215 protein-coding genes, 5 tRNA genes, 2 pseudogenes and 1 riboswitch (1 of these 223 cut by a window edge) are annotated in these 225,134 nt (G+C 61.0%); of the genes and pseudogenes, 131 read left to right on the forward strand and 91 right to left on the reverse strand.

Annotated features, from left to right (window positions below; all coding sequences use genetic code 11):
• Window positions 1-491, forward strand: partial view of an arsenical resistance protein ArsH gene (arsH, locus tag HGO38_RS03905; RefSeq protein WP_250954625.1) — the 3' portion only. It extends 220 nt beyond the left edge of the window; 491 of the gene's 711 nt are visible here — the last part of the coding sequence; the start codon falls outside the window, past its left edge; it ends in the stop codon at window positions 489-491.
• Window positions 492-497: 6 nt separating this feature from the next.
• Here the strand turns inward: arsH and HGO38_RS03910 are convergent, their stop codons facing one another.
• From HGO38_RS03910 to dapD, 3 genes are all read right to left on the reverse strand, one after another.
• Window positions 498-1,094: a hypothetical protein gene (locus HGO38_RS03910; RefSeq protein ID WP_250954626.1), complete on the reverse strand. Its 597-nt coding sequence runs from the start codon at window positions 1,092-1,094 to the stop codon at window positions 498-500.
• Window positions 1,081-2,274 (reverse strand): succinyl-diaminopimelate desuccinylase, encoded by a 1,194-nt coding sequence (gene dapE, locus HGO38_RS03915; protein WP_250954976.1) that lies wholly within the window; start codon window positions 2,272-2,274, stop codon window positions 1,081-1,083. Before dapE ends, HGO38_RS03910 begins: the two co-directional genes overlap by 14 nt.
• 67 nt (window positions 2,275-2,341) lie before the next feature.
• A complete protein-coding gene (gene dapD, locus HGO38_RS03920) occupies window positions 2,342-3,199 on the reverse strand; it encodes a 2,3,4,5-tetrahydropyridine-2,6-dicarboxylate N-succinyltransferase (RefSeq protein ID WP_250954627.1) in 858 nt (285 codons plus the stop codon).
• A 233-nt stretch (window positions 3,200-3,432) separates the two neighbouring features.
• On the opposite strand from dapD, the gene HGO38_RS03925 reads away from it, so the two are divergent.
• Window positions 3,433-4,293, forward strand: coding sequence for an LOG family protein (locus HGO38_RS03925; protein WP_250954628.1), 861 nt, complete (start codon window positions 3,433-3,435; stop codon window positions 4,291-4,293).
• Window positions 4,294-4,358: 65 nt separating this feature from the next.
• On the opposite strand, the gene HGO38_RS03930 is transcribed toward HGO38_RS03925, so the two are convergent.
• Both HGO38_RS03930 and HGO38_RS03935 read right to left on the reverse strand, forming a co-directional pair.
• The gene (locus HGO38_RS03930; protein WP_250954629.1) at window positions 4,359-5,111 is read right to left on the reverse strand and encodes an EF-hand domain-containing protein; all 753 of its coding nucleotides are present in this window, start codon (window positions 5,109-5,111) and stop codon (window positions 4,359-4,361) included.
• Between the two features lie 117 nt (window positions 5,112-5,228).
• Window positions 5,229-5,945: a pyrimidine 5'-nucleotidase gene (locus tag HGO38_RS03935; RefSeq protein ID WP_250954630.1), complete on the reverse strand. Its 717-nt coding sequence runs from the start codon at window positions 5,943-5,945 to the stop codon at window positions 5,229-5,231.
• 100 nt (window positions 5,946-6,045) lie between these two features.
• Here HGO38_RS03935 and HGO38_RS03940 point away from each other — a divergent pair, with 100 nt between their 5' ends.
• The gene (locus tag HGO38_RS03940) at window positions 6,046-6,960 is read left to right on the forward strand and encodes an EamA family transporter (RefSeq protein WP_502941494.1); all 915 of its coding nucleotides are present in this window, start codon (window positions 6,046-6,048) and stop codon (window positions 6,958-6,960) included.
• Window positions 6,961-6,973: 13 nt separating this feature from the next.
• Here HGO38_RS03940 and argB read toward each other — a convergent pair whose 3' ends face one another.
• On the reverse strand, window positions 6,974-7,861 hold the full coding sequence (gene argB, locus HGO38_RS03945) for an acetylglutamate kinase (RefSeq protein WP_250954631.1): 888 nt from the start codon (window positions 7,859-7,861) through the stop codon (window positions 6,974-6,976).
• A gap of 160 nt (window positions 7,862-8,021) precedes the next feature.
• Between argB and HGO38_RS03950 the strand changes: the two genes are divergently transcribed.
• The 3 genes from HGO38_RS03950 to HGO38_RS03960 all read left to right on the forward strand — a co-directional run bounded on the left by HGO38_RS03950 (window position 8,022) and on the right by HGO38_RS03960 (window position 10,031).
• Window positions 8,022-8,561: a sigma-70 family RNA polymerase sigma factor gene (locus HGO38_RS03950; RefSeq protein ID WP_250954978.1), complete on the forward strand. Its 540-nt coding sequence runs from the start codon at window positions 8,022-8,024 to the stop codon at window positions 8,559-8,561.
• Window positions 8,558-9,274, forward strand: coding sequence for an anti-sigma factor (locus HGO38_RS03955; RefSeq protein WP_250954632.1), 717 nt, complete (start codon window positions 8,558-8,560; stop codon window positions 9,272-9,274). The genes HGO38_RS03950 and HGO38_RS03955 overlap by 4 nt, the downstream gene beginning before the upstream one ends.
• 199 nt (window positions 9,275-9,473) lie before the next feature.
• A complete protein-coding gene (locus tag HGO38_RS03960; protein ID WP_250954633.1) occupies window positions 9,474-10,031 on the forward strand; it encodes a fasciclin domain-containing protein in 558 nt (185 codons plus the stop codon).
• 66 nt (window positions 10,032-10,097) lie between these two features.
• Here the strand turns inward: HGO38_RS03960 and yihA are convergent, their stop codons facing one another.
• The 4 genes from yihA to rpmH form a co-directional block, all read right to left on the reverse strand.
• Entirely contained in the window at window positions 10,098-10,763 is a 666-nt protein-coding gene (yihA, locus tag HGO38_RS03965) for a ribosome biogenesis GTP-binding protein YihA/YsxC (RefSeq protein WP_250954634.1), read from the reverse strand.
• A 123-nt stretch (window positions 10,764-10,886) separates the two neighbouring features.
• Complete coding sequence (yidC, locus tag HGO38_RS03970) at window positions 10,887-12,752, reverse strand: membrane protein insertase YidC (protein WP_250954635.1); 1,866 nt, start codon at window positions 12,750-12,752, stop codon at window positions 10,887-10,889.
• Complete coding sequence (gene rnpA / locus HGO38_RS03975) at window positions 12,752-13,141, reverse strand: ribonuclease P protein component (RefSeq protein WP_250954979.1); 390 nt, start codon at window positions 13,139-13,141, stop codon at window positions 12,752-12,754. Before rnpA ends, yidC begins: the two co-directional genes overlap by 1 nt.
• Before the next feature lie 32 nt (window positions 13,142-13,173).
• The gene (gene rpmH / locus HGO38_RS03980) at window positions 13,174-13,308 is read right to left on the reverse strand and encodes a 50S ribosomal protein L34 (protein ID WP_250954636.1); all 135 of its coding nucleotides are present in this window, start codon (window positions 13,306-13,308) and stop codon (window positions 13,174-13,176) included.
• Between the two features lie 453 nt (window positions 13,309-13,761).
• Here rpmH and HGO38_RS03985 point away from each other — a divergent pair, with 453 nt between their 5' ends.
• The 4 genes from HGO38_RS03985 to scpC all read left to right on the forward strand — a co-directional run bounded on the left by HGO38_RS03985 (window position 13,762) and on the right by scpC (window position 19,347).
• The gene (locus HGO38_RS03985; RefSeq protein WP_250954637.1) at window positions 13,762-15,774 is read left to right on the forward strand and encodes a methyl-accepting chemotaxis protein; all 2,013 of its coding nucleotides are present in this window, start codon (window positions 13,762-13,764) and stop codon (window positions 15,772-15,774) included.
• Window positions 15,775-15,963: 189 nt separating this feature from the next.
• Window positions 15,964-17,448, forward strand: a complete 1,485-nt coding sequence (locus HGO38_RS03990) for a sensor histidine kinase (RefSeq protein ID WP_250954638.1) — start codon at window positions 15,964-15,966, stop codon at window positions 17,446-17,448.
• A gap of 137 nt (window positions 17,449-17,585) precedes the next feature.
• Window positions 17,586-17,662 (forward strand) — tRNA-Arg (locus HGO38_RS03995).
• Between the two features lie 191 nt (window positions 17,663-17,853).
• Window positions 17,854-19,347: a succinyl-CoA:acetate CoA-transferase ScpC gene (gene scpC, locus HGO38_RS04000; RefSeq protein ID WP_250954639.1), complete on the forward strand. Its 1,494-nt coding sequence runs from the start codon at window positions 17,854-17,856 to the stop codon at window positions 19,345-19,347.
• An 11-nt stretch (window positions 19,348-19,358) separates the two neighbouring features.
• On the opposite strand, the gene HGO38_RS04005 is transcribed toward scpC, so the two are convergent.
• The gene (locus tag HGO38_RS04005) at window positions 19,359-19,661 is read right to left on the reverse strand and encodes an ArsR/SmtB family transcription factor (RefSeq protein ID WP_250954640.1); all 303 of its coding nucleotides are present in this window, start codon (window positions 19,659-19,661) and stop codon (window positions 19,359-19,361) included.
• 89 nt (window positions 19,662-19,750) lie between these two features.
• Here HGO38_RS04005 and trxC point away from each other — a divergent pair, with 89 nt between their 5' ends.
• From trxC to pyrC, 8 genes are all read left to right on the forward strand, one after another.
• Window positions 19,751-20,197 carry a thioredoxin TrxC gene (gene trxC, locus HGO38_RS04010; RefSeq protein WP_250954641.1) on the forward strand — a complete coding sequence of 149 codons (447 nt, stop codon included), beginning with the start codon at window positions 19,751-19,753 and terminating at the stop codon, window positions 20,195-20,197.
• Between the two features lie 203 nt (window positions 20,198-20,400).
• On the forward strand, window positions 20,401-21,636 hold the full coding sequence (locus HGO38_RS04015) for an alpha/beta hydrolase (protein WP_250954980.1): 1,236 nt from the start codon (window positions 20,401-20,403) through the stop codon (window positions 21,634-21,636).
• Between the two features lie 150 nt (window positions 21,637-21,786).
• Window positions 21,787-22,827 carry a 4-hydroxyproline epimerase gene (locus tag HGO38_RS04020; protein WP_250954642.1) on the forward strand — a complete coding sequence of 347 codons (1,041 nt, stop codon included), beginning with the start codon at window positions 21,787-21,789 and terminating at the stop codon, window positions 22,825-22,827.
• 399 nt (window positions 22,828-23,226) lie between these two features.
• The gene (locus tag HGO38_RS04025; protein WP_250954643.1) at window positions 23,227-23,619 is read left to right on the forward strand and encodes a response regulator; all 393 of its coding nucleotides are present in this window, start codon (window positions 23,227-23,229) and stop codon (window positions 23,617-23,619) included.
• 29 nt (window positions 23,620-23,648) lie between these two features.
• On the forward strand, window positions 23,649-24,146 hold the full coding sequence (locus tag HGO38_RS04030; protein ID WP_250954644.1) for a putative pterin-binding protein: 498 nt from the start codon (window positions 23,649-23,651) through the stop codon (window positions 24,144-24,146).
• A complete protein-coding gene (locus HGO38_RS04035; protein WP_250954645.1) occupies window positions 24,143-26,422 on the forward strand; it encodes an ATP-binding protein in 2,280 nt (759 codons plus the stop codon). Before HGO38_RS04030 ends, HGO38_RS04035 begins: the two co-directional genes overlap by 4 nt.
• A gap of 18 nt (window positions 26,423-26,440) precedes the next feature.
• Window positions 26,441-27,538, forward strand: a complete 1,098-nt coding sequence (locus HGO38_RS04040) for an HD-GYP domain-containing protein (RefSeq protein WP_250954646.1) — start codon at window positions 26,441-26,443, stop codon at window positions 27,536-27,538.
• Between the two features lie 136 nt (window positions 27,539-27,674).
• Window positions 27,675-28,712 carry a dihydroorotase gene (gene pyrC, locus HGO38_RS04045; RefSeq protein ID WP_250954647.1) on the forward strand — a complete coding sequence of 346 codons (1,038 nt, stop codon included), beginning with the start codon at window positions 27,675-27,677 and terminating at the stop codon, window positions 28,710-28,712.
• A gap of 195 nt (window positions 28,713-28,907) precedes the next feature.
• On the opposite strand, the gene HGO38_RS04050 is transcribed toward pyrC, so the two are convergent.
• Together HGO38_RS04050 and HGO38_RS04055 are read right to left on the reverse strand one after the other, a co-directional pair.
• Window positions 28,908-29,066, reverse strand: a complete 159-nt coding sequence (locus tag HGO38_RS04050; RefSeq protein ID WP_250954648.1) for a DUF3096 domain-containing protein — start codon at window positions 29,064-29,066, stop codon at window positions 28,908-28,910.
• A 14-nt stretch (window positions 29,067-29,080) separates the two neighbouring features.
• Window positions 29,081-29,611, reverse strand: coding sequence for a DUF1269 domain-containing protein (locus HGO38_RS04055; protein ID WP_250954649.1), 531 nt, complete (start codon window positions 29,609-29,611; stop codon window positions 29,081-29,083).
• 197 nt (window positions 29,612-29,808) lie between these two features.
• Between HGO38_RS04055 and HGO38_RS04060 the strand changes: the two genes are divergently transcribed.
• Window positions 29,809-30,501, forward strand: coding sequence for an orotate phosphoribosyltransferase (locus HGO38_RS04060; RefSeq protein ID WP_250954650.1), 693 nt, complete (start codon window positions 29,809-29,811; stop codon window positions 30,499-30,501).
• A 78-nt stretch (window positions 30,502-30,579) separates the two neighbouring features.
• Window positions 30,580-31,506: a carbohydrate kinase family protein gene (locus tag HGO38_RS04065; protein ID WP_250954651.1), complete on the forward strand. Its 927-nt coding sequence runs from the start codon at window positions 30,580-30,582 to the stop codon at window positions 31,504-31,506.
• 10 nt (window positions 31,507-31,516) lie between these two features.
• Here HGO38_RS04065 and HGO38_RS04070 read toward each other — a convergent pair whose 3' ends face one another.
• From HGO38_RS04070 to HGO38_RS04080, 3 genes are all read right to left on the reverse strand, one after another.
• Entirely contained in the window at window positions 31,517-31,993 is a 477-nt protein-coding gene (locus HGO38_RS04070) for an HIT family protein (RefSeq protein WP_352230458.1), read from the reverse strand.
• A 7-nt stretch (window positions 31,994-32,000) separates the two neighbouring features.
• Window positions 32,001-33,626, reverse strand: a complete 1,626-nt coding sequence (pgi, locus tag HGO38_RS04075; RefSeq protein ID WP_250954652.1) for a glucose-6-phosphate isomerase — start codon at window positions 33,624-33,626, stop codon at window positions 32,001-32,003.
• Between the two features lie 125 nt (window positions 33,627-33,751).
• Window positions 33,752-35,452 carry a long-chain fatty acid--CoA ligase gene (locus tag HGO38_RS04080; RefSeq protein WP_250954653.1) on the reverse strand — a complete coding sequence of 567 codons (1,701 nt, stop codon included), beginning with the start codon at window positions 35,450-35,452 and terminating at the stop codon, window positions 33,752-33,754.
• 367 nt (window positions 35,453-35,819) lie between these two features.
• On the opposite strand from HGO38_RS04080, the gene HGO38_RS04085 reads away from it, so the two are divergent.
• From HGO38_RS04085 to HGO38_RS04095, 3 genes are all read left to right on the forward strand, one after another.
• Complete coding sequence (locus HGO38_RS04085) at window positions 35,820-36,212, forward strand: PRC-barrel domain-containing protein (RefSeq protein WP_250954654.1); 393 nt, start codon at window positions 35,820-35,822, stop codon at window positions 36,210-36,212.
• Window positions 36,213-36,605: 393 nt separating this feature from the next.
• Window positions 36,606-37,592 (forward strand): UDP-glucose 4-epimerase GalE, encoded by a 987-nt coding sequence (galE, locus tag HGO38_RS04090; RefSeq protein ID WP_250954655.1) that lies wholly within the window; start codon window positions 36,606-36,608, stop codon window positions 37,590-37,592.
• A gap of 151 nt (window positions 37,593-37,743) precedes the next feature.
• On the forward strand, window positions 37,744-38,028 hold the full coding sequence (locus tag HGO38_RS04095; protein WP_250954656.1) for a BON domain-containing protein: 285 nt from the start codon (window positions 37,744-37,746) through the stop codon (window positions 38,026-38,028).
• Window positions 38,029-38,088: 60 nt separating this feature from the next.
• On the opposite strand, the gene glgX is transcribed toward HGO38_RS04095, so the two are convergent.
• The gene (glgX, locus tag HGO38_RS04100) at window positions 38,089-40,170 is read right to left on the reverse strand and encodes a glycogen debranching protein GlgX (protein WP_250954657.1); all 2,082 of its coding nucleotides are present in this window, start codon (window positions 40,168-40,170) and stop codon (window positions 38,089-38,091) included.
• Window positions 40,171-40,366: 196 nt separating this feature from the next.
• On the opposite strand from glgX, the gene HGO38_RS04105 reads away from it, so the two are divergent.
• The 3 genes from HGO38_RS04105 to HGO38_RS04115 all read left to right on the forward strand — a co-directional run bounded on the left by HGO38_RS04105 (window position 40,367) and on the right by HGO38_RS04115 (window position 43,035).
• Window positions 40,367-41,149 carry an SDR family oxidoreductase gene (locus HGO38_RS04105; RefSeq protein WP_250954982.1) on the forward strand — a complete coding sequence of 261 codons (783 nt, stop codon included), beginning with the start codon at window positions 40,367-40,369 and terminating at the stop codon, window positions 41,147-41,149.
• A 125-nt stretch (window positions 41,150-41,274) separates the two neighbouring features.
• Window positions 41,275-41,658, forward strand: coding sequence for a response regulator (locus tag HGO38_RS04110; RefSeq protein ID WP_250954658.1), 384 nt, complete (start codon window positions 41,275-41,277; stop codon window positions 41,656-41,658).
• A gap of 141 nt (window positions 41,659-41,799) precedes the next feature.
• Window positions 41,800-43,035, forward strand: coding sequence for an NAD(P)/FAD-dependent oxidoreductase (locus HGO38_RS04115; RefSeq protein WP_250954659.1), 1,236 nt, complete (start codon window positions 41,800-41,802; stop codon window positions 43,033-43,035).
• Window positions 43,036-43,057: 22 nt separating this feature from the next.
• Here HGO38_RS04115 and HGO38_RS04120 read toward each other — a convergent pair whose 3' ends face one another.
• Complete coding sequence (locus tag HGO38_RS04120; RefSeq protein WP_250954660.1) at window positions 43,058-43,723, reverse strand: sulfite oxidase-like oxidoreductase; 666 nt, start codon at window positions 43,721-43,723, stop codon at window positions 43,058-43,060.
• A 320-nt stretch (window positions 43,724-44,043) separates the two neighbouring features.
• Here HGO38_RS04120 and HGO38_RS04130 point away from each other — a divergent pair, with 320 nt between their 5' ends.
• Entirely contained in the window at window positions 44,044-44,640 is a 597-nt protein-coding gene (locus HGO38_RS04130) for a DsbA family protein (RefSeq protein WP_250954661.1), read from the forward strand.
• A gap of 47 nt (window positions 44,641-44,687) precedes the next feature.
• Complete coding sequence (locus HGO38_RS04135) at window positions 44,688-45,950, forward strand: glycerate kinase type-2 family protein (protein ID WP_250954662.1); 1,263 nt, start codon at window positions 44,688-44,690, stop codon at window positions 45,948-45,950.
• A gap of 27 nt (window positions 45,951-45,977) precedes the next feature.
• Here HGO38_RS04135 and HGO38_RS04140 read toward each other — a convergent pair whose 3' ends face one another.
• Complete coding sequence (locus tag HGO38_RS04140) at window positions 45,978-47,672, reverse strand: patatin-like phospholipase family protein (RefSeq protein WP_250954663.1); 1,695 nt, start codon at window positions 47,670-47,672, stop codon at window positions 45,978-45,980.
• 249 nt (window positions 47,673-47,921) lie between these two features.
• On the opposite strand from HGO38_RS04140, the gene HGO38_RS04145 reads away from it, so the two are divergent.
• Genes HGO38_RS04145 through HGO38_RS04155 form a run of 3 tightly spaced genes read left to right on the forward strand, consistent with a single transcriptional unit; the run spans window position 47,922 to window position 52,064 of the window.
• The gene (locus tag HGO38_RS04145) at window positions 47,922-48,578 is read left to right on the forward strand and encodes an ABC transporter ATP-binding protein (protein ID WP_250954664.1); all 657 of its coding nucleotides are present in this window, start codon (window positions 47,922-47,924) and stop codon (window positions 48,576-48,578) included.
• Window positions 48,578-50,989, forward strand: coding sequence for an ABC transporter permease (locus HGO38_RS04150; RefSeq protein ID WP_250954665.1), 2,412 nt, complete (start codon window positions 48,578-48,580; stop codon window positions 50,987-50,989). Before HGO38_RS04145 ends, HGO38_RS04150 begins: the two co-directional genes overlap by 1 nt.
• The gene (locus HGO38_RS04155; protein ID WP_250954666.1) at window positions 50,979-52,064 is read left to right on the forward strand and encodes a lipocalin-like domain-containing protein; all 1,086 of its coding nucleotides are present in this window, start codon (window positions 50,979-50,981) and stop codon (window positions 52,062-52,064) included. The genes HGO38_RS04150 and HGO38_RS04155 overlap by 11 nt, the downstream gene beginning before the upstream one ends.
• A gap of 55 nt (window positions 52,065-52,119) precedes the next feature.
• Here HGO38_RS04155 and mmsB read toward each other — a convergent pair whose 3' ends face one another.
• The 8 genes from mmsB to HGO38_RS04195 form a co-directional block, all read right to left on the reverse strand.
• Complete coding sequence (mmsB, locus tag HGO38_RS04160) at window positions 52,120-53,007, reverse strand: 3-hydroxyisobutyrate dehydrogenase (protein ID WP_250954667.1); 888 nt, start codon at window positions 53,005-53,007, stop codon at window positions 52,120-52,122.
• Between the two features lie 13 nt (window positions 53,008-53,020).
• A complete protein-coding gene (locus tag HGO38_RS04165; protein WP_250954668.1) occupies window positions 53,021-54,091 on the reverse strand; it encodes an enoyl-CoA hydratase/isomerase family protein in 1,071 nt (356 codons plus the stop codon).
• A 95-nt stretch (window positions 54,092-54,186) separates the two neighbouring features.
• Entirely contained in the window at window positions 54,187-55,782 is a 1,596-nt protein-coding gene (locus tag HGO38_RS04170) for a GMC family oxidoreductase (RefSeq protein WP_250954669.1), read from the reverse strand.
• A 107-nt stretch (window positions 55,783-55,889) separates the two neighbouring features.
• A complete protein-coding gene (locus tag HGO38_RS04175; protein ID WP_250954670.1) occupies window positions 55,890-56,894 on the reverse strand; it encodes a branched-chain amino acid ABC transporter permease in 1,005 nt (334 codons plus the stop codon).
• 1 nt (window position 56,895) lies between these two features.
• Window positions 56,896-57,783, reverse strand: a complete 888-nt coding sequence (locus HGO38_RS04180) for a branched-chain amino acid ABC transporter permease (RefSeq protein ID WP_250954671.1) — start codon at window positions 57,781-57,783, stop codon at window positions 56,896-56,898.
• Window positions 57,784-57,787: 4 nt separating this feature from the next.
• Window positions 57,788-58,489 carry an ABC transporter ATP-binding protein gene (locus HGO38_RS04185; protein WP_250954672.1) on the reverse strand — a complete coding sequence of 234 codons (702 nt, stop codon included), beginning with the start codon at window positions 58,487-58,489 and terminating at the stop codon, window positions 57,788-57,790.
• 1 nt (window position 58,490) lies between these two features.
• A complete protein-coding gene (locus HGO38_RS04190) occupies window positions 58,491-59,273 on the reverse strand; it encodes an ABC transporter ATP-binding protein (protein ID WP_250954673.1) in 783 nt (260 codons plus the stop codon).
• A gap of 7 nt (window positions 59,274-59,280) precedes the next feature.
• A complete protein-coding gene (locus HGO38_RS04195) occupies window positions 59,281-60,486 on the reverse strand; it encodes an ABC transporter substrate-binding protein (RefSeq protein ID WP_250954674.1) in 1,206 nt (401 codons plus the stop codon).
• A 173-nt stretch (window positions 60,487-60,659) separates the two neighbouring features.
• Between HGO38_RS04195 and HGO38_RS04200 the strand changes: the two genes are divergently transcribed.
• On the forward strand, window positions 60,660-61,577 hold the full coding sequence (locus tag HGO38_RS04200) for a LysR family transcriptional regulator (protein ID WP_250954675.1): 918 nt from the start codon (window positions 60,660-60,662) through the stop codon (window positions 61,575-61,577).
• 4 nt (window positions 61,578-61,581) lie between these two features.
• On the opposite strand, the gene fcl is transcribed toward HGO38_RS04200, so the two are convergent.
• From fcl to HGO38_RS04225, 5 genes are all read right to left on the reverse strand, one after another.
• Complete coding sequence (gene fcl, locus HGO38_RS04205; RefSeq protein WP_284739317.1) at window positions 61,582-62,514, reverse strand: GDP-L-fucose synthase; 933 nt, start codon at window positions 62,512-62,514, stop codon at window positions 61,582-61,584.
• Window positions 62,515-62,517: 3 nt separating this feature from the next.
• The gene (gene gmd, locus HGO38_RS04210; protein WP_250954676.1) at window positions 62,518-63,597 is read right to left on the reverse strand and encodes a GDP-mannose 4,6-dehydratase; all 1,080 of its coding nucleotides are present in this window, start codon (window positions 63,595-63,597) and stop codon (window positions 62,518-62,520) included.
• 153 nt (window positions 63,598-63,750) lie between these two features.
• Window positions 63,751-63,826, reverse strand: a tRNA-Thr gene (locus tag HGO38_RS04215).
• A 127-nt stretch (window positions 63,827-63,953) separates the two neighbouring features.
• On the reverse strand, window positions 63,954-65,003 hold the full coding sequence (locus tag HGO38_RS04220) for a DUF1176 domain-containing protein (RefSeq protein ID WP_250954677.1): 1,050 nt from the start codon (window positions 65,001-65,003) through the stop codon (window positions 63,954-63,956).
• Window positions 65,004-65,051: 48 nt separating this feature from the next.
• Window positions 65,052-66,011, reverse strand: coding sequence for an NAD(P)H-dependent flavin oxidoreductase (locus HGO38_RS04225; RefSeq protein WP_250954678.1), 960 nt, complete (start codon window positions 66,009-66,011; stop codon window positions 65,052-65,054).
• A gap of 306 nt (window positions 66,012-66,317) precedes the next feature.
• On the opposite strand from HGO38_RS04225, the gene HGO38_RS31240 reads away from it, so the two are divergent.
• Window positions 66,318-67,469, forward strand: coding sequence for an FUSC family protein (locus HGO38_RS31240; protein ID WP_250954679.1), 1,152 nt, complete (start codon window positions 66,318-66,320; stop codon window positions 67,467-67,469).
• Between the two features lie 6 nt (window positions 67,470-67,475).
• Here the strand turns inward: HGO38_RS31240 and ppk2 are convergent, their stop codons facing one another.
• Window positions 67,476-68,357, reverse strand: coding sequence for a polyphosphate kinase 2 (ppk2, locus tag HGO38_RS04235; protein WP_250954680.1), 882 nt, complete (start codon window positions 68,355-68,357; stop codon window positions 67,476-67,478).
• 259 nt (window positions 68,358-68,616) lie between these two features.
• Between ppk2 and phoR the strand changes: the two genes are divergently transcribed.
• The 7 genes from phoR to phoB all read left to right on the forward strand — a co-directional run bounded on the left by phoR (window position 68,617) and on the right by phoB (window position 76,303).
• Window positions 68,617-69,867 carry a phosphate regulon sensor histidine kinase PhoR gene (gene phoR / locus HGO38_RS04240; protein WP_250954984.1) on the forward strand — a complete coding sequence of 417 codons (1,251 nt, stop codon included), beginning with the start codon at window positions 68,617-68,619 and terminating at the stop codon, window positions 69,865-69,867.
• Between the two features lie 195 nt (window positions 69,868-70,062).
• Window positions 70,063-71,118 (forward strand): substrate-binding domain-containing protein, encoded by a 1,056-nt coding sequence (locus tag HGO38_RS04245; RefSeq protein WP_250954681.1) that lies wholly within the window; start codon window positions 70,063-70,065, stop codon window positions 71,116-71,118.
• Between the two features lie 86 nt (window positions 71,119-71,204).
• Window positions 71,205-72,665, forward strand: a complete 1,461-nt coding sequence (gene pstC, locus HGO38_RS04250) for a phosphate ABC transporter permease subunit PstC (protein ID WP_250954682.1) — start codon at window positions 71,205-71,207, stop codon at window positions 72,663-72,665.
• Window positions 72,662-74,014, forward strand: coding sequence for a phosphate ABC transporter permease PstA (gene pstA, locus HGO38_RS04255; RefSeq protein WP_250954683.1), 1,353 nt, complete (start codon window positions 72,662-72,664; stop codon window positions 74,012-74,014). Before pstC ends, pstA begins: the two co-directional genes overlap by 4 nt.
• A gap of 14 nt (window positions 74,015-74,028) precedes the next feature.
• On the forward strand, window positions 74,029-74,826 hold the full coding sequence (gene pstB, locus HGO38_RS04260; protein ID WP_502941495.1) for a phosphate ABC transporter ATP-binding protein PstB: 798 nt from the start codon (window positions 74,029-74,031) through the stop codon (window positions 74,824-74,826).
• Between the two features lie 46 nt (window positions 74,827-74,872).
• Complete coding sequence (phoU, locus tag HGO38_RS04265) at window positions 74,873-75,586, forward strand: phosphate signaling complex protein PhoU (RefSeq protein ID WP_250954684.1); 714 nt, start codon at window positions 74,873-74,875, stop codon at window positions 75,584-75,586.
• 33 nt (window positions 75,587-75,619) lie between these two features.
• Window positions 75,620-76,303: a phosphate regulon transcriptional regulator PhoB gene (phoB, locus tag HGO38_RS04270; protein ID WP_168471363.1), complete on the forward strand. Its 684-nt coding sequence runs from the start codon at window positions 75,620-75,622 to the stop codon at window positions 76,301-76,303.
• A gap of 172 nt (window positions 76,304-76,475) precedes the next feature.
• Here phoB and HGO38_RS04275 read toward each other — a convergent pair whose 3' ends face one another.
• Entirely contained in the window at window positions 76,476-77,009 is a 534-nt protein-coding gene (locus HGO38_RS04275; protein WP_250954685.1) for a GcrA family cell cycle regulator, read from the reverse strand.
• 427 nt (window positions 77,010-77,436) lie between these two features.
• Between HGO38_RS04275 and HGO38_RS04280 the strand changes: the two genes are divergently transcribed.
• The 3 genes from HGO38_RS04280 to HGO38_RS04290 all read left to right on the forward strand — a co-directional run bounded on the left by HGO38_RS04280 (window position 77,437) and on the right by HGO38_RS04290 (window position 80,745).
• Window positions 77,437-78,642: an aspartate aminotransferase family protein gene (locus HGO38_RS04280; protein ID WP_250954686.1), complete on the forward strand. Its 1,206-nt coding sequence runs from the start codon at window positions 77,437-77,439 to the stop codon at window positions 78,640-78,642.
• Window positions 78,643-78,658: 16 nt separating this feature from the next.
• Window positions 78,659-79,576: an ornithine carbamoyltransferase gene (gene argF, locus HGO38_RS04285; protein WP_250954687.1), complete on the forward strand. Its 918-nt coding sequence runs from the start codon at window positions 78,659-78,661 to the stop codon at window positions 79,574-79,576.
• Window positions 79,577-79,752: 176 nt separating this feature from the next.
• Window positions 79,753-80,745, forward strand: a complete 993-nt coding sequence (locus HGO38_RS04290; RefSeq protein ID WP_250954688.1) for an Hsp33 family molecular chaperone — start codon at window positions 79,753-79,755, stop codon at window positions 80,743-80,745.
• Between the two features lie 13 nt (window positions 80,746-80,758).
• On the opposite strand, the gene apaG is transcribed toward HGO38_RS04290, so the two are convergent.
• Entirely contained in the window at window positions 80,759-81,151 is a 393-nt protein-coding gene (apaG, locus tag HGO38_RS04295) for a Co2+/Mg2+ efflux facilitator ApaG/CorD (protein WP_250954689.1), read from the reverse strand.
• A 179-nt stretch (window positions 81,152-81,330) separates the two neighbouring features.
• Entirely contained in the window at window positions 81,331-82,515 is a 1,185-nt protein-coding gene (locus HGO38_RS04300) for an O-succinylhomoserine sulfhydrylase (protein WP_250954690.1), read from the reverse strand.
• Window positions 82,516-82,562: 47 nt separating this feature from the next.
• A riboswitch (SAM riboswitch) is annotated at window positions 82,563-82,641 on the reverse strand.
• 75 nt (window positions 82,642-82,716) lie between these two features.
• On the opposite strand from HGO38_RS04300, the gene HGO38_RS04305 reads away from it, so the two are divergent.
• The 3 genes and pseudogenes from HGO38_RS04305 to HGO38_RS04315 all read left to right on the forward strand — a co-directional run.
• Window positions 82,717-83,814, forward strand: coding sequence for a 2'-deoxycytidine 5'-triphosphate deaminase (locus HGO38_RS04305; protein ID WP_250954691.1), 1,098 nt, complete (start codon window positions 82,717-82,719; stop codon window positions 83,812-83,814).
• Between the two features lie 62 nt (window positions 83,815-83,876).
• Window positions 83,877-83,950, forward strand: a tRNA-Gly gene (locus tag HGO38_RS04310).
• A 119-nt stretch (window positions 83,951-84,069) separates the two neighbouring features.
• Window positions 84,070-84,405, forward strand: a pseudogene (locus tag HGO38_RS04315) (transposase); the annotation flags it as partial.
• A gap of 54 nt (window positions 84,406-84,459) precedes the next feature.
• On the opposite strand, the gene HGO38_RS04320 reads toward HGO38_RS04315, so the two are convergent.
• Together HGO38_RS04320 and HGO38_RS04325 are read right to left on the reverse strand one after the other, a co-directional pair.
• Window positions 84,460-85,482: a hypothetical protein gene (locus HGO38_RS04320; RefSeq protein WP_250954692.1), complete on the reverse strand. Its 1,023-nt coding sequence runs from the start codon at window positions 85,480-85,482 to the stop codon at window positions 84,460-84,462.
• A 368-nt stretch (window positions 85,483-85,850) separates the two neighbouring features.
• Window positions 85,851-87,815, reverse strand: a complete 1,965-nt coding sequence (locus tag HGO38_RS04325; RefSeq protein WP_250954693.1) for a glycosyltransferase — start codon at window positions 87,813-87,815, stop codon at window positions 85,851-85,853.
• Between the two features lie 60 nt (window positions 87,816-87,875).
• Between HGO38_RS04325 and HGO38_RS04330 the strand changes: the two genes are divergently transcribed.
• Complete coding sequence (locus HGO38_RS04330) at window positions 87,876-88,760, forward strand: transporter substrate-binding domain-containing protein (protein WP_250954694.1); 885 nt, start codon at window positions 87,876-87,878, stop codon at window positions 88,758-88,760.
• A 12-nt stretch (window positions 88,761-88,772) separates the two neighbouring features.
• Here the strand turns inward: HGO38_RS04330 and HGO38_RS04335 are convergent, their stop codons facing one another.
• The 5 genes from HGO38_RS04335 to HGO38_RS04355 form a co-directional block, all read right to left on the reverse strand.
• Window positions 88,773-89,186, reverse strand: a complete 414-nt coding sequence (locus HGO38_RS04335; RefSeq protein WP_250954695.1) for a tellurite resistance TerB family protein — start codon at window positions 89,184-89,186, stop codon at window positions 88,773-88,775.
• 72 nt (window positions 89,187-89,258) lie between these two features.
• Entirely contained in the window at window positions 89,259-89,924 is a 666-nt protein-coding gene (locus tag HGO38_RS04340; protein WP_250954696.1) for a thermonuclease family protein, read from the reverse strand.
• Window positions 89,925-89,936: 12 nt separating this feature from the next.
• On the reverse strand, window positions 89,937-90,617 hold the full coding sequence (locus tag HGO38_RS04345) for a S24 family peptidase (RefSeq protein WP_250954697.1): 681 nt from the start codon (window positions 90,615-90,617) through the stop codon (window positions 89,937-89,939).
• 178 nt (window positions 90,618-90,795) lie between these two features.
• The gene (locus tag HGO38_RS04350; RefSeq protein ID WP_250954698.1) at window positions 90,796-91,443 is read right to left on the reverse strand and encodes a response regulator transcription factor; all 648 of its coding nucleotides are present in this window, start codon (window positions 91,441-91,443) and stop codon (window positions 90,796-90,798) included.
• An 87-nt stretch (window positions 91,444-91,530) separates the two neighbouring features.
• A complete protein-coding gene (locus HGO38_RS04355; protein ID WP_250954699.1) occupies window positions 91,531-91,965 on the reverse strand; it encodes a hypothetical protein in 435 nt (144 codons plus the stop codon).
• A gap of 109 nt (window positions 91,966-92,074) precedes the next feature.
• Between HGO38_RS04355 and HGO38_RS04360 the strand changes: the two genes are divergently transcribed.
• Window positions 92,075-92,440 (forward strand): DUF952 domain-containing protein, encoded by a 366-nt coding sequence (locus tag HGO38_RS04360; RefSeq protein ID WP_250954986.1) that lies wholly within the window; start codon window positions 92,075-92,077, stop codon window positions 92,438-92,440.
• Entirely contained in the window at window positions 92,437-93,528 is a 1,092-nt protein-coding gene (locus HGO38_RS04365; protein ID WP_250954700.1) for a quinone-dependent dihydroorotate dehydrogenase, read from the forward strand. Before HGO38_RS04360 ends, HGO38_RS04365 begins: the two co-directional genes overlap by 4 nt.
• Here HGO38_RS04365 and HGO38_RS04370 read toward each other — a convergent pair.
• From HGO38_RS04370 to HGO38_RS04380, 3 genes are read right to left on the reverse strand one after another with little or no spacing between them, the layout of a single operon-like run.
• Window positions 93,504-94,847 (reverse strand): MATE family efflux transporter, encoded by a 1,344-nt coding sequence (locus HGO38_RS04370; RefSeq protein ID WP_250954701.1) that lies wholly within the window; start codon window positions 94,845-94,847, stop codon window positions 93,504-93,506. The genes HGO38_RS04365 and HGO38_RS04370 overlap by 25 nt on opposite strands.
• Before the next feature lie 32 nt (window positions 94,848-94,879).
• Complete coding sequence (locus tag HGO38_RS04375) at window positions 94,880-95,386, reverse strand: CAP domain-containing protein (protein ID WP_250954702.1); 507 nt, start codon at window positions 95,384-95,386, stop codon at window positions 94,880-94,882.
• A 1-nt stretch (window position 95,387) separates the two neighbouring features.
• Window positions 95,388-95,654, reverse strand: a complete 267-nt coding sequence (locus tag HGO38_RS04380) for a DUF6460 domain-containing protein (RefSeq protein WP_250954703.1) — start codon at window positions 95,652-95,654, stop codon at window positions 95,388-95,390.
• Between the two features lie 144 nt (window positions 95,655-95,798).
• On the opposite strand from HGO38_RS04380, the gene HGO38_RS04385 reads away from it, so the two are divergent.
• The 5 genes from HGO38_RS04385 (at window position 95,799) to pdeM (ending at window position 101,752) form a co-directional block, all read left to right on the forward strand.
• Entirely contained in the window at window positions 95,799-96,743 is a 945-nt protein-coding gene (locus HGO38_RS04385; protein ID WP_250954704.1) for a class I SAM-dependent DNA methyltransferase, read from the forward strand.
• A gap of 118 nt (window positions 96,744-96,861) precedes the next feature.
• Complete coding sequence (locus HGO38_RS04390; RefSeq protein ID WP_250954705.1) at window positions 96,862-97,500, forward strand: YitT family protein; 639 nt, start codon at window positions 96,862-96,864, stop codon at window positions 97,498-97,500.
• Between the two features lie 133 nt (window positions 97,501-97,633).
• Window positions 97,634-98,269: a YitT family protein gene (locus tag HGO38_RS04395; protein WP_250954706.1), complete on the forward strand. Its 636-nt coding sequence runs from the start codon at window positions 97,634-97,636 to the stop codon at window positions 98,267-98,269.
• Window positions 98,270-98,329: 60 nt separating this feature from the next.
• Window positions 98,330-100,852 carry a ligase-associated DNA damage response DEXH box helicase gene (locus HGO38_RS04400; RefSeq protein WP_250954707.1) on the forward strand — a complete coding sequence of 841 codons (2,523 nt, stop codon included), beginning with the start codon at window positions 98,330-98,332 and terminating at the stop codon, window positions 100,850-100,852.
• 174 nt (window positions 100,853-101,026) lie between these two features.
• Window positions 101,027-101,752, forward strand: coding sequence for a ligase-associated DNA damage response endonuclease PdeM (gene pdeM / locus HGO38_RS04405; protein WP_250954708.1), 726 nt, complete (start codon window positions 101,027-101,029; stop codon window positions 101,750-101,752).
• Here pdeM and HGO38_RS04410 read toward each other — a convergent pair whose 3' ends face one another.
• The 3 genes from HGO38_RS04410 to HGO38_RS04420 all read right to left on the reverse strand — a co-directional run bounded on the left by HGO38_RS04410 (window position 101,753) and on the right by HGO38_RS04420 (window position 107,484).
• On the reverse strand, window positions 101,753-102,556 hold the full coding sequence (locus HGO38_RS04410; protein ID WP_284739318.1) for a TIGR02186 family protein: 804 nt from the start codon (window positions 102,554-102,556) through the stop codon (window positions 101,753-101,755). It abuts the gene before it with no gap.
• Window positions 102,556-103,482, reverse strand: a complete 927-nt coding sequence (locus tag HGO38_RS04415) for a sulfite exporter TauE/SafE family protein (RefSeq protein WP_250954709.1) — start codon at window positions 103,480-103,482, stop codon at window positions 102,556-102,558. Before HGO38_RS04415 ends, HGO38_RS04410 begins: the two co-directional genes overlap by 1 nt.
• A gap of 210 nt (window positions 103,483-103,692) precedes the next feature.
• A complete protein-coding gene (locus HGO38_RS04420) occupies window positions 103,693-107,484 on the reverse strand; it encodes a peptidoglycan-binding protein (protein ID WP_250954988.1) in 3,792 nt (1,263 codons plus the stop codon).
• A 425-nt stretch (window positions 107,485-107,909) separates the two neighbouring features.
• On the opposite strand from HGO38_RS04420, the gene HGO38_RS04425 reads away from it, so the two are divergent.
• The 4 genes from HGO38_RS04425 (at window position 107,910) to HGO38_RS04440 (ending at window position 114,437) form a co-directional block, all read left to right on the forward strand.
• Window positions 107,910-109,703, forward strand: a complete 1,794-nt coding sequence (locus HGO38_RS04425) for an acyl-CoA dehydrogenase C-terminal domain-containing protein (RefSeq protein ID WP_250954710.1) — start codon at window positions 107,910-107,912, stop codon at window positions 109,701-109,703.
• A gap of 140 nt (window positions 109,704-109,843) precedes the next feature.
• Window positions 109,844-111,052: an acetyl-CoA C-acetyltransferase gene (locus HGO38_RS04430; RefSeq protein ID WP_250954711.1), complete on the forward strand. Its 1,209-nt coding sequence runs from the start codon at window positions 109,844-109,846 to the stop codon at window positions 111,050-111,052.
• A gap of 193 nt (window positions 111,053-111,245) precedes the next feature.
• On the forward strand, window positions 111,246-113,462 hold the full coding sequence (locus tag HGO38_RS04435) for an FAD-dependent oxidoreductase (RefSeq protein ID WP_250954712.1): 2,217 nt from the start codon (window positions 111,246-111,248) through the stop codon (window positions 113,460-113,462).
• 249 nt (window positions 113,463-113,711) lie between these two features.
• Window positions 113,712-114,437 carry a pentapeptide repeat-containing protein gene (locus HGO38_RS04440; RefSeq protein WP_502941501.1) on the forward strand — a complete coding sequence of 242 codons (726 nt, stop codon included), beginning with the start codon at window positions 113,712-113,714 and terminating at the stop codon, window positions 114,435-114,437.
• A gap of 76 nt (window positions 114,438-114,513) precedes the next feature.
• Here HGO38_RS04440 and HGO38_RS04445 read toward each other — a convergent pair whose 3' ends face one another.
• From HGO38_RS04445 to HGO38_RS04455, 3 genes are all read right to left on the reverse strand, one after another.
• Window positions 114,514-115,440, reverse strand: a complete 927-nt coding sequence (locus tag HGO38_RS04445) for an MYG1 family protein (RefSeq protein WP_250954714.1) — start codon at window positions 115,438-115,440, stop codon at window positions 114,514-114,516.
• Window positions 115,441-115,607: 167 nt separating this feature from the next.
• Window positions 115,608-116,090, reverse strand: a complete 483-nt coding sequence (gene greA, locus HGO38_RS04450) for a transcription elongation factor GreA (RefSeq protein ID WP_250954715.1) — start codon at window positions 116,088-116,090, stop codon at window positions 115,608-115,610.
• Window positions 116,091-116,275: 185 nt separating this feature from the next.
• On the reverse strand, window positions 116,276-117,493 hold the full coding sequence (locus HGO38_RS04455; protein WP_250954716.1) for an MFS transporter: 1,218 nt from the start codon (window positions 117,491-117,493) through the stop codon (window positions 116,276-116,278).
• 99 nt (window positions 117,494-117,592) lie between these two features.
• Between HGO38_RS04455 and HGO38_RS04460 the strand changes: the two genes are divergently transcribed.
• The 4 genes from HGO38_RS04460 (at window position 117,593) to HGO38_RS04475 (ending at window position 120,680) form a co-directional block, all read left to right on the forward strand.
• A complete protein-coding gene (locus HGO38_RS04460) occupies window positions 117,593-118,495 on the forward strand; it encodes a LysR substrate-binding domain-containing protein (RefSeq protein WP_250954717.1) in 903 nt (300 codons plus the stop codon).
• Window positions 118,496-118,610: 115 nt separating this feature from the next.
• Complete coding sequence (locus HGO38_RS04465; protein WP_250954718.1) at window positions 118,611-119,126, forward strand: ribonuclease H family protein; 516 nt, start codon at window positions 118,611-118,613, stop codon at window positions 119,124-119,126.
• 74 nt (window positions 119,127-119,200) lie between these two features.
• A complete protein-coding gene (locus HGO38_RS04470) occupies window positions 119,201-120,157 on the forward strand; it encodes a bile acid:sodium symporter family protein (RefSeq protein WP_250954719.1) in 957 nt (318 codons plus the stop codon).
• 139 nt (window positions 120,158-120,296) lie between these two features.
• The gene (locus HGO38_RS04475) at window positions 120,297-120,680 is read left to right on the forward strand and encodes a hypothetical protein (protein WP_250954720.1); all 384 of its coding nucleotides are present in this window, start codon (window positions 120,297-120,299) and stop codon (window positions 120,678-120,680) included.
• A gap of 140 nt (window positions 120,681-120,820) precedes the next feature.
• On the opposite strand, the gene HGO38_RS04480 is transcribed toward HGO38_RS04475, so the two are convergent.
• The gene (locus tag HGO38_RS04480) at window positions 120,821-121,396 is read right to left on the reverse strand and encodes a hypothetical protein (RefSeq protein WP_250954721.1); all 576 of its coding nucleotides are present in this window, start codon (window positions 121,394-121,396) and stop codon (window positions 120,821-120,823) included.
• A 386-nt stretch (window positions 121,397-121,782) separates the two neighbouring features.
• Between HGO38_RS04480 and HGO38_RS04485 the strand changes: the two are divergent.
• A pseudogene (locus tag HGO38_RS04485) lies at window positions 121,783-122,397 on the forward strand (IS5 family transposase); the annotation flags it as partial.
• Between the two features lie 155 nt (window positions 122,398-122,552).
• On the opposite strand, the gene HGO38_RS04490 reads toward HGO38_RS04485, so the two are convergent.
• Window positions 122,553-123,596 carry a glycerophosphodiester phosphodiesterase family protein gene (locus tag HGO38_RS04490; RefSeq protein WP_250954722.1) on the reverse strand — a complete coding sequence of 348 codons (1,044 nt, stop codon included), beginning with the start codon at window positions 123,594-123,596 and terminating at the stop codon, window positions 122,553-122,555.
• A gap of 296 nt (window positions 123,597-123,892) precedes the next feature.
• Here HGO38_RS04490 and HGO38_RS04495 point away from each other — a divergent pair, with 296 nt between their 5' ends.
• Both HGO38_RS04495 and HGO38_RS04500 read left to right on the forward strand, forming a co-directional pair.
• Complete coding sequence (locus tag HGO38_RS04495; protein WP_168471324.1) at window positions 123,893-124,102, forward strand: cold-shock protein; 210 nt, start codon at window positions 123,893-123,895, stop codon at window positions 124,100-124,102.
• Window positions 124,103-124,268: 166 nt separating this feature from the next.
• A complete protein-coding gene (locus HGO38_RS04500) occupies window positions 124,269-125,972 on the forward strand; it encodes a GH32 C-terminal domain-containing protein (protein ID WP_250954723.1) in 1,704 nt (567 codons plus the stop codon).
• 13 nt (window positions 125,973-125,985) lie between these two features.
• Here the strand turns inward: HGO38_RS04500 and HGO38_RS04505 are convergent, their stop codons facing one another.
• Window positions 125,986-127,395, reverse strand: a complete 1,410-nt coding sequence (locus tag HGO38_RS04505) for a bifunctional serine/threonine-protein kinase/universal stress protein (protein ID WP_250954724.1) — start codon at window positions 127,393-127,395, stop codon at window positions 125,986-125,988.
• A gap of 38 nt (window positions 127,396-127,433) precedes the next feature.
• Window positions 127,434-128,174, reverse strand: coding sequence for a metallophosphoesterase family protein (locus HGO38_RS04510; RefSeq protein WP_250954725.1), 741 nt, complete (start codon window positions 128,172-128,174; stop codon window positions 127,434-127,436).
• Between the two features lie 283 nt (window positions 128,175-128,457).
• Here HGO38_RS04510 and HGO38_RS04515 point away from each other — a divergent pair, with 283 nt between their 5' ends.
• Complete coding sequence (locus tag HGO38_RS04515) at window positions 128,458-129,945, forward strand: pyruvate kinase (protein ID WP_250954726.1); 1,488 nt, start codon at window positions 128,458-128,460, stop codon at window positions 129,943-129,945.
• Between the two features lie 45 nt (window positions 129,946-129,990).
• On the opposite strand, the gene HGO38_RS04520 is transcribed toward HGO38_RS04515, so the two are convergent.
• Complete coding sequence (locus tag HGO38_RS04520) at window positions 129,991-133,500, reverse strand: hybrid sensor histidine kinase/response regulator (protein WP_250954727.1); 3,510 nt, start codon at window positions 133,498-133,500, stop codon at window positions 129,991-129,993.
• A gap of 215 nt (window positions 133,501-133,715) precedes the next feature.
• On the opposite strand from HGO38_RS04520, the gene mscL reads away from it, so the two are divergent.
• The 8 genes from mscL to HGO38_RS04560 all read left to right on the forward strand — a co-directional run bounded on the left by mscL (window position 133,716) and on the right by HGO38_RS04560 (window position 141,904).
• The gene (gene mscL / locus HGO38_RS04525) at window positions 133,716-134,141 is read left to right on the forward strand and encodes a large conductance mechanosensitive channel protein MscL (protein ID WP_250954728.1); all 426 of its coding nucleotides are present in this window, start codon (window positions 133,716-133,718) and stop codon (window positions 134,139-134,141) included.
• Between the two features lie 144 nt (window positions 134,142-134,285).
• Window positions 134,286-135,455 (forward strand): pyridoxal phosphate-dependent aminotransferase, encoded by a 1,170-nt coding sequence (locus HGO38_RS04530; RefSeq protein WP_250954729.1) that lies wholly within the window; start codon window positions 134,286-134,288, stop codon window positions 135,453-135,455.
• 199 nt (window positions 135,456-135,654) lie between these two features.
• Window positions 135,655-136,689: a UDP-glucose 4-epimerase GalE gene (galE, locus tag HGO38_RS04535; protein ID WP_250954730.1), complete on the forward strand. Its 1,035-nt coding sequence runs from the start codon at window positions 135,655-135,657 to the stop codon at window positions 136,687-136,689.
• Window positions 136,690-136,837: 148 nt separating this feature from the next.
• Window positions 136,838-137,608, forward strand: coding sequence for a glucose-1-phosphate cytidylyltransferase (gene rfbF / locus HGO38_RS04540; RefSeq protein WP_250954731.1), 771 nt, complete (start codon window positions 136,838-136,840; stop codon window positions 137,606-137,608).
• A gap of 2 nt (window positions 137,609-137,610) precedes the next feature.
• The gene (gene rfbG / locus HGO38_RS04545) at window positions 137,611-138,684 is read left to right on the forward strand and encodes a CDP-glucose 4,6-dehydratase (RefSeq protein ID WP_250954989.1); all 1,074 of its coding nucleotides are present in this window, start codon (window positions 137,611-137,613) and stop codon (window positions 138,682-138,684) included.
• Entirely contained in the window at window positions 138,681-139,244 is a 564-nt protein-coding gene (locus HGO38_RS04550) for a dTDP-4-dehydrorhamnose 3,5-epimerase family protein (RefSeq protein WP_250954732.1), read from the forward strand. The genes rfbG and HGO38_RS04550 overlap by 4 nt, the downstream gene beginning before the upstream one ends.
• Complete coding sequence (locus tag HGO38_RS04555) at window positions 139,241-140,470, forward strand: class I SAM-dependent methyltransferase (protein WP_250954733.1); 1,230 nt, start codon at window positions 139,241-139,243, stop codon at window positions 140,468-140,470. Before HGO38_RS04550 ends, HGO38_RS04555 begins: the two co-directional genes overlap by 4 nt.
• A gap of 147 nt (window positions 140,471-140,617) precedes the next feature.
• Complete coding sequence (locus tag HGO38_RS04560) at window positions 140,618-141,904, forward strand: glycosyltransferase (RefSeq protein WP_250954734.1); 1,287 nt, start codon at window positions 140,618-140,620, stop codon at window positions 141,902-141,904.
• 27 nt (window positions 141,905-141,931) lie between these two features.
• Here the strand turns inward: HGO38_RS04560 and HGO38_RS04565 are convergent, their stop codons facing one another.
• The 14 genes from HGO38_RS04565 to HGO38_RS04630 form a co-directional block, all read right to left on the reverse strand.
• Complete coding sequence (locus HGO38_RS04565) at window positions 141,932-142,618, reverse strand: metallophosphoesterase family protein (RefSeq protein WP_250954735.1); 687 nt, start codon at window positions 142,616-142,618, stop codon at window positions 141,932-141,934.
• Complete coding sequence (locus HGO38_RS04570; RefSeq protein ID WP_250954736.1) at window positions 142,615-143,607, reverse strand: ATP-grasp domain-containing protein; 993 nt, start codon at window positions 143,605-143,607, stop codon at window positions 142,615-142,617. The genes HGO38_RS04565 and HGO38_RS04570 overlap by 4 nt, the downstream gene beginning before the upstream one ends.
• Entirely contained in the window at window positions 143,604-144,479 is an 876-nt protein-coding gene (locus tag HGO38_RS04575) for an NAD-dependent epimerase/dehydratase family protein (protein ID WP_250954737.1), read from the reverse strand. The genes HGO38_RS04570 and HGO38_RS04575 overlap by 4 nt, the downstream gene beginning before the upstream one ends.
• A complete protein-coding gene (locus HGO38_RS04580; RefSeq protein ID WP_250954738.1) occupies window positions 144,476-144,616 on the reverse strand; it encodes a hypothetical protein in 141 nt (46 codons plus the stop codon). The genes HGO38_RS04575 and HGO38_RS04580 overlap by 4 nt, the downstream gene beginning before the upstream one ends.
• Window positions 144,613-145,329, reverse strand: a complete 717-nt coding sequence (locus HGO38_RS04585) for a WbqC family protein (RefSeq protein ID WP_250954739.1) — start codon at window positions 145,327-145,329, stop codon at window positions 144,613-144,615. The genes HGO38_RS04580 and HGO38_RS04585 overlap by 4 nt, the downstream gene beginning before the upstream one ends.
• A gap of 77 nt (window positions 145,330-145,406) precedes the next feature.
• Entirely contained in the window at window positions 145,407-146,564 is a 1,158-nt protein-coding gene (locus HGO38_RS04590) for a class I SAM-dependent methyltransferase (RefSeq protein WP_250954740.1), read from the reverse strand.
• Entirely contained in the window at window positions 146,561-147,421 is an 861-nt protein-coding gene (locus HGO38_RS04595) for a phytanoyl-CoA dioxygenase family protein (RefSeq protein WP_250954741.1), read from the reverse strand. The genes HGO38_RS04590 and HGO38_RS04595 overlap by 4 nt, the downstream gene beginning before the upstream one ends.
• A 199-nt stretch (window positions 147,422-147,620) precedes the next feature.
• Window positions 147,621-148,376: a cephalosporin hydroxylase family protein gene (locus HGO38_RS04600; RefSeq protein WP_250954742.1), complete on the reverse strand. Its 756-nt coding sequence runs from the start codon at window positions 148,374-148,376 to the stop codon at window positions 147,621-147,623.
• Between the two features lie 20 nt (window positions 148,377-148,396).
• On the reverse strand, window positions 148,397-149,569 hold the full coding sequence (locus HGO38_RS04605) for a DegT/DnrJ/EryC1/StrS family aminotransferase (RefSeq protein ID WP_250954743.1): 1,173 nt from the start codon (window positions 149,567-149,569) through the stop codon (window positions 148,397-148,399).
• Complete coding sequence (locus HGO38_RS04610; RefSeq protein ID WP_250954744.1) at window positions 149,566-150,723, reverse strand: glycosyltransferase family protein; 1,158 nt, start codon at window positions 150,721-150,723, stop codon at window positions 149,566-149,568. Before HGO38_RS04610 ends, HGO38_RS04605 begins: the two co-directional genes overlap by 4 nt.
• 245 nt (window positions 150,724-150,968) lie before the next feature.
• A complete protein-coding gene (locus HGO38_RS04615) occupies window positions 150,969-154,343 on the reverse strand; it encodes an error-prone DNA polymerase (protein ID WP_250954745.1) in 3,375 nt (1,124 codons plus the stop codon).
• Window positions 154,340-155,947 carry a Y-family DNA polymerase gene (locus HGO38_RS04620; protein ID WP_250954746.1) on the reverse strand — a complete coding sequence of 536 codons (1,608 nt, stop codon included), beginning with the start codon at window positions 155,945-155,947 and terminating at the stop codon, window positions 154,340-154,342. Before HGO38_RS04620 ends, HGO38_RS04615 begins: the two co-directional genes overlap by 4 nt.
• Window positions 155,835-156,740, reverse strand: a complete 906-nt coding sequence (locus tag HGO38_RS04625; protein WP_250954747.1) for an ImuA family protein — start codon at window positions 156,738-156,740, stop codon at window positions 155,835-155,837. The genes HGO38_RS04620 and HGO38_RS04625 overlap by 113 nt, the downstream gene beginning before the upstream one ends.
• 210 nt (window positions 156,741-156,950) lie before the next feature.
• Window positions 156,951-157,808: a GNAT family N-acetyltransferase gene (locus HGO38_RS04630; RefSeq protein ID WP_250954748.1), complete on the reverse strand. Its 858-nt coding sequence runs from the start codon at window positions 157,806-157,808 to the stop codon at window positions 156,951-156,953.
• A gap of 147 nt (window positions 157,809-157,955) precedes the next feature.
• Here HGO38_RS04630 and HGO38_RS04635 point away from each other — a divergent pair, with 147 nt between their 5' ends.
• Both HGO38_RS04635 and HGO38_RS04640 read left to right on the forward strand, forming a co-directional pair.
• Window positions 157,956-158,219, forward strand: a complete 264-nt coding sequence (locus HGO38_RS04635; RefSeq protein ID WP_250954749.1) for a sunset domain-containing protein — start codon at window positions 157,956-157,958, stop codon at window positions 158,217-158,219.
• Window positions 158,220-158,237: 18 nt separating this feature from the next.
• Window positions 158,238-158,675, forward strand: coding sequence for a hypothetical protein (locus tag HGO38_RS04640; RefSeq protein WP_250954750.1), 438 nt, complete (start codon window positions 158,238-158,240; stop codon window positions 158,673-158,675).
• Between the two features lie 33 nt (window positions 158,676-158,708).
• Here HGO38_RS04640 and HGO38_RS31245 read toward each other — a convergent pair whose 3' ends face one another.
• From HGO38_RS31245 to HGO38_RS04695, 11 genes are all read right to left on the reverse strand, one after another.
• The gene (locus tag HGO38_RS31245; protein WP_502941502.1) at window positions 158,709-159,056 is read right to left on the reverse strand and encodes a flagellin; all 348 of its coding nucleotides are present in this window, start codon (window positions 159,054-159,056) and stop codon (window positions 158,709-158,711) included.
• A 98-nt stretch (window positions 159,057-159,154) separates the two neighbouring features.
• Window positions 159,155-159,230, reverse strand: a tRNA-Phe gene (locus HGO38_RS04650).
• 262 nt (window positions 159,231-159,492) lie between these two features.
• Complete coding sequence (gene yacG / locus HGO38_RS04655; RefSeq protein WP_250954751.1) at window positions 159,493-159,705, reverse strand: DNA gyrase inhibitor YacG; 213 nt, start codon at window positions 159,703-159,705, stop codon at window positions 159,493-159,495.
• A 3-nt stretch (window positions 159,706-159,708) separates the two neighbouring features.
• Entirely contained in the window at window positions 159,709-160,329 is a 621-nt protein-coding gene (locus HGO38_RS04660; protein WP_250954752.1) for a Maf-like protein, read from the reverse strand.
• Window positions 160,330-160,363: 34 nt separating this feature from the next.
• A complete protein-coding gene (gene infA, locus HGO38_RS04665) occupies window positions 160,364-160,582 on the reverse strand; it encodes a translation initiation factor IF-1 (RefSeq protein ID WP_004435948.1) in 219 nt (72 codons plus the stop codon).
• Between the two features lie 120 nt (window positions 160,583-160,702).
• Window positions 160,703-161,218 carry an arsenate-mycothiol transferase ArsC gene (locus HGO38_RS04670; RefSeq protein ID WP_250954753.1) on the reverse strand — a complete coding sequence of 172 codons (516 nt, stop codon included), beginning with the start codon at window positions 161,216-161,218 and terminating at the stop codon, window positions 160,703-160,705.
• Window positions 161,219-161,222: 4 nt separating this feature from the next.
• Window positions 161,223-161,696 (reverse strand): UPF0262 family protein, encoded by a 474-nt coding sequence (locus HGO38_RS04675; protein WP_250954754.1) that lies wholly within the window; start codon window positions 161,694-161,696, stop codon window positions 161,223-161,225.
• A 5-nt stretch (window positions 161,697-161,701) separates the two neighbouring features.
• Window positions 161,702-163,000, reverse strand: coding sequence for a histidinol dehydrogenase (gene hisD, locus HGO38_RS04680; protein WP_250954755.1), 1,299 nt, complete (start codon window positions 162,998-163,000; stop codon window positions 161,702-161,704).
• 92 nt (window positions 163,001-163,092) lie between these two features.
• A complete protein-coding gene (locus tag HGO38_RS04685) occupies window positions 163,093-163,533 on the reverse strand; it encodes a DUF2948 family protein (protein WP_250954756.1) in 441 nt (146 codons plus the stop codon).
• Between the two features lie 114 nt (window positions 163,534-163,647).
• Window positions 163,648-164,940, reverse strand: coding sequence for a UDP-N-acetylglucosamine 1-carboxyvinyltransferase (gene murA / locus HGO38_RS04690; protein WP_250954757.1), 1,293 nt, complete (start codon window positions 164,938-164,940; stop codon window positions 163,648-163,650).
• A 229-nt stretch (window positions 164,941-165,169) separates the two neighbouring features.
• Window positions 165,170-165,478 (reverse strand): hypothetical protein, encoded by a 309-nt coding sequence (locus HGO38_RS04695; RefSeq protein WP_250955006.1) that lies wholly within the window; start codon window positions 165,476-165,478, stop codon window positions 165,170-165,172.
• Between the two features lie 155 nt (window positions 165,479-165,633).
• Between HGO38_RS04695 and HGO38_RS04700 the strand changes: the two genes are divergently transcribed.
• The 3 genes from HGO38_RS04700 to HGO38_RS04710 all read left to right on the forward strand — a co-directional run bounded on the left by HGO38_RS04700 (window position 165,634) and on the right by HGO38_RS04710 (window position 168,595).
• A tRNA-Thr gene (locus HGO38_RS04700) sits at window positions 165,634-165,708 on the forward strand.
• Between the two features lie 219 nt (window positions 165,709-165,927).
• A complete protein-coding gene (locus tag HGO38_RS04705; protein ID WP_250954758.1) occupies window positions 165,928-166,806 on the forward strand; it encodes a DUF6030 family protein in 879 nt (292 codons plus the stop codon).
• A gap of 148 nt (window positions 166,807-166,954) precedes the next feature.
• Window positions 166,955-168,595 carry a glycosyltransferase family 39 protein gene (locus HGO38_RS04710; protein ID WP_250954759.1) on the forward strand — a complete coding sequence of 547 codons (1,641 nt, stop codon included), beginning with the start codon at window positions 166,955-166,957 and terminating at the stop codon, window positions 168,593-168,595.
• Window positions 168,596-168,646: 51 nt separating this feature from the next.
• On the opposite strand, the gene HGO38_RS04715 is transcribed toward HGO38_RS04710, so the two are convergent.
• Both HGO38_RS04715 and HGO38_RS04720 read right to left on the reverse strand, forming a co-directional pair.
• Window positions 168,647-169,627 carry a glycosyltransferase family 2 protein gene (locus tag HGO38_RS04715; RefSeq protein ID WP_250954760.1) on the reverse strand — a complete coding sequence of 327 codons (981 nt, stop codon included), beginning with the start codon at window positions 169,625-169,627 and terminating at the stop codon, window positions 168,647-168,649.
• Window positions 169,624-169,980, reverse strand: a complete 357-nt coding sequence (locus HGO38_RS04720; protein WP_250954761.1) for a GtrA family protein — start codon at window positions 169,978-169,980, stop codon at window positions 169,624-169,626. The genes HGO38_RS04715 and HGO38_RS04720 overlap by 4 nt, the downstream gene beginning before the upstream one ends.
• Window positions 169,981-170,781: 801 nt before the next feature.
• Between HGO38_RS04720 and HGO38_RS04725 the strand changes: the two genes are divergently transcribed.
• The 13 genes from HGO38_RS04725 to visR all read left to right on the forward strand — a co-directional run bounded on the left by HGO38_RS04725 (window position 170,782) and on the right by visR (window position 182,873).
• A complete protein-coding gene (locus tag HGO38_RS04725) occupies window positions 170,782-172,428 on the forward strand; it encodes a methyl-accepting chemotaxis protein (protein WP_250954990.1) in 1,647 nt (548 codons plus the stop codon).
• 135 nt (window positions 172,429-172,563) lie between these two features.
• Window positions 172,564-172,863 (forward strand): STAS domain-containing protein, encoded by a 300-nt coding sequence (locus HGO38_RS04730; RefSeq protein ID WP_250954762.1) that lies wholly within the window; start codon window positions 172,564-172,566, stop codon window positions 172,861-172,863.
• The gene (gene cheY1 / locus HGO38_RS04735) at window positions 172,860-173,225 is read left to right on the forward strand and encodes a chemotaxis response regulator CheY1 (RefSeq protein WP_168471265.1); all 366 of its coding nucleotides are present in this window, start codon (window positions 172,860-172,862) and stop codon (window positions 173,223-173,225) included. The genes HGO38_RS04730 and cheY1 overlap by 4 nt, the downstream gene beginning before the upstream one ends.
• Window positions 173,226-173,241: 16 nt before the next feature.
• Complete coding sequence (locus tag HGO38_RS04740; RefSeq protein ID WP_250954763.1) at window positions 173,242-175,491, forward strand: chemotaxis protein CheA; 2,250 nt, start codon at window positions 173,242-173,244, stop codon at window positions 175,489-175,491.
• A gap of 4 nt (window positions 175,492-175,495) precedes the next feature.
• Entirely contained in the window at window positions 175,496-175,963 is a 468-nt protein-coding gene (locus HGO38_RS04745; protein WP_250954764.1) for a chemotaxis protein CheW, read from the forward strand.
• Window positions 175,960-176,865: a protein-glutamate O-methyltransferase CheR gene (cheR, locus tag HGO38_RS04750; protein WP_250954765.1), complete on the forward strand. Its 906-nt coding sequence runs from the start codon at window positions 175,960-175,962 to the stop codon at window positions 176,863-176,865. Before HGO38_RS04745 ends, cheR begins: the two co-directional genes overlap by 4 nt.
• Window positions 176,862-177,902 carry a protein-glutamate O-methylesterase CheB gene (cheB, locus tag HGO38_RS04755; RefSeq protein WP_250954766.1) on the forward strand — a complete coding sequence of 347 codons (1,041 nt, stop codon included), beginning with the start codon at window positions 176,862-176,864 and terminating at the stop codon, window positions 177,900-177,902. The genes cheR and cheB overlap by 4 nt, the downstream gene beginning before the upstream one ends.
• The gene (locus HGO38_RS04760; protein WP_250954767.1) at window positions 177,903-178,292 is read left to right on the forward strand and encodes a response regulator; all 390 of its coding nucleotides are present in this window, start codon (window positions 177,903-177,905) and stop codon (window positions 178,290-178,292) included.
• Window positions 178,289-178,843, forward strand: coding sequence for a chemoreceptor glutamine deamidase CheD (gene cheD, locus HGO38_RS04765; protein WP_250954768.1), 555 nt, complete (start codon window positions 178,289-178,291; stop codon window positions 178,841-178,843). Before HGO38_RS04760 ends, cheD begins: the two co-directional genes overlap by 4 nt.
• 14 nt (window positions 178,844-178,857) lie before the next feature.
• Complete coding sequence (gene cheT / locus HGO38_RS04770) at window positions 178,858-179,244, forward strand: chemotaxis protein CheT (RefSeq protein WP_250954769.1); 387 nt, start codon at window positions 178,858-178,860, stop codon at window positions 179,242-179,244.
• Between the two features lie 162 nt (window positions 179,245-179,406).
• Window positions 179,407-181,089, forward strand: a complete 1,683-nt coding sequence (fliF, locus tag HGO38_RS04775) for a flagellar basal-body MS-ring/collar protein FliF (RefSeq protein ID WP_250954770.1) — start codon at window positions 179,407-179,409, stop codon at window positions 181,087-181,089.
• A 276-nt stretch (window positions 181,090-181,365) separates the two neighbouring features.
• Window positions 181,366-182,112 (forward strand): transcriptional regulator VisN, encoded by a 747-nt coding sequence (gene visN / locus HGO38_RS04780; RefSeq protein ID WP_250954771.1) that lies wholly within the window; start codon window positions 181,366-181,368, stop codon window positions 182,110-182,112.
• Between the two features lie 11 nt (window positions 182,113-182,123).
• The gene (gene visR / locus HGO38_RS04785) at window positions 182,124-182,873 is read left to right on the forward strand and encodes a transcriptional regulator VisR (RefSeq protein ID WP_250954772.1); all 750 of its coding nucleotides are present in this window, start codon (window positions 182,124-182,126) and stop codon (window positions 182,871-182,873) included.
• Between the two features lie 29 nt (window positions 182,874-182,902).
• On the opposite strand, the gene HGO38_RS04790 is transcribed toward visR, so the two are convergent.
• The 6 genes from HGO38_RS04790 to motA form a co-directional block, all read right to left on the reverse strand.
• Entirely contained in the window at window positions 182,903-183,343 is a 441-nt protein-coding gene (locus HGO38_RS04790) for a BspJ family T4SS effector nucleomodulin (protein WP_250954773.1), read from the reverse strand.
• A 5-nt stretch (window positions 183,344-183,348) separates the two neighbouring features.
• Entirely contained in the window at window positions 183,349-184,431 is a 1,083-nt protein-coding gene (flhB, locus tag HGO38_RS04795) for a flagellar biosynthesis protein FlhB (protein WP_250954774.1), read from the reverse strand.
• A 344-nt stretch (window positions 184,432-184,775) separates the two neighbouring features.
• Window positions 184,776-185,810: a flagellar motor switch protein FliG gene (gene fliG, locus HGO38_RS04800; protein ID WP_250954775.1), complete on the reverse strand. Its 1,035-nt coding sequence runs from the start codon at window positions 185,808-185,810 to the stop codon at window positions 184,776-184,778.
• A gap of 29 nt (window positions 185,811-185,839) precedes the next feature.
• The gene (gene fliN / locus HGO38_RS04805) at window positions 185,840-186,439 is read right to left on the reverse strand and encodes a flagellar motor switch protein FliN (RefSeq protein WP_250954776.1); all 600 of its coding nucleotides are present in this window, start codon (window positions 186,437-186,439) and stop codon (window positions 185,840-185,842) included.
• Between the two features lie 66 nt (window positions 186,440-186,505).
• Window positions 186,506-187,453, reverse strand: a complete 948-nt coding sequence (locus tag HGO38_RS04810; protein WP_250954777.1) for a FliM/FliN family flagellar motor switch protein — start codon at window positions 187,451-187,453, stop codon at window positions 186,506-186,508.
• A 2-nt stretch (window positions 187,454-187,455) separates the two neighbouring features.
• Window positions 187,456-188,328 (reverse strand): flagellar motor stator protein MotA, encoded by an 873-nt coding sequence (gene motA / locus HGO38_RS04815; protein WP_250954778.1) that lies wholly within the window; start codon window positions 188,326-188,328, stop codon window positions 187,456-187,458.
• A gap of 180 nt (window positions 188,329-188,508) precedes the next feature.
• Between motA and HGO38_RS04820 the strand changes: the two genes are divergently transcribed.
• The 39 genes from HGO38_RS04820 to HGO38_RS05010 all read left to right on the forward strand — a co-directional run bounded on the left by HGO38_RS04820 (window position 188,509) and on the right by HGO38_RS05010 (window position 224,488).
• Window positions 188,509-189,288: a DUF1217 domain-containing protein gene (locus tag HGO38_RS04820; RefSeq protein WP_250954779.1), complete on the forward strand. Its 780-nt coding sequence runs from the start codon at window positions 188,509-188,511 to the stop codon at window positions 189,286-189,288.
• 1 nt (window position 189,289) lies between these two features.
• Window positions 189,290-190,024 (forward strand): flagellar basal-body rod protein FlgF, encoded by a 735-nt coding sequence (flgF, locus tag HGO38_RS04825; RefSeq protein WP_250954780.1) that lies wholly within the window; start codon window positions 189,290-189,292, stop codon window positions 190,022-190,024.
• An 18-nt stretch (window positions 190,025-190,042) separates the two neighbouring features.
• Window positions 190,043-191,437: a flagellar protein export ATPase FliI gene (fliI, locus tag HGO38_RS04830; protein WP_250954781.1), complete on the forward strand. Its 1,395-nt coding sequence runs from the start codon at window positions 190,043-190,045 to the stop codon at window positions 191,435-191,437.
• 2 nt (window positions 191,438-191,439) lie between these two features.
• Window positions 191,440-192,000 carry a flagellar protein gene (locus HGO38_RS04835; RefSeq protein WP_250954782.1) on the forward strand — a complete coding sequence of 187 codons (561 nt, stop codon included), beginning with the start codon at window positions 191,440-191,442 and terminating at the stop codon, window positions 191,998-192,000.
• Between the two features lie 72 nt (window positions 192,001-192,072).
• Complete coding sequence (gene flgB / locus HGO38_RS04840; RefSeq protein ID WP_250954783.1) at window positions 192,073-192,462, forward strand: flagellar basal body rod protein FlgB; 390 nt, start codon at window positions 192,073-192,075, stop codon at window positions 192,460-192,462.
• Window positions 192,463-192,465: 3 nt separating this feature from the next.
• Window positions 192,466-192,885, forward strand: coding sequence for a flagellar basal body rod protein FlgC (flgC, locus tag HGO38_RS04845; protein ID WP_250954784.1), 420 nt, complete (start codon window positions 192,466-192,468; stop codon window positions 192,883-192,885).
• Window positions 192,882-193,220, forward strand: coding sequence for a flagellar hook-basal body complex protein FliE (fliE, locus tag HGO38_RS04850; RefSeq protein WP_250954785.1), 339 nt, complete (start codon window positions 192,882-192,884; stop codon window positions 193,218-193,220). Before flgC ends, fliE begins: the two co-directional genes overlap by 4 nt.
• 19 nt (window positions 193,221-193,239) lie before the next feature.
• Entirely contained in the window at window positions 193,240-194,028 is a 789-nt protein-coding gene (flgG, locus tag HGO38_RS04855) for a flagellar basal-body rod protein FlgG (protein ID WP_250954786.1), read from the forward strand.
• A 17-nt stretch (window positions 194,029-194,045) separates the two neighbouring features.
• Window positions 194,046-194,531, forward strand: a complete 486-nt coding sequence (gene flgA / locus HGO38_RS04860) for a flagellar basal body P-ring formation chaperone FlgA (RefSeq protein ID WP_502941496.1) — start codon at window positions 194,046-194,048, stop codon at window positions 194,529-194,531.
• Window positions 194,532-194,554: 23 nt separating this feature from the next.
• Window positions 194,555-195,649 carry a flagellar basal body P-ring protein FlgI gene (locus HGO38_RS04865; RefSeq protein WP_502941503.1) on the forward strand — a complete coding sequence of 365 codons (1,095 nt, stop codon included), beginning with the start codon at window positions 194,555-194,557 and terminating at the stop codon, window positions 195,647-195,649.
• Window positions 195,646-196,179 carry a MotE family protein gene (locus tag HGO38_RS04870; RefSeq protein ID WP_250954788.1) on the forward strand — a complete coding sequence of 178 codons (534 nt, stop codon included), beginning with the start codon at window positions 195,646-195,648 and terminating at the stop codon, window positions 196,177-196,179. Before HGO38_RS04865 ends, HGO38_RS04870 begins: the two co-directional genes overlap by 4 nt.
• On the forward strand, window positions 196,176-196,889 hold the full coding sequence (flgH, locus tag HGO38_RS04875) for a flagellar basal body L-ring protein FlgH (RefSeq protein ID WP_250954789.1): 714 nt from the start codon (window positions 196,176-196,178) through the stop codon (window positions 196,887-196,889). The genes HGO38_RS04870 and flgH overlap by 4 nt, the downstream gene beginning before the upstream one ends.
• A gap of 40 nt (window positions 196,890-196,929) precedes the next feature.
• Complete coding sequence (locus tag HGO38_RS04880) at window positions 196,930-197,448, forward strand: flagellar basal body-associated FliL family protein (protein WP_250954790.1); 519 nt, start codon at window positions 196,930-196,932, stop codon at window positions 197,446-197,448.
• Window positions 197,445-198,182 (forward strand): flagellar type III secretion system pore protein FliP, encoded by a 738-nt coding sequence (fliP, locus tag HGO38_RS04885; protein WP_250954791.1) that lies wholly within the window; start codon window positions 197,445-197,447, stop codon window positions 198,180-198,182. Before HGO38_RS04880 ends, fliP begins: the two co-directional genes overlap by 4 nt.
• A 326-nt stretch (window positions 198,183-198,508) precedes the next feature.
• Window positions 198,509-199,468, forward strand: a complete 960-nt coding sequence (locus tag HGO38_RS04890) for a flagellin N-terminal helical domain-containing protein (protein WP_250954792.1) — start codon at window positions 198,509-198,511, stop codon at window positions 199,466-199,468.
• Between the two features lie 311 nt (window positions 199,469-199,779).
• Complete coding sequence (locus HGO38_RS04895; protein ID WP_250954793.1) at window positions 199,780-200,739, forward strand: flagellin N-terminal helical domain-containing protein; 960 nt, start codon at window positions 199,780-199,782, stop codon at window positions 200,737-200,739.
• 299 nt (window positions 200,740-201,038) lie between these two features.
• Complete coding sequence (locus tag HGO38_RS04900; protein ID WP_250954794.1) at window positions 201,039-201,998, forward strand: flagellin N-terminal helical domain-containing protein; 960 nt, start codon at window positions 201,039-201,041, stop codon at window positions 201,996-201,998.
• Between the two features lie 328 nt (window positions 201,999-202,326).
• Window positions 202,327-203,289, forward strand: a complete 963-nt coding sequence (locus HGO38_RS04905; RefSeq protein WP_250954795.1) for a flagellin N-terminal helical domain-containing protein — start codon at window positions 202,327-202,329, stop codon at window positions 203,287-203,289.
• Between the two features lie 320 nt (window positions 203,290-203,609).
• Window positions 203,610-204,260 carry a GTPase gene (locus HGO38_RS04910; protein ID WP_250954796.1) on the forward strand — a complete coding sequence of 217 codons (651 nt, stop codon included), beginning with the start codon at window positions 203,610-203,612 and terminating at the stop codon, window positions 204,258-204,260.
• The gene (locus HGO38_RS04915; protein ID WP_250954797.1) at window positions 204,257-205,534 is read left to right on the forward strand and encodes a MotB family protein; all 1,278 of its coding nucleotides are present in this window, start codon (window positions 204,257-204,259) and stop codon (window positions 205,532-205,534) included. The genes HGO38_RS04910 and HGO38_RS04915 overlap by 4 nt, the downstream gene beginning before the upstream one ends.
• Window positions 205,535-205,538: 4 nt before the next feature.
• Entirely contained in the window at window positions 205,539-206,837 is a 1,299-nt protein-coding gene (gene motC, locus HGO38_RS04920) for a chemotaxis protein MotC (protein ID WP_250954798.1), read from the forward strand.
• Window positions 206,834-208,444, forward strand: a complete 1,611-nt coding sequence (fliK, locus tag HGO38_RS04925; RefSeq protein WP_250954799.1) for a flagellar hook-length control protein FliK — start codon at window positions 206,834-206,836, stop codon at window positions 208,442-208,444. Before motC ends, fliK begins: the two co-directional genes overlap by 4 nt.
• Entirely contained in the window at window positions 208,374-208,949 is a 576-nt protein-coding gene (locus tag HGO38_RS04930) for a transglycosylase SLT domain-containing protein (protein WP_250954800.1), read from the forward strand. Before fliK ends, HGO38_RS04930 begins: the two co-directional genes overlap by 71 nt.
• Window positions 208,950-209,228: 279 nt before the next feature.
• Window positions 209,229-209,900, forward strand: coding sequence for a transcriptional activator Rem (rem, locus tag HGO38_RS04935; RefSeq protein WP_250954801.1), 672 nt, complete (start codon window positions 209,229-209,231; stop codon window positions 209,898-209,900).
• 131 nt (window positions 209,901-210,031) lie between these two features.
• On the forward strand, window positions 210,032-211,300 hold the full coding sequence (locus HGO38_RS04940; protein WP_250954802.1) for a flagellar hook protein FlgE: 1,269 nt from the start codon (window positions 210,032-210,034) through the stop codon (window positions 211,298-211,300).
• Window positions 211,301-211,325: 25 nt separating this feature from the next.
• Window positions 211,326-212,795 (forward strand): flagellar hook-associated protein FlgK, encoded by a 1,470-nt coding sequence (flgK, locus tag HGO38_RS04945; RefSeq protein ID WP_250954803.1) that lies wholly within the window; start codon window positions 211,326-211,328, stop codon window positions 212,793-212,795.
• 3 nt (window positions 212,796-212,798) lie between these two features.
• A complete protein-coding gene (locus tag HGO38_RS04950; RefSeq protein WP_250954804.1) occupies window positions 212,799-213,851 on the forward strand; it encodes a flagellar hook-associated family protein in 1,053 nt (350 codons plus the stop codon).
• 37 nt (window positions 213,852-213,888) lie between these two features.
• Window positions 213,889-214,236, forward strand: coding sequence for a flagellar biosynthesis regulator FlaF (gene flaF, locus HGO38_RS04955; protein WP_250954805.1), 348 nt, complete (start codon window positions 213,889-213,891; stop codon window positions 214,234-214,236).
• Window positions 214,233-214,682 (forward strand): flagellar biosynthesis repressor FlbT, encoded by a 450-nt coding sequence (gene flbT, locus HGO38_RS04960; protein WP_250954806.1) that lies wholly within the window; start codon window positions 214,233-214,235, stop codon window positions 214,680-214,682. Before flaF ends, flbT begins: the two co-directional genes overlap by 4 nt.
• On the forward strand, window positions 214,673-215,170 hold the full coding sequence (flgD, locus tag HGO38_RS04965) for a flagellar hook assembly protein FlgD (RefSeq protein WP_250954807.1): 498 nt from the start codon (window positions 214,673-214,675) through the stop codon (window positions 215,168-215,170). Before flbT ends, flgD begins: the two co-directional genes overlap by 10 nt.
• Window positions 215,171-215,210: 40 nt before the next feature.
• Entirely contained in the window at window positions 215,211-215,477 is a 267-nt protein-coding gene (locus tag HGO38_RS04970; RefSeq protein WP_250954808.1) for a flagellar biosynthetic protein FliQ, read from the forward strand.
• A gap of 180 nt (window positions 215,478-215,657) precedes the next feature.
• Complete coding sequence (flhA, locus tag HGO38_RS04975; RefSeq protein ID WP_250954809.1) at window positions 215,658-217,745, forward strand: flagellar biosynthesis protein FlhA; 2,088 nt, start codon at window positions 215,658-215,660, stop codon at window positions 217,743-217,745.
• Window positions 217,742-218,494, forward strand: coding sequence for a flagellar biosynthetic protein FliR (gene fliR, locus HGO38_RS04980; RefSeq protein WP_250954810.1), 753 nt, complete (start codon window positions 217,742-217,744; stop codon window positions 218,492-218,494). Before flhA ends, fliR begins: the two co-directional genes overlap by 4 nt.
• 9 nt (window positions 218,495-218,503) lie before the next feature.
• Window positions 218,504-218,917, forward strand: coding sequence for a hypothetical protein (locus tag HGO38_RS04985; RefSeq protein WP_250954811.1), 414 nt, complete (start codon window positions 218,504-218,506; stop codon window positions 218,915-218,917).
• A gap of 31 nt (window positions 218,918-218,948) precedes the next feature.
• Window positions 218,949-219,500: a rod-binding protein gene (locus tag HGO38_RS04990; protein ID WP_250954812.1), complete on the forward strand. Its 552-nt coding sequence runs from the start codon at window positions 218,949-218,951 to the stop codon at window positions 219,498-219,500.
• Window positions 219,501-219,522: 22 nt separating this feature from the next.
• Complete coding sequence (locus HGO38_RS04995) at window positions 219,523-219,888, forward strand: hypothetical protein (RefSeq protein WP_250954813.1); 366 nt, start codon at window positions 219,523-219,525, stop codon at window positions 219,886-219,888.
• On the forward strand, window positions 219,888-220,427 hold the full coding sequence (locus tag HGO38_RS05000) for a hypothetical protein (protein WP_250954814.1): 540 nt from the start codon (window positions 219,888-219,890) through the stop codon (window positions 220,425-220,427). Before HGO38_RS04995 ends, HGO38_RS05000 begins: the two co-directional genes overlap by 1 nt.
• Before the next feature lie 366 nt (window positions 220,428-220,793).
• Window positions 220,794-221,681: a WecB/TagA/CpsF family glycosyltransferase gene (locus HGO38_RS05005; protein WP_250954815.1), complete on the forward strand. Its 888-nt coding sequence runs from the start codon at window positions 220,794-220,796 to the stop codon at window positions 221,679-221,681.
• A gap of 272 nt (window positions 221,682-221,953) precedes the next feature.
• Entirely contained in the window at window positions 221,954-224,488 is a 2,535-nt protein-coding gene (locus HGO38_RS05010; protein ID WP_250954816.1) for a methyl-accepting chemotaxis protein, read from the forward strand.
• Between the two features lie 65 nt (window positions 224,489-224,553).
• On the opposite strand, the gene HGO38_RS05015 is transcribed toward HGO38_RS05010, so the two are convergent.
• Entirely contained in the window at window positions 224,554-225,087 is a 534-nt protein-coding gene (locus tag HGO38_RS05015; protein WP_502941497.1) for a Ros/MucR family transcriptional regulator, read from the reverse strand.
• Between the last annotated feature and the right edge of the window lie 47 nt (window positions 225,088-225,134).

Genomic DNA, 225,134 nt, shown 5'->3' on the forward strand with positions numbered 1-225,134 from the left:
CAGATGCGGAGCTTGCCTCCCATCCTAAGGTCCAGGAATTGCGCGATCTGTCGCTGTGGTCGGAAGCTCAGGTCTGGTGCTCGCCGGAGCGGCATGGCGCGATGAGCGGACTGATGAAGACCCAGATCGACTGGCTGCCTTTGTCGCTTGGTGCCCAGCGTCCGACCCAGGGACGTACCCTGGCGCTGATGCAGGTCTGCGGCGGTTCGCAGAGCTTCAACACGGTCAACCAGATGCGCATCCTCGGCCGCTGGATGCGCATGGTGACCATTCCCAACCAGTCGTCGGTGCCGAAGGCCTTTATGGAATTCGATGAACACGGCCGCATGAAGCCGTCGGCCTATTACAATCGCGTCGTCGATGTCATGGAAGAGCTGATGAAGTTCACGCTTCTGGTCCGCGACCGTGCCGATTATCTGGTCGAGCGCTATTCGGAACGGGTCGAAAGTGCCGAGGAACTGTCGAAGCGGGTCAACCAGCGGTCGATCTGATCCTTGCTAACCCGGAAAGACGCCGAGAAACCGTTCCAGAACCTCTGACAGGATCATGGTGGGGATCAGCAGCAGCATGGTCAGTGTTGCGACCATGGCAAACTGGTCGCCGCAGATCATGCCGATGATCCGAAACAGGGCCAGGACGACGGAGAAAAACGCGACGAACCACAGCAGGACGATGAGGCCGGACGCGCCGGGCAGCAGCATCATCACCAGGATCAGGAAGGCATAGGTGTAGGAGACCGGGATGGCCATCCAGTTGGTTGCCACCACGACGGCGGAGAATTTCTGGCCGACGCCGAGCGCCAGCATCAGCACGCCGACAAAGATCAGCGGCAGCAGCCAGTTGGAGGCCTCGATCATCGCCAGCCGCAGGAAGAACAAAAGCCCGGTCTCGGTATCGGGCGGCATCTTTTCGAGGTAGGTCGACCGCCACCACATCCACGACACCAGCATGGCCGGAAGGGTCCAGACCACTGCCCAGAACGAGCGCAGGCTGCCGCGCTCCGAAAGATCCAGGTACTGGAACCCCTTCGGGTCGCGCAGCACCAGCAGCCAGAGGCCGGTCAGATAATGTTCGACCTCTTTAAGCGATGGCATCAGCAAACCAGGCGTCGATGAAATGGGTGTAGATGCGCGTCAGCGTTTCGAGATCCTCGACCGCCACCCGCTCATCGACCATATGCATGGTCTGGCCGACCAGGCCGAATTCCACCACGGGGCAATAATCCTTGATATAGCGCGCATCCGATGTGCCGCCGGTGGTCGACAGCTTCGGCATGTTGCCGGTCACCTTTTCGATCGAACGCGACAGCGAATCGATCAGCGCGTTGTTGCGCGTCAGGAAGACATGGCTCGGGCGCTCGGACCATTGGATCTCATAGGCAAACGGCGCGCGGCCGGGGCGCAGATGCTGGTCGGCTGCCGCGACGTCGAGCCGCCTGACAATCTCGGCCTGCAGGCTTGTCGCCGTCCAGGTGTCGTTGAAGCGGATGTTGAAGCGCGCCATAGCCTTGGCGGGAATGACATTGGTCGCCGGATTGCCGACATCGATCGTCGTCACTTCGAGGTTGGACGGCTGGAAATTGTCGGTGCCATGGTCGAAGACCGGATGCATCAGCGCCTGGGTCAGCTGGATGATGCCGCGCACCGGATTGTCGGCCAGATGCGGATAGGCGGCGTGACCCTGGGTCCCCGACACGGTGATGGTGCCGGACAGCGAACCCCGCCGGCCGATCTTGATCATGTCGCCCAGCTGGTCGGGATTGGTCGGCTCGCCGACCAGGCAGGCATCCCAGCGCTCGCCTTTTGCCGCGGCCCATTCCAAAAGCTTGATCGTGCCGTTGATAGCAGGGCCTTCCTCGTCGCCGGTGATCAGCAGCGAGATCGATCCCTTCGGCGGCCCGTTCTCCTCGATCGAACGGGCCAGCGCTGCCACGAAGCAGGCTATGCCGCCCTTCATGTCAACGGCGCCGCGGCCAAACAGCATGCCATCGGCAATCTCGGCGGCAAAGGGCGGATGCGTCCAGTCGGCGGCATTGCCAACCGGCACGACATCGGTATGCCCGGCAAACATCAGATGCGGACCCTCAGTCCCGATGCGGGCATAGAGGTTCTCGATATCCGGGGTTGCGGGCTCGCTGGACGTGATCCGCGACACGTTGAAGCCCAAGGGTTCCAGCATGGCCGCAAGCGCCGTCAGCGCCCCGCCTTCTGCAGGCGTCACGGAGGGGCAGCGGATCAGGGCCTGGAGATTGTCGATCGGGTTTTGCGCGGTCATGGCCATCGGATATGTCTGGAGGCAGGCATTTTCGAGGCGCCGACAGCGCCTCGAATGTCGGCAAGGATCAGTCGCGCAGCAATTCGTTAATGCCGGTCTTCGACCGGGTCTGGGCATCGACGCGCTTGACGATCACCGCACAATAGAGGTTCGGCGCCGCCACGCCGTTCGGCATGATCGTGCCGCTGCCCATCGAGCCGGCAACCACCACCGAATAGGGCGGCACTTCGCCATAGGTCACCTCGCCGGTGGCACGATCGACGATCTTGGTCGACTTGCCGATGAACACGCCCATGCCGAGCACCGAGCCTTCGCGCACGATGCAGCCCTCGACCACTTCGGAGCGGGCGCCGATAAAGCAATTGTCCTCGATGATGGTCGGGCCAGCCTGCATCGGCTCCAGAACGCCGCCGATGCCGACGCCGCCCGACAGGTGCACATGACGGCCGATCTGCGCGCAGGAGCCGACGGTGGCCCAGGTATCGACCATCGTGCCTTCGCCGACATAGGCGCCGAGATTGACGAAAGACGGCATCAGGATGGCGTTCGGGGCGATATAGGCCGAGCGGCGCACCACGGCATTGGGCACGGCGCGGAAGCCGGCGGCGCGGAACTGGTTCTCACCCCAGCCTTCGAACTTCGACGGAACCTTGTCCCACCAGGTGGATGCGCCGGGGCCGCCCTTGACGACCTCCATGTCGTTGAGGCGGAAGGACAGCAGAACGGCCTTTTTCAGCCACTGGTGCACCGTCCAGTTGCCGTCTTCGCCGCGCGTCGCCACGCGGACCTTGCCGCTGTCGAGAAGGGTGAGGGCGGTCTCGATCGCGTCGCGGATTTCGCCGCGGGTCGATGTGTTGACCGTGTCGCGATTGTCGAAAGCGGCATCGATGATGGTTTCGAGAGCGGTAAGATCCGTGGCGTGCATGAGGATTCCTTAAACTTCATTGTCTAACGTCATATCCGAAACCATCGGATTGGCGATCGGAAACTGGCGATCTGCTCTAGCGCATTCCCCAGGCCTTGAAAACCGCCGTCGGCACATTCTGCGCCGATTGCCGTGACGACCAACCGTCTCCGCAATGGGTTTGACGAGAGAAGGCTGGTTGGAGCCTGGGCGCTGCGTTGCGCCGGGGTCCAACCCGAAAAAAGGCATTGAGAATGGCGAAGGCACGCAATGGCAGGAACAGGCGCAGCGACGGTGTTTGGGATCCGCTGAAGAACAGTTCCTCGGACCGCAAGGAAGCAGCCGTCGTCCCCAAGACGCCCCAGTCGGAATCGCCCTCCTATCGCCTGGCCTATGCCGATGACGATTTCATGTGCCGCGAGGAGTTGCGCCCCGTCCGCCTGCAGTTGGAACTGCTGAAGACGGAAATGATCCTCACCGAAAAGGGCATCAAGTCGACCATCGTGATGTTCGGCGGCGCCCGTATTCCGGCGCCCGGAGCCGCCGCCTGGGCGGCCCGCAACGAGACCCAGCGCAGGAACCTCGAGGCGGCATCTGTCTATTACGAGGAAGCGCGAAAGTTTGCCCGCCTCTGCGCCGAACATGCGGCGCGCTATGCCCATCAGGAATATGTTGTCATGACCGGTGGCGGACCGGGCGTGATGGAGGCCGGCAATCGGGGTGCTGCCGAACTCGACGCGCCGTCGATCGGCCTCAACATCGTCCTGCCGCACGAGCAGGCGCCCAATCCTTACGTGACGCCGGACCTGTCCTTCAACTTTCACTATTTCGCCATCCGCAAGATGCATTTCCTGATGCGGGCCAAGGCGATTACCATCTTCCCCGGCGGCTTCGGCACGCTCGACGAATTCTTCGAGGCGGTGACGCTGATCCAGACCAAGCGCATGGCGCCGATCCCGCTGATCCTGTTCGGCGAGGCCTTCTGGCGCAAGATCGTCAATTTCGACGCGCTTGCCGAATTCGGCACCATCGCACCCGACGACCTGAAACTGCTCAATTTCGTCGAGACGGCCGAACAGGCCTGGAAGATCATTGCGGATCACTACGATCACTGAGCCCAACGGAAAACGCCCGCGGCACTGGCCGCGGGCGCTTCAGTTTACAGTCTGGATGCGAAATCCTAGCGCCAGAACGGGTGCTTCGGGAAGTCGTCGGCGGAGATCGCGCCGTCCTTGTTGGTGTCCATGCGCTCAAACATCTTGTCGGCTGCGGCCGATGCCTCGGCCTTGCTGATCTGGCCGTTCTCATCGGTGTCGATCCGGCGCATCATACCCATCGGTCCCATCGGGCCGCCGCGTTCCATGCCGGCCCGGTCACGGGGACCATCGCGATCACCGTGGCGACCGTGTTGCATGCCCCAGCCGGGACGATCGCCGCGCGGACCACGGTCACCGTCCGGACCCATTCCATCGGGCGGACCCATGCCGTCCGGCGGACCCATGTCGTCGCCGTCATCCATGTCGTCGTCAGGTGCCATGCCCTGCGGGCCGGATCCATCCTTCGGACCGGCACCCGGGCCATCCTTCGGACCCTTGCCGTCTGGACCCTTGCCATCGGGGCCATTGCCTTCGGCCTTCATCTTTTCCATCATCGCTTCGCGATGCTTGCGCATCTCGCCGGGGGTGAGAGAACCATCCTTGTCGGCATCGATCTCTGCGAACATCTTGTCTTCGGCCGCCTTGGCTTCCTCCTTGGAAACCTTGCCGTCCTTGTTGCTGTCGACGTCCTGCAGCAAGTGGATGAACATGCCTTCGGGACCCGGACCCGGACCGGGACCCGGGCCCCGATGGTCACGCGCCAGGGTGGCAGTCGCCGAAGCGCTGAGCAGAAGGCTGGTGGCCAGTGCCGCGAGCGTAAATGTCTTGCCGTTCATTGGAATTCCTTTCATCCTCGTTGGATGACAGGATAATGGTGTCGACGGCTATAAGTTCCTACTTAAACATCTGTAACGCTTCATGAAATTTTGGTAAGGTTTGGAGTTCTTCAAGCCTCATTCGGCAATCAGGGTGGAGAGAAAGCCGCTGAGGTCATCGGTGATGAAGTCGATGGATCCTGCGCCGTCTACACCATCGGCGCGTTCCCATGTCTCCAGAACCACCCCCTCGAGATTGCGCGGCACCAGCAGGACCGTCTTCATGCCAAGCGATTTCGGCACCACTAGGTTGCGCGGCAGATCCTCGAACATCGCTGCATGACCGGTGTCGATACGGTTCAGCTGGGTGAATTTGTCATAGGTGCTGCCGGCCGGCTTCGGTACATAGTCGGCGGCGACGATGTCGAAGATATCGTCGAAGTGATCGAGGATACCCAGTGCCCGCGCGGCCGCCTCGGCATGGCTGACGGTGCCATTGGTGAAGATGAACTTGCGGCCCGGCAAAGCCTTGATCACCTCGCCAAGCGCCGGATCCGGCAGCAGCGGCGAATAGTCGATCGCATGGGCCTTTTCCAGAAAGGCATTCGGATCGACATTGTGATGCAGCATCAGGCCTTTCAGCGTCGTGCCGTGATCGTGATAATAGCGCTTCTGCAAAAGCTTGGCCTCGGCCGGCTCCAGTTGCAGCAACTCGGCCACGAACTCCGTCATGTTGCGGTCGATCTGCGCGAACAGATTGATGTGATGCGGGTAGAGCGTGTTGTCGAGATCGAAGACCCAGTCCCTGACATGGGCGAAGTCGGCTTTGGTGGCAGTGGACTTGGGCTCGGTCATGTCGGGTCTCTCGCAAGGCTGGCGTCTAAAATGCACGGCAATCGGCTTTTTGCACCGCCTGCTTATGGCGAACCGCAGCGTCCCATGCTAGCGCAAATCCATGGAATTCTGGGCTGTCATCACATTCGCAAGCGCATTCCTGCAAAATATGCGCTCCGTTCTCCAAAAGCATCTGAAGGGCCGGATGGGCACGACCGGGGCGACCTTCGTGCGCTTCGGTTTCGGCGTGCCTTTCGCATTTTTCTATCTGGCACTGCTGGTCTATGGTTTCGACCGGCCGCTGCCTTCGGCCAATGCCAGCTTCTGGTTCTGGGCCGTGATCGGCGCCTTCTCGCAGATTGGCGCCACCTTCCTGCTGGTGCACCTGTTCTCCTTCCGCAATTTCGCCGTCGGCACCGCCTATTCGCGCACCGAGCCGGCTCAGGCCGCGGTGATCGCGCTGCTGTTCTTCGGAGAGCGGATCACCTGGGCCACCTTCCTGGCCATCGCCATCTCGGTCGTTGGCGTCATGGTCATCTCGGTGGCCCGCACGGCGATCACCGTGCGGTCCCTGCTGACCTCGGTCTTCAGCCGCATCGCGCTGATCGGCCTCGCCTCGGGCCTGCTGTTCGGCTTGTCAGGCATTTCCTACCGCCAGGCGTCACTCGCCCTGGCGCCCAGCCTGCCGGCCCCGGACTCCGTCATGCAGGCGAGCTTCACCCTGGTCATGGTCATCCTGATCCAGACCTTTTCGATGCTGGCCTGGATGCTCTGGCGCGACAGGGCGGAATTGGCGCGGGTCGCCGCCGCATGGCCGGTGGCGATCGTCGTCGGCTTCGTCGGCGCCACGGCGTCCTTCGGCTGGTTCACCGCCATGACGCTCCAGCAGGTCGCCGTGGTCAAGGCCCTGGCCCAGGTCGAAATGCTGTTCACCTTCGCCTCCGCGGTCTTCATCTTCAAGGAGAAGATCAATGCGCTGGAGATCGCCGGCTGCCTGCTGATCGTCGCCGGCATTCTGGCTTTGCTGCTTCTTTAGCCTGCCATCTCGATCAGGGAACGATCAGCGTGCCGGCACCGTGCTCGGTGAAGATTTCCAGCAGCACGGAATGCGGTGTCTTGCCGTTGAGAATGACGACGCCCTGCACGCCGGCATTGATCGCATCGATGCAGGTCTCGACCTTGGGGATCATGCCGCCGGCAATCGTGCCGTCGCGGATCAGCGCCCGAGCCTGGGTCACCGAAAGTTCCTTGATCAGTTCTCCCTGCTTGTCCAGCACGCCGGGCACATCGGTAAGGAACAGCAGGCGCGTGGCGTTGAGCGCACCGGCGATGGCGCCGGCAAAGGTATCGGCATTGATATTGTAGGTATGGCCGTCCCGGCCCGGAGCGACGGGCGCGATGACCGGGATCATTTCCGATTTCGCCAGCAGATCGAGCAGCGTGCGGTCGACCTCGACCACTTCGCCGACGAAGCCGAGATCGAGAACCCGTTCGATATGGCTGTCGGGGTCGATCACCGTCTTCTTGGCCTTTTCGGCAAACACCATGTTGCCGTCCTTGCCGCACAAGCCGATCGCCCATTCGCCGGTCTGGTTGATCAGCGCGACGATTTCCTTGTTGATCGAACCGGCCAGCACCATTTCGACGATCTCGACGGTCTTCTGGTCGGTGACGCGCAACCCGCCTTCGAATTTCGATTCGATGCCCATCTTCGCCAGCATGGCGCCGATCTGCGGTCCGCCGCCGTGAACGACGATCGGGTTGACGCCCGATTGCTTCAGAAGCGCGATGTCGGCGGCAAAGGCCTTGCCCAGTTCGGCGTTGCCCATGGCATGACCGCCATATTTGACGACGATCGTCTTGTTCTCGTAGCGCTGCATGAAGGGCAGGGCCTGTGCGAGAAGTCGGGCCTGGGTTTCGCTTTCGGACGCAGTCATGGGCACCCCTTTATGTTGGATGGCGGCCTTTTAGCGCAAGATTCGGCCGGAGGGAATAATCGTGGCCAAAGATAACGGCGTGATGATGATCCGCAATCCATCCCGATGCGTAGTTAAGCCACGGCCAGAGCCAATCGGTGGACCGGGAACCGGGATTGAGATGACGAACGACGATGTAGCCGTTTTGTTGAGCCGCGTGGCCCTGAAGGACCGCAGCGCCTTTTCCCTGCTCTATTCCCGCGCCGGTGCGAAACTTTTTGCCATCTGCCTGCGTATTCTGAAAGACAGGAGCGATGCCGAAGAGGCCTTGCAGGATATCTTCGTGAAGATATGGCAGCGCGCCGACAGTTTTGCCGCCGGCAGCGCCAGTCCGATGGCCTGGCTGACGGTTATCGCACGCTACCATTGCATCGATCGGCTGAGGGCGCGTAAGCCCGTCGGAAATTCGCTGGACGAGGCGGCCGAAATCGCCGATCTTTCGCCGGATCCGGAGGAAGTCGCGGTTCTTCATGGTGAAGGAAAGCGGATTGACACATGCATGGAACAGTTGGATTCTGATCGGGCGCGGGCCGTAAGGCATGCCTATGTGGAGGGGCTCAGCTATCAGGAACTGGCGGATCAGTTCGGCGTGCCGCTGAACACGATGCGCACGTGGCTGCGCCGCAGCCTGTTGAAATTGAGAGAGTGCTTGGACACATGACGACCCCAGACCAGAGCAAGGGTGACCGTTCGCGGGACGAAGTCCTGGCGGGCGAATATGTCCTGGGCGTGCTCGGCGCCGATGCCCGCCTGAAGGTCGAGGCGCGCATCCGGCGCGACCGCCAGTTCGCGGCCATCGTCCATCGCTGGGAAGAGAACCTCTCGGAATTCGGAGAGGAATACGGGGTCGAATTGCCGCCGCCGGAAGCCTTTTCGGCGATCGAGAGCCGGTTGTTCGGCGAGGTGTCGCGTCGCAATCGTTCCGGCCTCGGCTCCTTGTGGAATTCGCTGGCCGTCTGGCGGGTGCTGACCCTGGCCAGCGTGCTGGCCGCGGTAACGCTCGCGACGACCGAATTCCGTGCCTGGAATGCGCCGGCGCCAGGCCGGCTGCTGATCGCCGAAATGGCGGGCAAGGATCAGGCGGTGTCTCTTGTGGCGCGCTACGACGATCAGTCGGGCCGTCTTCGGGTCACGCCTGTGGCAACAGGCGACGCCCAGACGAAATCGCTGGAGCTCTGGCTGATCGAAGGCAGCGATCCCGCCCGCTCGCTCGGCATCCTGCCGCAGACCGGCGAGGGCGAACTGATCGTGCCCGCTGAGATGCGCGAAAAACTCAAGCAAGGCGTCGTCCTGGCCGTCAGCCTGGAGCCGTTTGGCGGATCGCCGACCGGACAGGCCACCGGCCCGATCGTGGCGCTTGGGCCTGCCCAGTAGCCAGGGCTGCTGCCGCTGCGAAAAATATTCAGAAAACAAAGGCTTCGTTTTTTTCTCGAAATTGCTCCGCGGTTCTGAAACTAAAATCCGCCCGCTTCCGTCCTTTGTCATGTTCCCGCGGATGGGAAACGTGAGTTATCCGCCCGCACCGGCCTTACCGGCCTGGCCGCGGGTAAAAACAGAGGAAGAGGAAACCATCATGATCAAGTCAAAGCTCCGCACGCTCGCCCTTGCCACCGTCATGGCCGCAGGAACACTTGGCGCCTATGCGGCAAACCCGAAAGTCGGTGGTGCGGCGATGTTCGAGGACAAGAACATCGTTGAAAATGCCATGAACTCCAAGGATCACACCACGCTCGTGGCCGCCGTCAAGGCCGCCGGTCTGGTCGAGACCCTGCAGGGCAAGGGACCGTTCACGGTCTTCGCGCCGACCAATGCCGCTTTCGAAGCCCTGCCGGCCGGTACCGTCGACACGCTGCTGAAGCCGGAAAACAAGGCGCAGCTGACCAAGGTGCTGACCTGCCATGTGGTGGCCGCCAATGCCATGTCCGACGCAATCGGCAAGATGATTGCCGACGACAAGGGCGAGCATGACGTCAAGACCGTCGGCGGCTGCATCCTGAAGGCCAAGCAGGACATGGGCAAGATCACGCTGACCGATGAGACCGGCGGCGTCGCCACCGTCACCATCGCCGATGTCAAGCAGTCGAACGGCGTCATTCACGTCATCGACAAGGTGCTTCTGCCCAAGATGTAATCCCGGCCAACTCTACGGAACTCGGCAAGGCCCGTCGCATTCCAGCGGCGGGTTTTCCGTGTCAGGCTATGCGATGGCCCGACGACCGACCGCGACGCCGATCGCCTGGCGAAGCTCGTCCAGGCCTTCGCCCTTCTCCGAGGATGTGGCCAGCACTTCCGGAAAGGCGGCCGGGTGCTTCTTGATCTTTTCCAGCGTCTCCGAAAGCAATCTGGGCACGCCCGCGACCTTGATCTTGTCGGTCTTGGTCAGCACGATCTGATAGGAGACGGCGGCCTTGTCGAGCAGGCCCAGCACTTCGTCATCATTCGGCTTGATGCCGTGGCGGCTGTCGATCAGCACATAAACCCGCTTCAACGTGGCGCGGCCGCGCAGATAGTCGAAGACCAGCTTGGTCCAGGCATCCACATTCTCCTTTGGCGCCTGCGCATAACCGTAGCCCGGCATGTCGACCAGCGCCATCGGCGGCATGTCGCCGGCTTGGCCGCTATAGCCGTCCGGAACGAAATAGTTCAGCTCCTGGGTTCGGCCCGGCGTATTGGACGTGCGGGCCAAGCCCTTCTGCCCCACCAGCGCATTGATCAGCGATGATTTTCCGACATTCGATCGCCCGGCAAAAGCCACTTCCAGCGGGCCTTCCGGCGGCAGGAATTTCATCGACGGCACGCCGCGGATGAAGATCCATGGCCGGCCGAACAGGACCGGTTCGTTTGCGGGGGTTGTCGATGTCATGGCAGTGCCTCTTTACGGATCTCCTGAAAGCCGGAATCCGGGTTTTGAACTGTGATGTCAAGAGGTGGCCAGGTGCCGGCCTCCCCATAAGAAAAAAGCCCCGGAAAACCGGGGCTTTCTGTATTACTTGGTCGCGGCGGGTTTTCGTCGGAACATGCCGCGGAGATTGTCGAACAGCTCCACCTTCATGCCCTGGCGCTTCATGATGATACTTTGCTGTAGGATCGAAAGCGTGTTGTTCCAGGCCCAGTAGATGACCAGACCGGCCGGGAAGGTTGCCAGCATGAACGTGAAGATCAGCGGCATCCAGGTGAACAGCATCGCCTGGGTCGGATCCGGCGGCGTCGGGTTCATGCGCATCTGCAGGAACATGGTAATGCCCATGATGATCGGCCAGACGCCGAGATGCAGGAAGGTTGGGCCTTCGAACGGCAGCAGGCCGAACAGGTTGATGAAGGTTGTCGGATCCGGTGCCGACAGGTCCTTAATCCAGCCGAAGAACGGCGCATGGCGCATTTCGATGGTGATGTAGATGACTTTGTAGAGCGCAAAGAACACCGGGATCTGCAAGACGACCGGCCAGCAACCCGCGATCGGATTGATCTTCTCGGTCTTGTACAGTTCCATCATGCCCTTCTGCAGGGCCATCTTGTCGTCGCCGAACTTCGCCTTCAGCTCTTCCATCTTCGGCTGGACACGCTTCATGGCGGCCATCGATGAATATTGCTTGTTGGCAAGCGGGAAGAACAGCAGCTTGACGACGATCGTCGTCAGCAGGATGGCGACACCGAAATTGCCGACCAGACGGAAGAAGAAGTCCATCAGACGGAACATCGGCTTGGTGAAGAAATAGAACCAGCCCCAGTCGATCAAAAGGTCGAAGCGCGGCACTTCATAGCTGGTCACCTCTGCCTTGTCGGTTGTGAACAGGCTGGTGAACATCGTGCCGAACCACGATTTATCGCTGGCATAGCCGTCGACGACGGGAACTTCCTTGGCGCCGGCAAAGAGCAGGGTCTTGGTCGTGGCAGACTGACCGGGAGCCACCGACACGGCATCATTCTTATAGTCTGCCTGGAAGCGCGGCTGACCGTCGGTAAAATGCGAGAAGCGGCTCTCGTAGGCGAGATCCTGCGGCGGGATAAGTGCTGCCGCCCAATATTTGTCGGTAACGCCGATCCAGCCGCCGGTCGCCTTTTCATTGACGATCGGCTCTTCTTCGACGGCGCTGTATTTCTTCTCGACCAGCCCGCCGGTGGCGCCGATGACGCCCAGGAAGCCTTCATGCAGAACATAGACGGAAGCTGTGGTGGGCTTGTTGTAGCGCGTGACGCGGCCGTATGGGGCAACGCTTGCAGCAGAAGCCCCGGCGTTGGACACGGTGTCCTCGATCTGGAACATGTAGTGCTGATCGACCGAGATCTTGCGGGAGAACGTCAAGCCCGCATCATTGGCATAGGTCAGCGTGACAGGAGTAGTTTCGGTCAGCTTGTCATTGCCGGACACCGTCCAGACAGTGTTGGGACCGGGAACGCCGCCAGCGTTCTCGCCAGCGATATAGCCGATTTCTGCGAAGTATCCGTCCTTGGTGTCGGCCGGATTGAACAGGGTAATGATCGGGCTCGAGTCGTCCACTGTCTCGTGGTAGCCCTTGAGCTTGAGGTCATCAAGGCGGGCGCCGGTCAGGTTGATCGAGCCGGACAGTGCTTTGGTGTCGATGGCAACGCGGGCCGTTTTGGCAATGGCTTCATCGCGGTTGGCGGTGGCATTGGCCTGGGTGGAGCCGGGAAGGGCGCCGTTCACGGTGCCCGCCGGCGCCGGCGTGGCTGCGTTGTTGGTCGCCGGGGCGGTCCGGGCTTCCTGCTCCAGGCGCGCCTGTTCCGCCAGCCGCTGCTTCTCGATCCTCGGGTTCATATAGAGGAACTGCCAGGCAATGACGACCAGCACCGACATGGCAATCGCGATGAAATAATTGCGGTTGTTTTGCATCATACTTTCCTGGGGCGGGTCGCGTCGGAACGCTCGGATCTTGGATTGGCTTCGATGCGCTGATGGAGCTGGTTCGTCAATTGCCTGAACGGCGCGGCCAGCACATCCCGCCGGGCGACAATCACATAGTCATGTCCGGGCATCATTGCAAACCCTGCGCTCAATCGCACAGCCTCTTTGAGGCGTCGGCGCATCCTGTTCCGTTCGACCGCATTTCCATGCTTCTTGGTCACGGTGAAGCCGACGCGGGGCGCAGTCTCGGGTTCGGCGCGATCGAGCACTTCCAGCAGGAAGTATTTGCCCTTGCGCCGCTCACCTTCGCGAACAGCAAGAAACTGCGGGCGGCTTTTCAGCCGCCCGGCAGTTTGTTTGGGTATATCACACGTCATTGGCCCGGCGCTTTCATCGGGCACATCCGGCCTTAGGCCGAAAGACGCTGACGACCGCGTCCACGACGGGCGCAAAGAACCTTGCGGCCGCCGGCAGTGGCCATACGTGCACGAAAACCATGGCGACGCTTGCGAACAAGCTTGGATGGTTGGTAGGTACGCTTCATTTTTTTAATACCGCGGTGTGCGGCCCTTCTTGGGTTTGCATTGCTGCAAGAGCGTTAGAGTGTGGAGAACGGCTGGAGGACCCGCGGAAACGGGCGCACCTGTCCGAACGCGCGCCTTATACGGACGATGGCTGCCGGAGTCAATTGGCGGGTCTCTCAGAGCCGCATCAAGGCCCTGATGGTCAAATCTTGCACTCCCCGAGTTAACCATCTTCCGGTTGCTGAAATGAAACAAAATTCAGTTTTCACCGTGCTTTTCTGTCGCCTACCGCGGTGATTGCAAGAAAGCCGGCGCTTCAATTCAGATCCACGCTGTCGCAGACAAGTCATTGGCGCAAAAGCGACGAAAATTAGGAGGCAACAATTCATTAACATGGAGGGGGTATTTTACAGGATAGTGAGGGACTGACGCTGCGTTGGTCCCAGGTGGGTTTCACATCAGGAGTGGGGCTAGTGAAAATTAGCGGCAAAGTCTATTCGTTGGTCGGCATGTTGGGGTTTGCTGCTGTTTTGATCGGTGCGATCGGTATATTCGTGACTGTCCAATACGGCGCCAAGTCTCAGGAGGTGCAATCGGTATCGCAGCGCGCCTACATGGGCGAGCGTCTGAACCGTCTCGTGACGGCCGTGGTAATGGACGCGCGCGGCATTTACGCGGCGCCTTCCACCGAAAAGGCCGATGGTTTCGCCAAGGGCCTCCTGAAAAGTCTTGATTCCATGGACAAGGTCATCGCCGACTGGAAGCCGCTGGTTCCCGCCGCCCAGCAGCCGACATTCGACGCGATGGTCAAGCGCGCCGCCGAATTCCGCACGTTCCGGGCCGAGACCGCTCGCCTGGGCACGCAGGTCGATCCGAAGGCCGCCAACGAGCAGGGCAATAACGAAAACAATCGCGCCAACCGCAAGGCCTTCCAGGCCGAGATCGATGCCGTCGTCGACAGCGACAAGGCTGAACTGGCTGCTTTGACCGATTCGCTTGCCTCATTCCAGTCGACCATGCTGATCCTGATTTCCACCGTGACCGTTCTGGCCGTCGCAGCCGGTACCGGTTGTGGCATGTTCGTTGGCGTCAACCAGCTGAGCCGGCCCATCCGCAACGTCACCCATGCCATGAAGAGAGTGGCTGAAGGTGACTTCGAGACTGAAGTGCCCTATGCCGGCCGTCGCGATGAAATCGGCGACATGGCCGCCGCCGTCGAGGTGTTCAAGCAGAACGGCCTGGCCGTCAATCGCCTGAACGCCCAGGAAACGGCGATGCGCGCCAAGAGTGACGATCTGCAATCGAGCATGGCCACCGTCGTCTCGGCCGCCGCCGCAGGCGATTTCACCAAGCGGATCGAAAAGAACTACGACGACGCCAACCTCAATCTCTTTGCCAGCAACATCAACGATCTTCTGAAGACCGTCGATACCGGCGTGACGGAAACCCGTCGCGTGATTGCCAATCTCGCCGAGGGCGATCTGACGCACAACATGCGCGGCGAATTCCGCGGCGCCTTTGCGGAGTTGCAGACCAACGTCAACACCACGCTCGACCGTCTGCGCCAGACGATGAGCGAAATCCGCCAGAAGACCGACTCCATCCACGGCAATACCGACGAACTGACCTCGGCCACCAACGATCTGTCCAAGCGCACCGAGCAGCAGGCCGCCGCCCTCGAGCAGACCTCGGCCGCCCTGGACGAGATCACCGTCGTGGTGCGCAGCTCCAGCGAACGGGCCCAGGAAGCCAGTAAGATGGTGACGGAAGCCAAGCAAAGTGCTGCCCAGTCGGGCGTCGTTGTTCGCGAAGCTGTCGACGCCATGGGGCGGATCGAACAGGCCGCACGCGAGATTTCGCAGATTATCAATGTGATCGATGAGATCGCCTTCCAGACCAACCTGCTTGCGCTGAATGCCGGCGTCGAGGCGGCCCGTGCCGGAGATGCCGGCAAGGGCTTTGCGGTTGTCGCTCAGGAAGTGCGTGAACTGGCGCAGCGCTCGGCCAATGCCGCCAAGGACATCAAGGCCCTGATCACCAAATCCGGCACCGAAGTCGCCGGTGGCGTCAAGCTGGTTCAGCGCACCGGCGAAGCGCTCGGTGAGATCGAGGTGCGGGTGTTGAAGATCAACGATCACATCCACTCGATCGCCACGGCCGCACAGGAGCAGGCAACCGGCCTCCAGGAAGTCAACACCGCCATCAACCAGATGGACCAGGTCACCCAGCAGAACGCGGCCATGGTCGAGGAAACCTCGGCTGCAACCCACAAGCTGTCTTCGGAAGCTGCCGGCCTTGCCAGCCTGGTGTCCTACTTCCGTCTGTCGGATCGCAGCCCGGGTCGTCCTGTGGTCGCAGCACCCGCGACCCACCAGCCGGTCACGTCGCATGTCCGCAACATGCTCGGCAATGTCGCCAAGGCCTTCGGCGGTGGTGGACAGACAGTTGCAGCCGCCGGTCGTGGCGGCAACTGGGAAGAGTTCTGATCGTCCCTCACCAAGGGTCGGCCCTAAAAAACAAAGCATCGCGACACCCCGTCGCGGTGCTTTTTTGCGCTGCAGGGAGAGGCGTTTGGAAAATTCGCCGGAACCTTCTATGCTCACCTCTTAATATGCAGGGCCAGGGCACGGCGAATCATCGTCATTGACCTTCGGGCCTGAAGCAAGGAGGCCGCGATGCGGGAGCAAGAGCGGGGTTTGGCAGCAGCATCGGTGTCGCCGGTCGGCGCCATGCCTGGCCTGTTTCGGGGATTGTCAGGCAAGCTGCTGATCCTGACGGCCGTCTTCGTCATGCTGGCGGAAGTCCTGATCTTCACGCCGTCCATCGCCAATATGCGGCTCAGCTGGCTGCAGAACCGGCTGAATACGGCGGCCGCCGCTAGCGTCGTCATTGATGGTCTGCAACCGATCGAACTGCCGCGCAACGTCCAGAATGACGCCTTGATGGCAACCGGCACCAAGGCGATCGTGCTGCGCAAGGACGGAACCTCCAAGCTCCTGGCGGTCGATGGCATGCCGCCGCAGGTCGATGCGCAATATGACCTCTCTGACGTGCCGATGCTGCAGGCCGTCTGCGACGCGCTGGACACGCTGCTGTTCGGCGGGGATCGCGTGGTGCGGGTCTTCGGCCCGGTGGGCGAAAGCGATGTACAGATCGAAGTTGTTCTGGAGGAAAAGAGCCTGCGCAAGGCCATGCTGTCTTACGCAGGCAATATCCTGGTCCTGTCGCTGCTCATTTCGGTCATCACCGCGCTGCTGATTTTCCTCGCCATCAACCGGATGATGATCGGCCCGGTGCGCCGGCTGACCCGCAGCATGGAGGATTTTGCCGAAAGCCCCGAGGATCCGTCGCGCATCATGGTGCCAAGCCGCGGCGGCGATGAACTGGCATTTGCCGGCCGGCATCTGGCGGCCATGCAGGGACAGCTGCAAAAGACCTTGAAGCAGCAGAAGAACCTCGCCGATCTCGGCCTTGCCGTCTCGAAGATCAACCACGACATGCGCAATATTCTGGCCTCGGCGCAGCTGATGTCGGACCGGTTGGTCGATGTCGATGATCCCATGGTCAAGAGCTTTGCACCGAAACTGTTGCGCACCATCGACCGTGCCGTCGGTTATACCAGCGAAGTGCTCGCCTACGGCCAGGCGTCGGAAGCCGAGCCGCGCCGCCGCCGGCTTCGGCTGTCTGTTCTGTGCCAGGAGGTGCGCGATATTCTGGCACTGGAACCGGAGAGCGGTATCGAATTCCTCGACATGATCGCTCCCGATCTGGAAGTGGACGGCGATAGTGAGCAATTGTTCCGCGTCATTCATAACATCTGCCGCAATGCGGCCCAGGCGCTCGCCAATCACGGCGCCGAGCCGCACCAGGCGCTGCGCCGCATCACGGTCTCGGCCCAGCGCATCGGCAGCGTCGTCAGCATCACCATCGACGATAATGGCCCCGGCATGCCCAGCAAGGCGCGCGAAAATCTGTTTGCCGCCTTCCGTGGCTCGGCCCGCTCGGGCGGCACCGGCCTCGGCCTGGCGATTGCCCGCGAACTGGTGCTGGCCCATGGCGGCACCATCGCACTGGTCGAAAAGCCGGCGCCCGGAACCCTTTTCCGCATCGAGATACCCGACCGCCCCGTTGCCCTCGACGATTGGCGGGTCCGGGCCTGAACAGGAAAGCGGCAATGATTTCAATCATGTGATCGCGATATTTCAGGGAAATGACATTTTTTGTTCGAAAGACGCTTGCATTAAAATCAAGGAGGCTTTAGAGGATCGCCACGCCACCGGTTATGCCGGTTGGACACGCACCCGTAGCTCAGCTGGATAGAGCACCAGACTACGAATCTGGGGGTCGGGCGTTCGAATCGCTCCGGGTGCGCCATTTTCTTCCCAAATGATTTTGGTAATTATCTGATCGCACACGCGATCCTGCCATGCGTCAGGCGCATGGCTGATCTGTTGCCCGATTGACAAATATCAAGGTGGCATCGCGCAATTTCCGTCATTCACAGTCCATTGTCCGCGCTTGTCGCTGGAGCCATGGATATCAGATGGATGTTGGGAGAGATTTTTATGTTGCGTGACCGGATCCGATACAGGCCCTTGATGGACAAGCTCGCCAGCGCCGAAGAGGCTGCGGCCTATATCAAGGACGGAATGACGGTCGGCATGAGCGGCTTCACGCGTGCCGGGGAAGCCAAGGCGGTGCCGATGGCGCTGGCCGAGCGGGCCCGCAAGGATCCTCTGAAAATCACGCTTTTGACGGGTGCCTCGCTTGGCAACGATCTCGACAAGACGCTGGCCGAGGCCCATGTTCTGGCCCGCCGCATGCCCTTCCAGTCCGATCCCGGATTGCGCAAGGCGATCAATGCCGGGGAGGTGATGTTCATCGACCAGCATCTGTCCGAGACCGTCGAGCAGTTGCGAACCCAGCAGATCAAGCCGGTCGACATCGCCGTCATCGAGGCGGTTGCCATCACCGAGCACGGCGGCATCGTGCCAACCACCTCCGTCGGCAATTCCGCCAGCTTTGCCATTCTCGCCGACAAGGTGATTGTCGAACTCAACCTGTCACAGCCGATCACGCTCGAAGGCTTGCACGATATCTACATCCCGTCGCGCCGGCCGGCCCGCATGCCGATTCCGGTGGTCACGCCGGAAAGCCGCGTCGGGCTGCCCTATATCTCCATCCCGCCGGAAAAGATCGTGGCCATTGTCGTTTCCGAGAAGCATGACAGTTCAGCCAGCATTTCGCCACCCGATGACGATACCCGCGCCATTGCCGGAAACCTCACCGATTTCCTGCGCAACGAAGTGAAGCAGGGCCGCCTCGGCTATGAACTGCAGCCGCTGCAGGCCGGCATCGGCACCATCGCCAATTCCGTGCTGCACGGCTTTATCGATACGCCGTTTCATGATCTGAAGATGTATTCCGAGGTTTTGCAGGATTCGACATTCGAACTTTTCGATGCCGGCAAACTGACCTTTGCCTCCGGCTCGTCGATCACCCTGTCGGCCCCGATGTATCAGAGGGTTCTGCCGCGGCTTGCCGAATACAAGCATCAACTGATCCTGCGCCCGCAGGAGATCAGCAACCATCCCGAAGTCATCCGTCGACTGGGTCTGATCTGCATCAATACCGCGCTCGAATTCGATATCTACGGCAACGTCAATTCCACCCATGTCGGCGGCACCCACATGATGAACGGCATCGGTGGATCAGGCGATTTTGCCCGCAACGGCTTCATGTCGATCTTTGTGACCAAGTCCGTGGCCAAGAACGGCTCGATTTCCAGTGTCGTGCCGATGGTCAGCCATGTCGACCATACCGAGCATGACGTGGACATCCTGGTGACGGAGATCGGCCTTGCCGATTTGCGCGGCCTGGCACCGCGCGAACGGTCGGCGGTCATCATCGCCAATTGCGTGCACCCGGATTATCGCGACGCGTTGCAGGATTATGTCGACCGTGCCACCGTGCGCGGAGGCCAGACGCCGCATCTCATCGAGCAGGCGCTGTCCTGGCACGATGCCCTGCGCACGCGCGGCACGATGCGCCCCGCCTGAGGGCGCGCTTGCTAGGTCGCGCAGAAAGAGGCGTAGAGGGCGCTGATGACGTTGCGTGCCGGCTCGCTTTCGATCCGATACCAGATCGTCTGGCCATCGCGCCGGCCGGCAATGATCCTGTCGCGGCGCAACAGCGCCAGATGCTGGGACACCGTTGAATCACGGATGCCCAGAAATTCCGCCAATTGCCCGACCGAGCGTTCGCCATCGATCAACTGGCAGAGAATAAGCAGCCGGTGGCGATTGGCCAAAGCCTTCAGCAACTCGCTGGCGTCATCGGCGGCGCCTTGCATGGTCTCGGGATCAAGTTTCATGCTTGCGTATATACGTTATTATGAATATATTGTCAAGTTGAGCATTGCCCCTCATTGTCAGCGGGGCAGGATTGGCGGAGAAGAGCAGGATGGAAAAGGATCATGAGATCGTCTGCCCCCACTGTGCGGCAGTCAACCGGCTGAAGCAAGGGCATGCAGCCGACGCGGCCAAGTGCGGAAAATGCGTGCAGGCCCTGTTTCAGGGGCATCCGGTGGAGGCGGCTCCCGCCATGTTTGATAAGCAGATAGCGCGCAACGCCATCCCCGTTCTGGTCGATGTCTGGGCACCCTGGTGTGGCCCTTGCCGAATGATGGCGCCGGCCTTCGAAGAGGCGGCGCGCGTCATGGAGCCGCAGGTCCGGCTGATCAAGCTCAATTCCGAGGATCATCCCGATGTCGCCGGCCGGTTCGGCATTCGCGGCATTCCGACCATGTTGTTGTTCGACAAGGGCCGGGAAATCGCGCGCGTGTCTGGTGCGATGACCACCCGGCAGATCGTCGACTGGACAAGAGGGCAATTGGGCACCTTGTCCTGAAGCCGACGACCGCGGCGGCAGGTCGGGCGGGAGAAACGGACGAAAGGGGTGGATCGCAACTGTCTTTGCCTTTAAAACGCCTCTGATTGGCGGCGTAGGATCAAGCGTATGCGGTGTGCGCGATGTGCGTCCTGGCCGATCGGAAACAGACCGCTATGACGATTTCATCCTCTCGCCACCACCGCCCCGACAGGGCTTTCGCCATGATGATGGCGATCGTCGTCGCTTTGGCGGGGTGTGGCGGTCGGCCGATCGGCGTCATGCAGCCCGTCGGCGTGCAGGCCTCAAGCGGTGCTTCGCAGGTGCATCTGATCGCCGCAACCACCCGCGCGCCAGCGCCCGACAAGGCCGTGCTGTTTAGCGGCGAGCGTGGAACGGGCTTGATGATCGATGCCGTCACAATTTCCATTCCGCCCGATGCGGTTCGCAAGGTGGGGGAGGTGCAATGGCCCAAGCGCCTGCCGCCCAACCCTGCCAAGGAATTTACAACCGTATCCGTCGAACCGCTGGCCACGCCGGCGCAAGGCCAGTCCTGGCTGAAGGCCCATTCGGGCAAAAGCCGACGCGTCCTGGTCTTCGTCCACGGCTTCAACAATCGCTACGAGGAAGCGGTCTACCGCTTCGCGCAGATCGTTCATGATTCCAAGACGGATGTCGTCCCGGTCGTCTTCACCTGGCCGTCGCGCGCCAGCATTTTCGACTATAACTACGACAAGGAAAGCACCAACTATTCTCGCGACGCGCTGGAGGAGCTTCTGGCCCGTATCGCCGGGGACAAGTCGGTGGGCGAAATCACCGTCATGGCCCATTCCATGGGAACCTGGCTGGCGGTCGAGGCGCTGCGGCAGATGGCGATCCGCGATGGCCAGGTCAATCCAAAGATCAAAAATGTGATCCTTGCTGCCCCTGATCTCGATGTGGATGTCTTTGGCCAGCAATTCCGCAGCTTCGGGCCGACCCCGCCGCATTTCACCCTGTTCGTCTCACAGGATGACCGGGCCTTGACCCTGTCGCGCCGCATCTCCGGCAATGTCGAGCGGTTGGGGCAGATCGATGCCAGCAAGGAACCCTACCGCTCTCAACTCGAAAGCGCCGGCATTACCGTGCTTGACCTGACCAAGCTGAAATCCGGCGACAATCTCAACCACGGCAAGTTTGCCGAGAGCCCCGAAGTGGTGCGCCTGATCGGCGACCGGCTTATCGCCGGCCAGACCGTTACCGATTCCGATATCGGCCTTGGCGAGAGCCTGGGCGCCGTGACCATCGGCGCGGCAACGACCGTCGGGCAGGCGGCAAGCACGGTGATCAGTGCGCCGATCCTGATTTTCGATCCCCGCACGAGGCGCAATTACGACAAGCAATTGCTGCTGCTGAGCGAGACCGCCGGCGGCACGCTCGATTCGGTTGGGGACACGGTCGGCAATGCCGTGGGGAAATAACAACGGACGAACCCTGCAGCCCGATGGACGGAATGGCGCGCATTATACAAGCGCCGCACGGCCTGTTCTTGCGGCAAGGTCTAGGCAGGCTCGGCAATGTGATATATCACTTGGCCAAGCGTTGTTCGATGATAGCTGGAGGCTTTACAGATGAGGTGGAAACGTACGATCCAGTTGCTCGACGTGCATTGCGAAGGCGAAATCGGCAAGGTCGCCATCGGGGGCGTGCCCAACATTCCCGGCAATTCGATTGCAGAGCAGCTGGACTGGCTGAACACTGATCCCAAGGGCCAGGAACTGCGCCGCTTTCTGGTTCTGGAGCCACGCGGCGCCCCGATCGGTTCGGTCAATCTTCTTCTTCCGCCCAAACATCCGGACGCAGACGCCGGCTTCGTCATTCTGCAGCCCGATCAGGCCCATGCCAGTTCCGGCTCCAATTCGATCTGCGTCACGACCGCGCTGCTCGAAAGCGGTATTGTCGAGATGCAGGAGCCCGAAACCACGGTTGTCCTCGATACGGCGGCCGGCCTCGTCAAGGCGGTTGCGACCTGCCACGATGGCCGTTGCGAGCGCGTCAAGCTGACTATGGTGCCGTCCTTCGTTCATGAGCTGGATGTCGGGATCGATACCGAGGAATGGGGCCGCATCACCGTCGACCTCTGCTACGGCGGCATCTTCTATGCGCTGGTCGATGTGTCGCAGATCGGCACAACGATCGAAAAGGCCAGTGCGAGGCGGCTGGTCGAGGCAGGCATGATCCTGAAGGATCTCATCAACCGGACGATCCCCGTCGTGCATCCGGAAATCCCCGCCATCTCCGGCGTTGCCTATGTGATGTTCCGCGACGTCGATCCGGATGGCGCCATCCGGACCTGCACCACCATGTGGCCGGGGCGCGTCGACCGTTCTCCCTGCGGCACCGGCAACTCGGCCAATCTCGCCACGCTCCATGCCCGCGGCAAGGCAAAGCCCGGCGATACTTTTCTGTCCCGTTCCATTATCGGCTCGGAATTTATCGTCGGCCTGGCCGGACTGACAGAGGTGGCGGGAAAGCCGGCCATCATCCCGACCATCAGCGGTCGGGGCTTTACCTTCGGTCTGCACCAGGTCTCGCTCGACCCGTTCGATCCGCTGGCCAATGGCTTTGCGCTGACGGATGTCTGGGGCCCATCCGCGGGTGGGATCAGCTAGTCATCACAATGTCGGGCAGCCGGTTGGTGCAGCCCGCGGCGTAAATCCCTGCGCCGCGCGGCGACTGCCAGACAACGGCGCAGTCGCCATACGATGAATGAAGCACGGCGGAACGGTCAACGCGCATCTCCTCTGCCTTGGACCGGTGACGATGAACGCGCCGGGTGCGCGATTCCCCATATACTTTCGGTACATCCGGACAAATGCGGCACGTTTTAGGGTGACCTAATCCTTAAGGTCGGATTAAAGTATCGATAGCTAAAATTCGATCCAATTATTTCAGTCTATTTCAGGTCACCTTTGATATTCCAGTGGCAGGAAAAGGCGCGCCGCATTCAAGCGATGCACCGAAACAGGATTGCTGCAGGAACTGTTCAGCAAGGGGGAAGGGGAGCCGGGATGACAATTCTGATCGTTGAAGACAATGCCACGAATGCAATGATCCTGAAGCACCTTGCCAAAAAGGTCTCCGATGACGAGATCGTCATGGAGCCCGACGCGTCCGCGGCCCTGAAGCTCTGTCACAACACGTTCTTCGACATGCTGATCGTCGATCAGATGATGCCGGGCATGAGTGGGCTGCAGTTTGCCAAGGCGATCCGCATGATGAGCCGCTACGATACTGTTCCGATCATCATGGTGACGGCCGACCAGGATCCGACACTGCGCGATACAGCCATCCAGGCCGGTATCACTGACTTCCTGACCAAGCCGGTTGAAACGATCAGGTTCCGTGCGCTGCTTCAGCAGCATCGCCAGCGTCGGACAGCCGCGATCTCGGCGACAGGTTGAAACCTCTTCCAGCAAACCGGTGAACCCGAATGAAACGCGCCCTTTCTTTCCTTGCCATCGTTCTGCTCGCTGCCGGTCCGGCAGCTGCTCTTGAGATGCCGAAAGGCGCCGTCATCCTGACGATTTCGGGCAAGGTTGCTCACCCAAACCTCGACGGGAAGGCCGTATTCGATCTGGACATGCTTGAGGCGCTTCAGGGCCGCACCGCCACGATGGAAACGCCCTGGACAGAAGGCAAGGTCCAGTTTGCCGGCCCCTTGCTGCGTGCTGTCCTGACGGCGGCCGGCGTTGAGGGCCAGACGATGACGGTGAAGGCCCTCAATGGCTACACGGCCGAGGTTCCGGTCAGCGACGCTTATGACATGGAGACGATATTGGCCACCCGGCTTGCCGGCAAGCCGATGTCTGTGCGCGAAAAAGGGCCATTGATGCTGGTCTATCCGTTTGATCTGGATGCCAGCCTGTACAACGAGCGGTATTTCTCGCGATCTGTTTGGCAGATCCAGTCGATCGAGGTTGCGCCTTGACCGGATTTGGACGCGTCACATCCGAAATCATGAAGGGTGCGGGCAAGACCACGGTCATCCTGCAGGTGCTGTCGACCATCCTGTTGATCGTGCTGATCATGCTGTTCTCGGATATCTCCAACCGTTTCCGCTATCTTCATGACGGTATCCGCGAAAATGCGGTCTGGTCGGTCTATCAGCTGGATCGCGAAGCCCGCGCCCTCGACTACAGCCTTGCCGAACTGCGCCGCGTCCATAGTGAACAGGATCGCCGCTTCGATGATCTGGCGCTTCGCTATGATATCCTCTATTCGCGCACCAAGCTGGTCCGCGAGTCGCGCTTCAGTGCTTATTTTGCAGCCGATCCGACGATCAAAATCCATCTGGCGGAGATCGAGCGGCAGGTTTACGGCATGCAGTCCGTCTTCGACGGCTTTGTGAACGGCGCGAGACCGACCGAGGCCGATCTGGAAGCGATCGATCAGGAATTGGCTGTTTTGTCGAAAAAGACCGAACAGTTGCTGATCCTGACCAATGCCAGGGTCAGCGACGAGCGCACCGAGGTGCGCGGCATGGTGCTGGATCTGGAGCGGACGTCGGCGATCATGCTCGGCCTCCTGATGATCTCGGTCATTTTCCTGGTCGTCACCCTGCGGCGCCAGCTGAAGTCGGTGCGCCAGGCCGGCCTCCGGGTCGAAGCCATGGCCCGGGAGCTGTCGGACGCCTATGATGCCGCCGACGCCGGCAACCGTGCCAAGTCGCAGTTCATGGCGACCATGGGCCACGAGATCCGCACGCCGCTCAATGCCATTCTCGGCATGGCCGAACTGCTCGAATATGCGGAACTGCCCGATGACGCCGTCTCCAGCGTCAAGACCATCCGCTCGTCGGGAGAGGCTCTGCTGGAAGTCATCAACGAGATTCTCGATTTCTCCAAGATCGAACATGGCAAGCTGGAACTTGAAGAGCGCGCCGTAGACATATCAAGCCTTGCCGAAAGCACGATCAGCATCATCCGGGGCCGAGCCGAAGATCACGGCAATGCGATCATTCTGGATATCCCGGGATCGCTGCATGCGCTGTACGTGCGCACCGATCCGACGAGGCTGCGCCAGGTCATGCTCAACCTGCTCAGCAATGCGGTGAAATTCACCCAGAACGGCACAGTCACCTTGCGGCTGCGCGAGTTTTATCGCGGCAGCGCTCTGATGCTGCGTTTCGAGGTGGAGGATACCGGTATCGGCATTGATGAAGCCGGTCTTGAACGCTTGTTCAAGCCGTTCTCGCAGGTCGATGCCAGCATCAGCCGCAAATATGGCGGCACCGGGCTAGGCCTCACCATCTGCAAGCAGATCGTCGAAAAGCTCGGCGGCGAACTCGGCATGAGCAGCACAGTCGGCGTCGGCAGTATCTTCTGGTTCGAGTTGCCGGTCATGGCCGCCGGCAAGGAAGACGTTCGACATCAGGCCGGCCTCCACGAAATGTCGGCCCACTTCCCGCAACTGCGCATCCTCGTCGTCGAGGACAATCAGGTCAACCGGCAGGTCGCGACGCGGTTCCTGGACAAGCTTGGCCAGACCGTCGAGATCGCCTGCAACGGTGCCGAAGCCGTGGCGCTGACCGAGACCGAGGCCTTCGACTTGATCCTGATGGACATGCAGATGCCCGTGATGGACGGCATCGAGGCCACGCGTCGGATCATCGAGGGCGGTGGCCCATCGGCCTTGACCCCGATCATCGCCATGACCGCCAATGCCTCCGATGATGATCGCCGGCGCTGCCTGGCGGCGGGAATGGTCGGCTTTGAATCGAAGCCGGTCACCATGGGCCGACTGCGCAGCGTCATCGTCTCCTTTGCGCCAACCGGTGCCGATCCGTCGTGGGAGCCTGAGCAGACCATGGAACTGAATGCGTTTTCCAATCTCGACCTGAGCGGAGATCTGGCGCTTGCCGGCGACCATCCCTTCCATCCGTCCGCAAATGGCATCGCCGGGGTCGACGAAGCGCGTTATCTGGAATTGGTGGAAGCGCTCGGCGAAGACGTCTATCGCGAGTTGATCGAGTCTTTCTTCGACGATGCCACCTCGCTTCTGGCGGATCTGCACACAGCCCTTGCCAGCGAAAGAGGCTCGGATATCGACCGCGTCCTGCACACGATCAAGGGCGCGGCGATCAATGTCGGATTGAGCGATATCGCTGTGAAGGCTGATGCTCTGCGCGATCAGGAGCCGACGACGGCCGATGTCGACATGCTGTCGGATGAAATCGAAACATTGAAATTGAAACTGGTAGCCTGAGCGCTGCGGAGGTGTTTTATGCGTATTTTGCTGGTCGATGACAACAATACCAACCTCAAGCTTCTGACCAAACTGGTCAAGAAGCTGGACAATTGCGAAGCCGTCGCGTTTTCGACGCCGGAGGCTGTGCTGTCGGCCCTGCCGGACCTTGATTTCGATATTGCCATTATCGACTATCAGATGCCGGTCTATAACGGCGTCGAGCTTTTCACCGAGATCGTCCGGTTCGAGAAATATGCCAATGTGCCAGTGGTCTTCGTGACCGCCGACAAGGACATGACGACCCGCATGGCGGCACTCAACGCCGGCGCCATCGACTTCCTGACCAAGCCGGTCAATCCCGTCGAATTCCAGGCCCGCGTCCAGAACATCGTCAGCCTGACGGTCGCCCGTCGGCAATTGTCGGATCAGGCCGAGTGGCTGCGCCGCGAGGTCGACAAGGCCGTTGGCGAATTGCGCATGCGCGAACAGGAGATCATCCACCGGCTGACGCTGGCCGCCGAGTACAAGGACCCCGAAACCGCCCGTCATACCCTTCGGGTCGCCTGTTACTCGGAAGCTATTGCGCGGGAAATGGGCCTGTCCGAGCAGGAATGCACTGACATTCGCCTTGCAGCTCCGATGCACGACATCGGCAAGGTGGCGATGCCGGATAAAGTGCTGCTCAAGCAGGGCCGGTTGACGGAGGCCGAATATCGCCAGATGCAGGCCCATGCCCAGATTGGCAGTGATATTCTCTCCCGCTCCCATTCCTCGCTGCTGCAACTGGCCTCCGAAATTGCCGCCAGCCACCACGAGCGCTGGGACGGGCAGGGCTATCCCAACCGCCTGAGCGGCGACACCATTCCGATCTCCGGCCGGATCGTCTGCATTGCCGACAATTTCGATGCCCTGACGACGGAGCGGCCCTATAAGGCGGCCTGGTCCTACGACAAGACGGTCGAGCATATTCTCGGCCGTGCCGGCACGCAGTTCGATCCCCTGTGCGTGGCCGCCTTCGAGCGGGCCCTGCCGCAGATCCGCGACATCATGGAAACGGACCGACGCGAACAGGCCCAGGAAGCCGCCCTTCGCGCCGCGGCCCTCGATGTCGGAAAGATCGCGATGGCCCGCTAGTCGAGAGGCACCAACCGTTCAGGGCGGTTTTGCGTCTGAACTGGAAGAAATGCGGAAATCGGTCGGCGGCGATTTTCCTGGCCGACGGAAAGTGATATCGACGGCGCAGTTCTGTGCAGCCCGGAGACCTTGAGCCATGCCGTCGATCACCATCCGCCGCCCCGATGACTGGCATCTGCATCTGCGTGACGGCGCGATGATGGAGGGCGTGATCGAAGATACCAGCCGGCATTTTGCCCGCGCCATCATCATGCCCAATCTCGTGCCGCCGGTCGTCACCACGGCGGATGCCAAGGCCTATCGGGATCGCATCATGGCGGCGCTTCCGGCGGGTGATCGCTTCGAGCCGCTGATGACGCTTTATCTGACCGAGCACACCAGCCCGGACGATGTCGAGGCCGGCAAGGCAAGCGGTCTGATCACCGCCGTCAAACTCTATCCGGCCGGCGCCACGACCAATTCCCACGGCGGCGTGCGCGATATGGACAAGGCGATGCCGGTGCTGGAGCGCATGGCGAAGATCGGTCTGCCGCTCTGCGTGCATGGCGAGGTGACGACGCCAGAGGTCGACATATTCGACCGCGAGGCGGTGTTCATCGAGACGGTGCTGGATCCCTTGCGCCAGCGTCTGCCCGAGCTGAAGGTGACGATGGAGCATGTCACCACCAGCAATGGCATCGACTATATCAAGTCGGCGCAGAAGAACCTGGCCGGATCGATTACCACCCATCACCTGATCATCAACCGCAACGCCATCCTGGTCGGCGGCATCAGGCCGCATTATTATTGCCTGCCGGTCGCCAAGCGCGAAAGCCATCGCCTCGCCCTGCGCGCCGCAGCCACATCCGGCGATCCCCGCTTCTTCCTCGGCACCGATTCGGCGCCCCATGTCGATCCGCTCAAGGAATGCGCCTGCGGCTGCGCTGGCATCTATACCTCGATCAACACCATGAGCTGCCTCGCCCATGTCTTCGAGCAGGACAATGCGCTGGATAAGCTGGAAGCTTTCACCTCGCTCAACGGCCCGGCCTGGTATGGGCTCGAACCGAATGACGAGACGATCACACTGGTGAAGCGCGAGACGCCGGTGAGCTTCCCGGCAAAGATCGAAACCGGCGCCGGTCCGGTCACGGTTTTCGATCCGATGTTCGATCTGTTGTGGGACGTCGCCTGAGGGCAGGCGAAGCGATGCCTGGGCTTTCACGCAATACGCGAGAGCCCGGCATCAGTTTTTGTCGTGGATCGCGATTGGCCAGTTCGGCCTTGACGTCCATGGTGCAGGCCTCCGCCAACCCGAGCAATCCGCAAAAAAACCGGCGCTTGCGGGAAGCGCCGGTCTCAAGCTCTGCATCGGTAGGATGTGCCTGTTTCAGAGGCTGGTGCCGCTCATCAGCTGCGGCCACAGGCCGGTAATGCCGATCAGGATCAGGTAGATCGCCACCACGTAGTTCAGCAGGCGCGGCATCACCAGGATGAGGATGCCGGCAAGCAGCGCGATCAGCGGCTGGATGGTAACCATAGTCAACATAGCAAATTCTCCTATCAGGCGGCGTTGTCGTCAACGGCCGGTGCGGTTGCGGGTTTCATGCGCGCCTTGTCGAAAGCGGCGCGCAGTTCCTGTTCCTTGGACGAGTCCAGGTTGGTGCGGATGATGTTGCCGCCGTGCCCGCTCAGCCGGTCGATGACCTTGTCGGATGCGGCGCGTTCGGCCATGATGAAAAGGGCGGCCTGGCCCGGCTGCAGGATGCCGGCCACGTCCTTCATGAAGCTGTCGTTGATGCCGTAGTCGGTGAGCGCCCCGGCCAAGGCGCCCGCCCCGGCGCCGGCAGCAACGCCGATCAGCGGGTTGAAGAACAGGATGCCGGCCAGCAGGCCCCAGAAGGCACCGGCGCTGGCGCCGAAGCCCCACATCGGCACCATCTGGTGCAGCTTGATCTGGCCCTTGTCGTCGGCCTCGGCAATGACCGCGTCCTGGATCTCGACGAGATATTCCTTCGACAGCTGGTAGAGCGTTAGACGTGCCGCTTCTGCTGCCTGGTTGTTCGGATAACCGATCACGATCAGTTCTGACATCGATGGCTCCTTGAGGTCGTTTGATCTGCAATACATGTGGGGTGCTATTCGGCCCGGGAAAGACGCCGCGCCGGTTAAATCTTCGTCATCTTCGGAAACGGCTGTTTATCTGCTGACAATCGGTGCCGGACGCTGGCAAGAGCCGCTGCGAGCTGCTATCTGCCCCTTTCGGATGCCGTAACGCGACAGGAGCCGAAATGATCCAGACCCCCTTCACCGAACCCACCGTCATGGCCGAACTGCTTGCCAAGATGCTCTGGGAGATCAAAGCGGTCCATTTCAACGCCGCGGAACCCTACAAGCTATCGTCGGGCATGCGCAGCCCGGTCTATATCGATTGCCGCAAGCTGCTCTCCTATCCGCGCGTCCGCTCGGCGGTCATGGATTTTGCCGCGGCCACCCTGCTGCGCAATGCCGGCTTCGAGCAGTTCGACTGCATCGCCGGCGGCGAGACGGCCGGCATTCCGTTTGCAGCCCTCCTGGCTGATCGCTTGGCATTGCCGATGATCTATGTGCGCAAGGCGCCGAAAGGCCACGGCCGCAATGCCCAGATCGAGGGCCATATGCCGGAAGGCGCGCGAGTGCTGGTCATCGAGGACCTGACAACGGCCGGCGGCAGCATGTTCACGTTCATCGATGCCATCCGCGCTGCCGGCGGTATTGTCGATCACGGCATTGCGCTGTTCTTCTACGGAATCTTCCCCGAAGCCCTCCAGCGCTTCGACGACGGCAAGGTGAAGCTCCACTACATCGCCACCTGGCGCAACGTCTTGGCCGTGGCCCGCGAGCAAAAACTGTTCGACGACAAGACCCTGTCGGAAGTCGAGGCCTTCCTCGATGCGCCGCTCGCCTGGTCGGGCCGCAATGGTGGGGTTTCCTCGCTCGGCTGAGCAAATGCTCAACTGTCGCACTGGAATTCGGGCGCGACTTGGTTTAAATCGATTGAAACGGAAGACTGGGAGGTCGAGATGATCCTGTGTTGCGGCGAAGCGCTGATCGACATGTTGCCACGCGAAACCACGCTCGGCGAGCGGGCCTTTTCGCCCTATGCTGGCGGCGCGATCTTCAACACGGCGATTGCGCTGGGCCGCCTCGGCATCGACACCGGCTTCTTCACCGGCCTTTCCGACGACATGCTGGGCGACATCCTGCGCGACACGCTGAAATCTTCGGGCGTCGACTTCAGCTATTGCGCCACGCTGGCGCGCCCCTGCACCATCGCCTTGGTCAAGCTGACCAACGGCCAGGCGTCCTACGCCTTCTATGACGAGAACACCGCGGGCCGCATGATCACCGAGTCCGATCTGCCTGATCTCGACGACAGCTGCGAGGCGCTGCATTTCGGTGCGATCAGCCTGATCCCGGAACCCTGCGGCTCGACCTACGAGGCGCTGATGACGCGCGAGCACAAGACCCGCGTGATTTCGCTCGACCCCAACATCCGCCCCGGCTTCATCAAGGACAAGGCGGCCCACCAGGCGCGCATCGCCCGCATGGCGGATATGTCCGACATCCTGAAATTCTCCGACGAAGACCTCGACTGGTTCGATCTTCCGGGCACCCAGGACGAACGCGCCGCCTACTGGCTGACGCGCGGTGCCAAGCTCGTGGTGCTGACCAAGGGCGCGGAGGGTGCCACCGCCTACACCGCGAATTTCAAGGTTTCGGTGCCGTCGAACAAGGTCGAGGTGGTCGACACCGTCGGCGCCGGCGACACGTTTGATGCCGGCATTCTCGCCTCGCTGAAACATCAGGGATTGCTGACCAAGGACAAGGTCGCGACGCTGTCGGAAGAGGCGGTGCGCGAGGCGCTGACGGTGGGCGCGAAGGCTGCAGCGGTGACCGTATCGCGGGCCGGGGCCAACCCGCCGACGGCGGCGGAGATCGGGTTCTGAACTCACGAGTTTAAAGCGTAGCTCGCAACCGTTGGATAGCTTCTGCCACTGATATCCCGCTGATCGGCGGTGGAGTGGTACGTTCGCAGAACTCCCGCCAGACGAATAAGGTCAGCTCCGCGCCATCTGTTTGCGTGGTGTCGGTTCCATCGGCAAAGGTCGTCAGGAGGCGATATCGCTCGTCCTGCCAGAACAAGGCTTCTACCCAGTCGCAGATGGGGATCACATGGAAATGCAGAGGGTAGCCGGGGCTGTGGCCGTAGCGACCGATATAAACCCGTTGTGCGGCCACGGTTTTCTGCACGGCCGCCTGGACACGACTCAGCAGCGATCCAAATTCCGCTAGCGCATCGTGGGAAAGAGCGGCAAGCTCGGTCGTCGACTGCTTCGTACTGACGATAAGATAGCCAGGGAGAGCGCAATCCATACGCTGATTAACTGACCAGTGTTCCGTCTCGAAAATCCGAAATTCCGCAGAGATATTCACTCGCGGTCTAAATCCCCGCTGCTCGCAGCGCGTCCACCAGCCCGGCCGTTGACCCATCCTGGCCCTCGGTTCCGACCTTGCCTTCCACGACCGGCAGCAGGCCTGTCGCCAATTCCTTGCCGAGTTCCACGCCCCACTGGTCGAACGAGTTGATGCGGAACAGCACGCCCTCAACGAAGACGCGATGTTCGTAAAGCGCGATCAGCCGGCCGAGTGCAAAGGGGGTCAGCTGGTTATAGACGAAGGTGATCGACGGGCGGTTGCCGGTAAAGACCCGGTGCGGCGCAATGAAATCGGCCTGGCCGTCGGCCATGCCCTTCGACGTCAGCTGCGCCTTGGCTTCTTCCAGCGTGCGGCCCTTCATCAGGGCGGCCGACTGCGCCAGGCAATTGGCGATCAGCAAGTCGTGCTGGTGGCGCAGGTCCGGCTCAAAGCCATTGGCGGCGATCATGAACTCGGTCGGGATGATGCTCGTGCCCTGGTGGATCAACTGGTAGAAGGCGTGCTGGCCATTGGTGCCGGGCTCACCCCACACAACCGGGCCGGAATTGCCCTCGACCGGCGTGCCGTCCACCGTCACGCCCTTGCCGTTCGATTCCATGTCGAGCTGCTGCAGATAGGCTGCAAAGCGCGACAGGCGTTGGTCATAGGGCAGGATGGCCCGGGTGGCGTAGTCCAGGACGTTGCGGTGGTAGAAGCCGATCAGGCCGAGCAGCATCGGCAGGTTCTGGCGGAAGGGCGCAGTGCGGAAATGGTTGTCCATCGCATGGCCGCCGTCGAGAAACTGATCGAAATTGTCCATGCCGACGGCAATCATCACCGGCAGGCCGATCGCCGACCAGATCGAATAGCGACCTCCCACCCAGTCCCAGAATCCGAAGATGCGATCGGACGGGATACCGAAACTTTCGACCTTGTCGAGGGCGGTGGAGACGGCGGCAAAATGCTGGCCAACGGCCTCTTCGCCAAGCGCCTCGGCGATGAAGCGCCGCGCCGTCTGGGCATTGGTCATGGTCTCGATGGTCGTGAAGGTCTTCGAGGCGACGATGAACAGCGAGGTTTCCGGGTCAAGTAGCTTCAGCGTATCGCTGATATGGGCGCCATCGATATTGGAGACATAGTGCAGGCGCGGTCCGTCATGAAACGGCGCCAGCGCCAGCGTCACCATGGCCGGCCCGAGATCCGAGCCGCCGATGCCAATATTGACGACATCGGTGATCTGCTGGCCGGTCGAACCAAGGATCGTGCCCTGACGGATGCCTTCGGAAAAGGCGCCCATGGCATGCAGCACGCCATTGATATCCGGCATGACATTGCGGCCATCGACCACGACAGGCGTATTGGCACGGTTGCGCAGCGCCGTGTGCAGAACGGCGCGGCCTTCGGTAAAGTTGATCGCTTCGCCTGCAAACATCGCCTCGCGCTTGGCAACCACCCCGCCCTTGTCGCAGAGCTGTTCCAACAGGTCCATGACCGGTTCGTTGACGGCGCATTTGGAATAATCCATCAGCAGATCGTCGGCTCTGGCGCTGAACCGCTCGAACCGGTGGCTGTCGCCGGTAAACGCGGCACGGATATCCGTGGCTTCGGTCCTGGCGGCGGTCTCTTTGAGTTGGGTGACGATGGCCTGCATGGCGCGCTTCCTCCGATCCGGTGACGGTGGGGGAAACTAGTCGCTTCGGTCCCTGCAAATCAACTGGCAAAGGACAAAAAAGGGTCGGCGGGCCATTCTTCTGCAAATGGCCCGCTGGCGGCTGGCTAGCCGCGCAGGTCCTTGCGCAGGATCTTGCCGACATTGGATTTCGGCAGTTCGGTGCGGAATTCCACGAAGCGTGGACGCTTGTAATTGGTCAGATTGGTCGCGCAATGGGCCTTTACATCGGCCTCGGTCAGATCAGGGTCTTTCTTGACGACAAATAGCTTCACCGCCTCGCCGGAATGGGGATCCGGAACGCCGATCGCGGCACATTCGAGGATGCCGGGATGCATGGCGGCGACTTCCTCGATTTCGTTGGGATAGACGTTGAAACCGGACACCAGGATCATGTCCTTCTTGCGGTCGACGATCTTCACATAGCCATGCTCGTCCATCAGGCCCATGTCGCCGGACCGGAAGAAGCCGTCGGAGCTGATGGACTTTGCCGTCTCCTCTGGTCGGTTCCAGTAGCCGGCCATGACCTGCGGGCCGCGAATGCAGATTTCACCGACCTCGCCCAGCGCCAGGGTCTTGCCGTCCTCGTCGCGGATTTCGATGTCGGTCGAGGAGATCGGCAGGCCGATCGATCCGGTGAATTCCTTGGTGTCCAGCCGGTTGGCGGTGGCAACGGGCGATGTTTCCGAAAGGCCATAGCCTTCGGTGATCGGGCATCCTGTCATCGCATACCAACGCTCGGCCACCGGCCGCTGCACCGCCATGCCGCCGCCGAAAACCAGCAGAAGCGCCGAATGGTCTGTCTTCTTGAAGTCCTCGTTGTTCATCAGCGCATTGAACAGCGTGTTGAGGCCCGGAAAGACATGCACCTTGTATGTCTGCAATTCCTTGACGAAAGCGGGAATGTCGCGCGGATTGGCGATCAGGATATTGTGGCTGCCGGTCGCAACCCCCATCAGCGAATTCACCGTCAGAGCGAAGATATGGTAGAGCGGCAGCGCGCAGGCAAAGTTGAGGACGTCAGGCCGCGGCTTGTTCACGAAGGCCGAATCCAGCCAGATTGCCATCTGCTCTTTGTTCGACAACAGGTTCGAATGGGTGAGCACCGCCCCCTTGGAGACACCTGTCGTGCCACCGGTATATTGCAGGAAGGCGATGTCGGCCGGCGTCACGTCGACAGGTCGGATTGCCTGGCCGGCGCCGTCCGCCAGCACTTGGCGAAAGCTGCGGGCAGACGGAATAGACCAGGCCGGCACGAGCTTCTTCACCTTGCGGACGATGAAATTGACCATATGGCCCTTGAGGCCCAGCATGTCGCCCATGGTCGCGACGACCACATGGCGAACCTCGGTGCGGGCCAGCACCTGTTCGACCGTGTGTGCGAAATTCTCCAGAACGAAGATGGCCTTGGCGCCGGCATCCTTCAGCTGGTGCTCCAGCTCGCGCGGTGTATAGAGCGGGTTGACGTTGACGACCACCATGCCGACCCGCAGGATGGCATAGACGATGACGGGATTCTGCAGGATATTGGGCAACATCACCGCCACCCGGTCCCCCTTGGCAAGACCCTGCGCCTGCAGCCAGGCGGCAATCTTGCGCGACTGGGTTTCCAGCTCGCGGAAACTCATGGCCCGTCCCATGCTGGAAAAGGCGGTACGATTGGCAAATTTTGCGCAGCTGTCTTCAAACAGCGCGCCAAGCGAGGAATGGTGAAGCGGAGGCAGTTCCGCGGGAATCGTCTCGGGATAGGACGACAGCCATATCTTCTCGGAGGCTCGGCCACTGGTGCGACCAGACAATTCCATCATGCTCTTCTCCCTATGTTCCGGCTGCAACACGATGCCGTCCTCCCGACATGCATGAAGCCCTCCTCGAAGCCGAACTAACCTCAGATTATGTCTTTACTCGTTTGATACAAGTGGCAATAGCTCTAACTAACCTTAACGTAAACGTCAATAATTGGTGTCCTGTCAAAGGTGCGGAGATCGGGTCCTGTCGGCTGCCGGGCAGGCTTTTGGCGGCACCAAAATGACGTCGGGCTCCGGATCGGCGACTGCCGACGGCGCGCGTATGCGTTGGCGACCGCCTCCTAAACCGGTGTGTTCGGAACCTTTCCCGTCCCCGCTCGTTTTCTAGATGTGACTTTACGAGGAAACACAAAAAAGGAGATGCCCAATGTTGCATCAGAACAATGCCAGCGGACAGAACCCCAACGTTCATGAAACCCGGGCCCTGATTGCCAGCGACAAGGTCGAAGGCACCAAGGTTTACGGTTCGGACGGCAAGCATATCGGTTCGATCGAACGGATCATCCTTGAAAAGCGTGGCGGTCGCGTATCCTACGCCGTCCTGAGCTTCGGCGGTTTTCTCGGTATGGGCCACGACCATTACCCGCTTCCCTGGGAAAAGCTGAGCTACGATGAAGACCTCGATGGCTATCGCATCGATCTGACAAAGGCCGAGGTTGAAAACGCTCCGCGTTTCACCAACGAAAACGAGACCGATTGGTATCGTGATAACGGCCGCAAGGTGTACGATTACTACGGTATCCCCCCGTACTGGATGTAATCGTCAAATGGGAAGGGCTGCGCCATGCGCAGCCCTTCTTTTCCATCAGGTGACGCTCGGTTCGAGCGCATCCATCGATCCCGCTCTCAGGTGATGTTCATGTCCACGAACCGCCGATGATGGTGCGCCTGAATGATCGGCTGCCCTGTAGTGAAGCCATGGACATCCCCAAAATGCCGCCCATCGACAGGTCACGCCTGCGCCGATCTCTCGGCCGCTGCGGGTTTTGACAGACCGGATGGGTCCAATGGCGTTTCGATTTCGGGGATAAAAAAGACAACTGCTTGCCCAAAGAGACCGGAATGATCCACGTCGGTCGCGGCCCATCCCCCTTGTCGGGGCACCACGTCGCCCTTATGACTTGGCGCCAGGGATAACAACGGAAGCGATTTCATGACGGATACGCCCATTCTTGTCGTCGGTGGCGCTGGCTATATCGGCTCGCACACCTGCCTGGAACTGTCGAAGCGCGGCTTCCTGCCGATTGTTTACGACAATCTGTCGAACGGCCACGGCGAATTCGTCAAATGGGGACCCCTGGAACGTGGCGATATTCGCGACCGCGAAAGGCTGGACGAGGTGATGCGCGCCTATCAGCCTGCGGCCATTCTGCATTTTGCGGCGCTGATCGAGGTGGGGGAATCCGTCAAGGATCCGATTTCCTTCTATGACAACAACGTCATCGGTTCCCTGACACTGCTGTCGGCGGCTCAGGCCGCCGGCATCAAGGCCTTCGTGTTTTCCTCGACCTGCGCCACCTATGGCCTCCCGGACATGGTGCCGATTGACGAGCAGCACCGCCAGGCACCGATCAACCCTTATGGCCGCACCAAATGGATCGTCGAGCAGGCGCTTAAGGATTACGACCAGTATAACCAGTTCCGCTCGGTCATCCTGCGCTATTTCAATGCGGCCGGCGCCGATTTCGATTGCCGTGTCGGCGAATGGCATACGCCGGAGACCCACGCCATCCCGCTGGCGATCGATGCAGGGCTTGGCAGGCGCCAGGGCTTCAAAGTCTTCGGTAGCGACTATGAAACGCGCGACGGCACCTGCGTGCGCGACTACATCCATGTGCTGGATCTGGCCGATGCCCATGTCCGTGCGGTCGAATATCTGTTGAACGACGGCCCGTCCGTCGAGCTGAATCTGGGCACCGGCACCGGGACGACGGTCAAGGAACTGCTGTCGGCCATCGAGGATGTTTCGGGCCGCCCGTTCCCCGTCGAATATATCGGCCGTCGCGAGGGCGATTCCCATACGCTGGTGGCCAACAATGACAAGGCGCGCGATGTGCTTGGCTGGGTTCCCCGCTACGAGCTGAAGGATATTATCGAGTCGGCCTGGAAGTGGCATTCCACGTCCAACCTCTTGCGCTGATCGCAGAGTTTCAGGGCATTGTCTTCCGCGCCGCGGCCGCACAGGCGGGCAAGCGCGTCCAGATCGTCATCGGGCTGGGAAAGCCCTTTGCAACCATCCCTCCCGTTCCGCGTTTACCTCGCATTGAAGCAACAATGCGAGGTATCTGACCATGGTGTTCAAGCCACAGAAATTCAACGGCGAAGAGCCGGTGCGCAGCAATCCGGAGCCGCCCACGGAAGTCGTTCTGGAAACAAGCGTTGCCGAACAACTGGCCGTCAGCGACGGCGTTGACGCGTCCAGCGTTTCGGCAACCGCGATCAAGGGTGAGATTGTGCTCTCGGGCACCGTCGGCTCGGCGGAGGAGGTTGATCGTGCAATCCAGGTGGCCCTGGATGTGCCCGGCGTGGACAAGGTCTCTGTCAACCTCGCCATTGGCGAACGCGGCAGCATCTGACGCTCCGGCCGAATGAGCCCCTGACCACGCGGGCCAGGGGCACGTGTTGATTCGAACTGCCTAACCTTTGCGAAACAAGGCGAGGCTTCTAGCCGGCAGGACAAACTCCTGGTTTTCCTTGGCCATATCGCCGCGCTGCTCCGGATTGCTGGTCAAGAGTTCCAGCACCCAGTCATTGCCGCCGGTCGCCGGAATGGTGAAGGCGGCATCCGCATCGACGGGATTGAACAGCATCAGGATATTCGACCAGACGTCTGGCTGCTCGGCCAGGTCATCGCGCTGCAAGCGCACCGCCAGCGCATTGCCGTCCAGCCAATGTTCCGGTTTCTGCACCCCGCCATGCACGTTAAACCAGTCGATGACCATGCCATCGCGCCAGTTTTCGCGGCGCAGCAAAGGCTGTTCTTTGCGCAACGTGATCAGCCGCCGTGTAAAGTCGCGCAGCGCCTCACAGCTTTCCGGCAGGTTTTCCCAGTGCAGCCAGCTGATCTCGCTATCCTGGCAATAGCCATTGTTGTTGCCCATCTGCGACCGACCGAATTCGTCGCCGGCCAGCAGCATCGGCGTCCCATGGGAGAGCAGCAGGGTCGCCAGGAAATTGCGCTTCTGCCGCTCGCGCAGGGCATTGATGCCCTCGTCCTCCGTCGGCCCCTCGACACCGTAATTATGGCTAAGGTTGTGGTTGTGGCCGTCATTGCCGTCTTCGCCATTCGCCTCGTTGTGCTTGTGGTCATAAGAGACGAGGTCGTTCAGCGTGAAGCCGTCATGGGCGGTAATGAAGTTGACGCTCGACCACGGGCGGCGACCCCGCAGATCGTAAATGTCTCCGGAGCCAAGCAGGCGTGCAGCAAAGTCCGGCGCGCAATTATCGCCGTTCAGCCAGTATTCGCGGGTCGAATCGCGATACTTGTCGTTCCACTCGGCCCAGCCCGGCGGAAAGCCGCCAACCTGGTAGCCGCCCGGTCCGATATCCCAGGGTTCGCCGATCAGCTTGACGCGGCTGAGCACCGGATCCTGCGTCATCGCGTCGAAATAGCCGCCGCGCTCGTCGAAGCCTTCCGGCTCGCGGCCGAGAATCGTGCCGAGATCGAAACGGAAACCGTCGACCTGCATGTCCTCGGCCCAGTAGCGCAACGAATCCATCACCATTTGCAGGACGCGCGGATGCGAGGTGTTCACCGTGTTACCGGTGCCGGTGTCGTTGATATAGTAACGGTGATTGTCCGGCAGGGTCCGGTAGTAGGAGAAGTTGTCGATGCCCTTGAAGGACAGCGATGGCCCGAGCTCGTTGCCCTCGGCGGTGTGATTGTAGACGACGTCGAGAATGACTTCGATGCCGGCATCATGGAAGGCGCGCACCATCTCGCGGAAGCCCCGCAATCCCTGCGGCCCGCAATAGCGTTGAGCAGGCGCAAAGAAACCGATCGTGTTATAGCCCCAATAGTTCCGCAAGCCCTTGTCGAGCAGATGGCTGTCATCGGGGAACTCATGGATCGGCAGGAGTTCGACGGAGGTGATGCCAAGGCTCTTGATATAGTCGACCGCCGCCTTATGCCCGAGCCCTTCGAATGTGCCGCGCAACTCCTGCGGAATGGCGGGATTAAGCTGCGTGAAGCCCTTCACATGCGTCTCGTAGACGATGGTGTCCGACCAGCCGACGGCGGGACGCTGGATTGAGCCCCAGCCGTCCGCGTTCCGGTCCACCACGCGGCATTTCGGCATGCCCGAGGCACTGTCCATGTCGTTGAAGGACAGATCCTTGTCCTCACTGTCCAGATCATAGGCAAAATGGGCTTTCGACCATTTGATCGGGCCCACCAGCTCGCGGGCATAGGGATCGAGCAGCAGCTTGTGCGGGTTGAAGCGATGGCCGTTGGCCGGATCGTAGGGGCCATGCACGCGGTAGCCGTAAAGCGCACCCGGCTTGAGGCCCGGCACATAACCGTGCCAGATTTCATTGGTATATTCCGGTAGGTTGAGACGGGCGATTTCCGTGGTGCCGCTGGGGTCGTAAAGGCACAGTTCCACCCTCTCGGCATGAGCCGAAAACAGGGCGAAATTGGTGCCTTCACCATCGAAATGCGCGCCAAGGGTCTGCCACTGGCCGGCCTCGACTGCGAAATGTGCTCTGCTATTGTCCATGGAATATACCTCAGGGCCGGTGACGGGTTTGCGCCGAGATAAGCCGCAGGCGCAGCATTTGTTCCGCACCGCCGCAAATACTGACCGCCGATCGCCGCCGATCAAGGAACAAATCCCATTCCCCTGGGTTGCAAGAGCGCAGGGGCGGAACGCTGTTGCAGGACGCTGTTGCAGGTATGAGTAAGGAAGAAGAATGATGGATTTCCAAGGAGACGTGGCCCTGGTAACGGGCGGCGGTTCTGGCATCGGCAAGGCGGCGGCGCTGCATCTGGCGGCGCAGGGCGCCTATGTCGCTGTTCTCGGACACACCGCCGTGGAATTGCACGCAACGGTCGCCGAGATCGAAGCCGCCGGTGGCGAGAGCATGGCGCTGGTGGCCGATATCACCGACGAGCAGCAGATGGCCAAAGCGGTCTCGACGCTGTTCGACAGCAAGGGTCGTCTCGATATCGTCGTGGCCAATGCCGGCATCAACGGCATATGGGCGCCGATCGATGACCTGAAACCCGATGAATGGGACAGGACGATCGCCGTCAACCTGCGCGGCACCTACATGACCCTGCATATGACCGTGCCCTATCTGAAGACGTCGGGCGGTGGGTCCATCATCGTCATCTCGTCGATCAACGGAACCCGGACCTTCACCTCGCCGGGCGCCACCGCCTACTCGGCGACCAAGGCCGCACAATTGGCCATAGTGCAGCAACTGGCGCCGGAGCTCGGCAAACACAATATCCGCATCAATGCCGTCTGCCCCGGCAAGATCGACACGGAGATCCAGGACAATACCACGATGAGAAACAGCGAGGAGGCCGGCGTCTCGGTGATATGGCCTGATGGCGATATTCCGCTGACCGCAGGCGTGGCTGGTGCAAGCGAAGACGTGGCTGAGGTGATCGTGTTTCTGGCGTCCGACAGCGCCCGCCACGTGACGGGCACGCCGATCTGGGTCGACGGGGCCCAGAGCCTGCTGCGTTGATCGGAAGCTGCGAACTTTCGAATTCCTTACGTCAGAGTTAACCATCTGTTCATCATGACGTTTTCAATTTTAGCTAAAGATGAACAAACCGGCCGGCCATGCGTTGGACACTCGAAGGAGACAAGATGATGCGCCCAGAACCCGATACAATACTGATTGTCGAAGACGATGTTTTCATTTCCATGGATGCTGCCGACAGTGTTGCCAGAGCCGGTGCCAATGTCGTGACCACGGAAACGGTGCGCGACGCGCTCGAATACTTGGACCATGGGCGGATCACCGCCGCCATTCTCGATTTCCAGGTACTCGACGGGTTTATAACCCCTGTCGTTGAAAGGCTCCGCTCTGCCGGAATTCCTTACCGGGTCGTCTCCGGAACCCCGGCCCATGAGATTGAAGCGCTCGGAATTCCCGCCGACAGAATTGTGTCCAAGCCGGCCGACTATTTCAAGATCTTCGTGTCGCTGATCAACGATCGTCCTTGGGCAAGTCTACGCGCGACCGCTTGATGGGTGCCGACGGGTATCAACGCAGGCAACAAGACGTGGAACTTAAGGCGGGCCCTCTCGTTACTGCCTCGGTCGGCCAATCGGCTGTATCATGACGGAAGGCGCTCCGATTTCGTCGGATTTCCGCCGGGCAGGGGTTTTATGACAAAAATGATGGATGGCGTGACGCGCCGCAAGACTTTGCGCACGGATCATCCCCTTTGGGCCGCAACGCCGCGCATTACCGTCCCGTCCGAAGCCAAGCCGCGGCATCAGGACTATGATGTCATCATTGTCGGCGCCGGCATCAGCGGTGCGATGATGGCCGAGGCCCTGGCCGATGGAAACCGTCGTATCCTGGTCACCGACCGGCGCCAGCCGGTGCGCGGCAGCACCATGGCGAGCACGGCGATGATCCAACATGAAATCGATATTCCGCTCCACCAGCTCGACAAGCTGATCGGCAAGGAAAAGGCGACGCGCGCCTGGCAGCGCTCCAGCGAGGCCGTCAAACATCTCAAGCGAACCATCGCGCGGCTCGACATCCGCTGTGCCTTTGAAGAGCGCAACACCCTTTATCTGGCTGGCGAGGAATATGGATCGCGGGCGCTGCAGACGGAGGTCGATCGGCGCCTTGAGGCAGGCCTGCAGGCTGAATATCTCAAATCGGCCGAGCTGCGCGATCGCTTCGACATCGAGCGCACGGCGGGTATCGTATCCTCTCCATCCGCCTCCGCTAATCCCGCCCAGCTGACAGCAGGCCTGCACAAGGCGGCGGCGGTGCGCGGCGTGGAAACGGTCTCCCTGCTCGACATTACCGACCTGCGCGAAACCCGCGACGGCGTGGTGCTGGCAACGGCAGAGGGCCAATTGCTGACCGCTGCCGACGTGATCTTCTGCACCGGATATGAATTTCTGAAAGTCATGGAAAGCCCGGCCCATCAGGTGATCTCGACCTGGGCTCTGGCCAGCGAACCACGCACCCCACGTCCGGCCTGGCTCGACGAGTTCCTGGTCTGGGAAGGGTCCGATCCCTATCTCTATTTCCGCTCGACGCCGGATGGCCGCATTGTCGCCGGTGGTGAGGACGAGGCCGATCAGCTGGCCCACCTTGATCAGGACAAGGGCAAGGCCAAGTTTGTCCGGATTGCCGAGAAGCTCCGGGATCTGACCGGGATCGACATCGGCAAGCCCGCCTACGGCTGGGCGGCTGCCTTCGGTACGACGACCACAGGCCTGCCGATCATCGACCGCGTGCCGGGCATGGACCATGTGCACGCCGTGATGGGCTTTGGCGGCAATGGCATCACGTTCAGCGCCATTGCCTCTCAGATGGTCGCGTCGAGAATTGCCGGCAAGCCCGATCCCGACGAGGATCTGTTCCGTTATCCCGACTGATCGCCTGGGGTTGCCGCTGGCCTTAATCCTCGGAGTAGCGCTCCTCGGCCCAGGGATCGCCGCGCATGTGATAGCCGTTCTTTTCCCAGAAGCCGGCGCTATCCACGGCCAGGAAGTCGATCCGCTTCAGCCATTTGGCGCTCTTCCAAAAATAAAGATGCGGCACCACCAGACGCACCGGTCCGCCATGCTCCGTGCTCAGCGGCTTGCCGTCCCAGCTATGGGCGATGATCGCATCTTCTGCCGCAAAATCGGCAAGCAACAGATTGGTTGTGTAACCGTCATAGCTTGTCAGCATGACGGCATTGGCCGCTCCAGTTGGCGAGACCAGCGCCAGTAGATCGCGGGTTGCCAGGCCTGTCCAGTCGTTGTCATAGCGTGACCATGTCGTGACACAATGGATATCGGAGCGCATCTCGCTTTGCGGCAGATTCTGGAACGCTTGCCACGCAAGGCTCTGCGGGGCCGCCACCAGCCCGGCCACCTCCAGTGTCCATTGCGATTGCGAGATATGCGGCTGCTGGCCAAGATCCAGCACCGGCCAGTTCTTGACCAGATGCTGGCCCGGCGGCAGGCGGTCGCTGTCCGGCCGCGCCACCCGGCCAGTCAGGAACTTGCCCTCCGCCGCCCAGCGCTGTTTGGTCACGGTCAGTTTGGTCAGTTCCGGGCTCAGCTCTTCGTCACTCATGGTCAATCCTCGTTCTCAGACAGGCTTCAACCCTCGGACCAACGTCGGAATGAGTTCCGAAGCGATCGGATGGATCGGCACCGCCCATTGCAATGTCGGATAGGCGATATGGCATTCATCATATCCAGAATACCATGGATCGCCTCGATACCAAGAAGGGCGGCACGCTTGGCATTGATCACTTTATGATTAGCCGTACGCCAACGGCCTCGATGCGGCTTGGCCTGAGCGTCCCGATCCTCTAAGAAATGCAGCGGCAAAGCCATGCCGGGTTGGTGCCCATGGGCAAACGGCGGAGCGGATGAGGAGAGACGGATATCATGCTGACACGCCGACATATGCTTGCGACCGCGGCCCTTGCCCTCATCGCGCCCAGCGCCTCCTCCGCCGTGGAACTGACCCAGAATGCGCTCTATTTCGACAAGGATGCGCCAGTCCTCGGCAATCCGAAGGGTGACGTCACTCTGGTCGAATTCTTCGATTACCAGTGCGGTTACTGCAAATCGAGCCATCCGATGGTCAGAAGGATCGTCAAGGAAGACGGCAATATCCGGCTCGTGCTGAAGGACTGGCCGATCTTCGGCGGCGTCTCGGTCTTTGCGGCCCAGGCTGTTCTGGGTGCGGCCCAGCTCGGCAAGTATGAGCAGGCCCTGGAGGCCGTGATGGCGATCAAGGGCCGGGTCAACGAGGAAGCGGTGGAGCAGGCCCTGGCAAGCGTCGATCTGCCGATGGACCGGATCGCGGCCGCAGTCAACGAGCACAATGCCAGGATATCCGGTCTTCTCGACCGCAATTATGCCCAGGCGACGGGGTTCAACCTGGTCGGCACGCCGTCCTTCGTCACCGGCACGTCCCTCTATCCGGGCGTCCTCGATGAAGAGGCGTTGAAGAAGGCCATTGCCAAGGCGCGTGCCTGATAGACATGCGGGATCCCGCCACTAGAGTTTCGCCAATGGAAAAACCCATGCCAGCTGTCGAACCCCGTTCCTTCCTGACCGCCCTGTTTCAGGCAGCCGTCACCGCCGCGGATCCGCTGGAGGGTATCCGCAAATATCTGCCGCAAAAGCCTGTGGGCCGCACTGTGGTCGTCGGTGCTGGCAAAGGTGCGGCCCAGATGGCGCAGGCGCTCGAAAGCCTGTGGGATGGTCCGCTCGAAGGAGTGGTCGTGACGCGCTATGGCTATGGCTGCACGCTTCAGCATATCGAGTTGCTCGAGGCGTCCCATCCGGTGCCGGATGCAGCGGGGCTTGAGGCGGGCAGGCGGCTGATGACAGCCGTCCGCGACCTGACGGCCGACGATCTGGTGATCGCCTTGATCTGCGGTGGCGGCTCCGCTCTGCTGCCGGCGCCTCCGGCCGGCCTGACGCTCGATGACGAGATTGCGCTCAACGAAATGCTGCTCGCCTCGGGTGCGCCGATTTCGGCGATGAACGTGGTGCGCAAGCATCTTTCCACCATCAAGGGCGGCCGGCTTGCCGCCGCCACCAGGGCTCAAGTCGTCAGCCTGATCGTGTCGGATATTCCCGGAGACAATCCCGCCCATGTCGCCTCCGGCCCGACGGTGGCGGACGGTTCCACCCGCCACGATGCGCTGGAGATTGTCCGCCAATATGGCCTGGCCCTGCCGCAGGCGGCGATCGATCATCTGAACTCCCCGGCCGCTGATGCGCCGGATCCCGCCGATCCGGTCTTTGCCCGGCACGAGCATCATATCATCGCGTCTGCAGGCGTCTCGCTGGAGGCCGCCGCCGCCCTTGCGCAGACGCACGGCATTCCAGCCGTCATCCTGTCGGATTCGATCGAGGGCGAGGCTCGCGATGTTGCCCTGGTGCATGCGGCGATCGCCCGGGAAGTGCGGGTCCAGAACAGGCCCTTCAAAAAACCGGTGGTGGTCCTGTCGGGCGGCGAAACGACGGTGACGTTATGCAGCAAGGGCGGTCGCGGCGGACGCAACGGCGAATTCACGCTGGCCATGGCGCTCGCCATCGACGGGCATGATATCCACGTGCTGGCCGCCGATACCGATGGCATAGATGGTTCGGAAAACAATGCCGGCGCCTTTTCCGATGGCGGCAGCATCAAACGGCTGCGCGCCTTGGGCCTTGATCCGCGCCGGCTGCTGGATGGCAATGACAGCTATTCCGGCTTTTTAGCCATCGGCGATCTGTTCGAAACCGGCCCGACCGGCACCAATGTCAACGATTTCCGCGCCATCCTGATCCTCTGAGGAGATTGTATCGCGGGTCGCATGCCATCAGTCATCGTCCATACGGGCGATCGACCGCAGCCGGCTGCGGCTCTTGGGCAAGCGCTTGTCCATGTCATGGAACGGTTTCAATCCGGCAAGCACCCGTCCGAGTTCGGCGATGCGTTCCGCCTTGTCCTTGATCGCCTTGCGCTCCGCACGGGTCAATTCTCCGAAGGAATGCGGAGCATATTTTACCGCAAGCTCCGCATAGGCCATCGAACCCGGTTGCGGTTCGGCATCATAGGCTTTGGCAAAGTCGCGCAACATGTCATCGATCGCCCGGATCTCGACCAGGTAGCGCCGCCAGCGATGCTCGTCGAGACAGAATTTCCCGACGATTTCCTGGCCGGCCAATTCCCCGTAGCGGGTGAGATCGCGGATGCGTTCGCCCGGCATGTCCAGATTGAGGCCGCCTTCGTCCTCGGTCAGGTTGACCGTTACGATACGCTCGCGGTAGCCCGGCAAAATGGATTGCAGCGAATCCTGCCAATCCTTGGCGCTGCCGAACAGCGCCATGATGAAGCCGAAAATGCCCTTGATGCCGCGGGTCGGCAGAAGCTGCCCCTGGATGGCCTCCAGCGGCAGCACGATCCGGTCGTCGCCGGTCTTTGTCCGAAGCGGATTGTGTTCGCCGAGCGAGATGCCGAAGGTCGGTGTCTGCGGCAGGAACCGATCAAAGAAATGCACCGGGAAATTGCTGGAGAGCCCACCGTCGGAAAACAGGCAGCGCACCAGCTTCTGATCGTCGCTGGCATTGATAAGGGTATAGTCGTAGCGCCAGAGCGGAACCGCCGATATCAGGCCGGGGAAGCTGAGGCTCATGCGCGCCATCACCACCAGTGGCATGTTCTCGACATTGAAATAGTAGAGGTCGCGGCTCTTGTCCTTCGTTTCCACCCGCTTGCTGGCGGCCACCATCGAATCGACGATGCGCTTTGGAAACAGCCGCCGGAACTCCCTTTCGGAGAAGAAATGCAGCCGGTTGCCCATCGGCAGTGCATAGGGACGGTGGGTAGAGATGTCGGTGGTGACCGTGTTGACGCGGATGCCGCGCTCAAGCAGTTTTGCGATCCCGAGCGGCGGGGCGCCTGGAGCGAGACCGGCGACCCGGTCGATCGTATCCGCCAGCCAGTCGGTGAGCGCCGGGCCGTCGGTGTCGGGCTGCGTCAGCCCGCTGCACAGCCCGAAATCCGCCTCCGGCAGGGCGCCTGTCACCTGCCGGACCGCTGAATAGACCGGAGCGGCAAGACCGCCTGCCAGCGTCAAAAGCAGCCCCAGAACGCCATAGCCGGACTCCTGTGAATAGAGCGCCAGCACCAGGGTGACAAGTCCCGGCAGTGCTCCAAGCACAGCACTCTTGCTGTATCCTGTCAGGAGTGCAATCAACACCGCGGCCCAGCGTTTGGTGAGCGCTGCCAGCAGCAGCGCAAAGAGTGGCCGTAGATGTGGCAAGGGCTGGAATTTCTGCAGCAGCGTCTTCGACAGCTCGTCCGGCAGCTTGCCCACCTTGTCGAAGCCGCCGCTGTCGCGGCCGTATTCGGCAGCCGCCGTCACCACGGCGGCAATGGCGCCCGCCGAGGTGCCGCCGATATTGTCGAAGCGGTACTTTTTCGACAGTTCGATCACCGCGCGCGGATAGACCACGCCGCTGGTAATCCCGCCCTTCATCACCAGGTCGCAATGTTTTAGCGGCATCGTCATGATGTCCATCTCCCCCCGAGCACGGATTCGGAAACAATGCCTTAAAAGTTGTGTCTGCGATAGATGGCAACCGTGTTTGCCGTGTCAGATATGGAGCGTTTTCGCCATCAGAGCTGCCGCAGGACCATATGTCGCCTGTCGGCATTCGCGGCAGAAGGTCTCATGGACAGGGACTCGCCCGCCGACCTGCAATGCCCTAAGTAATGCCTGCGTTGAAGCAGCCGGCGACCGATGGAGAATGGCAAGCGTATGGTACTGGCACTGCAACAGGTCACGAAATCCTACCGGACCTCCGAGGGGCCGCTGACGGTGCTGCGGGACATCGATCTCAGCCTGGCGGCTGGCAGAAGCCTGGCCCTGACCGGTGAATCGGGCAGCGGCAAGAGCACGCTGCTGCATCTGGCGGCGGGGCTGGACAGTCCTGATTCCGGCCTGGTGATCGTTGCCGGACAGACCATTTCAAGTCTCGGCGACAGCGGCCGGGCGGCGCTGCGCCGCGGCATCGTCGGGCTGATTTTCCAGCAGTTCAATCTCATTCCGTCGCTCGACGTGGCCGCCAATCTGGCCTTTCATGCTCGCCTCGCCGGCCGCTACGACCCCGAATGGCAGTCAGTGCTGATCGCCAAGCTCGGTCTCTCGGATCTGCTGAAGCGTTATCCGGAACAGCTGTCTGGCGGCCAGCAGCAGCGTGTTGCCATCGGCCGGACGCTCGCCGCCCGCCCGCGGCTGGTGCTGGCCGACGAGCCGACCGGCAATCTGGACGAGGCAACGGGCGACGCCGTTCTGGCGCTGATGATGGAACTTGTCACGGAGACCGGTGCGTCATTGCTGATGGTTACTCATTCCTTGCGACTAGCCGAGCGTCTGGACGATCGGGTGCATCTGCGCGCCGGGGGGATCGTCTGATGCTGCGGACCAGCCTGTCGGCCCTCCTGTCCCATTGGCGCCGCCGGCCGCTGCAGCTGGCCATGCTGCTGATGGGCCTGTCGCTGGCAACCGCGCTCTGGTCGGGCGTCCAGGCGGTCAATGCCGAGGCGCGCGCCAGTTACGACCGGGCGGCGGCCATGCTCGGCCAGAACCGGTTGGTGCAGCTTGTCCGGGCTGATGGTGGCATGATCGCGCAGCAGGTTTATGTCGATCTGCGTCGGGCCGGCTGGCCGGTGTCGCCGGTGCTTGAAGGCGATCTGCGCCTTGGCCCGGTTCGCCTGGCGGTGATCGGTATCGATCCCCTGACCCTGCCGAGTGATGCCCAGCAGATCGACGTCAGCGGTGGCGACGGTCTGCTCTCTTTCCTCGCACCACCGGGCCTGCTCTATGTTGCGCCGCCAACGGCCGAACGCTTGGCGGGAAGCGACTCTCTGCCGCCGCGCCGCATCGCCAAGGACCTGCCACCCGGCACGGCGATCACCGATATCGGCCGCGCGCAGGCGCTGCTCGGCAAACCGGGCCAGATCAGCCGCCTTGTGCTGGCGCCCGGAGCGACACCGGACACCGCCGCGCTGGAAACCCTGGCGCCGGGTCTCGTGTTGCGCGCGCCTGACAGCCAGGGCGATCTCGCCCGGCTCACCGACAGTTTCCACTTAAACCTGACCGCCTTCGGTCTGCTCGCCTTCGTGGTCGGCCTGTTCATCGTCTATTCGGCCATCGGCCTTGCCTTCGAGCAGCGCCGGCCGAGTTTTCGCACCCTGCGGTCGCTCGGTGTGCCGGCCGGCACCCTGATGGGACTGCTGCTGGCCGAACTGTTGATCCTGGCGCTGGTCGCCGGTGTGATCGGCGTGGCCCTCGGCTATCTCGTCGCGTCCCTGCTGCTGCCGGATGTCGCGGCAACCCTGCAGGGCCTGTACGGCGCCGATGTGCCGGGAACGCTGACGCTTCGCCCGCAATGGTGGGCGACGGGGCTGGCCATTGCCGTCTTCGGAACGCTGGTCTCCTCGGCCCAGAGCCTCTGGCGTGTCTGGCGCATGCCGCTGCTGGCGCCAGCCCAGCCGCGCGCCTGGGCGCGGGCCTCGGAAGCCGCCCTGCGGGTTCAGGCACTGGCTTCGCTCAGCCTGTTTGCCCTGTCGCTGGGTTTTGCCACATGGGGTTCGGGCCTTGTCGCGGGCTTTGCCGTTCTGGGCGCTCTGCTGCTCGGCTCGGCGCTGCTGCTGCCCGTGCTGCTGGCACTGTTTCTGGCCCTCATGCAGCGTCTCTCGACCGGGCCTCTGTCGACATGGTTCTGGGCGGATGCCCGCCAGCAGCTTCCCGGCCTGTCGCTTGCGCTGATGGCGCTGTTGCTGGCGCTGTCGGCCAATGTTGGGGTTGGCACCATGGTGGCGAGCTTCCGCCTGACCTTCACTGGCTGGCTCGACCAGCGCCTGGCATCCGAGCTCTATGTAACGGCCCGCACCGAGGATGAAGCGGCGGATCTTCGGACCTGGCTCGCGCCGCGCGTGGATGCCGTTCTGCCGATCTGGAGTGTCGAGGGCGAGATCGCCGGCCAGCCGGCGCAGGTCTACGGAGTTGCCGATCATGCTACCTATCGCGACCATTGGCCCTTGCTGGAGGCCGGACCCGACCTTTGGGACCGGCTGGCGCGCGGCGAGGCGGCGCTGGTCAACGAGCAGATGGCGCGCCGCGACGGCCTGCGGCTTGGAGATCCGCTGACCCTGCCCGGCGGATGGCAAACGGTGGTGGCCGGCGTCTATTCCGACTACGGCAATCCCCTCGGCCAGGTGATCGTCGGCATCGAGGCGCTCACGTCCCACTATCCCGATGTCGCGCGGCTTCGTTACGGCCTGCGCCTGCCGCCGGCCGATACGCAGCGGCTGAAAGACGAGTTGCAAACCCGCTTCGACCTGCCCTCCCAAAACGTTGTCGATCAGGCGAGCATCAAACGACGTTCGCTGGAGGTTTTCGAAAAGACCTTTGCCGTGACGGCAGCGCTGAATGTGCTGACGCTCGGCGTGGCGGGTCTGGCAATGTTTGCCAGCCTGATGACCCTGTCGGGCCTCCGCCTGCCGCAGATCGCGCCGATCTGGGCCATGGGCCTGACGCGCCACCATCTGGTGCTGCTGGAACTGGCCCGCACCATGATACTAGCCTCGCTGACCTTGCTGGCGGCCCTGCCGGTCGGTCTTGGCCTTGCCTATGTGCTGCTGGCGATCGTCAATGTCGAGGCCTTCGGCTGGCGGCTGCCGGTCCATCTGTTCCCGGCCGACTGGCTGCGGCTGGCGGCCCTTGCCCTTGTCGCGGCCCTTCTGGCAGCGCTCGTTCCGCTGCGCAACCTGGCCCGGCTGACGCCGTCCGATCTGTTGAGGGTGTTTGCCAATGAGCGCTAGAACCGTTCTCTGCTACGTCATAGCAGGCCTTTTGCTGCAGCCAGGCCACGGCTCTGCGCAGGGCTTTGCCGGTCTGGGCTCCAGCGCCGACGGCTTTGCCGTGCCGCAGCCGGATGTCAAACTCAAGTTCCCGGCCGATCATGGTCCTCATCCCGACTACCGGATCGAATGGTGGTATGTGACTGCCAATCTGCAGGCAGCCGATGGCACCGATTATGGCGTCCAGTGGACGCTGTTCCGCTCGGCCCTTGCTCCGGGCGAGGCCGAGGGCTGGTCAAGCCCGCAGGTCTGGATGGGGCATGCGGCCCTGACCACGCCGAGCGCCCATCATGTCTCGGAACGTCTGGCCCGCGGCGGCATCGGCCAGGCTGGTGTAACCGCAGCGCCGTTCGAGGCCTGGATCGACGACTGGCACATGCGGGCAGCAGCGCCGTCCGGCCCGGTTGCGGTGAGTGGCGATGGCCTGGCCCGGCTCGATCTTGCCGCCAAAGGCGATGCCTTCTCCTACGATCTGCGGCTCGACGCCAAGGGGCCACTGGTTCTGCAGGGCGATGGCGGCTATTCGCTGAAATCGGCCGCCGGCCAGGCGAGCTATTATTATTCGCAACCGTTCTATACGGTGAGCGGCACGCTCCACCTGCCGGGTGGCGATGTCGCGGTGACCGGCAATGCCTGGCTCGACCGGGAATGGTCGTCGCAGCCGCTGGCCGCCGATCAGACAGGCTGGGATTGGTTCTCGCTCCATCTCGACAGTGGCGAAAAGCTGATGGGTTTTCGTCTGCGCGACAGTGGTGCAGGTTTCACCTCCGCCAACTGGATTTCGGCGGACGGCGTACCGGGGCCTTTGCCGCCGGGCGCCATGACCGTGACGCCGCTCGACTATGCCTCGGTCGCCGGCAAGACAATCCCGGTGCGCTGGCGCGTCGACGTGCCGGCCAAGGGCTTCAGTGTCACGACGGTAGCGCTCAATCCGCAGTCCTATATGACGACGCGCTTCCCCTATTGGGAGGGACCGATCCGCTTTTCCGGCACCCATGCCGGCCGCGGCTATCTGGAGATGACCGGCTACGAATAGCCGAGTTCCTTTGGGCAGGGCCGGATATCTCCAACCCCGGAGTCCTGGCAGCGCCCTACGATACGGACGTGCCGCGCAGCATTTCAATAATGGCGGAGAAATCGCGGCCGGCATTGCCCTGTTTCTCGAACAGGCCGTAGAGCTGCGCGGCCTCTGCCCCAAGCGGGGTAGAGGCGCCGCTTGCCAGGGCCGCTTCCTGCGCCAGCAGCAGATCCTTGAGCATCAGGGCGGCGGCAAAGCCGGGTTTGTAACCGTTATTGGCCGGCGAGGTCGGCACCGGACCGGGCACCGGGCAATAGGTGTTGATCGACCAGCACTGGCCCGAAGAGGTCGAGGCGACATCGAACAGCGCCTGATGGGAGAGCCCGAGCTTTTCACCGAGCGCAAAGGCTTCGCAGACGCCGATCATCGAGATGCCGAGGATCATGTTGTTGCAGATCTTGGCGGCCTGTCCGGCGCCCGCGCCGCCGCAATGCACGATCCTGGCGCCCATGCTGGCGAGAAACGGTTCAGCCGCCGCAAAGGCCGCTTCGATGCCACCGGCCATGAAGGTCAGCGTGCCGGCGCTCGCACCGCCCGTGCCGCCCGAGACCGGAGCATCGAGCGACAGGCAACCGGCTTGCTCGGCCAGATCGTGGGCGCCGCGCGCACTGTCGATATCCACGGTCGAGCAGTCGATCAGCAGCGTGCCGGCCGGCACGGCAGCGACAAGGTCACGCCAGACAGACAGCACATGCGCGCCCTTCGGCAGCATGGTGATGACGCATTGCGCAGACTGCACGGCCTCGGACAGTGTGCCGCACGGCTTGACGCCGATCTCGGCTGTGGCTTTCAACACGGCCTCCGACAGATCGAAACCGGCCACCTGATGGCCCGCCTTGACGAGGTTTGCGGCCATCGGCCCGCCCATATTGCCAAGGCCGATAAATGCGATCTGGGTCATCTCTAAGTTACCCTCATAAACGGTGATCAGGGAAAAGCGGGTGGTGCCCGATAATGAGATAGCGGGCGATGTCAGTGTCGGAGACGGCGCCGAGATCGGCCGGCTGCCATTGCGGATTGCGGTCCTTGTCGATGATCGCGGCGCGCACGCCCTCATAGAAATCGTGATTGCGCAGGACTTCCGAGCCCGCGGCAAATTCACGCTCCAAGCATTCGACAAGGCCGGAACTCTGTCGGCCGAGCCGCAGCAGCGTCAGCGCCAGTTTCAGGCTGGTCGGCGAGCGTTTCAAAATGGTGGCGCGGCTGTCCCTTGCGAAATCGCCCGGTTCGCGCTCCAGCGCCGACAGGATCTCCTCGACCGTGTCGAAAGAGAAGGCCCGGTCGATCATGGCCCGGTTTTGACTGAGCGGTCCCTCAGGAAGGGATATGGAAAACCGCGCGACCACTGCTTCGACGGCATCGAGATCCGCATCGGCCTCCAATGCGCCAAGCGCTGCCACCAGCCTGTCGAGATCGGCGGATGCCACGGCATGGTCGGCAAGTCCGGCAAAGAGCGCATCGGCCGGAGTGACCTCGTTGCCCGTCAGCGCCATCCATGTCCCCGCTTCGCCGGGCGCCTTTGGTAGCAGCCAGGTGGTGCCGACATCGGGGAAATAGCCGATGCCGGTCTCGGGCATGGCGAGCCGCGTGCGCTCCGTGACGATCCGGACGGCACCATGCGAGGCAAGGCCGACGCCGCCGCCCATGGTGATGCCGTCCATCAGCGCCACATAGGGCTTGGGATAGTGTGAGATCGTATAGTTGAGCGGAAACTCCTCCCGCCAGAACTGCGTCACCGCAGCATCGCCGGCCTTGCCCTGATCGTAGATCTTGCGGATATCGCCGCCGGCGCAAAGACCACGCTCGCCGGCACCGGCCAGGATGACGCAGACCACTTCAGGGTCGTCGAGAAAATCCGCCATCGCCCGTTTCATCACCCGCACCATATCAAGGGTAACGCTGTTCAGCGCTTTCGGCCGATTGAGGCGCAGGATCGCCGCACTGCCCTGTCGTTCGATGAGGATTTCGTCGGTTTCGTGTTCCATATCCTGCATTCTCCCTCGAGCCGTTGTCCATTCTCCCGAAATGAACCCATTGGCCGTGGCTGTCCAGCCTTCGATACGCCAGCCATCCCTGGACTTTATCGATTGTCCCTGAGGATCATCTCGGCCGCCTTTTCGGCGATCATGACGGTGGGCGAGTTGGTATTGCCGGAGGTGATTGTCGGCATCACCGAGGCATCGGCAATCCGCAACCGCTTCAGCGCCCGCATCCGCAACCGTGGATCGACCACACTGTCCGGGTCGCCGCCCATGCGCATCGTGCCGGCTGGGTGGAAGATCGTCGTGCCGATATCGCCGGCCGCCCTTTCCAGATCCGCATCCGTTTCGAACGCAGGGCCGGGCCTGTATTCCTGCGGATGGAAGCGGGCGAAGGAGGGTTTTGAAACGATGTCCCGGGTCAGCCGGATTGCCCGGACCGCCACGTCGCGGTCCGACTGGGTGGTGAGATAATTCGGTTTGATCTTTGGCGGCGCTGCAAAATCCGGGCTTCTGACATGCACCGAACCGCGGCTGTCGGGTCGAAGGTTACAGACGCTGGCGGTCATCGCCGGAAAGGCATGGACCGGGTCGCCGAACTTGTCGAGCGACACCGGCTGCACGTGATACTGCAGGTCCGGCGTTTCCTTGTCCGGCCCGGAGCGGGTAAAGATGCCGAGCTGGCTCGGCGCCATCGACATCGGACCGGAGCGCTTCAGCGCATATTCAAGCCCGATCGACGCCTTGCCAAGGAAAGAGCTGGCCTTTTCGTTGAGTGTCGGCACTCCGGTTACCTTGTAGACCATGCGCAGCTGCAGATGGTCCTGCAGGTTCTCGCCGACGCCCTTGACCTCCTGCACGGTCTCGATGCCGGCCTCCTGCAACACGTCGCCGCGGCCGATGCCGGACAGTTCCAGAATATGCGGTGAGCCGATCGAGCCGGCACACAGAACCGTTTCGCGCCGTGCGAAAGCCTGCTTGGCAACGCCGTCATGCTGATACTCGACGCCCGTCACTTCGCCATCTTGTATCAGCAGCCGCTGCACTTGCGCCTTGATCAGAACGGTCAGATTGGCGCGGCCGCGAGCGGGTTTCAAAAAGGCCTTCGACGTATTCCACCGGATGCCGGAGCGCTGATTGACGTCGAAATAGCCGGCGCCCTCGTTGTTGCCGCGGTTGAAATCTTCGGTCGCCGGAATGCCGGCCTCGCCGGCTGCCTTCTGGAAGGCTTCCAGCACATCCCAGCGCACCCGCGCCTTTTCCACCCGCCATTCGCCGCCGGCGCCATGCAGATCGCTTTCGCCGCGGTAGAAATCCTCCGATTTGCGGAAGATCGGCAGCACATCGTCCCAGCCCCAGCCGTCGCAGCCCATCTGTCGCCAGAGGTCGTAGTCGCGCGCCTGGCCGCGCATATAGATCATGCCGTTGATCGACGAGCAGCCGCCCAGCACCTTGCCGCGTGGATAATTCAGCGCCCGGCCGTTCAGACCCGGCTCGGCCTCGGTCATGAAACACCAGTCGGTGCGCGGATTGTTGATGCAATAGAGATAGCCGACCGGGATATGGATCCAGTGGTAGTTGTCGCTGCCGCCGGCCTCCAATAGCAGGACACGGTTGTTGCGATCGGCCGAGAGGCGGTTGGCAACCACGCATCCGGCACTGCCGGCCCCGATGATGATATAGTCGAACTGGTCCATGTCCATTCTCCGCAGGTCTCCCTGCCGCGCGTCTGGAGACGGCGGATCCTGCTGCTTGTCTGTCCTGTCTCAGGGGCGGAGCCGGGCAAACCCGACCCGCTTGTGCATCACTTGCGGTGTTCGAAGCCGAACGCCCGGCCGAGGCGCGATGCATAGAATTCGCCGACCAGACCCCGCCTGAACACCAGCACGCAGACCATGAACACCACGCCGGTGATGATCGTCACGGGAATGGCGGAGGTCGCCAGGTAGTTCTGCAGGGTCACCACCAGGCCGGACCCGAAGATCGGACCGACCAGCGTACCGATGCCGCCGAGCAGCGTCATCAGGATCACCTCGCCCGACATCTGCCAGGTGACATCGGTCAGTGTCGCGAACTGGAAGACCAGCGCCTTCAGTCCGCCGGCAAGACCGGTCAGCGCCGCCGACATCACGAAGGCGCCGAGCTTGTAATACTGCACGGAATAGCCGAGCGAGATCGCCCGCTGCTCGTTCTCGCGGATCGATTTCAGGATCATGCCGAACGGCGAATTGACGAAGCGCCAGATGATCACCAGGCCGATCACGAAGACCGACAGCACGAAATAGTACATATTGGTCGGATCGGCGAGATCGATCAGGCCGAACAGATGGCCGCGCGGCACGCCCTGCAGCCCGTCCTCGCCTTTGGTGAACTCGGCCTGCAGGCAGAAGAAGAAGAACATCTGCGACAGCGCCAGCGTGATCATCGCGAAATAGATGCCTTGCCGTCGTATCGCGAAAAAGCCCATGACGAGACCGAGAACGGCCGCTCCCAGCACGCCGACCAGGATCGCCAGTTCCGGCGTCAGCCCCCATTCCTTGGCGGCATGAGCGGTAAAATAGGCAGCTCCGCCGAAAAAGGTGGCATGGCCGAACGACAGCAGGCCGGTATAGCCGAGCAGCAGGTTGAAGGCGCAGGCAAACAGCGCGAAGCATAAGAGCTTCATCAAAAAGATCGGATAGAGGAAGGCCGGCGCCAGAAGCAGGGCGATGAGACCGACCGCCAGGAAGGTGATCTGCACCGCCGCAGCCTTGCGGCTGAGGCCGGAGGATTGGGTGTTGGAACTGGTCATATCGGTGATATCCGCCATGTTACGCATCCCGTCCGAACAGACCGGCTGGCCGGATCAGCAGGACCACCGCCATGATCACGAACACCACGATATTGGAGGCCTCGGGATAGAAGACCTTGGTCAGCCCCTCGGCGATCCCGAGCATATAGCCGGTGACGATGGCGCCGAGGATCGAGCCCATGCCGCCGACCACCACGACCGCGAAGACGACGATGATGATATTGGTGCCCATCAGCGGCGACACCTGGTAGATCGGCGCCGCCAGCACGCCGGCAAAGGCGGCAAGGCCGGCTCCGAGCGCGTAGGTCAGCGTCAGCAGCAGCGGCACATTGATGCCGAAGGACTGCACCAGGACAGGATTTTCCGTCGCCGCCCGGAGATAAGAGCCGAGCTTGGTCTTCTCGATCAGCAGCCATGTGGCGATACAGGCCAGAAGCGAGACCACCACGACCCAGCCGCGATAGATCGGCAGGAACATGAAACCGAGATTGACGCCACCGGCCAGCGCTGACGGCACAGAATAGGGCTGGCCCGAGGCGCCGTAGAGATAGCGGAACGTGCCCTCGATGGTCAGCGCCAAGCCGAAGGTAAAGAGCAGCCCGTAAAGCGGATCGATCTTGTAGAGCTGGCTCAGCATGGTGCGCTCGATGACAGCGCCGAACAGGCCGACCAGCAGCGGCGCCAGGATCAGCGCGAACCAGTAGTTGATGCCGAGATACTGCAGGAGCAGCAGGGCAACAAACGCGCCCAGCATGTACTGCGCCCCATGGGCGAAATTGATGACCCGCAACAGGCCGAAGATCACCGCAAGGCCGAGGCTGAGCAAGGCATAGAAGGAGCCGTTGATCAGTCCGATCAGCAATTGGCCGAACAGGGCCTGCATGGGTATTCCGAAAATCATCGTCATCGCGTCAGACCCCCAGAACCTTGTTGAGCATGCCCATGCGTTCGGGCAGGTCCGCCACCGGGAAATCGCCGACCATCTGGCCGTGATCCATCAGGTAAAACCGGTCGGCGACCTTGCTGGCAAAGCGGAAATTCTGCTCGACCAGCAGCACGGTCATCCCCCGGGCCTTCAGTTTTTTCAGCACCTCGCCGATGCGCTGCACGATGACGGGCGCCAGACCCTCGGTCGGCTCGTCGAGGATCAGCAGCCTGACGCCGGTGCGCAGGATGCGGGCCATGGCCAGCATCTGCTGTTCGCCGCCCGACAGTTTTGTTCCGGGGCTGGAGCGTCGCTCTAGAAGGTTCGGAAACAGCTCGTAGATCTCGTCGAGCGGCATGCCGCCCTTGGCCACCACCGGCGGCAGCATGAGATTTTCCTCGACGGTCAGCGTCGAGAAGATGCCGCGCTCTTCGGGCACGAAGCCGATGCCGGCATGGGCGGTGCGATGCAGCGGCACCGACATCATGTCGCGGCCGTCGAAACGGATCTCGCCCTTGCGTTCGCGCAGGATACCCATGATCGTGCGCAGGGTCGTCGTCTTGCCGACGCCGTTGCGGCCGAGAATGGTGATCATCTCGCCTTCCTCGACGGTCATGTCGACACCGTGCAGCACATGGCTTTCGCCGTACCAGGCGTTCAAATTCTTGACTTGCAGCAGGGTGCCCATATCAGTGCTCCTCGTTGCCCATATAGGCTGTGCGCACCCGGGGATCTTCGCTGACCTTGGCATAATCGCCCTCGGCCAGGATTTCGCCGCGCTGCAGAACCGTGACATGGTGGCAGATATCGGCGACGACTTTCAGATTGTGTTCGACCATCAGCACGGCCCGTTCCCGGGCGACATTGCGGATGATCTCGGCAACGATGCCGACATCTTCCTGCCCCATGCCGGCCATCGGCTCGTCGAGCAGCAGCACTTTCGGCTCAAGCGCCAGCGTCGTGGCGATCTCCAGCACGCGCTTGCGGCCATAGGAGAGGTCGGCGGCCACCGCATTGCGCTCCTTCGAAAGCCCGACGGCGGTGATCAGCTCGTCGGCTCTGGTGTTCAGCCGGTCGAGCGCCGACATCGGTTTCCAGAATTGCGTGGCAAGGTTGTTGGGCCGCTGCAGGGCGACGCGGACATTGTCGAGCACGGTCAGATGCGGGAACACAGCCGAGATCTGGAAGGAACGAACCAGTCCCAGGCGCGCCACCTTGTCGGGCGCCACCCGCGTGATGTCCGTGCCGAGCAGGCTGATCGTCCCGCTTGTCGGCGCCAGGAACTTGGTCAGCAGGTTGAACACCGTGGTCTTGCCGGCGCCGTTCGGCCCGATCAAGGCATGGACTTGCGCATGATGCACATCCAGATCGACATTGCTGACGGCGGCGAAGGCCCCGAAGCTCTTGCAGAGACCGCGGGCGGATAGGACCACCCGCGGTTCTTCCTGCATCTGTGCAGTGTTCAGCGACATGGATGCGCTACTTCGCAACCAGATCGCAGCCGCTCTTGGCCGGATCGATATAGGCTTCCTTGCCGGGGATCGTGGCAAGGACGTCGTAGTAATCCCAGGCGATATCGCTTTCGCCGGGCTTCTTGACCTGCAGCAGGTACATGTCGTGGAACATCCGGCCATTGGCGCCAACCGTGCCGCCGCGTCCGAACACATCATCGACCGGCATTTCATGCAGGGCCTTCGAGACCGCTCCCGTCTCATCCGTTCCGGCCTTGTCGATCGCCTTCAGATATTGGAGCACGGCGGAATAGGTGCCGGTATGGATCATGTTCGGCATCTTGCCGGTCCGGTCGAAGAAGCGCTTGCCGAATTTCTGGCTTTCCTCGTCGCGGTTCCAGTAGAAGCCCTCGGTCAGTGTCAGGCCCTGTGCCGCCTCCAGTCCAAGGCCATGCACTTCGGCAAGCGTGAAGAGCAGGGCGGCTAGACGCTGGCCGCCGGCCGTGATGCCGAATTCGGCGGCCTGCTTGATGGCGTTCTGGGTGTCGGCCCCGGCATTGGCAAGGCCGATGACCTTGGCGCCGGAGGATTGGGCCTGCAGCAGGAAGGATGAGTAGTCGCTGGACGAGAGCGGATGGCGCACCGAGCCGGTGATCGTCCCGCCATTGGCCTTGACGAAATCGCCGGTCTGCTGCTCGAGAGAATAGCCGAACGCATAGTCGGCGGTCAGGAAGAACCAGCTGTCGCCGCCCTGCTTGACCAGTGCACCGCCGGTGCCCACGGCCAGAGCGTGCGTGTCATAGGCCCAGTGGAAGCCGTAGGGGCTGCATTGCTTGCCGGTCAGTTCGGTGGTGGCCGCACCGGTGACGATATCGATCTTCTTCTTTTCCTTGGCGATCGCCTGTACCGCCAGCGCCACCGACGACGTCGTCAGCTCCATGATCGCGTCGACCTGCTCGGTGTCGAACCACTGGCGGGCGATGTTGGACGCGATGTCGGCCTTGTTCTGGTGGTCGGCGTCGACAATCTCGACCGGCACGCCCAGCACCGTGCCGCCGAAGTCTTCAATCGCCATCTTGGCCGCTTCGACGGACGATTTACCGCCGAAATCGGCATAGACACCGGACTGGTCGTTCAGAATGCCGATCTTGACCTTGCCGTCGGATGCGTCGGCAAAGGCGGACGTGCTGCTGGCCAGCACCAGTGCCATGGTTGCAATGAGATTCTTGCGCATGATGTCTCCTCCCAGAGATGCCAGATTGCGAGTCTGTTCAAAAATGGTGAACGGCTTCTCCTCAGAGCTGCTCCCCTGGCGCTACGTTCCCGAAATTGTCTGATTGACGCAAGAGCGCAATCGTCGCTATTTGCAAACAGGCTCTGTTCATTTTTGAACAGATGGAGAAGGTCATGACGCAAAAGCACCGGACATTGTTCACCTGGGACGATCTGCAGTTCTTTCTGGCGGTGGCCCGCACCGGGCAATTGTCCACAGCCGCGCGACAGCTGCGCTCAAGCCATGCCACCGTCGCCCGGCGGATCGACCGGCTCGAATTCGTGCTGAAGGTCAAGCTGTTCGAGCGCAATCCGCGCGGTTACGTGCTGACCAGCGTCGGGCAGCGTTTCATCGAGACGGCCGAGCGCATGGAGACCGAGACCGAACGTCTGCAGGCCGATATTTCCTCAGGGCTTACCACCCTGCGCGGCGTGGTAAGGCTGAGCGCCCCGGAAGGTTTCGCCAATTTCTTCTTCACCGAGCGCCTGACCGAGTTCGTGGCAGACCACCCCAATATCTCGCTGGAACTGGTGACGATCCAGCAGATCATGTCGCTGTCGCGCAAGGAGGCGGATGTGGCGGTGGCGCTGGACCCGTCCAAGGCGGGGCCTTACGTGTCCGAAAAGATCGGCGACTACAGCCTGCATGTCTATGGCGCTCGATCCTATCTCGCCGACAGCGCTCCGATCCTCAGGCGTGACGACCTGCTCGATCATCCCTTCATCGGCTATATAGAGGATATGATCTTTGCGCCCGGCCTCGATTACCTCGGCGATGTGCATCATGGCCTCAGGGCCAAATTCCAGAGCTCCAGCATTTTCGCGCAACTGACGGCCACCCGCAACGGCCTGGGCCTGAGTGTCCTGCCCCATTTCATCGCCTCGAAATACCCCGAGCTGTCGATCGTTTTGCCGGACCAGGTGTCATTGCGGCGCAGCTACTGGCTGGTCTGCCATCGCGACCTGCGCGATGTGCCGCGCATCCGCAGCGTATCCGGCTTCATCGTCAAGGCCTACCAGGCCAACACCCCGCATTTCATCCGCAACGCCTGACCGATCAGGCGCGATTTTCCAGAAACCATTTGTAGACAGTGGCAATTCCGTCTTCAAGGTCGATTTTCGGGGCCCAGTTCATGGATCTGAGCTTGTCCGCGCTCATCAGTTTTCGCGGCGTCCCGTCCGGTTTGGAAAGATCGTGCACGATGTCTCCGTGAAATCCGACGATCTTGCAGACCAGTTGCGTCAGCTCAAGAATGGTGAGATCCTGGCCTGAACCGACATTCACATGCCCGTCCGAGGAATAGGTTTTCATCAGATGCACGCAGGCGTCCGCGCAATCATCGACATGCAGGAACTCACGCTTCGGCGTTCCCGTGCCCCACACCGTTATGCTGTCGGCGCCCCTTAACTTTGCCTCATGCGCCTTGCGGATAATGGCCGGCATCACGTGGCTGGAATTCGGGTCGAAATTGTCCCCCGGACCATAGAGATTGGTCGGCATGGCGGAAATGAAATCCGCGCCATATTGCTTGCGATAGGCATCGCAGAGCTTGATGCCGGCGATCTTGGCGATCGCATACCACTCGTTGGTCGGCTCGAGGCTGCCGGTCAACAGCGCGTCTTCGGTGATCGGCTGCGGGGCAAATTTCGGATAGATGCAGGACGAGCCGAGGAACATCAGCTTTTCGACGCCGAGACGATGGGCACCGTGGATGATATTGGCCTCGATCATCAGGTTGTCATAGAGAAATTCGGCCGGATATGTCTCGTTGGCGAGAATTCCGCCAACCTTTGCCGCGGCCAGAAAAATCGCGTCCGGCTTGTGGCTTTCCATCCAGGCAAGCGTCGATGCCTGGTTTTTCAGGTCCGCTTCCTCGCGCGTCGCCGTGAGGATATGGCAGTTTTCGCTCTGCAGACGGCGCACCAGCGCCGAGCCGACCATGCCCCTGTGTCCCGCCACCCATATGCGCTTGCCGCTCAGCGAATACATGGCTCAGGCCTCTTTCATCACGGTTGACGTCTTCATGATCTTCAAGTCCTCGCGCACCATTTCCCGGCACAGGTCGCGGACAGATGTTTCATGCTTCCAGCCCAGCTTTTGATGAGCCTTGGCCGGGTTGCCGATCAACAGGTCGACTTCGGTCGGCCGGAAATAGCGAGGATCCACTTCGACGACGCACCGGCCGGTGGCCATGTCATAACCCTTTTCCTCAACGCCTGTGCCGCGCCACTCCAGATGGATGCCGACGTCTTCGAAGGCCCAGGTGACGAAGGTGCGGACTTCGGTGGTTTCACCGGTCGCCAGGACATAGTCGTCCGCCTCGTCCTGCTGCAGCATCAGCCACATGCCGCGCACATATTCGCGCGCGTGACCCCAGTCCCGCTTGGCATCGATATTTCCCAGATAGAGCTTGTCCTGCTTGCCCAGTTGGATGGCAGCGGCTGCCCGGGTGATCTTGCGCGTCACGAATGTCTCGCCGCGCAACGGGCTTTCGTGGTTGAACAGGATGCCGTTGGAGGCGTGCAGCCCGTAGGCCTCGCGATAATTGACGACGATCCAGTAGGAATAGAGCTTGGCCGCAGCATAGGGCGAGCGCGGATAGAACGGTGTCGTTTCGCTCTGCGGTACCTCCTGCACCAGACCATAAAGCTCCGACGTCGAGGCCTGATAGAACCTCGTCTTTTTCGTCAGTCCGAGAATGCGAATGGCCTCGAGAATGCGAAGCGTACCGATGCCATCGGCATTGGCCGTATATTCCGGGGTCTCGAAGGACACCTGGACATGGCTCTGGGCTGCCAGGTTGTAGATCTCATCCGGCTGGCATTCCTGCACGATACGAATGAGATTGGTGGAATCTGTCATGTCGCCGTAGTGCAAGATAAAACGTTGATGCTGTTCGTGCGGATCTTGATAGATATGTTCGATACGTCCCGTATTGAACGACGAGGAGCGGCGCTTGACGCCATGCACGACGTAGCCTTTGGCAAGAAGCAGATCGGCGAGATAGGCGCCGTCTTGGCCTGTGATGCCGGTTATGAGCGCGACTTTGTTATGTTTGTTGGCGCCGCTCATGGTCGTCTCCTTCAATGCGGGAATGGGCCCAGATCCTGTTGGGCGGTAGCTTAAAATCAGAGAAACGGCAAGCGCGATCAAACAAGCGCCGATCTCGCCGGCCTTGCGCTCATCAATCGCGTAAACGCTGCAAAGGTGTGGACAGGATTAAACTGGTGCCGCTTGCAGGACTCGAACCTGCGACCCCATCATTACGAATGATGTGCTCTACCACCTGAGCTAAAGCGGCACTCTGCGCAAAGGCTTTTGGCCTGTTCGCGTTGGTGTTGCGGCTGATACAGGCATTGCGGCGTGATTTCAAGCCGGATTTCCGCGTGCTGCGCAAAAAATGGTGGCCACCGCGTTGACGCCGGCTGTCATTTGAGCGGCCATTGCGCCGGCCAGTTCTCCGGTCCGCCGAGATCCTTGCCGTCGCAGTCCTTGAATGTCTGGCGGTCGAGCACGAGGACGGCGCCCGCCTGGTTCTTCGACAGGTGCCAGGCCGTGTAGAGACCGCAGTCGCCGATGCCTCGGCCGCGGAAAAAGGCCGATAATGTCCCGTTGGCAAAGTCATAGTCGAGGTTATAGGCGTTGGCCATCGTGCTGGGGGCGCCGTCGTGCAGGACAGGGAAGGCCATTGTCGAAATGACCCCGAAACTGTCGATGAACAGCGCAAAGGGCGTGTTGTAGGCGCCCGGCGTTCCGCACGGGGTCCCATAGATCGCCTCGTCGTCGGAGAGCCGGTGAACGAAGGCATTGCCGTCGAACTGGCTTTCTTCCGTATCGGCACATTCGCCGCCTTCGGCAAAGCGGCTGCGGATCGCCTCCGGAAGCTGGGCAAGCGAGCGGATGTCGCGAAATGGCAGGGCCGGGGAGGGTGGCTTGTCGCCCCTGGCGCTGAGGGCATCGGTATGGCCGACCCGTTTTTGCTGGTCGTCCATGAACAGCAGGCTGGCTGCAACGCCGGCCAGCGGAACGTCGCCTTCAGCAATAGCCTCGCCTCGCGACAGCCTGACATGCAGGCTTGTCCCGTTCTTCATGTCCATCGCCAGTCCGCTGCCGATGAAATTTCCGGTCAGCACCCAGACGGCTGCGGCCGCATCATAGCGGATAGCCCCGGACGATACGGACAAGGGCGCGCCGCCATCGACGGAAACCGAGGCGCTGACGTCGCGCGCATCCTCGGAAAAGGCGGGATTGTCCGTCGACGCGGCGATCGACAGCGGCGTGTCCGGACCGCCGTCGCGCCGTAGCTCCAGCTGGCCAATGGCGCTCCCGGTGAGAAACTGCCGAATGGTGCAATCGCGCGACTGGCTGCAGCTCACCTGCCATGACTGAAACTGCTTAAAACCGCCGGTGTCTGCAACGCAGACGGCGGTGCCCGACAGCAGCAGGGCAAATGTAAAAGGCAAGACGGGAAACCGCATGAATATCCTCCGGCAATGGAATGCGGGAGGACGTTAGCAGCGGTTTTATCAGCCGCAAATCGCCTTTTTTGCGCCTAAATATTCTTGTTCCAGCCGATCGACCAGGGCGGCCACCGGCTCGACCGATTTCACCGCGCCAATACCCTGGCCGCAGCCCCAGATATCCTTCCAGGCCTTGGCGCCGGTCGTCGCCTTGTCGAAATCCATCTTGGTGGGGTCGGCCACGGGCAGGTTGTCGGGGTCCATGCCGGCCGCCACGATGGAGGGTTTGAGATAGTTGCCGTGGATACCGGTGAAGAAATTCGAATAGACGATGTCGCTGGCCTGCGCCTCGACGATCGCCTGCTTGTAGGCATCCGAGGCGCGGGCCTCGGTCGTGGCGATGAAGGGCGAGCCGATATAGGCCATGTCGGCGCCCATCGCTTGGGCCGCCAGAATGCCGCCGCCGGTGGCGATCGCGCCGGCTAACAGCAGCGGCCCGTTGAACCATTCGCGGATTTCCTGGACGAGGGCAAATGGCGACAGCGTGCCGGCATGGCCGCCGGCGCCGGTGGCAACGGCAATCAGTCCGTCGGCGCCCTTGCGGATGGCCGAATTGGCATGACGGTTGTTGATGACATCATGCAACACGATGCCGCCATAGGAATGCACGGCGGCATTGACCTCGGGCACGGCGCCGAGCGACGAGATGACGATCGGCACCTTGTATTTGATGCACATCATCAGATCGTGCTCGAGGCGCTTGTTGGACGTGTGGACGATCTGGTTGACGGCAAAGGGGGCTGCCGGGCGCTCGGGATTCTTCGCGTTGTAGGCGGCCAGATCTTCGGTGATCATTGCCAGCCATTCGTCGAGCTGGCTTTCTGGCCGCGCGTTGAGAGCCGGAAAGGAGCCGACCACGCCGGCCTTGCATTGCGCAAGCGTCAGATCGGGATGGGAAATGATGAACAGCGGCGAGGCCACCACGGGAAGCCGCAGATGATCCGAAAGAATGGGGGGCAAAGCCATGGCGCACCTCTCAATGTTGACGTTTACGGAAACGTCAATGGAATAGCAGAACCGCCGATCCAGGAAAAGAGGGCGGCTCGATTTCGCTGAAGATGGGAACCGACCGCTGGCCCGGTCCGACCTCCGCGTCCCTTTCCCTATTTATCAGCCGGAAAGCCCCGAACCCGGATTTTCCACTGGGTATCGCCTGCAAGCGCCGCTGCAAGGGCTTGCGGATTGGCAAGCCACCCGTTACCGAATCGTAAACGGCCATCCGGAACCTGTTCAGACCGGTTCAAATGGCCGGCAATAGGAGTAGGATCGCCCGTGAGCGGATTGGAAACGGCCATCAGAAGCGCCCTGGAGCGCTCGGATCGCGCCAATGCGGAAATCCGTGCCCGCATTTATCAGTCGGCGCGCCACGCCCTGGAAGGTGGCTTGCGCAAGCAGAATATCAATGATCCCGAAACTGTCGCCCAGCAGCGGCATCGCCTGGAAACGGTGATTCACGGCATCGAACAGGAGGAGAGGGGGCGGCTTGCCACGCCGGGCCGCGCCGAACCGGAAGCTCCGGTGATGGGCGACCAGCCGGCAAACCGGCACGACCGCCAGGATCCGCCGTCCGTCGACGGTCATGGCATGGAGCTGCGCGCCGAGCGGCACCGCGAACCAGCGCCGTCGGCCGACATGTCCGATCTGCGGGCCGAACGCGATAGTCGTGTCTTTGAGGATCAGGATGTCGTGCAATCGCCGCCATCCGCCGCGGCGGTCCATCCGCAGTCGCTGGACATTCGGCCGGAGGCGGTCATCCATCACAAGAAGCACCGGCGCGGCTTCTTCTCGCGCCTCTTCATTTTCACGGTCCTGCTCGTCACGGTCGGCATGGGCGCCTGGTGGATCTACACCTCAGGTCTGTTGATGACGGCCGCCGAACGCGACACCAGCGTGCCGAACCCGCCGCCCCATGCGGAGGAGGAAGACTTTTCCGGCAACATCTCGCCGCAGCCGCAGCCGCTCGACCCGGGTTTTTCCGATGAATGGATCGAGGTCTTCGGCCCGAACCAGATCGAGGCGGTCAAGCCGCGTGGCAATGCGCTGGTCGATGTCGTCACGACCGGCGACGGGCCGGCGGTTCAACTGACATCACGCAGCGCCGATGCCGATGGCAGCGTTGCCATTGACGTGCCGGTCGAGGTGCTGCGCGATATGGCCGGTCGGGTCTCGACCATTGCCCTGACCCTGCGATCGGCCTCCGACAAGCCGGTGCAGATTTCGGTAGAATGCGATTTCGACCGGCTCGGCGATTGCGCGCGTCACCGCTTCACCGTCAATCCGGAAAAGGCCGATATCCTGTTTCAGATCGATTTCGAGAGGGGCATTGCCCCGGCGACCCCCGGCCAATTGCTGGTCAATGGCGATCTGAGCGGCCAGGGGCAGGGGGTCAATCTCTATTCGGTGCGCGTTCTGCCAGGCCAGTGATCCCGTTCAATCCAGGACATCGGCGCCCCGGCCGATGATCTTGGTGTCGGTCTCGCCGATATTGCCCTTGTCCTTGCCGTCATAGTCAAGCGCATTCAGGATATGGCGGATGACGTTCAGCCGGGCGCGCCGCTTGTCATTGGCGCGAACCACCGTCCAGGGCGCATGGTCGGTATCCGTCTTCTTCAGCATGCGGTCACGCTTGTCGGTGTAGTCGTCCCATTTGTCGAGGGCGGCGATGTCCATCGGCGAGAGTTTCCAGATCTTCAGCGGATCGTGGCGCCGGTCGTGGAAACGCTCGAGCTGCATTTCCCGGCCGATATTCAGCCAGAACTTGAAGAAATGAATGCCGTCTTCCTCGATCAGTTCTTCAAAGCGCGGCACCTGGTCGAGAAAATGGGTATACTGTTCCGGCGTGCAGAAGCCCATCACCGGCTCGACCACGGCACGGTTGTACCAGGAGCGATCGAACAGCACGAATTCGCCGGCGCTCGGAAACTGCGCCACATAGCGCTGGAAATACCATTGACCGCGTTCGGTCTCGGTCGGCTTGGTGAGCGCCACGACGCGCGCGGTGCGGGGGTTCATATAGGACAGGATCGCGTGGATCGTGCCGCCCTTGCCGGCCGCATCGCGACCCTCGAAGAGTGCCATCACCCGCTTGCCGGTCGCCTGCTGCCAGAACTGCACCTTGACCAGTTCTTCCTGCAGTTTTTCCAACTGCTTCTCGTAGTCGTCCTCGTCCAGCTTCTTCTCATAGGGGTAGCCGCCCGAACTGAGAGAAACGTCGTCGATCCACTTCGGCAGCTTGGGATCATCGATGTCGAATAGGCGCTTTTGTCCGCCAAGCTTCAGCTCTACCGCGCGGCTTTTCTTCTGTTCGTCCATGACATCGCTCTCCCGCTTGCCTGTTGCGCGGTCACGCAGGGCGTTGTCCACCGCAATATTTCATCCTTTAGCAAGGACACAGTTATGGAGCAAATTCAAGATCCTGCCGCGTTCCAACAGGCTTTGGCGGATCGGCAGGCGGAATATTGACGCGCGCCATGGCCGGCCACGTAAACTTCTGTCATCAATGACGGCTAACAAGGAAAATCCGCGATTTCATCGCGCCTGTTTGCCGCTCGCCGAGGTGCATTTGAACGACATGCTGCCGCCACTGCGCCGATTGAGAGCGCGCCTGTCCTCCCGATGGACCCTGCTGCTGGCCGCCGCCCTGGCGGCGCTGACCGTCTATCTGTCCGGCGCCGACGTGGCGATCACCTCTATGCTGTTTGGCCTGTGCTCGATCGCCATCCTCGTCCATAGCCCGGTAAAGCCGATGCCCGCATCAAGGCCGGACGTCGCCGAAGAGGAGAAGGTCCAGGCCGACCTGTTGCCCCCGGTTCTCTATGCTGCTTACGGCGCGCTCGAACTGCCGGTGGTGGTGTTTCGCGTCGACGCGACGGTGCTCTTCCAGAACCGGGCCATGGAAAGAGCCTTCGGGCCATTGCCGCAGGGGTCCCATGTGTCGGCCCGCTGGCGCTCGCCGAGCATCCTCGACGTGATCCGCGAGACGGTGGCGACCGACGAGCCGAACCAGATCGAGCATTCCGAACGCCTGCCGTCCGAACGGGTCTATACGGTGCGCATTGCCCCGATCGATCTGCCGGCCGGCGTGCCAAACGGCGAGAAGCTCTACACCATGTCCTTCAAGGATATTTCCGAACTGCGGCGGATCGACCGCATGCGCAGCGATTTCGTGGCCAATGCCAGCCACGAATTGCGCACGCCGCTTGCCTCCCTCAAGGGCTTCATCGAGACCATGCAGGGTCCGGCGCGCTCCGACGTCAAGGCGCAGGAGCGCTTTCTCGCGATCATGCTCGATCAGGCCAATCGCATGAGCCGGCTGGTCGACGATCTGCTGTCCCTGTCGCGGCTGGAGTTGAAGGCCCACCTGGCGCCCAGCGACATGGTCGATCTCGTGCCGGTCATCGGCCATGTCAGCGATTCCCTGGCGCCGCTTGCCGCCGATCTCGGCGTTGACCTTCGCCTTCATCTGCCAAAGTCCAAGGTCGAGGTCATGGGCGATCGCGACGAACTGATCCAGGTGTTCGAAAACCTTATGGAGAACGCCTGCAAGTATGGTCAGGAGGGCAAGGTGGTCGATGTGCATGTGCGTAACGAACCCGGCCACGCCGTCGAAGTCAGCATTGTCGACCACGGGCCGGGCATCCCGGCCGAGCATGTCCCGCGCCTGACCGAGCGCTTCTATCGGGTCAGTGTCGCCGACAGCCGCTCCAAGAAAGGCACAGGCCTCGGCCTTGCCATCGTCAAGCATATCCTGACCCGCCACAGGGCGCGGCTAATCGTCAAATCCGAAATTGGCAAGGGAACCGACTTTACCGTGCGGTTTTGACATAAAACTGTTCCCTTTGTTCCGCCCTTGTAAAAAATACCTATAAAAATCAAGCAATTGAACTGTCACAAATGTTTCACGGAACTGACATAAAAGCTTGGGGTAAGTGCCGCTATTAAGAGCGGGCCGATGCTCGGCAAACGTGGGCGCCGCAAGCGTGCTCACAGACAGAAGCCCATTAACGGGAGAATTCACATGAACGTTCTGAAACTTACGGCAGCCGCCCTCGTGGCCTCCGCTGCCTTCGCCGGCGCTGGCGTCGGCGCTGCTGTTGCTCGCGACCAGATCCAGATCGCTGGCTCGTCGACCGTTTTGCCTTATGCCTCGATCGTGGCTGAAGCCTTCGGCGAGAACACCGATTTTGGCACGCCGGTCGTTGAATCCGGTGGCTCTGGCGCCGGCCGCAAGAAGCTCTGCGAAGGCGTGGGCGAGAACACCATCGACATCGCAAACTCCTCCTCGCGCATCAGCCAGTCGGATATCGATCTCTGCGCCGCCAACGGCGTGAAGGACATCCAGGAAGTTCGCATCGGCTACGACGGCATCGTGTTCACGTCGGACCTCAAGGGCCCAGAATTTGCCTTCACCCAGGCCGACTGGCACAATGCCCTGGCTGCCCAGGTCCTCAAGGACGGCAAGCTGGTCGCCAATCCTTACAAGTCCTGGAACGAAATCCGCGCTGACCTGCCGGCACAGCCGATCCTGGCCTTCATCCCGGGCACCAAGCACGGCACCCGCGAAGTCTTCAACGAGAAGGTTCTGGTTGACGGCTGCAAGGAAGACGGCGCCTACGACGTCCTGTTGGCTGCCAAGAACAACGACAAGGCTGAAGCTGCCAAGGCCTGCATGGCCGTGCGTACCGACGGTGTATCGACCGACATCGACGGCGACTACACTGAAACTCTGGCTCGCGTAGCGGCCAACAAGAACGCCATCGGCGTGGTCGGCCTGTCGTTCTACCAGAACAACACCGACAAGCTGCGTGTCGCCACCATGGCCGGCATTGTTCCTTCGGTTGAGACGATCGCCAAGGGCGAATATCCGATCTCGCGTCCGCTCTACTTCTACGTCAAGAACGCTCACCTTGATGTTATCCCTGGCCTGCAGGAATACATCGAGTTCTTCGTCTCCGACGACATGGCCGGCCCGAACGGCCCGCTGGCTGCCTACGGCCTGGTTTCCGATCCGGAACTTGCCAAGACTCAGGCTGCCGTCAAGGCCCGTACCCCGATGGGCCCGCTGAAGAAGTAATCACCTAAAGCCCGGCGGCGCGACGATCGCGCCGCCGGTTTTCATTGTTCTCAGACGATGTGGGATTTTCAGGGGATGTGGGCGAAATGAGTGTGGGCATCATTATCCTTGTCGTATTAGCGCTTGCGGCACTTGGCTTTTATCTGGGCAGGCAACGCGCCCTGTCTCTCTGGGCGCCGGGAAGCGCCAAGCTGCACTCCCTTCCGGGCTATTACGGCCAGATGGTCGCGCTGTTCACCGCCGTGCCGGCATTGGTGCTGATGGTCGTGTGGCTGTCCGTGCAGCCGAGCATCATCGAAGGGCGCGTCAGCAGCATGATCCCCGACAGCGTGGTGCCCGAAGGTGGCGCGCATAGTCTGGTGATGGCCGACGTCCGCCGGATTGCTGACGGTTTGAATGCCGTCATCGAGCGGGGCGGAGTGGGCGAAAGTGAGCTCGATGACGGTCGTATCGATTTCAACAATATCCGCTCACGCCTGGCGGAAGTCGGAGTTGCCTTGGGTGGCGATGTGCCGATCGAGGTGTTCGAAGCGGCGCGCGCCTATCGGCAGAGTGCCAGCACCAGCAACCTGGTCATGTCCGTTGCCGTTTTGGTTCTGGCTTTGATCATGGGGCCGCTGGCCTATCGCAGCATCCGTCCCGAACAACGGGCCCGCAATCTCACCGAGACATTTGTCAAATGGGTGCTGATGGCCTCGTCGCTGGTCGCCATCATGACCACCGTCGGCATCGTCGGCTCTCTGGTTTTCGAGACGATCACGTTCTTCAAGTTGTATCCGTGGCAGAAGTTCTTCTTCTCCACGCTCTGGAACCCGCAGTTTCGCGGTGGTTCCGATCTCGGCATCCTGCCTTTGTTGTGGGGTACCTTCTACGTTTCGATCATATCTTTGATCGTTGCCGTCCCGATCGGATTGATGATTGCCGTCTTCCTGTCCGAATATGCCGGTCCGAAGACACGCAGCATCGTCAAGCCGGCCATCGAGGTTCTCGCCGGCATCCCGACGATCGTCTACGGTCTGTTCGCGCTGGTGACCGTCGGTCCCTTCCTGCGCGACTGGTTTGCCGAGCCGCTTGGCCTTGGCACTTCGTCTTCCTCGGTTCTGACGGCCGGCCTGGTCATGGGCGTGATGATCATCCCCTTCGTCAGTTCCTTGTCGGATGACATCATCAACGCTGTCCCGCAGGCCCTGCGCGACGGTTCCTACGGGCTGGGTGCCACGCAGTCGGAAACCATCAAGCTGGTGGTCCTGCCTGCAGCACTGCCGGGCATCGTGGGTGCCGTCTTGCTGGCCGCCAGCCGTGCGATCGGGGAAACCATGATCGTAGTGCTGGGCGCGGGTGCTGCGGCCAAACTCGCCCTCAATCCATTCGAAGCCATGACGACCGTGACGGTGAAGATCGTCAGCCAGCTGACCGGCGATACGGAGTTTTCAAGCCCTGAAACGCTTGTCGCCTTCGCCCTCGGCCTGACCCTCTTCGTGATCACGCTCGCGCTGAACGTGATGGCTCTTTACATCGTGCGCAAATATCGGGAGCAGTACGAATGACCGACATCTCCGTGTTCAGCAAAACCACCGCCCTGCAGGCAAAGTCTCTCTACGCGGCGGATGAACGGACGCGTCGTCGCAACGCCTCGGAAGCGCGCTTCCGCATGATGGGCAAGATGGCCGTCGGTCTCGGCATCCTGGCACTGATCGGACTGCTGGCGTCCATCCTGTCGAACGGAGCAACGTCCTTTCAGCAGACCTACATCACGCTCAACGTCGATCTCGATGCGGCGGTTCTCGACAAGGCCGGCGACCGTAACCCGGAAAACATCGCCAAGGTCTCGACCTTCGGTTATGTGCCTTTGATCCAGAAGGCGCTCAGCGATGCAATGGCGGCCAAGGGAATTGCCGTCGACACCATGAATGCCAAGGCTGCTGCGGACTTGATTTCCAAGGAAGCTCCGGCCGACCTGCGCCGTTTCGTTCTCGCTGATCCCACAGTCATCGGCACCACCCACCCCTTCAACTTTCTGGCGGCTGGTCGCATCGACGGCTACTACAAGGGGCGCGTGACCATGGAAAGTGCTGCAGTGGACCGCAATACCTCGCCGGAACAGCTTATGCTGGCGGACAAGTTGAAAGAAGCCGGGATCCTGACGACGCGTTTCAACTGGGGCTTCTTCACGGCACCTGACGCATCCGATACGCGGCCGGAAGCGGCAGGCCTCGGTGTCGCCATCATCGGCTCGATCTACATGATGCTGATTGTTGTGGCCCTGTCGCTCCCGCTCGGCGTGGCCGCCTCGATCTATCTGGAAGAGTTCGCGCCGCAGAACCACTTTACCGACCTGATCGAGGTCAATATCGCCAACCTGGCTGCGGTTCCTTCGATCGTATTCGGTATCCTGGGTCTTGCGGTGCTGATCAATTTCTTCGGCCTCCCGCAGTCCGCTCCCATCGTTGGGGGCCTGGTGTTGACACTGATGACGCTGCCAACGATCATCATCGCGACAAGGGCCGCCTTCAAGGCTGTGCCGCCATCGATCCGCGATGCAGCGCTCGGCGTCGGGGCTTCCAAGATGCAGTCGATCTTCCACCACGTTCTGCCTCTGGCCATGCCCGGCATTTTGACGGGCGCGATCATCGGCCTGGCCCGCGCACTTGGGGAAACCGCACCGCTGCTGCTCATCGGCATGGTGGCATTCGTGCGCGAATATCCCGCCGGTCCTCCGGATGGTCTGTTCGACCCGGCGTCCGCTCTCCCCGTCCAGGTCTACAACTGGACCCAGCGCGGCGACCCGGCCTTTGTCGAGCGTGCCTCCGGTGCGATCATTGTCCTGCTGGTGTTTCTGATCACGATGAACCTAGTCGCAATCATTCTTCGCCGTCGCTTCGAGCGCCGTTGGTAGAGGGAACAGTTATGATGAACAATATGTCAACGACGATGAAGGCCGAAGTCATGAATGAATCGAAGATCTCCGCTCGCGGTGTTCAGGTTTATTACGGTGAAAAACACGCCATCATCGATGTCAATATCGAAATCCGGCCCCGCACGGTCACGGCCTTCATCGGACCGTCCGGCTGCGGAAAGTCGACCTTTCTGCGCTGCCTCAACCGGATGAACGATACGATTTCGATCTGCCGGGTCGAGGGCCATATCCATATGGATGGCGAGGATATCTACGATCCGAAGGTGGATCCGGTCCAGTTGCGCGCCAAGGTGGGCATGGTCTTCCAGAAGCCCAACCCGTTCCCGAAGTCGATCTACGAGAATGTCGCCTATGGTCCGCGCATCCATGGCCTGGCCCGCAACAAGGCGGACCTCGATGAGATCGTATCTGCAGCCTTGCAGAAGGCCGGCCTGTGGAACGAGGTCAAGGATCGTCTGCAGGAATCGGGCACGGGCCTCTCCGGTGGTCAGCAGCAGCGCCTGTGCATTGCCCGCGCCATCGCTGTCAGCCCCGAAGTCATCCTGATGGACGAACCCTGCTCGGCGCTCGATCCGATCGCCACGGCCAAGGTCGAGGAATTGATCCACGAACTTCGCGCCAACTTCACCATCGTCATCGTGACCCATTCGATGCAGCAGGCAGCCCGCGTGTCGCAGCGCACCGCCATGTTCCATCTGGGCTATCTGGTCGAAGAAAACGATACCGACAAGATGTTCACCAATCCGGACGACCAGCGCACGCAGGATTACATCATGGGCCGTTTCGGCTGATGCTTGGGTCGCCAGGCTGCGGTTTCAAAATTCAAGGACAATGAACATGTCATCATCGCATATCTACACGGCCTATGACGAAGACCTGAAATACCTGATGCGCCGGATCTCCGAAATGGGTGGCCTGGCCGAACAGATGGTCGGCGAATCCATGCGGGCATTGGTGAATTCCGATGGCGCTTTGGCCCAGAAGGTCATCTCCGACGACGTCATCATGGACAATGCCGAGCGGGAAATCGGCGACAAGGCGATCATCACGATCGCCCGCCGCCAGCCCGTTGCCTCCGACCTTCGCGAGATCATCGGCGCGCTGCGCATTGCCAGCGATCTGGAACGGGTCGGCGACCTGGCCAAGAGCAATGCCAAGCGCGTCATGGTCGTACAGGAATCCGGCATTCCCCGCACGCTCGCCCGCGGCATTGAACACCTCTCGGAACTGGCACTCGTCCAGCTCAAGGAAGTGCTCGACGTCTACACGACGCGCTCGGCCGAAAAAGCCAAATCGATCCGCGACCGCGACGATGAGATCGACGCGATCTATACGTCGCTGTTCCGCGAACTGCTCACCTATATGATGGAAGATCCGCGCAATATCACCACCTGCACGCATCTGCTGTTCTGCGCCAAGAATATCGAGCGTATCGGTGACCACGCGACCAACATCGCTGAAACCATCTATTACATGGCGACCGGCGCACAGCCGGAGGGTGAGCGTCCGAAGGATGACCTGACGTCGACTGTTGGCGTCTCTGCCGAGTAATGATGTTTCCCGCCTGAAGGGGTACGTGAGCAAATGCTGCCGAAAATAGCTGTGGTTGAGGACGAAGAAGCACTGAGCGTGCTTCTTCGCTACAACCTGGAAGCCGAGGGCTACGAGGTTGAGGCCATTCTTCGTGGCGACGAAGCGGAACTGCGCCTGCAGGAACGGGTACCCGACCTGCTGATCCTCGATTGGATGCTGCCGGGCGTGTCGGGCATCGAATTGTGCCGGCGCCTGCGCATGCGGCCGGAGACCGAGCGTCTGCCGATCATCATGTTGACGGCGCGCGGCGAGGAAAGCGAACGGGTTCGCGGCCTTGCAACCGGCGCCGACGACTATGTCGTCAAGCCGTTCTCGACGCCGGAACTGATGGCCCGCGTCAAGGCCATGCTGCGTCGGGCGCGTCCCGAAGTGCTGTCCAGCGTGCTGCGCTGCGGCGACATCGAACTCGACCGCGAAACGCACCGGGTTCACCGCAAGAGCCGCGAAGTCCGCCTCGGACCGACCGAATTCCGGCTTCTCGAATTCCTGATGGCGTCGCCGGGCCGGGTCTTCTCCCGCTCGCAGCTACTCGACGGCGTCTGGGGACATGACATCTATGTCGATGAGCGCACGGTCGACGTTCATGTTGGACGCCTGCGCAAGGCGCTCAACTTTTCCAGCATGCAGGATGTGATCCGCACGGTTCGCGGCGCAGGCTATTCGATGGAAGCCTGAGCGCCGGCTGAAGCACGCAAACGAAAACGAAAAAACGGGCAAGGGCCCGTTTTTTTGTATTGATGGATAGTGCTGAAACAGGCAGGCCTGTGTGCGGCCGAAATTGGCGCTTCCGGCATGACCGGTCGAGCAGGACCTTCGAACCGGGTTGGCCCGAAGGTCCTGGCGAGAGTTAGCGCGCTGCCTTGCGCCGTTCGCCGACCGGCTGATAGGCCATCTTGGCGTGATAGGCGCAATAGGGCGACGCATCCGGGGAATCGCAGCCACAGAAGTGGAAGTCGTCCTTCATCGGATCGCCGACGGGCCATTTGCAGGTCCGTTCGGTCAGGTCGGTCAGCAACAGTTTCTTGGAGATCGGCACCACCACATTGCTGGGGCGGACGACTTCCACTTCCTCGTGGCCGTCGATTTCGACCTCTTCCTTGATCATCGTTGCGCCATCGGCACGGGTGACCGTGCGGGTGGTGACGCGCGAGGCGAAATTCGGCGCCCGCGGCGCGGACGTGGTGCGCTGCTTGGCAGCCGCCACCCGGCTTGCCGAGGTGCTGCCGCCGGCCTTTGCCCGGCCCGGCAGGCACAGCCTGTGGACCTTGCCGATCACGGCATTTCGGCTGACGCCACCCAGCTGGGCCGCAATTTGGCTCGCACTCAGCCCTTCAGCCCAAAGTCTTTTGAGCCGCTCGACGCGCTCGTCTGTCCAGTTCATGCCGCTATCTCCGCCTATCGCGTGTCTGTTGGCAGAATCCCTCACCGTTGCTCCGGACGAATCCGGAACGCAACTTGCCTCGTTACTGTCGGTGACTAGTTCCGCCGCATGCAGTCTAGTAATTATTCGTTAACCTAGTGTGAGCCTGACTCCGTGACAAGAGTCGGCCGAATCAGGATGATTCGATTTTCGGGTTTTCCCCAACTTGCTCATTTGTGTGCGTCTGAAAAAAGTACCGGGCTGAGGTTGCGACACCCAGCGGGAAGGCCGTAAAAACACTGTTATTGCGTTGTTTTGTTGACAGCATGGGCCGAAATCGGGATAGTGCTCTGGCCGCCGCAAGGCGGCATTTTTAATTTTTCGGGCATGTCCGATCTTTTGACGGTCGGAATGGACATTTTAGTCTCGTCGAAGGAGTTTTTGCGCCATGGCTGAAGCCTCGCCGCTCTACGAAACCTATATGCGGGCGCCCCTGCGGTTCGTGCGCGGGGAAGGGGTCTGGCTGTTCACCGAAGATGGCCAGCGCTATCTCGATTTTGCCGCCGGTGTCGCCGTCAATTCGCTTGGTCATGCCCATCCGCATCTGGTGGAAGCCATCAAGGCACAGGCCGACAAGGTCTGGCATCTCTCCAATCTCTACGAGATCCCAGGCCAGGAGCGTTTGGCGCAGCGGCTTTGCGCGGCAACCTTTGCCGACAAGGTGTTCTTCACCAATTCCGGCGCCGAAGCGCTGGAATGCTCGATCAAGACGGCCCGCCGCTATCAGTATGCCAAGGGGCACCCTGAGAAATTCCACATCATCACCTTCGAAGGCGCGTTTCACGGCCGCACCATCGCGACGGTCGCCGCGGGCGGCCAGGAGAAATACCTGGAGGGCTTCGGTCCCAAGGCTCCCGGCTTCGACCAGGTGCCGTTCGGCGACATGGAGGCTTTGAAGGCCGCCATCACCGATGCGACGGCTGCGATCCTGATCGAACCGGTCCAGGGCGAGGGCGGCATCCGCACTGTTTCCAACGAGATCCTGCGCGAACTTCGCTCCATCTGCGACGACAACGGGCTTCTGCTGATCCTCGACGAGGTGCAGTCGGGCGTCGGCCGCACCGGCAAGCTGTTTGCCCATGAATGGGCCGGCATCACGCCCGATATCATGGCCGTTGCCAAGGGCATCGGCGGCGGCTTTCCGCTGGGCGCCTGCCTTGCGACCGAAGAAGCGGCATCCGGTATGAAGGCCGGCACCCACGGCTCGACCTATGGCGGCAATCCGCTGGCCATGGCGGTCGGCAATGCCGTTCTCGATATCGTGCTGGCGGATGATTTCCTGCCGCATGTCCGCGACGTGGCTCTGGTGTTCCGCCAGGGTCTCGCCGCCCTGAAGGACCGGTTCCCCGATGTCATCGAGGAGATCCGCGGCGAGGGCCTGATGCTCGGCATCAAGGCCAAGGTGCCGTCGGCCGAGTTGCTGAAGGCCATGCGCGCCGAGCACATGCTCGGCGTTCCGGCGGGCGACAATGTCATTCGTCTTCTGCCGCCGCTGACAACCACGGCCGAGGAAGCCCGCGAGGGCCTGCATCGCATCGAATTGGCCGCAGAGAGCCTGAGTGCGCGCGAACCCGTGCTCGCTGCCCGGGCTTAAGGACAGGTATGGAATAATGGCATCTCCCAAGCATTTCCTGGATCTTTCGGCCATGACTGCCGAGGATCTGCGCAAGATCATCGACGACGCCCGCACCCGCAAGACGGCGACCAAGGCCGGCACGGCCGACAAGCCCTTGGCCGGCAAGATGCTGGCGATGATTTTTGAAAAGCCGTCGACCCGCACGCGCGTCTCGTTCGACGTCGGCATGCGCCAGCTGGGTGGTGAAACGCTGTTCCTGTCGGGCACCGAAATGCAGCTCGGTCGCGCCGAAACCATCGGCGATACGGCCAAGGTCCTGTCGCGTTATGTCGATGCGATCATGATCCGCACCACCGATCATGCGCGCCTGCTGGAAATGGCCGAGCACGCCACCGTACCGGTCATCAATGCGCTGACCGATCTCACCCATCCCTGCCAGATCATGGCGGATATCCTGACCCTTGAGGAACATCGCGGCCCGATCAAGGGCAAGACGCTCGCCTGGACCGGCGACGGCAACAATGTGCTGCATTCGCTTGTGGAAGGTGCGGCGCGTTTTGGCTATCGCATGAATATGGCGGTGCCGCTCGGCTCCGAGCCGGACGACCGTATCCTCAACTGGGCGCGCAACAATGGCGGCGAGATCATGCTCTGCCATGACGCCGATCGCGCCGTGGCCAATGCCGATGCGGTGATCACCGACACCTGGGTGTCGATGAATCTGGAGCACAAGGCCCGTGGCCACAATGTCTTCCAGCCGTTCCAGGTCAATCCGCAGCTGATGGCCAAGGCCAATCCGGACGCGCTGTTCCTGCACTGCCTGCCCGCCCATCGCGGCGAGGAAGTGACGGACGAGGTCATCGACGGGCCGCAGTCGGTGGTCTTCGACGAGGCGGAAAATCGCCTGCATGCGCAGAAATCCATCCTTGCCTGGTGCTTCGGAGCGGTTTAACCATTTCCGGGGTATCGTATCGTAAAGCAGGTTGAGCACAGGGCTGCGGTGGTCGGCGGGCTGCAACGGCTTGTCCGTGCTTGATCTTTCGCTGCGTAAACCCCATGTGTGCGCTTTCCGTGAAGCCACTGGGCTTCCTTTTGATCGGGCGTCCCTCGCGCCATGGAGTAGCAATTATGTCAGACAGGTCGAACGCGCTGGGCGAATTCGATTTCGCCGGAGATGATCACGTCGTCCCCTTCCAGGTCGAAGGCCTGGATGTGCGCGGTCGCGCCGTGCAATTGGGTCCCCTGCTCAATAGCATTCTCGGGCGCCACAATTATCCGCCGGCCGTAGCCAGGCTCCTGGCAGAGGCCATCGTGCTGACCGTGCTGATCGGCACCTCCCTGAAATTCCAGGGCAAGTTCATTGTCCAGACCAAGACCGATGGACCGGTGGATCTGCTCGTGGCGGATTTTGCAGCGCCTGACAGCGTCCGCGCCTATGCCCGTTTTGACGAGGAGCGGCTGGCGGCGGCGATTGCGGCAGGCGAAGCATCACCGTCGCAGCTTTTGGGCAACGGCATCCTGGCGCTGACGATCGACCAGGGCAATTACATGCAGCCCTATCAGGGTATCGTGCCGCTGGACGGCTCGACGCTGGAGGAGGTTGCCGGCCTCTATTTCCGCCAGTCCGAACAGATCCCGACCCGTGTGCGGCTTGGTGTCGCCGAGCTGTTCGACCGTGACGCAGAGGGCAAGCCGCGGCACTCCTGGCGGGCAGGCGGCGTGCTGGCCCAGTTCCTGCCGACAGCCCCTGAGCGCATGCGCCAGCCTGATTTGCATGGCGGCGACGGCGATGTGGGCCAGGGCATGGATCATGTCGAAGATGATGCCTGGGCCGAAGCCCGCGCCCTGGTCGAGACCATCGATTCCGACGAGTTGACGGATCCCTTGATCGGTGTGGAGCGGCTGTTGTTCCGGCTGTTCCACGAGCGCGGCGTGCGGGTCTATCCGCCTCTGCAGATGCAGGACCGCTGCAGCTGTTCGCGCGACAAGATCAAGGGTGTGCTGAAGGGCTTCAGCGCCGATGAGATCGCCGCCAGCGACGAAGAGGGCGAAATCGCGGTCACCTGCGAGTTCTGTTCGACCACCTATCGCTATCAGTTGGATGAGGTCGAGAACGCCTGATGCGGCGTTCGCATCAGTTCAGCACGCGCAACAGTCCCGGCGCATCGAGAGAAAAGGCCGGGATCGCCACCTCGAACATCTCGCCCCGATCGGTCTGCATCAGGTAATGGCCGAACATCAGCCCGGACGGGGTGTCGAGCGGGCAGCCTGACGTGTATTCGAAGCTGTCGCCGGGCTCCAGGCGCGGCTGCTCGCCGATCACACCCGGTCCGTTGACCTCGTCCACCTGGCCGTTCTGGTCGGTAATATGCCAGTAGCGATGGGTCAGCTTCACGGTTTCGATCGAATGATTGGCGATGACGATCCGATAACCCCAGACATAGCGGTCGTCATCCGGATCGGATTGCTCCTCCAGATAGAATGGCTCGACCACCACTTCTATATCCCGTGTCAAGGCACGATACATGCGCCGTCCCTTTTTAAAGATGTACTAAGCATATCCTATAGGATGGGAATGGCGTCAAGGAATGCAAGATTCTCAACGGATTTTGGGGCCCCTTTGGCGGCCTTTCTCATCTTAACACTAATGGTCTAGGTAAACAGACGAGCTCGCCCACAGCCGAGGCCAGGGCGAGCTTTATCGGATCAGGCCGAAACGCTCCGCAAAGCCTGGGCGAAATCCTCGAGAAGATCGTCCGTGTCCTCAATGCCGCAGGACAGCCGCACCGTTCCGCCGGAAATGCCGAGTTCCGCACGGGCCTCGTCGCTGAGGTTCTTGTGGGTTGTGGTCGCCGGATGGGTGATCAACGTCTTGGCATCGCCGAGATTGTTGGAAATCAGCACGATGTCGAGGGCATTCTGCAGGGCAAATGCCGCCTCCTTGCCGCCCTTCAACTCGAATGCCACCAGCGTCGAGCCGCCGCTCATCTGGCTGGCGACGATGTCGGCCTGCGGATGGTCGGCGCGGCCGGGATAGATCACCTTGGCCACCTGGTTCTGCTCGGCCAGGAAGTCGGCGATCTTTGCTGCGGTCTCGGTCTGCTGCTTAACGCGCAGGGCCAGCGTTTCCACGCCCTTCAGAAGCGTCCAGGCGTTGAACGGTGACATGGCCGGGCCGGTATGGCGGAAGTAATCGTGCAGGTGCTCGTCGATCCATTCCTTGTCGGAGAGCACGACGCCCCCCAGGCATCGGCCCTGGCCGTCAATATGCTTGGTGGCCGAATAGACGACCACATGGGCGCCAAGCTCCAGCGGCTTCTGGTAGAGCGGCGTGGCGAATACGTTGTCGACCACGACCTTGGCGCCGATCTGGTTCGCGAGCCTGGCGACGCCGGCGATATCGATCACTTCGAGCGTCGGATTGGTCGGGCTTTCGAGGAAAAACACCTTGGTGTTCTTGCGGATCGCCTGTTCCCAGTTGGCGAGGTCGCGGCCGTCGACCAGCGTGAACTCGATGCCATAGCGCGGTGCCAGCGTCTCGACCACCCAGCGGCAGGAGCCGAACAGGGCGCGGGCCGCGACGATATGATCGCCGGCTTTCAGCTGGCAAAGAAGCGCCGCCGACACGGCGGCCATGCCGGAGGCCGTGGCGCGGGCATCCTCGGCGCCTTCCAGCATGCACATGCGCTTTTCGAACATGTCATTGGTCGGACTGCCGTAGCGCGCATAGATGAAACCGTCGGTCTCGCCTTTGAAGCGCGCCTCGGCGGCTTCAGACGTGTCGTAGACAAAACCTTGTGTCAGGAAAATTGCTTCGGAGGTTTCGCCATACTGCGAGCGCAGGGTCCCGCCATGGACCAGTTGCGTTGCCGGACGCCAATTCTTGCTCATGCCATCATGCCTTTCAAATACAAAAAAACCGGCCACGAATACGGACCGGTTTTGAGTACCCGGTCTATTTAGCCATTTGTTTAACGTGGCTGCAAGCCGACCGGCCAAATCACCACGGGATAAGGCTCAAATACGCCGAACTCGGGCTTGCGTCAATTCCTCGACTTTGGTTTTGTCGGGCCAAAATCTGAGGTGATGGACATGACGAGGACGAAGGGAATTCTGGCCGATCGCGCCATCGAGGCGCTGTTCGCCTCGGGTAGCCTGAAAAGCGAGGCAGCACTCGACGCCGACCAGGTCCAGCCGGCCAGCCTCGACTTGCGTCTGGGCTCGAAAGCGCTGCGCGTCCGCGCCAGTTTCATGCCGGGCCGCGATGCCCGCGTCGCCGACAAGCTGGAGCGCCTGACGCTGCACGAAATCGATCTCGAAAACGGCGCCGTGCTGGAAACCGGCTGCGTCTACATCGTGCCGTTGATGGAAAGTCTCGACCTGCCGGCCGAAATGTCGGCCTCGGCCAATCCCAAAAGCTCGACCGGACGTCTCGACATCTTTACCCGCGTCATGGTCGATCATGCCCAGGAATTCGACAAGATCCCGGCCGGCTACACGGGTCCTCTCTATCTGGAAATCAGCCCGCGCACCTTCCCGGTCATCGTGCGCCGCGGCTCGCGCCTGTCGCAGATCCGCTTCCGCGTCGGCCAGTCGCTGCTTGGCGAGAGCGAACTGCTGGACCTGCACCGCACCGAGACTCTTGTTGCCAGCGAAGCCCCCAACGTCTCCGGCGGCGGTATCGCCCTGTCGATTGACCTGAAAGGCACCGGCCCCGACGGCCTGCTCGGCTATCGCGGCAAGCACCATACCTCGGTTATCGATGTCGACCGCAAGGGCATGCATGACGTCCTGGATTTCTGGGAGCCGCTCTATAGCCGCGGCCGCGACGAACTGATCCTCGACCCCGACGAATTCTATATTCTGGTCTCCAACGAGGCCGTGCATGTACCGCCGCTCTATGCCGCGGAAATGACGCCCTATGATCCGCTGGTCGGCGAGTTCCGTGTTCACTACGCCGGCTTCTTCGATCCGGGCTTCGGCCACGCCGCAGCCGGCGGCACGGGCAGCCGTGCGGTGCTGGAAGTGCGCAGCCACGAAGTGCCGTTCATTCTCGAACACGGCCAGGTCATCGGCCGCCTGGTCTACGAACACATGCAGGAGCGCCCGCAGGGGCTCTATGGCAGCGGGCTTGGCTCCAATTACCAGGCCCAGGGCCTGAAACTGTCCAAGCATTTCCGGGCCGCCTGACGGCTCTGAGCGCCTTGCCGCTCTTGACAGAAAGCGGCAACTGTAGGACTTCTGCGGCGTGCGCGGGTGTAGCTCAATGGTAGAGCAGCAGCTTCCCAAGCTGAATACGAGGGTTCGATTCCCTTCACCCGCTCCAGCCGCTTTTTCAATTACTTACGGGTGGTTTTCCGAGCGGTTTTTCTAACGGTTTTACACTCAGTTTTACCAACGTCCGTTCTTGCTCTGGCGTCGTTAATCTGCCGAATCGCGTCCTGCGTGGCTGCGGGCCAGGTCAGCGATTATCAGGGTGCCCGGCGCCTGCTCGATTGCCTGCCCAAAGCAAAGGAATTGCTGGCAGATCGTGATTGCGACGCCGACTGGTTCCGCAACGGATTGAAAGACAAGGGTATTTCGCCCTGCATCCCGCCACGCAAGAAGCGCCGCAACCCGGCCGACTACGACAAAGTCCTTTATAGGCAACGCTATCGTATCGAGAACATGTTCGGCAGGATCAAAGATTGGAGGCGCATCGCCACCAGATACGGCCGATGCGCCTACACCTTCCTATCCGCAATGCTCATCGTAGCAACTTGCTGCTACTGGCTCGATTAATGGGTCCTGAGCCTAGAGCCTTCCTCGTAAAAACTTATGATTTTAAGAAACTGCCTACGGGTCTGTGCTGATAGGCTGTACTCTTATGTTGCCCACTAGGATGCGGTAGAAGCCGCCAAGTGGCAGACGCTCGTTACCCTCGCCCCTAGTTAAAGCAAAGGTACCCATCTCGTCCGAGTACGGTTGCTGGATGGCCATAGACGCCGTCGTAATCTCAATCACACACCGGAGTATGCACTCCACTGTGCGCTTGATTGGGGGTGCCGCAGCAAGCCGTATATTCTGTCCGGTGTCTCCGGCAAATGACAGATCTGGGACATAGTGTCTGTCTTCTCCAGGAAATGCGTCCAGTGATCGTGCCGTGATACGTGGGAAGCTGTGAGAGTATGGTAGAGGCAACAGGTTGCTGTCGATTACATCTGCCGACGGGTCATCTGGCAGGGTGTTCACGAGCATGGTTGCTAAAGTATCAGCTTCTAGTATGGCGCCAATTAGCCTTCGGAATGCCCAGTTGTAGGACAAGACGTCAGAAAATTGATGTATTCCACGATCTATTCGCATCTCCTCACCATTATGGCGGTACGAGGAATAGCCAGTCAGCCACGCTCCGTCAGCATAATTGCCCTCTACAGGGACCAAGAACGAGTGATTGTGTTTGCAGCCATTGCACAGTCTTTCCCAGTGTTCGCTAATCCCTTTTAGTGCTGTCTTATAGCGTCTCTTGGTATCTCTATTTAGGGACGGGTCTAAGTAGTCTACGATATCGCTATCGTAGAACTCGAACAGTTCTGCAGATCGGTAGACAGCATCGGTGAAAGCGTCTGTGGCAAAAGATGGTTGGCCTTTAATACTGTCGCTAAATCCCTCTTCTCTCCTTTCTGTCTCGTATTTTTCGACCGCATCCAGTGCTAATGTAATTGCTCGGTTCATACGACGGTGTAGAAGGCCGTACGCGGTGACTAGAGGTGCGTGGTCACGGCGCAGTCGTATCTTCAGCTTTCTGTTGTCTATTGCTTCGAGGAAGGGGGAGATGATTATGTTAAGGTCGGGAGCAGGGGGCTGAGAAAAAGTGTTCATACTAACTCCTGATCACAAAAAGCTAGTTTAGCCGGGTCAATGTTGCTGGCAAGTGGTGCCGATGTGTTTGTCCTTACGTGTAGGAAGCAGTAAGCAGGTCCTTGCTCCTAGATGCATACAATCCACATGTCATCTCACGTTATTCGCTTTTTACATCTATAGCTAAGTTATTGATTCATATGGTAGCTGTATCAGAGCTTTTCTGTAAAAATATCTCTCTAACGCATTGAAATAATTTGGTTATGTGGCGGCTTCCCAAGCTGAATACGAGGGGTCCGATTCCCTTCATCCGCTCCAATTCCCCATATCTCCGCGCGATCGACGGCTTGCACGACAGCCGTGTTTTATGAGCCTGCCGCGGGCAGGGCCTATGGCTGCGGAGCGGTGCCGTCGACGGCCTCTTTTTCCGGCCGCGCCGCCGGGCTATGCGGCGTCTTGTTCCAGAAAAAAGGGCGTGAGCGCAGTTCGAATACGGCGCGCCAGGCCGCCAGCGACATCATCAGCCAATAGACCGGAATGAAGATCCAGCGCCAGCTCACCAGCCGCGTCTCAAAGCGCGTCATCTTGGTGGCGCCGAGCGCCAGGAAGGCGGCATAGCTTCCCAGCACATTGATCATGTCGGTGTAAAACAGCACCTTGTCCATGATAGACATCGCAGTGCCCGGCAAACCCATCATGGCTAGGGTCGATTGCGTGAGGAACAGGATCATGACGGGATGGGCCAGCGACGAAATGAGCATGCCGCCAATCAGCAGCTGGAAGACCACAAAGGCGCAAGATCCCATTTCGGCAATGGCCAGGGATGGCGAGCGCATGACCACCAGCCAGGTCTGCAGCCAGCCCTTGAACCACCTGGTTCTCTGGCCGGTCCAGACCGGGATCGAGGTCGGTGCATCCTCAAGGGTTTGGCGGTGGATGACCTCGGCCCGGTAGCCGAGCCGATAGAGCCTGAGGCCGATATCGGCATCTTCGGTGACATTATACGGATCCCAGCCGCCCGCGGCGCGCAACACATGCGTCTTGAAATGGTTGGAGGTGCCACCCAGCGGCAGCGGCATCCGGCAGCGCGCCAGAATGGGCAGGAGCCCTCGAAACAGCGCCGAATATTCGAGCGAGAAAAGCGCGCTGACGCAGCTGGCTTTGCCATTGGCAATGATCAGCGGTGCCTGCAGGCAGGCGATATCGTCCGCGGCGGATGAAAAGCGCTGATAGGCCTCCAGCAATTGGTCGGGATGCGGACGGTCCTCGGCATCGAAGATGGCGACATAGTCGCCGCGCACGCCCGCCAGTGCATAGGTCAGCGCCTTCGGCTTGGTGCGTGGCCCGCCGGCCGGAACTTCGACGATCTCGACATGGGGACCGGGCGCCAAGGCCTTGATCGCCGCAATGGTCTCCAGGTCGTCCGCCTCACACACCAATTTGATATCGAGGCGTGATTTCGGCCAGTTCAGCCTGTCCAGCGAGGCCACTAACTGGCTGACGACGTCGGTCTCCCGATAGAGCGCCACCATCACCGAATAGATCGGCAGCCCTTCGCCTGGCAAAAGTGTCGCGGTAGTACAAGGCCTGGTCCGGCGGGACTGAACGACGGCGGCCAGGCGCGGCATCAGCGCCAGGAAGAAGAGGAATGTCAGCGTGATGTGCAGCGCCAGCAAGGTGGGTTCGGTGGCAAGCATCAGGCAGGTCAGAAATGTCGTCAGCAGGCTGCCGATCCAGAAGCCCTGCCGCCCGGCCAGCACGACCCTCGCGGAAAAGCGTGGCGCGGTATCGAACAATCCGTTGATCGCGGAATGCAGCCGACGGCCTGCTCCAGTCCGCCATGCCGCCCGCCGAACCGTGGCGGGCGCGGCAATGGCCAGCGATGTCCGCAGGCCCGGCAGCCGGGCAAGCGTCGCCGTCAGGTCCGCAAACCGGCGCGCTTCCGGCACGATCACCGTCACCGGCGGCTTGTGGCCATGGTTCAGGCGGATATGGGTCGGCTTTTGCAGCTGGCTGTCCAGGCCGCGGATATCGGTGACCTGGCCATCTTCGATCGCGTCCACGAAAGGCAGACCTGCCAGGCGCGCCATGCCCGCATAATAGGCGTCTTCCCGCACCCCGCCGCCGTGCAGCAATTCCCGCTCGATGGTCGTGCCGTTGCGCAACGCCCGTTGCGCCATGCGGGCGATCAGGGGCTTGCCGATTCCGAGTTGCTTGAGGATGACGGCCTCGTCCCAGAGGGAGGAAATAACATGCCGATCCGGGACTGCGCTGGTTGGCGCGGCACCGATTGGCGCAATTTGAGACTCGACGGCCAGCGCTAATGCCAGCCTTTCATATTCCCCAGCCCGCATTCCTCTGCTAAACCGTCACCAGACCGATGACGCCCCAGATTATCCCCGGAATGGATCATAATGATACGCGCAGAAGTTTCATCCCTAGGTTTAAGGGGGGTACGCGCAATTGTAGCGACCATCCTCCTTCTCGGCCTGCTGGCACCGCTGATGGCGCGTGCCGATGAGGGCGCGGTTCCGGACTTTCCTGTTCTCTTCGATGCCCGCGAGCGGCTGCCCCGGCCGGATCTTTCGGTGTTGCTGCGCCTGCGCTTCCTGACCACGACCGATTTCCCACCCTTCAATTTCATCGACCAAACCGGGCATCTCGCCGGGTTTCAGGTCGATCTCGTCCGCGAGATCTGCGCCGAACTGGGCATCGAGGCCAAATGCCAGATCCAGGCCATGCCCTTTGCCGACCTGCAGGCGGCCTTGACCAACAAACAGGGCGACGCGGTGATCGCCGGCACGGCCGTGACCGGCGAGCTGCGGCGGAGCTTTGCTTTTTCACGACCCTTCGCAATGCTGCCGGCCCGGTTCGTGCGCAACCGCAGCGCGCGGCTCGACGTGGAGGAGGTCGGCGCGCTTCGGGGAAAATCCGTCGGTGTGGTGGCGGCGACGGCCCATGAGGCCATGTTCAAGGCATTCTTCCCGGACCTGCGCAGTGTGCCTTTCGAAAGCCGCAGCGCCATGCTCGACGCCCTGAAGAAGGGCGATGTCGATGCCGTCTTTGCCGATGGCCTGCAACTGTCCTTCTGGCTGGCATCCGATGCCTCGGCGCAATGCTGTGCCTTGCTGGACGGACCCTTCGTCTCCGAGCGTTTTTTGGGCGAAGGCCTGACCATCATGATGCGCCAGGAGGACCAGTTCCTGGCCGAAGCCTTCGACAGTGCTTTGGCCGCATTGTCGCGCAAGGGTCGGCTGAAGGAGATTTCGCTGCGCTACTTCCCCCTCGGGCTCTACTGAGCGGACCTGGTGTCAGGCCTTGCGATAGCGCGCTATCGCGCTGCGCTCGATGGCAGCGCATGTCAGTTTGTCCAGCGACAGGCGGTCGCGCAGCAATTGCAGCATGCGGATTTCCTCCGGGCGGATCTCCAGATCGACGGAGGCCACTTCCACGGCCAGCGCATAGGCCGTGTCGAACAACCGGGGCGGCAGCGTGTCGCGGATGGTCTCAAGCGTGATGTCGAGGCCTTCCGGTCCGGCCAGCATGTCCGCGCAACGTTTCGAGACCGGGATCAGTTCGGCTTTCTCGAAATCCTTGAAGACCGGAAGAAAGTCGACCAACTGGCCGATGCGTTCCAATTCCTTGTCATTCATGGAGTTATCGACGGCGGACACCATGACCATTGCGAAAATCAGGGCGTCATGCGTGGTAAGCGGGCTATTCATCTGTCGGAACCTCGTTGTCTATCCGCAAGAGTAAGAACTGGCTTGCCGCCTTTCAAGACGCAGCCACCGCCTTTACCGCGGATCGTCGCCATAGAGGCCGAGTTTGGCCGACCGGGCCGCCTCTGAAAGCGACATCAGAGCCTGATCACCCGCTGCTTCCGCCCAACCATTGCGGATCAGCCATTCGGCGATATCCGTGTCGCCGATGCGGCAGGCCGCCACGATCGTTCCCGTCCAGTTGGCGCTGGCGATATCGCAGGTGACCGACCGGTTTCGGAGGAAAAGCCGCTGCTGGGTTCGCGCCACCATGCCGCAGGGCCATTGCGTGCCGTCGCTGCCTGGGCAGAGCCGCTGGCGGTCGGTTGGCTGAACGCCGCGAAGCTGCAGGGTGCGGGCGCCGAAGGCCAGGCGCCCCGCGTCAATGGTCTGAGGCCGGGGCAGCACGGCGGCTAGTTCCGGTTTCGCCGGGGCGGGGTCCTGGCGCGGCGTTATGCGCTCGAATCCGGTCGTATCCGTTGTGCCGACCGGCGATGCGAAGGCATCGGGGCTGATGGGCCGCACGGGCCGGTTCTCGATGATCGAAGCCTGGGCCGGCGGCGTTTCGGTTGTCGCCTGGATGCTCGCCTCCTCATTCGCGATGTCGGGCACCTCTCGGAGGTCGGCGGCGAGATACACCAGGGCGAGGCACCAGAGGCCAAGGCCGGCAAGACCGGTGAAGAATGTGCCGACTGGCCGCATCGGTTAATATTCCTATTGGCTCGCCCAGATGATCCGCGCTATCCAGTCCACCTCGCTCATGTCGAGGCTGCGGTTGGCATGTTCGGGGTTGAGCGACAGCAGGTCGATCGAGCGTGCGCTGTGCCGGCCCAGGATCTTGGCCATCACTTCGCCATCGCGGGTCTTCACCGCCACCCTGTCGCCGCGGCGCACCTGTGCCCCGGGCTCGACGATCAGCACGTCACCGTCCCGGTAGAGCGGCATCATGCTGTCGCCCTGAACCTCCAGCGCATAGACATGGGGGCTGCGCGACGGGGAAGCCGGAAACTCGACGACATCCCAGCCCTGGCCGGCGGGAAATCCGCCATCGTCAAAAAAGCCGCCGGCGCCGGCCTGGGCAAAACCCAGCAGGGGAATATTGCCGGCAGGGGCGGCAACACCGCTCTCACCCATGCCGCTCTCGCCCATTCCGTTGCCGGACGAGCCGGTGCCGAAAAAGCTCATGAACTGGTCGATGCTGGCGCCGGTGGCCTCCAGCACTTTCGCAATGGATTCGGTCGAGGGCCAGCGTTGCCGACCATCTGGTCCGGTCCGCTTGGATTTGTTGAAGGATGTCGGATCGAGCCCGGCGCGGCGCGCCAGGCCAGAGGCGGTCAGTTGATGCTGCTCGGCAAGCCTGTCGATGGCGCCCCAGATTTTCTCATGTGAAAGCATTGTCGCCCGTGCCCCAAAGCCGGGGAAGCGATGCCAGGTCTCGCCTTCCACCGTGCAATGGAACGACTTTAATCAAGCCTGCCTTCGGAGTAAAGAACAAAGGAATAAAATCCTCCTTCTTTCCCGCGCTCAGCATCATGAATGTGTCCGCTAACCCGGACCTTGGCAGAGCCTGCGGTCAGGCCACCATCGCCATGTTGATCTTGCCGAGTTGGATGACGGCCTGGGTGCGGCTGTCGACCTTGAGCTTCAGCAGGATCGCCGAGACATGAGCCTTGATCGTGGCTTCCGACACGCCCAGCTCATAGGCGATCTGCTTGTTGAGCAGGCCTTCGCCCAGCATGCCGAGTACGCGGCTCTGCTGCGGGGTGAGGGTGCGCAAGCGGTTGATCAGGTCGGCCACATCAGGGTCATGTTCCTGGCCGCCGTGGTAGGACCGCGGTGTCCAGACGTCGCCCTCCAGCACCGCCTGGATGCCGGCACGAATATCGTCGATGCCGGAGGATTTGGAGATGAAGCCGGATGCGCCAAGCTCGATGGACCGGCGGATGGTGGTCGGATCGTCGGTGGCCGATACGATGACGATCGGCAGATGGGCAAATTCGGCCCTGAGCGACATCAGCCCGGAAAAGCCGCTGACCCCCGGCATAGCCAGATCGAGCAGCATGACGTCGGCTTCCGGGTGATGGGCCGCCACGCGGCGGGCCGTTTCGAAATCGCCGGCCTCAACGATCGTCTGGTGGCCCTCCATGCCACTGACGGCCTGGCGCAGCGCGCCACGAAACAACGGATGATCGTCTGCAATGATAATCGTGCGTTCTGTCATGGATTGCCCCCTCCCAAGAGCCTCTCCCGGCAACCGCCGGTGCCGATGTTTGTTCTTTTAGCGTCACCTGAGAACATATACAATGGTCTATGTTTTCTGGGGCGCTCCCGATGCAGGTTTTTCCTCGTTTTGCTTGAACTCCTCAACCAGCCCGAAGAAGCTGCGCATGAAGCGTTCCATGATGCCGATCGAGCGCTCGACCTCCTCGTCGGACGGTGTGGCACTGGGTGGTGCTGTCAATCCACTGCCGGTCTTCCCGAGTTGCTCCAGCGCCTGCACCCGCTTTTCGAGCAAGGCCAGATCCTCTTCATAGGCCGCCCGTTCGTCGGCACCCATCAGGCAGACCAGCGCGCCGTCCTTCTCGCGGCACAGCGTCATCGCGCCCGTGCGCGTATCGAGGCGCACGAACCCGTCTGCACTTTTCTCCATCTGGAAGCGGCCGGTTTCGCTGGCCTCCTGCGCCAGGGCGCCAGAGGACAGCAGGCTTGTGGCGATGATGGCCAGCAGTGTTGTCGACTTCATTGTGATCCTCCAAAAATGGGTGCATCAGCAGTGCACTTGGCCGTCAGCCGTGGACAAGAGGCCGCATTTGCGGCAAATCCCCTCCAGCTTGAATGCCGAACAAGGACAAATGCCCGTGTCAGCCCCGATGCCAGATGTAGTCTACAAGATCGTGCCGATGGAATTATGGCAGAAAGCCCAGGAAGCGGGTGTCTTCAAGGGCGCGGCGATTGATCTGAGTGACGGCTATATCCATTTTTCGACGGCAGCCCAGGCGGTGCAGACGGCGCGGCTGCATTTTGCCGGCGTGAGCGGCCTGCTGCTGGTCGCGGTCGAGGCTGCAGCCCTCGGCGAAGCGCTGAAATTCGAGCCGTCGCGCGGCGGCGATCTCTTCCCGCATCTCTATGCGGATCTGCCTCTGGCGGCGGTGTTGTGGGAAAAGCCCCTGCCGCTTGACGCCGCAGGTCTTCACGTTTTCCCGGAGATGCCGCGATGATCGATGTGTTCAAGAGTTTTGCCCGCAAAGGCCTTTTCTTGTTCGACCCGGAAACCGCCCATGGCATGTCGATCGCCGGACTGAAAACCGGCCTGTTCCCCGCCTGCCGCTTGGCCGCCGATCCGCGTCTCGTCCAGACGGTGGCCGGCCTCACCTTCGCCAATCCGCTCGGCATGGCCGCCGGCTTCGACAAGAATGCCGAAGTGCCGGATGCGCTTTTGCGCCTCGGCTTCGGTTTTGCCGAAATCGGCACGCTGACGCCGAAGGCGCAATTGGGCAATCCCAAGCCCCGCATCTTCCGGCTGGAGGCCGATAGCGCGGTGATCAACCGGCTCGGCTTCAACAACGAAGGCCATGACGCCGCCTTCGCCCGCCTCAGCGCCCGCGCCCAGAGAGACGGCATTGTCGGCGTCAATATCGGCGCCAACAAGGACAGTGACGACCGCGTCGCCGACTATGTCGCCGGCATTCGTCGGTTCGCCTCGCTGGCGAGTTATTTCACCGCCAATATTTCCTCGCCCAACACGCCGGGCCTGCGTGATCTGCAGGCGCGTGACAGCTTGTCAGCCCTGTTGAGTGCCGTTCTGGCCGCCCGCGATGCGGAAGTGGCCAAATTGGGACGCCCGCTGCCGGTCTTTTTGAAAATCGCTCCGGATCTGACCGAAGAGGGCATGGACGATATCGCTGCCGAGGCGCTGGCCCATAAGCTCGACGGCCTGATCGTCTCCAACACGACCCTGTCGCGTGAGGGCCTGACGGATCAGCACCAGGCCGGCGAGGCCGGCGGACTGTCCGGCCGGCCGCTGTTTGAAAAGTCGACTGCCGTACTCGCCCGCATGCGCCGCCGCGTCGGCCCCGATATGCCGATCATCGGCGTCGGCGGCGTATCTTCGGCCGAAACAGCGCTCGAAAAGATCCGCGCCGGCGCCGATCTGGTGCAGCTCTATTCCTGCATGGTCTATGAGGGCCCCGGCCTGCCGGCCCGCATCGTCCGCGACCTGTCGAAACGGCTCGACCGCGAAGGCGTCGCCTCGATCCGCGACCTGCGCGACAGCCGGCTGGATCACTGGCTGTCGGTAAAGGTCTGATCGAGCTTAGACCTGAGCCGCGACAGAAGCAGCAGGCCGCGTAACGCCAGGAACAGGTTGAGCGCGATCCACAGGCCGTGATTGCCCATCAGCGGCACCAGCAGCGCCACGCAAGCCAGGTAGCCGGCCAGCGACAGGATCATCATGTTGCGCATCGCGGCAGACCAGGTGGCGCCGATGAACACGCCATCCATCTGGAAGGCCAGCGCGCCAGTCAGCGCCGTCAGTGCCGCATAAGGCAAGTAACGCACGGCTTCGGCGCGCACATCCGCTGTGGTCGTGATGAAGCCGATGATCGCTACGCCGAACCCGAGGAAGAAGGCGACGCTCAGAAGCGCCAGCCCCAGCGACCAAAGGCCGGTGATCTTCACGGCCTTCACGAAAGCCTTGCGACAGTGCGCCCCGACCGCCTGGCCGGTGATCTGCTCGGCAGCGGTGGCAATACCGTCGAGATAGAAGCCGGCGATCATGAAGAAATTCATCAAAACCGCATTGGCGGCCAGCGTCACCGCGCCAAAGCTGGCGCCGATCCGGGTCATCACAATAAAGGCGGTGGTCAGCGCGAAGGTGCGGATCAGGATGTCGCGGTTCAGCCGGAACAGATCCTTGAGTTTGGCCGCGTCGGTCAGCATCGACAGGTGCGGCAGGGCGCTAGAACCATAGCGCCAGAACACGAATGCCATGCCGGCCAGCACCGCCGCCGCCTCGCCGATCACGGTGCCCCAGGCAACCCCTGCAATGCCCCAGCCATAGACCAGCCCAAGCGTGATCGACATGACGATGTTGACGCCGTTGAGCAGGATCTGCAGCGCCAGCCCGACCGAACCCATGCCGCGCCCGAGAACAAAACCCAACAGCGTGAAATTCGACAGCGTCAGCGGCCCCGCCACAATGCGGATCACGATATAGGTCGCCGCCGCCTCGGCCACCGCACCCTCCGCCCCCATCAGCGACAGGCCAGTCCCGATGATCAATGGCGAGAGCGCCAGGATCAACAGGCCGAAGCCGACCGACAGCGCCATCGAACGCCAGAACACGGCAAACACTTCCGCGCTGTCGCGCCGTCCTTCGGCTTGCGCGATCAGCGCCGTGGTCGAGGCCCGCAGGAAATTGAGGCTGGAAAACAGCAGGTCGAACAGCGCCGCGGCGATCGCGAGGCCGGCAAGGGCCGCCGCTTCGCCCGTGCGGCCGATCACGGCGGTGTCGGTCAGGCCGAGCAGCGGCGTGGGGACGAAGCCGAGCGTCATCGGCACGGCGATGGCCAGCACCGAGCGGTGCGACACGTCGAAAACGGGGGAGGGGGAGGTGGTCTTGCTCATGCCTTGCGATCCGTCTGCAAGGCGGGAATCACCTAGCTCGACAGCACCATGGCCCAATAGGGCTTGTTGGCGGAAGAGGGATCGCGCGCCACGGCAACGCCGAGGCCCCGATAGCTGCCCAGCATGTTTTCCAGGTGCTTTGGCGACTCGATCCAGGCCGTCACGGCGCGGGCCGTTTCCTGCTGCCCGGCGGCAATGTTTTCGGCGGCTGGCAGGGCGACGTCGGAGGCCTTCATGCGATCCTTGAAATCGTCCCGGATGCCGATCAGATGGGCCATCTTGTCGGCCCGTGCCATGCGCTTGGCCTGGATGACGGCCGCCGCCTGGGCGGCCTTGTCGGCGGCCAGGGGCGAAAGGCCGCGTTTGGCCCGCAGCGCATTGACCATCGCCAGCGCCTCTTCGGTCGTGTCAGTCGATGTGCCGCCGTCGGTCGTCAGGATATCGCTGCTGCGGCAGCCGGTAAGACCGACGACGAGCGCAGCGCCGGACCATAGCAGAAGCGCCCGGCGGGACGGTGCGGGAAGCAATGTCTGCTGCATGTCAGGCCCGCGAGTTGAACAATCTGAGCACGATGAACACCGGGATCACAATGGTGGCACCGAGCAGCAGATAATCGCCGATCCGTCCCAGCGCCGCAAAACCCTTGTGCCAGAGATCGAAGAAGAAATCGCGCACGCCATCCAGGATGTCGATCGGATAGATCCCGAAAATGCTCATCACGAAGCCGACGATCAGCGACACGACCACCAGCTTGATGACCGTGCGGGCCGGTGAATCGCCGAGAAACCTGTTGATGCCATCCGCCATGCGAAATCTCCTGTTTGTCCTGACATAGGCACGGTTATCGCGGCTCGCAAGCGGATTTGCGGCAATCCCGCTGCTCACGCCAAAAATAGCGCTTGTGTTTTGGCCCGGCATCGGCGACCACCGCACACCTCTTGGAGCCTCCTCATGCGACACGATCAGCTATCCTCAGGCGATGCCACGGCAGATCGTCGGGCCGACTATGCCCGGATGCTTGATGAAGGTGGTGATCCGGCTGCCGCCGCCGAACTGATGGAGCAGGCGCTGGACCTTGCGCCCGGTTGGCCGGCGGGCTGGTTTCAGCTGTCGCAATACCGCAGCGGGGCAAACAATGTCGCAGGTGCCGCGAATGCCTTGCAGACCCTGCTGGAACTCGATCCGGACGATCTGTTCGGCGCCCGCCTGAAGCTGGCGCTGCTTGGTGTTGCCGCCGTTCCTGCGGCGCCGTCGAGCCGCTATGTCGAGGCGCTGTTCGACGAATATGCCGACCACTTCGATGTCTCCCTGGTCGAAAAGCTCGACTACTGCATTCCCGAGAAGCTGACCGCCTTGCTGAAACGCATCGACAGCGCCGACCGTCGTTACGATCTTGCGGTGGATCTCGGCTGCGGCACCGGCCTGCTCGGCATCGAAATCCGCGACCGGGTGGATCGGCTGGAAGGGTTCGATCTGTCCGCAAACATGCTGGCGAAGGCCGAAGAGAAGGAAATCTACGATCTGCTCGCCCAGGCCGATCTGTCTTTGGGTCCGGACGCCTGTGGTCTTTTCGCAGACGGGCTTGCAAGGCACCGCGCCGATCTCGTCGCCGCCGCCGACGTGATGATGTATCTGGGCAGTCTCGACACCGTGCTGCTGCTGGCGGCGGAACTGATCGCGCCCTCCGGTATCCTGGCGTTTTCGGTGGAGGAACCGGACGAGGCGGGCGGCTATATCCTCGCCGAGTCGATGCGATATCAGCATTCCGAATCCTATATTCGCACGCAATTGGCAGAGTTTGGATTTCAATGCCTGGCGACGGAGAAAACAGCCATTCGCAAGGATGGCGCGAAACGCATTCCCGGTATCCTGTTTATTGCCCGCAGAACGGGGTGAGAGACCGATAATTGCGATCTTTTCGATAGGTCAGCATTCCTTACGTATCGCTCTTGCCGAAAGCGGCAACTGCGCTCATCCTGATGGCCAACAACCGACAGTTCCGGAGAGAATGGTCATGGCGCAGGCAGGCAGCATGTTCGGCATCTGGAATACCAATCCCGCCCGTCATTCGACCGCGGAAGACATTCAGGGCCTGTTGGCCGGCAGCATGATTTCCGCTCTCGGCCTCTATATCCTGGCGCAGGTCGGTCTCCTGACCGGCGGCATGGCAGGCCTTGCCTTCGTGCTGCATTATGCCACCGGCCTCAGCTTCGGTCTCCTGTTCTTCGTCCTCAACCTGCCCTTCTACATCCTGTCGTTCAAGCGCGTCGGGCTGGACTTCACCCTGAAGACCTTCGCCGCCGTCGCGGCCACCTCCTTCCTCGTCGAAATCGAGAGCCGGTTTTTGTTGATCCAGATGATCAACCCGATCTGGGCGGCGGTGCTCGGCGGCCTGCTGCTCGGCTTCGGCCTGCTGGCGCTTTATCGCCACCGCGCCAGCCTCGGCGGGCTGGGCATTCTCGCCGTCTATATCCAGGATCGGTTCGGCATCCGCGCCGGCCTCGTGCAGCTTGCCTTCGACCTCGTGGTCATGGCCTGCGCCTTCTTCGTCGTCAGCCCCATGGTGGTGGTCTATTCGATCATCGGCGCCGTCGTGCTCAACCTGTTCCTGACCGTCAACCACCGCTCCGACCGCTACATCGCCCTGCGCTAAGGCGATCGGCGTCAAATCCCGATCCGGCAATCTTGACGTCCGGCGCCGGCAGCGTATTGCTGCAGTGCACGGGTGGATGGTTCATCAAACGACGCTACCCAGTGTTCTGAATCTCAGCCGGAGACCGCCCGACATGCCGCCACGCAACGCCCTTGCTGCACTCTGGGCCTCAAGCTCCGAGCGTCATTCGGTTCTGGACGATGCGCAGGGGCTGGCCGCCGGCAGCATGCTGGCCTCGCTCGGCGTGCTTCTGCTCTCCACCGGTGGCCTGTTGACCGGCGGCACGGCCGGCATCGCCTTTCTCCTGCATTATGCGACCGGCATTGCCTTCGGGGTGATCTTCTTCCTGATCAACCTGCCCTTCTACTATCTGGCCCTGAAGCGTTTCGGCCTGACTTTTACGCTGAAGACCTTTGCCGCCGTCACTCTGACCTCGCTGCTGACCGAAGCGCTGCCGCGCTATATCGCGCTTTCCGACATCGATCCGCTGATCGCCGCACTGTTCGGTGGCCTGCTGGTCGGCACCGGCATGCTGGCGCTCTTTCGCCATCAGGCAAGCCTTGGCGGCTTCGGCATTCTCGCCCTCTTCCTGCAGGACCGCTTCGGTTGGCGCGCCGGCCTGGTGCAACTGGGCTTCGATGCCGTGGTGCTGGCCTTCTCCTTCTTCGTCGCCAGCCCGGTGATCATCGCCTGCTCGGTGGCCGGCGCCGTGGTGCTCAACATCACGCTCGCCTTCAACCACCGCCGCGACCGCTACATCGCCCGGTAAGACAGGCCGACGGAAGCGATTGCCTCTTCTCTTTCTGTTTGGGGTGATTACTTTCTGCGCGTGAGCGCAATCGAATCCAAATCGTCCAATCCCGCCGGCAGCCTGCTGCCCACCCCCTTCCTCCGCTGGTTTGCGGAAAAGGGGTGGCAGCCGCGCGACCATCAGTTGGAGCTTTTGTCGCGGGCCAAGGCGGGCGAAAGCCTGCTGCTGATTGCCCCGACCGGTGCCGGCAAGACCCTGGCCGGCTTCCTGCCGTCGCTGGTCGATCTGACCAAGCGGGGCAAACGCCCGCCGGGCTCGGCCTTCACCGGCGTCCACACGCTCTACATCTCGCCGCTGAAGGCGCTGGCTGTCGATATCGAGCGGAATCTCACCCGGCCGGTCGAAGAGATGCGCCTGCCGATCACCATCGAGACGCGCACCGGCGATACGCCGAGCGCCAAGCGCCAGCGCCAGAAGCTGAACCCGCCGGATATCCTGCTGACCACGCCGGAACAGGTGGCGTTGCTGCTGGCCAATGGCGAAGCGGCGCGCTTCTTCAAGGATCTGCGCTATGTGATCTTCGACGAGTTGCACTCGCTGGTCACCTCCAAGCGCGGCCATCTCCTGTCGCTGGGGCTGGCGCGCCTGCGGCAATTGGCGCCGTCGTTGCAGACCATCGGCCTGTCGGCGACGGTGGCCGAGCCGCCGGAATTGCAGACATGGCTGGTGGCGCAGCAGGGCCAGGGGCCGCAGCTGGCCGGTCTCGTGACGGTCAGCGGCGGCGCCAAACCGGATATCACCATCCTGGAGACAGAGCAGCGCATCCCCTGGTCAGGCCATTCCGCCCGCTATGCCATTCCCGACATCTACCGCACGCTGAAGCAGTTCGGCATGACGATCATGTTCGTCAACACCCGCTCCCAGGCCGAAATGCTGTTCCAGGAACTCTGGACGGTGAATGATGACAACCTGCCGATCGCCCTGCATCACGGTTCCCTCGATGTCGGCCAGCGCCGCAGGGTGGAGCAGGCCATGGCCGACAGTCGCCTGCGCGCCGTGGTCGCCACGTCGACGCTCGATCTCGGCATCGACTGGGGCAATGTCGACCTGGTCATCCATGTCGGCGCACCGAAGGGGGCAAGCCGTCTTGCCCAGCGCATCGGCCGCGCCAATCACCGCATGGACGAGCCGAGCCGCGCCATTCTGGTGCCGGCCAATCGCTTCGAGGTCATGGAGTGTCAGGCAGCGCTCGATGCCAATTACCTCGGGGCGCAGGACACGCCGCCGGTCGGCGAGGGCGCGCTCGACGTGCTGGCCCAGCATGTGCTCGGCATGGCCTGCGCCGAACCGTTCCGCGCCGACGATCTTTATGCCGAGGTCACCACGGCCTCGCCTTATGCAAAACTCGATCGGCCGACCTTCGACCGCATCATGGATTTCGTGGCGACCGGCGGTTATGCCCTGAAGACCTATGAGCGCTATGCCAAGATCCGCCTGACCAAGGACGGCACCTGGCGCATTTCCAATCCCGCCATCGCCCAGCAATATCGCCTCAACCTCGGCACCATCGTCGAAATGCCGATGCTGAATGTCCGCCTCGTCAAGCGCAACCATCTCGGCTCGATCGGCCGCGGCGGCATGACGCTTGGCAAGGTCGAGGAATATTTCACCGAGTCCTTAAGCCCCGGCGATACCTTTCTGTTTTCCGGCAAGGTGTTGCGTTTTGAAGGTATCCGGGAGAGTGAATGTCTGGTGTCCAACGCCTTTTCACAGGATCCGAAAATTCCCGCCTATGCCGGCGGCAAGTTTCCGCTCTCCACCTTTCTCGCCGATCTGGTGCGCTCCATGCTGGACGATCGCGCCAAATGGTCTGTCCTGCCCGATCAGGTGCGCGAATGGCTGGAACTGCAGCGCGAGAAATCCGTCCTGCCGAAGCGCGGCGAGTTGCTGGTCGAAACCTTCCCGCGCGGCAACCGCTTCTATATGGTGATCTACCCCTTCGAGGGCCGCCTGGCCCACCAGACGCTCGGCATGCTGCTGACCCGGCGACTGGAGCGCATGGGCGCCAAGCCGCTCGGCTTCGTCGCCACGGATTATTCTCTGGGCGTCTGGGGCCTGGAGGATGTCGGCACGATGATCCGCTCCGGCCGGCTTAGGCTCGCCGATCTCTTCGACGAAGACATGCTGGGCGACGATCTGGAAGCCTGGCTTGGCGAATCCTGGATGTTGAAACGCACCTTCCGCACCTGCGCAGTGATCGCCGGGCTGATCGAAAAACGCCATCCAGGCAAGGAAAAATCCGGTCGGCAGGTGACGGTCTCGGCCGATCTGATCTATGACGTGCTGCGCGCCCACGAGCCGGACCACATCCTGCTACAGGCGACAAGGCAGGATGCGGCAAACGGCCTTTTGGATATTGCCCGGCTTGGCGATATGCTGAAGCGAATCAACGGCCATATCGTTCACAAGGCCCTGGAGCGCATTTCGCCGCTCGCCGTGCCGATCATGCTGGAAATCGGCAAGGAACCGGTGGTCGGCGAAGCGCAGGATCATCTTCTGGCCGAAGCGGCCGATGATCTGATCAGCGAGGCCATGGCGTGATGGTTTGATTTTCGGCTCTCGTGGGGCAAAGGGTGCTTAAAGCATGTCGCCCGAAAGTGGGCTCCGGTTTCGGGACAACGACATGCGGCAAAATAAAGGGATAAAGCGTAAGGAGCGAATCTGAAAGATCGCGACACGCTTTAGGCCCGGCAAGGGCCATGACTGGGAATGGGAATGACAGGCTTAGCAGCAAGACAGCGGATGGATGCAGACCAGGCGGACCCGACCGTGGAGATCGTTCTTCATGGCGTCGTTGCCTGCTGCGACCTCTCTGGCGCCCTGTTCCTGCCGGACATCGACCTGCTTGTTGTCTCCGATCTGCATCTGGAAAAAGGCGCCGCCTTTGCCCGCCGCGGCCAGCTTCTGCCGCCGTATGATACGCTGGCAACGCTTCGAAACCTGGAGCGTGTCATCGCCCGCTACGATCCGCGCATCGTCATCAGTCTCGGCGACAATTTTCATGATCGCACCGGCTCGGCGCTGATGCCGGCGGAATTCCGCACCATGGTTGAAGGGCTTGCCCGTGGCCGTGAATGGATCTGGATCAACGGCAATCACGACCCGGACGGCATTTGCGGCCTGCCGGGCCAGTCAGCCGATGAAATCTGCTATGGCGGGCTGACCTTCCGGCACGAACCGTCACTGATATCAGGTGCTGGCGAAATTGCCGGGCACCTGCATCCCTCGGCCACCGTTCGCCGCCGCGAAAAGTCGGTGCGTCGCGCTTGTTTCGCAACAGATGGTGTGCGCCTGCTGATGCCGGCCTTCGGGGTTTTGACCGGCGGTCTGGATCTGCGCCACAAGGCCTTTGCCGGCCTCTTCGCCAAAGAGGCGCTGATCGCTCATCTGCTGGGCCGCGACCGGCTCTATTCCGTGCGCTTTGCCAATCTTCTTGGCTGATCAATCCTTGCGGAAGATCAGGCTGGCGCCCCAGCCGGTGATCAGTGCGAGCATGACCGAGAACATGCCGTAGATCACCGGGCTCTGATGGGCCGCCTGGGAGATCGTCTGCTCCAGCCCGGTCTTCACGACACGCAGCCGCATCTCCCGTTCCGCGATGAACTCGCCGCTCTTGAAGAGATAGGCATGCACGACATGCACCCCATCGGGAATGTTGGCCGGCAGGCGTAGGGTTGCCTTGAACAGGCTGGAACTGACGAAGCGCACGCCGTTGGTGTCGTGCTGGTAAAGCCCATGGGTCTGCTGAAGCCGCCGATAGGCCTGGCGGAAATCGACCAGACTGACGGCATTGCCGAAATAGCCGGTCGGTGTCAGCGGCAGGAAGTCGATGCCGACCCCGAGTTCCGACAGCAATTGCGGCGTCGAGATATTGGCAACCGGCCGGGTGGCGGCCAGCGAATAGGATTCCGGCACCCGCTCGAAACTCATCGACAGCCGGTTGACCCAGATGCCGAACAGCCGCTCCTTGCGCCGCACGGTCGCATCGGTGCGCGGCCCTTCCAGCGTGACGACCACGTCATACTGGCCGATCGCCAGCAGAAGCGAATCCGTATTGCTGAGAGAGCCGAACACCGTCAGGTCGGCGCCGCGAAAATCCGAGGTAATGGCGATTTCGCTGGTCGACGTGCCGATATCGAGGCTTTCCTTCGTCGAATCGGGCGTCAGAAACGGGATCTGCGCCAGAGCCGGCATGGCCGGCAGGCTGGCAGACGCCAACAACAGGGCAGAGAGCAGGGCGCGCATCAATTTCCAAACCCTCCGATCGCCACGGAATAGACATCGGCCGGCGTCGCCACCAGCTCGATCGCCAGCCGCACGCCGACGGCAAACACCAACAATCCCAGCAAAGCGCGAAGGTGTTCGCCGCGCAGCCTCTGGCCGACGCGCACGCCATATTGCGCGCCGATAACGCCGGCGATCATCAGGATGAAGGCCAGCACGATATCGACGGAATAGTTGGTCGCGGCCTGCACGATGGTCGTGTAGGCGGTCACGAAGATGATCTGGAACAGCGAGGTTCCGACGACCACGTTGGTTGGGATGCGCAGCAGGTAGATCATCGCCGGCACCATGATGAAGCCGCCGCCGACACCCATGATCGAGGTCAGGATGCCGATGGAAAAGCCAAGGGCGATCAGCGGAATGACGCTCAGATAGATCTTCGATTTCTTGAAGCGCATCTTGAAGGGCAGGCGGTGCACCCAATTGTGCTGGCCGGGCCGCTTCAGCGTGGCGGGCTCGTTGCGCGCCGCGCGCCGCATGGCATTGAGGCTTTCCATCAGCATCAGCGAGCCGATCGTGCCCAGAAACACCACGTAAAGCAGCGAGATGAACAGGTCGAGCTGCCCGAGACTGCGCAGCCAGGAAAAGATCCAGACGCCCACCGTTGCACCCGCCAGGCCCCCCAGCAGCAGCACGGTTCCAAGCTTCATATCCAGCGTGCCGCGCCGGAAATGGGTAATGGCGCCGGAGACCGAGGAGGCGACGACCTGGTTCGCACCCGTGGCGACAGCCACGACAGGCGGAATGTTGTAGAAGATCAGCAGCGGCGTGATCAGGAAGCCGCCACCGACGCCGAACATGCCCGAAAGAAAGCCGACGGCCGCGCCCATGCCGAGAATGATGAAGATGTTCACCGACAATTCTGCGATCGGCAGGTAGATTGTCACGGTCGGCCCTCGAAAACTGCGAATGCCCGCTTGAGCGGGTGAACCTTGTTAAATGCGGATGACCACGTGATACCGTCGCGGCGCGGAAGCGGCCCGTAGATGGGCAAAAGTTGCCCTGGACCATAACTTTTCATGCGCCCCAAGCAACCCCGAGTCAATTCAAGACACCGGATTACTCTCGCTTTTTTCAGGTTTTATGAAGGCAATCCGTTATTTGTTGCGGGCCAGCAACGCGGTCACCAACTGGTCGTTGATCCGGCCCGTCGGTTCCTGACCGATCGAGGTCTGGAAGGCCTTGATCGCGGCAATCGTCTTCTTGCCAAGCTTGCCATCGGGCGTGCCGGCGTCGAAGCCATTGTTGTTGAGGATGGCCTGGATATTGCGGATCGCCTTGTCCATGTCGACGCTGGCGGTCTTCAGGCCCTTGCCGGCCCATTCGTCCGGAACATCCACGGCATTGGCGTCTGGGTTGAGCGGCTTGGCTTTCCAGAGGTCGACGGCCGCGCGCGCCTGTTCCAGCCGTTCGGCCGGCATGGCATTGGCCACTTCGTCGCGCTTTTTGGCGGCATCCTTGTCACCGTCCTTGGCGGCGATCGCAAACCACTTGTAGGAGGCTTCAAGGTCCTGGCTGACGCCATTGCCGCGGGCAAAGAGCACGGCGAGGTTGAACTGGCTGTCGGAAACGCCAAGCTCGGCCGCTTTGGTGAACCATTCGGCGGCTTTGGCAAAATCCGGCGTGCCATCGGCACCGGATGCGTAAAGCACGGCCAGATTGTGCATGGCGCTGGCATTGCCGGCATCGGCAGCCTGTTGATAGAGCGCCTTGGCCTTGGCAATGTCCCGTTCGACGCCGGTTCCCTTTTCATAGAGATTGGCGAGGCGATACTGGGCCGGCGCAAAGCCCCGGTCGGCGGCATGCTGATACCAGACGGCCGCCTTGGACAGATCATTGGCAACGCCGCGGCCTTCTGTGAAGCGCGCGCCGATTTCAAACAGCGCCAGCGGATCGCCGGTCTTGGCGGCAGCGGTCAGCGACGGCGGGGTAATGCCCTCCGGGATTTCGATCGTTGCCGTCGCCGGTGCAGGTTCCGGTGCCGTGGCTGTCGCCGGCGGCGCCAGGCCGTCGGGCTCAGAGACCGTGCCAGCCGGTGCCAGCGTGTCGACGTCGCTGCCGCCATCCATTGGGGCATTGTCGAGGCTGGCAGCAGGGCGCTCGACCGGCGCAACGGGTGCGGCCTCGATCGGTGCGCTCTCGTCGACCATCGGCTGGTCGGCGGGTGCGGCATTGTCTTCAAGTGCGGGCGGCACTGACAGGTCTTCGTCGGATGCAGGCGCGGTGTCGGCGCTCCTGGTGTCGGCGGCCGGTCCGGTGGGAAGGGCAGCGGCAGGGTCGGGCGCCTGGCTCTTCTCCGCAGGCTCGATCGTCTCGATCGCAGGGTCTGGGGCCTTGTCGCCGCGTGTCAGGGTGTTGATCAGCGGCAGAGCCATGGCGGCCAGCAGCACGGCGCCAACCGCCATCAGAATGGGCCGGCGATAGCGCTTGAAGGTCGAGCCGGCGTTCACTTCATCGGCCAGTTTGCCCATCGGGCTGCGCTGGCTGCGGTCGGTTTCCTGGGCTGCGGCCTGCGCGGCGCGGCGGGCAGCCGCAATGTAATCGGCCCGGTCATCGGCGCCGGTTGTTGCCGTGCCTGACGCACCGGCGCGAGCCGCATTCTGGCTGGCCCGCACCCGCTCCAGGATCTTGCGCACATCCGGCGTGCCGGAGCCGGGCTCCAGCAATTCGTTGGCCTCTTCCGGCGGCAGCATGTCGACCGGATCGATCGACGGCGAGGGGTCGATCATGTCGCGCGTCTTGGCGACAGCCGGCTCCTCTTTTTTCGCGCCGGGGATCAGCCGCTTGCCAAGGCCAGCCAGAAGGCTTGGGCGGCCCGGCTTCTTCTCGGCGGCAACCGGAGCCTCGACTGGTGCAACGGCGTCGGAGGCGCTGCCCCTGGTGCTGGATGCCGACGGGGTCTGTGGGGTCTCCGGCGACTGGAAGGCGGCCTCCAATTCGCGTCGCACATTGCTCAGATGCGAGGTGGCGGCGGCATCCATGTCGCGTTCGACACTGGCGGCGGTCATCACCTCCGGGCGGGCAAAGGCCGGCGCCGGCGCGGCCGTGCGCTGGTCCATCTGGTCGAGTTTTTCCGCAATCTGCACCAGGGTTTCGTGCAGCGCCTCGAATGTCCGGTGGGTGCGCTCCTCGGTGCCGCGGCTGATCTCTTCCAGGTGCTTCAGATGGTCGGCAAGTGCCGCCATCGTTTCAAGGCCCTGGCTGGCCTCGACGCCGTGCGATGAGCCCTGCTGACGGGCATAATTGTCCATCACGGCTTCGGCTGCCTGGCGGGCCGCCTCGATGATATATTCGTCGCTGGTCGACAGATAGTCTTCGAGCGCCGCCATGCGACCCTCGAACTGCTCGGTCGGCTGGCTGCCGGCTACGGGCGTATTGCTGATCAGTGCCGACAGATGGGCGATCTGTTCTTCGAGGCTGCTGAGGCTCGCCTGGTCGCCAAGCGGTGCGGCCGTCGTTTCTTCGAGCCGAAGGGCAATGCTATGCAGCCGATCGTCGAGGCTCCGGAGCAGCCGGTCGTCCATGGCAGGAGCCGCCTGCGGCAGCTCGATGTCTTCGATCCGACGGCCGAGGATTTCCAGCCGTTCGGCCAGCCGGTCGTTGACGGCGCCATGGTCGAGCGCATCGATCTTGCGGGAGATATCGGCGAGGTAACCGGTCAGCTCCGGCTGGGCCACCGGCTTCTGCGACCGTTCCAGCAGCAGCGACAGCTGGTCCAGCCGTTCTTCGAGCTTGCTGGCGGCCTGCTCGCTCGACAGGTCCTCGATCCGCGCCGACAGCGCCTCGATCCGGCTGCCCAGCTCCTTGGCCGGGTCCGGCCGGGCGGCGGCATTGATCGCCATGGTTTCGATCTGCCGGGCAATGGCACCGATGCGGTCTTCCAGACGGGCGATCAGGTCCATGTCGGCGCTGGACGCGCTGCTGCGCCCGCCGGCCGCAATGGCCCTGGTGATTTCGTCGAGCCTGAGGTCGATGCCGGCGAACTGGTCGTTCATCGCCCGCTCGTTGGGCTCGATATGCGCGCCGATATGTTCAAGCGCCGTGGCCACCGCCATCAGCTTGTCTTCAAGGGCGCGCACCGAACGCGCATCACCCATCGTGCCCATCTGCTTCTTGATGTCATCCAGCCGATAGGCGAGCGACACCAGCTCTTCCTGCAGGGCATCGGGGTCGAGCCGTTCCAGCTTCGTCTCAAGCGTGTTCCAGCGGTTTTCCATGTGGCGCACGGAATCCTCCCGCGCCAAACCGTCCATCAGCGAGCGCAGGTCATCGAATTCGGCCCGCAAGCCGTCGCTGCCGGGCGCGGCATTCTGGCCGAGCTCGGTGATGCCGCTGGCGATGCGGGCGAGATCCTCGCGCATGTCGGCATGCAGCGGATGGTCCTCGGCGATCGTTCGGATGCCGTGGATCTCCGAGCGCAGCGCACTCACTTCCCGCGCCAGGCTTTCGGAAATGTCCTGCTTCAAGTCCTGCCGCAGGCTGAGCAGCGCCTGGGTGATGTCTTTGAGCACAAGATCGGACGGGGCCTGCGCCGCAGCCGGGTATGCGTTGGCCGCCGCAGTCGGCGCCGGCACTGGTGCCGTGGAGCGAGCCAGGATATCGCTCGGCGTGTCCCGGTGGGCGCGCTCCGTCGCACGCGGCCGGTTTGCCTCGAGTGCCCGCTGGCGCTGGCGGATCTCAGTCAGCGGATCGACGCGCAGTTCTCGTTCGCCACGGCTGTCACGCTCGCGGGGCACCTCACGCCGCAGCTCTTCGACCGGCCGACTGTCGCGGCCGGTTCCGACCATCAGGCCTTCTATGCGGGCTTCCAGTCCCTCGATCGTACGGCTCAGCGCATCCAGCGATGAGGCGCCGGCCGGGCGGGAAGGAGTTGATCGCGATCCGTTCATGTTCTTGCTCGCTTCGACATTGTCGCTCGCTGCCGTAAGGCCCACGAGAAGATGGCTTTCCCTGGTCGTTTTGCTGCTGGAAGGACCGGCCGCCGGGCAGTTCGGCATATCTGTTCTTCCGTCGTTCGGTTGGCTGCACCGGAAATCTCCCGAGCATCCGGACGAACCGCATTCGACGCACCACGTTTCACCGGTCACAATTCACGAAACGTGGTAAACAAGCCGTTAACTGGGGCGGGAATTTTTTAACGATTCGACAATATATTGGAGAAAGGCCGGACCGCGGCCTGCCAGGCAGGGTCGTGCCGGTTTTAAAAAAATCGCCGCCGCGCAAATATTGACGTTTACGCAAACGTCAATATTTTATATAAGCATGAACCAGACCGGGCATGTCCCGGTGACAAGTCTTTGGAGGAAGATGGAAAATGCCGGTCTACAAGGCTCCCGTAAACGACACGCTTTTCATTTTGAACGATGTCCTCGGTCTCGACCGCTACAACAATCTCCCCGGTTTCGAGGATGCCAGCCCCGACATGATCGAAGCGATCGTTGGCGAAGCGGCACGGCTTGCCGAAGAGGAGCTTTTTCCGCTCAACCTGTCCGGCGACCAGGAAGGCTGCACCCGGAACGACGACGCCTCGGTGACCGTGCCCAAGGGCTTCAAGCAGGCGTATGATGCCTATTGTCAGGGCGGCTGGAGCGGTCTGGCCGTACCTCCCGAATTCGGCGGCCAGGGCCTGCCCTATACGCTGCACAGCGCCGTCGGTGAGTATATGTCGTCGGCGAATATGGCGCTGACCATGTATCCGGGCCTGACCCAAGGCGCCATTGCCGCCATTCTGGTGCATGGCACCGACGAGCAAAAGCAGACCTATGTGCCGAAAATGGTCGAGGGCATCTGGTCCGGCACCATGAACCTGACCGAGCCCCATTGCGGCACCGACCTCGGGCTCTTGCGCACCAAGGCCGTGCCGAACGGCGACGGCTCCTACAAGATTTCCGGCCAGAAAATCTTCATCTCGGCCGGCGAGCATGGGATGACCGATAACATCATCCATCTGGTGATCGCCCGCATCGAAGGCGCGCCAGCAGGCACCAAGGGCATTTCGCTGTTCATCGTGCCGAAGTTCCTGGTCAACGAGGACGGTTCGGTTGGCACGCGAAACGGCGTCAGCTGCGGCGCCATCGAGCACAAGATGGGCATTCACGGCAATTCCACCTGTGTGATGAACTATGACGAGGCCACCGGCTACCTGATCGGTGCCGAAAACAAGGGTCTTGCGGCCATGTTCGTGATGATGAACGAGGCCCGCCTCGGCGTCGGCCTTCAGGGCCTCTCGGTCGCCGAGATCGCCTATCAGAACGCCGTCCACTATGCCCGCGAACGTATCCAGGGCCGTTCCCTGTCGGGCATCAAGGCGCCGGACAGACAAGCCGATCCGATCATCGTCCATCCCGATATCCGCCGCTCGCTGCTGACCATCAAGTCCTTCACCGAGGCCGGCCGCGCCTTCACCCTGTGGACCGCGCTGAAATCCGATATCGCCCATCGCTCCACGGATGCCGCCGAAAAGCAGGCAGCCGACGACATTCTCGGTCTGATGACGCCGATCCTCAAAGGTGTCCTGACCGACAAGGGCTTCGATCATGCCGTCATGGCCCAGCAGGTATTCGGCGGTCACGGCTATATCGAAGAACACGGCATGAGCCAGTATGTCCGCGATGCCCGCATTGCCATGATCTACGAGGGCGCCAACGGCATCCAGGCTCTTGATCTGGTCGGCCGCAAGCTGGGCTTGAACGGTGGCCGTGCCGCCATGGCCCTGTTCAAGGAGATCGGCGATTTCTGCGAGGAAAACCGCGCTGACGAAAAGCTCGCCTTCTACACCAAGGGCCTGAAGAAAGGCCTCAACGACCTGCAGGCGTCCACCATGTGGTTCATGTCCAACGCCATGGCCAAGCCCGACAATGCCGGCGCCGGCTCGACCGATTACATGCACCTCTTCGGTCTGGTCGTGCTTGGCTATATGTGGGCGAAAATGGCGAAAGCCGCCAACGACGGCCTGGCCAACGGCGATCCGCGGTCCGACTATCTGGAAACCAAGCTGAAAACCGGGCGTTTCTTCATGGAGAAGATCATGCCGGAAACCGCGCTCCGCAAGATCCGCATCGAAGCGGGCGCCGACAGCCTGATGGACATGGCCGCGGAAGCGTTCTGAAGGATGAGTTAGGCGATTGCCCCTCACCCTAGCCCTCTCCCCGTAAACGGGGCGAAGGTGCCGGCAGGCGGATGAGGGGCTGTCGTCAAATAGCCCAAAGTTTTATAGGCGCCCGCGCGCCCCTAGGGAGATGAGAAACAATGACCGAAGCCTATATCTATGACCACGTGCGCACGCCGCGCGGCCGCGGCAAGAAGGATGGCAGTCTGCACGAGGTGCCGACACCTCGGCTCGCCGCCAAGACCCTGGAGGCGCTGCGCGATCGCAATGGCCTCGACACCGGAACCGTTGACGACATCATCTTCGGCTGCGTCGATCCGGTCATGGAAGCCGGCGCCGTGATCCCCAAGGCCGCCGCGTTTGAGGCCGGCTACGCCTTCTCCGCTCCGGGCATCCAGATCTCGCGCTTCTGCGCCTCCGGCCTTGATGCCGTCAATCTCGCCGCCGGCAAGGTCATGGCTGGCTCCGACGATATCGTCATCGCCGGCGGCGTCGAGAGCATGTCGCGTGTCGGCATGGGCATGTCGGGTGGTGCCTGGTACATGGACCCCTCGGTCAACTTCCCCGGCTATTTCATGCCCCAGGGTGTTTCTGCCGACCTGATCGCCACGAAATATGGCTTCTCCCGCGATGACGTCGACGCCTATGCGGTGGAAAGCCAGAAGCGTTCGGCCAATTCCTGGGAGAAAGGCTATTTCGCCAAGTCCGTCATCCCGATCAAGGATGGCAACGGCCTGACCATCCTCGACCGCGACGAGCATATGCGCCCGAGCACCGACATGCAGTCGCTGGCCGGCCTCAACCCATCCTTCCAGATGCCGGGTGAAATGGGCGGTTTCGATGCCGTCGCCTTCCAGGCCCATCCGGAAATCGAGAAGATCTCGTATGTCCACCACGCCGGCAATTCGTCTGGCATCGTCGATGGCGCCGCCGCGGTGCTGGTCGGCTCCAAGGCCGGCGGCCAGTCGATGGGCCTGAAGCCCCGCGCCCGCATCCGCGCCTTCACCAATATCGGCTCCGATCCGGCCTTGATGCTGACCGGCCCGGTCGACGTCACCGAAAAGCTTTTGAAGCGCTCCGGCATGTCGATCGCCGACATCGATCTGTTCGAACTCAACGAAGCCTTTGCCGCCGTGGTGCTGCGCTTCATGCAGGCCTTCAACGTCAGCCACGACATCATGAACGTCAACGGCGGCGCGATTGCCATGGGCCACCCGCTCGGCGCCACCGGCGCGATGATCCTTGGCACCGTGCTCGATGAGCTGGAACGCCGCGATCTGAACACCGCCCTGGTCACGCTCTGCATCGGCGCCGGCATGGGCACGGCGACGATCATCGAGAGGGTTTGAAAAGAGCCGTGCGGCAGCCCCTCATCCGGCTGCCGCCACCTTCTCCCCGCAAGCGGGGAGAAGGGAATGTGCCGCGAGGGTTCTGGGTCCCCCTCGCCCCGTTTACGGGGAGAGGGTGCGCCGAGCGAAGCGGAGGCGGGGTGAGGGGCAGGCCAAGGGCCACTACGAAATTCAAGGGAAGAGGAATCCCATTATGAGCACCTATAAGAACTTCAACGTTGATACCGACGCCGACGGCATCGCTCTCGTCACCTGGGACATGCCCGAGAAGTCGATGAACGTCTTCACCGTCGAGGTGATGGACGAGATCGAGGCGATCGTCGATGCCACCGTGGCCGATAGCGCCGTCAAGGGCGTGGTCTTTACCTCGGGCAAGTCGAGTTTCTCCGGCGGTGCCGATCTTACCATGATCAAGGGCATGTTCTCCATGCTGGAGGCGGAAAAGGTCAAGGATCCGGCCAATGCCGTGCAGAAGCTGTTCGACGCCGCCGGTCGCATGACCTGGCTGTGGCGCAAGATCGAGACCAATGGCAAGCCCTGGGTCTCGGCCATCAACGGCACCTGCATGGGCGGCGCGTTTGAACTGTCGCTGGCCTGCCACGGCCGCGTTGCGTCCAATGCCAAGTCGGTCAAGATCGCCCTGCCGGAAGTGAAAGTGGGCATCTTCCCCGGCGCCGGCGGCACCCAGCGCGTGCCGCGCCTGGCCAATGCCCAGGACGCCCTGCAGATGATGACCACCGGTTCGAGCCTGACGGCCAGCCGCGCCAAGGCGATGAACCTTGTGCATCAGGTGGTCGAGCCGGATCAGCTGATCCCGGCCGCCAAGCAGATGATCAAGGACGGCCTCAAGCCCGTCGCCCCCTGGGACGAAAAGGGCTTCAAGGTGCCCGGCGGCGGTATCTGGACGCCGGCCGCAGCCCAGCTCTGGCCGGCAGCGTCTGCCATCCTGCGCCGCGAGACATCGGGCAACTATCCGGCAGCTCTTGCCATCCTCAAATGCGTCTATGAAGGCCTGCAGGTGCCCTTCGACACCGGCCTCAGGATCGAGCAGCGGTATTTCACCCAGGTCGTGCAGACCACCGAGGCCTTCTCGATGATCCGCTCGCTGTTCGTTTCCATGCAGGAACTCGGCAAGGGTGCCCGCCGCCCGGCCGGCCAGCCCAAGACCCAGCTGAAGCATGTCGGCGTCGTCGGCGCCGGCTTCATGGGCGCCTCGATCGCCTATGTGACGGCCGCTGCCGGCATTCCCGTCACCCTGATCGACCGCGACATGGAGGCCGCCTCCAAGGGCAAGACCCATTCCGAGGGTCTGGTGGCCGGCGCCATCAGTAAGGGCAAGCTGACCAAGGAAGACGGCGAAAAGCTGCTGTCGCTGATCACCCCGTCGGATGATTACACTTCGCTCTCGACCGCCGATCTGGTCATCGAAGCCGTGTTCGAGGATCGCGACGTCAAGAAGGCGGTCATCGAGAAGGTCGAGGCGGTTCTGCCCGAGGGGGCCATTTTCGCCTCCAATACCTCGACCCTGCCGATCACAGGTCTGGCCGGTAATTCCAAACGCCCGGTCGATTTCATCGGCATCCACTTCTTCTCGCCGGTCGAGAAGATGATGCTGACCGAAGTCATCCTCGGCAAGCAGACCGGCGACAAGGCGCTGGCCGTCGCGCTCGATTATGTCGCGGCGATCAAAAAGACGCCGATCGTCGTCAACGACACCCGCGGCTTCTTCGTCAACCGTTGCGTGCTGCGCTACATGGCCGAAAGCTATGACATGTTGATCGAAGGCGTGCCGCCTGTGATGATCGAGAATGCCGCGAAATTCGCCGGCATGCCGGTTGGCCCGCTGTCGCTCAACGACGAGGTGGCCATCGACCTGTCCCTGAAGATCCTGAAAGCCACCGTCGCCGATCTCGGCGAACAGGCCGTCGATCCGCGCCACATGGAGCTGGTCTCTCGGCTGGTCGAAAAGGAAGAGCGTTTCGGCCGCAAGAACGGCAAGGGTTTTTATGATTACCCGCCGAAGCCGGCCAAAAAGTCGCTCTGGCCGGGCCTGAAGGATCTCTATCCGCAGAAGGCTGCGGACGAGGTCTCGATGAAGACCCTGCAGCAGCGTTTCCTGGCGACCATCGCGCTTGAGGCCGCCCGCACCGTCGAAGAAGGCATTGTGACCGATCCGCGCGAGGCCGATGTCGGCTCCATCCTCGGCTTCGGCTTTGCCCCCTATACCGGTGGGGCGCTCAGCTACATCGACGGCATGGGCGTGAAGACCTTCGTCGAGCTCTGCGAAAAGCTCTCAGCCTCCTACGGCCCCCATTTCAAGCCGACGCCGCTGCTGCGGGAAATGGCCGAAAAGGGCGAAACTTTCTATGGCCGCTTCGATCCCTACGGTCAGGTGGAAAAGGCGGCGTAAGTCAGAAGTTACGAATAAAGCAGGCCCTCCGGGGCCTGTTTTAAGGAGCGGATGCTTATTGCTCGCTGGCCCAGGTCAGGCTCTGTCAGGAATCCGTGAGGCCGTGAAAACCGCAATATGGAGGAATGTCGGATTTTTGGTTTCGGCCCGGCCATAAGCCCGATATGATGGCGCGGTACAATGGGCCCGGTACAATGGGCCAGGTACAATGGGATGGTGTCCTGCCGTTTTGGCAGGTGGGATCAAAAGATGCGTCCATCGATCACGACTTACAAAAAAGCATTTCGGCAAAGCGTCCTGATGCTGACGGCCTTCTTCGGATGCTCATGGCAACAGAGTTTGGCTGCGAATGAATGCCGCGTCTCGCCGACGCCGGGTATCAGCTGGCAGAATTGCGACAAGAAGCTACTGATGCTGAACGGCAGCGACCTCGGCGGCGCCAACCTCACCGGAGCCGATTTCACGTCAACCGATCTCAGGGACAGCAACCTGTCGGCTGCCAACTTCGAGGATGCCGTCCTGGTGCGGGCAAGCCTGGCGCGTTCCGTGGCCAAGGGCGCGAATTTTTCGGGCATCGAGGCATTCAGAACGGAATTCGGCAATCTGGATGCACAAGGCGCGGTTTTCGTGAACGCCGAATTGTCGCGGTCCAACTTCACCAAGGCCAAACTTGCCGATACGGATTTCAGAAAGGCCGATTTGGGCCGCTCGCAATTTGATAGGGCCGATGTTAGCGGCAGCCGCTTCTCGCTGGCCAATCTCGCGCGGACCGATTTCCGAGAGGCGATATTTGCCAAGCCGGTCGATTTCGACCGGGCCTTCATGTTCCTGACCCGCATAGAAGGCGTCGATCTTTCTGCGGCGACGGGATTGACCCAGTGGCAAATGGACATGGCCTGTGGAGACGACACCACCGTGCTGCCGACGGGTCTGACCAAGGCCGCAAGCTGGCCTTGCAAATTCCAGCAGGAATAGCAAAACCACGCGCGATCCGATCTCTACCGCTCGGTCCAGCAGCGGTGTTTAGGACCTCGTCAATCGCGGTGGACGGTCATCCCTTTGCAATGGCCTCATCGACAGCCAGTTCCGCCATGGCCAGCACGGCCTCGCGGGTCCGGGCGGCGGCGATGAAGCGGCCATTGTGGCAAAAGCTGGCGCCCTTGACGCCGCAGACCGCTTCGAGATCACCATTGGTCAGGCCGGCCCAGGCGGCCGGCAGGTCGGCGCGCACTTCGAACCCCTCGTCATTGCTGCGGATGGTGGTCAGGCACCAGTCCTTGTCGCGCGGGTGGATGACGAACAGCAACTGATCGGCTCCCGCCTTGACGACGGCCGAGCGGAACGGCATGCCGAGCGGCAGTTCCAGAATGCGCCCCGCACCAGCCTCGACGATCGCTTTGTGCACCAGCGCCTCGGCCCGCAGTTTGGCGGCACTGCCGGCAATCCGCGCCTCGACGAATGTGCGGGCGATGGCAAAAGCCGCGTGGAAGCCCCGCATCTCCGCCTCGGGATCGGTCTCGTCGAAAACGGGTTTCAGGGTTTCCAGCAGCGCCGACAGCGTCAGGCCGGCCAGCGGCCCGGCCGTGGCGGGGCTCAGCGCGCCATTGTCGACCAGATCGATCGGCAGCACGAAGCTGGCATCGAAGGAGGCATAGACGCTTTTGACATGCTCGGCGGGGACTGCCAGAGCGGCCAGATAATCGCGGCCATAATGCGCCCAGATCAATCCGAACGAACTATAGGGCTGGCCATCTGGGCGCAGCGGTGCGCCGCGCTGGTGGTGGTCGAAGATCCGCGCCTCGGGGTCATAGGCGCCGCCGACATCGTAGATAATCCGGTCGGCACCCGGCGTGATCCATTCCGGCGCCCGGCTGCGGACAATGCGCGCCTGCGGGAAAAGCCGGGTGAGGATGACGCTCGACAGCAATTCGTCGGCATGGAAGCCACCGGAATGGGTGACGAGAAAATCAGGGGTCATGCCGGAATGCGCCTTTTCGTTCGCGGGAGGTCTCTATGCGGTCCGCCCCAGATAGCCTTTGCCGGCCGCCATCTCAACCCGCCTTCGCCGGATTCCGGCACCTTGGCCATGCCATGTCTGACCGGCTTGCGGCCTCTTCGCTTGTGCAGGCGGTTGCCGGCTCTCCTTCAGGAGATCGCCACGATCTCCAACTCCCCGTCGCCGATCGTAACGACATCGCCCACCGCCTTGCCCATGATCGCCCGGGCCACCGGCGAAACATAGGACATCGATCCGGCCTTGGGATCGGCCTCGTCCTCGCCGACGATGCGATAGGTCTGCACGCGCCCGTCGTCGCGCTCGAATTTGACCGTGCTGCCAAAGGCGACCGTGTCGGTCGAGGTCGGCGCGGCCATCACCTGCGCCGAACCGACCCGTGCTGCAAAATAGCGCGTGTCGCGCAACGGATTGGCCGTCTGCCGCCGCCGCTCGTTGACGTCCTCGATCACGTTGGCCACCTCATAGGCCGACCGCGCCGCGCGCAACTGTTCCTCCAGCGCTTTCAGCCCCGCCTCGGTCACCAGGTTCGGATGCGGCGAAACCGGCCGATCCGGCAACATGGTCTCCGCCGCGGTCTCCGAACTCTCTTCCTTGGTAAAGGCAACACTCAACGCTTTGAACTTTCAAGTTGGTGGACAGGCAACTGACCGGCAATGGCCAAACGGGATCGTCAGCTTCGAGTCCCATGGTCTTAAACCCATATAGGATTGCTGGACAGTTGCGCCAACTCTATCGTGCTTGCGGCCATCGGTCGCTAAGCCAGCTTCGGCCCTTTGTCCTGACCCAGGCCTGGTCTTCATTCGGTCGATGCGCCTGGCTTCAGTTTCGAGACGCCGAAAGAGGAGATGACGGCGAGCAGGGCGATGGCCGCGGCCACATAGCCGATTTGGGGCAGGCCAAAGTGTTGGATGACGCTGCCGCCAATCACGGCGCCAAGGCCGATGCCGGCATTCGCCATGGACACGTTCAGGGTCCCCGCCAGTGCCTGGGCATGGGAGGCAGCCTTCATCACGCGGATCTGGCAGATCGGATAGAGCGCCGTATTGGCGATGCCCCAGGCGGCCAAGGCGAGGATCAGCCATGTCTGCGAGGTCGCAAAAGGCGTGGTTACCGCCATGCCGATGGCCAGGACCAGCGTGGCAAGGGCGGTTGCGAGCAGCGGTCCGCGATTGACCAGATAACCGCCGAGCCAGTTTCCAAGCAGACCAAGCACGCCAAAACCCATCAGCCACCAGCCAACCTGCGAGGCCGGGATCATTGCCACCCGCTCCAGCGTGTCGGCCAGATAGGTATAGGCCGTAAACATCGCGGTAAAGACCAGGACGGAAAGCCCCAGGTTTCCGAGAAAGAACGGGTCTTTCAGGATGCGCGCCTGCGTGCCGGCGCCGACTTTCTTCTGCGGCGCAATCGAGGGCATGAACAGGACGAGCAGGACGGCCATTAGCAGCGACAGCCCGGCCAGCAGCCAGAAGGTGCCGCGCCAGTCGATGGCGTCGGCGGCAAGCGTGCCAAGCGGGACGCCCAGCACCATGGCGGCGGCGATGCCCATGTAAACCTGCGCGACCGCCTTGCCGGAACGCTCTGGACCGACCAGGTCGCCGGCAGTTTCGCTGGCGGTTCCCCAGAATACCGGCAGCGCCAAAGCGGGGATGAAGCGGCCGAGACCCAGTATCCAGATATTCGGGGCAAGGGCGGCAAGCGCGTTGGATGCGGCAAAGATGGCCAGGATGATGACGAACAGCCGCTTGCGGTCGAGATGCGAGACAAGGGCGGTCAGAAAGGGTCCAGCCAGCATCACCGTGAAGGCAAACAGCGTGACCAACTGCCCGGCGGCCGACACGGAGATGTCAAGATCGCGGGCGAGGCCGGGCAGCATGCCGACGATAATGAATTCGGTCGTCACGATCACGAAGGCCGAGATTGCCAGCAATGTCACGGCCAGCCCGCTGCGAGGCACTGTCGCGCTTACAGCAGGGTTTGCGGATAGGGGTGTGTGATCGATGATGTCGGACATGGCTGCGCCTCGGGCGTTAACGGTTCCCGCGGACATAGCGCCTATTCATCGTGGAATTGATAGGCTAGAATTCCGAATATTACGGAGGATAAGTTCGCAATGGTGGAGCCCGTCGATAGCCTTGCATCGTTACGTGCTTTCGTGGCGTCTGCCGATGCCCGCAGTTTCAAGACCGCAGGGCAGGGCCTCGGCATATCCTCGTCTGCGGTCGGCAAGGCCATCGCCCGGCTGGAATCGCAGCTGGCAGTCACGCTGTTTCACCGCACCACCCGCACCATTTCGCTGACCGAGGCCGGTACTATCTTTCTGGCACGCGCCCGGCGCATGCTCGATGAGCTGCAGGCCGGTGAGGCGGAACTGGCCGAAGTTTCCGGCAGCCCGCGCGGCCGGCTCCGCGTCAGCCTGCCGCTGACAGGATCGCTGCTGACCAATGCGCTGGCGGCCTTTGCGGCCGAACATCCCCTGGTGGAGCTGGATCTTGATTACAGCGACCGCCTCGTTGACGTGATCGAGGAAGGGTTCGACGTCGTCATCCGCACCGGGGAAACAGGTGATTCCCGCCTGCTGCACAAGACGCTCGGCCATTTCGAATGGCGGCTCGTGGCCGCTCCGACCTATGTGGCCGCCCACGGTCTGCCAACGGGGCCTCAAGATTTGTCGCACCACGTCTGTCTGCGACAGAAGCTCTTGTCGGGCCGCATCGCCGCCTGGCCGCTGCGATCGGCGCCCGGATTGAATGTCCCGGTCAGCCTCACCGCGAGCGTCATCGATCCCTTGCTTGATCTGACCCTCCGCGGTGCCGGCATCGGATGCTTCCCGCAATTCCTGGTGCGCGATGGGCTCGCCAATGGCGCGCTTGTTCCTGTTCTGGAGGGCGAGTTGGAGCAGGCGGGCGTCCTGACGATGCTCTGGCCCGCCAGCCGATTTCGGGTGCCCAAGGTGCGGGCCTTCGTGGATTATGTCGGTCGGCATGTTAAAGCCGATGTCGGCAGCGTGGCTTGAGAGCCGGGACTTTGCAGACGTGGTATCGTGCGCCTCTGACAGGAGAATTCCGTTTGCGCCTGAGCAGACATCGCTCCAGTCTTGACCCCGCCCGCAGACAGTTTCGAGTGTTTCCATGCCCGCCACCCCCGTTATCCCCGTCTCAGCATTGAACGTCTTCACCGACGGCACCTTTGACCCCGCCTCCGGCCACGGCGGCTGGTCCTTTGTCGCCTGTCGCGGCGACCTGGAGATCACCTTCGACCACGGCGGCGTGCCGCAAACCTCCAACAATGCGATGGAACTGATGGCGCTGCTTAAAGCAGCGCGCTGGCTCCATCAGTCGGCCGGGGCTGAGCCGGCGGTGCTCTGGACCGATTCCCTCTATGTCGTGGAGGGCTGCAACCGCCTGAGACCGATCTGGCGCAACAATGGCTGGACGGTGATCTCAGCCAATGCCCATCGCCGCCGCCGCTCGATCCCAGATCGGGACCTGTGGCAGGCGGTTGATGTCGAGCTTGGCCGAAATCCCCTGATCACGGTCGCCTGGTGCAAGGGCCATTCAGGCCTTGTCGGCAATGAGCGCGCCGATGCGCTGGCCGAAACCGCCCGCCTGTCGATGGCGAAAATCCGCAGCATACGTACCGGTTGAACGGATCCATGACTTGACAGAGATAGCAGCACGCCTAAACCGCGCGACATATAATGTCGTCAAGGAGTGGTATTTTGAAAGTCTTGGCCAATTTTTCGGCCTTCGTCGGTAAGACCTTTGCCGTCTGGGTCATCCTGTTTGCCGTGCTTGGCTTCTTTTTTCCCGACACGTTCAAGCAGATCGCCCCGTGGATCGTCACGCTGCTGGCCATCATCATGTTCGGCATGGGGCTGACCATTTCCGTCGATGACTTTCGCGAAGTGGTCAAGCGGCCCTTGGATGTGGCGATCGGCGTCGTCTCGCAATTCGTCATCATGCCGCTTCTGGCCGTGCTTTTGACGATGATCGTGCCCATGCCGCCGGAAGTCGCCGCCGGCGTCATTCTGGTCGGCTGCTGCCCCGGCGGCACCTCGTCGAATGTCATGACCTATCTGAGCAAAGGCGATGTCGCCCTGTCGGTCGCCTGCACCAGCGTCACCACGCTGGCAGCACCGCTGGTCACGCCCTTCCTGGTCTGGCTGTTTGCCAGCCAGTATTTGCCGGTCGATGCCATGGCCATGTTCATCAGCATCGTCAAGGTCGTGCTGGTGCCGCTGGCCCTTGGCTTTGCCCTGCAGAAACTGCTGCCCAATCTGGTGCGCGCCGCGGTGCCCGCTTTGCCGCTGGTCAGCGTCATCGGCATCGTGCTGATCGTCTCCGCCGTCGTCGGCGCCAGCAAGGGCGCCATTGCCCAGTCCGGCCTGACGATCTTTGCCGTCGTCGTCCTGCACAATGGCCTGGGCTATCTGCTCGGCTTCTTCGCCGCCCGGGCCTGCGGCCTGTCGCTTTCCAAGCGCAAGGCGATCGCCATTGAGGTCGGCATGCAGAACAGCGGCCTGGGCGCGGCTCTCGCGAATGCCTATTTCTCGCCGGTCGCCGCCGTGCCCAGCGCCATCTTCAGCGTCTGGCACAACATTTCCGGCGCGCTTCTGGCCAACTGGTTCGCATCCCGCGTCGATGGGGCTGAAAAGACGGTTGCCAGCAAGGCGTGAAAGGATAGACTCAAAGCTTCAGTCTGAAAAAATGCTCGATGTGCTGAGTCTCGTTTTAAACTCCATCAAACTGAACGCTTACGGAGCGTCTGAACGGTTTGTTGGATACTTCGAAAGGGCAGGGAAATACAGTCCTGGAATGGCTGAAATTGCTAGCGATTTATTCTGCGAGTTTCATGCAGGATCGTTTCACGAAATCTCTATGCTTTCGTCTTTGCATGTAAATTCTGATGCAGTTGGCCATAGCGGCGACATTCTTGAAGATGAGCGGGATTTGGCTCTTGTGAAACCGCCGATATCCGCAGGGCGAATCAGAAGCTTCAGCTATAATGAAATGTTTGTTCAAGACTACGGATCGGAGCAATATGAAGCGGCGATCGAAGTGGCTTACAAGGATTTTAGAGTTTTCCGTGTCGGCGAGTTTGAGCCCTTGGACCTCCGAAACCTCCTCATTTCCAGGCTACTGGTTTACGGGATACGTGGGCACTGCTTCTTAGTTTTCGAGAAGCTCGGTTTGGCATAATATCCCAGTGACGACATAGGTTTTGGGGTAGTCGGCCTACGGGAAGATTATGCATTTTTCCAATGCCCACGAGTTTTTACGACAAGCGGACAAACTTAATGACTTCCGTTCTGTTATTGAAAGATAGAGAACCAGAAAGTCTAAGGGCTTGATCCAAAACGAGTTGAATAGAATGAGCCAGTTGTGATTCCTTCGAATTTGCTCTCTAGAAGCTTTGCAAGTCCGACAACACGCTTCGCTCGCGCAGAGAGTACCGGATTATGAAGCCAAGAGTTCTTTCCGGGAGCGCTCAGCAATCTGTATGCCCCCTCCATAGTGGACGCGACCTCCAGATACGGTAGCCCAATCTCAATAAACGCGTCCAATATACCAGTGGTCACAGAATCCAGGTCATCGATTGTGGCCACATGCCAGCGCATTTGTCCGACACCCGCAATATTTCCCAATTCTGCACCCAAAGAGTTCGTCAAGCTTTTATCTTTTTTCGAGATAAAATTGTCGTTCTCGTTTGCCAATTCTTCAAGTTTATGAAATCTGACCGCTACATCTGCAGTTACGTCAAAATCACTCTTATGATTGATAAAGGCAAGGTGAAACCGACTTATTCCGCCGGGGAATTCTCGCTTGAATGACTGCCCAATTGCTTTTCGATCAAAGCCAAATTCACCAACTCGATTTCCAATTCCGTTCAACAGAGCCTGTCGAATTTCTTTCATCGTCAATCCTCCATAGTCACGCTCGATCGTCTCGAATAAGATGTGTGCCCTTGTATCGCACCCGGAGCATTTTTACCGACTATTGTTCCACCTTGCGCTGAGATAGCTGCGTCCTTCGCGAGTTGTATAGGATTTTTCATACCACAACCACAGTTCACTTCGCGCGCTATAATCGTACCAGTGGGGTGTTGCGACGAGGTGATCTCCGACCCGTCTGCCGAGTGGTGTCCTGACGTAAGCCCGAACGCCAAAGTATTGGATATCCCTCGTTCAAGAGATCCTTCGCAGCTCTAAGAGCCTGACCGATAAAGAGTTGAGTCAAATCAGCCAGTTGGGACTCCTTCGATTTTGCTTAAGATTCGATGGAGACCGCCATGGGCTGGACTGTTGTGAACGCACTGCTTTATATCGCGTCGACCGGATGACAATGGCAGATGCTGCCGAAAAGATTTTCCACCTTATTCATCCGTACAGGGTTACTTCTGCGAGTGGCGGGCGACTGGCTTGTAGCTGCGGGTCAACCATCATCTCGTCATGGAGACGCGAGAACTGGAAGGGAAGGAAGCCGTCGCCGACGGCAGGGGTGATAGACCGCCAGAGTGTCAAAACGACCAAAAGCGGGGGGGATTGCGGGCTATGACGCGGGCAAGAAGATTAAAGGCCGCAAACGCTATCTGACGGTGGGGCTCGTCGTTCACGGTGCTGACATTCAATACCGCGATGGAGCAGCGGCGGCTCTCAAAATACCGGTCCGAAAATGGGGGGCGCATTGCACAAGGTCGCGAAGTTCGCGCTCGAGATCGTCACGTGAACCGGCAAAGCAAAGGGCTTCGAAGTGCTGCCGCGTCGCTGGGCCGCCGAGCGCACATTCGCTTGGCTTGGCAGATGCAGGCGACTTGTTAAGGATTGAGAGAAATCAGTTGCTTCCGCTGAAGCCCTGGACGCTCATCGCCCACATCTGCATCCTCACCCGAAGGCTCGCAAGGTACCATGCCTATTGAACTCTTATCGAGTCACGCTCTAAGGTTTCGCGAGGTGGGATCGGTTGGCGGCCACATTCCAAGTCAGCGCGCGACATCGTGGATTGCCTTCAGCGCTGTTTGAGAAACTAACCAAATGGTTCGCCAGGCATTCGCCAGCCCGCCCGGCAACCTCGTCATTGGGTCAGCCCATAGGGCAGGCGGTGGCCGTTGGCCTCCAGCCAATCGATCAGCGCGCGGGGCTCGTCGGTCTGGATGATGGTGGCGCCGTGGTTGATCCAGAAGCCGTAGACGTCGTCGGGACGCCCGACGGCAAAGGCCAGTCCGTCGCCGCGCCCGCCGGCCACCATGCCCTCGGGCCGGTCGGTGATCGGGTAGGTGTTGATCCACATGTGCCAGCCGCCCTTTAGCGCCGCAACTTGCGCCGCGGTCGAAAACAGCGGTCCGCCAGCCTCCGTCATCGGTTGGCCGGCCTGGCGCTGCCAGACGATCAGTTCTGCTGCCGGCGCGTCGAAGGCGGCGGTGACCTTGGCCATAAAGCCGGCGTCCCGCACCGCATCGTCGGCGAAAATCGGCATGAAGGCGATATCCCGATCGATACCGGCCAGCGCGCTTTGCGTTTCGGCCAGTCTCTGCTCGTTCCAGATCGCATGCTTCAGCAGGATGCCGTCCGCCATCCCAAGGCTGCGGGCAAGGTTGGCGATCTCCGGCAGGTCGGCGGCCTCCAGCTTGTTGTCGATATTGACCAGGATCCGCCCCTTGGCATGGGACAGCATCTCGGCAAGCGTCGGCACGCTTTCATCGGTGACGCGCCGCTCGCCTTCGACCACCAGCCGGCAGGTTTTCAGCTCAGCCAGGGTCCGGGCGCTGACCGCGCCTTGGCAAGTGGTGGTGCGGTCCAGCGTCGCATCATGCAGGATCACCAGCACCCCGTCGGCCGATCGCCGCACGTCCAGTTCGACGGCGTCCACGCCAAGCGCCACGGCCGCGTCGATGGCGTCCAGCGAATTCTCAGCCCGCAGCACTTGGCCATGGTCCTTCCAGCCGGCCCGGTGCGCCACCACCATCACATGGCCGCGCCACTGGTTGGCATGGGTCAGCCGCGTCCGGATCAGCGCTGCCCGGCTGTTTTCGGGCGTCGAGGCATTGCCGGCCAGCGAGGGAAAAAGCACCAGCATGGCGGTCAGCACGCTGGCAAGGATCGGCATGGTCAGGCGCATCGGCGGCATCTCCAGGATCCGTTTGCATCCGGTGGCGATAGCTGATTTGCTTGACGGGTCGATGAAAGTGGCATGACGGGACGATGACAGGTGGCACCAGGGGCGGCCCCCTCTTGCCGTTTGCGCCTTGCCATAGACACAATTGCCGGGTACATGCTGCAGCATCGATCTTGCTAGATGAACTTTGTTTCGGCTTACCGCTGTAACTGGCGAACTTCCTCAAAATCGGTTTTCACCGCGGCGATGGGTCTCCCCAAAACTGCAACTTCTATGAACGATTTTAAAAGGATATCGTCATGAGCACTGGTACCGTAAAGTGGTTTAACGCAACCAAGGGCTTCGGCTTCATTCAGCCGGACGACGGCGCTGCCGACGTTTTTGTTCACATCTCTGCCGTTGAGCGCGCTGGCATGCGCGACCTGAAGGATGGCCAGAAGCTCTCCTTCGAACTGGTCCGCGACAACAAGTCCGGCAAGATGTCTGCAGACCGCCTCCAGGCCGTCTAATACAGATTATCTCCAGATCGTGACCACGGATGTACCGGCACGGTTTTGTAGAGATTGAGGGAAGGTCGGGTTTGCCCGGCCTTTTTTTATGGGTTTTTTCAAGTGCTGGGCCTTTCCTGGCCGCATTCGCGCTCTAGGCTTGTCGGGGTAGACACAAGGAAAGCCGATGCCCGACACAGCCCATAAGCAAGACAGCCAGCGCGTCATTCATGCCGATCTGCCGGTCAACACCACGCTGCACATCTGGCTGAAGGCCATGTTGCCCGGCATTCAAGGGTCGCTTTCCTTCTTCAGCGCCAATGGCAAGTTCGGCGAGGTTCTGGCCACCAATACCGAGGAATACGACTTCCGCATCTACCATGTGTTCGGTGGCGGTCATATCGAGCTGCAGTATGACAGCGACGTCACCGCGGTTTCGGTTGCCTACTGGTTCACCCCCGCCGACGTGCTGGAAACCGGCATCACCGTGCTGCACACCAATCCCGGCAATGCGCCGCCGCGCCTGACCGACGGCTATCATTTTCGCCCGCCGTTTGGCTGGATGAACGATCCGAACGGCTTTGGCCGGTTCGGCGGGCGGCCGCATCTGTTCTACCAGCATTACTCCCACGGCCTGACCTGGAACACCATGCACTGGGGCCATGCCGTTTCGTCGGATTACCTGCGCTGGCGCCACCTGCCGATCTTCCTCTTCCCCTCCGAGGATCTGAGCGCCCGGCCCGACAAGCGCGGCGGTGCCTTTTCCGGCTCGGCCATTGCCCTGCCCAACGGCCCCGGCATCCGGGTCTTCTTCACCGAGCAACAGAAGGATCGCCAGCCGGAGGAGCAGATCCAGATGAGTGCGACCTCGGCCGATCTCTTCAGCGCCGGCCAGGCGGAGATCATTCTGCCGCAGCGGCCGGACGGCGAGGGCCTGACGCTCGATTTCCGCGATCCGTACGTGATGAAGGGACCCGATGGCCTGTGGAAAATGCTGCTCGGCAGCCAGAGCGATGAAGGGGGGGTGATCCTGCTCTACGAGAGCGAGGACCGAACAGCCGCCGGTGGCTGGACCTATGTCGGCAAGCTGCTGGTCGATACGCGCCACAAGACGACGGCGCTCGAATGCCCCTGCCTGCTGCCGCTCGACGGCCCGCTTACCAGCCCGTCGACCCGCTGGGTGCTGATCTATGGCCTGATGAACAGCGAGGACATCAGGACCGGCCGCAAGAACCTCACCATGGCGGAAGTCGGCTGGTTCGACGGCAAGACCTTTGCCAAGGAATTCGAGCAGGAGCTGGATTTCGGCACCGACAACTACGCCTTCCAGGCCTTCATGGATGGAGATGTGCCGATCGGCATCGGCTGGTTGGCCAATTGGGCGGATGCCGGCCATACCATCGACTTCCCGACGGCCATGACCCTGCCGCGCACCTTGCGCTTTGCCGATGGCGCGCTGCTGACACCGCCGATCGGGGCTGCCGAAAGCCTGCGCAGCCATAGTCTCGACCGCACGCGTCTGGCCAGCGGCCAGACGGTGACGCTGCTGAATGGCGCCGTCGAGATTCTCTTCGAGCTTCAGGAAGCCGGAGCCGGCTTTGAACTGCTGCTCGATCATCCCGACGTCCAACTCGCCGTCGTGCTGGACGAAGCGGGTCTGTCCATTCGCCATGAGAAGGAAGGGGAGGTGTCGCCCCGCTATATTGCCGAGGGCGCCCGGCCGCGACGCATTCGTATCTTCCTCGACTACGGATCGATCGAGGTCTTTGCCGATCACGGCCGCTGGGTCGGTACCAAGCGCATTGCCGGCTTCGAACCGGTTCGCTCCGCCCGGCTGATCGCCGCCCCCGGCGTGGTGACACATGCAACGGTGTGGGCCTTGCGGCCTTAGGGATCGGCGGGGTTCAGTCGTTCGACGCCGGTTGTCGCACCCGCACCACCGTGACCGTGCAGGGCGCGTGCCCGGCCACTTCGCCGGACACGCTGCCGAGCAGCGTGCGCATGGCGGAATTGGCGCGCGCGCCCATGACGATGTGATCGACCAGGTTGTCGCGCGCATGGGTGAGGATGGCCTGGGCCGGAGACACCGCTTCGATCACATGGTAGGTCGCGCAGCCCTCTGCCAGTTTCAACGGCTCCGCCCAGTGCTTCAACTGCACCAGACCGGACACATGCTTGTTGTTGCCGCTGGCGTCGAGATCGCTATCCAGTTTGAGCAGGGCGGTTTTCAGCACGTTGACACAGGCGACACGGGCATCGGGGGTCTTCTCGATGATCCGGCTGACGGTCAATCGCAGCGCTTCGGCAAGCTCGGACGAGCCGTCGCCGAGATCGATGGCGACCATGACGATCGGTGCCCTCGACAAGAGCATCGTGCCGGCCTGGGGCCGGATCATCTCGATCGGCTCAGGGTCGAACCGACGCTTCATCACGGGCACCCAGCCGTCGCGCTTCAGCTTTTCCGCGCGCGGCGACAGCGCCACCTTGGAGAGATCCTGCAGGTCCATGGCCAGTTGCGCGGCGGTCGGATAGCGCCGCGCCGGGTTGACCTCCAGGCAGCGCAGGATCACCTCCTGGAATGCCTTGGACAGCTCGGGTCGGCGCGCCCGTGGCGGCACGGGATCGCGCCACAGGCGGCGCTTCAGTCCTTTCATGCGTTGCGGATCGCCGAAGGGTCGAGTGCCGGTGGCAAAGAAATACATCAGCACACCGAGCGCAAAAATATCGCTGCGAAAATCGCTGCGGACGCCGAGGATCTGCTCGGGCGCCATATAGGGGGCCGTGCCGTAGGGCAGGCGGAATTCCTCGCTCATGAGATCCGGCAGGTGCAGGTGCCGCGCCAGTCCATAATCGACCAGCACGGCCTCGTCGCTGTCGCGAAACAGGATGTTGGAAGGCTTGATATCGAGATGCACAACATCCTGGCGGTGCAGATCGGCAAGGGCCGTGGCAATCCGGGCGCCCAGCCTTGCCACTTCATCGGCGTCGAGCGGCAGTTTCTCGAGCAAGGGATAGAGCGATCGTCCGGAAAGACGCTCGAAAACGATATAGGGCTGGCGGGCGAAATCGCCATTGGCGACGAAACGCGGCACATGCCGCCCCGAAAGTTTTGGGAGAATCATCTGCTCCATCTCGAAGCCGACGATCATCGCCGGATCGGTGCCGTCGCCCATGTCCGGAACCTTCATCAGCATCGGAAAGTCGATATCCGGCCGTGTCACGGCATAGAGCCGCGACATGCCGCCGCGATGGGCCAGCTCGCCGATCGTGAAGCCATCGATCACGCTGCCGGGATGCAGAGTGGTTCTCGCCATGTCCTACTTCCCCCCAAGTCCTGCTTGCCCCTCAAATCCTACTTCCCCTTGAACAGCCGGGCCGCCAGCTTTTCCGGCAGGTCGGCCGCCCGGATGCTCGCCGCCGCCGCCTCGATGTCATAGGCCGCCCGAAGAAAGCAGAGCTCGCCTGTGTCGGTATCGAGCATCGCAAAGGCCGCGGCGGGATTGCCGTCTCGCGGCTGGCCTACCGAACCCATCACCGCCAGCCAGCGCCGCTGCGGCAAAAGCGGTATGCCCGTCGCCGAATGGGGAGCAAAAGCCGTCACTTTGCCGGCGGGAGCGAGTGCATAAAGGGCCGGCACATGGACATGGCCGCAAAAGCTCACCGAGGCCTGGCAGGCCCGGAAATGCGCCGCGGCGTCCTCGGCGTCGGTGACATAGCGAAATTTCTGCGGTGCGGAGGCGTCGGCATGCACATAGAGCCGGTCCTCGTCCCGGACTTCAAGCGGCAGCCCCTTGAGAAAGGCCTTCTCGCTCGGCGAAAGCACGCCCGCAGTCCAATCGATGGCCGCGCGGGCCGTTTCGTTGAGGGAAATAAGCGGATCGTCCACCGCCTGGTCATGGTTGCCGCGAATGACGACGGCCCCCTGTTCGGCCAGCGCCATGCAGGTCTGCACGCACCAGCCGGGATCGCCGCCATAGCCGACGATATCGCCGAGAATGACGTAACGCGATGCGCCGCGCTGGCTGGCCTGTGCAAGGACAGCCTCGAACGCCTGACGGTTTGCGTGGATATCGGATAGGACAGCGATCCGCATGGCCCCTCCCTGGCGTCGAATGCTTGAAACGGCAGTCTAGGCGCTAATCCGACAGCGCGCTATTGGCCGGAAGGCGAAGATGCCGCAGGGCTCCGTAACAAAAGACGCGGGGCCGTCGCTGCCGCGAAATGCTATTGTCCGCAAAGGACGATGCGCCGTCACGCTGCCGTTACGTCGCTGCTTTAAGCGTGCCTGTTTGAAGCCCTACCGGCCAGAACCGCGATCGGTGCATTGCAGCCTTCGCCGGAGCGCGATTGTCACGAGTAATGACGGAGTGCGAATCATGAACAAACTGGATGTGCCGACAAGTGCCGAAAAGGCCTCCGATCTGCTGGACGAGATCGTGCAGTTGCGGGCGACCGTTGTCGCGAAGGCGCAGGTCCTGCTGGACGAGTTCGACGGTGACAAGCGACCTGTCGATCCGGCCGTCGAAAACCTCGCCCATTACCTCGCCTTGCGCCATCAGGATCTGCGGATCCTGCAGCGTCGCCTGATGGTTCTCGGCCTGTCGTCGCTCGGCCGCCTGGAGGGTCGCGTCCTGCCGACGCTCGATGCGGTGATTGCAGCGCTGGCGGCTCTGGCAGGCCGCGAAAGCCCCATGCCCATGCCGACCGAAGGTGCATTCTTCAAGGGCGAGGCCCGCCTGCAGGAGGCTTCTGAGGCGCTGTTTGCTGCACCCCGCGCCCATCGTCGCACCCGCATCATGGTGACCCTGCCGAGCGAGGCTGCGGATAAACCGGATTTCATTCTGGATCTCGCCGCCAAGGGCATGGACATTGCCCGTATCAACTGCGCCCATGATGGGCCGGACGCTTGGCGCGCCATGTCTGCACATGTGCGTTCAGCGGCCCATGTGCTTGGCCGCGATTTGAAAGTCCTGATGGATATTGCCGGCCCGAAGATCCGCACCGGCGTCGTGGAACTTCCCGATAAAAAGGCGCGCCTGGCGGTCGGTGACCGAGTCCGGCTTGTCGCCTCCGGCCTGCCGCGAACCTGCAGCGAGGTGCGGTTTTCGGCCGGCGTGTCCCTGCCGGAAATGGTGACGCGCCTCTCGGTCGGCGATCGGCTGCGCTATGACGACGGCAAGCTCGAAGGCGTTGTCGACAGCATCGCTGACGGCGAGGCGGTGATCCTGATCACCAAGGCCAAATCGGGCGGCGCCAAGCTGAAGCCGGAAAAGGGCATCAACCTGCCCGACACCGCGCTTGGCCTGTCGCCCCTGACCGCCAAGGACGAGACGGACCTGCCGACCGTCATCGAATGCGCCGACATGGTCGGCTATTCCTTCGTCAGCCACCCCGACGATATCGATCTGCTCGACGCAGCGCTGGCGCGCCATGGAGCGTCGAGCCGGCCGCTGGGCCTGGTTGCCAAGATCGAACAGCCGGAAGCCGTAAGCAATCTGCCGGCCCTGATTGCCCGCGCCCGCAAACGTGGCCCGTTTGCCGTGATGATCGCTCGCGGCGATCTGGCCGCCGAGATCGGTTTCGAGCGACTTGCCGAAATGCAGGAGGAAATCCTGTGGATCTGCGAGGCCGCTTCCGTTCCGGCCATCTGGGCCACACAGGTGCTGGAGGATCTGGTGCGCGACGGTATTCCATCGCGCGGCGAAATGACCGATGCAGCCATGGCCAGCCGGGCGGAGTGCGTGATGCTCAACAAGGGGCCTTCCGTCGGTCAGGCCGTCGAACTGCTGGACCGCCTGCTGGGCCGTATGGACGAGCATGTCGTCAAGAAAACACCGACCCTGCGGGCCCTGAAGTCCTGGTAACCCACTGATCCGCGGGCGTTTGGCGCCCGCGGCTGACGGCAAACCCTATTCGGCAGCAGTCCTTTTCAACGCCGAAACCTGGGTGATATAGGCCCGCAGCGCGGCCGGGCGCACCGGCTTGTGCTGGATGCCGATCGTCTGTCGCTCGGCCTCGCTGCGCACCTCCTGGGTGCGGTCCGCGGTGATCAGCAGGGCCGGGATTGTCGTGCCGTACAGGGAACGCAGCATCAGGATCGCGCCAATACCGCTGCCGTCGCCAAGATGGTAGTCGGCAATGATGACGTCGGGTGGTGTCGCATGGTCGGCGACGATGCCGTCGAGCTCGGCCACCGACCCGGCGCAATCGACCCGGCAGCCCCAGCCGGTGAGCAACAGTTGCATGCCCTCCAGGATCTTCGGCTCGTTGTCGATGCACAACACCCTGACGCCCTCCAGCGACCGCGACGTCTTGTCGGGCGAGGCCATCGTCGCGACGGACGCGGCCTGTGGCTGGGACATGTCGAGCGGCATGAACACCCGGAAGCTCGTGCCCTTGCCGGGGGTAGAGGAGAGCTGCACCGGATGGTTCAGAACCCGGGCGATGCGGTCGACGATCGACAGCCCAAGCCCGAGGCCCGACGCGGTCCTCACCCCTTCCTCCAACCGGGCGAATTCCTTGAACACCGTGCGAAACTTGGAGGACGGTATGCCGATGCCCGAATCCATCACCTGGATGATAACCTCCTTGCCGTGGCGGCGGGCGCCGACCAGGACCCGGCCGGACGGCGTGTATTTGATGGCATTCGACACCAGATTCTGCACCAGACGGCGCAGCAGATTGGGATCGGTCCGCACCTTCAGCGATGTCGGGACGACGACGAGTTTCAGGTTCTTCTCGCGCGCCATCGGTGCGAAATCGGTTTCGATGCGTTCCAGCAGGCTTTGCAGGGGAACGGAGGCCAGCCGCGGTTTCATGGCGCCGGTGTCCAGGCGCGACAGATCGAGCACCGCCCCGAGGATGATCTCGACCGATTCCAGCGCCGAATCGATATTGCGCACCAGGGCGCTGTCGCTGGAATCGCCCAGCCGTTCGACCAGCGACGACGAGTAGAGCCGCGCCGCATTGAGCGGCTGCAGGATGTCGTGGCCGGCGGCGGCAAAGAAGCGCGTCTTGCCGATATTCGCCTCATCGGCCGCCGCCCGCGCTTCGGCCAGCGCATGGTTCACCCGGGTGAGCTCTCCGGTGCGTTCGCCAACCCTTTGCTCCAGGGTCTCATTGGCCTGCTTCAGCGCCTTGTCGGCGGCCACCTGCGCACTGATGTCGGTAAAGGTTGCGACGATTCCCTTGTCCGGCATGGCATTGCAGCGAACCTCGATGATGCGGGCGCCGCCCGAAAGCACCAGCTGGAACGGATCGTCGAGGTGGTGGAAGTTGCCGATCACCGTCGACTGCTCCTCGGCGGCGATATCGCCGCGCTGCGACAGGATCGAGATGATGTCGGTCAGCGGAAAGCCGACCTGGCCGACATGCTCCGGCAGGTCGAGAAGGCTGCGGAAACGCCGGTTCCAGATCGTCAGGCGACTGCCGGCATCGAAGACGGCAATGCCCTGGTCCATCTGCGACAGGGCGGTCTGCAGCATATCCTGATTGTATTGCAGCGCCTCGCTGGCCTGGTCGAGAAGCCAGGCGGTGTCGGCCGAGGTATCCTCCGCCTTCTGCAGGATCAGCGACAGTACCAGGCGGGCGGAGGCCGAGCCGATGGCGCTGCCGAGCAGCTGTTCGGAAAAATGGATGAAGGCCATGTCGGCCGGGCTGTCGTCGGCCAGCGTGCGGCCGGCCGCCTGCTCGTAGCTCTTGAAGGAGCGGTGCATGCGCTCGTCGCCCAGATAGCGGGCGATCGCGGTCTTGAGGTCTCCGACGCTGACGCGGGTCTTCCAGCCGCGCGTCGCGAAATTGGCCCGCAGATGGCGTTTGACGAAAATGCCCGACTGGATCCGCTCGACCGGCCGCGGATTGCGGCTGAGCGTACCGATCACAAAGGCCGCGCAATTGACCAGCAGGCTCAAAACCGTGGCATTGACCAACTGGTCTGCATCCGGTCCGCTGAACAGCGTAATGCCGGGAAACAGGAAGCTGAGCACGGTGGAGGCGAGGTCTGAGTGATCCTGGACGCCGAAGCTCGGCAGGAAAAGCAGATAGATCCACACCACGAACCCGCTGCTGAGGCCGGCTATGGCGCCTCGCGCATTGGCCCGCCGCCAGATCAGCCCGCCAAACAGCGACGGGGCGATCTGGGCGATTGCCGCAAAGGCCAGCAGGCCGATCGACGACAGGCCGCTCGTGTTGTCGGCCGAGCGGTAATAGGCATAGCCGAGCAGCATGACGCCGAAGATCGCCGTGCGGCGGATGTTGAGGAGGGTTCGGGCAAAGTCGTCGTGATGGCTGGTCCGCGATAGCAGCTTTTGCCTGAGGAAGATCGGCATGACGATATCGTTGGACACCATGATCGCCAGCGCCACGGACTCGACGATGACCATGGCGGTGGCGGCCGAAAAGCCGCCGAGGAAGGTGATCAGCGAGATCACGGGCAATTCGTTGTGCAGCGGCAGTGATAGCACATAGAGATCGGCATTGCCGGTGCCGCCAAACGCCATCAGCCCGCCGATGGCCGCCGGCAGCACGAAGATGTTGATGGCGATCAGGTAAAGCGGCAGCAGGTAGCCGGCCAGCCGCAACTCCTTCGACGTTCGGTTCTCGACGACGGTGACGTGAAACTGGCGCGGCAGCATGATGATCGCAAAGGCCGACAGGGCAATCAGCAGCAGCCAACGGCTGATCGGCGTTTCATGGGTCAGTGCCGACATCACCAGCGGGGTTTCGACCGCCTTTGCCCAGAGATCGCTCGGGCCGTCGAACAGGAAGAAGACGACCGATATGCCCAGGGTGAAGAAGGCCACCAGCTTGACCACCGATTCCATGGCGATCGCCAGGATCAGCCCGTCCTGATGTTCCGTGGCGTCGGTATGCCGGGTGCCGAACATCACCGCGAAACAGGCCAGTGACAGCGCCACGATCAGCGGCAGGTCGATGAAATAGAGATTGCCGGTGCCGATGCCGTAATCGGACGGATCGACCATGGCCGAGACGGAGGAGGACACTGCCTTGAGCTGCAGGGCGATATAGGGGATCGTGCCCACCAGCGCGATCAGCGTCACCAGCATGCCGACGATCGGGTTCTTGCCATAGCGGGCGGCAATGAAATCCGCCCCGGAGGTCAGCTTTTCCGCCTTCGCCAGCTCGATAATGCGGCGCAGGATCGGCATGCCGAGCGTGAACATCAGGATCGGGCCGATATAGATCGCGGTGAACTCCAGGCCGCGATCGGCGGCAAGCCCCACGCCGCCAAAATAGGTCCAGGACGTGCAGTAGATCGCCAGTGACAAGGCATAGACAATCGGCCGGCCGTTCTTGGGAACACCGTGCAGCCGGCTCCGGCGGTCGCCGTAACTGGCCACTGCGAACAGCAGCAGCAGATAGGCGAAGGCCGACAGAAAGATGACCCATCCTGGAAGCACGCACCCTCCTTGCCACGGCGTTCCAAAACTCCGTGCGCGACATTAGGTCAAATCGCGGCTGTTTGAAATCGTCCGACCGATTGGCAATAAGTCGAACATATTGGCGCGACGTATGTTTTTCCGCGTCGCCATGTTCCAAGTTTCGGCGACCATGCTAAATTACCATCTGCAGGATTGCTGCGGCAATCGGGATATCGGATCAAGAGGAAACAGCTATGCTCAACGAGTTCAAAACGTTTATCGCGCGCGGCAATGTCATGGACCTGGCTGTCGGCGTGATCATCGGCGGGGCGTTCGGCCTGATCGTCAATTCGCTGGTGGCCGACATCGTCATGCCCGTCGTCGGTGTGGTGTTCGGCGGTTTTGACTTTTCGAACTACTTCCTGCCGCTCAGCTCCAAGGTCACGGCAACCTCGCTGGCCGCCGCCCGCGAACAGGGCGCCGTCTTTGCCTATGGCAATTTCATCACCGTGGTGATCAATTTCGTCATCCTGGCCTGGATCATCTTCCTGATGGTCAAGGGCGTGAACACCCTGCGCAAGTCGCTCGAACGACAGCAGGCCGCCGCTGAGCAAGCCGCGCCGCCGGCCGCCGACATCCAACTGCTGACCGAGATCCGCGATCTGCTGAAGGCACGCTGATCCGGCTGGTCGCCCGCCTTGAAAGTCTCGGCCCGCACCCGGGCCGGGCCTTGCCATTCATCACGGAAATCGATCCGTCCCTCACGCTTTATCATATGAATTCCAGCCTGTGATCGGCTATCAACGTCGAAACGGAGAAGCCTTATGTCGATCGTCAGCAGCCTTAGCCATCGTGCCGTATCCGCACCCGAAAGCGGTATCGTTGAAATCATCACCTATGCCCGAGGACGGGACAATCTCATCCCCCTTTGGGCCGGCGAAGGCGATCTTCCGAGCCCGGATTTCATCAATCGTGCAGCGAGCGACGCCCTTCTGGCGGGCGAGACCTTCTACACCTGGCAGCGCGGCATTCCCGAATTGCGCCAATCGCTGTCGGCCTATTATCAGCGCCATTTCTCCGTCGATCTTTCGCCGGACCATTTTTATGTGACGGGTTCCGGCATGCAGGCGATCGTGCTTGCCGTTCAGGCGCTGACCGGTCCCGGCGACGAGATGATCTACCTGACGCCCTGCTGGCCCAATATCGTCTCGGCCATCGAGATCGGCGGCGCCAGGGCGGTCGGCCTGCCGATCGGTTTTGAAGGCGGACGGTGGGCGCTCGATCTCAATCGGCTCGAACAGGCGATCACCCCGAAGACCAAGGCGCTGTTCATCAACACGCCCTCCAACCCGACCGGCTGGACGGCCAGCCGCGAGGATCTGGCGGCGATCCTTGGCCTTGCCCGCAAGCACGGCATCTGGATCCTCGCCGACGAGATCTATTCTCTCTATCACTTCGCCTCGGCCGACCGCGCGCCGTCGTTCCTCGACATCATGGAAGAGGGTGACCGGGTCATCTTCGCCAATTCCTTCTCCAAGAACTGGTCGATGACCGGCTGGCGCGTCGGTTGGCTCGTGGCACCACCTGAAACCGGGCAGATTTTCGAAAACCTGATCCAGTATTCGACGTCAGGCGTCGCACAGTTCATGCAGCGTGGCGCCGTCGCTGCGCTCGATCACGGGGACGAGTTTGTGCGCGAGAACATCGCGCGTGCTGTCACGTCCCGCGACATTCTCTGCGACGCGCTGATTGCCACCAATCGCGTGCAGATGATGAAGCCCGAAGGCGCGCTCTATGCTTTCATGAAGATCGACGGCCTGGAAGACAGCCGCGCCGCCGCCATTGACATCGTCGACAAGACAGGCGTTGCGCTGGCGCCCGGATCGGCCTTCGGCGCCGGCGGCGAGCAGTTCCTGCGGGCCTGCTTCCTGCGTGATCCGGCCCAGGTCCGCGATGCGGCCGACCGGCTCAGCGATTACATCCTGAAGCTTTGAACGGAGCCGGGAGCGGGCAGAGGCCCGTTCTCGGCATCAGGGCCGATCGATAAAATTTGAATATTTTCTGAAAGTGCTGATTAAGTATAGATCAAATAGATATGGCAAAAATTGCCGGTTATTGTTTGAGATAAATAGTTTTAAAGTCGAAATCGCATAGACCTATCCCTGACATTGGCGCAGGCTGAGGAATAGGGTTATGGCGATATTGGTGACGGGCGGTGCCGGTTACATTGGCAGTCACATGGTCTGGGCATTGCTGGATGCCGGGCACGATGTGGTTGTGATCGATCGTCTGTCGACCGGCTTTCGCTGGGCAGTCGCGCCCAAGGCGCGCTTCTATCTCGGCGATGTCGGCGACCGCCTGGTTCTCGAACAGGTGTTTGCCGAAAATCCCATCGACGCGATCATTCATTTCGCCGGTTCGATCGTGGTGCCGGAATCCGTCAGCAATCCGCTCGACTATTACGACAACAACACAGGCAATTCCCGCGTGCTGATCCAGGCGGCGGTCAAAACAGGCATTTCGAAGCTCATCTTTTCGTCGACCGCCGCAGTCTATGGCACGCCGGAGCGCAACGAACCGGTCTGCGAGACGGCGACGCCGCGGCCGGAGAACCCTTATGGCTCCTCCAAGCTGATGACGGAAATCATGCTGCAGGATACGGCGCGCGCCCATGACTTCCGCTATGTGGCCCTGCGTTATTTCAACGTCGCCGGCGCCGATGCGCAAGGCCGTGCCGGCCAGTCGACCCGCGGCGCCACCCACCTCATCAAGGTCGCCTGCGAAACAGCCTTGGGCATGCGCGACGGCATGTGCGTCTACGGCACGGACTATCCGACCCCGGATGGCACCGGTATGCGCGACTATATCCACGTGAGCGACCTGGTCGCCGCCCATTTGAAAGCGCTTGCCTATCTGCAGGGCGGAGGCAGCTCGCTCGTCGCCAATTGCGGTTATGGCAGCGGGTCTTCCGTGCTCGATGTCATCAACGCCGTCGAACGCGTCTCCGGCAAGACGCTCAATGTTCGTTTTGAACCGCGGCGTCCTGGTGATGCTGCCTTCGTGGTGGCCGATGCCGGGCTGGCCCGGCGCGTGCTGGGTTGGTCCGCGGTCAGTCCGGGGCTTGAGACCATCGTGGCAACCGCCCTCGACTGGGAGCGTCGCCGGCTCAGCGACGAGGCGCACGACATCGATACTATTCGCCAAAGGTTGGCCGCGACACGATTCTGATCGCACCTCCAGTTTGACAACAGGTTCGCCCGATAGCCTTGCCCCCGGTAATAAGCGTTTACCGGGCAGGGCGAATTATGGCGTTTTTAGCAGGCAGGGTTGATGAGAGCGGCGGCACGCGGCTCGGTGGCATGGTCCGGAGGTGGCGATGAAAGCCGTCATCCTGGCAGGTGGCATGGGTACGCGCATCGCGGAAGAAACCCATCTGCGACCAAAGCCGATGATCGAGATCGGTGGTCGCCCGATCCTCTGGCACATCATGAAGCTCTATCATGGCCATGGCATCCGTGATTTCATCATCTGCTGCGGCTTCCGCGGCTATGTGATCAAGGAATATTTCGCCAATTACGGGCTGCATATGTCGGACATTTCGTTCGACCTGGCCAATAACAGCCTGCAATTCCACCGCCAGAGCGCCGAAAACTGGCGTGTCACTCTTGTCGATACGGGCGAGACCTCCCTGACCGGCGGCCGGTTGAAGCGCGTCGCATCTTATCTCAAGGACGAAGAGGCATTCTGCTTCACCTATGGTGACGGCCTGTGCGATGTCGATATCGGTGCCACCATCCGTTTCCACAAGCAACACGGCCGCCTGGCAACGGTGACCGCTGTGCGCCCGCCGGCCCGTTTCGGGGCGTTGAAACTTGACGGCAATACCGTCAACGGCTTCATCGAAAAGCCGGAAGGCGAAGGCGGCTTCATCAATGGCGGCTTTTTTGTCCTGTCGCCGCGGGTCATCGAGCGGATCGAGGACGATCACAGCAGTTGGGAAGGCGAGCCTCTGACGGGCCTCGCCGAAGATGGCGAGCTGCAGGCCTTCATGCATGACGGGTTCTGGCAGCCCATGGACACGCTTCGCGACAAGACCCTTCTCGAAGGCATGTGGAGCAGCGGCAATCCGCCCTGGAAGATCTGGTGACCATGGCCAATCCGCACTTCTGGAACGGCAAACGGGTTCTGCTGACCGGTCATACCGGCTTCAAGGGAAGCTGGCTTGGTCTCTGGCTTGCCGATATGGGCGCTGAGGTCAGCGGCCTGTCGCTGGAGCCCGATACCGATCCGTCGCTGTTCCGGCTGTTGAACGGCGCTCCAGATGTTCAGCCCTGCGATATCCGCGACCGGACGGCGGTTGCGGCCCGCGTCGCGTCATCCAGGCCCGAGATTGTTCTGCATCTGGCGGCCCAGCCGCTGGTGCGGGCCGGTTACCGCGATCCGCTTGCCACATACGAAACCAATGTCCAGGGCACCGCCAATCTTCTCGATGCGCTGCGCATCGCGCCTGATCTGCGCGCCGTCGTCGTCGTGACCACCGACAAGGTCTACGAGAACCCCGAAACCGGCCGGCCCTTTGTCGAAACCGATCCGCTTGGCGGCCATGATCCCTACAGCGCCAGCAAGGCGGCGGCCGAGATCGTCACTGCGAGTTATCGATCGTCGTTCTTCGCGGCCCGGCGTATCGGTGTCGCTACGGCGCGGGCCGGCAATGTCATCGGTGGCGGCGATTGGGCGGAGGACCGGCTGATCCCCGACGCCGTCAGGGCCTGGGGCAATGGCCGGGTGCTGGAGGTGCGCCGGCCCGGTGCCGTGCGGCCCTGGCAGCATGTTCTGGAGCCGCTCAACGGTTACCTGATGATGGCCGAACGGCTCTGGGCGGAACCGGATTTCGCCCCGAGCCTCAATTTTGGCCCCGACATCCACTCGGCGGCCACCGTCGGCAATGTCCTCGAACGCGCGCGTGAAACATTCGGGCAGGGCGATGTCCAGCTGGGTGACGGCAGCGCCGGACCGCACGAGGCGGGCTACCTGATGCTTGACAGCGCCAGGGCCACAGCCACGCTCGGCTACAAGCCGTGCTGGTCCCTCGACGAAACAGTGCGGCGGACCATGGCCTGGTATCGGGCGCAGGCAAGCGGTGTTCCGTCCCGGCAATTGTGCCTGGCCGATATCACCGATTTCCGGCAAAGCCTGACGGTCGATCTGCGGGAGGCGGTATGAGCGCCCGTTTCGAGGTCGTACCGACAGCTATTCAAGGCCTGCTGATCCTCAACCGACGTCGCCTTGGCGACGACCGCGGTTTCCTGACGCGTCTGTTTTGTGCCGAGGAACTGGGTGCATTGGGGTGGGACGGACCGGTCTCGCAGGTCAATGAAACCGGCACGACCCATGCCGGCACGGTCCGTGGCATGCATTTCCAGCGCGCGCCGTTCGGCGAGGACAAGCTGGTGACCTGCGTGGCCGGCACCGTGCTCGACGTCGCGGTCGACATCCGTCAGGGATCTCCGACCTTCCTGCACCATGTCGCCGTCGAGCTGTCGGCCGACAATGCCCGTTCCCTGCTCATACCGGCCGGCTTCGCCCACGGTTTCCAGACGCTGACCGACGCGGTGCGGATGATCTATGCCCATTCGGCACCCTATCGCGCGGAAGCCGAAGGCGGGCTGCATTGCCAGGATCCGCAACTCGCCATTGCCTGGCCGTTGCCGGTCGCCCATCTGTCCGCCCGCGATGCCGGGCACCCTTTTCTTGGTCCGAGTTTTGAAGGGATCGCTGCATGAAATGCCGTCACTGCCAATCGCAACGGATGCGGCCGTTTCTCGACCTCGGCACGGCGCCGCCGTCCAATTCCTATGTTCGCCTGGAAGACCGCGGCCGTCCGGAACTCTGGTATCCGCTGGTCATCCGCGTTTGCGAGGAATGCCTTCTGGTCCAGACCGAGGATTTTGCGGCGCGCGAGACGTTCTTCTCCGACAGCTACGCCTATTTCTCGTCCTTCTCCTCGTCCTGGCTGGGCCATGCCCGCGACTACGTGGCGCGCATGACGGAGCGGTTTGATTTGGGCCCGCAGTCGCGGGTCGTGGAAATTGCCGCTAATGACGGCTACCTGCTGCAATATGTCAAGGAGCGCGGCATTGGCTGCCTGGGCGTCGAGCCGACTGCCAGCACCGCCGCGGCAGCGCGCCAGAAAGGCATTGAGGTCGTCGAGGATTTCTTCGGGATCGCTCTTGCCGAAACGCTCGAAAAGGATGGCTGGTCCGCCGATCTGATGGCGGCCAACAATGTTCTGGCCCATGTGCCCGATATCAACGATTTCGTCGGCGGCTTTGCCCGCCTGCTGAAGCCTCAGGGTGTCGCCACTTTCGAGTTTCCGCACCTGATGAACATGGTCGCCGAAACGCAGTTCGACACCGCCTATCACGAACACTATTCTTATCTGTCGCTGACCGCGGTCGAACGCATATTCCGCGAAAACGGCCTTTCGGTCTTCGACGTCGAAACGACGCCGTGGCATGGCGGCAGCCTCAGGGTCTTTGCCTGCCGAAGCGATCATGACCATCACCAACGTCTTGCCAGCGTCGATGCCATGCTGGCGCGGGAAGCCGATGCCGGGATGCGCGACCTGCACTACTATGCCGGCTTCCAGGCAGAGGCGGAGCGCGCCCGCAACGACTTCCTGGCCTTCATCATCGATTGCCAGCGCCAAGGTCTGAAAGTCGCTGCTTACGGAGCGGCCGCCAAGGGCAATACGCTGATGAATTTCGCCGGCCTCAAGCCGGATCAGATGGCCTTCGTCGTCGACAAGAATCCGGCCAAGCAGGACATGCTGCTGCCAGGCAGCCGCGTGCCGATTGTATCCGAGAGTGTCCTCAAAGCCGAGAAACCGCAAAGGGTGGTGATATTGCCATGGAATCTTCAAACAGAGATCAAGCAGCAGCTTTCGTATATCACCGACTGGGGTGGGAAGTTCGTGACGGCGATCCCGCATCTGACGATACATCCCTGACCGAGGGCGTGCCTTCTATTCCGGAGCGACAGGTCGCCAAGATGCCGCCGGTCGTCCTGCCGGCTGGCCCGGTTGCCTCGATCGACTGACGATTTTGCGTCGCGCCTGCGCCTTGACGAAAGCCTGACGGACGACTGGAGAAGAGCAATGACACAAGAGCCACGACTTTCGATCTGCGTGCCCTCGCGAAACCGTCAATATTACTTCAAGAAGACGATCGAGGGCATTTTGCGCAGTTCGCGCACGGATTTCGAACTGGTTCTCGTCGACAATTCCGACGATCCCTCAATCATGAACGACTACATGAAGGAGGTCGTCAAGGATCCGCGTGTCGTCTATCTTCCGTCGACAGATCGCACGCTGTCCATGCTGGACAACTGGGAACGCACTCTGGAGGCAGCCACCGGCAATTGGGTCACGGTCATTGGCGATGACGACTACATCGACCCGGATGTCATGATCGTGCTCAGGAAGGTTGTCGCGGCCAATCCGGGCGTCGAAGCCTTTGCCTGGGGTGCGCTGAACTATATGTGGCCGAGCCCGCAGACAAGAGTTCAGAATGTTATGATCGGCTTCAATCACAACGTGGTCAAAGTGCCGAGGTCGGATTCGCTGAAGGGCATGTTCGGTTGGCATAAGGCAGGGATCATTCCGAAGGCGGGCTTTTCCGTCTATCATTCTGCCATCAGTCGCCCCCTTCTCGAGAAGATCAAACAGACCTTCTGCGGGCGCTATTTCGAGCACCCCACGGTCGACTACGATATGGCGATGAAGGTGATCGTCACCGGTCGCGAATTTGCGTTCTGCCAGAGGCCTTTTTCGGTCATGGGCAGTTGCCCCGAGAGCAATTCCTTTGCCATCGGCCGCATCGACGACATGAAAACGAGGGTCGAGGCCTTTATGAAGGAACTCGGGCGCAATATGGACGAGGATCCGGAACTCGCCGATTTTCCGTTCAGCAGCCATCTCGGCGTGTCATCCGTCATCGGCATCACGCAGCAATGGTTCAAGAAGAAGTACAAGCTGAATTTCGACGGTTGGGAAAAGAACTTTGCCGAGGCCTGCGCGCGGAATGTCGAAATCTTTCGGGAGCGGGAGGCCTTCGAAATCGTCAAGGAAGGCTACACGGCGGCCCTGAAGAAATGGCGCCGTGGCAAGTTCCTGAAATACTTCAATCCGGTGCTGATCGAGAACGAGCTAGGCATCGCCATCAGTGGCTCCAACGAAATGGGAACCTATATTCGCTCCGATATTGCCGGGGTAACGACACCGGTCGAACTGTTCGACATCGTCAACGCCATGGTAATGCCGGCGGATATGATCAAGGTTCGCGAGGAAGGACTGCGCTATCCCTGGGACGAGTTCATGCTGACGATCGACGGCGAGCGACGCGCCGGCTTTCAGCCGGGAAAAGGGGACAAGAGGGTCGCCTGAGGCGAGCCGATCCGCAACCTGCTGCGCTCAGGCGAGCGTAATCCTGTCGATCCGACCGCCGATCTGGGCACCGATATAGAGGTTTTCATAGCATTTTGCCGGAAAGCCGGCCTGGCGCATATGAAAGGCCGTCTGGTCGATGTCGTAGCCGACACGGTGCAATCCGATCCCGTCGCTGGAGATCGTCGCAAAGGCGGCGCGGGGATCGCCGTCACGGGGCTGGCCGACAGCACCTGGATTGCAGAATGTCTTGCCGTTGACGTCAAGCAGGGCCTGGACATGGGTATGTCCGGCAAACAGCCGCTGCGTGCCCGCCGGAAAATGCGCATCTTCGATGGCGTAGAGATACTGGTCGATCGGGTCGTCCAGGCCGCCATGCACGAAATAGTCCGTACCGTCGGCGATATGGGATAGGGACGTCGACAGCCATTTTACCTGATCGGCTGAGATGATACCGCGCTGGTATTCGGTAATCTCCGAGACCAGTCTGGAGCGCGGACATCCCTCTCCGCTGACGATATAGTGGTCGTGATTGCCGAGGATGTTGACGATTCCGCGCTCGCGCAGCGCGTCGACGCATTCGCCGGGCTGCGCGTAATAGCCGACGACATCGCCGAGCGACAGGATCTGCCGGCACCCCAAGGCATCGACCTCTTCCAGCACGGCGGTCAAAGCCGGCAGGTTGCCATGAATGTCGGAGATGATCGCGATCATAGGACGACCAGATCCTCGGAATAGCGCCAGCCGCGGCCGCGCGCGATGACTGGTGCCTCCGGCACCTCGTCCGTCAGGTAGAACTGCACGGCAAGGGCTGCCTCATTGTAGCCGAAGGCTGCCCGCAGCGATGTGCTGCTCGAGAACCGCGGATTGATTTCCAGGAGGTAAGGCACATCGCCGGCCATGCGGAACTGGTAGTTGGTCGGCCCGACCGGCTTGAAGATCGCAGCCAATTGTTCAACCGCCGCGGCCAGCACCGGGTGATCGACCACTTCGGCATATTGCGTATTGCCGGCCACCGACAGCTTGCGCCGGAAAATGATCGGCGGCAGCGCGGTTCCATCACCAAGACCGAAGGCACCGACCGTGAATTCCTGATCGTCGCTGCCGACGAATTTCTGGATCAGGAAGGCATCCTTGCTCCGGCGGCTCCAATAGGTGAAATCATCGGCGTCGCGCAGCACGGCGATGCCCCGCGAGCCATTGCCCTGGCGCGGCTTCAGCAGCAGGGGCGGCGCGCCGAGTTCTTCGATGCACTCGTCCCAACTGGCCGCCAGGCATCCGGGAATGACGGGCAATCCGTGGGTCTTGAGCGCTTCGGCAAAAATCCATTTGTCCTGCGCCAGTTCGATCAGCCCGGCCTCGTTAAGCACGATCCGGCTTCGGCTATCGGCAAAGGCCGAGCGGTTGCGGTTGAAGAACAGCACGTCGAGCTCCAGCCCCGGCAGAACGAGATCCACCGCTTCGTTGTCCAGCAGGGCCGTCCAGAAGTCGAGATAGTCCGGGCTGTCTTCGTCGCAATGCGGCTTGGCGAAGAAGGTATCGCAGAAATGCCGCCCAATGCCGTTTGGATCCCGGTCGACGCCGATGATGCGGACGGGAAGGCCTGCCTTGCGTAACGAGGCGGCGATCCCCTGGCCGATGATGGCACCGACAGCCGTGACGACGACAGTGATGGTGGCGGGAAGCGTCTTTGATGGTGTCATGTGATGTCCATGGGGCCAAAGGCCGGTGCCGTGCCGGCCGACTTGATCATGTCGATGCCGTTTCTCATGCCGATCGCCGGCGCCAGCCCGAGCAGGTCGAACGCCGGCCGGCCATCGGCGAAATGGATCGTCCGGAAGGGAGATTTCTCCGGCGCCTCGACCTGGCGTCCGCCAAGGTCGAAGACGTCATAGGCGATATCCGCCACCTGCTGCCAGGTGAGGGACTCCGGATGGGTGATCGGCAGGTCTGCGCTGATCTCGGCCTGTGTGCTGCGGATCATCAGATCGGCGGCATCCCGGACATGCAGCAGGTTGCGCACGCCCAGAGAGGGCGGCATGCGCATGTCGAGTCCTTTCGAGGCATAGGCAATGATGCGGCCGAACCAGGGCTGATGATGGCAGCATCGCCCATTGGTGTCGTAGAGCTGCGTGAAACGCAGGCTGCAGAAACGTCCGCCGTGCTTTGCCATGGTCCACTGGAGCACCTGCTCGGCAATTGCCTTGGTCAAGCCATAGGAGGTGAAATGGGCGGGGTCGAGAGCCGGATCCGAGGAGGCCGAGCCGGCATAGACGAGAACGGGCGCGCCCAGTTGCCGGACCAGATCGCCGACGGCAATCGCGCTTGTGGCGTTAAGCGCGAAATTCTCACGCAGCCCCTCGTCGCTGTCGCCGGCAAATCCAGCCGCGCAATGAAAGACCACATCCGCGCCGAGACCAGCGGGAACCGAGACCGTCGTGTCGAGCAGGTCGAAACGGATATCATCGCCAGGTCCGCGACCGACGGTGAATGTCTCTACACCATGCTCCTGCAGCCGCTCGATCAACTGGCGCCCGAGCATGGAACCCGCCCCGATGACGGCCGCGGTTTTCATGCCGCTTCGGCTTCGACCAGCAGCGCCACGCACAGGTCAGGCAAGTCGATGCCGGCGCGGATCGGGATCAGGTCGTTGTCGATTGCACAAGTCGGCCTGTATTCCGTGGTGACGGCGTCCAGATTGACAGCGTTCATGCGGCAAAGTCCTTCCAGTCGAGGGTGCCCGAGAGAATCATCTCAGCGCCGTCAGTGCCGCAATTGGCCACAAGATCGAGCGCGGTGACATAAGGCGTAAAATCACCATGCAGTTGCGGGTAGGGCGTTTTCCGATAGTCCATATAGCTGACCGAAATGCCTTTGCTCTCGAAAAGGCCGTGGTTCAGATAATTGCGGGCCCCATGGCCGGTGATGTAGTTGGTCCCGCCCAGATGCTCGACGATGTCGCAGACCCGCTCGCTGCTCGCCCCATCGATCGGCAGATCGTGGGAGAACACGAAGCGGGTGCGGTCCAGCTTGAAATAGGCCGCCAGTTCCAGCATCGAATGGCGGGAAACGTCGGCCACGGTCACAAGCTCATGGGCATAGACGCGGTCCACAAGGCCGAGCATCTCGTCGCGGAACGGCGCCTTCAGGTAGTTCTGCCGCAGGATGTCGCGGTGCCTGGCGCGCCAGTCGGTGCGGTCGTCCAGCAAGACCTCGTCGATCCGCTGGCCGAAGTGAAAATCCTTGAGCGGCAGCGTCAGCCAGCTCACGCCTTTCGGCCCCTTGACCTGCACCCGATTGGTGAAGCTGCCGCGCGAATACTGGACATCGTCGTAATGGACAAACACATCCGCAAGCCGGATCTGCTCCAGCATTCCCACCCAGGGGAAATACATCGACTGCGAGATGACGATATTGAGGCTCATGGTCCATTCGAACGGGTTGATCGTCGCTGTGTAGCAGCCTTAAAGGCGATAGCTTTCACCAGACTGGCTTTTGCCGCTCATTCATCGATCCAGACCAGGTCCAGCCCCGGCCGGTTGAGGGCTGGCTGGCTGGCGATGATCTCTCGTGCCTTGAGCGGATTCAGCCCGACGAAGATGACATCCGTTTCGCTCGGCATGGCCGCCGGCGGCATGACCGGCCGGCCGAAATGCGAGGAGCCCTGCAGTTTCGGGTTCTGGTCGAGAAAGGCGGCGAGCTTGACGTCGCCGACAATGCGGCTGTGGATCCAGCTGCCGTAGAATCCGGAGCCGTAGATCGCCGCATTGTGGCCGGCGAACCGCTTGGCCGACCCGTCCAGCCGGGCGGTGGCGTCCTCCCAGAAGGCGCAGATCTGCTTGGCGGCCGCTGCGGCCGCTGCAACCTCTGCCGCATCGGCATCACTGGCCACCGGGGTTTCGGACCGTGATGCCACGGCGAAGAAGGCGCCGGGAAAGGCGGTGCTGTCTATGGTTTCCAGCACGAAGCCGGACAGAGCGAAAGCCCGCTTGAGGGACGCTTCGCTGAAATGATTGAGATGGTCGGCCACCGTCATGTCGCCGGGATTGGCAACGACATTGGGCATCGACAGCAGTAGGCGGCCGCCAGGAGCCAGCAGGTCCCGCAGTGTTTTCAGGAACGCGACAGGAGCCTCGACATGTTCGATGACGAAATGGCTGATGATGGCCTGGAAGCGCCCGGCCCAGTCGGCCGGTGCCTGATAGGTGGCCTGGTCCTCCTCAGCGACCCAGCCTGCCCAGGCGCCCTTGTAGTCACTGCTGACATCGAAGACATGCGGCCGCAGGTCCGGCCTGCTCTTCAGCATCTTGCGCAGCGTATCGGCCTTGGCCGCACCATAATCGAGGATAGACGCGCCTTGCGGCAGATCCAGCAGGCGCAGTCCGACCGCAGCCTGGTGGTCGGTTCGGAAGATGGGATGCCCTTTGGCGTCCACGGCGAAGATCTGGTCGTGATCTTCCGATTCCAGGGAGATACGATAGGTCGTGTCGTAAAAGCTGTCGATATCGGGCAGGTCGCCACATTGCGCATGGCCACAGCCGTCGCAGACATAGGCGAGTGTCGGAATGTCGATAAACGCCATCATCGAGGTGAGTGCCGGGGCAGAGGCCTGATAGGACGGCACGGCTATTTCCGAACCGCAAACGCGACAGGAGGTCATGCGGCAGTCTCCGCGTCGGTGACAAGTTCGGGCAGCACCTTCGAGAAATCGACGCCGGCCGCAAACGATCCGCACCAGCCGATCCGCACGCCGATCGGCTCTGCAAAGTTGAAATAGCGGAACTGGATGCTCCACCGCGGGATTTTCGAGACGTTGTGGCCGCCCTGGTGCATGGTCAGGAAGTCCATCAGGATCAGGTCTCCCGGAACGGGGAGGGGAGCCACGACAGAATAGCGAGCTACCCGCTCTTCCTCTTTGTCCAGGAAAATGGCATAGGCGCCCGTCTTGCCGCTGCTGGTATCGTTTCGGTAGACCGGAATGACACCGTCCGAATGAGATCCTTCGGCGATCTGCACCGGTCCCATGTCGCGGGTGATCGGCAGTAGCGGCGTCCAGAAGACGATGCCGTCCAGGCTGCGCAACTGGCTCGGGAATTCCTGGTGCCAATGGGCCCGAAACTTCTCTTCGCCGGGATTGTCGATGCGTATGCCGTAACCGCCAGCCGCGATGCCCGGAATGCTTCCGGGTCGAAGGGCCTCGAACACCTTGGTATTCTGTGCCTTGGTAACAAGCTGCAGGAAGGCAGGGATCTGCTTCACGGCGTCATAGACTTCGCCGCCCCAGGCGCGGTTCTTGGCGATCATGGCCGGATAGGCGATTGTCATGGCATCCCAGCTCGTGCCCGTCGGCGCATCCACGGCATATTTGCGGCAGAGCAGCTCGATGATCACCCGGATGCCTTCCTGGATCGGGGCGATATCCACGGGCGCGTCGTAGAACTGCGGCAGCATGGTATAACCTTTGCCGGCGAATTGCTCCGCAGCCTCTGAGGTTACAAGTTTCCTGGCCTGCAACATGTCTTCGTCTCCCAGATTAACAACGTTTTGTTCGGTCATGCGAGGTGCTGGAACCCGTGCCGAACAATTTCCCGATTCGCAGACAACACTGCTGCAATCGCCTTGAGCGAGGCTGATCAGCCTGCGCAGGCAAGTGGTGAGCATCACGCCATGCCACCAGGCGGCGTGTAACCGTGCCGGGTGGCATGGAATCGGTCCTTCAGGGCTTGATGCAGCGGCAATAGCCGTTCGGCGAGGAGGACAATACCAGCTTGCCGTTCAAAACGGGGTCCATTTCGAAGCGGTCATTTTCCTCAAGGTAGACATTGACCGCATGCAGCGGCTCGTTGCCCTTGTACCAGACCTGCGAGCGTTTCGGGGCCTGTTCCTCGGTCAGGTGGCCGATCAGCGTATCCGCCACCACGAGATAGCAGCCTTCGGTGACCAGCGGACCATAGGCCCGGCACTCGGCCAGTACATGCTCGTAGGAATGGTCGCTGTCGAGCACGACCATGACGCGGGCACCCGGCGGGATCTCGGCCTTGACCTTGGCCAGCACGTCGTCGTCCACCGAACCGCCTTCGATCATCGTGATGCGCTTGGCCATCACATGGCTTTCGATCGTCTCGCGATTATGGGCGCGGATGTCGAGATCGACGCCGATCACCTTGCCGGCGTCATTGCCCATGGCGGCGAGCAGCGATGCCATGAAGATCACCGAGCCGCCGCGGGCGACACCGGTTTCGATGATGATGTCGGGCTTGGTGTTCCAGATCACTTCCTGCGTCGCCATCACATCGGCAGGCATCTGGATGATCGGCACGCCCATCCAGGACCAGAGATAGGAATAATCGTACTTGTTGAGGGTCAGCAACAGCTCCAGCGCCTCGTTGAAGGCTTCGCTGTCGCGACCAAGCGCAAGGCTCATCGCCTTCTTGTGGTCCTCGAATTCCTGGCGGTCGTCTTTGTGGGTCATGGGCTCGGTCAGCCTTCTGTTCAGCGATGCATCTGCAATGCGGGAGAGTGATGGACGGTGTCGGAGGTGGTCATGCGATTATGGGCGCGTTTGACCAGGTCGATGATGACATGGGCGACGCGGGCAATCTGCTCGTTCGTCATGTCGTGATAGCTCGGCAGGTTGATCGCCCGCTCGGGAATGTCGTAGGCGTGGACGTTGTCGGCCACCGCTTCGAACATCGGCAGGCTCGACAGCGGGTGGAAGAAGACGCGGGCGTCGATATTGGCCTCGGCAAAGGCGGCAATCATGTCTTCGCGGCCAAGACCCAGCTGCCGGTCGAGAACCGCGGTCGGCATCCAGGCGCCGTTGACGGCATCGGCCGGTTCCGGATTGAGCGACACCCCCGGAATGCCGCCGAGCAAGCCCCGGTAGATCCTGAAGATCTCGCGCTTGCGGGCGGTTAGGTCCTCGATGCGCATCATCTGCGCGCAGCCGAGAGCGGCCTGGATGTTCGACATCTTGTATTTGTAGCCGACGGCGTCGGGCCAGAACTGTTTCTTCTGGGTCCGCGCACGGCCATGATTGCTAAGCGTCAGGACCTTTTCGTAAAGCGCCTGGTCGCTCGTCACGAACATGCCGCCTTCACCGGTCGTGATGGTCTTGGTGCCATGGAAGGAAAACACTCCGAACCGGCCCATCGATCCGGTCCGGCGCCCGCACCAGACCGAGCCGATGGCCTCGGCGCTGTCCTCGATGATCGCGATCCCATACCGCTCGCCGATGGCCAGAAGCACATCCATATCCGCCAGATTGCCGTAGATATGGGTGGCGACGATGGCTTTCGTTCTCGGCGTGATGGCCCGCTCGGCAGCCTGGGGATCGATGCACCACGACACCGGGTCGATATCGACGAAAACTGGCTTTGCATGCAGGTGGACGATCGGTGCGGCGGTGGCAATCCAGTTGGTATCGGCGAGGATCACTTCGTCGCCGGAACCGATGCCGAGGGCCGCAAGCCCCATATGCATCGCGCCGGTGCAGCTTGATGTGGCGATGGCATGCTCGACACCCAAATGCTCCTGGAACATCTTTTCAAAACGGATGATGTAGTCATAGCACTGGCTGCCCCAGCCATTGGCGGCAGCGTCCGTGGCATATTCGGTTTCCAAGGCCGTGATGGAAGGCTTGGTATAGAGGATCCGTTCGTTCATGCCGCGCAGCCCATTCCCGCAATGGCCTCTTCTGCCAGCAGTTCGATCTGGCCGGTCATGATTGGCACCGGGGCGATCATCGACCGCACCACGTTGAAGAAGTCCTGCGCCGTCACAGCATTGCCGATGAACCGGTCGATCAGCAGCGTCTTGCCATGCAGGCCACGGCGCGCATCGTCGGGCATCTGCGGCATGAACTGCGGCTTGAAATCCTGAACGAGCTGCTGGCCGCCCGGCATCTGCAGGATGGCGGTAAAATAGGCTTGGCATTTTCGCTCAAAAGCGGCTCTGTCGTGTTCCAGCACGCAATCATACATGCAGGCGCGGATGAAATGTTCGTTGAAGCCGCTCCAGGTGCTGCCGAGTTCGCTCAGCACCCGGGCCTGGATTTCGGCTATGGCAGCCGTCAGCCCGAGACCGGCGTGGAACGGGAAGCCTTCAAGGGCAGATCGAGCGGAACCGGATCGAAAGGGCGTCGTGCTGACGGCCGAAAGCGGCCGGTTGGAAAGGCCCATGCCATTGGCGAAGATCAGGACCCGGGCCGCCCATTCATGGTGCGGAATGGGCGTCAGCCAGCTCATTGGCCCGCATGTCGAGAGGATGGTTTCCAGAAGGCTGCGCTTGATCGCGCCATGATAGAGCCCGAACGGCATGCGGGGAACCTGCTGGCTGCCGGACCATTGGAAATAGGCCTCCAGAAGCTTGGTCTTCTCCATCTCCGTGACGTTGTGAAGCACGGGAACGGCAACGGTGGTCTTGATGTGGCGGGGTGCTGCCGGATTGATCTGAAAGGCGTTCCAGCCAAGCGCGTCGATATTCGGCTGGGTCTTGTCCACATGCGCGAGAAGGCTGGGCAGATCCGGTTCCAGCATGTCGAGCGGCTGGAGCAGGGTGATCCAGTCGCCGGTGGCCGCGGCCACGGTGCCGAGCCAGAGCTGGGCTGCCGAGATGTTGTCGGGCGCCGGCGGCAGGATCTTGAGGCGCTCGTCCGAGCCGGCCAGCGTGCGAAGTTCAATGGCATCGTCGCATGTGTTGCCGTAAGGGGCGACGATCAGCTCAACGCTAGTATCGGGCTTTGCCAGAAGCCGTTGCGCCAGGGTGGTCGGTGCTGGCATGCCCGGCGTGACGGGAATGCAGACGGTGAGTTTCGGCATGGTCGGCCTCGCAAAGATCGTGTCCGCCGGCATGTGCTGCCACCGGAATGGAATGCGCCGACGATGCTCCGCCCCTCGACCCGGGAGGCGGAGCAATGCTGGCGCCTGCCGTGTCTAGCCTCTAAAACTGGAGCGAGGCTTTGCTGTACGATCTGTTGCAGTGGCGATGAGGGTGGGAAACCTATGCACGGGCCCGCCGCACCATCGCAAAGATGGCCGCATCCAGAAAACGTTCGAGCCTGACCCTATTGAAAGTTGCGTCCCTTGGGCAAAGCCTTCACCGTCTGCCTGTGAAGCGTTGCGCCTTGCGGTGTCGGTATCTCCGTGGCAGGGCCGGGCAATGACACGAGGCGGGACGGGGAGTGACGGCGGCCGCGGATATCCTCGCGCACCGGCCGGCGCACCTCGTCGGCATTGGCAAGCCCGCCCATATGCGGGGCCATTTCGGAAATCTGCGCCATCAGCGGCGTCAGGTCCTGCATGTGCTGGGCGACCACATGAAGAACGCCGTCCTCGTTTTGAACCCGGCCGCGCACGCTGACGCAGCGGCTGCCGAGCACCACCATGCGATAGGTCTCGAACACCTTCGGCCAGACGATGATATTGGCAATGCCGCTTTCGTCCTCGATGGTTTCAAACACCACCCCCTTGGCCGAGCCCGGCCGCTGGCGCACCAGGACGAGGCCGGCCACGGTGACGGTGCGGCCGGACGATAGGGTCTGCAGGTCGACATTGCGCATATGCCCCATGGACTGCAGCGTGCGGCGCAGGAAATGCATGGGATGGGCTTTCAGCGAAAAGGCCAGCGACCGGTAATCGTTGATCACCTGCTCGCCGAGCGGCATCGGCGGCAGCTGGATATCGGCTTCCTTCTGCAGATTGGCCTGGTCGACAATGGCAAACAGCGGCAGGCGCTCGGCGCTGCTCAACGGATCGAGCGCCTTGACCGCCCACAGCGCATCGCGCCGGTCGAGCCCGATGGAGCGGAAGCAATCGGCATCGGCCAGCTTCTCGATCGAGCCGCGTGACAGGCCGGAACGCATCCAAAGATCCCGCACGCTGTCATAACCGCGATTCCGGTGGGCCATCAGCTGTGTGGCTTCGGCTTCGCTCAGCCCCTTGACCTCGCGCAGCCCGAGCCGCACGGCATGGCTATTTTTCATGATGCCGGCCATGGCACGGTGCTGCGGGGCAATGAACAGCGGATCCGCTTCGGCTTCGAGCGTCGAGTCCCAATCGGAATGATTGATATCGACGGCCCGCATCTCGACGCCATGCTCGCGCGCATCGCGGATCAATTGTGCCGGGGCGTAAAAACCCATCGGCTGGGAATTCAGCAGGGCGGCGCAGAACACATCGGGATAATGGCATTTCAGCCAGCAGGACACATAGACCAGCAGCGCGAAGCTGGCCGCATGGCTTTCGGGAAAGCCGTATTCGCCAAAACCCTCGATCTGCTTGAAACAATGTTCGGCAAACTCCCGCTCATAGCCGTTGCCCACCATGCCCTCGACCATCTTCTGCTGGAAAGTGCTGATCGTCCCGACCCGGCGAAAGGTCGCCATGGCGCGGCGCAGCTTGTCGGCCTCGCCGGGCGAGAAATGCGCCGCCACGATGGCGATGTTCATCGCCTGCTCCTGGAACAGCGGCACGCCCAGCGTCTTGCCGAGAACCGTGCGCAACTCCTCCTTCGGAAAGCTGACCGGCTCCTTGCCCTGCCGGCGCCGCAGATAGGGATGCACCATATTGCCCTGGATCGGCCCGGGGCGCACGATCGCCACCTCGATCACCAGGTCGTAATAGCATTTGGGCTTCAGCCGCGGCAGCATCGACATCTGCGCGCGGCTTTCGATCTGGAAGACGCCGAGCGTATCGGCGCGGCAGATCATGTCATAGGTCGGCGTGTCGCCCTCCTCGATCAAGGCCAGCGTTTCACGCCGTCCGTAATGATTGTCGAGCAGGTCGAAGGCCTTGCGGATGCAGGTCAGCATGCCGAGCGCCAGAACGTCGATCTTCAGCATCCCCAGGCTTTCCAGATCGTCCTTGTCCCATTCGACGATGGTGCGATCCTCCATCGCCGCATTCTCGATCGGGATCAGCGAGGACAGCCGGTCGCGGGTGATCAGGAAGCCGCCGACATGTTGCGACAGATGGCGGGGAAAGCCGATGATCTGGCTGGCCAGATCCAGCATCTGGGCCAAATGCTTGTCGCCGGGGTCGAGTCCGGCGCGCTTGGCATCCTGCGGATCGATCTCGCGCGACCAGCCGCCCCATTTGGTGCCGCTGATCGCCATGATCGTATCGTCGGAATAGCCGAACGCCTTGCCCACGTCGCGCAGCGCCGAGCGCGCCCGGTAGCTGATGACGGTCGCTGCCAGCCCGGCCCGCTCGCGGCCGTATTTCGCATAGATATACTGGATCACCTCCTCGCGCCGCTCATGCTCGAAATCCACGTCGATATCCGGCGGTTCGTTGCGCTCCTCCGAAATGAACCGCTCGAACAGCAGATCCACCTTTTCCGGGTCGACGGAGGTGATGCCGAGGCAGTAGCAGATCGCCGAATTGGCCGCCGAGCCGCGGCCCTGGCAGAGAATGTTCTTCGAGCGGGCATAACGCACGATATCGTAGACCGTGAGGAAATAGGGGGCGTAGCCGACCTTGGCGATCAGCTGCATCTCATGGGCGATGGCTTTGGTCACCTTGTCCGGTGCGCCATCGGGATAGCGCCAGGCAAGCCCGATCTCCGTCAGCCGCGCCAGCGCCAGCTGCGAGGGCAGCGGCGTGCCGCCCAGCTCCTCGAATGTCGGATCCTCCGGATATTGATGCTTCAATTCGTCGAGCGAAAAGGTCAGGCGGTCAAACAGCCGCTGCGTGGCCGCAAGGGCTGCCTCGTAGCCCTTGAAAAGATGCGCCATGGCTAGGGGGCCCTGCAGATGCCGCTCGGCATTGGGCTCCAGCCGCGTGCCGATCGAGCTGAGGGTCTCGTGTTCGCGGATGCAGGTCAGCACATCCTGCAGCGGCCGCCGGTCGGGATGGTGGTAGAGCACGTCGCCAACGGCAATGAGCGGAACATCCGCCGCATCGGCAAGGGCAGCGATGCGCGCCATGCGGCGCTGGTCGCTGGCGCCGAAATCGCGGCAGAGCGCCAGATGGACCTTGTCCGGAAAGGCCGTTTTCAGCCGGGCGAGCACGTCCGGCAGCCGCGCATCCAGCCGCCTTCCGGGCAAAACGGCCATCTGCAGCTGCGCGCCATGACTAAGCAGATCGTCGATGGCCAGATGGCATTCGCCTTTCGGTGCCCGCCGCTTGCCAAGGCTCAGCAATTCGCACAGCTCGCCCCAGCCGGCCCGGTCCTCAGGCCAGACCAGAATATCCGGCGTGCCGTCCCTGAACACCAGCCGGCAGCCCGGCTGGTAGCGCAGGCCCGCCTCCTTGGCTGCCATATGACCGCGCACCACGCCGGCCACCGAATTGCGGTCGGTAATGGCGATGCCGGAGAGCCCTATGCGGGCCGCCTGCGCTACCAGTTCCTCCGGATGCGAGGCGCCGCGCAGGAAGGAGAAATTGCTGGTGACCGCCAGCTCGCAATAGGACAGGGCAGGGGGAGAGCCGGACCTCATGCGAACAGCCCGTGCATATACCATTTCGGCCCGGCGGTTTCCCGCTCGTAGAGGCCGTGGCGAAACACCCAGAAACGGTAGCCCTGCACATCCTCGACGCGGAAATAGTCGCGCGAATAGGCGCCGCGCCCCTCCCGCCACCATTCGCAGGCAATCCGCTCCGGCCCTTCCGAGCGCGCCACTTCGTAAGACGCTCGCCGCCAGCGAAACCGCAAGGGCGGCCCGTCCGGCACTTCGGCCATGGCCTCCATCGGTTCCGGCCGGTCAAACAGGATCAGCGGTCGGGTCGGGCTTGGCGCGTCCTCGCCGGGTGCAAAACCCGGCTCGTCACGGCCGCGGGCCTCAGTGGCCCTCCCTTGCACGGCGGCCCTCTCTTGCACGGCAGCATGAGTGGTGAAGCTGCGCTCCGGGATATGGGTGTCGGCCAGCGAGAACTGGCGGATGGCGGCCGGGCCGAGACGGGCGCCGATCCGGTCGACCAGGGCGGCATAGTCTTCGCCAGCGGTCTTGCCGGCCACGAGATCCGCCTGCCGGGCATCGAAAGGGTCGGCACGGGTGATCTCCAGCCTGATGACGTCGAAGCCGAAGCCGGCGTCCAGATCATCATGCAGGCCGGTGATGCGGTCCTTGAACAGGCGCAGGATCCGGGCCGGATCGCGCACCGGCTGGGAGGCCAGAACACTCAGCGACGAGACTTTTCCATCGGCGCGAAACAGCCGCAGGCAGCATTGCCGCGCGCCCAGGCCCCGCTTTTCCAGCGGTTCGGCAAGCGTGCCGGCGAGATGGCCGATGGTTGCCCGAATGTCGTCCTCATAGACGACCGGTTCGGCAAAGCGTTTCTCGGCGGCCAGTTCCGCCACCGGCAGCAGCGGTGAGATCACCTCGTCCAGCTGCCCCATCGCCTGGTCGAGCCGGGTCAGCAGCGGTCGGCCGAAGCGTGCGGCGAGCGGCGCGCGCGGCAGGCCGGCAATGCAGCCGATGGTCTTCAGCCCGACGCGGCGAAGACCGGTCGCCACGCCGTCCTCAAGCCGCAGGGCGGAGATGGGCAGCGGCAGAAGCGCATCGGCCTGCTCGCCGGGCAAAAGCACGCTCCGCGTCCCGAAGCGCGCCATGGCAAAGGCTGCCCCCGCCGTATCGGCAAGGCAGAGCTTTGGGTTAAAACCCTGTGCCGTCAGCCGGGCCGACACATCGGCCACCAGCGCCGCCTCGCCCCCGAACAGATGGCAGCAGCCGGTCACGTCCATCAGCAGCCCGTCGCCCGCACCGTCGATCGCGACCAGAGGCGTATAGCGGCCACACCAGTCGGCCATCGCATGCAGCAGAGTGCGAAGAGCGTCGGGGTCGTGTTCGTGGCAGTCGAGGTCGGGCACCAGGGCGCGGGCATCGCCGAGCGGCTGGTCACGAAAAATGCCGAACCGTGCGGCATCCGCCTCATGGGCGACGATGCGGATGGCATTGCGGACCAGTGCCGTGACGACGATGGGGGGTCCGTCAGGACGCCCGTCCGAAATCCAGAAGGGTCCCCATGTCTGCCGGGCGATGCGGTCTGTGGCCAGGTGCGGGAAGGCGATGGACAGGATTCGTTGCGGGGTGCGGGGTGACATACTCAAACACCTTGTCTTTCATGTTCCATGCAACGGGCCATTGTCCCCCCTGGCCGTTGCGGTTGCGCTCCAGGGTCAGGATGTGCCGCACGCATCCGATCCCGTTTCGATGGTCGTCAGACGCGGATGAAGCCTGCGGCTCCACCAGCCAGCGGGTGAGGGCAGCTGTTGCCTCCTCCTCGCCGCTGGAGCGCAGAATTCCGGCAAACACGCCGGTTTCCCGGGCCCGGACCGCCAGCCGCCGGGTCTCCGTCAGGCCGAAGCGGGCCGGATTGCCCTTGATCTGCAGGATCACCGCCAGCGCATCCCGGCAGGCCGCCGCCTCGTCGGCCGCCCAAAGGGCGGATTTGAGGTCGCGCGGTGCCACCAGCGTGAAGCAGCCGGGATCAAGGCCATATTGCGCAAGGCCGGCCGGAAACAGCGATCCGCCATCCACCGCCGAAGCCGGATCGACCACCCAGACGATGCGCCGCCCGGCATGCCCCAGAGCCTGTTGCGCCTGTTGCGCCAGCTGCGAAAGCAGGCCGAGCAGAAAACCGCTGGCAAGCGCAATGTCGCGCCCGTGCCGGCAGCGGATCTCATGCAAGGCATGGGCGGCAAGGCCGCCGCCGAGACACTGATCGATCTCGGTGATGCCGAAAGAAAAACGTTCGCCCGCCTCTTTCGTCTGCGGCGCGTCCAGGAAGGTAAGGTGCCGGCCGCTTTCCGGTCTTTTCCCCGCCAGCCGCTCCAGGGACGACGCGTGAAAATACCGCGCAGCCCCGGCACCTCCTTGCTCTCCCCGATCCGCCATGGCACGCTCCAGTGTTCACTTTATGTTCTATTTATCAGCAGAAGCCAATGGAAGAGTCAACGGGCTTTGTGAAAGAGAGGGTGAGGAATGGGGGATGCAGCAGCGCGGGGTTTCGAACGCGCGTCCGTTGCGCTCCGTGGCAACGTTCCGGTATCGCCGAAACGTCCTTCGGATGGCTTGCCCGCAAAAGCCTCCATTGCGGCCATCATCCTAAATCCGCATGTCAGATAACATAAATGCCTGTCCCTCAGGCGCAAACTGACCACGGACCATATTGCCATTGTCGATCAGATGCGTCTCGTCTGGTTGCCAGGATAGACGGTCTGGTGTCAGATAGACCTCAACTTGCTGCTCATCAAAATCGAGCGCACTTACAATGTCATCGAGTGATGGAATTGTAGAAGCCACGATGTCGAGAATTGCCAACGAGGAATGACCCTGCTTCACGGCCACAACCGCGTCGAGTTGTGGAAGATAAAGCAGCCTTATCTCCGGGGTCAATTTCGCTTTTAACATAAATAAGGCTGGATGATCACAGGCCGAAGCCAATAGCGACGTAGGCGCTCGATCAGAAAATATGCGTTTGAGGAGCGCGATATCGCCCTCTGTTTCCAAGGACAATTCGCGGAAACGGTTCACTGAGTTGTGCCGCATTAGCTTCGAGCTGAACCACATCTCCTTGATCTGCCGAAAGCCAAAAGGTCGGTATAGATCAGGAGTGCCGGTAGCGAGAATAATTAAGCTTGACCTTTTATCCGCGTAATCCAACGCTCGACGCATCAGGTCGCTGAAGAGGCCTTTTCTCCGCCATTCAGGACGCGTCGCGACCGATTGTACGCCAAAAGCAACAACCTGCTGCCCGGACAGCCAGAGCCGTCGTTCATATAGGCTTACATTGGCAACTAGACACTCGTCATGCCACCAGCCGAATGCGACGACTGTTGGGTCATGTCCGAGCCTGTCTAAAGACGAGATATCAATCTCGAATACGTCCAAGATCAGCTTACCCAGTTCCTTCAAGCCATATGTTGAATGTGCGTAGTCAGATCGGAAAAGAAGATTGTTCATGGAAAGGCTTCATCTCGCATAAGTTGCCGAAACGTATCAGTTGACGTGCGCTTGGTTGATAGCGATGACTCCAAACGGCCAGGTGTTTGCTCAAATTTTAAGGGATCAGAAAACGTGAATTAAACGTGTGCGACTTATGCTTGTGGCATGAGCAAGTTCACGCTTCTGGTTATCGCGTCTTCAACTGCCGCCTTCCTTGCGGGAGGCGGACACTCGATCGTGCCGCGCGCGGTGTACGATCCGGGATGTACTATCAAAGGCAATATCTCAATCAATTCCGGTCGGCGGATTTTTCATGTGCCGGGCCAAGAGGATTATAGCGCGACGATTATTCGAACGGAATATGGCGAACGCTGGTTCTGTTCTGAGCAAGAGGCACGAGAGGCCGGTTGGCGCAAAGCGTCGCGATGATAACTGGGGAGCAAGGAATTGAGCAGGATTATTGGTTTCGTCTGTTTTCTGGTTTTGTCGTTCGGGCCGCTCGCGCAAGCAAAAGCCGACAGCCCCAGCCTCATAGGCAGTTGGCAGCAAGTGGTTTCGAATGCCGGTCAGTGCGATACATGTCGGATCACCATCAAGAAACAAGGCTCCGTCCTGCGCGTGACCTCAAACAACGGCTGGTTTGCAATCGTCGAAGCGGACAAGCCCGGAAAATTCAACGCGGTGAGTGGGGTCGGACGATGGAAGCCGGGGCATGGTGGCAGCTATAGCCGGGCGGCCTTCGACATTCATTTCACACTGACGGATAGCCAAATCTATATGAACATGACCGTTCCGATGAAGGACAGACCCGCCCAGGTTATCAAGGCGATTTTCGACAAGCTACCCACAGACAATCAAGACAGTCGATCGACGATCAAGGCATAGCTGTTGGCTGGGAAACCGGCGAGCAGACAGGCCTTATCGGAAAAGCTCCATCACGTTCTCTGCGTGCCCGTTGGCGATCTGCAACCCCTGAACGGCAAGCTGCTCCTGCGTCTGTAGCGCCGTGAGCCGGGTGGATGCCACATTCATATCGGCATCGACCAGACGACCGATGCCTTTGCCGATTGTATCCATGAGGGTCTGCGCGAAACCCTCCTGCATCTCGATCCGGGTCGCGACCGCGCCGAGTGCCGACCGGCAGCGGGTGTCCGAGTGGATGATTGAAACTGCGCGCAAAGTTGACGTTGTTCCGAATGAGGGAAGTGTCCGCTTCGGCCGAATTCTGTTGTCCGAAAGCCCGACCGATATAGAACATCGCGCCACGTTGCGTGTGACAAAGCCACCGCCGATTTGTGCCAAAGGTCGCGCCGCGCCAAAGGAACGCGCGCCGCGCTACAACGTATTGATCTTGGGCGAGAGAATGGTGCCCGGAGGCGGATTTGAACCACCGACACGCGGATTTTCAATCCGCTGCTCTACCAACTGAGCTATCCGGGCATCTGGGCCGTTGCGGGCCGTTCGGTTGTTTGGTTCAACCGGCGGGGGATCGTTTCCCCCGGAAGCGTGCGGGTTATAACATCTTGTTCGGCCATGTCCAGCGCCAAATGGCACTTTTTTGACAGTCTCTGAAAAAACGGAAAAAATTGAACAAATAGAACGGTTTCAGTGGTGCAGGGATGGTGCCTTGCCGGACCTCGGTGGCCCGGCAGCGCGCAATCGCGTCGTCGCTGGCGGGTCCCGGTCGCCGCCGGCAAAAGTCTCAATCGTCGTCCTGATAGTCCGCCTTGCTTTCGTCGTCGGCAACCGGAATGGCATAGGAGCCTTTCAGCCAGCGCGACAGATCCAGCTCCCGGCAGCGATTGGAGCAGAAGGGATAGTGCTCGCGATGCGACGGCCGTTTGCATTCGGGGCAGGGCCGTGCCTTGCGCAAGGGTTCGATCTTGGCGCTGCGGGGGCTATTGTCGTCACTCATGGTTCAGCCTTCCATCCAGCCGGCATGCACGTCAAATCCCTCGCCGGACAACAGCTGCAGGGTTTCAAACAGCGGCAGGCCGACAACGTTGGTATAGGAGCCGACCAGCTTCTGCACGAAGCAGCCGGCCAGGCCCTGGATGCCATAGGCGCCGGCCTTGCCCCGCCATTGGCCGGAGGCCAGATAGGATTCGATATCGAGCCCCGACAGCCGCTTGAAGCGCACCTTGGTCTCGATCACCTTCTGGCGCGTCTTGCCGTCAGGCGTGATCAGGCACACGCCGGTAAACACCCAATGGCCGCGGCCCGACAGCAGATGCAGGCAGGACGAGGCCTCGTCGAGATATTCAGCCTTCGGCAGGATGCGCCGCCCGACCGCCACCACCGTGTCGGCCGCCAGGATATAGCTGTGCTTCCACAGCGGCTCGTCCTTTACGGCGGCAAGCGCTGCACGGGCCTTCTCGGTGGAAAGCCGGCGGGCCAGCGAGCGCGGATGCTCCGATTTGCCCGGCGTCTCGTCGAGATCCATCGGCATCAGCCGGTCGGGCTCGATGCCGGCCTGTTTCAAGAGGTCGAGCCGGCGCGGCGAACCGGAGGCCAGGATCAGCGTCTGTTTCAGCTCCATGGATCGTCAAGCCCTTTCGGGTGTCTGCCTTCGTTCACTTGAAGCGATAGGTGATGCGGCCCTTGGTCAGGTCGTAAGGGGTCATCTCGACCAGCACCTTGTCGCCGGCCAGAACGCGGATACGGTTCTTGCGCATGCGTCCGGCGGTGTGGGCGATGATCTCGTGTTCGTTTTCAAGCTTGACCCGAAAGGTCGCATTGGGGAGCAGTTCCGTCACGACGCCGGGGAATTCGAGAACTTCTTCTTTAGCCATAGAGGGGTTGTCTTCCTATGTGTTGCATCGGACCCAGCGGGGGCCCGGTAAAATGTGCGCGGAAACTACACAATCACCGCGCTTTTGTGAACCTTGTAGATTGGGCTTTTGAATTTTGTTTCAATTCGGCTTTTCGGCCGGTTTTTCAGCAGGTTTTTCGGCCGGCGGCGGCTCGGCCGTTTGCGTCGGCGCCAGGCGTTCGGCGATCAGCCTTTGCAGCCGGTCGCGCACGGCGCGATAGGCCTCCAGGATCTGCTCCCGGGTGCCGGTGGCAACGGTCGGATCGGGCATCGGCCAGTAGACCACCTCGACCGCCGAGGTGCGCGTCAGTTCCAGCGCCGCATGATGGGCCTCCGGCGCCAGCGTCACCACCAGGTCGAAGAAGTTATCGGCCAGTTCTTCCAGCGTCTGCGGCTGGCGTTTGCCGAGCGACAGCCCGATTTCCTCCAGCACGGCATCGACGAAAGGATCGCGCTCGCCGGGCCTGACCCCCGCCGATGCCACATAGGTGCCGGCCGGCAGCATGTGCCGGGCGATCACTTCCGCCATCGGCGAGCGGATGGCATTCATGCCGCAGACGAAGAGAATGGCCCCTAGCGTCCTGTCCTGTGGTCGGGAAGCCGCATGATCGTCCATCGGCCTATCCACGCCAGTAGAGAACGCAGACCAGTGTGAACAGCCGCCGTGCCGTGTCGAAATCCAGCTTGATCTTGCCCTGCAGCCGGTCCATCAGCGTCTGCGAGCCCTCGTTGTGAATGCCGCGCCGGCCCATGTCGATCGCTTCGATCTGGCTGGGCGTCGAGGAACGGATTGCCTCGTAATAGCTCTCGCAGATCATGAAATAGTCCTTGATGATCCGCCGGAACGGCGTCAGCGACAGGATATGGGTGGCGACGTCTTCGCCGGCCTCCGTCTTGATGCCGAACACCAGCTTGGAATCGACCAGCGACAGGTTGAGTTTGTAGGGCCCGCCGGCGTGGCCGGCCGGCTCGAAGCTGTTTTCCTCGATCAGGTCGAAAATGGCGACCGCCCGCTCGTGCTCGACATCGGGCGTCGACCGCCCGATCGTTTCGTCGAGGATCACGTCGCAGAGCTTGAAGTCGCCCTTGGCCATCGGGCTCAGCCTTCGAGATTGAGGCGAATGGCAACTGAGCGGGCATGGGCGTCGAGCCCCTCGCTTTTCGCCAGTGCAATGGCCGCCGGCGCCAATTGGCGCAACTGTTCGGGCCCCAGCCGCAGGATCGAGGTGCGCTTGACGAAATCGAGCACCGACAGGCCGGAGGAAAACCGTGCCGAACGGGCCGTCGGCAGCACGTGGTTGGATCCGCCGACATAATCGCCGATCACCTCCGGCGTGTGCCGGCCGAGGAAGATGGCGCCGGCATTGCGGATGCCGGCCATCAAATGATCGGGATCGGCCACGGCCAGTTCCAGATGTTCGGCGGCAATGCGATTGGCGAGCGGCAGCGAGGCTTCAAGGTCGGGCACGATGATGATGGCGCCGAAATCGGCCCAGCTGGCCGCCGCCGTCTCCGAACGGCTCAGCGTCTTCAGCTGCCGCTCGACGGCGGCCTCCACGGCACGGGCCAGATCCCGGTCGTCGGTGATCAGGATCGACTGGGCGCCGCGGTCGTGCTCGGCCTGGGCCAGAAGGTCGGCGGCCAGCCAGTCGGGATTGTTGTCGCTGTCGGCAATGACCAGCACTTCGGACGGACCGGCGATCATGTCGATGCCGACCGTGCCGAACACATGCCGCTTGGCGGCTGCGACATAGGCATTGCCCGGACCGACGATCTTGGCGACCGGTTCGATCGTTTCCGTGCCATAGGCAAGCGCTGCGATAGCCTGCGCACCGCCGATGCGGTAGATTTCGCGCACCCCGGCAATGCGGGCCGCCGCCAGCACCGTCGGGTTGATGTCGCCGCCGGTGGCCGGCACGACCATGACGATTCGCGGCACGCCGGCCACGCGCGCCGGCACGGCATTCATCAGCACCGAGCTTGGATAGCTCGCCGTGCCGCCGGGCACATAGAGGCCGACCGCATCGATCGCCGTCCAGCGCGAGCCGAGGCCGACGCCGATGGCGTCCTCGTAGATATCGTCCTTCGGCATTTGCCGGGCATGGTGTTTTTCGATCCGCTCGGCGGCCAGCCGCAGGGCGTCCATGACATCGGGGGCGACGGTTTTGACAGCGGCGTCGATCTCGGCATCGGTGACGCACATTGCGGTCTTGGCGAAATCGATGCCGTCGAAGCGTTGCGAGTAGTCAGCCAGCGCCGCATCGCCGCGTGCCTTGACGTCGTCGATGATCGCGCGCACCACGGCATTCACATCGTCGGACACTTCGCGCTTGGTTGTCAGGAAGGCGGCGAAACGCTGTTCAAACCCTTCCGATGTCTGTTCGAGCCAGATAGCCACGTCTCTCGTCTTCCCTCTCCTCGGCCGTCCCTTTGTACCAAACCTTGGCACCGGGTCGTTGATCAGCGACCCGTTTTTACAGCGCTCGGCCGTCAGTTGCCCGGATGGCTGGGCTTGAAGCTGGTTTCCCATGCTCCGCCGGTATCTGCAAGCTGAACTTCGATGCATTCCACATCCAGCGCCACCATGCCGTCGCCCGACAGCACCAGTTCCAGCACGCCGTCCGGACCTTCGCCCTTCTGCTGGAAGCGCAGGGCGAGCAGGCTGAGCACCTTGTCCTTGTCGGTGCGGTCGAAGCCGACGGAGCGCACGGCCTGGACGCGCTTGATGCTGAGCAGCGCCCGGCGGCGCTCAAAGGCTTTTTCGCCGGGCTTCAGCTTTTCCCAGACGAAGCGGTTGGCGGCCAGCGTGAAGACGCCCGACCGCGTCGCATAGTTGATATCGCCGACCTTGAACACGGCGTCCTGCATATGGGCGGAGACGACGGCGAGGTCGTCGATGTCGAGCGAGAGAAGTTTGAGGCTCGTTGTCATGTGCCGTTTCCCGAAATGGGCGCCAGAGCGGCGCAATCCTTGACCCCCGAGATAGGTTGCCGCGCCAGGAAGCGCAACGCCCAAGCGCGGCAATGGCACGGAATCGGTCGTGAATCAGTCGCTGATGCGCTCGACGATCGCGCCGCAACGCGTCAGCTTCTCTTCCAGCCGCTCGAAGCCGCGGTCGAGATGGTAGACGCGGTTGACCAGCGTCTCGCCTTCGGCGGCAAGACCGGCAATCACCAGCGACACGGAGGCGCGCAGGTCGGTTGCCATGACGGGCGCGCCGCGCAGCCGCTTGACGCCCTCGATGCGCGCCGTCTGGCCCGACAGCGTGATGCGGGCGCCCAGCCGTGCCAGTTCCTGCACATGCATGAAGCGGTTCTCGAAGATCGTCTCGGTGACATGCGCCACGCCGTCGGCGCGGGTCATCAGGCCCATGAACTGCGCCTGCAGGTCGGTCGGGAAGCCGGGGAAGGGCTCGGTGACGATGTCGACCGGGCGGATGTCGTTGCCATGGCCGATGACGCGGATGCCGTTGTCCACGGCAATCAGTTCGGCGCCGGCCCGGCGGATCGCCGACACAGCGGTGTCGAGCAGGGTGATGTCGGTGCCGGCCAACGTCACGTCGCCGCCGGTCATGGCGACCGCCATGGCATAGGTCCCGGTCTCGATGCGGTCCGGCAGGACCCGGTGGCGGGCGCCCGACAGGCTGGTCACGCCTTCGATGGTGATGGTCGGGGTGCCGGCACCGGTGATCTTGGCGCCCATGGCGATCATGCAATTGGCCAGATCGACCACTTCAGGCTCGCGGGCGGCATTGCCGATCACCGTCGTGCCGCGGGCCAGCACCGCTGCCATCATCATCACATGGGTGGCGCCGACCGAGACCTTCGGGAAGGTGTAATGGGCGCCGATCAGGCCACCCTTCGGCGCCGTGGCATTGATATAGCCGGCGTCGATGTCCATGGTCGCGCCAAGCGCTGTCAGGCCCTCGATGAACAGGTCGACCGGACGCGTGCCGATGGCGCAACCGCCCGGCAGCGAAACGCGGGCCTTGCCCTCGCGCGCCAGAAGCGGGCCGATCACCCAGAAGCTCGCCCGCATCTTGGAGACCAGGTCGTAAGGCGCCGTGGTATCGGCAATGGTGCGGCAGGTGAAATGGATGGTGCGCGAATACATGCCATTCTGGGTTTCGCGGCGGCCGTTGACCGACACGTCGACGCCGTGATTGCCGAGAATCCGCATCAGCAGCTCGACATCGGCCAGATGCGGCACGTTTTCCAGCGTCAGCGTATCGCTGGTCAAAAGCGAGGCGATCATCAGCGGCAGGGCGGCATTCTTGGCGCCGGAAATCGGGATGATCCCGTTCAACTGGTTACCGCCGACAATCCTGATACGATCCATATATCCTTACGGGCCGCGCATCGGCGTCCCGCCTTTCCTATTGTTCTTGATGTCCGGATGTCCGGGCGAAGGGGCTCTTTAGACGAAAAGCCGGCGCGGTTCAATTCGCCGGTGATTGCCGCGTCAATGCGTGTCGCGATCGGTCAAGATCGCTCCGTCCGCTTTATATCTTTAGGTTTGTCGCATGTCGTTGTCCCCGAAACCGGCGCCCACTTTCGGGCGACATGCTTTAATCATCGCTCTCCGGCGAATTTGCGGCAGGCAGGCCCTCGCCCTCGATGGCCTCGCCGGAACGGCGCGCCCGCGACTGCTGCTTGCGCCGCATCAGGTTTTCCCGAAGTTTTTGTGCCGCCCGCAGGCGCCGCTGTTCGGCAACCTGCAGCGCTGAGGCATTGCGTGCCTCCGCCTTGAGCTTGCCGCTCGGCCGGGTCGCGACCGCACGGTCGCCCGATGCGCCGGGATCTCCGGCATCGCCTGCCGAATCGACGCCCGTGCCGGTCGCAGCCACCCCCGCAGATTTCTCAGTGTCATCGCTCATGTCGCCCTGATAGCGCAAAACCATGTTTTGCAAAAGGTGCGCGCCATCCCCGCCTTTTGTGAACTTAGTTTCCAATAGCGCTTGCGCTCACCGCAAACCTGTGGCAATAGCCCCCTCGCTCCACACAAGCAGCGCCACGCTGCTTCGGACACGATGCTGCTATAGCTCAGGGGTAGAGCACTCCCTTGGTAAGGGAGAGGCCGAGAGTTCAAATCTCTCTAGCAGCACCATTCTTTTCCCCAAAATGATTGTCCATCCGAGCGTACGGCTTTTGCGAACTCGTCTACCCGCATTTGCGGGATTGCACGCATTTCGCTTGGTGAATGGGTCTGGCCAGTGGCCGGAGAAGCCTCGCACCGCCCCGGCCCCCAAACCGACTTGGATTAAATACACGTCTCGAAAACGATTTCATGCCATAAGCAGGATCGAGCGGAATCCAGAAGGTTGGCATGCCAGAGACTGCAGAAGGGCAGAATAGCCGCGGTCGCCCCAAGGTGGCGCCGGGTCGGCGCAAGACAAGCGGCCGGTGGTTGTTCGCTCTGCTGGTCCTTGCGATCGGGTCGGCGATCCTGGCGACGGTTTTGCTGGCCAATGACATGCAGAACCTGCGGGCAATCTATCGGCACTATGGTCTGCCCTGGCCTTTGGAAGACAAGCAGGTGGAGCGCGCGCCGCGCCCGCTCAAGGGAAAACGGCTGATCGCTTTGCCCATCAAGCTGCCGGATCATGTCCTGGCCGCTCCCGAAATGGACAGCATCGGCGCCCTGGTGCGCGATATCCGCCGGCCGGGCGACCTGTTCTGCGCCGCCTTTGCCGACAACGGCATGCCGAACGGCGGCTGGCAGCCGAGCCAGTTCGACAAAACCACATTCGAGTGCCTGTCGGAAACGCTGATCCCCTCGACTGACGAAGCGGCGCAGAACGCCTCGTTCTTCTTCATCGCCAAGGGCGATCCGGACGGCAATATCGGCTCCATTCGCATGAAACTCGTGGCACCCGATACCGATGCCGGAAAGACGGTCCATGCCATGCTGGTGCGGTCGGTCGAACTGCTGATCGAGCAGACCCAGTGGGGCGACCTTGCTGAGGCGGTAGAGCATGCCACCCGGCTGGAGGATTTTCAGGCCGTGCGTTTTGGCCTGTCCTTCAAGTTCACGCGGGAGTTCACCGCGCCCAACCGCTTCAATCTCATCGTGCTGCCGACCGGCAAGACGCCGGCCATCAAGGCGACGCGCGCCTATTTCGCACGGCAGGACTGGCTGCCTGTGCCGTCCGTACCGGTTCCGCTCGTTCCCATCTCCAGGCTGCCAATCGCGCCGGCCCGATAGTGGTCCCGACCAGATGCGTGCCGTCTTGCCATTAATCTTAATTGCAAGACAGCGGAGCGGCGATCTTTCTCGCTCTTTTCCCGTGACGTATAGAAGAGCCAGTCTACTTTCGTGGCTCTCTGTCAGATCGAACAGTAACGGATCAATCATGCCCATCGAGATGTCCAAGACAAAATCCCTGTTGATCTTGATGGCGATATTGGCTGTCGGCGCCGTGCTGCGTCTCTACGCCATCGACTCCCAGGCGCTGTGGAGCGACGAGGGGCAGACGCTGACACTGTCTCTCTGGCCGATCATGGACATGATCAGCAAGCCGACCGATCCGACGCCGTTTCTCTACTATGCCCTGCATCAGGTCTTCCTGTCGCCGGACTCGAGCGTCGCGGCGGTGCGATCCCTGTCCGTCGTCTTCGGTATGGCCCAGCTCGTGCTGATGTTCGGGCTTGGCCGGCTGTGCTTCGGTCGTGCCGGTGGCCTGCTGGCCGCCGCCCTGATGGCGGTCTGGTCGTCCCATGTCGATTACAGCATGGAGGCGCGCGCCTATGCGCTGCTGGGTTTCCTGATCCTGCTCGCCTTCTACGGCCTGATCCTCTACGTCAAGAGGATCCGTGAGGCAGCATCCCTGTCGTTAAGGCTTTTGGCGCTGGCGCTGTTTGCCATCGGCAATGTGCTGAGTTTCTACACCCATGTCATCGCCGCCTTCAGCATCGCCTTCACCGGAGCGCTGCTGTTCGGCTTTGCGCTGTCGCGGCCGCGCCGCTACTGGCCGGAGGTCGCGATCACCTTCGCGGTGATGGCGATCCTCGCGGTCCCTGGCGTTCTGCGCATTCTGGCGCAGGTGGAAACTGGCCATGAATTCAATTGGCTGGTCCAGGCAAGCCCGATGACCTTCATCAGCACCGTGGCGGACATGTTCTTCCCCATCGGCTTCTGGGACAATCCGCTGACCAACAGCCTGGACATCAGGCTCGATGCGAAGTTCGTCGCGATCCCGGTCTTCGCGCTGCTGCTGGCGGTCAGCCTATGGTTCAGCCGTTTCACGCTGGCGCGGGTCGCCCGCGAGCAGCCGATCCTGGCACTTCTGGTGCTGGGCTGTGCCGTGCTGCCGGCGGCCATCTGGCTGGTCGGATATGTCGGACGGCCGATCTTCCTGGGGCGCGTCCTCCTGTTCTGCATTCCGGGCCTGATCCTGCTGCTGGTTGCGATGATTGTGAGCCAACCGCGGCAGCGGGCGATCGCCCTGTCGATGGCCACGATCGGGCTGTGGCTTGCCTCGACGCTGCTGTTCGGCATGATGCGCGAGAAGCAGGATTGGCGCGGTGCAAACGGGTTCCTGGCCGCCGCGGTCGCTCCGGACGACATTATCGCCATGTGCCCGGACTTCGAATATCCGGCTTTGCGCCATGCGGCATCGGCGTCGGTTCCTGTCGGCCGTGCTGTTCTGCTGGGTGACGAAAAGGGCGCCCTCACGCTGATCGAGGCGGGCCTCGGCGCCAGCCGAACCTGGGCCGCCGACTATTTCGTGGCAAGCCAGCGCTATGACGTTCGTCCCACTGTAACGCTCGACATCCAGCCCGGGCAGTCCATCTGGAGGGTGGATGGCATATGCTGGGACGGAATTGTCGAATATGCGACGCTCGACAGGATACTGGCACCGATCGATCCGGCGCCTTCCGCCGAATGGTCGCAAAAGGCCAAATACGACGATCATATCCTCATCCGCCGCTATCGGGTCACCCAGCCAGCAAGCCTGACGCTGCGGCAGGGACTGGGCGCCGGTCAGCAATAGCCGCAGTCAACGACGACGCTCGGTTTGTGGAATGCTCTGCTGCCCTTTGCCTCAGGCCTCTTCGCGCGGCTTGGAATCTTGAACACTCGGTGTCGCAGCAGACGCCAGCGGTCCGACATGGGCTTCCTTGACGATGTAGCGTGGCCGACCCTTGGTCTCGATATAGATGCGGCCGATATACTCGCCCAAAACGCCGAGCCCCATGATCTGGATGCCCGACAGAAACAGCGTTGCGGTGATCAGGGACGGATAACCGGGCACGGGGTTGCCCCAGAGCAGCTTGTTGAGCACCATCCAGCCGGCGTAGCCGATCGACAGGCAGGAAATGCTGAGGCCGACATAGGTCCAGACCCGCAAGGGAAAGGTCGAGAAACTGGTAATCCCTTCGATGGCAAGGTTCCACAGCTTCCAGCCATTGAACTTGGTCTTGCCGGCAGAGCGCGCCGAGCGGCGATATTCGACGATATCGACGGTTCCGCCCACCCAGGACAGGATGCCCTTCATGAACAGGTTGCGCTCCTGGAGCTGTTTTATGTTCTCGACGGTCGGGCGCGACAGCAGCCGGAAATCGCCGACATTGGCCTCGATCTTCGGCGTCGAGATCATGTTGTGGAGGCGATAGAAGATCTCGGCGGTATTGCGTTTCAATCGTCCGTCGCTGCTCCGGTCGATGCGCTTGGCCAGCACGATATCGGCGCCGTTGCGCCATTTCTCGATCATGACCGGGATGATTTCGATAGGATCCTGCAGGTCGACATCGATCGGGATCATCGCCTCGCCGCTGGCCGATTCCAGTCCGGCAAACAGCGCGGCTTCCTTGCCGAAATTGCGCGACAGGCTGATCAGGGTGACGAGCGGGTCGGCCAGCGCCAGCGCCTTGACGATGTTCAGCGTTCCATCCTGGCTGCCGTCATTGACGAAGACGATTTCGACGTCGATGCCTTTCAGCGGCGCAAATTGCCTGACCGCATTGTAAAAGATCGGGATGGTATCTTCTTCGTTATAGACGGGAACTACCAGCGAGACTTTCATGAAGACCTCTTGCGGAACACGACATACTTAGAGAACAAAAATCCGAAAAGAAGACTAAAGGCCGAGAAGGAAACAAGGGTCAGGATGGCAGGAAGGTCGAAAACATCGGCAAGCCGGCCAAACAGGAAGGACATCAGTCCGAGGAAGCCGACATAGAGCAGATAGCGCATGCTGCTGATCGTCGACCGGAACGTGAAACGGGCGTTGACGAAAAAACTGAAGGTGACCGCCGCAATGAAGGCAATCAGGTTGCTGACGCTCTGATCCTGTTCCAGAAGCTGGAAGAAGATGAAAAAGATCGCCCAATGGATGGCGGTATTGGCCACGCCGACGATCACATATCTGGAAAACATTTTGATTGCGCGACCCACCCACCGTTCTCAAGTTCCGGCAAGCTTAGTGCGACAACAGAAATTTATCATTAAACGGCGTGCGCAGATTGCATATAACGGCGTATGGGCCGTCCGCCAAAGCAGAAATCAGCTATCGATTTGAAGTAACGACATTATTTGGATTTGTAACGAATTCGTCGAACCGATAGGTAGCATATTCCCGACGCATTTGAGGTCTGCATGCGACAGTTAAACTGGCGTCACAGTGGATGTGCTGCAGATCAGAATATGCGGACGTGGTCGGTTTCCTGTGGCGGGCGTGCAACAAGAAGGGAAATTGCTGCGGTCGCCGCAGCGGCCAGAAGTGCCGCACCTATGCCAAGAACAATCATTGCCCATACCTCAGTCGACTTCATCGTCGTTCGACAGCTTTCACTTGGAAACTTGCCCGAAACTTATCTTTACTTGATTCCGGCCCGTTTGTCTAAAGATAATGAATATGCATTTTGTCGAAAATAAGCGGACATCCAGTGATCATTAACCTTCGGGCAAGGAATTAACCATAAAGATTGAGGGAATCGTCGGAATGGGGCTTTCCCAAAGCTCCAGTCGGCATGAAGCCAGTCCCGTCGCACCGGTTTTTGGTCCGGTATGAATCATTGAAGTAAGTCCTATCGCTTTCCTCGGCGAATCCGGCCTTCGTCTGCAGACCCTGTCTGCAGCCGGATCCCTGTGGCCGCGGATGATATGGACGATTTTGATCGGATGGATTTGGCTGCGAATGCCGAGCATCCGGACGGGGATTGGCAGTTGCAGCAGGACATGCAGGCAGAAGACGCAAGAGGAGCACAGGCAGGCAGCCTGCGCGATCGTTTGCGCTTTGCAGCACTCGACGCTGAACTCTGCGAACTCCTGCGGCGTCACAGGTCAAGCCTGCAGCCCCATCTCAATTCCGGTCTTCGCGATCTCTTCCAGCGGCTGCAGGCTTTTCCGGAGGCGGCACGGAATTTTGCGAGCGAGCGCCAGACGGACCGGTTCCACGATCTGCTGGGCTCCCACTGGGACGTCCTGACGGATGCTCGGTTCGATGCACTCTATGCGGAGCGGGTCAAGGTCCTGTCCGATACGGAAAGCCGCATGGGCCTCGATCCGCGTTGGCATATTGCCGGCCACGCGGTTGTCCTTGAGCACCTGCTGTCCGGCATCATCGAGGACGCGGGCGGCGGCTTTCTGGCCGCATCCAAGAAAAAGACGCGCGAACGGGCCGATCTCACCAATGCGATCGTCCGCCTTGTCATGGTCGATGTCGAAATCGCCGTCTCCCTGCGGTTCAACGAATTACGCGTCAGGCATCACCGCGAACTTGGCGAAATGCGGCGCAAGGAGCGCACCGGCGTCGTGGACATCTTCGGGGAGGTCTTCGAGGCGCTCGCCGGCGGCGACCTGTCCGTTCGCCTGTCCGGTGAATTGCCGGATGAGTATCGGGATCTTGCGGATACCTTGAACAGCGCCATTGAAGGCTTGCAGTCGGCCATGGCCTCTGCCGATAAAGGCACGCAGCAGGCCGCCGCGACCACAGGAGAATTTGCATCCAGGACCCGTCAGTATTGGGAGCGCGCCGATAGCCAGGCCACCCAGCTTGAACAGGCCTCGGTAGAATTGCGCACCATTACCGACCAGGTCCGCCAGAGTGCCGGTCATTCGAAGCGCACCGAAGACGCCGCGACGCAGACCTGCAAGGCGGTGGAAGCAAGCGGTCAGGTTGTCGGCCAGGCGATCAGCGCCATGTCCGATATCGAGGCCTCAGCCGAGCAGATCGGACGGATCATCGGCTCTATCGACGAAATTGCCTTCCAGACCAATCTGTTGGCTCTCAATGCCGGGATCGAGGCGGCTCGCGCCGGCGACAGTGGTCGCGGCTTTGCCGTCGTGGCACAGGAAGTGCGGGCCCTGGCCCAGCGCTCGGCGGAATCGGCCCGCGAGATCAAGACGCTGGTGGCCACCACCAAGTCGCAGGTCGATGCTGGCGTTCATATGGTCGCCCGCACCCAGGAGGCGATCGCCAGCATCGTCACCCAGGTCACCGGCATCAATGATGCCGTGTCGTCGATCGCCCGCGACACCGAGCGCCACGCCGGTGAACTCGACGCCCTTTCCGGCACCGTGGCGTCGCTGGGAAGCGATGCTGCCGGCAATTCCGACATGGCCCGCCAGTCGGCTGAAGGAACCGATCATCTTCACACGGTCATACTGGAGCTTGGAAAGACGATCAGAGCGTTCCGCATTGAACGTCAGCAGCAAGCTCCAAAACGAGACAGGGTCGTCGCCGCTATACTGGAACCCGCGACACCACATCGATACCAGGCTGTAACGCTTTCTGAAGGGGCGCAGAAGCAGGACGAAATGTTCGCGCCGCTTATGGATGACGATTCTAGTTATAAAATGCCTCTCGCAGGTCTTCGTTTATGAGGGGAATGTTTACTACCTTTCTATACAACAAGAGAAGTCGTGTTTCGCACGCCATTGTTACCGCCACAAAAGCGTCGCGGACAATGGGGTTAAGCGAAACGGAGACATGGATCAGGAAAGACGAGGTAAGAGCTGATGGCAAGCAAGAAAGGCGCATTGAAGGATTTGAAGCTGCCTGCTGTGCTGGACTTGAATGAAGCTTCCGCACTGCGTGAAAAGCTTCTGTCCCTGCGCGGCAACGGGTTAACGGTCGATGCCTCTGGCGTCGAACGGGTCGGTGCATTGTGCGTGCAGGTCCTCATTGCAGGGGCCAAGGCCTGGGAAGAAGACAAGCATCCATTTTCTGTGACGAACGCTTCCGACGCCTTCGTCAAGACCATTCAGCTCATAGGCTTAAACACCGATCATCTGATCGCTAAGGAGATTCGTCAATGAAGAAGAAAGTGCTGACAGTGGACGATTCCCGGACCATCCGGAATATGCTCCTGGTCACCCTCAACAATGCAGGTTTCGAAACCATCCAGGCCGAAGACGGCATCGAAGGTTTGGAAGTGCTTGAGGAATGTAATCCGGATGTCATCGTCACGGACATCAACATGCCGCGCCTCGATGGCTTCGGCTTCATCGAAGGCGTGCGCCGCAACGAGAAGTACCGGGCAATCCCGATCCTCGTTCTGACCACTGAAAGCGATGCGGAAAAGAAGAATCGCGCCCGCCAGGCCGGTGCCACTGGCTGGATCGTCAAGCCTTTCGATCCGACGAAACTGATCGATGCCATTGAACGTGTAACCGCCTGAACCGGGAAATTCTCCGATGGATATGAACGAAATCAAAGAGATCTTCTTTCAGGAATGCGAAGAACAGCTCGCTGAACTGGAATCCGGTCTGCTGAAAATGAATGATGGGGATCGCGATCCAGAAACGGTCAACGCCGTTTTCCGCGCGGTTCACTCCATCAAAGGCGGTGCGGGTGCGTTCGGTCTCGATGATCTCGTTGCCTTCGCTCACGTTTTTGAAACGACGCTCGATTGCGTTCGTTCCAACAAGCTCGAGCCGGGTCCTGAAGTGATGAAAGTAATGCTCAAGTCGGCCGACGTGTTGGCCGACCTGACCAACGCCTCCCGGGATGGCGGCAGTGTCGATCCGTCGCGCTCCGCCGGCCTCGTCAAGGAACTCGAAGCCCTTGCCAACGGCGATCCACTGCCGACGGGTTCCGCTGCCCCCGCTCCGGCGCCGGCGCCCAAGGCGGCTCCTGCCCCCGCGCCGAGCGATGCGAGCGGCTTCCAGCCGATCCCATTCTCCTTCGATGATTTTGGCAGCGACGAGCCGGCAGCCGAAGTCCCGACCTTCGAGATCTCTTTCAAGCCGCGCCGCGATCTCTATGCCAAGGGCAATGATGCGGCGCTGCTGCTGCGCGATCTGTCGCGCATCGGCGAGATGACCATCAATTGCAACACGGACAGCTTGCCGTCGATCGACATGATGGATGCCGAGGACGCCTATTTCAGCTGGAAGATCTCCATCAAGACGGAGAAGGGCGAAGGGGGCATCCGCAGCGTCTTCGAATTCGCAGAATGGGATTGCGATCTCGAGGTGAAGCGCCAGGAAGTCGCAGCAGAGGCCAATGCGGAAGAGCTGCCGATGGTTCCGGTGCCCTTCGATCTGTCCATTCTGGACGATGGCGGTGCCGAAGAACCGGCTGCCCTGGTGAATGCCGCCGTCGAAGCTGCTGAGACCGCCAGCAACGTCACCAAACTGACCGGAATCGCAGCCAAGGCCGATCGTCAGGAGAAAAAGGAATCGCCGGCTGCCGCCGCTGCTGCTGCCGCTGCCGCTTCCCAGAACAATGCCGCGGCCGGCCAGACCATCCGCGTCGATCTCGATCGCGTCGACCGTCTCATCAACCTGGTCGGCGAACTCGTCATCAACCAGGCGATGCTGTCTCAGAGTGTTATCGAAAACGATACCAACGGCACGTCCTCGATCAATATGGGTCTGGAAGAGCTCCAGCAACTGACGCGCGAGATCCAGGACAGCGTCATGGCGATCCGTGCGCAGCCGGTTAAGCCGGTGTTCCAGCGCATGTCCCGTATCGTTCGCGAAGTGGCGGACATGGTCGGCAAATCGATCCGCCTTGTCACCGAAGGCGAAAATACCGAAGTCGACAAAACCGTCATCGACAAGCTCGCCGAACCGTTGACCCACATGATCAGAAATGCCGTAGACCACGGCATCGAGTCGCCTGAAAAGCGCGCAGCGGCCGGCAAGGATCCGGAAGGCACGATCAAGCTGACGGCAAAGCATCGTTCCGGCCGTATCGTGATCGAACTGGTCGACGACGGTGCCGGTATCAACCGCGAACGCGTCCGCCAGAAGGCCATCGACAACGAACTGATCGCCGCCGATTCCAACCTCAGCGACGAAGAGATCGACAACCTGATCTTCGCGCCGGGCTTCTCTACGGCCGATAAGATTTCCGACATCTCCGGTCGCGGCGTCGGCATGGATGTCGTCAAGCGCTCGATCCAGGCCCTCGGCGGACGTATCTCCATCAGCTCCAAGCCGGGCTATGGATCGACCTTCACCATGAGCCTGCCGCTGACCCTCGCAGTGCTCGACGGCATGGTGGTCACCGTGGCCAACCAGACCCTGGTCGTGCCGCTGACGGCCATCGTCGAAACCCTGCAGCCGGAAGCACAGAACATCCATTCGTTCGGTGCCAACCAGCGACTGATCTCGATCCGCAACAGCTTCTGCCCTCTGGTCGATGTCGGCCGGATCCTGAACTTCCGCAACCTCCAGGCCAATCCGATCGATGGCGTTGCTCTTCTGGTAGAATCCGAAGGCGGCGGCCAGCGCGCGCTGATGGTGGATGCCATCCAGGGCCAGCGTCAGGTCGTCATCAAGAGCCTCGAGGCAAACTACACCCACGTGCCCGGCATTGCCGCGGCAACGATCCTCGGGGACGGGCGCGTCGCGCTCATCCTGGATGTCGATGCCGTCGTTTCCGCCTCGCGAGGTCAGTCGCTCAAGCAGGAAATGTCCTTAGCTGTCGCAGGATAATGCCATGTCGTTCGTTGTAAAAAGTCTGATTGAGGGAAACCGGGAGCTCATCGCCTTCCGGATCGGCGATCAGGAGTTCTGCGTCAACATCATGAATGTACGGGAGATTCGCGGCTGGACAGTGGCCACGCCTCTTCCGCACTCTCCGCCTTACGTCATGGGTGTCATCAACCTGCGTGGCGCGGTTCTGCCGATCATGAACCTTGCCACCCGGCTCGGAATGAAACCTGCAGAACCGACCCAACGTCACGTGATCATCGTCACCCAGATCAAGCAGAAAGTCGTCGGCCTCCTGGTCGATGCCGTGTCGGATATTCTGACCGTCACGGAAGACAATATCCAACCGACACCGGAAGTGTCGTCAGATCTCGAACGGCAATACGCCCGTGGAGTTCTGGCAATCGAGAAAAGGATGATCTGCTTGATTGAACTTGGCGCACTATTTCCCGAAGCGGAGAGCGAAGCGGCATGATGTCGATTTCCCCGGCCACGACCAGGCAATCAGACGACGAGATCATGGCCAACGGCGAATATCCGTTGACCCGGCGGGATCTGAACGAGATCGCCGCGATGATCTATTCTGATGCCGGCATAGCGCTGAACGACAGCAAGGCCTCGCTGGTCTATTCTCGCCTGTCCAAGCATATCCGTGCCTTGGGTCTGAGGGGCTTTCGTGAATATTGCTCGCTTGTATCCTCCACCGAGGGTGCGCCGGCGCGCCGGGAAATGTTATCGCATCTGACGACGAATTTCACACGCTTCTTTCGTGAAAACCACCATTTCGAGCATCTGAAGAGCGATGTGCTGCCCGAACTGATCAATCGCGCCAAGGCCGGTGGCCGGGTACGCATCTGGTCGGCTGCCTGCTCGGACGGGCAGGAGCCCTATTCGATCGCGTTGACCGTTCTGTCCATGATGCCGAATGCGGCCGACTACGATTTTCGCATCCTGGCGACCGATATCGATCCGAAGATCCTGGCGTTGGCGCGGGCCGGCGTTTACGACGAGGCAGCACTCGAGACCGTCTCACCGGCCATGCGCAAGCAATGGTTCAAGGAAGTCGATATCCAGGGCCGCCGCAAGTTCCAGGTCGACGACCGCGTCAAGCGGCTGATCACCTACAACGAACTCAACCTGATGGCGCAATGGCCGTTCAAGGGGCCGTTCGACATCATCTTCTGTCGCAACGTCGTGATCTATTTCGACGAGCCGACACAGGTAAAGATCTGGTCGCGTTTCGCCGGCCTGTTGCCGGACGGCGGCCATCTTTACATCGGCCATTCGGAGCGGGTCTCGGGCGATGCCAAGAACCTTTTCGACAATATCGGTATCACAACCTATCGCTACATCGGCAAGGGGGGCAAAAAACCATGACGCTTCCCGCCCGTGTTCTTGTTGTCGACGATAGCCCGACCATGCGCGGGCTGATCACGGCCGTCCTCAATTCAGATCCGGAAGTCAAAGTTATTGGCCAGGCCGGTGATGCAATGCAGGCGCGCGCCGCGATCAAGGAACTCAATCCCGATGTCGTAACGCTCGACATCGAGATGCCGAACATGAACGGCCTTGAATTCCTCGACAAGATCATGCGCCTGCGCCCCATGCCGGTCATCATGGTCTCGACCATGACCCATCGCGGCGCCGAAGCGACCCTTGCGGCCCTTGAGATCGGTGCCTTCGATTGCGTCGGAAAGCCGATGCCGGGCGAGGCCCGTCCTTTCGGTGATCTTGCCGAAAAGGTGAAGGCTGCAGCCCGCGCGCAGCGCCGCCAGGCCCCTGCGCCAGCAGTCGCCATGATCGCGCCGGCTGCGGATTTTCGCGTTGGTCGGAAGATCGTCGCCATCGGCTCGTCGACCGGCGGCGTCGAGGCTCTGATCGCCGTGTTGCAGAAATTTCCGCAGAACTGCCCGCCGACGGTGATTACGCAACACATGCCGCCGACGTTTACCAAAAGTTTCGCAGAACGCCTTAACCGTATCTGCGCACCGGTGGTCCAGGAAGCGACCGACGGTGCAAGGCTCGAAATCGGCAGGATCTATCTCGCTCCGGGCGGAGATCGGCATTTGCAGGTTGTCAACGCTTCGGCGCCAAGCTGCCGGTTGATCGAAAGGGATCCGGTCAATGGACATCGACCTTCGGTGGATGTGCTGTTTGACTCGGTTGCTGAGCTTGCAGGCCGCAATGCCGTGGGGGTCATACTGACAGGTATGGGCCGCGACGGGGCTGCGGGATTGCTCAAGATGCGTCACGCAGGTGCGCGCACCATTGGGCAGAATGAAAAGACCTGTGTGGTCTACGGGATGCCACGAGTGGCCCATGAATTGGGTGCGGTCGAGCATCAATTGCCGCTTGGTTCAATCGGCGATGAAATTCTGAAACTTACGGCCGCCCGAAAAGAAGGTAGTGAATAAATGTCTATAGCTGAGAAAATCAAAGTTCTGATCGTCGACGATCAGGTCACAAGCCGCCTGCTGCTGAGCGATGCGCTGACCCAGCTCGGGTTCAAGCAGATCACGGCCGCAGGCGACGGGGAACAGGGCCTGAAGATCATGGAGCAGCAGCCCCATCATCTGGTGATCTCCGACTTTAACATGCCCAAGATGGACGGCCTTGGCCTTCTTCAGGCGGTGCGCACCAACCCGACCACCAAGAAGGCCGCGTTCATCATTTTGACCGCGCAAGGTGACCGGGCTCTGGTTCAGAAAGCCGCGCAATTGGGTGCCAACAATGTCCTGGCCAAGCCCTTCACCATCGAAAAGATGAAGGCTGCCATCGAAGCGGTTTTCGGAGCGTTGAAATGATCGAAGACGGCGCTTCTCGGCGGGTCCATATCATACAGGGCGAGTATAAGGTTGTCAGCGAGCCGGATGTGGTCCTGTCAACCATTCTCGGCTCCTGCGTGGCTGCTTGTTTGCGGGATCCGATCGCGGGCGTCGGAGGCATGAACCATTTTCTTTTGCCTGGTTCGGCCAATCCAGGGTCAGGCGGTGGAGATGCGACACGCTACGGCGTCCATCTGATGGAACTACTCATCAATGGACTGCTGAAAAAGGGAGCGAGACGTGATCGGCTCGAGGCGAAAATTTTCGGGGGCGCCAAGACCATCGCAACGTTTTCCAATGTTGGCGAACAGAATGCCGCCTTTGCAAATCAGTTCCTGCGTGATGAAGGCATCAAGATTGTCGGCTCGTCGACCGGCGGCGATCACGGACGCAAACTGGAATTCTGGCCGGTCAGCGGCCGAGCCAGGCAGTATCCGTTGACGGGTGCAGAAACGCAGAAAACAGTGGCTCTGGAACAGCGGCCGACGCCGGTCATCAGACCGGTGGAGAACTCCATCGAATTCTTCTAGTGATAGGAAGCTCCATGCATACCGAAAAGAAGACAGAGACTGTTTTGGAAGAGGCTCTGCCGGAGATCCTGATGCGGATTGTTTCCGAACTGCACGATGTGGCCTATCTGATCGAACGGATAGAGCCACAGATGCTGGAGCTCGGTGGCACCAACGTTCTGGAATCGCCCGATAGCGTCAAGGTTATGCAGGGCATCGACCTGGCGGTCCAGAAGACACGCGGCATAGCGGAGTTCATCGACACCATCACGGGCACCATTCCCAATGAATGGGTTGTGGATCTCAGCACCGCGATCAGCCTGGTGAAGCTCGCCGACATGCAGAAGGCGCTGAGCTCGGGCGTGCGCCATGGCCATTCGCAGCCGCTTGGCAAGGCCGCCGGCGACTTCGATTTCTTCTAGACGAGGTCTCTCGTCGGATTTTTCCCATTCGTTTCCTGTCACGCATTGCGCCCGGTTCGCGACCGGTAGCTTGCGTGCAACGAAACGCTCGCACAAGTTTCGCCTCGTAGTGTCTGGCAAGGGCAAATGCCGTAACCACTTCGATCGACGGTGCGAGACAGAATGAATCTGTTTAATCAGTTACTTCAAGTTTTTAAAAACTTGGCATCCTTGGGGCAAGCGCGCCTCATGGCCCTGGCGGGTGTGGGTGTCTTATCCGTGGCGCTCATCATTGGCGCCGCCTTTTTGGTCAATAAGCCAGCCTATGAGACCCTATATGTCGGTCTCGAATCCACGGACCTCAACCAGATCAGCATTGCTTTGGCCGAAGCCAGCATAAACTTTGAAGTCGGCAGCGATGGCAAGAGCATCCAGGTTCCCGCCGGCATGACCGGCAAGGCGCGCCTGCTGCTGGCTGAGCGTGGCCTGCCCAACAGCGCCAATGCCGGTTACGAGCTGTTCGACAATGTCGGTTCGCTCGGGCTCACCTCCTTCATGCAGGAAGTCACCCGCGTTCGTGCGCTGGAAGGCGAAGTTGCCCGCACCATCCAGCAGATCTCCGGTATCGCCGCCGCCCGCGTTCACATCGTCATGCCCGATGTCGGCAATTTCCGGCGCGGTGACCAGAAGCCGACGGCGTCGGTGATGATCCGCGCCAGCACGACGACGGGCCGCAAGGCTTCGGCGTCCATCCGCCATCTCGTCGCATCCTCCGTGCCGGGCCTTGATGTCGATGATGTCACCATCCTCGATTCGACCGGCCAGCTGCTCGCGTCCGGCGATGAAACCGGCGGCGCGGCGAACAAGTCGCTTGGCGTCGTCCAGTCGGTTCAGCAGGAAATCGAATCCAATATCGACAAGGCGCTCGCGCCGTTTCTCGGCATGGACAATTTCCGCTCAAGTGTCACGGCCCAGCTCAATACCGATACCCAGCAGATCCAGGAGACCATCTACGATCCCGAATCGCGCGTCGAGCGTTCCGTACGGGTGACCAAGGAAGCGCAGAAATCCATGCAGAAGATGCAGGATACCGCCGCGACCGTGGAGCAGAACATTCCCCAGGGGGATCCCCAGGGCTCCGGCGCAGGTCCGGAATCCTCCGACGAGGCGGACAAGAAGGAAGAGCAGACCAACTACGAGATCAACAGCAAGACGGTCGCAACGGTCAGCAACAGCTACAAGGTCGAGAAGATCTCTGTCGCGGTGGTGGTCAACAAGGGCCGCGTTGCCAAGATGGTCGGAGAACCGGTTGATCAGGCCAAGATCGACGCTTACCTGGCCGAGATGCAGAAGATCGTCACGTCGGCCGCAGGTCTGGATACCGAACGGGGCGACGTGATCACCCTGACGGCCATGGACTTCCTCGAAAACCAGTTGCTGGAAGAATCCGCGGCCGGACCCGGTGTCATGGACATGCTGAGCCGCAATCTTGCCGGCATCATCAACTCGCTTGCCTTCGTCGGCGTGGCATTCCTCATCATCTGGATGGGCATTCGCCCGATGGTCCGCTCGATGAACGGCTCGTCTGCCACAGCGCTTGGCACTGGCGAGACGGCCGCCGGCCTCGAACTTCCCGACTTCTCGCCGGGCCTCGACGGCGGCGCAGGCGGCCTCATGGACGGCTTCGGCTCCGACTTCGGCTTCGACAGCACCGACGACATGCTGTCGCTGGACGACGATCCGAACGGCGGCTTCAACCGCCGCGTCAAGGAAGGTCCCGAGCGGCGCCTGGCGCGCATGGTCGAAATCAGCGAGGAGCGCGCTGCCAAGATCCTGCGCAAATGGGCTGTGGACAAAGCCGCCTGATCATGGACCTGGATTGCCGCGAACGCCGTGCCTTGTGTACGGCGTTTTCGTTTGTGTCGTGGGCTTTCGCCAGGGTTTTCGGTGCTGATTCATGGATCTATCCGCTTGGCCAGTCCCCAAACCTAGTTATGGCATTTGCCTATTTATCTCTTACAATGGGACCATGATTCGTCGGTATGCGCGGATGCCAGACCGGACTGAAGGAAAATGCGGCTTCCGACAGTTCATGGCGTTTATCGAGGACTGGCCGTTTCGTCCCGGAAAGGGGGAAACACAATGGACGCTGAGCTGTTGCAAGCAGGTGTCGTAAGTAAGAAGCAGTCCGCGTACCCCTCAGGTGAAAGCACCAAGGGCGCATCGGCGGAGCAACTGATCGGTAAATTGTCGACGGTCGCCGGATCGGGTAACATTCAGGCTGCCTTGCGAATCCTGACCAACTATTCGGGCGCATCCTATTTCCTCCTGGCTCGTTACGATCTGGTCCAAGAGGAGGGGCTGAACTTTGTGGTCTCGGCAAACTGGCCTTTCGATCTGGTCCGCCGGCTTGAGGTCGAACTGGCTGCGGCCTATTCGCGGACGACCGAACTGGAAAAGTGTCTCTCCCTCCTGCAGCCCAAATTCGCACTTCTGCCGGATGATGTGGATGTGCCGCCGGGTGCCAGCCGGCAATATTGCTCGCTGATGTTCAACGTGGGGCGCACCAGGCTGTCCCTGATGCTGCTCTTGCCGGATGGCTTTGTCCTGTCGCCGGAGCGGCTGCGCGAAGTAGGCCTGCTGGCTGGCTACTGCGTCAGCCTGTCGTCCAGCAAGGGGCAGAAGACCGACCGCGATTTCGAATTGACCGAGCGGGAACTGGAATGCCTGTTCTGGATAGCGGAGGGAAAGACCAGTGATGAGATCGCCATGATCCTTGGAATTTCACGCAATACCATCAACAACTACATCACCAGCGTGATGCGCAAGACAGCCACCAAGACCCGCTCCGAAGCCATTGCCTATGCAGTGCGCAACAATCTCGTATGAAGGATCTTCCCATGGCCTATTCCGGGAACTTTTCCGACGGCGGCGTGGGGGATTTCCACTCAAGTCGCACACGCCTGGCCGCGGGCCGTCCGGATATTTTTCCCAAGCTCGTTGCCATGCAGAAGACGATCAACGCCAAGAACTTTGCCGTCTTTCGCGTCAGCGGCGCCGGCCTTCCGGGCAAGCGCAAGCTGTCCTGCGACATGGAGAACTGGGGTCCGGCTCAAACCTCCTGTTCCGAGGCACTCGTTGCAAGCTACGGCGACCGGCTGCTCAGCCATATCGATGCGTCGCTGCTGCCGCTGGTCTGGAATGCCCGCGACGACAGCAGCTTTACCGAAGCATCTGATTTCACGGCCTTCGTCGTCCGACTTGCGCCTGGGCCCTTGCCATTCTCGGGCATTGCCTTTCCGGTCCGTCTCGGAGCCGTCGGCAATGGCTACATGGTTTTTACCACGACTGGCGGCATGGACCTGCCGGGCCAGATGGTTCTCGACATGCACAGCCGCAGCTGCAAGTTGATGATGGATATTCTCTCGCTCACCGAGCGCCGTGCGGCCCCGTCCGAATCGCTCAGCGACAGGGAAATCGCCTGCCTTCAACTGGCAGGCGATGGCCGTATCAGCGAAGAAATCGCCGAGAAGCTCGGTTTGTCCGTACACACGGTCAATGCCTATCTCGGCTCAGCAACGATCAAGCTTGATTCGGTCAACCGAATCCAGGCAATCGCCAAGGCGATTCGCCTTGGCTATATCAACTGAACCCGGTTGCGCCAGGCGGCCTGTCGCTCTCAGCTGTAAGACGGGGTTGAACGGCTCTTTACAAATCGCGCCTCGCGCAGGCTCTGTTCAAGGAAACGCGTGTTGTCGTCCGGATTGCTCGACGGCTTCTGGAAAGAAATATGGTTGATTTCGACGCCGGCAAGCTCGTTCGTCAGCGTCAGTTGCGCATAGACGGTGACGTCTTTCGGCTTGATCTCCAGGTCGAGCACGACCTCGGGCACGCCGCCCCATTCAAGCCGGTAGTCGCCACCGGCACCGAAATTCACGGTGCCCGGATGAAAATAGAGCTCGGCTGCGGATGATACGAGATCCGCAATATTGCCGAAGAATTCGCACCGCAAAAGGGAAATCAGGTCGGCTGCGTCCAGGAGCCGGAGCTCGGTGGCAACAGGGCTGATCGCCTCGGCGACGATTTTCTCACGTTGGCTGGTGTAAGGGCACTTCTTCATAATGCTTAGCGTATCCGTTTGTTATTTTTGGCCTTTGCGGCGTAAACCCGGTGAACGAGCTCCGCTACGGCCTTATAAAATACTGACGGGATGACACTATCCACCGAGACTTGCGCAAACATGGAGCGCGCCAGGGGTGGATCCTCGAAAATCGGTATGTTGTTTTCCCGCGCCAGTTCGCGAATCTTCTGGGCGATAATGTCCTGTCCCTTTGCGACGACGATCGGCGCATCGCCTTCCTCGCGTACGTAACGCAGGGCCACGGCATAATGGGTCGGATTGGTGATCACCAGCGTGGCGCGGGGCACGTTGCTGATCATGCGCCGGCGAGCCCGGTCGCGGGCGATCGAGCGCTGGCGCGCCTTGACGATGGGGTCGCCCTGGGCTTGCTTGTTTTCCTCCTTCACCTCCTGCTTCGTCATCCGCAGTTCTTCGTACCAATGATAGCGGGTCCACGCGACGTCGATGATGGCCAGAAGGGCCGTGGCAAACAGGATGATGATGATGATCTGCTTCATGATCGAGGCAAGTTTCACGAAGATCACTTGCGGATCGGAAAACATCGCATCGAGCGTGGCATAATACTGGCCGCGCATGCTGGAAATGATCACGGCGGAAACGATGATGATCTTGAACGCCGATTTTGCAAACTCGATCATGCCCATCTTGCTGAACAGCCGCTCCCAACCCTTTATGGGCGAAACGCGGTTGAACTGCGGACTGATCCGGTCGAGAACGAAGCTCGGCATATTCTGGGCAATAGAGGCGATGAGGCCGAGCGACATGAACAGCAGCATGGCCGGCAGCAGCAGGACGCCGGACTCCCATCCCAGGTGCGCGAAAAGCGAGACGACGTCCGTGCTGCTCGCCAGGCTCCACTGGTCGGGCTGCTCGAACAGATCCCGCAGGGTTTCACCCATGCGGGCTATCCCGTTCGGGAGGAAGAACACGAAATAAATGTAGAGCGCCAGCGTAGAGGCAAAGATCGGCGCCTCACGGGAAGCGGGCAGGTTGCCTTTCTCGGCCGCGTCGCGAAGTTTTTTCCCGGTCGGGTCTTCTGTTTTGCTGTCTTTATCGTCGTCAGACAAGGGCTGATCCGTTCGTTGCGGTCATCCGTTGAGGTGGGAAGCCCTTCGGACCTGCCGCATTGTTCCGGCCATCGGATCGGCACTTTCCCAGGAGGCCGGACATGCGGGTAAGCGAGATATCGTCGCAGAAGATGCCGTGCAAGTCAGGCACCGACACACCAGCACGATACTCTCGGGTGCTTTTGCATTCAATTGCTGCCAAAGGGCGTATCGCTGTTTTCAACAGCGCTTGCGAACCGGATCGCGGCACTTTCTGCCGCTGGCGAGGCTGTCGGCAAGGCGACCGGTTGCTCAGGGCAGGATGACCATGCGGACGCGGTGGCCCGCATGGCTGTCATTGTCCATCAGGCAGCCTTTTCGGCCTCTGATTCCTTGAGCTGGATCTGGCCGGCATTGGCGAGGCGAATGGCCTCCTGCGCCACGGCGCGACGGGCGATCGCGATTTCTCGCGGGTTGATGCCGACAGTGCCAGCCTGCAGATCCGATTCGATCATGCGCCGTTGCCGCGGGCTGATGGCCGCCAGGACACATTCGCGGATTTCCACCGAGGCGCCACGCAGCGCCATGGTGAGAATATCGGCGGAAATGTCGTTGAGCAGCATGACGCGGCTGCGCTGCGGCATCGCCAGCAGATCTTCGAACAGGAAGATCTTCGGACGAACCTTATTGACTGCTTCCTTGCTGATCGTTTCGAGCGAACTGAGCAAGGTGTCGACCTGGGGCTTGTCCAACTCGTTCATCAGTTCGGCGACCTTGTTGGTGCCGACCGAGTTGCGTTCGGTGTCGATTTCCTGGATCAGTTCGATGACCCGGTTCTCGATGATCTGCGCCGCTTTCGAGCTGACATTCTTCATGTTAACGGTACGGTTCATGATGTCGGCCCGACGGCTTTCCGGCAGGGTGAACAAGACCTTGGCCCCGAACGAGGACGGAATCATCGACAGAATATAGGCAACCGTCTGGGGATGCTCGCGCATCAGGAACTTGCCGATGAATTCGGGATCGGCATCCTGCAGGCGATCCCAGATCGACGCCTCAAAGGCCTGGAACGCGGTGCGACGGCCGAGCAGGCCGTCGACTTCTTCCGGTGTGAGGCCTTCCTCGAGAATGCTCTCGATAGCCTTGGCATTGTCCATCAGGCCAGCGCCTTCGGTGAACAAATCCTCGAATTCACCGACCAGCACGGCCAGCTCGTCCGGGGGAATGGTGCGCAGCGTCTGGGCCGAGGCAATGATCGTCTGCAATTCGTTTTGGGTAAAATACTTCAGCAGCTTCCCGGCCACACCCTTGCCCATGGCGAGCAGCACTGCAGCTGCCTTGTCCGCCTGGCTCAGAGGCTTTCCGGCAATGGGACCGCCAAAATCATCAAAGTCCATCATGGTCTTTCCCCTCCGGCCCTATAATTGGGTCAGGATGTCTTGGTGCTCATCACTTCGATCAGTTTCACTCCGAACCGTGTGTCGTCATTTTCAAGCACGGTGATTTCGCCCCTGGCAATCCGCCGGCCATTCACCATGATTTCGACAGGTTCACCGATCTTCTTGTCCAGCGCAATAATGGCGCCTTCCTCGAGGTTCATCAATCCCGATACCTGCATGCGGCTGCTGCCGAGAACGATCTGGACATCGATCGGAATGTCCATGATCAGATCGAGATTGGAATTGAGGGCGCTGCCGAGACCGGCTCCCGAGCCGCCCGTGTCAGAAAATCCGCCGCCGAACGAGCTGCCACCGAAGGATCCGGTGTCCGCCGCCGAGCTGCTGCCGCCAAAATCGGAATCAAAGCCTGCCATGTCGGGCGTGCCGCCGGCCGAAAAATCGCTGCCAAGGTCGGATCCGAAGTCGCCGCCGAGGTCCGAACCGAAATCGCCACCGATATCCGGCAGGGTTCCGTCGCTGTCGCTTTTCAGGACGCCGCGCAAATCATCGATCGCCTGATCGAAATCGGCATCGCTTGCCGGCATCGCCAGTGCATCGTCATCGGTCACAGGTGTTTTTTTCGTAGCCATGAAATCACTATTCCCGTTGAAACTTGCCTCAACCTGCCTTGCCACATCGGCTGCAGGATAAAGGTCTTAACCCATCAAATGTCTAAGTATCTCGTCTTCCGAACTGATGTTCGATTTAACGCGGACCGTGTAGTTTTCGCCGGCCCGTCCAAATTCACAGGCATACATATCCTTGCCGTTGGCGCTGACGTCGACGGTGACATCGCCATGATCGCGAAACGGAATGACATCGCCGACGGCAAGTTTCGAGACCGTCAGCAGCGAGATAGACTGCAGCCGGACCCTGGCTTCCAGCGTGATCTGCGAACGACGCACCTGCTCGGCGATCAGATCGGACCATTCCTTATGGTTTTTCGACATTTGGCTCTTCGACCTGGGCGCCGTGACCTTGGTTTTGAGCAATGCCTTTTGTGGAATGATCAGGACGAATTCCGAGGTGACCGTCCCGAGCGTGATATTCATCCGGACCGAAGCGCCAAATTCGTCGACGTGGTCCGGTTCCGGCTTGGCCCGGTCTTCGGCATTGTGCGGCCGCTCGGGAATGACTTCAAAGCCACCGGCGGCGTTCACGCCGGAGCGCAGCACATTGGCGATCCGGTCGAACACCATCACGGCCAGGTCGAGCTCGATGCGCGACAACGGACGCTGGATTGGCTGTTCGATGGTCTCCGGAATGGCGCCGAGCAGGTTTTCCATCAGCGTGATGACGAAGCCATTGCCGCAGCCCATGACAAATTTGGGGCTCCAGTTGCGCAAGGAGCCATCGACCAGCACGAAGTCGTCGCCAAGATCGGCGATCAGGTCGTTCATCAGGCCCGTGCTGTGGCGGTTGTAGCTGACGTCGACCGTCAGGCCCGTCTCGCTGTGGAAGACGTCGGGCAGGAATTCGCTGTAGAGATGGCCGAAATCGGCGGCGAGTTTCTCAACGGTCTTCCTGTCGCCGAGCGCGCCGGTCAGCTTGGCGAGCAGGGCGTGGTCCATAGGAGTTGGGAATATCGTTTGCGTGTCTGTCATGATCAAGCCGCCTTGTTCTCACCACCCGGGTTCATCATTTCCTGCTCGACAGCGTCGATGGACGGACGCTCATAGGAAGAAATCGTCTTGCGACCATATTCCAGCGCCACCTGTGGGACGGAGCCGTTCATGTAGGCAAGCAGGGTCTGCTTGACGATGATGTACAGACGGTGCTGCTTGGTGCGGACAATCTTGATCTGCGAAATCAGTGGGTTACAGACCGAGTAGGACAGGAAGATGCCGAGCATGGTGCCGACGAGCGCGGCGCCGATCAAGGCGCCAAGGACTTCCGGCGACTCGTTGATCTTGCCCATGGCCTTGATGACCCCGAGAACGGCCGCCACGATACCGATGGCCGGAAAGCTGTCGCCCATGGCGGTGATGGCGTTGTACGGCTTCATCTTGTCATAGTGGATGGTGTTGATTTCCTCGTCCATCAGCGCTTCGATTTCATGGCTGCGGGCATTGCCGATGATGATCAGGCGGACGTAGTCGCAGATGAAGGATGTCAGTTCCTTGTTCTTCAGCACCGTAGGCGCCGCCTGGAAGATCGTCGATTCATCGGGATTGTCGATATGCGCTTCGATCTCGTTGCGCGATTTTGTCCTGAGGTCGCGCATCAGCGAATAGAGCACGCCGAGCACATCCAGATAGTGGCGCTCTTTCGGAACAGTGTTCTTGAAGGCCTCGCCGAGCGCCTTGCCGGAGTCTTTCACGACCTTCATCGGATTGGCCATGATGAAGCCGCCAAGGCCGGCGCCGCCGATAATCATGAGCTCGTAAGGCTGAACAAGCACGTTGAGGTGGCCACCCATGGCCATGAAGCCCCCCAGGATACAGCCGATAGTGATCACAAATCCGATGATAATATTCATTTCGCGCCTGCATCTGAACGTTGCTTTTCAGATGCAGCGATAAGGTTGCTTCCTTGCGTGAGGCTGATGGTCGCCCTTCAGGGATCGTCGACCTCCAGACAGCTTCGCGCAAGCCATTTGGGACAATAACAGCGGCAACGGACGCTGATCCCGCTTGTCCCATCCTCAAGGTAAACGACCGTGACGACAACCTATACAAGCTATCAGAGGATTGCCAAGGACCTGCCGACCTCGCTTGAACGCGTGGCGCAGAAGCCGGATGTCGTGCGCGAAACCGAATACTATCTTGCCAAGATCGGCGATGTGAAATCCGTCGATGATTTCATGGCCGATACCCGCCTTTATGACTATGCGCTGAAAGCGCACGGACTGGAGGACATGTCCTATGCCAAGGCCTTTATCCGCAAGGTATTGACCGAAGGCGTGAGCGACGACGAAGCCTTTGCCAACAAGCTGACGGATACCCGCTATGCGGACCTGGCCACGGCCTTGAACTTTGCCGCATACGATACGGCCGCGACCTCTTTCGACCGGGCCCAGCAGGGCGTCGTCGACAAGTACATGCGCCAGACGCTGGAAGAAGATGCCGGCGCCGACAACAATGGTGTTCGCCTCGCACTCTATTTCGAACGCATGGCCCCCGCCGTGACGTCGACCATGGACATTCTGGCCGATGGCGCCCTGGCGCAGGTCGTTCGCACCGCGTTTCAACTGCCGATGGAGGTTGCCGCCTCGGATATCGACAAGCAGGCGGCCTATCTCGAAAAGCTCTTCGACGTCGAGGACTTCAAGGATCCCGAGAAGCTCGGCACGTTCCTGGAACGCTTCACGGCGCTCTGGGAGCTGGAAAATCCATCCGACAACTATGACCCATTGGCCGTCTTCGGCTCGTCGACGGGGCACGGCATCTCCGCCGATTTGTTGATTTCTATAAACTCTCTGAAACTCGGAGGCAGTTGACGTGCAATCTGGAATGTATGTTTCTCTGTCGTCACAGGTTGCCCTCGAGCGGCGACTGACGACGATCGCAGACAATATGGCCAATATAAATACGGTCGGTTTCCGTTCGGCCGAGGTCAAGTTCGACCAGGTGCTAAGCAAGACCCAGAACGACATGAATGCCAAGATTGCTTTCGTGTCCCAGGGCAACGACTATCTCAATACCGCATCCGGGCAGTTGGAGCAGTCCGGCAACCCTCTCGACTTCGCGGTCAAGGGGGACGCCTGGTTTGCCATCGACACGCCGGCGGGCCAGGTCCTGACCCGCGACGGACGCTTCACCATGAAGGAAACCGGCGAACTGGTCTCGCTGCAGGGATATCCCGTCCTGGATGCCGGCGGCGCCCCGATCCAGCTCAACCGGGCCGGCGGTCCGCCGGCTGTCGGTGCTGACGGCAGCATCGTTCAGGATGACCGGCAGGTCGCGACGCTCGGACTTTTTACCGCGGATATCACCAAGGGCTTCATTCGCCACGACAACAGCGGCGTGATCACCACGGACCGGCCGCAGCCGGTGACCGACGATCCCTCCATCGGCGTCATCCAGGGCTATCTCGAGCAGTCCAATGTCAACGGTATTGGCGAGATGACGCAGCTGATCCAGGTCAATCGCGCCTTCGAGAGCATTTCCTCCCTGATCCAGGAAGGCGAGACATCCCTGAGCGAGGCAATCAAGACCCTCGGTGGAAGCCGATAGGCTTAGGACGCAGACCCCATGGCCATAGAGTTTCAAGTCGACATCGCCCCGAACGCCAAGCTGGCCCAATTGGCCGGACTGACGACGCGCTACTCCAATCCGGACTATTCGGTCACCCATGGCGGTCATGTCCGCACCATCGCGGCCGGCCATTACACGGTCACCGGTCTGTCCCGCCATCTCCATCTCGGCGACTTCGTCGCCCATCGCAGCACCTCCGGCATTCATCTGGGCGAAGTGGTGCGGGTCGAGCCCGATCTGGTCTATGTCTGCCCTATCGAACCGGGCGAGCCGATCGGCGTGCATGATGTGGTCATTCGCAAGGGGGCCTTTCGGATTGCCCCGGATGCCAGCTGGTGCGGCCGCACCATCAATGCGCTGGGCGAGCCGATCGATGGTCACGGCCCGATGATCTCGGGGCCAGAGCGCCGGTCAATCTCCAATTCGGCACCGCCGTCCATGGCGCGTCGCCGCGTCGAAAAAGGCTTCCGCACCGGTGTTCGGGCGATCGACATCTTTTCACCGCTCTGCCTTGGCCAACGTCTTGGCATCTTCGCCGGCTCCGGCGTCGGCAAGTCGACGCTGCTGTCGATGCTGGCGCGCGCCGATGCCTTCGACAAGGTGGTGATTGCGCTGGTCGGCGAACGCGGCCGCGAAGTGCGCGAATTCATCGAAGACACGCTCGGCCCCAACATGGCCAAGGCGGTGGCGGTTGTTGCGACCAGCGACGAAAGCCCGATGCTGCGCAAGATGGCGCCACTGGCTGCCATGACGATTGCCGAGCATTTTCGCGACAAGGGCGAAAACGTCCTGTTCATCGTCGACAGCGTCACCCGCTTTGCCCATGCCATTCGCGAGGTGGCCATGGCCGCCGGCGAACCGCCGGTCGCGCGTGGATATCCGGCGTCGGTCTTCACCGAAATGCCGCGGCTTCTGGAACGGGCCGGCCCAGGCGAGGAGGGGGCAGGGACGATCACGGCGATCATCTCCATTCTCGTCGATGGCGACAATCACAACGACCCGATCGCCGACTCGACCCGCGGTATTCTCGACGGACATATCGTGCTCGATCGAAGCCTGGCGGACGAAGGGCGTTACCCGCCGATCAATCCGCTGTCCTCGATCTCCCGCCTGGCGCGCAAGGCCTGGACGCCGGAGCAGGAAAAGCTGGTGTCGCGCCTGAAGACATTGATCCACCGCTTCGAGGAAACGCGGGATCTGCGGCTGATCGGCGGCTATCGCGCCGGCAGCGATCCGGACCTGGACATGGCGATCAAACAGGTTCCCCTCGTCTATGAGGTGATGAAGCAGACACCCAGTGATCGCCCGGCCGTGGATGCCTATGCCGATCTGGCCGGCGCCCTGAAGGCAGCAGCCGGCCAGCCCGGTGCCAGCGGAAAACTAAGAGGATGACCGTGACCGATTTTGATGCAGACGAAAAAGTTCCGCCGCTGAAGCCGGTCTTGCGCAAACCGTCCTTGCTGACCGATCGCGCGCTTGCCGCGGCTGGGGTGGCGCTTGCCTGCGCCGCGGCGTTCTTTCCCTGGTATGTCTTCTTCAACGAGGAGAAGTTCGGCATGCGGGTGACGGCGATCGATCACACACGCGATCTGCCGGAAGGACCCGGCCGAAACGTGTTCAGCGTTTCACCGCTGGCCATGGTCGACAAGGACGACAATGGTCCCAAGTCGCCTCCGCAGGATCTGGATTCCCTGGTGACGGCGACGGTCTCGAAGCTCGGAGAGGAGAAAAAGGTTGGAGACGCTCTGGACGAGATCCAGCCTTTCCCGGGCCGCGGTGGCTTCCGCCTGCTGCATGTCGCCAATGGTCGCGCGCTGATCGAGGACGGATCGGCCATGTTCATGGTTCGCGTCGGCTCGATCCTGCCGGACAACAGCCGTGTCGCAACCCTTGAACAGCGTGATGGCCACTGGGTGATCGTCACGTCCGCAGGCGAAATCTACGAACACGAGTAAAGACACCTTTCTCCGTAAGTCCCACGCAAGATTAGCCCCATAGGCTTCAAGCAGTAGAACGGAGAGAACCCTATGGACCCGATCCAGCTTTTTGACTTGGCATCCCGGCAGGCCGAATGGCTTTCCGTGCGTCAGGAAGTTGTCGCCGGCAACATTGCCAACGCGAACACGCCGAAATTTCGGGCCAAGGACATCACTCCCTTCGACGCAGTCCTTGACGAGACCCGGTCGGTGCGCATGGCTCAGACCCACCCTGGACACATGTCCACGAGTTCGCTGAGTGACGACGTCGAGGTCAAGGAAGCCAAGCTCAACAATGAGATCGGCATCCAGGAGTCGGGAAACTCCGTTGCTATCGCCGACGAGCTCACCAAGGCTGGCGAGATTCAGGGGCAGTATTCTCTCAACACCAACCTGGTCAGTTCCTTCCATCGCATGATGCTGATGACCGTAAGGAAATAAGTCATGGATCCATTGAAAGCGGCTCTGAAGATTGCCGGCAGCGGCCTTGAAGTTCAGTCCACCCGCCTGCGCATTGTCTCCGAAAATATCGCCAATGCGCGCTCGACAGGTGATACGCCGGGTGCCGATCCCTACCGTCGCAAGACGGTGACATTCGGCTCCGAACTCGACAAGGTAAGCGGCGCCGAACTGGTCCAGGTTGAGAAACTTGGCGTCGATGCGTCCGACTTCGTCGAGGAATATGATCCGGGCAATCCGGCCGCGGACGCCAAGGGCTTCGTCAAGATGCCGAACGTCAACATTCTGATCGAAATGTCAGACATGCGCGAAGCCAATCGCAGCTACGAAGCCAATCTGCAAAGCGTCAAGCAGGCCCGTGAGCTCATCTCTTCGACCATCGACCTTCTGAAGGCCTCCCAATGATAGATTCAATCAATAGCGTAAGTTCGTTGACGTTGACCAATGGCCTTGAGGGCCTCTCGACCGAGACGGTGAACACCGGCATGCAGACGGGCGCTGCGACCCCCGGCATGTCGACCGGCATGAGCTTTTCCAGCGTGCTCGGCGACATGGCCACCCAGGCCATGGACAATATCAAGCAGGCCGAAGTTTCGTCCTTTGAAGGGATCAAGGGAACGGCGAACACCCGCGAAGTGGTGGATGCGGTGCTGGCCGCGGAACAATCTCTCCAGACCGCGATAGCGCTGCGCGACAAGATCGTCTCGGCCTATCTCGAAGTCAGCAAGATGCAAATTTAACGGATTTGAGGACGAACATATGAGAGCGCTTGCTATCGCCGCCACCGGCATGGACGCCCAGCAGACAAATCTGGAAGTGATTGCCAACAACATCGCCAACATCAACACGACCGGCTACAAGCGGGCCCGTGCCGAATTCTCGGATCTGCTGTACCAGACGGAAAAGACCCAAGGCGTTCCCAACCGGGCAAACCAGGCGATCGTTCCCGAGGGCGCGAACATCGGTCTGGGCGTCCAGACGGCGGCCGTGCGCAACATCCATCTGCAGGGTGAACTGACCCAGACCGAAAACGAGCTCGACTTGGCGCTCGTCGGACGCGGCTGGTTCCAGATCGAATCCACCGACGGCACGACGCAATATACCCGCGCCGGCGCCTTCAACACCAATGCCGACGGCGAGCTGGTGACGATCGACGGCTATGCGGTCGTGCCGGGCATCACCATTCCCGACGATGCCAGCGAACTGGAAGTCAGCCGCACCGGCGTCGTGTCGGCACGCCTCGGCAACGACACCGACCTGACCGAGATCGGCCAGCTGACGATCGCCAATTTCGTCAACGAGGCGGGCCTGAAGCCGCTCGGCGACAACCTGTTCGGCGAGACCGCGGCCTCCGGCGAGCCGATTGTCGCGGCGCCCGAAGATCCGGGCTTTGCCTACATCAAGCAGGGCTACCTGGAATCGTCCAACGTCGATTCCGTCAAGGAAATCACTGATCTGATCTCCGCACAGCGCGCTTATGAAATGAACTCGAAGGTCATTACCACGGCTGACGAAATGGCTCAGATCGTCAGTAAGAACCTGAAGTAAGCCACGAAAGGGCAAACATGATGTTTCGCCGCATCACAGGATCGAAGAGAACACCGGTGGTCCTTGCGACCATTGCCCTGGCGCTTTGCGCCGGGGCCGATTTCGTGGCCGCCGAGAGCGGCTATGCGGTCGTTCCCACGGAAATCATCTATCCCGGCGAGACAGTGTCCGCCCACCAGCTTGAAGAAGTGCCCATCACCAACCCCAATCTGGCCGGAGGCTTTGCCGGTTCGATTCCCGAGGTGGTCGGCATGATTTCCAAGCGAACGCTGCTTCCGGGCCGCACCATTCCGGTGTCGGGATTGCGCGAGCCCTTTGCGGTCAAGCGTGGCTCCAATCTTCGTCTGACATTTACGATCGGCTCCATGACGATTTCGGCTGCGGGAAGTCCGTTGCAGGACGCCTCGATCGGCGACGTCATAAAGGTACGAAATCTGGATTCCGGCGTCATCGTCAGCGGTACAGTGATGGCCGACGGAACCGTGCAGGTGATGGCAAAATGAGTGCAATGCGTCTTTTGATCACCATGCTGATGGGCCTTGCCATCGGGCTTGGGCCCGCCAGCGGAAGTTTGGCTGCCAACTCGCGCATCAAGGATATCGCATCGCTCCAGGCCGGGCGCGACAACCAGCTGATCGGTTACGGTCTGGTCGTGGGCTTGCAGGCGACCGGTGACAGCCTGCGCTCGTCACCCTTCACCGAGCAGTCGATGCGCGCCATGCTGCAGAACCTCGGCATCTCGACCCAGGGCGGACAGTCCAATGCCAAGAATACCGCCGCCGTCATGGTGACAGCCACCCTGCCGCCATTTGCAAGTCCTGGCAGCCGGATCGATGCGTCGGTCAGTTCGCTTGGCGACGCAACCTCGCTGCGCGGCGGCACGCTGATCATGACCTCCCTCTCTGGGGCCGACGGACAGATCTATGCAGTCGCCCAAGGGTCGATCATCGTTTCCGGCTTTACGGCGCAAGGGCAGGCGGGCAGCATCACCGAAGGCGTGACCACCGCCGGCCGGGTTCCAAACGGCGCGATCGTCGAACGGGAACTGCCGTCGAAATTCAAGGACGGGGTCAATCTGGTCTTGCAATTGCGCAATCCCGACTTTTCCACCGCCTTGGGCATCGCCGAGCGGATCAACGGCTATGCCGCTGCCAATTTCGGCGGCCCGATTGCCGAGGCCCGCGATTCCCAGGAGGTCGTCGTCCAGAAGCCGCGAACGGCCGATCTGGCCAGGCTGATGGCCGATATCGAAAACCTCGTCGTCGCGACCGATACGCCGGCCAAGGTGGTCATCAACGAACGAACCGGTACCATCGTCATCGGCGCCGATGTCCGTGTGTCCAAGGTGGCCGTCAGTTACGGCACCCTGACGGTTCAGGTCACCGAAACGCCGCAGGTCATCCAGCCGCAACCGTTCTCGCGCGGTGAAACGGCCGTTCAGCCGCAGACCGATATCCTGGCCCAGACCGAGGGCGGCAATGTCGCGATCGTCGAAGGTCCGGATCTGCGCACGCTGGTGACCGGCCTCAACAATATCGGCGTCAAGCCGGATGGCATCATCGCGATCCTGCAAGGCATCAAATCGGCCGGCGCACTCCAGGCGGAGCTTGTACTGCAATGATTGCTCATAGACGCGCTCCCAAATCTGGCCATCGTGTGCGGCTGGCCTTTGCCGCCGGCGCCCTTCTCCTGGCCTCGGTGGCCAGCGGTCACGCTCAGGAAAAATCGCCGCTTGAGTCCATCACCCAAGATGAGATCCAGAAATATTGCACCAGCATTGCCGATCCGGCCCGCGACCAGCGCTATCTTCTGCAAAAGCAGGACCTTGAAAAGCTGCAGGCCGATGTCGACAGCCGCATCGCCGTTCTGGAAGCGCGCAAGGTCGAATACGAAGACTGGCTGAAGCGTCGCAACGATTTCCTGGTTCAGGCCGAAGCCGGCCTGGTCGAAATCTACAAGAAAATGAAGGCCGATGCCGCCGCGCCGCAGCTCGAAGAAGTCAATGTCGGGCTTGCCGCAGCGATCCTGATGAAGCTGCCGGCCCGGCAATCAAGCCTTATCCTGAGTGAAATGGACGCGGGGAAGGCGGGTGCGGTGGCATCCATCATGTCGAGCGCCGCTGATCCCACTACATCGAAAGATCCGTCATGACCAAGCGTTTTACAGTCTTCCTCGCGGTCGCGTTCCTGGCGGGTTGCGAAAGCCAGACCGTCAAGGAAATCGGCAACGCGCCGTCCATGAGCCCGATCGGCAGCGGCCTGCGCTACAGCCAGACGCCGCAGATGGCGCTCTATCCGAAACAGCCGCGACAGATTGCCAGCGGCTATTCGCTGTGGAGCGATTCGCAGGCGGCTCTGTTCAAGGATTCGCGCGCCCTCAATGTCGGCGATATCCTGACGGTCAATATCCAGATCAACGACAAGGCGTCCTTCGACAACGAAACCGACCGCAGCCGCACCAACTCGAGCGGCATCACCTGGTCGACGGCCGCAGAACTGTTCGGCTGGACGCCGCCGGTGACGACGGGTGACCTCAGTTCGAGTTCCGATACCAGCAGCAACGGCAAGGGAACGATCAGCCGGTCGGAAAAATTGACCCTGTTGGTTGCAGCTGTCGTGACGGGCATTCTGGAAAACGGCAATCTGCTGATCAGTGCCTCCCAGGAAGTGCGCGTCAATCACGAACTGCGTATCCTGAATGTCGCCGGTATTGTCCGGCCGCAGGATGTCGATGCCGACAATACGATCTCCTATGAACGCATCGCAGAGGCTCGTATCTCCTACGGCGGTCGCGGCCGTCTGACGGAGGTGCAGCAGCCCGCGGTCGGGCAGCAGGTCGTCGATCTGTTCTCGCCGATCTGATGCGGCGAGATCTCTTGAAAACGAACGGCGGTTAGAGACCATGGAAGAAGCCGGTGCCGGTGACGGTGGGAAGAAGAAATCCTCGCCGATCCTGTTGATAGCAGCGATCGCGGCTCTGACGGTCGTGGGCGGCGGTGGCGGCTGGGTGGTCGGCATGCTGATCGCCCCGAAGATCCAGTCGGCCGAGGCTGAAAACAAGGCGCCGGAAGCCGCAGCGGCCGGCGAACATGGAGCCGCCAAGGAAGAAGCGGGTCTGCCGCATATCTCGACCGAGGCGAACGGTGTCGTCCAGCTCGAGCCCATTACGACCAACCTTGCCTATCCCTCGGAGAGCTGGATAAGGCTCGAGGTGGCGCTGTTGTTCAATGGGCCTGCCGACGTGACGATGTCCGAAAGCATCCATCAGGATATCATGGCCTATATGCGCACAGTGTCGCTTCAGCAGGTCGAAGGCCCCCGCGGCTTTCAGTATTTGAAGGAAGACATCCAAGAGCGTGTTGACCTTCGATCCGAAGGACGCGTATCGAGGGTGATGTTCAGGACATTTGTGATCGAATGATTCGATACCTCATCTTGTTGGCCGCCATGATGGCGGCACCGGAAATCGCTCAGGCGCAGCAGTTTCCGACCGATATCCTGAACGCACCGATCGACGGCTCTGTTGCGGCCTGGATCATCCGGACCTTCGGCTTGCTGACCGTTCTGTCGGTCGCTCCGGGCATCCTGATCATGGTGACGAGCTTTCCGCGCTTCATCATCGCCTTTTCCATTCTGCGCTCGGGCATGGGGCTGGCCAGTACGCCGTCCAACATGATTCTGGTCAGCCTGGCACTGTTCATGACCTTCTACGTGATGACGCCCACCATGGACGCGGCCTGGCGCGATGGCGTTCAGCCCTTGCTCGACAACCAGCTGACGGAAGCCCAGGCGATCGAGCGCATCGCCGAGCCGTTCAGAACCTTCATGACGGCCAATACCCGCGACAAGGACCTCCGCCTGTTCATCGACATCGCCAGCGAACGCGGACAGACGCCGGTGGTCGATCAGAAGGTTGACTATCGTGTTCTGATCCCGGCCTTCATGCTGTCGGAAATCAGGCGCGGATTCGAGATCGGCTTTCTCATCATCCTGCCGTTTCTGGTCATCGACATGATTGTCGCGACGATCACCATGGCCATGGGCATGATGATGCTGCCGCCCACCTCCATCTCGCTGCCGTTCAAGGTCCTGTTCTTCGTGCTGATCGATGGCTGGAACCTGCTGGTCGGCAGCCTCGTGCGCTCCTTCGCCTGACACTCCGATCAATCTGCTGCGTATCGCCCGTCGCGGAGCCGGAACTGAGCTTTTGGCCCCTCGCTGGCGCATTCGCGTCAGGTTTTGAGATATCATAAACCATTTTATTCAAATTTGACGCATTCTGCAGCTCTCAAGAGCTCAAATTGTGCGTTTAATGAATTCTTCACCATTTGCCTTCAGCGGGTGTTAAAGTCCTTGCTGTCATTTAGCTGTCAGAGGCGGATTAATTTCAGCACTAGTTAATTGACATGATGTCGATCGCCTCTTCCGGTACCAAACCCGGCATGTCCCTCTCTCGTATCTTGTAATTAAGGGACAATCCTATGACCAGCATCATGACCAACTCTGCGGCGCTGTCCGCACTCGACACGCTCCGCTCGATCAACAAGAGCCTTGACTCGACCCAGGGCAGCATCTCGTCCGGCTATCGCGTTGAGGACGCATCGGACAATGCCGCTTACTGGTCGATCGCCACCACCATGCGTTCGGACAACAAGTCACTCGGCGCCGTCCAGGACGCCCTCGGCCTCGGCGCTGCCAAGACCGACACAGCCTATACCGGCATGGAAGCCGCCATCGACGTCGTTTCCGAAATCAAGTCCAAGCTGGTCGCCGCTCGCGAACCGGGCGTTGACAAGGACAAGATCAACAAGGAACTGACCGAACTCAAGTCGCAGCTCGCATCGGTTGCCGAATCGGCTTCCTTCAACGGCGAAAACTGGCTCTACAACGACTCCACGACCGCCGTCGGCACCAAGGAAATGGTTGGTTCCTTCGTTCGTGACTCGGACGGCAACGTTGCTGTCGAAACCTTGTCCTTCGACGCCTCGACCTCGGTTCTGATCGACGACGACGACGCCACGCGCGGCCTTCTGACCAAGGATTACGAAGTCGAAATCGCGACCGGCACGACCACCACCACCGTGACCTACTTCCTGATCACCTCGGCCTCAACGGGCGCTTCGGGTTCGGTTGTCGAGCTCACGGACTCGAGCACGGACATTGAAGTCGACGGCATGATCAGCGCCGTTGATGCCATGTTGACCGACATGACAGATGCCGCTGCAACGCTCGGCGCGACCAAGAGCCGAATCGAAATGCAGGACGAGTTCGTCGCCGACCTCATGGACGTGATCGACACCGGCGTGGGCCGACTGGTCGATGCCGACATGAACGAGGAATCGACGAAGCTGAAAGCGCTCCAGACCCAGCAGCAGCTCGGTATCCAGGCGCTGTCGATCGCCAACTCCAACTCCGACAACATCCTGTCGCTGTTCCGTTAATCGGACGCGCCATAGCCGCCTGAATGAAAGGTGGAGTATCCAGTCAGTCGCGCCCCTCAGGGCGCGGCTGTTTTTTTGCATTCGCCAGGGCAGTGCGCAATTTTACTCGGGCTAACAACCCCTGTCTGAAATATTCGGAAATCTATTTCGCGATTTAGCGTCTGTTAACCTTAATGAGGTTGAATAGGGATATCAAAACGACGGATTAACCACTTGTAAACAAAGGTTAATTGCATGACGCGTGCTGTCGTTGCCGGTATCACAATCCGGTATGTCCCTTCCCATTTTCCTTTCAATAAGGGGCAGTACCTATGACGAGTATTATGACGAATTCCGCTGCACTCGCAGCACTTGACACTCTGCGTTCCATCGATACGCAAATGAACACCACGCAGTCGCGTGTATCTTCCGGCTACCGCGTCGAGGACGCATCTGACAACGCAGCTTACTGGTCGATCGCCACCACCATGCGTTCGGACAACAAGGCTCTTGGCTCCGTTCAGGACGCCCTCGGCCTCGGCGCTGCCAAGGTCGACACAGCCTATACCGGTATGGAAGCCTCGATCGACGTCGTTTCCGAAATCAAGGCCAAGCTGGTTGCCGCTCGCGAACCGGGCGTCGACAAGGACAAGATCAACAAGGAACTGACGGAACTCAAGGCTCAGCTCGGCTCGATTGCCGAATCGGCTTCTTTCTCCGGTGAGAACTGGCTCTACAACGACTCCACCACTGCCATCGGCACCAAGGAAATGGTCGGCTCCTTCGTTCGTGACTCGGACGACAACGTTTCCATCGAAGTCCTGTCCTTCGACGCCTCGACCTCGGTTCTGATCGACGACGACGACGCCACGCGCGGCCTTCTGACCAAGGATTACGAAGTCGAAGTCGCGACCGGCACGACCACCAGCACCGTGACCTACTTCCTGATCACCTCGGCCTCAACGGGCGCTTCGGGTTCGGTTGTCGAACTGTCTGACTCGACCACGGACTTTGAAGTCGAAGGCATGATCAGCGCCGTTGACGCCATGTTGCTCGACATGACCGATGCCGGTGCAACGCTTGGTGCCACCAAGAGCCGCATCGACATGCAGGGCGAATTCGTCGCCGACCTCATGGATGTGATCGACACCGGCGTAGGCCGACTGGTCGATGCCGACATGAACGAGGAATCGACGAAGCTGAAAGCGCTCCAGACCCAGCAGCAGCTCGGTATCCAGTCGCTGTCGATCGCCAACTCCAACTCCGAAAACATCCTGTCGCTGTTCCGCTAAGGAATGGTGGCATAAGGGAGGCGCTCCGGCGCCTCCTTACCGGATTGAACAGAGACGCCGCGATCGAAGGATCGCGGCTCTTTTTTTGCCCAAATCAAGTCTTCATTTTTCCTCAATTATTATTAACAAAAGCGGTCCTGCGTTTAGCTTTCATTAACCATAATGGTGTCAACTGTGCCTATCGAAACGGCGGGCCGATGACGAAAATCATCCGATAGGCGGGCATGAAGCTGACCTCCGTTGCCGGTATCAAACCCGGTATGTCCCTTCCAAATCACTGTCAATAAAGGGGCAGCACTATGACGAGCTTGATGACCAACAGCGCCGCAATCGCAGCACTTGACACTCTGCGTTCCATCGATACGCAAATGAATACCACGCAGTCGCGTGTATCTTCCGGCTACCGCGTCGAGGACGCATCGGACAACGCCGCTTACTGGTCGATCGCCACCACCATGCGTTCCGACAACAAGTCACTTGGCGCCGTCCAGGACGCCCTCGGCCTCGGCGCTGCCAAGGTCGATACAGCCTATACCGGTATGGAAGCCTCCATCGACGTTGTGTCCGAAATCAAGGCCAAGCTGGTTGCCGCTCGTGAGCCGGGTGTTGACAAAAGCAAGATCAACAAGGAACTGACGGAACTCAAGGCGCAGCTCGGCTCGATCGCCGAATCGGCTTCTTTCTCCGGTGAGAACTGGCTCTACAACGACTCCACCAGTCCCGTTGGCACCAAGGAAATGGTCGGCTCCTTCGTTCGTGACTCGGACGACAACGTTTCCGTCGAGGTTCTGTCCTTCGACGCCTCGACCTCGGTTCTGATCGACGACAACGACGCCACGCTCGGCCTTCTGACCAAGGATTACGAAGTCGAAGTCGCGACCGGCACGACCACCAGCACCGTGACCTACTTCCTGATCACCTCGGCCTCAACGGGCGCTTCGGGTTCGGTTGTCGAGCTCACGGACTCGACCACGGACATGGAAGTCGAAGGCATGATCAGCGCCGTTGACGCCATGTTGCTCGACATGACCGATGCCGGTGCAACGCTTGGTGCCACCAAGAGCCGCATCGACATGCAGGGCGAGTTCGTCGCCGACCTCATGGATGTGATCGACACCGGCGTAGGCCGACTGGTCGATGCCGACATGAACGAGGAATCGACGAAGCTGAAAGCGCTCCAGACCCAGCAGCAGCTCGGTATCCAGGCGCTGTCGATCGCCAACTCCAACTCCGAAAACGTGCTGTCGCTGTTCCAGTAATAGGCTCTCCGGCAGTCGCCGGGTCTATCAGACCGTCAACAAGCAAGAAACGCCGCGATCCCAAGGGTCGCGGCGTTTGTCGTTTTTATCTCTGGCTTGAGCGACGCTTGTGGCTTGGCGGGATCTTAGGGAATTATTCATTCAGATTAACAAAAACTTTATTGCGTTAAGGATTTGTTAACCATATGACTGTTAATCATTCGTTAAGAACGTCAGGTTGGTCGCCAGGGCAAACAAGCGACCGATGCGCATGAAGCGATCTGACGTTGCCGGTAATCAATAGATTTACAGTCCGGTATGTCCCGTAACCTTCATGGGGCACCAATCAATGACCAGCATTATGACCAATACCGCCGCGATGGCGGCTCTTCAGACACTTCGCTCGATCGACTCGAACATGGAGGAAACGCAAGCACGCGTATCGTCCGGTTACCGGGTCGGCACGGCCGCCGACAACGCCGCATACTGGTCGATCGCGACCACCATGCGCTCCGACAACGCAGCACTCTCCACCGTTCAGGATGCACTCGGCCTTGGCGCCGCGAAGACAGATACGGCCTATACAGGCCTGGAATCGGCGGTCGAGGTCGTCACCGAAATCAAGTCCAAGCTGGTTGCGGCTCGCGAGCCGGGTGTCGACAAGGAAAAGATCAACAAGGAACTGGCCGAACTTAAGAACCAGCTGGCGTCAATTTCCGAATCGGCGTCCTTCTCCGGCGAAAACTGGCTCTACAACGAATCGACGGCCGCACCGGGAACCAAGGAAATCGTCGCGTCGTTCAATCGCGCCACGGACGGCACCGTTTCCGTGACGACGCTTGCCTTCGACACATCCGAATCCGTGCTGATCGACACCAATGACGCATCCCGCGGCATTTTGACCGGAGGCGTGACCGTTGAAGAGCCGTCGGGCACCGGCACGACCAGCGGCACCTACTTTCTGATCGATGCCAGCTCGACCACCACCGCTACCGGCACGGAAATTGAAATCGGAACCACCACCAGCGACGATACGCTGGACGGCATGATCAGCGCCGTCGACGCCATTCTCCAGCAACTGACGGATTCGGCTTCCACTCTTGGTGCCATCACCAGCCGTATCGACATGCAGGACGAGTTCGTCTCGACCCTGATGGACGTGATCGACAAGGGCGTCGGTCGACTGGTCGATGCCGACATGAACGAAGAGTCGACGAAGCTGAAAGCGCTCCAGACCCAGCAGCAGCTCGGCATTCAGTCTCTGTCCATTGCCAATACCAATGCCGAGAACATCCTCACCCTGTTCAAGTAAGGCATTGATCGACGGGCCGGAGTTGACTGATTTCCCCTCTACCGTGCCGCCGGTCATCGGCATCAGGTGGAACCGTTGGACCGCGCAACTGCCCTGGCGCGCGGTCCAACACCTTCATCCTCGCACAAGTTTGACCTTCTAGTTTTCCATGTGGCGTCTTTCCGGCGCCGATCGGCACAAGCATAGCCGGATGTCCCGGGATTGAAACGGATCGTGGGTGTAGAGTTGACAAAGATTTTTGAACTGGTCCCAAATTCCGGCCTGTCGGTCGTCGGCGCATCGCGTCGGCGCGTTTTTGCGCAAGCAGGAGGGCGCGTCCTATGAGCATGCCTCTTGCACGCTATCTGAAAGACTTCAGCGCTCCGCAATCGGCGACAGTCACCACGGACGATGTCGGCTTCGGCGCCTCCGGCCTGGATTTCGATGACAGCGATTTTCCGGCTTTGAGCGCTCCCGATCCGATCGATCTTGAGGCGGAGAGACGCGAGGCCTATGCCGAAGGCCATGAAGCGGCGGAACGGGCGCTGCGTGAACAATACGAGGGCGACCGACAGGCGCTGGATGCCAGGCACCGCGACGAGGTCGCCGCCCTGCAGAAAGCCCACGAGGCCGCAACAGGCCGGCTCATCGCCGACTGCCTTCGCCTGATCGCCTCCCAAGTCGCGGCCTCGGTCGCAGAGCAGTCCGTCGCCGCACTCGCGCCGCTGATCTCAAGGGACATTGCCGAGAATACCGTCAAGGATCTAGCGCAACTGATCGAGCAGGCCGTCATGGCCGGTGATGCAGGCGTGATCACGGTCAGGGGACCACTTGCTCTCTTTGAGATGCTCAAGGATGAGTTGCCGGAATCCGCCGAGCGGCTGAGCCATGTCGAGGCGGACGATCTGGATCTGACAGTCGATCTTGCCGATACCGTTCTGGTCACCCGCATATCGGCTTTTGCAGCCAGCCTTAAGAAAGTGTTGGGATGAGCGACGGCGAAAATCACCATCACGGCAAGAATGAGATCATCATCATCAAGCGTCATGGTGGCGGCGATCATGATGGGAACCATGGCGGCGCGTGGAAGATTGCCTATGCCGACTTCATGACCGCCATGATGGCCTTCTTTCTGGTCATGTGGCTGGTCAATGCCGCCAACGAGGAAACCAAGGCTTCTGTTGCCAGCTATTTCAACCCGATCAAATTGTCCGACGAAAAGCCGACCGAAAAAGGCTTGAAAAAGCCTGTGGACCAGGCCGAGGGCGAGCAAAAGCAGGAACGTTCGAAGGTCAAGGAAGAGGAGCAGACGGTTGGTGCCGCGGCGGCGACCGGCGAGGACCAGACCGCGACATCCGGCGATCAGGCCAACTATTCCGAGGCGGATTTCTTCGAGAACCCGTACTCCGTTCTGGCGGAAATCGCACAGGAAGTCGGCCAGCAGGCCAATGTCAGCGCCAAGGGCGAGGGCGGCGCCAGCGATTCCGGTCCCTCGACCGGTGCCGAAGGCGGCGAGGCCTATCGCGACCCGTTCGATCCCGATTTTTGGACGCAGCAGGTGCAGACGGCCAAGGGCGAGCCCGGTACGCCGCGCACCCCCGACCTGTCTGCTGCCGACCAAACGCCGGCAGAGGCAGCCGCCATCGAGGCCAATCAGGAGGTGGCTGTCGCCGTTCCAATCCCACGCCCGGCAAGTGCCGAAGACATTGCAGCCAAAGACAAGAGCAAGGATGCCGATCCCTCGAAACCGGTCACAGCGCAGGACGTTGCGGACAAGACCAAGGATTTCGACAAGGAGAAGGACGCCGATGCCAAGGCTCTGCGCGAAAGTATCGAGACCGCCATCGGAGGAGTCGCCGGCAAGCTGGCCGAAGGGCTGATCGTCACGCCGGCTGAAGGTGGTCTGCTGGTCACCATCAGCGACCAGGCGCAGACGCCGATGTTCAACGTCGGTTCCGCCGTTCCGCGCAAGGAACTGGTGGTGGCGATGGAGAAGATCGGCAAGATCCTCGAAGGCCGCAAGGGATCGATCCTCATTCGCGGCCATACCGATGGTCGACAGTTCAAGGGCACGGAGAACGACAATTGGCGCCTTTCCATGGCCCGCGCCCATAGCGCCTATTACATGCTGGTGCGCGGTGGCCTGAGCGAGAACAGGGTCAGCCAGGTCTCCGGCTATGCCGACCGGCGTCTTCAGGTGCCCGAGAACCCCTTGGCGGATGCCAATCGGCGCATCGAGATCCTGATCCAGGCGGGTCAGGGATAGCACCATGGCAGCTGCAATGAGGCCGTTCCGTGTAATTGTTCTGGCAGCCCTCGGGCTCGCCTCGACGGGACCGCTTGGCGCGCAGACGCTGGATTCCATCGAACCATTCCGCATGCTGCGGTCGCTGCAGTTCGTGCAGGATTCCGTCGTTCTGGGCGACCATTCGGCGGCAGACATGCAGCGCTTCATGCTGGAGACCATCGATAGCCGCTTGCGCAGTTCGGATGCCTCCGTTTTCGAGGAACCGCGAAATGTCGATGCAGCGTTGATCTACGCCATGAGCGGCGGCAATCCGGCCACCCTGGAATTCCTGGTGGCGCGTGACGTCGACGGCAATTTTGACAATCGCGTCACGGATGCATTGCGCAAATACCTGAGCGGCAAGGGCACCCTGATCGCTAAAAGCCTTGCCGAGATGGTGCCGGAATATCGCGATCAGAAAATCGGCCCTTATCTCGCGCTCGTAGCCGGCAATGTGACCATTACCCGGGACCCCGCCGCCGCCCTCAAATTCTATGATTGGGCGCGACTGACCGCTCCCGGAACGATCGTCGAGGAGGCGGCCCTGCGCCGCTCCCTGTCGATAACGCTCGATACCGGCATGGTCGAAAAGGGTGCGGCCTATTCCAATCGCTACGCCCGCCGTTTTCTGCATTCCCCCTATGCCAGCCAGTTCGCCGATCTGTTCGTGCGTCTCGTGGTCGACCATTTCGACAAGCTGGATGAGCAGTATATCCTGACGACACTCTCCTTCATGGACGAGCCGCGCCAACGGGAAGTGTATCTGCGCATTGCAAGGCAGGCCGCCATCAATGGCAATACCGAGCTGGCACGGCTGGGCGCCTCCCATGCGAAGGCCCTGTCGGGCCAGGTGGACGATGGCATGGATGCCTTGGCCGATCTTTACGGCGGCGTCGCCGATGTCTCGACCGGGAGCGTAGAGGCCGCCATGCAGGCAATCCTGGATATTTCCGATGAAAACTTGTCTCCCTCCGATCGCGCCTTGCGCACCGCTGCCCAGGCCGTTGCCGAGGAAGTGCTGCGTCTTCCTGTGATGGAAAGCCCGACGCAAGCCGACTCAACCACTCCTGTGGCCGTTATTCCCGAAACGGCTTCGGATGACCCGACCGCAATGACAGCGGCCGAGCGTGCAGCGGCACCTGTACCCGTTGCGGATAAACCTGCCGGAACGAGTGAAGAGGGCACGGCGAACGATCCGGCCTTCCAGTCATTTGTCGATACTGGCCGTTCCAAACTCGAAGAAATCGATAAGCTGCTGAATGAAGAAAGTGCAACAAGATGATGGATGCCGGTCTTTCGGGAAACGTTGCTGTCGCTGACACCAAAGCCTATTCGGCGCCGGCGCGCGGATCAGGCACGGGTGCGTCATCGTCGTCCAAGAGCGGCTTCTCCGACGAGTTGTCGAAGGCGGCCTCGCAGAAAAACGCGACCGGCGACGATCAGGACACGGCCATCGACGCCGACGAGGACGCATCCGAGCTGCTCGCTGACGATGGCACCAGCACGGATGTTTCCGAGGACGCAGCGGACACGGTGAAGACCGGCAGCAAGGTCAAGCCGATCTTTGACATCTCCGTTGCCGGACTGCGAAAGGCAACGGATCTCGCTGCCCCTGATGGCACTGGCGTCGACAATACTGGCGCCGGCACGGTCGATGGCGACGAGCCTGCAACGGATACCACCGCAGCAAAGACCGATAGAGCCGAGCAGGTTGCGAAGGCCGCTCTGGGCGCCCTGTCCGATAGCGCGGAGACGACCATGACGGCCGACGAGGCTGCAGCACTGCAGCTGGCGGCGAAGTCCGGTCTCGGGCAGACCGGTACGTCTGAAAAAACGTCAACCGAAGCCGAACAGATCGAAGACGGCAGCAAGGAGTCCAAGGCCAGCGACGAGGATCTCGAAGCCGTCCTGTCTTTGCTTGGCGGCAACACGACCGCCACCGCCGAAGAGGTGGATGCCGCATTGGCCGAGGCGATGGCGGATCAGATCAAGGCGTCCGCCTCGTCATCCGACACTGCCGAGGAAACCGTAACCACAGACGCCAGCAGCAGGTCAGTCGGCGCGATTGCCGATGGCAAGACGGCCGATGGCAAGACGGCCGATGGCAAGACGGCCGCCAAGAGTGCTACCGCTTCGACGCCCGTCACCGGCAACGCTGTGGCCCAGGAGACAACGCCCACCGATGAGGCCTTCCGGGCTGTTCGGGCCGACGCGAAGTATGAATCGGCCGCAGTCAGCGTGCGCAGTGACAATGCCGCGGGCGCCGACACCAAGGCTACGACGGCCGATACCCTTCCGACCGTCACCGTGCTCGACAGCCGGCGCTATCTGGCGCCTGCCGAGACCTCCAATGCCGCCAATATCGCCGCGAGCATGATGGGTGACAGCGATTGGGCGAGTGCCATGCGTGCCGGCACAGAGGCAACCGATGCAACGACTGGCGGCGGCAAGGTGCTCAACACCTTGAAGATCCAGATGAGCCCGATCGATCTCGGCAACGTGACGGCGACGTTGCGCCTCGTCGGTGATGAACTGTCCGTCAGCCTGGTCGTTGAGAATAGCGCGGCGTACCGCAAGCTCAGCGAGGACCAGAACGAGATCGTCAAGACCCTGCGAGCCCAGGGTTTCAGCGTCGATCAGGTGCAGATCAGCATCGTCAGCAGTGACAAGACGGCGAGCGACACCAGCCAGTCCGGCGGGCAGTTCTCAGGCCAGCAATCCGCCCAGAGTGGCGGGCAGGGCGGAGCCGCCAACAGCCGGTCGCAGGACACGTTCTCATCCTCGCTGGGCAATGATCAGACTCTGGGAGTATCGTCCGATGAAACAACCGCGAACCAGGCGTCCGTGGACGGCACTCGCGGCGCTGGTTCTGGTCAGCTTTACCTCTGAAGTCAGCGCTTCGGTCGGCATCTGCGAGCGCGAGATACAGCACGCAGCGGCCAAGTATGGAGTCCCGGAGGGCATTCTATACTCCGTCGGCCTGACGGAAACCGGACGCAAGGGATCCTTGCAGCCTTATGCCATGAATATCGAAGGCAAAGCCATGTTTCTGGCGTCAGAACCGGAGGTTCTGGAAGCCTTCGCGACGGCCCGGCGGCAGGGAGCCAAGCTCATCGATATCGGTTGTATGCAGATCAATCACCACTTTCACGGGGAGAATTTTGCCTCCGTACAAGAGATGCTGAACCCTCGCCGCAACGTGGAGTATGCGGCAAAGTTCCTCAGCAACCTTCATGATCGGCATGAGACATGGACGATGGCGGTAGCCAGATACCATGCGGGCCCCAACAACGACCCTGCTCAGAAGCGCTATGTGTGTCGTGTTATCGCCAATCTGGTGGCGACCGGGTACGGAAAATGGACGTTGAATGCCCGTCAATTTTGCGGTGAATAGCAACCGATGATTGCTTGCATCAACCGTGGGACGTGTTCGTTGAAATGTGTCCATAATGCGGAAGAAAAAAGTCTGGCAAGCAAAACGTTAACCATGCGTTAACTTTTCCACTGGAGAATTGTGGCTGATTTGGTCGCTACCCACTATATGTAGATCAAATCACCACTAAAATCTTAATCAATTGTTAATAACTATCATTAACTTTCTCCAGTTGTCCCTGATTCCCGCGATTCGTACCGATAGGGTGTTGAAACACCACACTGATTCGGAGGCGGACGAATGATCGTAGTGGTTGATGAGCGCGAGCTCGTTAAAGATGGGTACACATCACTCTTCGGACGTGAGGGAATCCCATCGACCGGATTTGATCCGGCGGAATTTGGAGAATGGGTCACGACGGCAGCCGATTCAGACATCGCTGCAGTCGAAGCGTTTCTGATCGGCCAAGGCGATCGCGCGTTTGAATTGCCCAGGGCAATTCGTGACAGAACCACGGCACCGGTGATCGCAGTCAGCGACCACCCGTCGCTGGAAGCCACACTGGCGCTTTTTGACAGCGGCGTCGATGACGTGGTTCGCAAGCCAGTGCATCCACGCGAAATCCTGGCGCGGGCGGCGGCAATTCGCCGGCGCTTGAAGGCAATATCCAACTATACTGAAATTGGCTCGATCCGGGTATACTCGGATGGACGGGATCCGGAGATTTCCGGCGAAATCTTTCCATTGCCCCGGCGCGAGCGCCGTATTCTTGAATATCTAGTCGCAAACCGCGGACGCCGCGTGTCGAAGACCCAGATCTTCAGTGCCATCTACGGAATCTTCGATGAGGAAGTCGAAGAGAACGTTGTGGAAAGTCACATCAGCAAACTGCGCAAGAAACTGCGGAAAAAGCTTGGCGTCGACCCAGTCGATTCGAAGCGTTTTCTTGGCTACTGCATTGATTGGAAGTGATTTTACGGTCTGAGGACCGAACCGGCGGGGGCCTTGCTTCCATCAAAGTTGTCTAAAGGCATCGCGCCAGACAGCTTCACGCAAGGCCCGCCTTTTATTCTTTGAAACGACGATAGAAACGGGGATTTATTATGAGTCTTTTCGGTACTATGAAAACCGCGGTGTCGGGAATGAGCGCACAGGCAAACCGCCTGAGCACCGTTGGTGACAATATCGCCAATTCCAGTACAACCGGTTATAAGAAGGCCTACACTTCATTTTCATCCATGGTTTTGCCCTCGACGGGCAGTTCGTACAATTCTGGTGGCGTCGATTCCAACATTCGGTATTCGATTTCAGAGCAGGGTGCACTGACGTACACAACGTCAACAACGGATCTGGCGATCCAGGGTGATGGCTTCTTTGTAGTATCCGATGCCAGTGACTCGACCTATCTGACGCGCGCCGGTTCCTTTCAGGTCGATGAGGAAGGTTATCTGGTCAATTCGGCCGGCTACACGCTTCTCGGCTATTCTTACGATTCCGGTACGCCGGCCGCGGTCGTCAACGGGTTTGATGGTCTCGAAGCGATTAATGTCGGTCAGTCGTCACTGAGCGCGACAGCCTCCACGACAGGCGAATTCAGTGCCAACCTCGACTCCAGCTCTGAGACTGTCACCGGCGACACTCCGGCACTCAATTCGTCGACCAGTGAATATACGGACAAGAGCTCGCTGGTCGCCTATGACAGCCTCGGCAACGAAGTGCTGTACGATTTCTATTACACCAAGACCGGCGACAACGAATGGGAAGTCTCGGTGTTCCGTAACGACGAAGCCACGTCGGGCACGTCGTTCCCTTACTCGCCGACCGGCCTCTTGGCCAGCACGACTTTGACGTTCGATGCGACGACCGGGGAATTGGATTCCTCAAGTAGCGACTCGATCTCCTTCACCGACTCAAGCAGCACCGTGCCGCTGTCGCTGACCATCGATCTGTCGGAGATGACCCAGTTGTCCTACGATTTCACGGTTGCGTCTGCGGACGTGGACGGCAATGCGCCGAGCAGCATTGATAGTGTGGAAATCTCTGAAGACGGCACCGTGTCCGCGGTTTACGCCGACGGCACCACCGAACCGCTCTACCGCGTCGCCATGGCGACCGTGGAGAGCCCGGACAACCTCACCGTCGAAAGCGGCAACGTCTACAGTGCCGGCTCCGACTCTGGCGTCATCACCACGGGCTTTGCCGACAGCGGCTCGTTCGGATCCATTGTCTCGGGCGCCCTGGAAAGTTCGAACGTCGACCTGGCGAGCGAACTGACGGAAATGATCGAGGCCCAGCGCAGTTACACCGCAAATTCCAAGGTCTTCCAGACCGGCTCGGACTTGATGGACGTACTGATCAATCTGAAGCGTTAATCGAAGCGCGTAAAAGGCAGCTAAAATGTCGCTCTCATCTGCAGTTAATACGGCTCAAGCCATCTTCAGGAACACCGGTGAACAATCCTCGGTGATCTCCAAGAACATTGCCAACGCAGATAACGCAGACTATGTGCGGCGTTCAGCTGTCGTCGGTTCGACGATATACGGCGCGCAGATCGTGACGACCGAGCGCGCCCAGAATGATGCCCTGCTGCGCCAGACGCTGGACAGCACGGCGGGCAGCAGTGGCCAGGAAACCCTGCTGGACGGTCTGGAACAGCTTCAGTCCTTGCTGGGTGGCAATGACTATGAATTGTCACCCTCGACTTACATTGCCGAATTGCGCGATAGCCTGCAGGCTTTCGCTTCGAAGCCCGGCGAACTCTCCTTGGCCGAAACGGCCATCAATACGGCTCAGGATGTCGCCAGATCGCTGAACACGGCGTCTGAGGGCGTTCAGAGCCTGCGCGCGCAAGCCGATCAGGAAATCGAAACATCCGTCGCCAGGCTGAACGACCTGCTGGCCGAGTTCAAGATCGCCAATGACTCGGTAACATCTGCGACAGCGGTCAACGGCGATCCCAATGATGCACTGGACCAGCGCGAAACGCTGACCAAGCAGATCTCGGAGATCATCGGCGTCACGGCCGTGACCCGCACCAACAATGATATGGTGCTCTACACGGCAGACGGGACGACATTGTTCGAAACGTCGCCGCGCACGGTCAGTTTCGATCGCATCATCGCCTACGGTTCGACAACCGAGGGGAACCCACTTTATATCGACGGCATTGCGGTCGATAGCGGCGAGGGCGGCAATACCACGGCTCAGGGCTCACTTGCCGCATCGCTGCAGCTGCGCGACGAGATCGCCCCGGTTTTCCAGAGCCAGCTTGACGAAGTGGCCCGCGGCTTGGTCACGGTCTTTTCAGAAGTTGATCCGTCGGCATCGGGTTCGGAAATGCCCGGCCTCTTCACGTGGGAACCGAGCACGCCGCCGGCCTATACGCCGGCAGCCGGAACAGTCGAACCTGGCATTGCCTCGACGATCAAAGTCAACGAGGCTCTTTTGACCTCGGCTGGCGGCGATCCGATGCTGTTGCGAGACGGCGGCATCAATGGTTCCTCCTATGTCTGGAACACCACAGGCGGCAGCGGCTATTCGGAGCTTCTCGATGGCTATGTCACCGGCATGGAGGCCGACATGGCCTTCGACCCGGCGGCCCAGCTTGACGATCAGGCCAGCCTGATGACCTACTCAACCGACTCGGTCGGCTGGCTCGAAGAGCTTCGCTCGAATGCCACGACCGCTTCCGAAAACAAGGCGGCGCTGCTGCAGAGAGCGACCCAAGCCTATCAGAATGAAACCGGGGTCAGTCTCGACGAGGAGTTGTCGCTGCTCCTTGATATCGAGCAGTCCTACAAGGCGTCGACCAAACTATTGAGCGCAGTCGATGAAATGCTGAGCGCTCTCATAGAGATGGCGGGATAAGTCATGAAGACATCCAACGTATCAAATCTGGCCATACAGAATGCGATGCGGCTGACGATCCAGCAGTCGCAGAACCAGCTGATCGATGCACAGACGGAAGTCACGACCGGGAAATATGCCGATGTGGGCGCCGAGCTTGGCGCCGATACCGCTGTCGCGCTCGATCTCAATCGCGATGTCTTGCGTCTCCAGTCGCTGATCGACACCAATTCAATCGTCGAGCAGCGGCTTGAGGCCTCCGAGGAGGCCATGAACCAGATGGCAACCAGCGGACAGAACATGATGGATTCGCTGGTTTCGCTGAGTGGTAGCCAGGATGCCACAAGCCTTGCTGTGGCGACCCGTTCCATCCGCGATGCGCTCGACACGTTTACCAGCATGGCCAATACCTCGGTTAACGGCGAATACCTGTTTTCCGGCATCAATACCGACGTGCAGCCGCTCGATAACTATCTCGACCCGGCCTCTCCCGCCAAGGCGGCTTTCGACACGGAATTCCAGTCGTATTTCGGCTTCACCCAGAGCGATTCGGCAACGTCGGGAATCACCGCCACACAGATGGAAGACTTTCTGACCAACGTCGTCGAGCCGATGTTTTCAGGCTCGGACTGGACCACCAACTGGTCGAGCGCCACCGACGAAAGCATGACCAGCCGGATCAGCAAGACGGAAGTCGTTGAAACCTCGACCAGCATCAATGCCGACGGAATGCGCAATTTCGCCATGGCAGCGGTTGTGTCGCTCGAGCTTCTTGGCATGGACCTGCAGGGCGATGTCCGCAAGGTCGTCAGCGACAAGGCGATCGGCTATACGGGCATCGCGGTGACCGGCATCAACGAAGAGCGCACCCAGATGGGCCTGTCGCAGGATCGCGTGACGCGGGCCAATGAATCCCTGGCGGTCCAGAAGGACATCATCGATACCCACCTCTCGGATATCGTCGGTGTCGATGCCTATGAGGCGTCGACCCGGGTCAACAATCTGCTCTCGCTTGTCGAAGCGTCCTACACACTGACATCGAGAATACAGCAGCTGAGCCTTGTCAATTTCCTTTGATGAGCAAAGGATGAAGTAAGAAATGAAGGAAATCTAAATGTATCAGTTTTCCTATGCCGAAATCATGGAGGATGGCGTCGCTGACGCCAAGGATCGCGAACGGCAAGCATTGAGCCGGTCGATTGACCTTCTGACGGCGGCGCGCGACCACGGCGGTTACTCGCGAGAGGCGATCGAAGCGCTGTTCTACACCAGACGAGTATGGATCCGCTTCATCGAGGATCTTAAGCAGCCTGAGAACCAGCTGGGAGCTGAATTGCGCGCAAACCTGATCTCCATTGCGATATGGATCTTGAAGGAATGCGAGCGAATTCGAAAACGACAGTCCAGCAACTATCAGGGCATCATAGACGTTACAACCATCATCAGGGATGGACTTAAATGAAGAGCACTCTGCGCATATCGCTGAAATCTGGGGAACGAATCTTTATCAATGGAGCGGTGTTGCGCGTTGATCGCAAGGTTGCATTGGAATTTCTGAACGACGTTACCTTCCTGCTGGAAAACCACGTCTTGCAGCCGGAAGATGCCAACACGCCACTTCGGCAGCTCTACTTCATCGCCCAGATGATGTTGATCAACCCGGAAGGCCGGGACCAGTCCATGGCCATGTTCCGCAAGTCGATCATCATGCTGGTCTCCTGCTTCCAGGATGAAGAGGTTCTGGCCGAACTGAAGCGCATTGACGGCATGGTCACGTCGGGCCGGGCCTTTGACGCGCTGAAGGCGATCCGCGCGCTCTACCCGATCGAGGATCGCATCCTCAACAATCAGGAAATGGCTCCGGCCACTATCGAACAGATTCGCAAGGAGATCGCACCATGGCGGTAGATGCAGTTAGCACGACTTCGAGCAGTACCGTTTCCAATCCGTGGGTAAATGCCGGATCTTCCACGGATGATTCGGACGATGCCTCGCTCAATTATGACAGCTTTCTGCAGCTGTTGATTGCGCAGATGTCCAATCAGGACCCGACGGATCCGATGGACGCCTCCGAACAGGTCGCCCAGCTTGCGACATTCTCGCAGGTCGAGCAGACCATCCAGACGAACACCCATCTGAAGAGCATGCTGCAGGCCGAGGCGCTGACGCGGGCTGGAGATCTGATCGGCAAGGCGGTCACAACGGCTGACGGCGAAACCTCGGGCATGATCAAGGAAGTCGAAGTCTATTCGGACGGCGTGGTCCTGATCACCGAAGATGGCGACGAACTGCTGCTCGAAGTCGGCATGTCCTTCTCGGACGAGGTGACGGATACCACGGATACGGATACCGATACCGATACCGACACGGATAGTGATACAACGACGGACAGTTGATCGATTCGTTTTAAGGCCATCGGCCTTTGGAGTGCTGTCCATGAATGAAGCTGATGCTCTCGATATCATGCAGGCTGCTGTGTGGACGGTGTTGATTTCATCGGGACCGGCTGTCATGGCCGCCATGATCGTCGGGGTCACGATCGCTTTGATCCAGGCCCTGACGCAGGTCCAGGAAATGACCCTGACCTTCGTTCCGAAGATCTTGGCGATCATGATCACCATCGGTATCAGCGCGCCTTTCGTAGGCGCGCAGATCTCGCTCTTCTCCAACCTGGTCTTTTCCCGCGTTCAGACCGGGTTCTAGAAGACCAGGCGGTCTTGGTGGAGAGGGCCCAGGAGCGTTCTGCATGCCGCTCTTCAAGTGCCGCTCTTAGGCTCGTTTTTTTCCGGCCACCTTCGCGCAAGCTTCACCGTCTACCCAAGTAGTCATCTGGTCGTGGAAACCTTTCCGCCGACCGCCTTCTCATGAAGAGACGGACTGTAAATGGCGCAAATACCGGCTTTATCTATCCCAAAGGTCAGCCCCAACGGCCGTGATATCGGCTTCGCGGCCGGCATTGTCGCGATCCTTTGTATTCTTTTCCTGCCGATTCCACCGTTCCTGATCGATATGGGGCTGGCCTTTTCGATCGGCTTCTCGGTGCTGATCCTGATGGTCTCGCTGTGGATCAGGCGTCCGCTGGACTTCTCGTCCTTTCCGACCATCCTGCTGATCTCGACGATGATCCGCCTGGCGCTCAACATCGCCACGACGCGCGTCATCCTCTCGCACGGACATGAAGGCCACTCGGCCGCCGGCGGTGTTATCGCCGGCTTCTCCAGCCTGGTGATGTCCGGCGACTTTGTCATTGGTCTGATCGTCTTTCTGATCCTGGTCACCGTCAACTTCATCGTCATTACCAAGGGCGCGACCCGTATCGCTGAAGTCGGTGCGCGCTTCACCCTCGATGCCATTCCCGGCAAGCAGATGTCGATCGACGCCGATCTGTCGGCGGGTATCATCGACGAGAAGGAGGCCCAGCACCGGCGCCAGGAATTGGAGCAGGAAAGCTCCTTCTTCGGCGCCATGGACGGTGCCTCCAAGTTCGTGCGCGGGGATGCGGTTGCCGGCCTGCTGATCACCGCCATCAACGTATTCGGCGGCATCATCATCGGCTATTTCCGTCACGGCATGGAAATCGGCGAGGCCGCCGACGTCTTCGTGAAGCTGTCGGTTGGTGACGGCATCGTGACGCAGATCCCTGCGCTGATCGTATCGCTGGCCGCAGGCCTGCTCGTGACGCGTGGCGGCACACCGGGCTCGACCGACGAGGCGGTTATCAATCAGCTGAGCGGTTATCCCCGTGCACTGTCCGTCGCCGCCGGCCTGATGGTTCTTCTCGCTCTCATTCCTGGTCTGCCATTCTTCCCGTTCATCTCGCTTGGCGGCATCATGGCCTTCGGCGCATGGTTCATCCCGCGCCAGATCGAGGCTGAGAACAAGGTCAAGCGCGATCAGGAGGAAAAGAAGGTCGTTCAGACCAAGGAGGCTGAAAAGGACTCCGTCAAGAACGTCCTGAAGACCGCGGAAATCGAGCTTGCCCTTGGCAAGCTGGTGTCTACCAGGCTGCTGGGCGCCCATCAGGAACTGGCATTCCGGGTCGGCAAGATGCGCAAGAAATTTGCCAGCCAATACGGTTTCGTCGTGCCGGAAATCAAGGTTACCGACGATATCGGCATCCAGGAAAAATCCTATCATATCCGCATCCACGGCACCACGGTCGCCTCAAACCAGCTGCGCGTCGGCGAAGTGCTTGTTGTCACCGGGGCCGGCCGCAAGCCGAGTGTTCCGGGTGACGAGATCCGCGAACCGGCCTTCGGCATGCCGGCCGTGTCGATCATGGAGACCTTTACCGAAGACCTGAAGCGCGAAGGCTTCCATCCGATCGACAACGTCTCTGTGGTGCTGACCCATGTCAGCGAAGTCATCCGCAACAACCTGCCGCAACTGCTGTCCTACAAGGACGTCAAGATCCTCATCGACAGGCTTGATCCGGAATACAAGAAGCTGGCCGACGAAATCTGCTCGTCGCACATGTCCTATTCCGGTCTGCAGGCCGTGCTGAAGCTGCTGTTGGCCGAGCGGGTCTCCATCCGCAACCTGCACCTCATTCTCGAGGCGGTCGCCGAGCTGGCGCCCCATGTCCGCAAGACCGAGCAGATCGTCGAGCATGTGCGGGTGCGCATGGCCCAGCAACTCTGCGGCGACTTGACCGACAATGGCGTGCTCAGGGTTCTGCGGCTCGGCAGCAAGTGGGACCTGGTCTTCCATCAGGCCTTGAAACGCGATGCCAAGGGCGAAATCGTCGAATTCGATATCGATCCGCGCAGCCTGGAAGAATTCAGCGAACAGGCCAGCAAAGTCATCCGTGAATTCATGGACCGCGGTCTGCCCTTTGTGCTTGTCACATCGCCCGAAACACGCTCCTATGTGCGCATGATCATCGAACGTTTGTTTGCCACTTTGCCGGTCCTCTCCCATGTGGAACTGGCCAAGGGCATCGAAATAAAGATCCTGGGTTCCATTTCATGATCAACGACCCCGAGGGGACTGTCCTCGCCTTTTTTGTGGCCTTCTGCCGCATTGGCGGATGCATGATGGTCCTGCCGGGATTTTCGACCTCGCGTGTTCCCGCCCAATTGCGCCTCTATATTGCTTTGGCCATGTCCATGGCGGTCCTGCCGCTTCTCTGGGACACGATCTATCCGCGCGTCACGGGAGGTGGGGCCACCTATGTCGGTCTGATCGTCACCGAGACGCTGATCGGCACCATGTATGGCATGATCGCCCGCATCTACACGTTGGGACTGCAATTTGCGGGAGCGGTCCTGACCATGTCGATTGGCTTCAACGCGCCGGGCACCGCCGACGTGCTGGAAGATACCTCTGAAAACCAGCTGACCAATCTGATCAGCTTCGGCGGCTTGCTGCTGCTGTTCATGATGGATTTTCACCATATCGTTTTCCGGGCGCTGATCGATTCCTACCAGATCCTGCCGCTCGGCGGCGTAGCGGACACGCAGAGGATGCTGATCACCATGACGGATACGCTGCAGGCGACCTTCATGCTGATGCTGCGCTTGTCCAGTCCCTTCATCATCTTCAGCCTCATGTTCAACTTTTCGATCGGCCTGATCAACAAGTTGGCGTCGCAGATCCCGATCTACTTCATCTCGACGCCCTATCTTCTGGTGGGCGGCCTGTTCCTGGTCTACCTGTCCATAGCCGCCCTGGTCCGCCAGTTTGCCGAAAACTTCACCCGGATCTTCCTGGGCAGTTAGGAGAGGCGCATGGGGCCGGCCAAGAAATCGGAGAAGCTGAAGCGTCTCGTCGCCGTGCAGCGCCATCTGGAGAAGATGGCCGAGAGTGATCTGGCCGCGACTGCCAAGCAGCGTCTGCAAGTGGCCCTTGATCTGGAACGGGTGATCGAGGCGATTGGCTCGCTCGACCCCGTGCATCGGCTGTTCGCCCAGAGCTATGCCGATCGCTTCGGCAGGCTGACGGCCGCCGAGAAACAACTGGCCGGCGTTCAGAAACTGCAGGAAATGAAGGTTCTGCGCGAGCGCACAAAGGCGGACCGTCTGGAAGGAAACATGAAGGACGCCCGCGTTCTCGAAGATCGCGAAGTCGACGATAACGCCATATACGACCTCGTCGATATGCGATTTGCCACGCCAGCCTCCAGCAAGCTTCACAAGACATAGTCCGCCGGTAATTAGAAATGAGGATTATGACGTGGCGATTTCCCCCCCGAGTGACCTTGTGCTGGATGTTGTCCGAGCGGCTGATCCGACGGATGTCCAGGCAGCGCAGGAAAAGCTGAAAACGAGCCGCGCGTCCTATGAGGCGGCAAGTCTCGCGGAAAAAGGCGCCGGCTTCGAAGCGGCGGTAGGAGTCCTCAATGGCGCCGCAACCCAGGCCGGTCTCGGCAATGCCAGCGGCAAATCCAGCGAAGTCCCGGAAACCTACCGGCAGTTCGAGGCCGTGGTGCTGCAGAATTTCGTCAAGTCGATGCTGCCCTCCGACAGCGAGGCCGTGTTCGGCAAGGGCAATGCCGGCGAGATGTGGAAGAGCATGATGGCCGAGCAGATCGGCGAGGTCCTGTCCGAGCGCGGCGGTGTCGGAATCGCCGAGCAGATGTTCTCCGACGAGGTCAAGGCACGCCGCGGCAAGGATGTCGTCAATGTCGTCACCGACGAGGATGACCGCAGCGTTGCCATGAACATGTTGACCGACCTTGAGCGCAAAACTTTAGGCGTCTCGTCTTCCGAACAGGCTCAGGCCTAGAAATTGAATGTGGGGCAGAAATATGGAATATGTCTCTAGCGAATATCGCATCAAATCGGTTCTCGGACGGCTCGAAATGATCGTCGACAACGAGAACCAACGGATCGGCAAAGACCCGGAATTCGACCTCAAGGTGTCGAATGCGCGCAAAAGCCGGTGCCTCTATGAATTGACCATGCTGTTTCGCGACACTGCGCCGAACGATCTGGCGGCCAGCTACGTCGAGCAGATGCATGCCTTGAAGAAAAAGCTGGCGCTCAATGCAAGGCGCGTCGAAGCTCATATGAATGCGGTCCGGGCCGTGGCGGATCTGCTCAAGAATGCCGTTCAGGATGCCGATGCCGACGGCACCTATTCCCAGGAACAATTCCTCTTCTGTGAGACGTGATGGTCAAGCTGCTGTTTGCCGGTATATGGGTCTGTGTCGTTGCTCTGGGTGCGGTCTACGTCTCCGTGCAGATGGCGACGGCTCCGGCCGTCGTCGACGAAGAGGCCGCCCGCAAGGCGGCGCTGGAAGTGGTCCCCGGTGAATCGATCACCATACCGCTGATCGCCGACGGCAAGGTCAAGGGCTATTTCCTCAGCAAGATCTCCTTCATGGTCGACAAGGAAAAGTCCAAGGGTCTTCATCTGCCGATGACGGAACTGATGACGGATGAACTTTTCACCCTTCTGGTCGGCAACAAGATGGTCGATATCAGCAATATCGCCGCCTTCGATGTCGCCTCGTTTCGGGACACGATCAAGACCGACATGAACGCCAAGCTCGGCGAGGGCATGGTCAACGAAGTGCTGATCGAGCAGCTCGACTATCTCTCCAAGGACGATGTTCGCGCCAACGGTGAGGGAAGCGCCAAACCGCCCGGCCAGCCGGTCAAGATCGTCGAAGGCCAGGCGCCGCCGGAACCAGCAAAAGCCGGTCACTAGGTTTTCGAGTTAAGGCAAGTGCATCTGAAGACGGCCCAGGCAGCAATGCTCGGGCCTTTTTGTTTGAGATGATAGCACAGCCCGTTGGACCGTCGGCCCAAAATATGGTTACGATAACCTTAATTTTACAGGCTTAAATCTAAGGGTTAGTTTAAGCCAGGTTTCAACCTCGCCTGCTATATCCGATGCTTAGTCGTTTCTTGTTTTGCGTGGCCCTATGCGATCTCATTCTCTCCACCGGATTATGGCAACATTGACCGAAGGCGCATCAGCTGCGCTGGCCTTTGGCGTGGGTCTGGAACACCCGGACCCTGCATCCACGATTTCAACGAACGGCGCTTCCCGACATGATGAAGGGCTTGGTCGATGAACATTGTTCCCACTTTCACGCTGCTGGCTCCGCGCCGGGCAATCCTCGGATTGCCGGTCTTCGATTTGCCCTGGGATGGCGCGCTGTCGTTTGTCAATGAACTGGCCTCGCTGCCGGACGGGCAGACGCAGATCGCCTTTCTCAATGCCAACAATGCCAATATCATGATGGCCGATCCCGGATATCGCGCGGTGCTCGATACGCAGGTCGTGCTGCCCGACGGCTTCGGTATCGATCTGGCGTCCGGTGTCCTGCACGGGCGCGCATTTACCGCCAATCTCAACGGCACGGACTTCGTCCCGGCATTGCTGACCTACATGGACAGCCCCAAGCGGGTGGGTTTGATGGGTGGCCGCAGGAATGTGCTGACGGCCGCTGCCGAACAATTGCGCAAGCATGCACCCTGGCATGATTTCATCGAGATTTCCGACGGGTTCTTCAGCCCAGCCGACACGGATGATGTGCTCGACCGGATCGAGGATGCCGATCTCGATATTCTTCTGATCGGCATGGGAACGCCTTTGCAGGAAAAGTGGATGGCCCACAACATCCGCGCCGAGCATGCGCGCCTGGTGATCGGTGTCGGTGCGCTGTTTGATTTCATATCCGGCACGGTGCCAAGGGCTCCGAACTGGGTGCGGCACTTTCGCTGCGAATGGCTTTACCGCCTGAGCCTGGAACCTGACCGCCTGTGGCGGCGATATCTCGTCGGGATCCCGGTGTTTCTCATGCACATCGCAATGTTCCGGCTTGGTTTGCGCAAGGTAAGCGAACCGGAGCCCGTGGCGCAGGTGGTGCCGGCCCGTCGCCAGGCGGCCGTCAACGAGGGGCGCAGGCCGTTGAACATGCCGCGGCAGAAGCTGCGTCGCTCCTCGGCCCATTGACGGACGGCGAACCGGCGCCCGCCAAGACCGGCGACGTCAGGTCGAACGAGCTGCGCCGAACGACAGATGGACCTTTGACCGGCGCCACCGGCATAGGGATGCTTTCAGTCGGTGCCCTGGCGCCCTCATTCGTCTGATTTTTGTCTATTTTTAATCATTCTGCAGCATTCCCTAGTATACGATGTCCGATCAGAACATGGTGACTGCCCGTTATTTGCAGTGTTGCCGCTATTGCTGTTTTGGATATTCAACGTCTTGGGAGCGTAGAAGGCATGTTTATTGATCGTATCCTGTCCCGGTTCAGGATCCAGACAAAGGTGCTGATCTTCATTTTACCGTTCGTCGTAAGCATCACGGCTGTCGGTTTTACCGGTCTCTACGCGTCTGGACTACTTCAGGGTCGGATCGAGCTATCCAATAGCGTCCTGCAATCCTTGAGCGGTTTCCGGGATGTATCCGGCGCGATGAACGACTTCCTGAAAAACGCCACCGCCGAAAGCCGGGACAAGGTCGTCGACAAGCTGCAAAGCCAGCAGGACACGTTGAGGGCCACGCTTTCGCAGCTTGATGCCGATGCCGATGGCCGCGCAGAGCTGCAGCAGGCAATCTCCGACGTCGATGGCGTGGTCGGCCATATGGGCACCCTCTGGAGCCTGCACGAGACCGAAACCGGCCTGGTACAGTCCCTGCAGAAGGGCGTCAGCGCCATCGTCAGTTCGCAGATCGACATCAACGAGGCGATGAAGAAGGTGTCGCGCGCGGTAGAGGATGACGAAACCGCTGCCAAGCAGATGCTGCGCGATGCCGACCATATCGCACTCAGCGCCACGATCCTTTCGGGCATTAATAGCAAATTCGGCAAGTTGAAGACGCCTGAGGAAAAATTCGATCTCGTTGCCGCGAGCCTCGACGAGATGAAGACGCGCCATCGGTTGCTGTCCATCTCTTTGCCGGAGAAAAACAAGTCGGCGGCCAAGACGCTGGACACGATCATCAAGGATCTTGGCGGCATGGTGGCTGCCGGCGACAAATCCCAGCTGGTGGTCGACGAGATGACGGCCCGGCTGCGCAATTTCACCCAGATGTCCGCCTATCTGGGCATCGCCGCCCAGCAGAAGATGAAGGACGCCACCGCTCGCTTCGGTGAACTCGACGAGCCTCTGCAAAGGGCCCAGGCCATCCTCAACAACAGCCGCAGCCTGATCAGTTCCTCTTATTCGATCCAGGTCATGATGGCCCGCTTCATGCTGGCGCCCACCAGCCAGAACCTGACCCGCCTGACGCAGGAATTCGCCAGCGTGCGCAAGGATCTGGCAACGCTCGAAGCCAGTGCCGCCGATCGCGACTTCCTGCCGCCCCTGAAGGCCAAGCTGGCGCCCGCCATCGAAACCATGGAGAAGGCAAGCGCCGATCTCGTGAAGATCGCCGAGGACCGGGTCCGCAATTTTCAGGTCGCGGCGGCAGACCTCGATAAGATCTGGAGCCAGCTGACCTCCTTTGCCGAGCAGCAGAAACAGAGCGCCGGCGTCGAGCGGGACAGCGCCAATTCGATTTCGATCGGCGCGACCGCGCTGGGGATCCTGATCTCGCTGTTTGCCGGCATCGGCCTGGTCATCACCTTCAAGGGTCCGATCGGCCAGATCACCGACGCCATGCGCCGGCTGGCGGAAGGCGTGCTCGACACGCGCATCAACGGCGAAAGCCGCGTCGACGAGATCGGCGAGATGGCCCGTGCCCTTGGCGTCTTCAAACAGAACGCCCTGTCGAAGATCGAGATCGAGAACCGCAGCGAGGCTGAGCGGACCGAGGTTGAGGAAGAGCGCCGCCGCAACGATCGCGACAAGCAGGAAACCGACCGGCAGATCGACTTTGCCGTCAATGCGCTGGCCAGGGGCCTTGGCCGGTTGTCGCAGGGCGACATATCGGAGACGATCGAGACGCCGTTCTTCGGTCGTCTTGAGCAATTGCGCAACGATTTCAATTCTTCGCTGGTACGCCTGCAGGATACCATGACGCAGATCCGCTCCAATACCTACATGATCCAGCGCAATGCCGGCGAGATGAGCCAGTCGGCTGACGAACTGGCCAAGCGCACCGAGCAGCAGGCGGCATCGCTGGAGGAAACGGCGGCGGCCGTCGAACAGATCACCACGACGGTCAAGTCTTCGGCGGCCCGTGCCGAAGAGGCAAACCGCATCGTCGGCGAGACGAAGACAGCGGCCGATACCTCGTCTGCCGTCGTGGCCGATGCCATCAAGGCGATGGACCGCATCGAGGCGGCCTCCGGCCAGATTGTTCAGATCATCGACGTGATCGACGAGATCGCTTTCCAGACCAACCTTTTGGCTTTGAACGCCGGCATTGAGGCGGCCAGGGCCGGCGAGGCCGGCAGGGGCTTTGCCGTCGTTGCCCAGGAAGTCCGCGAACTGGCCCAGCGCTCGGCCAATGCGGCCCAGCAGATCAAGGACCTGATCAACAGATCGAGCACGGAAGTGTCGTCCGGCGCCCGACTTGTCCAGCAGACCGGTACTGTCCTTGCGGAAATCTCCTCGAAGATCGTCACAGTCTCGGATCGCGTCTATGTGATCGCCACCGCCAGCCGCGAGCAGTCCGACGCACTCGGCGAGGTCAACTCGGCTGTCAACCAGATGGACCAGATGACCCAGCGCAATGCCGCCATGGTCGAGGAAACCAATGCCGCGACGCGCCAGCTTGCCGATGAGGCCGATGCGCTGATGTCACTGGTCGATAGGTTCAAGCTCGCCGATCCGCGCTCCGGCAGGTCAGCGATAGACTGCGCGGCCTAAGCGGCCGGCAGATCTATCTCGCTGGGATGTGAGGCGCACGAGACTGGCGCGCGCCAGCGGCCGGTTCAGACCAGTTGCAGGCGCCGCTTTTTCTCTGTGCGCTGAGAGGTCGCGGGCATTTGCTCGGCCGGAGGGGCGGATTCGGTGGAGGCTGGCCGCTTGCCAAGCCCACTGGCGCGGGCAAGATCGGAACGCTTCTTGGCATAGTTTCGCGCGACCATCGGATAGGATGCCGGAAGATCCCATTTCCTGCGATATTCTTCTGGAGTCAAATTGTACTGCGTTCTCAAATGACGCTTCATCGACTTGAACTTCAGTCCATCCTCAAGGCAGATGACGAACTCGTCGGTCAGTGATTTCTCGATCGGCACGGCAGGCCGCAGTTTTTCGACCGGGGCCGGCGCTGCATTGCTGCAGGTGGAAAGCGACGAATAGGTTTCTGAAATCAGGCGCGCAATGTCCGCGGCAGGCGTAACGTTGCGCTGCAGATAGGCCGAGACGATCTGCGCTGTCAGCGTCAGCCGGTTCTCGGTTGCGTCCTGTTCCCGGCTTGTAAGGCCCGCGCTGTATTCGTCCTGGTTCGGTGTCGAGGATGTCAAATCGAGGCTCCTATCGTGCCCGCAAGCGGAGTCGGCACAGTCAGATC

Source organism: Rhizobium sp. CG5 (genome assembly GCF_023701945.1).
Lineage (GTDB): Bacteria > Pseudomonadota > Alphaproteobacteria > Rhizobiales > Rhizobiaceae > Allorhizobium.

What these genes read in the sequence shown, in the direction of transcription:
- HGO38_RS03910 (WP_250954626.1), bottom strand. Translation starts at nt 1,094, where the DNA reads ATGCCATCGCTTAAAGAGGTCGAACATTATCTGACCGGCCTCTGGCTG.
- dapE (WP_250954976.1), bottom strand. Translation starts at nt 2,274, where the DNA reads ATGACCGCGCAAAACCCGATCGACAATCTCCAGGCCCTGATCCGCTGC.
- dapD (WP_250954627.1), bottom strand. Translation starts at nt 3,199, where the DNA reads ATGCACGCCACGGATCTTACCGCTCTCGAAACCATCATCGATGCCGCT.
- HGO38_RS03925 (WP_250954628.1), top strand. Translation starts at nt 3,433, where the DNA reads ATGGCGAAGGCACGCAATGGCAGGAACAGGCGCAGCGACGGTGTTTGG.
- HGO38_RS03930 (WP_250954629.1), bottom strand. Translation starts at nt 5,111, where the DNA reads ATGAACGGCAAGACATTTACGCTCGCGGCACTGGCCACCAGCCTTCTG.
- HGO38_RS03935 (WP_250954630.1), bottom strand. Translation starts at nt 5,945, where the DNA reads ATGACCGAGCCCAAGTCCACTGCCACCAAAGCCGACTTCGCCCATGTC.
- HGO38_RS03940 (WP_502941494.1), top strand. Translation starts at nt 6,046, where the DNA reads ATGGAATTCTGGGCTGTCATCACATTCGCAAGCGCATTCCTGCAAAAT.
- argB (WP_250954631.1), bottom strand. Translation starts at nt 7,861, where the DNA reads ATGACTGCGTCCGAAAGCGAAACCCAGGCCCGACTTCTCGCACAGGCC.
- HGO38_RS03950 (WP_250954978.1), top strand. Translation starts at nt 8,022, where the DNA reads ATGACGAACGACGATGTAGCCGTTTTGTTGAGCCGCGTGGCCCTGAAG.
- HGO38_RS03955 (WP_250954632.1), top strand. Translation starts at nt 8,558, where the DNA reads ATGACGACCCCAGACCAGAGCAAGGGTGACCGTTCGCGGGACGAAGTC.
- HGO38_RS03960 (WP_250954633.1), top strand. Translation starts at nt 9,474, where the DNA reads ATGATCAAGTCAAAGCTCCGCACGCTCGCCCTTGCCACCGTCATGGCC.
- yihA (WP_250954634.1), bottom strand. Translation starts at nt 10,763, where the DNA reads ATGACATCGACAACCCCCGCAAACGAACCGGTCCTGTTCGGCCGGCCA.
- yidC (WP_250954635.1), bottom strand. Translation starts at nt 12,752, where the DNA reads ATGCAAAACAACCGCAATTATTTCATCGCGATTGCCATGTCGGTGCTG.
- rnpA (WP_250954979.1), bottom strand. Translation starts at nt 13,141, where the DNA reads ATGACGTGTGATATACCCAAACAAACTGCCGGGCGGCTGAAAAGCCGC.
- rpmH (WP_250954636.1), bottom strand. Translation starts at nt 13,308, where the DNA reads ATGAAGCGTACCTACCAACCATCCAAGCTTGTTCGCAAGCGTCGCCAT.
- HGO38_RS03990 (WP_250954638.1), top strand. Translation starts at nt 15,964, where the DNA reads ATGCGGGAGCAAGAGCGGGGTTTGGCAGCAGCATCGGTGTCGCCGGTC.
- scpC (WP_250954639.1), top strand. Translation starts at nt 17,854, where the DNA reads ATGTTGCGTGACCGGATCCGATACAGGCCCTTGATGGACAAGCTCGCC.
- HGO38_RS04005 (WP_250954640.1), bottom strand. Translation starts at nt 19,661, where the DNA reads ATGAAACTTGATCCCGAGACCATGCAAGGCGCCGCCGATGACGCCAGC.
- trxC (WP_250954641.1), top strand. Translation starts at nt 19,751, where the DNA reads ATGGAAAAGGATCATGAGATCGTCTGCCCCCACTGTGCGGCAGTCAAC.
- HGO38_RS04015 (WP_250954980.1), top strand. Translation starts at nt 20,401, where the DNA reads ATGATGATGGCGATCGTCGTCGCTTTGGCGGGGTGTGGCGGTCGGCCG.
- HGO38_RS04020 (WP_250954642.1), top strand. Translation starts at nt 21,787, where the DNA reads ATGAGGTGGAAACGTACGATCCAGTTGCTCGACGTGCATTGCGAAGGC.
- HGO38_RS04025 (WP_250954643.1), top strand. Translation starts at nt 23,227, where the DNA reads ATGACAATTCTGATCGTTGAAGACAATGCCACGAATGCAATGATCCTG.
- HGO38_RS04030 (WP_250954644.1), top strand. Translation starts at nt 23,649, where the DNA reads ATGAAACGCGCCCTTTCTTTCCTTGCCATCGTTCTGCTCGCTGCCGGT.
- HGO38_RS04040 (WP_250954646.1), top strand. Translation starts at nt 26,441, where the DNA reads ATGCGTATTTTGCTGGTCGATGACAACAATACCAACCTCAAGCTTCTG.
- pyrC (WP_250954647.1), top strand. Translation starts at nt 27,675, where the DNA reads ATGCCGTCGATCACCATCCGCCGCCCCGATGACTGGCATCTGCATCTG.
- HGO38_RS04050 (WP_250954648.1), bottom strand. Translation starts at nt 29,066, where the DNA reads ATGTTGACTATGGTTACCATCCAGCCGCTGATCGCGCTGCTTGCCGGC.
- HGO38_RS04055 (WP_250954649.1), bottom strand. Translation starts at nt 29,611, where the DNA reads ATGTCAGAACTGATCGTGATCGGTTATCCGAACAACCAGGCAGCAGAA.
- HGO38_RS04060 (WP_250954650.1), top strand. Translation starts at nt 29,809, where the DNA reads ATGATCCAGACCCCCTTCACCGAACCCACCGTCATGGCCGAACTGCTT.
- HGO38_RS04065 (WP_250954651.1), top strand. Translation starts at nt 30,580, where the DNA reads ATGATCCTGTGTTGCGGCGAAGCGCTGATCGACATGTTGCCACGCGAA.
- pgi (WP_250954652.1), bottom strand. Translation starts at nt 33,626, where the DNA reads ATGCAGGCCATCGTCACCCAACTCAAAGAGACCGCCGCCAGGACCGAA.
- HGO38_RS04080 (WP_250954653.1), bottom strand. Translation starts at nt 35,452, where the DNA reads ATGATGGAATTGTCTGGTCGCACCAGTGGCCGAGCCTCCGAGAAGATA.
- HGO38_RS04085 (WP_250954654.1), top strand. Translation starts at nt 35,820, where the DNA reads ATGTTGCATCAGAACAATGCCAGCGGACAGAACCCCAACGTTCATGAA.
- galE (WP_250954655.1), top strand. Translation starts at nt 36,606, where the DNA reads ATGACGGATACGCCCATTCTTGTCGTCGGTGGCGCTGGCTATATCGGC.
- HGO38_RS04095 (WP_250954656.1), top strand. Translation starts at nt 37,744, where the DNA reads ATGGTGTTCAAGCCACAGAAATTCAACGGCGAAGAGCCGGTGCGCAGC.
- glgX (WP_250954657.1), bottom strand. Translation starts at nt 40,170, where the DNA reads ATGGACAATAGCAGAGCACATTTCGCAGTCGAGGCCGGCCAGTGGCAG.
- HGO38_RS04105 (WP_250954982.1), top strand. Translation starts at nt 40,367, where the DNA reads ATGGATTTCCAAGGAGACGTGGCCCTGGTAACGGGCGGCGGTTCTGGC.
- HGO38_RS04110 (WP_250954658.1), top strand. Translation starts at nt 41,275, where the DNA reads ATGATGCGCCCAGAACCCGATACAATACTGATTGTCGAAGACGATGTT.
- HGO38_RS04115 (WP_250954659.1), top strand. Translation starts at nt 41,800, where the DNA reads ATGACAAAAATGATGGATGGCGTGACGCGCCGCAAGACTTTGCGCACG.
- HGO38_RS04120 (WP_250954660.1), bottom strand. Translation starts at nt 43,723, where the DNA reads ATGAGTGACGAAGAGCTGAGCCCGGAACTGACCAAACTGACCGTGACC.
- HGO38_RS04130 (WP_250954661.1), top strand. Translation starts at nt 44,044, where the DNA reads ATGCTGACACGCCGACATATGCTTGCGACCGCGGCCCTTGCCCTCATC.
- HGO38_RS04135 (WP_250954662.1), top strand. Translation starts at nt 44,688, where the DNA reads ATGCCAGCTGTCGAACCCCGTTCCTTCCTGACCGCCCTGTTTCAGGCA.
- HGO38_RS04140 (WP_250954663.1), bottom strand. Translation starts at nt 47,672, where the DNA reads ATGACGATGCCGCTAAAACATTGCGACCTGGTGATGAAGGGCGGGATT.
- HGO38_RS04145 (WP_250954664.1), top strand. Translation starts at nt 47,922, where the DNA reads ATGGTACTGGCACTGCAACAGGTCACGAAATCCTACCGGACCTCCGAG.
- HGO38_RS04150 (WP_250954665.1), top strand. Translation starts at nt 48,578, where the DNA reads ATGCTGCGGACCAGCCTGTCGGCCCTCCTGTCCCATTGGCGCCGCCGG.
- HGO38_RS04155 (WP_250954666.1), top strand. Translation starts at nt 50,979, where the DNA reads ATGAGCGCTAGAACCGTTCTCTGCTACGTCATAGCAGGCCTTTTGCTG.
- mmsB (WP_250954667.1), bottom strand. Translation starts at nt 53,007, where the DNA reads ATGACCCAGATCGCATTTATCGGCCTTGGCAATATGGGCGGGCCGATG.
- HGO38_RS04165 (WP_250954668.1), bottom strand. Translation starts at nt 54,091, where the DNA reads ATGGAACACGAAACCGACGAAATCCTCATCGAACGACAGGGCAGTGCG.
- HGO38_RS04170 (WP_250954669.1), bottom strand. Translation starts at nt 55,782, where the DNA reads ATGGACCAGTTCGACTATATCATCATCGGGGCCGGCAGTGCCGGATGC.
- HGO38_RS04175 (WP_250954670.1), bottom strand. Translation starts at nt 56,894, where the DNA reads ATGGCGGATATCACCGATATGACCAGTTCCAACACCCAATCCTCCGGC.
- HGO38_RS04180 (WP_250954671.1), bottom strand. Translation starts at nt 57,783, where the DNA reads ATGACGATGATTTTCGGAATACCCATGCAGGCCCTGTTCGGCCAATTG.
- HGO38_RS04185 (WP_250954672.1), bottom strand. Translation starts at nt 58,489, where the DNA reads ATGGGCACCCTGCTGCAAGTCAAGAATTTGAACGCCTGGTACGGCGAA.
- HGO38_RS04190 (WP_250954673.1), bottom strand. Translation starts at nt 59,273, where the DNA reads ATGTCGCTGAACACTGCACAGATGCAGGAAGAACCGCGGGTGGTCCTA.
- HGO38_RS04195 (WP_250954674.1), bottom strand. Translation starts at nt 60,486, where the DNA reads ATGCGCAAGAATCTCATTGCAACCATGGCACTGGTGCTGGCCAGCAGC.
- HGO38_RS04200 (WP_250954675.1), top strand. Translation starts at nt 60,660, where the DNA reads ATGACGCAAAAGCACCGGACATTGTTCACCTGGGACGATCTGCAGTTC.
- fcl (WP_284739317.1), bottom strand. Translation starts at nt 62,514, where the DNA reads ATGTATTCGCTGAGCGGCAAGCGCATATGGGTGGCGGGACACAGGGGC.
- gmd (WP_250954676.1), bottom strand. Translation starts at nt 63,597, where the DNA reads ATGAGCGGCGCCAACAAACATAACAAAGTCGCGCTCATAACCGGCATC.
- HGO38_RS04220 (WP_250954677.1), bottom strand. Translation starts at nt 65,003, where the DNA reads ATGCGGTTTCCCGTCTTGCCTTTTACATTTGCCCTGCTGCTGTCGGGC.
- HGO38_RS04225 (WP_250954678.1), bottom strand. Translation starts at nt 66,011, where the DNA reads ATGGCTTTGCCCCCCATTCTTTCGGATCATCTGCGGCTTCCCGTGGTG.
- ppk2 (WP_250954680.1), bottom strand. Translation starts at nt 68,357, where the DNA reads ATGGACGAACAGAAGAAAAGCCGCGCGGTAGAGCTGAAGCTTGGCGGA.
- phoR (WP_250954984.1), top strand. Translation starts at nt 68,617, where the DNA reads ATGCTGCCGCCACTGCGCCGATTGAGAGCGCGCCTGTCCTCCCGATGG.
- HGO38_RS04245 (WP_250954681.1), top strand. Translation starts at nt 70,063, where the DNA reads ATGAACGTTCTGAAACTTACGGCAGCCGCCCTCGTGGCCTCCGCTGCC.
- pstC (WP_250954682.1), top strand. Translation starts at nt 71,205, where the DNA reads ATGAGTGTGGGCATCATTATCCTTGTCGTATTAGCGCTTGCGGCACTT.
- pstA (WP_250954683.1), top strand. Translation starts at nt 72,662, where the DNA reads ATGACCGACATCTCCGTGTTCAGCAAAACCACCGCCCTGCAGGCAAAG.
- pstB (WP_502941495.1), top strand. Translation starts at nt 74,029, where the DNA reads ATGAACAATATGTCAACGACGATGAAGGCCGAAGTCATGAATGAATCG.
- phoU (WP_250954684.1), top strand. Translation starts at nt 74,873, where the DNA reads ATGTCATCATCGCATATCTACACGGCCTATGACGAAGACCTGAAATAC.
- phoB (WP_168471363.1), top strand. Translation starts at nt 75,620, where the DNA reads ATGCTGCCGAAAATAGCTGTGGTTGAGGACGAAGAAGCACTGAGCGTG.
- HGO38_RS04275 (WP_250954685.1), bottom strand. Translation starts at nt 77,009, where the DNA reads ATGAACTGGACAGACGAGCGCGTCGAGCGGCTCAAAAGACTTTGGGCT.
- HGO38_RS04280 (WP_250954686.1), top strand. Translation starts at nt 77,437, where the DNA reads ATGGCTGAAGCCTCGCCGCTCTACGAAACCTATATGCGGGCGCCCCTG.
- argF (WP_250954687.1), top strand. Translation starts at nt 78,659, where the DNA reads ATGGCATCTCCCAAGCATTTCCTGGATCTTTCGGCCATGACTGCCGAG.
- HGO38_RS04290 (WP_250954688.1), top strand. Translation starts at nt 79,753, where the DNA reads ATGTCAGACAGGTCGAACGCGCTGGGCGAATTCGATTTCGCCGGAGAT.
- apaG (WP_250954689.1), bottom strand. Translation starts at nt 81,151, where the DNA reads ATGTATCGTGCCTTGACACGGGATATAGAAGTGGTGGTCGAGCCATTC.
- HGO38_RS04300 (WP_250954690.1), bottom strand. Translation starts at nt 82,515, where the DNA reads ATGAGCAAGAATTGGCGTCCGGCAACGCAACTGGTCCATGGCGGGACC.
- HGO38_RS04305 (WP_250954691.1), top strand. Translation starts at nt 82,717, where the DNA reads ATGACGAGGACGAAGGGAATTCTGGCCGATCGCGCCATCGAGGCGCTG.
- HGO38_RS04320 (WP_250954692.1), bottom strand. Translation starts at nt 85,482, where the DNA reads ATGAACACTTTTTCTCAGCCCCCTGCTCCCGACCTTAACATAATCATC.
- HGO38_RS04325 (WP_250954693.1), bottom strand. Translation starts at nt 87,815, where the DNA reads ATGCGGGCTGGGGAATATGAAAGGCTGGCATTAGCGCTGGCCGTCGAG.
- HGO38_RS04330 (WP_250954694.1), top strand. Translation starts at nt 87,876, where the DNA reads ATGATACGCGCAGAAGTTTCATCCCTAGGTTTAAGGGGGGTACGCGCA.
- HGO38_RS04335 (WP_250954695.1), bottom strand. Translation starts at nt 89,186, where the DNA reads ATGAATAGCCCGCTTACCACGCATGACGCCCTGATTTTCGCAATGGTC.
- HGO38_RS04340 (WP_250954696.1), bottom strand. Translation starts at nt 89,924, where the DNA reads ATGCGGCCAGTCGGCACATTCTTCACCGGTCTTGCCGGCCTTGGCCTC.
- HGO38_RS04345 (WP_250954697.1), bottom strand. Translation starts at nt 90,617, where the DNA reads ATGCTTTCACATGAGAAAATCTGGGGCGCCATCGACAGGCTTGCCGAG.
- HGO38_RS04350 (WP_250954698.1), bottom strand. Translation starts at nt 91,443, where the DNA reads ATGACAGAACGCACGATTATCATTGCAGACGATCATCCGTTGTTTCGT.
- HGO38_RS04355 (WP_250954699.1), bottom strand. Translation starts at nt 91,965, where the DNA reads ATGAAGTCGACAACACTGCTGGCCATCATCGCCACAAGCCTGCTGTCC.
- HGO38_RS04360 (WP_250954986.1), top strand. Translation starts at nt 92,075, where the DNA reads ATGCCCGTGTCAGCCCCGATGCCAGATGTAGTCTACAAGATCGTGCCG.
- HGO38_RS04365 (WP_250954700.1), top strand. Translation starts at nt 92,437, where the DNA reads ATGATCGATGTGTTCAAGAGTTTTGCCCGCAAAGGCCTTTTCTTGTTC.
- HGO38_RS04370 (WP_250954701.1), bottom strand. Translation starts at nt 94,847, where the DNA reads ATGAGCAAGACCACCTCCCCCTCCCCCGTTTTCGACGTGTCGCACCGC.
- HGO38_RS04375 (WP_250954702.1), bottom strand. Translation starts at nt 95,386, where the DNA reads ATGCAGCAGACATTGCTTCCCGCACCGTCCCGCCGGGCGCTTCTGCTA.
- HGO38_RS04380 (WP_250954703.1), bottom strand. Translation starts at nt 95,654, where the DNA reads ATGGCGGATGGCATCAACAGGTTTCTCGGCGATTCACCGGCCCGCACG.
- HGO38_RS04385 (WP_250954704.1), top strand. Translation starts at nt 95,799, where the DNA reads ATGCGACACGATCAGCTATCCTCAGGCGATGCCACGGCAGATCGTCGG.
- HGO38_RS04390 (WP_250954705.1), top strand. Translation starts at nt 96,862, where the DNA reads ATGGCGCAGGCAGGCAGCATGTTCGGCATCTGGAATACCAATCCCGCC.
- HGO38_RS04395 (WP_250954706.1), top strand. Translation starts at nt 97,634, where the DNA reads ATGCCGCCACGCAACGCCCTTGCTGCACTCTGGGCCTCAAGCTCCGAG.
- pdeM (WP_250954708.1), top strand. Translation starts at nt 101,027, where the DNA reads ATGACAGGCTTAGCAGCAAGACAGCGGATGGATGCAGACCAGGCGGAC.
- HGO38_RS04410 (WP_284739318.1), bottom strand. Translation starts at nt 102,556, where the DNA reads ATGCGCGCCCTGCTCTCTGCCCTGTTGTTGGCGTCTGCCAGCCTGCCG.
- HGO38_RS04420 (WP_250954988.1), bottom strand. Translation starts at nt 107,484, where the DNA reads ATGAACGGATCGCGATCAACTCCTTCCCGCCCGGCCGGCGCCTCATCG.
- HGO38_RS04425 (WP_250954710.1), top strand. Translation starts at nt 107,910, where the DNA reads ATGCCGGTCTACAAGGCTCCCGTAAACGACACGCTTTTCATTTTGAAC.
- HGO38_RS04430 (WP_250954711.1), top strand. Translation starts at nt 109,844, where the DNA reads ATGACCGAAGCCTATATCTATGACCACGTGCGCACGCCGCGCGGCCGC.
- HGO38_RS04435 (WP_250954712.1), top strand. Translation starts at nt 111,246, where the DNA reads ATGAGCACCTATAAGAACTTCAACGTTGATACCGACGCCGACGGCATC.
- HGO38_RS04440 (WP_502941501.1), top strand. Translation starts at nt 113,712, where the DNA reads ATGCGTCCATCGATCACGACTTACAAAAAAGCATTTCGGCAAAGCGTC.
- HGO38_RS04445 (WP_250954714.1), bottom strand. Translation starts at nt 115,440, where the DNA reads ATGACCCCTGATTTTCTCGTCACCCATTCCGGTGGCTTCCATGCCGAC.
- HGO38_RS04455 (WP_250954716.1), bottom strand. Translation starts at nt 117,493, where the DNA reads ATGTCCGACATCATCGATCACACACCCCTATCCGCAAACCCTGCTGTA.
- HGO38_RS04460 (WP_250954717.1), top strand. Translation starts at nt 117,593, where the DNA reads ATGGTGGAGCCCGTCGATAGCCTTGCATCGTTACGTGCTTTCGTGGCG.
- HGO38_RS04465 (WP_250954718.1), top strand. Translation starts at nt 118,611, where the DNA reads ATGCCCGCCACCCCCGTTATCCCCGTCTCAGCATTGAACGTCTTCACC.
- HGO38_RS04475 (WP_250954720.1), top strand. Translation starts at nt 120,297, where the DNA reads ATGGCTGAAATTGCTAGCGATTTATTCTGCGAGTTTCATGCAGGATCG.
- HGO38_RS04480 (WP_250954721.1), bottom strand. Translation starts at nt 121,396, where the DNA reads ATGAAAGAAATTCGACAGGCTCTGTTGAACGGAATTGGAAATCGAGTT.
- HGO38_RS04490 (WP_250954722.1), bottom strand. Translation starts at nt 123,596, where the DNA reads ATGCGCCTGACCATGCCGATCCTTGCCAGCGTGCTGACCGCCATGCTG.
- HGO38_RS04495 (WP_168471324.1), top strand. Translation starts at nt 123,893, where the DNA reads ATGAGCACTGGTACCGTAAAGTGGTTTAACGCAACCAAGGGCTTCGGC.
- HGO38_RS04500 (WP_250954723.1), top strand. Translation starts at nt 124,269, where the DNA reads ATGCCCGACACAGCCCATAAGCAAGACAGCCAGCGCGTCATTCATGCC.
- HGO38_RS04505 (WP_250954724.1), bottom strand. Translation starts at nt 127,395, where the DNA reads ATGGCGAGAACCACTCTGCATCCCGGCAGCGTGATCGATGGCTTCACG.
- HGO38_RS04510 (WP_250954725.1), bottom strand. Translation starts at nt 128,174, where the DNA reads ATGCGGATCGCTGTCCTATCCGATATCCACGCAAACCGTCAGGCGTTC.
- HGO38_RS04515 (WP_250954726.1), top strand. Translation starts at nt 128,458, where the DNA reads ATGAACAAACTGGATGTGCCGACAAGTGCCGAAAAGGCCTCCGATCTG.
- mscL (WP_250954728.1), top strand. Translation starts at nt 133,716, where the DNA reads ATGCTCAACGAGTTCAAAACGTTTATCGCGCGCGGCAATGTCATGGAC.
- HGO38_RS04530 (WP_250954729.1), top strand. Translation starts at nt 134,286, where the DNA reads ATGTCGATCGTCAGCAGCCTTAGCCATCGTGCCGTATCCGCACCCGAA.
- galE (WP_250954730.1), top strand. Translation starts at nt 135,655, where the DNA reads ATGGCGATATTGGTGACGGGCGGTGCCGGTTACATTGGCAGTCACATG.
- rfbF (WP_250954731.1), top strand. Translation starts at nt 136,838, where the DNA reads ATGAAAGCCGTCATCCTGGCAGGTGGCATGGGTACGCGCATCGCGGAA.
- rfbG (WP_250954989.1), top strand. Translation starts at nt 137,611, where the DNA reads ATGGCCAATCCGCACTTCTGGAACGGCAAACGGGTTCTGCTGACCGGT.
- HGO38_RS04550 (WP_250954732.1), top strand. Translation starts at nt 138,681, where the DNA reads ATGAGCGCCCGTTTCGAGGTCGTACCGACAGCTATTCAAGGCCTGCTG.
- HGO38_RS04555 (WP_250954733.1), top strand. Translation starts at nt 139,241, where the DNA reads ATGAAATGCCGTCACTGCCAATCGCAACGGATGCGGCCGTTTCTCGAC.
- HGO38_RS04560 (WP_250954734.1), top strand. Translation starts at nt 140,618, where the DNA reads ATGACACAAGAGCCACGACTTTCGATCTGCGTGCCCTCGCGAAACCGT.
- HGO38_RS04565 (WP_250954735.1), bottom strand. Translation starts at nt 142,618, where the DNA reads ATGATCGCGATCATCTCCGACATTCATGGCAACCTGCCGGCTTTGACC.
- HGO38_RS04570 (WP_250954736.1), bottom strand. Translation starts at nt 143,607, where the DNA reads ATGACACCATCAAAGACGCTTCCCGCCACCATCACTGTCGTCGTCACG.
- HGO38_RS04575 (WP_250954737.1), bottom strand. Translation starts at nt 144,479, where the DNA reads ATGAAAACCGCGGCCGTCATCGGGGCGGGTTCCATGCTCGGGCGCCAG.
- HGO38_RS04580 (WP_250954738.1), bottom strand. Translation starts at nt 144,616, where the DNA reads ATGAACGCTGTCAATCTGGACGCCGTCACCACGGAATACAGGCCGACT.
- HGO38_RS04585 (WP_250954739.1), bottom strand. Translation starts at nt 145,329, where the DNA reads ATGAGCCTCAATATCGTCATCTCGCAGTCGATGTATTTCCCCTGGGTG.
- HGO38_RS04590 (WP_250954740.1), bottom strand. Translation starts at nt 146,564, where the DNA reads ATGACCTCCTGTCGCGTTTGCGGTTCGGAAATAGCCGTGCCGTCCTAT.
- HGO38_RS04595 (WP_250954741.1), bottom strand. Translation starts at nt 147,421, where the DNA reads ATGTTGCAGGCCAGGAAACTTGTAACCTCAGAGGCTGCGGAGCAATTC.
- HGO38_RS04600 (WP_250954742.1), bottom strand. Translation starts at nt 148,376, where the DNA reads ATGACCCACAAAGACGACCGCCAGGAATTCGAGGACCACAAGAAGGCG.
- HGO38_RS04605 (WP_250954743.1), bottom strand. Translation starts at nt 149,569, where the DNA reads ATGAACGAACGGATCCTCTATACCAAGCCTTCCATCACGGCCTTGGAA.
- HGO38_RS04610 (WP_250954744.1), bottom strand. Translation starts at nt 150,723, where the DNA reads ATGCCGAAACTCACCGTCTGCATTCCCGTCACGCCGGGCATGCCAGCA.
- HGO38_RS04615 (WP_250954745.1), bottom strand. Translation starts at nt 154,343, where the DNA reads ATGAGGTCCGGCTCTCCCCCTGCCCTGTCCTATTGCGAGCTGGCGGTC.
- HGO38_RS04620 (WP_250954746.1), bottom strand. Translation starts at nt 155,947, where the DNA reads ATGTCACCCCGCACCCCGCAACGAATCCTGTCCATCGCCTTCCCGCAC.
- HGO38_RS04625 (WP_250954747.1), bottom strand. Translation starts at nt 156,740, where the DNA reads ATGGCGGATCGGGGAGAGCAAGGAGGTGCCGGGGCTGCGCGGTATTTT.
- HGO38_RS04630 (WP_250954748.1), bottom strand. Translation starts at nt 157,808, where the DNA reads ATGAACAATCTTCTTTTCCGATCTGACTACGCACATTCAACATATGGC.
- HGO38_RS04635 (WP_250954749.1), top strand. Translation starts at nt 157,956, where the DNA reads ATGAGCAAGTTCACGCTTCTGGTTATCGCGTCTTCAACTGCCGCCTTC.
- yacG (WP_250954751.1), bottom strand. Translation starts at nt 159,705, where the DNA reads ATGAGTGACGACAATAGCCCCCGCAGCGCCAAGATCGAACCCTTGCGC.
- HGO38_RS04660 (WP_250954752.1), bottom strand. Translation starts at nt 160,329, where the DNA reads ATGGAGCTGAAACAGACGCTGATCCTGGCCTCCGGTTCGCCGCGCCGG.
- infA (WP_004435948.1), bottom strand. Translation starts at nt 160,582, where the DNA reads ATGGCTAAAGAAGAAGTTCTCGAATTCCCCGGCGTCGTGACGGAACTG.
- HGO38_RS04670 (WP_250954753.1), bottom strand. Translation starts at nt 161,218, where the DNA reads ATGGACGATCATGCGGCTTCCCGACCACAGGACAGGACGCTAGGGGCC.
- HGO38_RS04675 (WP_250954754.1), bottom strand. Translation starts at nt 161,696, where the DNA reads ATGGCCAAGGGCGACTTCAAGCTCTGCGACGTGATCCTCGACGAAACG.
- HGO38_RS04685 (WP_250954756.1), bottom strand. Translation starts at nt 163,533, where the DNA reads ATGACAACGAGCCTCAAACTTCTCTCGCTCGACATCGACGACCTCGCC.
- murA (WP_250954757.1), bottom strand. Translation starts at nt 164,940, where the DNA reads ATGGATCGTATCAGGATTGTCGGCGGTAACCAGTTGAACGGGATCATC.
- HGO38_RS04695 (WP_250955006.1), bottom strand. Translation starts at nt 165,478, where the DNA reads ATGAGCGATGACACTGAGAAATCTGCGGGGGTGGCTGCGACCGGCACG.
- HGO38_RS04705 (WP_250954758.1), top strand. Translation starts at nt 165,928, where the DNA reads ATGCCAGAGACTGCAGAAGGGCAGAATAGCCGCGGTCGCCCCAAGGTG.
- HGO38_RS04710 (WP_250954759.1), top strand. Translation starts at nt 166,955, where the DNA reads ATGCCCATCGAGATGTCCAAGACAAAATCCCTGTTGATCTTGATGGCG.
- HGO38_RS04715 (WP_250954760.1), bottom strand. Translation starts at nt 169,627, where the DNA reads ATGAAAGTCTCGCTGGTAGTTCCCGTCTATAACGAAGAAGATACCATC.
- HGO38_RS04720 (WP_250954761.1), bottom strand. Translation starts at nt 169,980, where the DNA reads ATGTTTTCCAGATATGTGATCGTCGGCGTGGCCAATACCGCCATCCAT.
- HGO38_RS04725 (WP_250954990.1), top strand. Translation starts at nt 170,782, where the DNA reads ATGCAGGCAGAAGACGCAAGAGGAGCACAGGCAGGCAGCCTGCGCGAT.
- HGO38_RS04730 (WP_250954762.1), top strand. Translation starts at nt 172,564, where the DNA reads ATGGCAAGCAAGAAAGGCGCATTGAAGGATTTGAAGCTGCCTGCTGTG.
- cheY1 (WP_168471265.1), top strand. Translation starts at nt 172,860, where the DNA reads ATGAAGAAGAAAGTGCTGACAGTGGACGATTCCCGGACCATCCGGAAT.
- HGO38_RS04740 (WP_250954763.1), top strand. Translation starts at nt 173,242, where the DNA reads ATGGATATGAACGAAATCAAAGAGATCTTCTTTCAGGAATGCGAAGAA.
- HGO38_RS04745 (WP_250954764.1), top strand. Translation starts at nt 175,496, where the DNA reads ATGTCGTTCGTTGTAAAAAGTCTGATTGAGGGAAACCGGGAGCTCATC.
- cheR (WP_250954765.1), top strand. Translation starts at nt 175,960, where the DNA reads ATGATGTCGATTTCCCCGGCCACGACCAGGCAATCAGACGACGAGATC.
- cheB (WP_250954766.1), top strand. Translation starts at nt 176,862, where the DNA reads ATGACGCTTCCCGCCCGTGTTCTTGTTGTCGACGATAGCCCGACCATG.
- HGO38_RS04760 (WP_250954767.1), top strand. Translation starts at nt 177,903, where the DNA reads ATGTCTATAGCTGAGAAAATCAAAGTTCTGATCGTCGACGATCAGGTC.
- cheD (WP_250954768.1), top strand. Translation starts at nt 178,289, where the DNA reads ATGATCGAAGACGGCGCTTCTCGGCGGGTCCATATCATACAGGGCGAG.
- cheT (WP_250954769.1), top strand. Translation starts at nt 178,858, where the DNA reads ATGCATACCGAAAAGAAGACAGAGACTGTTTTGGAAGAGGCTCTGCCG.
- fliF (WP_250954770.1), top strand. Translation starts at nt 179,407, where the DNA reads ATGAATCTGTTTAATCAGTTACTTCAAGTTTTTAAAAACTTGGCATCC.
- visN (WP_250954771.1), top strand. Translation starts at nt 181,366, where the DNA reads ATGGACGCTGAGCTGTTGCAAGCAGGTGTCGTAAGTAAGAAGCAGTCC.
- visR (WP_250954772.1), top strand. Translation starts at nt 182,124, where the DNA reads ATGGCCTATTCCGGGAACTTTTCCGACGGCGGCGTGGGGGATTTCCAC.
- HGO38_RS04790 (WP_250954773.1), bottom strand. Translation starts at nt 183,343, where the DNA reads ATGAAGAAGTGCCCTTACACCAGCCAACGTGAGAAAATCGTCGCCGAG.
- fliG (WP_250954775.1), bottom strand. Translation starts at nt 185,810, where the DNA reads ATGATGGACTTTGATGATTTTGGCGGTCCCATTGCCGGAAAGCCTCTG.
- fliN (WP_250954776.1), bottom strand. Translation starts at nt 186,439, where the DNA reads ATGGCTACGAAAAAAACACCTGTGACCGATGACGATGCACTGGCGATG.
- HGO38_RS04810 (WP_250954777.1), bottom strand. Translation starts at nt 187,453, where the DNA reads ATGACAGACACGCAAACGATATTCCCAACTCCTATGGACCACGCCCTG.
- motA (WP_250954778.1), bottom strand. Translation starts at nt 188,328, where the DNA reads ATGAATATTATCATCGGATTTGTGATCACTATCGGCTGTATCCTGGGG.
- fliI (WP_250954781.1), top strand. Translation starts at nt 190,043, where the DNA reads ATGGCCATAGAGTTTCAAGTCGACATCGCCCCGAACGCCAAGCTGGCC.
- flgB (WP_250954783.1), top strand. Translation starts at nt 192,073, where the DNA reads ATGGACCCGATCCAGCTTTTTGACTTGGCATCCCGGCAGGCCGAATGG.
- flgC (WP_250954784.1), top strand. Translation starts at nt 192,466, where the DNA reads ATGGATCCATTGAAAGCGGCTCTGAAGATTGCCGGCAGCGGCCTTGAA.
- fliE (WP_250954785.1), top strand. Translation starts at nt 192,882, where the DNA reads ATGATAGATTCAATCAATAGCGTAAGTTCGTTGACGTTGACCAATGGC.
- flgG (WP_250954786.1), top strand. Translation starts at nt 193,240, where the DNA reads ATGAGAGCGCTTGCTATCGCCGCCACCGGCATGGACGCCCAGCAGACA.
- flgA (WP_502941496.1), top strand. Translation starts at nt 194,046, where the DNA reads ATGATGTTTCGCCGCATCACAGGATCGAAGAGAACACCGGTGGTCCTT.
- HGO38_RS04865 (WP_502941503.1), top strand. Translation starts at nt 194,555, where the DNA reads ATGCTGATGGGCCTTGCCATCGGGCTTGGGCCCGCCAGCGGAAGTTTG.
- HGO38_RS04870 (WP_250954788.1), top strand. Translation starts at nt 195,646, where the DNA reads ATGATTGCTCATAGACGCGCTCCCAAATCTGGCCATCGTGTGCGGCTG.
- flgH (WP_250954789.1), top strand. Translation starts at nt 196,176, where the DNA reads ATGACCAAGCGTTTTACAGTCTTCCTCGCGGTCGCGTTCCTGGCGGGT.
- HGO38_RS04880 (WP_250954790.1), top strand. Translation starts at nt 196,930, where the DNA reads ATGGAAGAAGCCGGTGCCGGTGACGGTGGGAAGAAGAAATCCTCGCCG.
- fliP (WP_250954791.1), top strand. Translation starts at nt 197,445, where the DNA reads ATGATTCGATACCTCATCTTGTTGGCCGCCATGATGGCGGCACCGGAA.
- HGO38_RS04890 (WP_250954792.1), top strand. Translation starts at nt 198,509, where the DNA reads ATGACCAGCATCATGACCAACTCTGCGGCGCTGTCCGCACTCGACACG.
- HGO38_RS04895 (WP_250954793.1), top strand. Translation starts at nt 199,780, where the DNA reads ATGACGAGTATTATGACGAATTCCGCTGCACTCGCAGCACTTGACACT.
- HGO38_RS04900 (WP_250954794.1), top strand. Translation starts at nt 201,039, where the DNA reads ATGACGAGCTTGATGACCAACAGCGCCGCAATCGCAGCACTTGACACT.
- HGO38_RS04905 (WP_250954795.1), top strand. Translation starts at nt 202,327, where the DNA reads ATGACCAGCATTATGACCAATACCGCCGCGATGGCGGCTCTTCAGACA.
- HGO38_RS04910 (WP_250954796.1), top strand. Translation starts at nt 203,610, where the DNA reads ATGAGCATGCCTCTTGCACGCTATCTGAAAGACTTCAGCGCTCCGCAA.
- HGO38_RS04915 (WP_250954797.1), top strand. Translation starts at nt 204,257, where the DNA reads ATGAGCGACGGCGAAAATCACCATCACGGCAAGAATGAGATCATCATC.
- motC (WP_250954798.1), top strand. Translation starts at nt 205,539, where the DNA reads ATGGCAGCTGCAATGAGGCCGTTCCGTGTAATTGTTCTGGCAGCCCTC.
- fliK (WP_250954799.1), top strand. Translation starts at nt 206,834, where the DNA reads ATGATGGATGCCGGTCTTTCGGGAAACGTTGCTGTCGCTGACACCAAA.
- HGO38_RS04930 (WP_250954800.1), top strand. Translation starts at nt 208,374, where the DNA reads ATGAAACAACCGCGAACCAGGCGTCCGTGGACGGCACTCGCGGCGCTG.
- rem (WP_250954801.1), top strand. Translation starts at nt 209,229, where the DNA reads ATGATCGTAGTGGTTGATGAGCGCGAGCTCGTTAAAGATGGGTACACA.
- HGO38_RS04940 (WP_250954802.1), top strand. Translation starts at nt 210,032, where the DNA reads ATGAGTCTTTTCGGTACTATGAAAACCGCGGTGTCGGGAATGAGCGCA.
- flgK (WP_250954803.1), top strand. Translation starts at nt 211,326, where the DNA reads ATGTCGCTCTCATCTGCAGTTAATACGGCTCAAGCCATCTTCAGGAAC.
- HGO38_RS04950 (WP_250954804.1), top strand. Translation starts at nt 212,799, where the DNA reads ATGAAGACATCCAACGTATCAAATCTGGCCATACAGAATGCGATGCGG.
- flaF (WP_250954805.1), top strand. Translation starts at nt 213,889, where the DNA reads ATGTATCAGTTTTCCTATGCCGAAATCATGGAGGATGGCGTCGCTGAC.
- flbT (WP_250954806.1), top strand. Translation starts at nt 214,233, where the DNA reads ATGAAGAGCACTCTGCGCATATCGCTGAAATCTGGGGAACGAATCTTT.
- flgD (WP_250954807.1), top strand. Translation starts at nt 214,673, where the DNA reads ATGGCGGTAGATGCAGTTAGCACGACTTCGAGCAGTACCGTTTCCAAT.
- HGO38_RS04970 (WP_250954808.1), top strand. Translation starts at nt 215,211, where the DNA reads ATGAATGAAGCTGATGCTCTCGATATCATGCAGGCTGCTGTGTGGACG.
- flhA (WP_250954809.1), top strand. Translation starts at nt 215,658, where the DNA reads ATGGCGCAAATACCGGCTTTATCTATCCCAAAGGTCAGCCCCAACGGC.
- fliR (WP_250954810.1), top strand. Translation starts at nt 217,742, where the DNA reads ATGATCAACGACCCCGAGGGGACTGTCCTCGCCTTTTTTGTGGCCTTC.
- HGO38_RS04985 (WP_250954811.1), top strand. Translation starts at nt 218,504, where the DNA reads ATGGGGCCGGCCAAGAAATCGGAGAAGCTGAAGCGTCTCGTCGCCGTG.
- HGO38_RS04995 (WP_250954813.1), top strand. Translation starts at nt 219,523, where the DNA reads ATGGAATATGTCTCTAGCGAATATCGCATCAAATCGGTTCTCGGACGG.
- HGO38_RS05000 (WP_250954814.1), top strand. Translation starts at nt 219,888, where the DNA reads ATGGTCAAGCTGCTGTTTGCCGGTATATGGGTCTGTGTCGTTGCTCTG.
- HGO38_RS05005 (WP_250954815.1), top strand. Translation starts at nt 220,794, where the DNA reads ATGAACATTGTTCCCACTTTCACGCTGCTGGCTCCGCGCCGGGCAATC.
- HGO38_RS05010 (WP_250954816.1), top strand. Translation starts at nt 221,954, where the DNA reads ATGTTTATTGATCGTATCCTGTCCCGGTTCAGGATCCAGACAAAGGTG.